This is a genomic window from Achromobacter xylosoxidans A8 (assembly GCF_000165835.1).
GTDB lineage: Bacteria > Pseudomonadota > Gammaproteobacteria > Burkholderiales > Burkholderiaceae_B > Achromobacter > Achromobacter xylosoxidans_B.
The window spans coordinates 1,570,489-1,798,445 of sequence record NC_014640.1; the positions used below are offsets into that span (position 1 = coordinate 1,570,489).

Below are 227,957 nucleotides of genomic sequence, written 5' to 3' on the forward strand. Positions count from 1 at the left end.
TCGGTGCCGCGGCGGCGCAGGATCGCGTTGATCCGCGCCAGCAGTTCCCGGGGATTGAACGGTTTGGACAGGTAATCGTCCGCGCCCATTTCCAGGCCGACGATGCGGTCGATTTCTTCCGCCTTGGCCGTCAGCATGATGATGGGGGTATTGTCGTGACCACCGCGCAGCCGGCGACAGATGGACAGGCCATCTTCCCCGGGCAGCATCAGATCCAGCACGAGCAGGTCGAAATGCTCGCGTTGCCAGAGTTTGCCCATCTCTTTGGCGTCTTCGGCAACGAAAACGTTGAATCCCTGCTCGGATAAATACCGACGCAGCAAATCGCGCAAGCGCGGATCATCGTCGACGACGAGGATTTTTCGGGTGGGAGTGGTGTTTTGCGTATTCATGGCCGGAAATGTAACAGTGGCGAGAACCAGCGGCTAGTGGGCGTTCACAAGATATTACACATTGCGAACCATGGTTGAAATCCCCCCGGCATCAGCCTGATAACCGGGGGCGGACTCACGGTATTTCGTACAATCTGCATCTATGGAACTAAACCTGCTGGCTTTGGAAACCTCTTCGTCCCGTTGCGGCGTGGCCCTGTTGCGGGCGGTCGATGGCCGCCTGGAGGTCAGCGTCAGGGAGCATGAAGGTTCCCAGGAGCACGCGGAACGGCTCTTGCCCATGGCCAACGAGCTGCTGGCGGAGTCCGGACTGGCGCCTGCCGCCTTGCATGCGGTGGCTTTTGGCCAGGGTCCGGGCGGATTCACCGGCCTGCGGGTGGCCTGCGGAGTGGCTCAAGGCATGGGCCTGGGCCTGGGCATCCCGGTACTTCCCATTGTCTCTCATCAGGCGGTCGCCGCACAGGTGGAGGCGACGCCGGCGGATGCGATCGTGGTGGCGCTGGATGCCCGCATGAACGAAGTCTATCTGGCCGTCTACCGCCAGGCGGGCGTTGCGGACGGTGAAATCTCGTGGGAAGTCCTGCAGGCGCCCCTGCTTATCGCCGCGGCCGAAGTCGTGCCCTGGACTGCCCATCATCTGCCGGCCTGGTCGGCCGCTGCGGGCCAGCCGCTGGAACTGCTGCTGGCTGGCGACGCATGGGATGCCTACGCGTCCGACATGGAGCATCCCGCAGAGTGGCGCCGCGCGGACAGCGCGCGGCGGCCGGAAGCGGCTAGCGTCGCCCGCCTGGCGCGGCAGGGCTGGATGCGGGGCGAGGCCGTGGCGCCCGAGCTGGCCGCGCCGCTCTATGTGCGCGACAAGGTGGCGTTCACCACCGCCGAGCGCATGCGCGGGGAGGGCGGCAATCCCAAGGCCCAGCCGTCGTTGGCGCCCTGGGTGCCCCAGCCGATGACCGATGCCGATCTGGACGAGGTCGTGGCGCTGGAGGCGCACGTGCAGGCCTTTCCCTGGACCCGCGGCAATTTCGCTGATGCCCTGGCGGCCGGCTATGGCGCCTGGGTGCTGCGGCGCGAAGGCAAGCTGGCGGGGTTCTGCGTCCTCATGTTCGCGCCCGACGTGGCGCACCTGCTGGTGATCGCCGTGGCTAAGCCGCTGCACCGCCAGGGCCTGGGCGGCGTGCTGCTCGGCTGGTGCGAGCAGCAGGCGCGTGAACGCGGCATGGAGGGCGTGCTGTTGGAAGTGCGCCCCTCCAACGAGTCGGCCATCAATTTCTACAAGCGGCACGGGTATTTGCAGATCGGCGTGCGGCGGGGCTATTACCCGGCCGAAAAAGGCGGCAGGGAAGACGCCCTGGTCATGCAGAAGCGTTTCGCGACGGACGGAGCGGCGGCATGAGCCAGCCCACAGCAGCGTCGCCATCGGCCGCGCCTCGCGTCAACCCGCTGCAGCGCATCTGGCTGCGCGAGATCGGCATGGAGCGGCTGTGGCTGCGCCCGGCGCCCGCGCCCAGTCGGCCCGCAGTTGAACCGCAAGTCCCTGTTTCCAAGGAAGTTTTGACGGAAGGTGCGCAGGCGCCCGCGGTCGGCTCGCCGCCGCTTGCGCCGCCATCCGCTGAGGCACCAATGCCGGCAGCAGTTGCACCGGCCGCCGCGGCGCCAGTTTCTGAAGCGCCGGCTCCCGCAGCATCGGCTCCAGCCGCGCCTGCTTCCGGCCGTCCCGGCATACCGGCTTCGATCCTGAACCGCAGCGGCCCGCCGCCGCGTCCTGTGCCCAAGGCGGCGGAGGAGGCTGCGCCCCCGCCACCGGTACCCGTGGCCGAAGCGATCCGCAATGCCACGCTGGAAGAAATGCACGAACAGGTCGTCGCCTGCGCTGCCTGTGGCCTGTGCAAGGGCCGCCGCAACGCGGTCTTCGGCCATGGCGGCCAGCCCACGCGCTGGCTGGTGGTGGGCGAGGCGCCGGGCGAACAAGAGGACCGACAAGGGCAGCCCTTCGTGGGCCGCTCGGGCCAGTTGCTGGACGCCATGCTGTCGTCGGTGTCCATGAGCCGCGAGCGCGACGTGTTCATTACCAACGTCATCAAGTGCCGCCCGCCCGGCAACCGTAATCCCAAGCCGGAGGAAATCGCGGCTTGCAGCCCCTACCTGATGCGCCAGATCGCGCTGCTCAAGCCTGAGCGGATCCTGGTGCTGGGCCGTTTCGCCGCCCAGACGCTGCTGGGCACGGACGCCACGATAGGCAGCTTGCGCGGGCGCATCCATCAGTTGAAGACGGACGAGGGTGTGGAGATTCCGGTGGTCGTCAGCTACCACCCGGCCTATTTGCTGCGTAGTCCCAGCGAGAAGGCGCGCGCCTGGCAGGATCTGCGCCTGACGGTGGCGCGGCTGGGCTGAGCCCGGCGCACTGAAAGGCGGGCAACGAAAAACCGGGCCTCGGCCCGGTTTTTCGTTGCTGCGGAACCGCTGCGCCGACCTAGTGCGAGGAATCCAGCGCGCGGCCGTGGCCTTCCTGGCCGATCTGGTCGTGCAGTTCGGGGTTGGCCTGCAGGTTGCGCTTGCTCCAGCGCATGAAGACCACCATCAGCACGGCGACCACGGTGCCGAAGATGACGATGATGATGTTGATGGGCAGCTGCAGCCACAGCAGCAGCGTGTACATGGCGACCATCAGCAGGATGTTGAGCTGTTCGTTGAAGTTCTGCACGGCGATGGAATGGCCGGCCGACAGCAGCACGTGGCCGCGATGCTGCAGCAGCGCATTCATCGGCACCACGAAGAAGCCGGCCAGGCCGCCCGTGATCAGCAGCAGCAGGTAGACGCTCCAGGGCGAGTAGACCAGCGGCATCAGCAGCACGACCAGGCCCATCGCGGCGCCGACCGGCAGCACGGCCAGCGCGCGCCGCAGCGGAATGCGGCCCGCCAGGATGGAGCCGACCACCGTGCCCAGCGCAGCCACGCCCATCAGCATCGAGGCCTTGTCCAGTTGGTATCCCAGGTGGCTGCGGCCCCATTCGATGACGATCAGCTGCAGGGTGGCGCCGGCGCCCCAGAACAGGGTGGTGACGGCCAGCGAGATCTGGCCCAGCTTGTCTTTCCAGAGCACACAGACATAGCCCCAGAACGTGCGGATGAGCCGCACCGGGTTCTTCTGCTGCGGCGGGTAGCGCACGTGGGTATGCGGAATCAGCAGATTGCACAGCGCCGCCAGCAGGTAGACGAAGGCGATGACCAGGATCGCGGCTTCGGCCGGGGTGTGGACCAGCTTGCCGATGAAGGAATGGCTGAGCAGGGCGCTGGAGACAGAGGACGAAATCAGCACGCCGCCCAGCACCGTGCCCAGGATGATGGAGAAGACCGTCAGGCCCTCGATCCAGCTATTGCCCTTGACCAGCATGGTCGGGGGCAGCATTTCGGTGACGATTCCGTACTTGGCGGGGGAATAGGCCGCGGCGCCGATGCCGACAATGGCGTATGCCGCGCAGATCAGGTAGGTCTGGTACTGGGGGGCGACGCCGATGCTGGCATACGAGAACATCAGCATGCAGCCGACCACCTTCAGCGCGTTGGTGGAGAACATCACGCGGCCCTTGGGGAAGGAATCCGCCAGCGCCCCGACGAAGGCGGCCAGGACCACATAGGCCAGCGCGAACGACCACTTCATCATGGGCGCCATCCAGTCCGGCCCATGCAGCTCCTGTATCAAGGCGATGGCTGCAATGAACAGCGCGTTGTCCGCCAATGACGAGAAGGCCTGCGCGGCCATGACCAGATAGAAACCACGTTTCAAGAATGTCCCCGTTCTCAGGCCTGGCCCCGGCCAGTCCGCGTGAAAATTTATGTGTCGCGCAAAAAAGTGTCAGGGAGTATAGCCGGACCTCAGGTGGCGGCCATTGAGCGTTTGCCCGCGGGTTGACCGCCGGCAAGCCTCAGGGACAACTCGTCTTGACCCTTGCTGACGTTTGGGGACAGACTGCCTGCGGTATCATACGACCCATGTGTAAGCCGGCCCTCCAGGGGCCGGTTTGCAATCTGTGCGGCAGGTCCGTTAACGCCTTTCGTTCAACCCACCCCGTCGTCATCGTATTGTGCGTCTTACTCAGCTAAAACTCGCCGGCTTCAAGTCCTTCGTCGATCCCACCGTGATTCCCGTGCCCAGCCAACTGGTGGGTGTGGTGGGTCCCAATGGCTGCGGAAAATCGAACATCATTGATGCCGTGCGCTGGGTGCTGGGCGAGGCCAAGGCCTCGGAACTGCGCGGCGAGTCCATGCAGGACGTCATTTTCAACGGCTCCGGCAACCGCAAGCCGGCGGCGCGGGCCTCGGTGGAAATGGTGTTCGACAACAGCGAGGGGCGCGCCGCCGGCCAGTGGAGCACCTACGCGGAAATCGCGGTGCGCCGCGTGCTGACCCGCGACGGCACCAGCAGCTACTTCGTCAACAACCAGCAGGTCCGCCGCCGCGACATCCACGACATCTTCCTGGGCACCGGCCTGGGCGCCCGCGGCTACGCCATCATCGGCCAGGGCATGATCAACCGCCTGATCGAGGCGCGCCCCGAAGAACTGCGGGTGTTCCTGGAAGAGGCGGCCGGGGTGTCGCGCTACAAGGAACGGCGCCGCGAGACCGAAAACCGCCTGTCCGACACGCGCGAGAACCTGACCCGCGTCGAAGACATCCTGCGCGAACTCAACAGCCAGCTGGAAAAGCTGGAGGCGCAGGCCGAAGTGGCCACGCGCTACCGCGAGCTCCAGGCCGACGGTGAAAAGAAGCAGCACGCGCTGTGGTTCCTGAAGGAAACCGGGGCGCGCGAAGAACGCGCCAAGAAGGCCCAGGAGATGGCGCAGGCCCAGAACGAGCTGGAAGCCGCCATCGCCGGCCTGCGGGCGGGCGAAGCTGCGCTGGAGTCCCGCCGCCAGGCCCATTACGCCGCCAGCGACGCGGTGCATACCGCCCAGGGCGGGCTGTACGAGGCCAACGCGCAGGTCAGCCGCCTGGAAGCCGAAATCCGCCACGTGGTCGATTCCCGCAACCGCCTGCAGGCGCGCCGCGACCAGCTGCAGCAGCAGATCGGCGAGTGGACCGCCCAGCGCGAACATTGCACCGAACAGATCGCCCAGGCCGAGGAAGACCTGGCCGCGGGCGCCGCCCGCACCGAAGAGGCGCGGGCCAAGGCCGAGGACGCCCAGGCCGCGCTGCCGGCCGTGGAGCAGCGGGTGCGCGAAGCCGCCTCGGGGCGCGACGAGATGCGCGCCGCGCTGGCCCGCGTCGAACAGAATCTGGCCCTGGTGGCCCAGTCGCAGCGCGACGCCGACCGCCAGATGCAGGCGCTGGACCAGCGCCGCGAGCGCCTGCAGCAGGAATTGCGTGAACTGCACAGCCCTGATCCGGTGCGCCTGGAGCAACTGGCCGGCGACCGTGTCGCCGGCGAGGACCAGCTCGAGGAAGCCCAGGAAGCGCTGGCCACCCTGGAAGGCCGCGTGCCGGAAGCGGATGCCGAGCGCAGCCGCGCCCAGGCCGCCGCCCAGACCGACGTGCAGAACCTGGCGCGCCTGGAGGCCCGCCTGTCGGCCCTGGTGAAGCTGCAGGAAGACGTGCAGAAGCAGGGGGCGCTGGAACCCTGGCTGGCCAAGCATGAGCTGGCCGGGCTGTCGCGCCTGTGGCAGAAGCTGCACATCGAACCCGGTTGGGAAACCGCCCTGGAAGCCGCCCTGCGCGAGCGCATGGCCTCCATGGAAGTGCGCAACCTGGATTGGGCCCGCGCCTTCGCCGAGGATGCGCCGCCAGCCCGTCTGGCCTTCTACCAGTTGCCGGTCGCGGCGCCGGCGCCCGCCGCGCCTGCCGGCCTGACGTCCTTGGCCAGCCTGCTGCGCATCACCGATCCCGACCTGCGCACACTACTCAACGAGTGGCTGGGCGGCATCTACACGGCCACCGACGTGACCCAGGCCCTGGCCATGCGCGCCAGTCTGCCCGCGGGCGGTGCCTGCGTGGTCAAGGCCGGCCACCTGGTCGACGCCCACAGCGTGCGCTTCTACGCGCCGGATTCCGAGCAGGCCGGCCTGTTGGCGCGCCAGCAGGAAATCGAGAACCTGCAGCGCGAGATCAAGGCGCAGCAGCTGATTGCCGACCAGGCGCGCGCCGCGGTCGCCCGCGCCGAAGTCGCCTGGCAGCAGGTGTCCCAGGCCATTGCCCCGGCGCGCCAGCGCGTGGCGGAAGTCACTCGCCGGGTGCATGACATCCAGCTGGAGCACTCGCGCCTGCAGCAGCAGGCCGAGCAATCCGGCGAGCGCGCCTCGCGACTGCGCCAGGACCTGGAAGAAATCAAGGTCCAGGAAGAGGACCTGCGCGCTGCCCGCGAAGAGGCCGAGGCCCGCTTCGAGGCTCTGGACGAAGAGCTGGCCGAACACCAATCCCGTTTCGCCGATGCCGAGATCGACGGCGAAACCCTGGCGGCCCAGGCCGAAGCGGCCCGCGCCGGCCTGCGCGAACTCGAACGCGCCGCCCAGGAAGCCGAATTCGCCGAACGCGGCATCCAGGTCCGCATCACCGACCTGCAGCGCAACCAGCAATTGGCCGCCGACCAGAGCCAACGCGGCAGCGTCGAATTGGAGCAGTTGCTGGTGGACCTGGCCGAGCTGGACGCCTCGGCCTCCCAAGCCGGCCTGCAGGACGCCCTGGAAGCGCGCGCCGAGCGCGAGGAAGCGCTGTCGCGCGCGCGCCAGGAACTCGAAAACCTGGCGGCCCTGCTGCGCGGCGCGGACGAAGACCGCCTGCAGCAGGAACAGACGCTGGAACCGCGGCGCGCCCGCATCATGGAATTGCAGTTGCAGGAACAGGCCGCCCGCCTGGCCGAGGAGCAGTTCACCGAACAGCTGAATGCGCGCGAAGTCGACCGCGAGGCATTGGCCCAGGACCTGGCCAACCAGTCCGACGAATGGCGCCGCGCCAGCTGGCTGCAGTCCGAAGTGGGCCGCATTTCGCGCCAGATCGAATCCCTGGGCTCGGTCAACCTGGCCGCGCTGGACGAATTGAACACCTCGCGCGAGCGCAAGGGCTTCCTGGATTCGCAAAACCAGGACCTGATGAGCGCCATCGAGACCCTCGAGGACGCCATCCGCAAGATCGACCGCGAGACGCGCGAGCTGTTGCAAGAGACCTTCAACGTCGTCAACGGCCACTTCGGCGAGCTGTTCCCCAAGCTGTTCGGCGGCGGCGAGGCCAAGCTGAGCATGACGGGCGAGGAAATCCTCGACGCCGGCGTGCAGGTCATGGCCCAGCCTCCGGGCAAGCGCAACAGCACCATCCACCTGCTGTCCGGCGGCGAAAAGGCCCTGACCGCGACCGCCCTGGTGTTCGCGCTGTTCAAGCTCAACCCCGCGCCGTTCTGCCTGCTGGACGAGGTGGACGCGCCGCTGGACGACGCCAACACGGAACGCTACGCGAATCTGGTCGCCAACATGAGCGAGCAGACCCAGTTCCTGTTCATCTCGCACAACAAGATCGCGATGCAGATGGCCAAGCAACTGATCGGTGTAACCATGCAAGAGCAAGGGGTTTCGCGTATCGTTGCGGTAGACATAGACTCGGCCGTCCAGATGATGGCCTCCGAAGCGGCATAAACCCAATATTCAGAAGGGCGTCGGGGTTTCGGCGCGGGATTTATACATGAGTGATTTGCAGATCGGGCTGATAGCCCTGGGCGTATTGCTGATACTGCTGGTGCTGGGATTCAACTGGTGGCAGGACCGGCGTGTCCGGCGCAAGATGCAGACCCATTTCCCCTCCACCGAACAGGATCCGCTGTTGGGGGCGGGCGCGGCAACCGGCGCTGCGTCGGCTGCGGGCGCCGCGGCGGCGCGCCGCGAACCCGGCATGGGCGGCGAGACCCCTCGTGCCCAGCCCGGCCAGCCGGCGCCGGTCGATCCCGGCAGCGATGCCGACGATACCGAAGAACCCGATCCCGCCTGCGAAGTGGTCATCGAGATCAACTTCGCCGACACCGTGCGCGGCGCCGACTTGCTGCCCTACATGCAAAGCCTGCGCCACGTCGGCCGCAAGCCCATGCGCGTGTTCGCGGAAACCGACCAGCGCCGCCACCGTGCGCGTGTCCATGCCGGCGAATCCTATGCGTCCATGCAACTGGCCGTGCTGCTGGCCAACCGCAGCGGTCCGCTGACCGCCATCGAATGGTCCCAAGCCTGGGCCCGCGCCCAGGACATGGCCGAGCGCTTCGACGCCACCATTGAAGGTCCGGACCAGCAGGCCGTGCTGGAGCAAGGCGCCCGCCTGGACGACACCTGCGCCGCCCTGGATACCCAGGTCGGCCTGACCTTGTTGCTGGGCACGGCCCAACCCGCCGCCGAAGTGCTGTCGGTGGCGCGCGACCTCGGTTTCGTCTCGGACGGCAGCCGCCTGGCCTGGCCGGCGGAAAATGGCGTGGCCCGCTTCACCCTGGCGCGCGGCGACGGCGCGGCGTTCGATGCCGGCATGGGCGGAATCGAACGCCTGTACCTGCTGCTGGACGTGCCCTGCAGCCCGGCGGACGAGCGCGCTTTCGGCCGCATGGTCGATGTGGGCCGCGACCTGGCTGCCCGCCTGCGCGCGGACCTGGTCGACGATCAGGGCAAGCCGCTGGCCGATGGTTCGGAAACGGTCATCGACGAGCGCCTCCAGGTGCTGTTCGGCCAGCTTGAACAAGCGGGCCTGCCCGCCGGCAGCGAGCGCGCCCTAAGGGTGTTTGCGTAAATGAACAGCACGTCTGGCGGTGAAAGCGCGGCGCAGGCCGCGGCGCGCTTGCGCGCCGAAATCGAACAGCACAACGTTCGCTATTACGTCTACGACGAACCGTCGATCTCGGATGCCGAGTACGACGGACTGATGCGCGAACTGCAGGCCCTGGAGGCCGAGCATCCGGAACTGGTGACGCCGGAGTCGCCCACGCAGCGCGTGGGCGCGGCGCCCGTCTCCGCCTTTGGCAGCGTGCGCCACGTGGTGCCGATGCTGTCGCTGGGCAACGCCTTCGACGAAGAGGACGTGGCGGCTTTCGACCGCCGCGTCACCGACACGCTGCGCGGCGCGGGCCTGCTGGGTCCGGCGCAGCAAGCCGATTACTTCTGCGAACTCAAGCTGGACGGGCTGGCGATCAGCCTGCGCTACGAGGATGGCCGCCTGGTGCAGGCCGCCACCCGCGGCGACGGCCAGACCGGCGAGGATGTCACCTCGAATATCCGCACCATCAAGGCGATCCCGCTGCAGCTCAAGGGGACCTTCCCCAAGGTGCTGGAAGTCCGCGGCGAAGTCCTGATGAACCGCGCCGACTTCGAAAAACTGAACCAGGCCCAGGCCAAGCGCGACGAAAAAGTCTTCGTCAATCCGCGCAATGCCGCCGCGGGCAGCCTGCGCCAGCTGGATCCGCGCATCACCGCCAAGCGGCCGCTGCGTTTCTTTGCCTATGGCTGGGGTGAGGTGCAGGGCTTGGCGGGCACGCAAGGCGGCCTGTTCGCCGAAGCGTCGGCGGGCGCGGCCGAGGCCTCGCAGTTGCCCGAGAAATCCCATGGCGCCATGCTGGATTGGCTGGCCTCGCTGGGCCTGCCGGTCAACGTCAAGCACAACCACCGCGCCAGCGGCGCCGAGGGCCTGATGGCCTTCTACGCAAAGGTCGGCAAGCTGCGGCCCGAGTTGCCCTACGACATCGACGGCGTGGTCTACAAGGTGGACTCGCTGCCGGCGCAAAAGGTGCTGGGCTTCGTGGCGCGTGCGCCGCGCTTTGCGCTGGCGCACAAGTTCGCCGCGGAAGAGGCCACCACCACCTTGCTCGATATCGAGGTGCAGGTGGGCCGCACCGGCGCCATCACGCCGGTCGCGCGCCTGAAGCCGGTGTTCGTGGGCGGGGTCACCGTCACCAACGCTACGCTGCACAACGAAGACGAGATCCGCCGCAAGGACGTGCGCATCGGCGATACGGTCATCGTGCGCCGCGCGGGCGACGTGATTCCCGAAGTGTTGGGCCCGGTGCTGGAAAAGCGGCCAGACGACGCGCGCGAATTCGTCATGCCCACGGCCTGTCCGATTTGCGGCTCCGCCATCGAACGCCTGGAAGACGAGACCATCGCGCGCTGCACCGGCGGCCTGTTCTGCGGCGCGCAGCGCAAGCAGACGCTCTGGCATGCCGCCAGCCGCAAGGCGCTGGATATCGAAGGCCTGGGCGAGAAGCTGGTGGACCAGCTGGTCGACAGCGGCCGGGTCAAGACCCTGGCTGACCTGTACAGCCTGCGCCCGCTGGAGTTGGTGGGGCTGGACCGCATGGGCCAGAAGTCCGCCGACAATCTGGTGGCCGCCATCGACAAGGCGCGCGCGCCGGCCTTGAACCGCCTGCTGTACGCGCTGGGCATCCGCCACGTGGGCGAGACCACGGCGCGCGACGTGGCGCGCCATTTCGGCAGCATCGACGCCATCATGGACGCCGATGAGGACGCCTTGTCCTCCGTGCCCGATGTGGGTCCGGTGGTGGCGGCCTCGATCCGCCGCTTCTTCGCCGAGCAGCACAACCGCGACGTGATCGAACAGCTCAAGGCGCAGGGCGTGAATCCCGTGGCCGAGGCGGCGCCGCAAGCGACCACCCTGGCCGGCAAGACCTTCGTGCTGACCGGCACCCTGCCCAACTGGACGCGCGAAGAAGCCTCGATGCGCATCCAGGCCGCCGGCGGCAAGGTCAGCGGTTCGGTGTCCAAGAAGACGGCCTATCTGGTGGCCGGCGAAGATTCCGGCAGCAAGCTCGCCAAGGCGCAAGAATTGGGCGTGACGGTGCTGGATGAAGACGGACTGAAAACCTTGCTGGGCGAGCAGGGCGGCTGAGGCCGTCCTGCCGCCCGATCCAGATCAGATGGTGCTGCGCGGCATCATGTCGCGGATGGCGGCGGCCGCGCGCTGCAAGGCCGGCAGATGCTGCCGCTTCAATTCCTCGGGTTCGCGCGATCCGAGCACCATGCTGACGCTCAGGCCCGCCACGGCCTTGCCTTCGTGGTTGTAGAGCGGCACGGCCACGCCCGCAAAACCGTCCACCAATTCGCTGACCGAAATGCAGTAGCCGTCCTGGCGCACCTGCCGGATCAGCTTGCGCAAGGCGCTGCGCGACACCGTCGTGTAGGGCGTCAGGCGCTTGAGGTCCGCGTTCTCCAGGTACTCGTCGAGCGCTTCGTCATCCAGCGTGGATAGCAGCGTGCGGCCCAGCGAATGGGCGTAGGCGGGCAGGCGGCTGCCTACCGACAGGTCCAGCTTGAGCAGCTTGGGGCCTTCCTCGCGCGCCAGGAATACGACGTGTTGCCGGTCCAGCACGCCCAGCGAGCAGGTTTCGCCCACGGTCTGCGCGACTTCGCGCATGGTCGCGCGGGTCAGCTTGGGCAGGCTGAGCGAAGCGAAATAGGCGTATCCCAGGTCCATGACCTTGGGCGTGGGCGAGAAATCCCTGCCGTCCTGGCGCACATAGCCCAGCTTTTCCAGCGTCAGCAGGATGCGCCGCGATGCCGCGCGCGTCACGTCCAGCTGTTCGGCAGCTTCCTGCACGGTCACGCTGGCCACGCCCGTGGCGTAGATCTGCAGCAATTGCAGGCCATTGGCCAGGCTGTCCAGAAACTCCTCTTTCCTTTCTTTCGGTTCCGGCAATGTCGTGTCCATGTATCGGCGGTCTTGTCGTTGGAAGTTCGATTGTAGTTTGACATCCGCCGCAATCCCCATAAAATGCCAATTAGCGAACAATTGTTCGTTAATTAGATGGGTCGACCAGGGCACACGCCTGGTACGTCCCGCAACAACGGAGACATGCCATGTGCAGGAGACTACTGAGCGCCTTGGGCGCATGCGCCCTGGCGGCGGGAATGGCGGCCACTTCCGCCGCCAGCGCGGCCGAGGCCTATCCCAGCAAACCGATCCGCTTCGTGGTGCCCGCCGCGGCCGGCGGGCCCACTGAGATCGTCACCCGCCTGCTGGCCGAACGCATGACCCAGAGCATGGGCGTGTCGGTCATCGTCGAGGCCAAGCCCGGAGCGGGCGGCAACATCGGCGCGGACGCCGTGGCCAAGGCGGCCCCGGACGGCTACACCATCCTGATGGGCACGATAGGCACCAATGCCATCAACCAGACCCTGTACAAGTCCATGCCGTTCCAGCCGCTGAAGGACTTCGCGGCGGTAACGCAGGTCGTGTCGTATCCACTGGTCGTGGTGGTCAACCCCAAGCTGCCCATCTACTCGGTGGCGGACCTGATCGCCTACGCCAAAGCCAACCCCGGCAAGCTCAACCGCGCCTCGGGCGGCAGCGGCACTTCGATGCACATGTCCGGCGAGCTGTTCAACGAGATGGCGGGCGTGCAGATGCAGCACATCCCTTACAAGGGCAGCCTGCCCGCGCTCACCGACGTGATCGGTGGGCAGGCCGACCTGGCCTTCGACAGCCTGGTCATCGCCCAGCCCCTGATCAAGGCCGGCAAGCTGCGCGCCATCGCCGTGACCGGTCCGCAGCGTTCCCCGGCCGCGCCCGACGTGCCGACCGTGGCCGAAACCCTGCCTGGCTACGCCATGACGTCCTGGATAGGCGTGTTCGCGCCCGCAGGCACGCCGCGCCCCATCGTCGAACGCCTGCAGCAGGAAATCGCCCGGGCGCTGGCCGATCCCCGCGTGCGGGAGCAATTGGTGTCTCAGGCCGCCGACCCTGTAGCCAGCAAGCCCGACGACTTCGCCCGCTTCACCGCCGACGAAACCGAGAAATGGGCGCCCGTGGTCAAGGCTTCCGGCGCATCGGTTTCCTGAATCCCCAAAGAGGAGTGACACATGCAGTCCATCGATTTTCAGGCCCGCCGCAAGCGCGTCGCCCAGCACGCGCGCGAACTCGGCTTTGACGCCTACCTGGGCACCCGCCAGGGCGCGCTGCATTACCTGAGCGGCGCGTTCATGCCCTGGCGCGGCGCCGTGCTGGTCACCGCCGACGGGCATTGCGAGTTCATCTACTGGGCCATGGACGCCTCGCGCGTGCGGGCCGAAGGCCATCAGATGGAGATGTACGAGTTCGAGTTCTCGGACTTTCCGCAACTGATACGCCAGCGTCTGGAGCACCACGGGTTGACGCGGGGCAAGGTCGCGCTGGACCTGTCGCACCCGGGGGCGGCGCAGGTGGCGCCGGGCATGCTGACGGCCGCCGAATACTTCGACCTGACCAGCCATTTGCCCGACATCAAGTTCGAGAATGGCGTGGACGTGATCGACGACGTCATGCTGATCAAGGACGCGGCCGAGATCGAGCGCCTGCGCCATGCGGCGGAGGTATCGGACTACGGCTTCGAGCAGGGCATGAACGCGGTGCGGGCCGGGGCGACCGAGAACGAGATCGCCGGCGAGATCGAGCGTGCAATCCGGCGGCGGGGCAGCACCTGGTCTTGGGCCGTGACGGGCGGCACCGAAGTCGGCGCGGGCGAGCGCACGGGCTTCCTGCGGGGCGTCACCCAGCAGGCGACGGACCGCGCGATCCGGCCGAACGAATTCGTGATCCTGGACCTGCATCCGCTGCTGGATCTCTATATGGCCGATACCGCCTTGCCCGTGTTCCTGGGCAAGCCGGACCCGGCGCAGAGCAAGCTGATCGATTGTTGGGAAGAAACCGTACAGACCATGTTGGCGTCCCTGACGCCCGGCAGGCCGATAGCGGAGTGTGCCAGCCGTGGCATCGCCGTGTTCGAAAAGCATGGCTTGAGCGAGTTCGGCCTGCCCCTGTTCGGCCATGGCCTGGGCACCTGCGCGCGTACCCGGCCCTTCATCAACCTGCGCAGCCGCGACCTCGTCACGCCCGGCATGGTGGTGGCGCTGGGCACGCACCTGTACCGCCCGGGCCTGGGCGGCATGCGGCTGGAGTACCCGGTGTTGATCGGCGAGCACGGCGCGGAGCCGCTGGTGCGCACCGAGGCCCGCGTGCACCGTCTTCCCTGAACCTAGGCAGGAGCCCCATGATGAATGCGATACCCCTGAGCCCGCTGATCGGCGCGGCCGTGCATGACGTGGATCTGGAAACGCTGGACGACGCGGCGTTCGAGGATGTGAACGCGCTGTTCCTGCGCCATCAGTTGCTGGTTTTCAAGAACCAGCGCCTGTCGCCCGAAGGCCAGTTGCGCTTCAGCCGTCGCCTGGGCGAGCTGGATATTCACGTGCTGGCCCAGTACAACCACGCTGAGTATCCCGAGATATTCGTGCTGTCCAACGAGGTCAAGAACGGCGTGCCGGCAGGCATCGCCGACGGCGGTTCGTACTGGCATTCGGATTTCGCCTTCCGCGAATGTCCGGCCAAGGCCACCATCCTCAATGCCCAACTGATACCGCCGGAAGGCGGCAACACCTTGTTCATCAATATGTACCGGGCCTACGAGGAACTGGACGGCGCCGTCCAATCCCAGCTGGCGGGCCTGCAGGCAGTGCACCGCTACCGGCCCAAGAACACCAGGGCCGAGGAGGGCACCCAGGTGAAGATGGACGCCAGCCAACTGGCAGGCACGCCCGACGTGGAACACCCCATCGTGCGCACGCATCCGGAGACGGGTCGCAAGGCGCTGTATGTGCACCCTGGCATGACCGCCGAAGTATCCGGCTGGGGCGAGGCGGACAGCCAGGAACTGCTGGAACGCTTGTTCGCGCATTGCACGCAGGAGAAGTACCAGTACGCGCTGCAATGGGAACCGGGCGACGTGGTCATGTGGGACAACCGCTGCGTGATGCACAAGGCCACCACCCGCGAACTGCCAGCCAGCATGCGGCGCACGATCTACCGCACGACGGTCATGGGCGAGCGTCCCGTCTAGGAGCCGCCGGTGGCCGCAAACCAGCTCATCGATCATGCCGCTGGCGTGGCGCAGGTCGACTCCCTGCCGCTGGACAGTGGCGAGGCCTTGGCGCCAGCCCGGCTGGCCTGGGCCCGCTACGGCCCGCCGCCAGAGCGCGCGCGTGCCGTGGTGTTGCTGCTGCATGGCATATCGGGCAGCCAGCAGGCCTTGAGGACGGACGAGGGGGAGGTCTATCCCGATGCCGGCTGGGCCAGCCCCTGGTTGGGGCCGGGGGCGGCGCTGGACACGCGCGACACCTGCGTGCTGGCGCCCAACGCACTGGGATCGTGCTTTGGCAGCAGCGCGCCGACCGGCGCCGCGGCCAGCGCGTTTCCAGCCGTATCGATCGCCGATGGCGTGCGCCTGCAGGGGGAATGGCTGCGCGCGATCGGCGTCGAACGGCTGGATGCCGTGGTGGGCTATTCCTTTGGCGGTTACCAAGCTTTCCAGTGGGCGGTGGCCGCGCCGCTATCCGTCGGACGGGTCGTGGCGCTGGCCTCGGCGCCGCGCGGCGGCGGCAGCATGGCGGACGCGCAGCGCCTGCGGCGACTCGCTGCTGCGATTGACTCGGACGATGCGGATGCGTGGAACGAATGGGTCGAACTGCGCTGTGCGACCTTGCGCCGCTACGGCTATGCCCGGTGGCTGGCCGACGCTGGCGAGTCCGACGTGGCGCCGCGCTTGCGGGCCGAGGCTGGGGCCTGGGCGGCGAGCTTCTCGCCTTGGTCCATGGCGGCGCTCAGGACGTCGGCCTGCCGCTACGACGCGCGCGGCGCGCTGCTGGAGTCGGCCACACCCATGCGCTGGCTGCGTTGCGCGTCGGACGAGCTGTTCGCGCCGGATGATCCGGCCGCCCAGGCGCAGCTCCCGTATCCCGGCAATGTCGTTCAGGTGAGTGTGGCGGGGCGCTACGGTCACCTGTCACCGCTGCTGGAGGGGCCTCTCTGGAATGCCCATCTGAGGCAGGCGCTGGCCTAGCGGGCGGGGAGCCGGCCCGGCCCAGGAAATGCAGGCGAAAAAATGCCCGCTTGCGCGGGCATTTTTCATCTGTGCGGCAAGGCTTACTGGATCTTGGCCTTTTCGCGCAGTTCCTTCTGGTAGTCGGCCAGGGTTTGCTGGCGCAGCATTTCTTCCAGCTGCGGGCGCACCTGGTCGAGCGGCGGGAATTCCACCGGACGGGTGTCGTCGACCATGATGATGTGCCAGCCGAACTGGGTTTGCACCGGCTTGTCGACCAGTTCGCCCTTCTTCAGCTGCGTCACGGCTTGCGCGAACGGCTGGACGTAGTTGGTCGGGGGAGCCCAACCCAGGTCGCCACCCTTTTCGGCGCTGCCGGGGTCCTTGGAATTCTTCTTGGCCAAGTCGTTGAACTTGCTCTTGTTGCTCTTGATCTGGGCCAGCAGGTCGTTCGCCGTCTTCTCGTCTTCGACGAGGATGTGGCGGACCTTGTATTCCATCTTGCCGGCCTGTTCCTTCTTGATCTTCTCGTACTCAGCCGTGACCTTGGCGTCCGACACCGGGTGCTTGGCCAGGTAGTCGGCCATCAGGGCGCGGACCAGGATGCCTTGGCGGGCCAGCTCGACTTCGGTCTGGACGTCGGCCTGCTTGGCGATGCCGCTGGCTTCGGCGGCTTGCACGAAGATCTGGCGGTTGATCATTTCCTGCTTGACCTGTTCGCGCAGTTGCGGCGAATCGGTGGCGCCCTGGCTGACCAGCAGCTTGACGAATTGATCCAGGCTCTTTTGCGGAATGGCCTTGCCGTTGACGGTAGCCACGTTCTGAGCGAAAGCCGGCACGGCGATGACGCAGGCTGCAGCCAGCATGACGATGCGTTTCATGAATATCCTTTTACTTTCTATTTGGGAGCCTGGGCATCTAGCGCAAGCGCATGAATCGGATAGGGGATCAAATCTTGCAAATGATGATACACCAGCCTATGCCGCGCAACGGCCGAGAGCCCCGCAAAGCAAGGCGCTACGATGATCACGCGATAGTGGCCGGCGCCGTTTTTACTGCCTTCGTGGCCGGCATGCAAATGCGAGTCGTCCAGGATGTCCAGGCTGACGGGTTCCAGGACGGCTAGCCGCTCCCGGATCAGGGAAATGCGGTCGGTGGTGTCTGACATGGAGGTATAGGTTTAGTTCCGGCGCGGGCAGGGGGCGCGGGCCGGGGAATCGGACGGCTTCAGGGCTGGCGGGGCGGGGTGTCGGAGGAGGGGGCCTGATCCTCCGTCTGGATGTGCTTGCCCAGCCAGATCGACTGGCCGATCACGAAGACCACCATCAGGCCCATCAGGCCGAAGGCCTTGAAGCTGACCCATTGAGATTCGGTGAAATGGCCGGAAAACGCCACGTACAGGTTGAGCGCGCCCGCGATCAGGAAGAAGCCGGCCCAGACCAGGTTCAGCCGCTCCCAGGCGGCGTCAGGCAGCTGGATCTGCTTTTCCATCAGGCGGCGGATCAGGTTGCGGCCGAACAGCAGGCGCGCAAACACCAGCGCGCCGCCGAATAGCCAATACAGCACCGTGGGCTTCCACTTGATGAAGACGTCGCTGTGCAGCCAGATCGTGGCCCCGCCGAATACCAGGATGACGGTCAGGTTGATCCAGTGCATGGCCTCGGTGGCGCGGCCCGTCGCCTTCAGCCAGACGATCTGCAGCACGGCCGCGGCCATGGCGACGCCCGTGGCGATGAAAATGTCCGTGTACCGATAGGCAATGAAGAACAGGAACAGCGGAAACAGGTCGAACAGGAACTTCTTCATTCAGTCTTCTATGGGTTCAAACGTCATCGACAGGGAATTGATGCAATAGCGCAGTCCGGTGGGCTCGGGGCCGTCGGGGAAGACGTGTCCCAGGTGCGAGTCGCAGACGTTGCACAGCACTTCGGTGCGGACCATGCCGTGGGTGGTGTCGCGTTCTTCGCGCACCAGTTCCGGATCCAGCGCCTGGAAATAGCTGGGCCAGCCGCAGCCGGCATCGAATTTGGTGTCGGAAGCGAACAGCGCCGTGCCACAGCCCACGCAGCGGTAGATGCCGTGGCTGAACGTATTCCAGTAGCGCCCGGTGAAGGCCCGTTCGGTACCCTTTTCACGGGTGACGACGTATTCTTCGGGGGAAAGCTGGGCACGCCATTCGGCGTCGGATTTTCGTACTTTGTCCATATGAGCTCTTGGAGTCCCGATGCCCGAAATGGTTCGGGCATAATCCCGCCCCATGTTAATCGAGTTTGACCAGGCGGTTGTTTCCACGCCCCAGGCGCAAGTGCTGAATGGGGTGAGCCTGACGCTGGCCGAACGCCGCATCGGCATCGTCGGTCCCAATGGCGCCGGCAAGAGCACGCTGGCGCGGCTGATCAACGGCTTGGTGCTGCCTTCCGCTGGCAGCGTCAGGGTGGGCGGGCTGGACACCCGCCGCGACCTGAAGGCTGTCCGTCGTCAGGTCGGTTTCGTATTCCAGAATCCCGAAAATCAGATTGTCTTCCCCATCGTCCGCGAGGACCTGGCGTTCGGCCTGAAGCATCTGGCCCCGGACCGGCAGCAACGCGAAGCCCGCATCGACGCCCAATTGGGCCACCTGGGCGTGGGCCATCTGGCGGACCGGACCAGCCACACGCTGTCCGGCGGCGAACGCCAACTGGTGGCGCTGGCCGCGGTGCTGGTGATGGAGCCGGCGCTGATCGTGTTCGACGAACCCACTACCCAGCTGGATCTGCGCAACCGTAATCGTGTGCGCGATGCCATTGCGGGCCTGCCCCATGACGCCATCGTCGTCAGCCACGATCTGGAGCTGCTGGAGGATTTCGACCGGGTCGTGGTGGTGCGCGACGGCAATATCGCGGCCGACGACAAGCCGGCCGCCGCGCTGCGCTGGTACCGGGAGCACTGCGCATGATGGAACCGCTGTACGTCGCGGGCGACTCCTTCCTGCACCGGCTGCCGGCGTGGCTGAAGCTGTTGGCCCTGATGGCGGCGGGCGCGGGCCTGTTCCTGTTGCGTGACCCGCGTTGGCTGGCGCCAGCCTTCCTGGCGGCGGCCGCGCTGGTCTGGTCCACGGGCGTGGCCGCAGCCACGGTCTGGCGCCAGGTAAAAGGATTGGCATGGGTGCTATTGGCCGTGGGCGCGTTCACCGCCTGGTTCCAGGGCGGGATGGAGGCGCTGGCCGTGCTGCTGCGCGTCGCTGCGATGGTCGGGCTGGCATTGGCTGTCACGCTCGCCACCCGCACGTCCGATCTGATCGCCGTCTGCGAAAAGGCGCTGATGCCGCTTGAACGCATGCGGCTGGTGGATGCCGGCAAGGTCGCGCTGGCCCTGGCGCTGGCCCTGCGTTTCGTGCCCGAGATCTGGCGCAATTTCCAGGAAATCCGCGAAGCGCAGGCGGCCCGCGGGCTGGGCGCCAATCCGGTGGCGCTGATCGTGCCCCTGATCGTGCTGACGCTGAAAAGGGCGCAGGAAGTATCCGAAGCAATAGACGCGCGCAGCCACTGAGGGCTGCGCGCCCTGTTCCATCTCCCAAAGGGGAAAAACCGTGAAATCCAGTAATACCGTGCTGATTGCGCTGTTCGCGGCGCTGATCGTGGTCCTGAGTCTGATTCCGCCGATTCCGCTGCCGGCCATCCCGGTGCCGGTGACGCTGCAGACCCTGGGGGCCATGCTGGCGGGCGCGATGCTCGGACCCGTCCGCGGCGCGCTGGCCTGCCTGCTGTACCTGGCGCTGGCGGCGGTCGGGCTGCCCGTGCTGCCGGGCGGCCGGGGAGGGCTGGGCGCCTTCTTTGGGCCAACGGGCGGCTTCCTTGTCGGCTTGGTAGTGGGCGCCTTCGTGACGGGCTGGCTGGCGCGCAGCCTCGCGGGACGCGCCGTCGGCGGCTGGGCGAAGTTCGCCGGCTATGTGGTCGCATGCGTGGTCGGCGGCATCGCCGTGGTCTACGCCTGCGGCGTGCCATGGCTGGCCGCGGTGACGAAGATGGGCCTGGCCAAGGCGGCGATGGCGGTAGCCGTATTCCTGCCCGGCGACTTGGCCAAGGCCGTGGTCGCGGCCTGGGTAGCGTCGCGGGTTGAGCGCGTGTGGCCGATGTTGGGGCGCTGAGACGCGCGCCGCTTTCCAAGGGAATCCCCCAACTGACGGCTGGCGAACTTATCTAGTACAAGTTCGCCATTAACGAATGCGTTTGCTAAAACGTGTTTCGGGTAGCACATCAGGGAATTACCGGAGTTGCGCATCGTCATCTGATACTGTTTTAACCCTATAATATTTTTTTCTGTATAACTTTAACTAGGCTCGCCTTAGCCTCGACCGAGGCGCCCAAGAGCCACCACAGGAGACAAAAATATGCGCAAGCACTTCGGCTTGTCCGCGGCGGCTGCCGCCATTGCCCTGGCCCTGCCGCTACTGGCGAGCGCCCAGGTCAAGGTTGGCGTGACCGTGTCCAGCACCGGCCCCGCCGCGTCGCTGGGTATCCCCGAGCGCAACACCGTGGCCCTCCTGCCCAAGGAAGTGGCCGGCCAGAAGATCGAATGGATCGTCCTGGACGACGCTACCGACACGACGCAAGCCGTCAAGAACTCGCGCAAACTGGCCACCGACGACAAGGTCGACGTGCTGATCGGCACCTCGGTCACGCCGGGCTCGCTGGCCATGGTCGACGTGGCCGCCGAAGCCAAGGTGCCGATGATCAGCGTGGCCGCCAGCGCCAAGATCGTCGAGCCCGTGGACGACAAGCGCCGCTGGGTCTTCAAGACCCCGCAGAACGACGCGCTGATGGCCGGCGCCCTGGCTGACGCCATGGCCAAGTCCAAGGTCAAGACCCTGGGCTTCATCGGCTTTGCCGACGCCTACGGCGACGGCTGGCTGGACGTGATGCAAAAGGCCGCCAAGGCCAAGGGCATCGAAATCGTCGCTATCGAGAAGTACAGCCGCACCGACACCAGCGTGACGGGCCAGGTGCTCAAGCTGGTCGGCGCCAAGCCTGACGCCATCCTGATCGCGGGCGCCGGCACCCCCTCGGCCCTGCCGCAGAAGGAACTGAAGGCCCGCAACTACGGCGGCACCATCTACCAGACCCACGGCGCCGCCAACAACGACGTGCTGCGCGTTTGCGGCAAGGACTGCGACGGCATGCTGCTGCCCGCCGGCCCGCTGCTGGTCGCGGCTCAGTTGCCGGACAGCAACCAGGTCAAGAAATCGGCCCTGGCCTATGTGGAAGCCTACGAAAAGGCCAACGGCGCCGGTTCCACCAACACGTTCGGCGGCCACATGTGGGACGCCGGTCAGTTGGTCGTGGCCGCACTGCCGGTGGCGTTGAAGTCGGGCGCCAAGCCCGGCACGCCGGAGTTCCGCGCCGCCATGCGCGACGCCCTGGAAGGCGTGAAGGACCTGGCCGCCTCGCAAGGCGTATTCAACATGTCGCCGACGGACCACGCCGGCTTTGACGAGCGCTCGCGCGTGATGGTCAAGGTGGAAGGCGGCAAGTGGGTCTACCAGCCCGGCCTGTAATCCCCAGGATCGCCCGATCCAAGGGTGCATAAAGCGCGGCGGCGCCCGCCGCGCGGCACCCCAGCAATGCTTCGCACCGGCCTTTCCGGCCGGTGTGTCGTATCAGTGTCCCGGGTGCGGCCGGAACACCAGAATAAATAAGGTTGTTAGATGGATTCCACAATTGCGCTGATCCTGCTGCAAGACGGTGTCGTCAACGGCGCCATCTATGCCCTCCTGGGCATGGCTCTGGTGCTGGTATTCGCCGTTACGCGCGTCATTTTCATTCCCCAGGGCGAGTTCGTGGCGTTCGGCGCCCTGACCCTGGCCATGCTGGTGGACGGCAAAGTGCCGGGCACCGCCTATCTCCTGCCGCTGCTGGGCGTCGTCTGCCTGGCGCTCGAGCTGCTGCGCGCACTGCGCACCCGTAGCGCCGCCGCGCTGCCCAAGGCCATCGCCACCTGTGTGGTCCTGCCGCTGGCGCTGCTGTGGCTGACCGTGACCTACACCGCACCCGGCAATTCGCTGTGGCTGAACATGCTGCTGACGCTGCTGCTGGTGATCCCTATGGGTCCGATGGTCTACCGCATCGTCTACCAGCCGCTGGCCGAAGCCACCGTGCTGGTGCTGCTGATCGTTTCCGTGGCCGTGCACTTCGCGCTCACCGGCCTGGCGCTGGTGTTCTTTGGCGCCGAAGGCTGGCGCACTCCCGCCTTCGTCAGCGGACAGATCGACCTGGGCTTCATGACCTGGTCGGCGCAAAGCCTGTTCGTGGTGGCGACCTGCGCCATCCTGATCATCGGCCTGTGGCTGTTCTTCGGCAAGACGCTGTATGGCCGCGCGCTGCGCGCCACGGCGGTCAATCGCCGCGGCGCCCGCCTGGTCGGCATCAGCACCACCATGTCCGGCAGTCTGACCTTCACGCTGGCGGTTGCCATCGGCGCCATGTCCGGCATGCTGATCGCGCCCATCACTACGGTGTATTACGACACCGGCTTCCTGATCGGCCTGAAGGGCTTCGTCGGCGCCATCATCGGCGGTCTGGCCAGCTACCCCGTGGCCGCCGCGGGCTCGCTGCTGGTGGGCGTGCTGGAATCCTTCTCGTCCTTCTGGGCCAGCGCCTATAAGGAAGTGATTGTCTTCACCCTGATTATCCCGGTTCTGGTGTGGCGTTCGTTCAGCACCCATCACGTGGACGAAGAGGAATAAACGTCATGAACCGCATTTTGCTCGTCCTCTTTCTCGTCGTCCTGGCGGGCCTGCCGCTGGTGTCGGCCACGCCCGAATTCTGGGTGACGCAACTCAACTACATCGGGCTGGCCAGCCTGGTGGTGCTGGGACTGGTGCTCCTGACCGGCGTGGGCGGCCTGACCTCGTTCGGCCAGGCCGCGTTCGTGGGCCTGGGCGCCTACACCACCGCCTTCCTGACCACGCAATACGATGTCTCGCCCTGGCTGGCGCTGCCGGCCGGGCTGGTCCTGACGGCCGTCGTGGCCTACCTGCTGGGCGCCATCACCCTGCGCCTGTCGGGCCACTACCTGCCGCTGGGCACCATCGCCTGGGGCCTGTCGCTGTACTTCCTGTTCGGCAACATCGACTGGCTGGGCAAGCATGACGGCATCGCCGGCATCGAGCCCATCAGCATCTTCGGCATGTCGCTGGCCAGCGGCCGCCACATCTATTACCTGATCTGGGTGTTCGTGCTGCTGGCGCTGTGGGCGACCCGCAACCTGCTGAACTCGCGTCCCGGGCGCGCCATCCGCGCGCTCAAGAGCGGCGCCGGCATGGCCGAATCCATGGGCGTGAACACCGCTGCCTACAAGGTCGTGATCTTCGTCTGGGCGGCATTGCTGGCCTGCGTGTCCGGCTGGCTCTATGCGCACATGCAGCGCGCCGTCAGCCCCAGCCCGTTCGGCATCAACTACGGCATCGAATACCTGTTCATGGCGGTGGTCGGTGGCGCCGGCTACGTCTGGGGCGCCTTGCTGGGCTCCAGCGTCATCCTGGTGCTGAAGGACCAGTTGCAGAACCTGTTGCCCAAGCTGCTCGATACCAACGCCAACTTCGAGATGATCGTCTTCGGCGTGCTGCTGATCCTGATGCTGCAATACGCCCGCAACGGCCTGTGGCCGATCCTGGCGGGCTGGTGGGGCAGCATCACCGGCGCCGACGGATCGCGCCGGAACCTGGCGCCGCCCGCGCCGGCGCCGGCCCTGCCGACGCGCGCGCGTCCGCAAGCGGGCCAGGTGGTGCTCGAAGTGGATGCCATCCGCAAGGAGTTCGGCGGCCTGGTCGCGGTCAACGACATTTCCTTCAAGGTCGCCTCCGGCGAAATCATGGGCCTGATCGGCCCGAACGGCGCTGGCAAGAGCACGACCTTCAACCTGATCAGCGGCGTGCTGCCGGTGACGCGCGGCAAGGTCACCTTCATGGGCCAGCGCATCGACAGCCGTTCGGCGCGCGAGATTGCCAAGCTGGGCGTGGGCCGCACCTTCCAGCACGTGCAACTGCTGCCGGGCATGACGGTGCTGGAGAACGTGGCGCTGGGCGCGCACCTGCGCTCGGACGTCGGCGTGCTGGCGGGCGCCTTGCATTCGGATCGCGCCCGCGAGGCGCAGCTGTTGCACGAAGCCGCCGAACAGATCAAGCGCGTCGGCCTGGGCGAGTACCTGTACGAGCAGGCGGGCAACCTGGCGCTGGGCCAGCAACGCATCCTGGAAATTGCGCGCGCCCTGGCCTCCGACCCGGTATTGCTGCTGCTGGACGAACCCGCCGCCGGCCTGCGCTACAAGGAAAAGCAGGACCTGGCGCGCGTGCTGGAACAGTTGCGCGCCGAGGGCATGAGCATTCTGCTCGTCGAACACGATATGGATTTTGTGATGCGTCTGACCAACCACCTCGTGGTGATGGATTTCGGCACCAAGCTGGCTGAAGGCGTGCCGGCCGACGTGCAAAAGAACCCGGCGGTGCTGGAAGCCTACCTGGGCGGCATCGATGACGACCTGCCCGAAGCGGACCAGGCCAAACCCGTGTCGGCAGGAGGCGTGTGATGAGCGCTCCCGTACTCGAAGTCACCAACCTGTCCGCCCGCTACGGTAAGGTGGGCGCGCTGGTGGGCGCCTCGCTCACCGTGCCCGCTGGCAGCATCGTTACCGTGATCGGCGCCAACGGCGCCGGCAAGTCCACCATGCTGAACGCCATGATGGGTGCGCTGCCGCAGACCGGCCACGCGGCCGGTACCGTGCAGTACGCCGGCACCGACGTGTCGGGCTGGCAGGTCGAACGCCGCGTCGCGGCCGGCATGTCGCTGGTGCCCGAGCGCCGCGAACTGTTCGGCACCATGTCGGTGGAAGACAACTTGCTGCTGGGCGGCTTCCGTCGCTACCGCGCCCGCGAAAGCGGCTGGCGCGACACGCTGAACGAAGTGTTCGACCTGTTCCCGCGGCTGCGCGAGCGCCGTGCGCAGCAGGCCGGCACCCTGTCGGGCGGCGAACGCCAGATGCTGGCCGTCGGCCGCGCGCTGATGGCCAAGCCCAACCTGTTGATGCTCGACGAGCCCAGCCTGGGCCTGGCGCCGCGCATCGTGCGCGAGATCTTCCACATCATCGCGCGCCTGCGCGAGACCGGCGTGGCGATCCTGCTGGTCGAACAGAATGCACGCGCGGCGCTGCAAGTGGCCGACTACGGCTACGTGCTGGAAACCGGCGAAGTCATCCTGCACGGTCCGGCGCGCGAACTGGCCGGCGATCCCAAGGTCATCGAAAGCTATCTGGGCCTGGGCAAGGGCGGCGAGCAAGGCTGATCGACCTCGTGCGCACGAAGGGCCGGACGCCGCAAGGCATCCGGCTTTTTTTATCGCTCGAAGACTTCGACCACCCGGAAGCGTTCGCATGCCAGCATCATGTCCGGCGCATAGCCGCCGTTGCGGTCGAAGTAGGCGATGTGCGCGTCGCGCCAGGCCTCGTAGGGGCCTTCCCCTTCGGCCAGCGCGAACGCTTCATCGACCTGGTCGAAGCGCTGGATCAATACGCTGAGCGTCTCGATCACGCAGGCGGGGCGGCCCAGGCCGTCCAGCACCACGTCGCGCCGGCCGGCCTGGGGCACGGGTTCCTGTTCATTGAAGTCGCGCAGCGCGCCGCAGGTGGCCGTTTTCGTGCCGGCCAGCACCAGCGCCAGCAACTCGTCGGCCAGTTCGGGCGAATCGCCGAACTGGAAGGTCACGGCGTTTTCATAGGGGGCGGGCGGTTTCATGCCAGCGGGGTCCATTGCAGTATCAGCTCCTGTCCCATCGCGGGATCGGAAGTGGAAGGGGCGCCGGTTTCGATGCGGCCGGCCAGGCGGCGAGTGTAGGCGGGGTCGCCGTTGTCGCGCACCGTCAGGTCATACCAGCCTGCGCTGCGGGTCAGGTCCCAGGCCAGGCTGACCGCCTCGCCCGCAGCGAGCGTGGCGTCGTCTTCGCGGGGATAGCCATACGCGTTGGCCTCCACCCGGAACGAGCGGGCCTGCGAGGTGGGATTATGCAGTGTCAGTTGCAGCGACGCGCCTGGCCCCTGGTAGTTGGCCCTGACTTCCAGGGATGGCGGGCCAGCGCGGCCCGTGCAATGGCGGTGGAAGCCGTTGGGCCCCAGCACCCATAGATCGTAGCGACCCTCGTCGGCGGCGGTCTGCCATGTGCCTTCGAGCTGCTTGCCGGCTTCCACGGTGTAGCGGCGGGGGCCGCGCTTCAGATGCAGCCGGTCGTACACATGCAGCACCGCGCCCGCCGCGCCGGTGTTTTCGAAGCGCAGCGTCACGCTCTTTCCATCCGCAACCGCATGGACCTGCAGCGCGTAGGGCAGAGGACGCGATGGGCGCGTGCCAGTCTGCTGCCGCGCCAGCCCCGGCTGCAGCGGCGCGGGTGGCGTGACCGTGCCGGGCAGCGCCGATGCCAGTCCGGCGCGTTCGGTCGTGGCTGGCAAGCCGCTGGGCAGGCCAGCGCCGTCTGGCGCGGCGAAGTCGAAGATCGATGTGAGGTCGCCGCAGACGGCGCGGCGCCACGGCGAGATATTGGGCTCGGCCACGCCGAAGCGCTGCTCGATGAAACGCAGCACGGAAGTGTGGTCGAACACCTGGGAATTGACCCAGCCGCCCGTGGTCCAGGGCGACAGCACATACATGGGTACGCGAGGGCCCAGGCCGTAGACGCCGTGCAGGTGGGCGAGGGTATCGTCCTTTTCCGCGCCGGCGACGATCTCGTGATACTCGCCGCGGGTATCCGCCGTGGAGGCTCCGGCCAGCGCGCCCGAGGCATCGCGCGAGGGCGGCGCGGGCGGCGGCATATGGTCGAAGAAGCCGTCGTTCTCGTCGAACATCAGCAGCAGGACGGTCTTGCTCCAGACCTCGGGGTTGGCCGTCAGCGCATCCAGCACGCGGGCCGTGTAGTCGGCGCCCTGGGCCGGGCTGGACGGGCTGGGGTGCTCGGAGCCGGCCTTGGTCGCACAGATCCAGGACACTTGCGGCAGGGTGCCGTCCAGCACGTCCTGGCGCAGCAGGTCCAGGTCGCGGGTGGTGAGCGCCTTGTCCTTCAACGCGGCCACTGACCCGGGCAGGCCTTGATAGGCATCGCGGTAGGCCTTGAACCCGGCGGTGGGGTTCAATGAATAGTTGTCCGCCATGTTCTGGTAGATGCGCCAACTGACGCCGGCCGCCTCCAGCCGCTCGGGATAGGTCGTCCAGGTATAGGCGCGCGCCGGATCGCCGCCGGTGAGCTTGTTGTAGGTATTGCCCAAGGCCGGACCGTTGCCGCGGCCCAGGCCGTCGTTGGTGCCCGTCCAGACGAACAGCCGGTTGGTATTGGTGCCGCCGGTGAACGAGCAGTGGTAGGCGTCGCAGACCGTGAAGGCGCGCGCCATGGCGTACTGGAAGGGCATGTCCTCGGCTGAGAAGTACGCCATCGAGTGGTTCTTCTTGGCGGCCGGCCAGTTGCCCATGCGGCCTGCGTCCCACGCGTCCTGGGCGTTGGACCAGGTGTGCGGCGTGCTGGCCACGCGCATGGTCTCGAAAGCTTCGCGCGTATCCAGGTGGAAGGGCAGCACCGTGCGCGGCGCGCCTTCATCGGGTTTGTCGTTGTACTGCGCCCAGACGGTGCGACGGCGCGCGTCCGGGCTGTCCGGCACGGGTATGGGAAAGCGGTCGCCGAACCCGCGCACGCCCGCCAGTCCGCCGAAATAATGGTCGAACGAGCGGTTCTCCTGCATGAAGACGACGATGTGCTCCACGTCGCGGATCGTGCCCGTGCGGCGCGCGGCCGGGATCGCGAGCGCGCGGCGGATGGAGGCGGGCAGCAGGGCCAGGGCGCTGCCGGCGCCGGCCAGCGAGGCGCCGCTGCGGAGAAAGTCACGTCGGGTCTGCATGAGGCATTCCTGAGAACGAAACTGCCCGCACAGGGGCGGGCAGTTTGGATGGGCGGCTAGGGCGGCGGTGATCCTACTTCGCGCCGGTGCTTTCCGCGTAGTCCATGTACAGCTTATGCGCGCGGCGGGCCATCGGGCCGTATTCCAGCTTGCGGTCTTCCACGCGATTCACGTGCACCACCTTGCCGTAGTTGCCGGACGAGAACACTTCGTCGGCTTGTTCGATGTCGGCGCGGGTCAGGCTGCGTTCCTGCACGTCGACGCCGTCGGCCTTCAGCAGGGCCAGCACGCGGCGGCGCGTGATGCCATTGAGGAAGGTGCCGTTGTCGGCCGGCGTGGACACCACGCCGTCCTTCGCGATCCACAGATTGCTGGTGGCGAATTCGGCGATATTGCCCGCGCCGTCCAGCATGATGGCGTTGTCGAAGCCCTTCTCGGCGGCTTCGCGGATGGCGCGTTGGCCGTTGGGGTAGAGGCAGGACGCCTTGGCGTCGGTCGGCGCCATATTGGGCCAGGAACGCGCAAAGCTGGAGAAGCAGGCGGAGAAGCCCTGGTCGCCCGGCATCGGCACCTTGAACACATGCAGCACGAACTGGGTCTTGTCGGCGTCCGGCAGCAGGAAGCCGTCGGCGCAATAGAACATGGGCTTGATGTAGAGCTCGGTGCCTTGCGGGAATTTCGCGACTGCCTGCAGGCACAGCTGCTGGATTTCTTCCCAGCCGAGCTGGGGCTTCATCAGCATCTTTTCGGCCGAGCGCACCACGCGCTGGCAGTGCAGGTCCAGGTCCGGCGTCAGGCCGCGGAATGCGCGCGCGCCGTCGAACACCATGCTGGCCATCCAGAAGGCGTGGTCGGCCGGGCCGAGCAGTTTGGGGTTTTCAGTGGTCCAGTGACCGTTGTGCCAGAACAAGGCATCCATGGTTGTCTTCCTTCACTTGAATCGGGTTGGCGCTATCGGCGCGCCGAAACGTCAGGATACATGAGGCGGCGGCCGGGTTCCGGTTGTCATTCGCGAGCCAGCGCCGCCTGCACGCGGTCGGCCGCCTGCGCCGGCATCCATTGCCGCCAGACGGGGCCATACTGCTTGAGGAAATAGCGCGCGGCGTCCTCGGGTTCCTTGCCTTCGTTTTCCAGCCAGCCCAGCGTGGCGTCGATGGCGTCGCTGGGCACGGTCAGCTTGCCCAGGAACTCGGCGAGCTGCGGCGCCTGCTTGGCGAACTGCGCATTCACACCGGTGACCACGGGGTTGGGCTTGAACTCGGTGGCCACGGGATTGGCGCACTTGGGATCGGTCATGCAGGTGTAGGCGGCCTGGTCGAAGGCGGGCAGTTCCAGCTTCACCAGGTCCAGCGCCCCGACCAGCGAGGTGGGCGTCCAGTAGTAGAAGACGATGTCGCGCTTGCGCTTGTACGCGGAGACGATAGCGGCCTTCTGCGCAGCGCCGGAACCGGGCGCGAACATGGCGTAGTCCTTTTCAAGCTTCAAGGCGCGCAGCAGGTTCTCGTTCAGGGTGCCGCAGGCCCAGCCTGCGGGGCAGCCGTAGATGCGACCGCGGCCGGGCTCCTCGGGATCGGCGAAGACTTCCTTGAAGCGGGCCAGGTCGGCCGCGGATTTCAAATCGGGGTGACGTTCGACGGTGTAGCGCGGCACGTACCAGCCTTCGCCAGCGTCGTACACGTGGCCCACGCCCAGCACCTTGCCGCTGGCCAAAGCCTTCTTCCATGCGCCTTCGATCTGGCCGGGCCAGACTTCCGGGGTGACGTCGACGTCGCCGCGTTGCAGCGCGGCCAGCATGGGCAGGGTCTCGCCGATCTCGACCGTGGTCTTGCAGCCGTAGCCGTGTTCCAGCACGTAGCGTTCGATACCGGCCAGGACCAGGTTGGATTCCCAGTTCAGGCCGCTGAAGCGGACCGGCCGGTTGATTTCGCAGACGGGAGCGGCGGGATCGGCGGCTTGCGCGGCGGCAGGGATGAGGGCGGCTGCCAGCGCCAGGGCGCCAAGGACGGGGGCGAGCGGATGCGGGTTGCGCATGGTCAGGCACCTGTTGGGTTGGGTGCCGTTCATTGTACGGGTGCCAGCGGGCGCGCCAAATGAAACGGGGCCGCGGATGGCGGCCCCGTGCGACTTGCGTTGCCTGGATCAGGCGCGGGCGCTGCGCCGGCGGTTGATCAGGGCGCCAATCTCGCCCACGATGCCGCGGCGGAAGGCCAGCACGCAGATCACGAAGATCAGACCGATCACGATGGTGACCGATTCACCCAGGCGCAGGAACCAGTCCACGCCGGTCAGGTTGGCCATCATCTGACCGAAGTCGCCCACCTTGTTTTCCATCAGCACCACGATGAAGGCGCCGAGGATGGGGCCGGTCAAGGTGCCCAGTCCGCCGATCAGCGTCATCAGGATGACCAGGCCGGACATCTGCCAGGTGGCGTCGGACAAGGTGGCCGACACGAAGACCAGGGTCTTGGTGGCGCCCGCCAGGCCAGCCAGCGCGGCCGACAGCACGAAGGCCAGCAGCTTGAAGCGGTCGACGTCGTAGCCCAGCGAGATGGCGCGCGGCTCATTCTCGCGCAGCGCCTGCAGCACCTGGCCGAAGGGCGAGTTCACCGTGCGCCAGATGATGAAGTAGCCAATGATGAAGATGGCCATCACCACGTAGTACAGGTTCAGGTCCTTGGACAGGTCGATCAGGCCGAACAGGGTGCCGCGCGGCACGCTTTGCAGGCCGTCCTCGCCGCCCGTGAACTTCGCCTGGAGGAAGAAGAAGAACACCATCTGCGACAGCGCCAGGGTGATCATGGCGAAGTAGATGCCGCTGCGGCGGATGGCAAGGGCGCCCATCGCCAGGCCCAGCAGCGCCGCCACGGCTACGCCGAACAGCAAGCCGATCTCGGTGGGGAAGCCCCACACCTTGAGCGCGTGGCCGGTCGCGTAGGCCGCGCTGCCCAGGAAGGCGGCATGTCCGAACGACAGGAGACCAGTGAAGCCCAGCAGCAGGTTGAATGCGCACGCGAAGAGCGCGTAGCACATGATCTTCATGGCGAAGATCGGATACACCCCGACAAAGGGGAGCATGGCCACCACGACGGCCAGTACCGCATAGCCCAGGAATTGACGATTCATTTTTCTTTTCCGAACAGCCCGGCCGGGCGGATCAACAGAACGATGGCCATGATGATGAACACGACCGTGCTGGAGGCCTCGGGCCAGAACACCTTGGTCAGTCCTTCAATCACGCCCAGGCCCAGACCGGTCACGATGGCGCCCATGATGGACCCCATGCCCCCGATCACGACCACGGCGAACACGACGATGATGAGGTTGGAGCCCATCAACGGAGAAATCTGCAGCACGGGCGCGGCCAGCACGCCAGCAAAGCCCGCCAACGCCACGCCGAAGCCATAGGTCAGCGTGATCATGCGCGGCACGTTGACGCCAAAGGCCTCCACCAGCCGCGGGTTCTCGGTGCCGGCGCGCAGCAGGGCGCCCAGGCGGGTGCGTTCAATGACGAACCAGGTTGCCAGGCACACCACCAGGGAGGCCACCACGACCCAGCCGCGGTAGTTCGGCAGGACCATGAAGCCCAGGTTGGTGGCCCCGCGCAGCGCGTCGGGCGTGGGATAAGGTTGGCCCGAGACGCCGTAGAAGCTGCGGAACAGGCCTTCTATGAGCAGCGTCAGGCCGAAGGTGAGCAGCAGGCCGTACAGGTGATCGAGCTTGTACAGATGCCGCAGCAACAGCTTTTCTATGATGATGCCGAACAGCCCGACGATCAGCGGCGCCAGGATCAGCATGACCCAGTAGTTCAACCCCAGGTACGACAGCCCCATCCAGGCGACGAACGCGCCCAGCATGTAGAGCGCGCCGTGCGCGAAGTTGATGACGTTCAGCAGCCCGAAGATGACGGCCAGCCCGAGCGACAGCATGGCGTAGAAGGAGCCGTTGACCAGGCCTAGCAACAGCTGGCCGAACAAGGCCTGTATGGGGATGCCGAAAATGTCAGTCATCTTGTGAAAATCCTGCGCGTACGAATGGAAGCGAGCTAGTCAATACCTGATCCGGTCAGAATGCGACCCGGCGCGAAACAAGACCCTGTCAAAAACGCGGCCCGGCGCTTGGATTCGCCGGGTCGCGTCTGGGGGCACTGGGGCTGGTTTACTTCTTGACCAGCTTGCAGGTGGACTCGGACAACTTGGTGTAGACCTCGTCGCCAGGGAGCGTCGCCACGACCTTGTAGTAGTCCCACGGGGCCTTGGATTCGGCTGGCGTCTTGACCTGCATCAGGTACATGTCGTGGATCATGCGGCCGTCTTCGCGCACGTAACCGCCTTGCGCGAAGAAGTCGTTGACCTTGTTCGACTTCATCCACTTCATGACGGCGTCGCCGTCGTCCGTGCCGGTGGACTTGATGGCGTTCAGGTAGAAGGCCGTGGCCGAGTAGTCGCCCGCCTGCAGCATGGAAGGCTTGCGGCCGACCTTGGCTTCGAACTTCTTGGACCAGGCGCGCGAGGCGTCGGATTGGTCCCAGTACCAGCCGTCGGTCAGGTACATGCCCTGGGTGGCTTGCAGGCCCAGCGCGTGCACGTCGTTGATGAAGACCAGCAGGCCGGCCATCTTCATGGTCTTGGTCACGCCGAATTCATTGGCGGCCTTGATCGAGTTGATGGTGTCGCCGCCGGCATTGGCCAGGCCCAGGATCTGCGCCTTGGAGGCTTGCGCCTGCAGCAGGAAGGACGAGAAGTCCGAGGCGCCCAGCGGCGCGCGCACCTGGCCCTTGACCTCGCCGCCAGCAGCCTTGACCACGGCCATGGTGTCACGTTCCAGCGCGTGGCCGAAGGCGTAGTCCGCGGTCAGGAAGAACCAACTCTTGCCGCCGTCCTTCACCACGGCGGAACCGGTGCCGCGCGCCAGGGCCACGGTGTCGTAGGCGTAGTGCACGGTATAGGGCGAGCATTGGGCGTTGGTCAGGTCCGACGCGCCCGCGCCGATCGCCATGAAGGGCTTCTTCTTCGCGGCGGCCACGCCGGCCATGGCCAGGCTGGTCGACGAGTTGGTGCCGGCGATGATGACGTCCACCTTCTGCTCGTCGAACCATTCGCGCACGCGCGCCGAGGCGACGTCGGCTTTGTTCTGGTGGTCGGCCGACACGACTTCGATCTTCTTGCCGTTGATCGAACCGCCGGCGTCCTCGATTGCCATGCGCACGGCTTCCAGACCGGCCTTGCCGTCGATGTCGGAATACACGCCCGACATGTCAGTGATGAAGCCGATGCGGATGACATCGTCGGAGATACCTTGCGCGTGGGCGGTTGCCCCAGCAAATCCCAGGCCCGCCATGGCCAGTGCAGCAGTGATGGTGTGCAGCTTCATGGGATGACTCCTCTCTTCCCTACGGTGTAGTGTTGCCGGATTTCCGGCGGATGACACAGGTTCTAGACGCCCAGCAGTTCGTTGAGCGTGTCCTGTTTTTCTGAAAGTTCTGCGGCTTCGAAGTGCTCGACGATCTGGCCGTGCTCCATGACATAGAAGCGGTCGGCCAAGGGCGCGGCAAAGCGGAAGTTCTGCTCCACCATGACGATGGTGTAGCCGCGCTGCTTCAGCGCCGTGATCATGCGCGCCAGCGCCTGCACGATGACAGGGGCGAGGCCTTCGGAGATTTCGTCGAGCAGCAGCAGGTTGGCGCCGGTGCGCAGGATGCGCGCCACGGCCAGCATCTGTTGTTCGCCGCCCGACAGGCGCGTGCCAGGAGAATTCCGGCGCTCCTGCAGGTTGGGGAACATGTCGTAGATTTCGGCCAGCGACATGCCGCCGCCCAGCGAGCCGACGACCGGCGGCAGCAGCAGGTTTTCTTCGCAGGACAGGCTGGCGAAGATGCCGCGTTCCTCGGGGCAATAGCCCACGCCCAGGTGGGCGATCTTGTAGGTGGGCAGGTCGATGGCTTCGGTGCCGTGGATGCGTACCGAACCCTTGCGCGAACCCGTCAGGCCGAGGATGGCCCGCAGGGTCGTGGTGCGCCCGGCGCCATTGCGTCCTAGCAGCGTGACCACTTCGCCTTGTCCAACGCGCATATCCACGCCGTGCAGGATATGCGATTCCCCGTACCAGGCCTGCAGGCCCGAAATTTCCAGTGCCGGGGTGCTCATGCGTGCGCTCCTTGAAGTTCGCCCTCGGTGGTGCCCATGTAAGCCTGCATCACGGCCGGATGGCGGGAGACTTCGGCGTACGATCCTTCGGCCAGCACGCTGCCGCGCGCCAGCACAGTAATGGTGTTGGCGATGGAGGACACGACATTCATGTTGTGTTCCACCATCAGGATGGTGCGCCCGGCGCTGACGCGCTTGATCAGCTGCGTGACGCGGTCCACGTCCTCGTGGCCCATGCCCTGTGTGGGTTCGTCCAGCAGCATCAGCTCGGGTTCCATCGCCAGCGTGGTGGCGATTTCGAGCGCGCGCTTGCGGCCATAGGGCAGGTTTACGGTGGTCTCGTCGGCGAAGGCGCCCAGGTCGACCTGTTCCAGCAGCGCGCGGGCGGGCTCGTTCAGCGCCGCCAGCTGCTTGTCGCTTTTCCAGAAGTGGAACGACAGGCCGGTCTTGCGCTGCAGGCCGATGCGCACGTTTTCCAGCACGGTCAGGTGCGGGAACACCGCCGAGATCTGGAAGGAGCGGATCACGCCGCGCCGCGCGATCTGCGCGGGACGCTCGCCGGTAATGTCGATACCGTTGAACTTGATGGTTCCCGACGTGGGAGAGAGAAACTTGGTAAGCAGGTTGAAGCAAGTGGTCTTGCCCGCGCCGTTAGGCCCGATCAAGGCATGAATCTCGCCCCGCTTGATACGCAAATCGACCCCATTGACCGCGACGAATCCGCGGAATTCCTTGGTGAGGCCTTTTGTCTCCAGGATCGTGTCGTCCATGTTCGCTGCACCGGCGTTGTATTTATTTCGGTCTCCACCTGCCGTCGTTGCGCCAGGCCCCCGCAGGGTCCGGAAAACTGGCGAAGCCTCGCCGTTTTCTTATGAGTTGCCGGCGAGTATGCGCACCTATTTATCAAAATTCCATGAGGGTTTGTCATAGGTTTTGCAGTGCGGAATGGGCAATTGTCGGCAGGCCGACAATGCTTGCGCCACAAGGGAAGAGAGCCTTTCCATAATGGAAATGCAATGCAGCAAATATGCGTTGATCGTCATCAACGCGTCATGGATTTCATAGCGAGGGAAAACCCGGTTTGCGGCGCGCCGGATGCCGTGTCGGCGCACCAGCGCAATGCGCTGTTCAGGCGGGCGTTTTCTGCTTGAATTCGCAGAGATCGGAAATGCCGCATTGAGGGCATTTGGGTTTGCGCGCCACGCAGATGTAGCGGCCCAGCAGGATCAGCCAGTGATGCGCGTCCTGCATGTATTCGCGCGGCACGAACTTTTCGAGTTTCTGTTCGACTTCCAGCACGTTCTTGCCGGGCGCGATGCCGGTGCGGTTCGACACGCGGAAGATGTGCGTGTCGACCGCCATCGTGGGCTGGCCGAACGCGGTGTTGAGCACCACGTTGGCGGTCTTGCGTCCAACGCCGGGCAGGGCTTCGAGCGCCTCGCGGGTTTGCGGCACTTCGCCGCCATGCTGCTCGATCAGGATCTTGCAGGTGGCGATGGTGTTCTTCGCCTTGGTGCGGTACAGCCCGATGGTCTTGATGTAGTCGGCCAGGCCTGCTTCGCCCAGCGCCAGCAGGGCCTGCGGCGTGCCGTAAGCCGGGAAGAACTTGCGCGTGGCGATGTTGACCGATTTGTCGGTCGCCTGCGCCGACAGCAGCACCGCGATCAGCAGCTGGAACGGCGTGTCGTACTCGAGCTCGGTGGTGGGGTGCGGGTTGGCGGCCTGCAGGCGGGCGAAGATCTCACGGCGTTTGGCTGCGTTCATGATTGCGTGGGGTTGCGGCGGGCCCGGGCGCGGGCCAGCGCGGATTCAATGGCGGAACGCTTGCGGTCCTCGTCGCGCGCCTCGTCCACGGCGGGCGTGGGGGGGCTGATGGCAGCGGCCGTTTCGGGCGCCATCAGGCGCGCATTGTCGGCGGCCAGGCGCTCGACCCGCGCCAGGTGGCTGCGATGGCGCTGGCGGCTGATGGCGGCATCCTGCGCGCTCCAGGCGCGGCCCGCCGGCACCATCTGGATGCAATCGACCGGACAGGGCGCCACGCACAGGTCGCAGCCGGTGCACCAGTCGGCCAACACGGTATGCATGTGCTTGTTGGCGCCCACGATGGCGTCCACCGGACAGGCCTGGATGCACAGCGTACAGCCGATGCAATGCGCTTCGTCGATGCGTGCGACCAGCAGCGGCCCGGGTTCGCCGCGCGTGGCGTCCAGGGGCAGGACGGGGGTGTCGAGCAGGGCCGCCAGCGCGGCGATGCCTTCATCGCCTCCGGGCGGGCAACGGTTGATCGGGGCGGCGCCGTCCGCGATGGCGTCGGCATAGGGCCGGCAGCCGGTGTATCCGCACTTGGTGCATTGCGTCTGAGGCAGCAAGGCATCGATGCGGTCGGCTAGTGAGCGACAGGACATGGATGTGAAGAAGAACCCGTGGGGCGGGGCGCGAAAAGACAGAAGCCGGGGGCTTGAATGCAGATCGCGCGCAACCCATCAAACAACAGTGGTATTACCAGCCACCGTTGTTTGATGGGTTGCGCGCGTCGGAGGTCCGGGTTCTAGTCCCGCTTGACTCGCGCAGCACCCATCCTACGCAGATTGCCGGATGAATTCGGCAATTTTAGGACAGATCATTTCGCGCCAGCGGCGGCCAGAGAAAATGCCGTAGTGGCCGCAGTTCGGCGCCGTGTAGTGCGTCTTGCGCTCGGCCGGGATGTTCTTGCACAGCTTGATGGCGGCGCGCGTCTGGCCCTGGCCCGAAATGTCATCCAGCTCGCCTTCGATGGTGAGGAGGGCGACCTTCTTGATGTCAGCCGGACGCACCAGCTTGCCGTCCACTTCCCAGGTGCCGTTGGGCAGCTGGAACTCCTGGAACACCATGCGGATCGTGTCCAGGTAGAACTCGGCGGGCATATCCAGCACGGCGTTGTATTCGTCGTAGAAGCGGCGGTGCGCTTCGGCGTCGCTATCGTCGCCACGCAGCAGGTCCAGGTAGAAGTCGTAATGCGACTTCATGTGGCGGTCGGGGTTCATGGCCATGAAGCCCGCGTGCTGCAGAAAGCCCGGATAGACCTTGCGGCCGGCGCCCGGATAGCGTGGCGGCACCGGATGGATGACCTGGTTCTCGAACCAGGAGTAGGGCTTGGTGGTGGCCAGGCGGTTCACCTGCGTGGGCGACTGGCGCGGATCGATGGGGCCGCCCATCATCACCATGCTGCGCGGCTGGCAGGGATCGTTGGCGGAGGCCATCAGCGAGACGGCGGCCAGTACCGGCACCGTGGGCTGGCACACGGAAATGACGTGCACGTCGGGGCCCAGGTGGCGGATGAAGTCCTGCACGTAGCGCACGTAGTCGTTCAAGTGGAACGGGCCGGCCGACAGCGGCACCATGCGGGCGTCGACCCAGTCCGTGACATAGACGTCGTGGGCCGGCAGCAGGGCGCGCACGGTATCGCGCAGCAGGGTGGCGTGGTGGCCGGACAGCGGCGCGACCAGCAGGACCTTGGGATCGTCCTGGCCCGCGTGGCGGACGTCGCGCTGGAAGTGCAGCAGGCGGCAGAACGGCTTGTCCATGGCCACGCCTTCGATGACACGGACCGACTTGCCCTTGATCTCGGTGGTGGGCAAGTTCCAGGCAGGCTTCTGGTATTCCTTGCCGATGCGGGTCATCAGCTCATACCCGGCTGCCATCTGGCGGGAGATCGGGGTATAGGCGAGAGGGCTGTAGGGACTGGAAAACAGCTGGGAACCGGCGTCCGTGAATGCTGCAAACGGAGTCAGGAAGGCGCGCTGCATTTCGTGCAATTGATACAGCATTTGAGAAAAGTCCTTCTGGGTCGTGCGTGTGTCCCGATTATTGCTCCGGGCACTAACGATATTTCTAAACAGCCTGAAGAAACGCCGACAAAAAAAGCAAATCTGTTGCTAAAAAGCGACCCAATGCCCATTGAGCACCAGTTTAGGGCGCTTTTTACACCGTGCTGTCATACCAAAAGGAGGGTTTATGCACTAAGTCGGACGAACCGAAGCTACCAGTAGTTTTCCACTGCCAGGTTGCCGGGGACGCCGCGGCGTCCGGGCTTGAAGCCGCGTTCGCCCAGCAGCTTGCGGGCGTCCGCCAGCATGTCCGGGTTGCCGCAAAGCATGATCTTGGCCTGATCGGGATCCAGCGGCTGGCCTGCCAGTTGCTCCAGGCGGCCGTCGGCGATCAAGGTGGTCAGGCGTTCCTGCGGCATGCCGGGCAGGGCTTCGCGGGTGGCGATGGGCAGGTAGACCAGCTTCTGCGGATCCGCCGCGAAGAATTCGGCCAGGGCCGGCTCGGCGCGCCAGGATTCGATTTCGCCGCGGTAGGCGAGCTCCGCGGCGGTGCGCACGCCGTGCACCAGGATGATGCGGCGGTAGGCGCGCCAGACGGCGGGGTCGCGCAGGATGGAAAGATAGGCCGACAGGCCGGTGCCCGAGGCCAGCAGCCAGAGATCGCCGCCGGGCGCAAAGCGCTCCAGGGTCAGGAAGCCGTAGGGCGTCTTTTCCACATAGAGGTCGTCGCCGGGCTGCAGCCGCGCCATGCGCGGACTGAACTGGCCTTCGGGGACCACGATGGAATAGAACTCCAGCCAGGGTTCGTGCGGCGCCGACACCATGGAATAGGCGCGCCACAACGTGGGTTCGCCTCCGGCGGCGCCCGCTTCCGGCAGACCGACCCGGGCGAACTGGCCCGGCAGGAACGTATACGCGTCGTCGCGCGTCACGCGCACGGAGAACAGCTTGTCAGGCACCCAGGTGTGGACGTGGGTTACGGTCTGGCGCGTGTATTTGGAGTCGTCGGTCATCGGCACATCGCGCGAGGCCGGCCGCCAGGCTGGGGCCGGCGTTCGCGGATTATTTTTCGAGGTATTGCAGCTTGTCCTGCTTGCCGTTCCATTCGTCGGCGTCGGGCAGGGGCTTCTTGGCGCGGCTGATGCTGGCGAATTCGGGCGAGAGTTCGGCGTTCAGCGCGATGAAATTCATTTGGTCCTGCGGCACATCTTCTTCGGCGTAGATGGCATTGGCCGGGCATTCCGGGATGCAGACGGCGCAGTCGATGCATTCGTCGGGATCGATCACGAGGAAGTTCGGACCCTCACGAAAACAGTCCACCGGGCACACGTCTACGCAGTCGGTGTACTTGCACTTGATACAGTTTTCGGTGACAACGTGGGTCATTCAGGAACTCCGGGAGCGGCGGCTTTTGTGTCTTGTTGGGCGGATTTTACCCAATGCCGCGCCGATGTGCCGGCAATACCCGTATTGACATAGTGGCCCTTCGCCCTTAACAGCCGGGGCTCTATGCTATGGTGTCGCGAAACGAAACGCGCCATCATGATAATCACTTCGCTGCTCGACACCGATCTGTATAAATTCAGCATGATGCAGGTGGTTCTGCATCAGTTTCCAGCTGCCCAGGTCGAGTACCGTTACAAATGCCGCACGCCCGGGGTCGACCTGCGTCCCTATCTGGATGAAATCCGCGAGGAAGTGCGCCAGCTATGCCAGCTGCGCTTCACCGAGGACGAGCTTAAATATCTGGGTGGCTTGCGCTTTATCAAAAGCGACTTCATCGATTTCCTGGAACTGTTCCACCTGCCGGAGCGCTGCATCCATATAGCGGAAGGCGAGGGGCCGGGCGAAATCAGCATCGAGGTCAAGGGCCCCTGGCTGCACACGATCCTGTTCGAGATCCCCGTGCTGGCCATCGTCAACGAGGTCTATTTCCGCAACACGCGCAAGAATCCCGATTGGGAAGAAGGCCGCAAGCGCCTGCAGTCCAAGATGCACCTGGTGCTGGACGATCCCGCGCTGGCTGACTTCCGCGTGGCCGAATACGGCACGCGCCGCCGCTTCTCCAAGGTCTGGCACGAGGAGATCGTGTCCACCATGAAGGCGCAGATGGGCGAGCATTTCGCCGGCACCAGTAATGTGCTGCTGGCCAAGCAGCACGAAGTCCTGCCGCTGGGCACCATGGGCCACGAATACCTGCAGGCCTGCCAGGCGCTGGGTCCGCGCCTGCGCGATTCGCAGGTGTACGCGCTGGAAGTCTGGGCCAAGGAATACCGCGGCGACCTGGGTATCGCGCTGTCGGACGTCTACGGCATGGATGCCTTCCTGCGCGATTTCGACATGTATTTCTGCAAGCTGTTCGATGGCGCGCGCCATGACTCGGGCGATCCCTTCGTCTGGGGCGAACGCCTGCTTGAGCACTACCGCAAGAACCGCGTGGATCCGCGCGCCAAGACGCTGGTGTTCTCGGATTCGCTGACCTTCCCGCGCGCCATCGAACTGGCCCGCCAGTTTTCCGGGCGCTGCAAGGTGTCCTTCGGCATCGGCACTAATCTGACCAACGACCTGGGCCATGAACCCTTGCAGATCGTCATGAAGATGGTCCGCTGCAATGGCCAGCCGGTGGCCAAGGTGTCCGACGCGCCGGAAAAAACCATGTGCGACGATCCGGCTTACCTGGCCTATCTGCGCCAGGTGTTCCAGTTGCCGCCCGCCTGAGGGCGGCTCGGGGTAAATTGCGGGTTCTTCTGCATTGTTCCACCCAACCCACTCGAATCTAGGGGACTATTCATGAGCAGCATCAAGCGCTTCCACGTGGCCAAGCGCCTGTCCGACATGGCCGTGTACAACGGCGTCGCGTACCTGGCCGGCCAAGTGCCGGACGATTCCACGCTGGACATCACCGGCCAGACCGAACAGGTGCTCGCCACGATCGACCGCCTGCTGGCCGAAGCCGGCACCGACAAGACCAAGATCCTGATGGCCCAGATCTATGTGGCCAACATGAAGGAATTCGATGGCATGAACAAGGCCTGGGACGCCTGGGTCGCTGACGGCAATTCGCCTCCGCGCGCCACCGTCGAGGCCCGCCTGGCCAATCCGGATTTCAAGGTCGAAATCGTTGTGACGGCTGCCGTCTAAGACGCTTCCCCGCGCCGGGCGCTATCGGCGCCTGGCCGGTGGCGGACTTTCGCGTCCGCCACCATCTTTCTCCCTACGCGTGCGCCGGCTACTGCCCGAGCAACAGCGTCGCGGCCAGCAGGCCGCCCAATTCCTCGCATCTTGCAAGATCCGCGCCGGCCACGGTCTTGGGCGCCAGGATCTGCTGCGCGGTCTGCGCACCCATGTTGACGATGAGCGGCGGCGCCAGGGCGCTGAGCCGCCAGCCGGTGCAGATGCGCTCTACCTGCCGCGCCGCGCCCGCGCCATCGCTGCCCGCGCTGATGGCGCAGGCATAGGGCAGCCCCTGTATCCGGTCCAGCACCGCGTAGTAGTTGCGGTCGAAGAATTCCTTCATTTCGCCGCTCAGCGAGCCCAGGTTCTCGGGGGCGCAGAACAGATAGGCCTGACTGGCGAGCAGCGCTTCGGCCTGGGTGTCCGCGGCTCGTTGCAGAACCACGTTCAGATCGGTCGCCTGCTCCAGCTGTGCGGCGGCCGCCCGCGCTCCGCGCGCCGCAGCGTCGGCCATCTGTTGCGCGGCGCCGGTGCGCGAATGCCACACGATCAGCAGCTGTTTCATGCGTAGCGTTCCAGGGGATCCTGCCGGTAGTAAGCCCGCAGCAGCCCATACCATTGCGGCAGCGCTTCGTGCATGGGGTGGGGATCCACGAAGAAGTGTTCCGAGCTGACCGCGAAGAATTCCGCCTCGTCGGTGGCGGCATAAGGGTCCATGGGCAGTTGGCCGTACCAGGCGTCGGCGGCCTCGCTTTCCGGATCCACATCGTGCGGGATGGCGGCTTCGACCGCCTCCACGGCCGCGATGAAGCGGTCCAGGTTGTCGTCCAGGATGCGGCGCCAGGCCTGGGGCTTGAGTTCGGGGTGCGCGGCCAGCGAGGGCATGCCGTCGGCGTAGCCCGAGCGCAGGTCCAGCTTGTGGGCGAACTCGTGGATGACCACGTTGAAGCCGCCATCGGAGAGCTGGGTGTCTTCCCAGGACAGCACCAGCGGCCCGCCTTCCCAGGCTTCTCCGGCCGCGTCCTCCATGTATTCGTGCACCACGCCGTCATCGTCCTGGCTGGAGCGCGGGATGCGGAAACTGGCCGGGTACACGATGATCTCGTCCCAGCCTTCATACAGTTCGGGCGCGAGGTTGAGGATGGGCAGGCTGGCCTGGGCCGCGATGCTCAGGCGCATGAAATCCGAGACCTCCAGTCCCTGCGCGCCATTGATGTTCTTGCTGGCCAGCAACCAGGCGGAACGCGCCTGCAGCTGAGCCGCTTCTTCGGTGTTCAAGGCCGCCAGGAACGGGTGGGCCTCCAGTACCTGTTGCCACAGTTCCGGCGAGATGCGGGCCTGCATTTCGGCCACCGCGGAGGGGCGGGCGCCCCGGCCCTTGAGCCAGCGCAACATAAGCTTCAGTTCCTTCCATATGCCGGGGCTAGCGGCTGCTTTTGGTGTCTACAAACCCTAGTGTAGAGTGTCGGGATATCAAACTACATCCGCCTGCCGTCCGTCATGTCCGCCCCGCCTGTTCCCGACGCGCCTACGCCTTTCGACGCTACCTGGCGCCAGGAGGTAGGCGCCGGCCTGGATGCCGACGGCATGGCGCTGATCGACCAGGCCGTGGCCTGGGCCGAACCGCGTTTCGAAGGACAACAGGCGCTGACCGGCGAACCGCTGGCCGGGCACGGCGCGGGCGTGGTCCGCATCCTGGCGGCCCTGCATACCGATGCCGCCACCCGCGCGGCGGCGCTGCTGGCCGCCTTGCCGACCGATCTGATGGCCCCCGCGCCGTCACTGCGCAACGACCCGGTTGCGGCCACTTTTGGCGCCGAGATCGCGCGGCTGGTGCAGGGCACGCGCGCGCTGCTGCGGTTGGGCGTGGTGGCGCGGCAGGCGAGCGACGCCGCGGCCGAAAGCGGTTCGCAAAAGGAAATGCAGCGCAAGATGCTGCTGGCCATGGCGGCCGACCTGCGCATCGTGCTGATGCGGCTGGCGTCGCGCTTGCGCACCTTGCGTTGGCACGCGGAAAGCAAGGCGCCGTGCTCCACCGATTTCGCCCGGGAAACCCTGGACCTGTACGCGCCGCTGGCGAATCGCCTGGGGATCTGGCAGATCAAGTGGGAAATGGAAGACCTGGCGTTCCGCTTCCTGGAGCCTGAAAAATACAAGCAGATCGCCCGGCTGCTGGAAGAGAAACGAGCGGAGCGCGAAGCCTTCATCGCCGGCGCCATCGAGCGCCTGCAGACCGGATTGGCCAAGGCGGGGGTCGAAGCCGAGGTCAGCGGCCGGCCCAAGCACATCTACAGCATCTGGAACAAGATGCGGGTGAAGCGGCTGGATTTCTCGCAGATGTACGACCTGCGCGCGCTGCGCATCATCGTGGACGACGTGCGCGGCTGCTATACGGCGCTGGGCATGGTGCACGAAATGTGGACGCCGATCTCAGAAGAATTCGACGACTATATTTCGCGGCCCAAGCCCAACGGCTACCGGTCGCTGCACACGGTGGTGGCCGACGACGACGGCCGTCCGTTCGAGGTGCAGATCCGCACGCGCGAAATGCACCAGTTCGCCGAGTACGGCATGGCCGCGCACTGGCGCTACAAGGAAGCGGGCGCCAAGGGCGGCCAGGTGGCGGCCTCCAGCGAATACGACCGGCAGTTGGCGTGGATGCGCCAGCTGCTGGCCTGGAACAGTGATGTCGAGGGTGGCGGCGAACCCGCCAAGCCCGCGCCCGCCAAGCCGGCATCGGGCAAGCAGCGCGGCCCGGCGACGCCGCCGCCGCATACCGACGAGCGCATCTACGTGCTGACGCCGCAGGCGCGCGTGATCGAGTTGCCGGCCGGCGCCACGCCGGTGGATTTCGCCTATCACCTGCATACCGATCTGGGCCACCGCTGCCGCGGCGCGCGGGTCGATGGGCAGATGGTGCCCTTGCAGACCCATTTATCCACCGGCCAGACCGTGGAGATCATCTCCGCCAAGTCCGGCGGGCCGTCGCGCGACTGGCTCAATCCGCAGCTGGGCTTCCTGGCCAGCCCGCGGGCCCGTGCCAAGGTGCGCATGTGGTTCAACGCGATCGAACTGCAGCAGCGCATTACCCAGGGCCAGGCCCTGGTCGAAAAGGAATTGCAGCGTCTGGGCAAGACCGCCGTCAATCTGGAGCAGTTGGCGCAGAACCTGGGATTCGCCCGCGCCGACGATTTGTACGTGGCGGCGGCCAAGGAAGAATTCAGCCTGCGGCAGATCGATACGCTGTTCCAGCAGCCCGGGCCGGCCGTCGAACCGCAGCCGGCCGCCTTGCGCCATGCCAGCGCCGGCAGCGCCGAGAAAAGCGGCAAGAGCGGCGTGTTGGTGGTGGGCGTGGGATCGCTGTTGACGCAGTTGGCGCGTTGCTGCCGTCCGGCGCCGCCGGACCTCATTGCTGGCTTCGTTACGCGCGGGCGCGGCGTGTCCATTCACCGCAGCGACTGCCACAGCTATCTGGCGCTGGCCGCGCGCGAACCCGAGCGCGTCATCGAGGTGGCTTGGGGCGAGACCGCCGACACCTTCTATCCGGTGGATATCAGCGTGCGCGCGCACGACCGTTCCGGCCTGCTGCGCGACCTGTCCGAAGTCTTTGCGCGGCTGCGCCTGAACGTGGTGGGCGTGAACACGCAGAGCAAGCAGTCGCTGGCTCATATGGTGTTCACGGTGGAAGTGCGCGGCGGGGAATCGCTGTCGCGCGCGCTGGACGCCCTGGCTGAAGTGCAGGGCGTGTCGTCGGCGACGCGTCGCTAGGCGGAAAACCCGGGCCGGGCGGCCCGGGCGCAAACGGGACTCAGTCGTCCAGCTGCTCGTGCGCGCGGTCGCGCATGTAGAAGGCTGCGATCAGGCCCAGCGCCACGCCGAACATCACGTAATAGGCGGGCGCCATCGGCGAACCGGTGGTCTTGATCAGCCAGGTCACGATGAACTGCGCGAAGCCGCCGAAAATCATCACGGCCACGTTGTAGGCCAGGGACAGGCCCACCGAACGCACGCGCGCCGGGAATAGCTCCGCCATCACCGTGCTGAACACGCCGAAGAATGCCGACACGAACAGGCAGACCACGACCTGCACGGCCAGCAGGCGGCCGATGGACGGCGCGTCCGACAGCCAGTAGTACAGCGGGTACAGCACGATCAGGTAGCCGATGAGCGAGCCGATCACGATGGGGCGGCGGCCGACGCGGTCGGACCAGGCGCCCATGAAGGGCGTCAGCAACACCATCAGCGCCGCGCCCGCCATCTGCACCAGGAAGGTCTGGTTCAGCGGCAGCTTCAGGATCTGCGTGGAGTAGGTCACCAGATACGTGAAGGTGATGTAGATGGACACCGTCGCGGTCACGACCAGGCCCACGCCGATCAGGGTTTCGCGGGTATGCGTCTTCAGCATCTGGCCCAGACTCAGGCGCTGCACTTCGCCGCGCGCGGCGGCCTGGCGCTCTTCTTCCTTGAGCTGCTTGAAGGCGTCGGTTTCATCGACGTTGCGGCGGATATAGATGGCGATGGGGACAATTACCAGGCCGAAGGCGAACGGCAGGCGCCAGGCCCAATCGGCGATTTCCTGGGGCGTGAAGAATTCGGTGATGAGCGTGCCGCAGGCCGCGCCGATCAGCAGGGCCAGCATCTGGCCGGCCATCTGCCAGGAACCATAGAAGCCGCGCTTGCCGTTGGGCGCCATTTCGATCAGCAGCGCGGTCGAGGTGCCGAATTCGCCGCCGGCGGAGAAGCCCTGCAGCAGGCGCGCGATCAGGATGAAGATCGGCGCCAGGATGCCGGCCGCGTGGTAGGTGGGGGCGACGGTGATCAGGGCGATCGACACGGCCATCAGCGAGGTCACCATGACCATGGCCGCCTTGCGGCCCTTCTTGTCGCCATACAGGCCGAAGATGATGCCGCCGACCGGACGCATGAAGAAGCCGACGCCGAAGATGGCGGTGGTCATCAGGATCGCGTTCAGCTCGCTGCCGGGTACGCTGGGGTCGGTCGGGAAGAACAACTTCGAGATGATCGGCGTCATGAACGCGAACACCAGGAAGTCATACCATTCGAGGGCGTTGCCTATGACTGCCGCCACGATGTTGCGCGTGGGAACTGCTTTGTGCTGCACGGTTTCTCCTTGGGGGTTTGCCTAACCGGGCGACATTCTAGGCGCTTGCGTGCCGGGCTTCGTTCGAGACGCGGATGCGCGCTGGCCTTACACTCCTCTTTTTCCCCAAGAGAGTAGTGACATGAACGCGCGCACCTGGCTGGAAACGCTGGTTGGCTTTGACACCACCAGCCGCAATTCCAATCTTGCCCTGATCGAAACCGTCCGGGATTGGCTCAAGGGCCAGGGCGTCGACGCATGGCTGGCGCACAATCCGGAGCGCACCAAGGCCAACCTGTTCGCCACCTTGCCCGCCCAGGATGGCGGCATGCAGGGCGGCATTGTGCTGTCCGGCCACACCGACGTGGTGCCCGTGGATGGCCAGGACTGGAGCACGGATCCGTTCAAGCTCATCGAAAAAGACGGGCTGCTCTATGGGCGCGGCAGCTGCGACATGAAGGGCTTCATCGCCAGCTCGCTGGCGCTGGTGCCGGAATTCCTGGCCATGCCGCGCAAGAAGCCGATGCACCTGGCGTTCTCGTACGACGAGGAAGTCGGCTGCGCCGGCGCGCCTTATATGCTGGCCGATCTGCACGAGCGCGGCATCCGCCCCGAAGGCTGCGTGGTGGGCGAGCCCACTGGCATGCAGGTGGTGGTGGCGCACAAGGGCATCAATCTGTTCCGCTGCAAGGTGCACGGCAAGGCGGCGCACTCGTCGCTGACCCCGCGCGGCTGCAACGCCATTGAATACGCCGCGCGCCTGATTTGCCGCATCCGCGACCTGGCCGACAGCTTCAAGGCCAATGGCCCCTACGACCAGTTCTACGACGTGCCATTTTCCACGATGACCACCAACCAGATCCGGGGCGGCATCGCGGTCAACACCATCCCCGAACTGTGCGAATTCACCTACGAGTTCCGCAACCTGCCGGGCATGCAGCCCGACCAGATCCAGGCAGAAGTCGAAAAATACGTGCGCGAAGAGCTCCTGCCGCGCATGCAGGCCGAGTTCGACGGCGCCAGCATCGAAATCGAGACCGGCGCGGCCGCGCCCGCGCTTGAGGCGTCCGAGGAGGCCGCCATCACCCAGCTGGTGCGCGCCCTGACCGAAGACCGCGCCACCCGCAAGGTCGCCTACGGCACCGAGGCCGGCCTGTTCCAGGGCATCGGCATTCCCACGGTGGTCTGCGGCCCCGGCCATATCGAACAGGCCCACAAGCCTGACGAGTACGTCGCGCTGGACCAGTTGGCCGCCTGCGACACCTTCCTGCGCCGCCTGGGGCAGTCGCTCTGAGGGCAAGCCGACGATTGCCGGGGCGGCCAGGGCGTAGCGCCCGGCCGCTGCCGGCGTCAGGTAAAATGACGGGTTGCAAACCGGATTTGCGGCCGGCAGTGGCCGCCGCGATACCCGGGGGAGATGCTTGGTGAAACCTTACGACTTTCCGGATGCCCAGGGCCATTTCGGCCCTTATGGCGGTGTTTTCGTGGCGGAAACGCTGATGCACGCGCTCGACGAGCTGCGCGCGGCCTATGACCATTACCGTGTCGACCCCGCCTTCCAGGAAGAGTTCAACTACGAACTCAAGCATTTCGTGGGCCGTCCCAGCCCGGTCTACCATGCCCGCCGCTGGTCGGAAATGGTGGGCGGCGCCCAGATCTGGTTCAAGCGCGAAGACCTGAACCACACCGGCGCCCACAAGGTCAACAACTGCATCGGCCAGGCATTGCTGGCCAAGCGCATGGGCAAGCCCCGCGTCATCGCCGAAACCGGCGCTGGCCAGCACGGCGTGGCCACCGCCACGGTGGCGGCCCGCTACGGCATGGAATGCGTGGTCTACATGGGCAGCGAAGACGTCCGCCGCCAGGCGTCGAACGTCTACCGCATGAAGCTGCTGGGCGCCACGGTGGTGCCGGTCAACTCCGGCTCGCGCACCCTGAAGGACGCGCTCAACGAAGCCATGCGCGACTGGGTCACCAACATTGAAAACACCTTCTACATCATCGGCACGGTGGCGGGTCCCGACCCCTATCCCCGCATGGTGCGCGATTTCCAGACCGTCATCGGCAACGAATGCCTGACGCAGATGCCTGAAGCCGCTGGCCGCCAGCCCGACTACGTCGTGGCGGCGGTGGGCGGCGGCTCCAACGCCATGGGCATCTTCCATCCCTATATTCCCTACGAAAACGTGCGCCTGATCGGCGTCGAGGCGGCGGGCGAGGGCATGGACAGCGGCCGCCACGCCGCTTCCCTGGCCGCGGGCCAGGTGGGCGTGCTGCATGGCAACCGCACCTACGTCATGCAGGACGCCGACGGCCAGGTCCAGGAAACCCATTCGGTCTCCGCCGGCCTGGACTATCCCGGCGTCGGTCCGGAACATGCCTGGCTGAAGGACTCCGGCCGCGCCGAATACGTCGGCATCACCGACGCGGAAGCCCTCAAGGCCTTCCACGACTGCTGCCGCATCGAAGGCATCATGCCTGCGCTGGAGTCGTCGCACGCCATCGCGCAAGCCGTGAAGATGGCCGCCACGCTGCCGCGCGACGCCGTCATCCTGGTCAACTTGTCGGGCCGTGGCGACAAAGACATGCATACCGTGGCCGAACAGGCCGGCATCGAGCTCTGAGGCCCTGTCCATGACCACTCGCACCGACCGCATCGCCGCCGCTTTTGCGCGCACCGCCGAATCCGGCCGCGCCGCGGCGCTGATTCCCTACATTGCCGCGGGCGATCCCTCGCCCGCCGCCACCGTTCCCCTGATGCACGCGCTGGTCGAGGCCGGCGCCGACGTCATCGAACTGGGCGTACCGTTCTCCGATCCCATGGCCGACGGCCCGGTGATCCAGCGCGCCGCCGACCGCGCCATCGCGCAGGGCGTGGGCCTGGCCCGCGTGCTGGACCTGGTGGCCGAGTTCCGTCAGCGCGACACCGCCACGCCGGTGGTGCTGATGGGTTACGCCAACCCGATAGAACGCATGGGCCAGGCCGAGTTCGCGCGCCGCGCCGAGCAGGCTGGCGTGGACGGCGTGCTGGTGGTGGACTATCCGCCCGAAGAAGTCGTCGAGTTCGCGGCCACGCTGGGCGAGCATGGCATCGCCCCGATCTTCCTTTTGGCGCCCACGTCCACGGAAGCGCGCATCAAGGCCGTAGCCGCGGTCGCCCGCGGCTACGTGTACTACGTGTCGCTCAAGGGCGTCACGGGTTCGGGCTCGCTCAATACCGATGACGTGGCCGAGCGTTTGGCCGTGATCCGCCGCCACGTGCGCGATATTCCGGTAGGCGTGGGCTTCGGCATCCGCGACGCCGAAAGCGCCCAGCGCGTGGCGCGCGCGGCCGACGCCGTCGTGATCGGCAGCAAACTGATTGAAACCATGGAGCAGGCGGCGGCGGACGCCCCCGCGGCCCAGAAAACCGACGCCGCAGTCACCGCCGCCAGCGGCTGGCTGCGCACCATCCGGCAAGCGCTGGATCAAGTAAAACGAGCAAGCGCGTCGGCCTGAGTGGCGGGCGTGACCTCATACGGGATGAATAATCAATGAGCTGGATCGAAAAACTCCTGCCTCCTCGCATCAACAAAACCAGCGAAAGCGGCCCGCGCCGCGTTCCCGAAGGCCTTTGGGTGAAATGCCCGTCGTGCGAATCGGTGCTGTACAGCGAAGACTTGGCGGCCAACCTGCACGTCTGCCCCAAGTGCGACCACCACATGCGCATCGGGGCTCGCGCCCGCATCGATTCGCTGCTGGATGTCGAGGGCCGGGTCGAAATCGGCCAGACCACGCGTTCGGTCGACACGCTGAAGTTCAAGGACACGCGCAAGTATCCCGAGCGTCTGCAGGAAGCGGTCAAGCAAACCGGTGAAACCGACGCCATGGTGGTCATGAGCGGCTCGATCCGCGGCGTGTCCGCAACCCTGGCCTGCTTTGAATTCGAATTCATGGGCGGCTCCATGGGCTCGGTGGTGGGCGAGCGCTTTGCGCGCGGCGCCCAGGCCGCCCTGGACAACCGGACGCCGTTCATCTGCGTGGCCGCCTCGGGCGGCGCGCGCATGCAGGAAAGCCTGCTGTCGCTGATGCAGATGGCCAAGACCAACGCCATGCTGACCCGCCTGTCGGCGGCCGGCCTGCCGTTCATCAGCGTGTTGACCGACCCCACCATGGGCGGCGTGTCGGCCAGCTTTGCCTTCATGGGCGACGTGGTCATCGCCGAGCCCAAGGCGCTGATCGGCTTTGCCGGCCCGCGCGTGATCGAACAGACCGTGCGCGAAAAGCTGCCGGAAGGCTTCCAGCGCGCCGAGTTCCTGCTGCAGAAGGGCGCCATCGACATGGTCGTGGATCGCCGCCAGCTGCGCGAGGAAATCGCCCGCCTGCTGGCCTTGCTGACCAATCAGCCCGCGGATGTGGTGACGGCCTGAATCTTGCCTCCATCCTGCCGGCCTTTTCGGGCGGACTGGATGGGCGGTGATCGGATGCCGCCGGCAGCCTCGGGCTCCCGGCGGCATTCTCGTTTAGGGAGTTTGTCAGGAGGCATCTGAAGGACGTTATTCGGAACAGTCTTTTCCATCCGCGATGTTGCCTGCCTGCGACAGAAATCAAGTCGTCCGGCCCGGATTTTGCTATGTTGCGTACTAGGTTTGAAATCTACGGAGTTTTCCAATGCAGTTGACCAAGAAGAAGATGCTTACCGGCCTTGTGGGACTTGCCCTGGCTGCAACCGCGTCGCTGGCAAGCGCCCAATCGTCCGAAGGCACCCAGGGCGGCGTCAGCATGCATTACGGCATTGGAGACCACTATCAGCGCCTGACGCTGAACTACGAAACGCCATCTGTCTGGACCTACCAGTTCGGCGGCAACTGGGGTCGCCTGGACCTGACGCCTGAACTCGGCGTGTCGTACTGGAAGGCTAGCGGTTCGCGTTCGCCCAGCCATGTCTGGCAGCTCAACGCCATCCCGATGTTCCGCTGGTGGACTGGCGAACGCTTCTACATCGAAGCGGGTATCGGCGCCACGCTGTTCTCCAGCACGCGCTTCGCCGACGAGAACATAAGCACCGCCTTCCAGTTTGGCGACCACATCGGCATGGGCTTTCTGGTGACGCCGAACAATCGCATCGGCCTGCGCTATTCGCACTTCTCCAATGCCAGCATCAAGCGCCCGAACCCGGGCCTGGACGTGGTGCAGCTGACCTACACCTACCAGTTCTGATTCCGCCTTGCGCGAGCCTGGCGCGGCCCCAGGGCGCGCCAAACAGAAAGATCCACCCTCAGGGGTGGATTTTTTTTGGGCTGCCGCGCTGCGTGGCTTTCCGCTCAATCTAAAACAACAAAAATATTATGTTCTGACGCTGCGTACACATACTTGTTGGTAAGGAGTGCAATGGCCAGAATGCCCAGGCACCGCACAACACACAATGAGCCGCCGCGCGGCCCCTGATTCTCCGCAGCACGCATGGCCGCGCCAGGCGAGGGGACGCGACGACGACAAACGGAGACCAACGCATGAACTACCCCTGTACGCCCGCGCGTCTGCTGACGCGCATGGCCACCGCTATTGGCCTGGCCCTCGCGCTGTCCTGCGGCGCATCCGCCGCATCGGCCGAGGAGTTTCCGAACAAGCCGCTGCGCATGGTCGTGGGTTTCGCTCCTGGCGGCGGCGCGGACATCGTGGCGCGCCTGGTGGGCGCCAAGATGGCCGAAAGCCTGGGCCAGCAGGTGGTGGTGGAGAACCGGGCCGGCGCCACCGGCACCATCGCCGCCGACAACGTGGCCCGTTCGCCTGCCGACGGCTATTCGCTGTTCCTGGGCTCGCAGTCCACCATGGTGGTCGCCCCTTCCTTGTTCCCGTCCCTGCCGTTCAAACCTGAAAAGGACTTCGCGCCGGTGTCGCAGGTGGTGACCATGCCTCTGATCCTGGTGGTCAATCCGGCGTTGGTGGACGCGAAGACCGTGCAGGAGCTCACCGAGCACATCCGCAAGGCGGGCGACGGCGCCATGAGCTACGCCTCGTCGGGCCAGGGCGGTCCGCAGCACATTGCCGGGGAACTGTACGCGCACATGGTGGGCACTAAGGTGACGCACGTGCCCTACAAGGGCGAATCGGCCGCCATGGCGGATGTGCTGGGCGGGCACGTGCCGTACATGTTCGCCAATCTTCCTGTGGCCTTGCCGCACATCAATTCGGGCAAGGTCCGGCCGCTGGCCATTACCAGCCTGAAGCGCGATCCCAAGGCGCCGCAGATTCCGACCCTGGCTGAATCGGGCTTCAAGGACTTTGAAGTGTCGACCTGGTACGGCGTGTTTGCGCCGGCCAATACGCCCAAGCCCGTGGTGGGCAAGCTTGCCGATTCCATCCGCGCGGCCCTGCAACAGAGTGACATGCAGGCCAAGCTGAGCGAGCAGGGTTTCACGGTGGTGGGTAGCGATTCCGAGACCTTCACACGCTTCGTGGGGGCGGAGTTGCCGCGCTGGTCCGTGCTGATCCGCGACATAGGCATCAAACCCGAATAGCCGGCCTGCCCGCGCCAGGGCATCCGCGGCCGGGCGTTTCCTTCATTCCTGCGAGACCAAAATATGATCGACTTAAGCGAAAAGCGCGCTGCCGGCCCCGTCATCCGCCTGCACTCCGCGGACAACGTGGTGGTGGCGCGCGTACCCATCGGCATAGGCGCGGCCGTGCCTTCCGAGGGCATCGTCAGCCGCAGCCAGATTCCGGCCGGCCACAAGATCGCGGCGCGCGACCTGCGCGCCGGCGAGCCCATCCTCAAGTACAACGTCTGCATCGGTTTTGCGGCCAGCGACATTCCGGCGGGCACCTACGTCCACTCGCACAATATGGACTTCCAGGAGTTCGACCGCGACTACGCGCACGCCCGCGACTACGTGCCTACGCCGGTCTTGCCCGAGTCCGAGCAGGCGCGCTTTCTCGGCATCGTGCGCGCCAATGGGCAGGTGGCCACGCGCAATTACATAGGCGTCATGGCGACGGTCAACTGTTCGGCGACGGTGGTGCATCGTATTGCCGAGGCTTTCACCCCGGAACTGATGGCGGCCTATCCCAACGTGGATGGCGTGGTGGCGCTGAGCCATGGCATGGGTTGCGGCATGGAGATGTCGGGCGAACCCATGGACCTGTTGCGCCGGACGATGGGCGGCTATGCCTGCCATGCCAACTTCGCCGCTGTGCTGATCGTCGGGCTGGGCTGCGAACGCAACCAGCTGGATGCCTTGCTCAAGGATCAGGGGCTGGAGGCGGGCGCGCGGCTGAAGACCTTCATCATGCAGGAGACCGGCGGCACGCGTAAAACCATCGAGGCCGGCGTCGCCGCGGTGCAAGCCCTGCTGCCGCAGGCCAATGAGGTCGAGCGCGTGCCGTTGCCGGCGCGGCACCTGACGGTGGGGCTGCAATGCGGCGGGTCGGACGGCTTTTCGTCCATCACCGCCAATCCGGCGCTGGGCGCGGCCATGGACATCCTGGTGCGCCACGGCGGCACCGCCATCCTGTCCGAAACGCCGGAGATCTACGGCGTGGAGCACACGCTGACGTCGCGTGCCCGCAACCGCGAGGTCGGCGAGAAGCTGGTGCAGCGTATCCGTTGGTGGAAGGAAGAGTATTCGCCCGGGCGCGACGTGCAGATCAACGGCAAGGTCAGCCCGGGCAACCAGATGGGCGGCCTCGCCAATATCTTCGAGAAATCGCTGGGTTCTTCGATGAAGGGCGGCACCACCGCGCTGATGGAGGTCTACCGCTACGCGGAGCCGGTGCGCCAACCCGGCATGGTATTCATGGATACGCCCGGCTTCGATCCTGTCTCGGCGACCGGGCAGATTGCCGGCGGGGCCAACATGATCTGTTTCACGACCGGGCGCGGCTCGATGTTCGGCGCCAAACCCGTGCCGTCGATCAAGCTGGCGACCAACACGCCGATGTATGAAAGGCTGACGGAAGATATGGACGTCAATTGCGGCGCCATCCTGGACGGCACCGCGACGTTGCAGGAAGTTGCGCAGCGCATCTTCGAGGAAATCCTGCTGGTGGCTTCCGGCACGCGCAGCAAGAGCGAACTGCTGGGGCTGGGCGACCACGAGTTCGTGCCCTGGAATATCGGCGTGGTGAGCTGAGGCGCGCAGCCGCATACGCAAAAAAACGCCCCCGCGGACGGCCATCCAGGACCGTGCGCGGGGGCGTTTTTTTGCCGCGGATGTGCCGCTGTGTTGTGCGATTCCGCAGGCGGCGGCGCGCCTGCGGGACTGGCGATTAGTTGTCCGCCAGCGCTTGCGCGCCCGGCATGTCGAAGCCGTTGTCATCCAGGGCGGCCTGCAAGGCGGTGCGCTGTTCGGCGTTCAGTTCCACCAGGGGCGGGCGTACCGTCGCCCAGGCGGGGTCGCCGGACTTCCAGGCGATGGCGGCCTTCATCGCGGGGATCATGGGGAATTTGCCGAACACGTTGCGGGTCGCGTTCAGTCCGGCCTGGCGGGCGTCGGCGTCGGCTTCCTGCCAACGCTGTTGCAGCGCGACGATCGGGCCCGGGTTGACGTTGCCGGTGGCCGTGATGCAGCCCACGCCGCCGGCGCGCAGCGTCTGCAGCAGGAAAGCCTCGCTGCCCGCGTAGACCCGGAAGCCGCGCGGCGCAAAACGCTCGATCATGGCCGCCGTGTTATTCCAGTCGCCGCCGCTGTCCTTCACGCCCGCGACCTGGCCGGGGTAGCGGTCCAGCAGGCGGTCTATCAGGTCCAGGCTGAGCGGCACCTGGCTCACGGGCGGGATGTGGTACAGGTACATGCGCAGCCGGTCGTCGCCCACGCCTTCGATCAGTTCGGCGTAGTAGCGGAACAGGCCCTCGTCGCTCACGCCCTTGTAGTAGAAGGGCGGCAGGACCAGCACGCCCATGCTGCCGCTGCGCACGGCGTGGCGGGTCAGCTCGATCGCGTCGGGCAGCGCGCAGGCGCCGGTGCCGGGCATCAGTGCGGACGGCTCCACGCCAGCTTCCAGCAGCGCGTCCAGCAGGCTGCGTTTTTCAGACAGGGCCAGCGAGTTGGCTTCTGAGTTGGTGCCGAATATGGCCAGGCCGACGGATTGCTCGCGCAGCCAGCGGCAGTGTTTCACGTAGCGTCCCAAGGCCGGGCGATAGGCTGCGTCGAATGGCGTCAGGACCGGAGAAAAAACGCCGGGAATGCTGGCTTGGGTGCTCATTGTCTCTACTCGTTGTCTGATGAATGAAAAGGGCGCGCCAGGCGGCGCGACGGCAACGTCTGATTCTGGCACCGAACCAGCCGATGAACATCTGCTGTTTAATTGCTTCAATCCATAAAATTGTTGTGGTTTGCCCTGGCGCAAACCGAGCATACAGAAAAAAGGGGACGTTTTGGATACGCGATATGTGCAGAGTTTTGTGTCAGTGGTCGAATGCGGATCACTGGCGGAGGCGGCGCGCCGGCTGGACCTGACGCCTGCCGCCATCGCGGCACGGGTGCGCACCCTGGAAGAGGAATTGGGCGCCACGCTCATCAAGCGCGTCGGCCGCAGCGTCAAGGCTACCGAGGCGGGCCTGAAAGTGCTGGAGCGCGCCCGCGGCGTGCTGCGCGAGGTGCGGGATCTGCGCGCCAGCGCCAGCGACGATGCGCCTTTGGGCGAACTGCGCCTGGGCGTGTCGGTGTCGGCGCTGACGGGCATCATGCCCATCGTGCTGGCGCGCCTGTACCGGCGCCTGCCCAAACTTGCCGTCTTCATCGAGCCGGGCACGTCCAATCACCTGTATCACCGGGTGATCAACGGCGACCTGGATGCGGCCTTCATCGTCAAGCCCCAGTTCAACCTGTCCAAGGGCTATGCCTGGAAACTGGTGGCGGAAGAGCCGCTGGTGGTGCTGGCGCCGCCCGACACCGCGAGCAACGACGCCCATGACCTGATGAGCACGCAGCCCTTCATCCGCTACGACCGCAACGTCTGGGGCGGCCGCCTGGCGGACCAGTACCTGCGCCAGCACGGCATCGTACCGCGCGAGCGCCTGGAGGTCGACGGCCTGATGGGCATCGCCTGCATGGTGTCGGAAGGATTGGGGGTGTCGCTGGTGCCCGACTGGGCGCCGGATTGGCTGGACAGCCGGCGCGTCAAGCGCGTGCCGCTGCCGGGGCGGGCGCCGCTGCGCCGCATGGGGATCCTCTGGGCCCGGCACATGCCGCATTCGGCGCTGGCGGAAGCGTTCGTGGAAGAAGCCGGGCTGGCCTTGAACCTGCCTGCGGAGCGGATAGAAGGCGATTGAGAGGCGCGGGGCGCCGGCGAGTCGCATGGGGCCTGGCGCACCGGGGATGGGCCGCGTCAGCATGACCGCGCATCGGGTCCACCATGAAAAACACCCCGGAAACTGGATCGAGATCCAGCTCCCGGGGTGCGGGGTATTGCGCGTCGCAAGCCTTTGCGGGCTTGCGGCTTAGTGGCGCGTTTCGACCTGAACCAGCGGCTCGTTGGAAACGGACGCGACCGGCTTGCGCTCGCGGCCCAGGCGGACCGGCGTATGCGCCGCGGCGATGCGCAGCTGGGTCTGTGCGTGGCGGTCCGGATCGGTTTCCACCCACTGCAGGCCAGCAGCGTTGACCACGTCATGCAGGGCTTGGGCCTTGGCCGACGGAGCAACTGCCGGCACCACGATGGGCTGGCTGGCTACGGGCGCGGCGGCAGGCGCCGGGGCCACCGTTTCCTGGACCACCGGCGCGGCAGGGGCGACGGGGGCGGCAGGGGCGGGCGTGAGCACGGGTTCGACGGCAGCGGCTTCCACCGGTGTCTGTTCGGACGCTGCGGGGGCGGAAGCCTCGCTCGCGGCTTGCACGGAAACCGGCTGCGTTACCTCGGAGGCCACCGTCTGCACGGGCTGGGCCACGGCTTCAGCGGCTTGCACGGGTTCGACCTGTTGGGCTGCAACCGGAGTGGCGGCAACCTTGGCGGGTTCAGCCGGTGCGGCTGCAGCCTCTTGGACTTGCACCGGAGCGGCTTCGACTTGCTGAGGCTGGGCCGGAGCGGCTGCGACCTGCTGGACCGGGGCCGGCTCCACGGCTTGCGCGGCGCTCACGGCGGGCTGGGCAGCGGAGTCTTCCGATTGCTCGGCGCCGTCATCGTCGGCGCCATCTTCGAGCTGCTCATCGCTGCCGGCCAGACCTGCTTCGTCCGGGCTGCGGCGGCCACGGCGGCTGCGGCGGCGGCGGCGCTTGCGCTCGGGATCGGCCGCGCCTTCGGCGCCTTCGATGCCGGGCAGGCCATCGGCGGCCTGTTCGACGGTTTCGGAGGTTTCGGCGACCAGCTCGGCAGCTTCAGGGGCAGGCTTGGTTTCGGGCAGGGCGGTGGCAACCGTCTGCGCCAGGGCGGCGACCATGCTTTCCTGTTCGCTCATCGGCGCGTCGGACTGGCCTTCCTCGCGGCGGTTGCGGCCGCGGCCGCGACGGCGGTTGCGACCGACGCCGGCATCTTCGCCGCCGGCTTCCACGGCTTGCTCGGGACGGTTGGACGCCAGGGCCGCTTGCGTGGCCTGGGTGTCGCGTTCGCCGCGGGCTTCGTTGCGGTTGTGGCGATCGCCGCGTTCCTGGCGTTCGCCTTCGGGGCGGCGGTTGCCGCGCACGTGATGGCGGCCGCCCTCGCTGCCTTCGGCGCCTTCGGCGCGCGACTCGCCGCGGCGGTTGCGGTTGCGGTCCGAACCATGGCGTTCGCCACGGCGTTCCTGGCCGTCATGGCCGCTGCGGCCCTTGCCGCGGCCGGAGCTGGCCCGCTTGGCGCTGTCTTCCTGGACGGCGGGAGCGGGCTTGGCCGCCTCGGAGCTGCCTCCCAGCCAGCCGAACAGGCGCTTGAACAGGCCGCCCAGGCCGCCGGCTGCTGCCGGAGCGGGAGCCGCGGCGGCGGGAGCCGGGGTCGAAACCGGAGCGGGCTGCGAAGGCGTGATGCCCTTGACCAGCGCTTCCGGACGGGACTTGATCTCGTGCTCGCGCGGCTGCCAGGGGGCGTCCGTGGCCGGAGCTTCAACCAGTTCGAAGCTGGTCTTCAGTTCTTCCAGGCGCGGATCGTCGTGGCGCAGGCGCTCGATGTGGTGGTGCGGCGTTTCCAGATGCTTGTTGGGGATCAGCATCAGGTTGACCTTGAGGCGGGCTTCCATCTTGGTGATGTCGGCGCGCTTTTCGTTCAGCAGGTAGGTAGCCACGTCGACCGGCACTTGGGCGTGCACGGCGGCGGTGTTTTCCTTCATGGCTTCTTCTTGCAGCAGGCGCAGCACGTGCAGGGCGCTGGACTCGGCGTCGCGGATCACGCCGGTGCCGTTGCAGCGCGGGCAGGTGATGTGCGAGCCTTCGTTCAGGGCCGGGCGCAGGCGCTGGCGCGACAGTTCCATCAGGCCGAAGCGCGAAATCTTGCCCATCTGGACGCGGGCGCGGTCGAAATGGAGGGCGTCACGCAGGCGCTGTTCGACGGCGCGCTGGTTCTTGCTGTCCTCCATGTCGATGAAGTCGATGACGATCAGGCCGCCCAGGTCGCGCAAACGCAACTGGCGGGCCACTTCGTCGGCGGCTTCCGAGTTGGTGCGCAGCGCGGTTTCCTCGATGTCGGCGCCGCGCGTGGAGCGGGCCGAGTTGACGTCCACGGAAACCAGGGCTTCGGTGTGGTCGATGACGATGGCGCCGCCCGAAGGCAGCGTCACCGTGCGCGAGTAGGCCGTTTCGATCTGGTGTTCGATCTGGAAGCGGGAGAACAGCGGGATATCGTCGCGGTAGCGTTTGACGCGCTGGACGTTGTCCGGCATCACCACGCTCATAAAGGCCGTGGCCTGATCGGCGATCTCGTCGGTATCGATGAGGATCTCACCGATTTCCGGGGAGAAGTAGTCGCGGATGGCCCGGATGACCAGGCTGGATTCCAGGTAGATCAGGATGGGCGCGGAGTTGTCGCGCGCGGCGCCATCGATGGCCGTCCAGAGCTGCAACAGATAGGACAGGTCCCACTGGAGTTCTTCGACGTTGCGGCCGATGCCGGCGGTACGGGCGATGATGCTCATGCCCTGGGGCAGATCGAGCTGCTCCATGGTGTCGCGCAGTTCCTGGCGGTCCTCGCCCTCGACGCGGCGCGAAACACCGCCGCCGCGGGGGTTGTTGGGCATCAGGACCAGGTAGCGGCCAGCCAGCGAGATGAACGTGGTCAGGGCGGCGCCCTTGTTGCCGCGCTCTTCCTTTTCAACCTGGACGATCAGTTCCTGGCCTTCGCGCAGGGCGTCCTGGATGCGGGCGCTGCGGACGTCCACGCCTTCCTTGAAGAAGCTGCGGGCTACTTCCTTGAAGGGCAGGAAGCCGTGGCGGTCTTCGCCGTAGTTGACGAAGCAAGCCTCGAGGCCGGGTTCGATCCGGGTGATGACACCTTTGTAGATGTTGCCTTTGCGTTGTTCGCGGCCGGCAGTCTCGATGTCGAGGTCGATGAGTTTTTGCCCATCGACGATAGCGACGCGTAATTCTTCCTGATGCGTCGCATTGAACAGCATGCGCTTCATGAGAGGGGTTCTCCGTTGTCATGACGCGCCGATATCGGCGCGTGACCTCGGGTCACTCGGGCTGCGGCTGAAGCGGGCAAGAAATGCGGACCGTACCTGGGCGGCGCCCAGGCGTATCCGCCGCGGGTCAGGCGGGCACGTCGAGCCGTGGGGCTCGGGGTTCTGTCAGCAGGAGGGTCAGCTTCACTGAATGTGGTTTGACGGAAAAGTGCTGTGAACGGCAGTTGCGGTCGGATTGGTTGCCCACGCGCAGCTGGTGCTTTAAATATGCGACGATTCTTGCGGTGCTTCAGAGCCGCTTGCGGCATGCAACGGACCTGCTGGGACAGCGGGCAAAATGAATGCCACACCACTATCCGGCAGGGCGCGGTTGCGCCGGCGACCAAATGACCCCAGGGGTTGAATGAGCAGGCAGTACAATGGCGGCCCGCGCGCTCGACGGAGTTGCGTAACGTTGCATCTCTACGTCAGGCGGCTAGTTCAGCCCCTTTAGGCTGTCCCGATTATATGTCGCTTTCCGCAATGCGCAAAGAAACTTCCTCCTCGAAAACCCTCTCTAAAGCTCCCCCCGCCGTCCGCATGGTGGAGGTCGACGCCGAGCAGGCCGGCCAGCGCCTGGACAACTTTCTGGCCAGACTGTGCAAGGGCGTCCCCAAAACCCACATATACAAGGCCATCCGCGGCGGCGAGGTGCGGATAAATAAGGGACGTACTTCGGCCGACTACAGGGTCGCCGAAGGCGATGTGGTGCGTATTCCGCCCTTGCGCTTGCCCGATCCCGGCAAGCCCCGTCCGGTGCCCGGCGCAGAGTTCCCGGTGGTGTTCGAGGACGAGGCCCTGCTGGTGGTGGACAAGCCCGCTGGCGTGGCGGTCCATGGCGGCAGCGGCGTGTCCTTTGGCGTGATCGAGCAATTGCGGGCAGCCCGGCCCGGCGCAAAATTCCTGGAGCTGGTCCACCGCCTGGACCGGGAAACCTCTGGCCTTTTGATGGTGGCCAAGAAGCGCAGCGCCTTGCTGGCGCTGCACGCCATGCTGCGCGAAGGAAAAGGGGATAAGCACTACCTGGCCCTGGTCGAGGGCGATTGGGTCAATGACCGCCAGCACATCAAGCTGGGCCTGTCCAAGTGGACCACCCAGTCCGGCGAACGCCGGGTAAAGGTCGATCCAGACGGCCAGTCGGCGCACACCATCGTCACACTCAAGCAGCGGCTGGGTGGCTATAGTCTGGTCGACGCTGAATTGCGCACCGGCCGTACCCACCAGATCCGGGTGCATCTGGCCGCCAGCGGCTTTCCCATCGTCGGTGATGATAAATACGGTCGCGATGAGGTGCGGGCGGAGTTCGCTCGCATGGGCTTTGGCAGGATGTTCCTGCATGCCCATCAATTGACCTTGGCCCACCCGGTGACGGGCGAGCCCCTCACGCTTACCGCCGAGCTGCCCCCCGCCTGCCGGCAAATACTGAAACAACTGGAGTCGGTCTGATTATGTCGTATTCGCTGGTCGTTTTTGACTGGGATGGCACCCTGATGGATTCCACGCACAGCATCGTGGCAGCCATCCAGGGCGCCTGCCGCGACCTGGAACTGGCGGTGCCGTCGGCATCCGACGCCAGCTGGGTGATAGGCCTGTCCCTGGAAAGCGCCTTGCGCCGCGCGGTGCCGGACCTGACGCAGGCGATGCTGCCGCGCTTCCTGGAGCGCTACCGCACGCATTACCTGCTGCGCGACCCGGAGTTGCGCCTGTTCGAGGGTGTGCAGGAACTGCTGGCCGAACTGGCGGGGCAGAACGTGCGCCTGGCGGTGGCGACCGGCAAGAGCCGCGTGGGCCTGACCCGCGCGCTGGCCGCAACTGGCCTGGGGCCGCTGTTCGACGCCACCCGTACCGCTGACGAGACTTTCAGCAAGCCGCATCCCGCCATGCTGCATGAACTGATGCAGGAGTTGGACGTGGATCCGGATCGCGTGGTGATGGTGGGTGACACCTCGCACGATCTGCAGATGGCGATCAATGCCGGCGTGCACGGCCTGGGCGTGACCTATGGCGCGCATACCCTGAAGGAACTTGAGGGTTGCTCGCCCCAAGCTGTGCTCGACAGCGTGCCGAAGGTGCGCGAGTGGCTGTTGCCGCGGGTCTAGCCGCTGTCTGTCGCCCGGGTTTCCCCGGGCGCGGAACGCCTGCCGCCGGCTCGGGTCTATAGGAAATACCCGCAAGCGCCGCCTGCCGCGGAATATCATGGGGCGGCGCGGCGTCCATGGCTTGCGCAGGGCGCGCCCATGATCCTGCGGGCGCTACACCGGAGACCATGATGCTGATACGCAAGCCCGACGATTTTCTTCCGTCCGAGATCACCTCCGAGGCCGTCTGGCGTTCGCGCCGCGAACTGATGTTGCGCGCCGGGGTGGTTGCCGCCGCCGCGGGCCTGCCAGGCTGGGCCACGCGCAGCGCGCATGCCCAGGAGGCCGGCGCGCTGCCGGGCAAGGCCAACGCCGCCCTGAGCGTCATGGACAAGCAGACCTCGCTGGCCGACATCACCTCGTACAACAACTATTACGAGTTCGGCATGGATAAGGATGATCCAGCCGCCAACGCCGGCAAATTGCAGACCCGTCCCTGGAGCGTGAGTGTCGAGGGCGAAGTCGGCAAGCCGCGCACGTTTTCCATAGAGGAACTGCTGAAGCTGGCGCCGATGGAAGATCGCGTCTATCGGCTGCGCTGCGTCGAGGGCTGGTCCATGGTGATCCCCTGGGTGGGGTATTCGCTGTCGGCGCTGCTCAAGCAGACGGAACCCACGGGCAACGCCAAGTACGTGGAATTCGTGACCGCCGTGCAGCGCGAGAACATGCCCGGCGTGCGCTCCGGCGTCCTGGATTGGCCCTACGTGGAGGGCCTGCGTATCGATGAGGCCATGAATCCCCTGGCCATGCTGGTGTTCGGCGTCTACGGCCGCGTGCTGCCGAACCAGAACGGTGCGCCGCTCCGTTTGGCCGTGCCCTGGAAGTACGGTTTCAAGTCGGCCAAGTCCCTGGTGAAGATCCGTCTGGTGGAAAAGCTGCCCGTGTCGTCCTGGATCAAGGCGGCGCCGCAGGAGTATGGCTTCTACGCCAATGTGAACCCGGACGTGCCCCATCCACGCTGGAGCCAGGCCACCGAGCGCCGTATCGGCGAGGACGGCCTGTTCTCGCCCAAGCGCAAGACCTTGATGTTCAACGGTTATGGCGAGCAGGTGGCGGCGCTCTACCAGGGCATGGATCTAAAGGCGAACTATTGAGGCGTTCGTATGCCTGATGGCACTCCGCAGGCGGTTCCCGCTGCGCCGCCACGCAAGACACAGCTTTCTGCCAAGGCGGTAGGGCGTTTCAAGCCGTTCCTGTTCCTGCTTGGGCTGACGCCTTTCGCGCGCTGGATCTGGCTGGGCGTGAACAACGGGCTGACGGCGAATCCCGTCGAGTTCCTGACCCGTTCCTCGGGCACCTGGACCTTGGTCTGCCTGCTCGTGACGCTGGCCATCACGCCGCTGCGCCGGCTGACCGGCCAGCCCGCCCTGGTGCGCTTGCGCCGCATGTGCGGCCTGTTCGCGTTCTTCTATGGGTCCATGCATTTCATGGCCTGGGTCTGGTGGGACCGCGGTTTCGATCCGGCGGGCATGCTGCGGGATATCGGCGAACGTCCCTTCATCATGGTGGGATTCGCGGCGTTCGTGCTGATGGCCGCGCTGGCGGCCACCTCGACGCAATGGGCCATGCGCAAGCTGGGCAAGCGCTGGCAGAGCCTGCATCGCGCCATCTATGCCATCGGGCTGCTGGCGGTGCTGCATTACTGGTGGCACAAGGCAGGCAAGAACGACCTGACTCAACCCGCGCTCTACGCCGCCGTGCTGGCCCTGCTGCTGGGCTGGCGGCTGTTCGCGTGGCTACGCGCGCGGCGCTGAGGCTGGCCGGTTCTACAACATCGCCAGCATGATGGCGGCGGTTTCGGCGTCGGGCTGGCCGTCGTACAGCGCCGGCCGGTAGTGCATCTGGAAGGCGGCCAGTGCGCCGATCGTGGCTGGATCCAGCGCGCCGTCCTGCGGGCAGGCGTAGCCCAACCGCGTCAACTGCTTCTGGAACCACGCCACGTCGGGGGCGCCCTGGATCTGCAGGCGCGCAAGGTGCTCGGCGGCGCCGGTTTCGTCATACCAGCGCCCGATTCCCGACGCGGCCAGGGCTTTCCAGGGGAAAAGGGGGCCAGGGTCGACCTTGCGCTGCGGGGCGATGTCGCTGTGGCCCACGATGTTTTCGGGCGCGATGCCGTGGCGCTGCGCAATATCGCGTACGAGTATGGTCAGCGCGCGCAATTGCCGGTCGTTATAGGGGTGCCAGACGGGCTTGCCGTCCGTGCCCTCCGTCCAGCCTGGATTGACGATTTCTATGCCGATGGACGTGCTGTTCATGGCGATGTTGCCGTACCAGGAGCTGGCGCCGGCGTGCCAGGCGGCGCGGCTCTCGTCCACCAGCCGGTAGACGTGTCCAGCGTCGTTGACCAGATAATGGGAGCTGACCTTGCCCTTGGAGAGCAATTCCATCGAACGGGCGTCGTCGACGCTGGTGTAGTGCAGCACGATGCTGCGTACCCGGCTGGCCTGGCTGACCGCGGTGATCGAAGTGTCCAGGTCCAGGCCGGCGGGGCCGCGCGCGGCGCACCCTGCCAGGATGGCCGCGGCAAGCGGCGCAAGAATCAGGCGGCGCATGGGTCAGCGCGCCAGGAAGAGGAACAGCGTGGGCAGCTTGTCGAGCTGGGGCGCTGGCTGCTTTTTCCAGTCGGCCACGCTGCGGGTGACGATCCATTCGTCGACGGTCGTGACCGAGCGCGCCACGCACAGCTTGGTGTCGCCTTTCAGGCTGGCCAGCAGCGTGGCGAACATGGCGGCGTTGCGATAGGGGGTTTCGATCAGCAGTTGGGTCTGGTTGTGCTTGGCCGAGTGCTGTTCCCAGGCGCGCAGCTGCTTGGCGCGTTCCGCCGGATCCACAGGCGCGTAGCCATGGAAGGCGAAGCGCTGGCCGTCCAGTCCGCTGGCCATCAGGCCCAGCAGGATGGAGGATGGGCCGACCCAGGGCTTGACGGCGATGCCCAGGCGGTGAGCGGCGTCCGCGACCTTGGCCCCCGGATCCGCGACGGCGGGGCAGCCGGCCTCGGAAACCAGGCCGATTTCCGCGCCCTTGAGCGCAGGCTCCAGCCAGGCCTTGATCTGGGCGGCGTCGACCTTGTCGTTCAGGGTGTGGATGGTGATTTCCTGCAGCGGCCGGACGGTGCCGATCAGCTTGAGGAAGGCGCGGGCGGTCTTGGCGTTTTCGGCGATATAGGTGTCCAGCCGGCCCGCCAGGGTGCGGACCTCGGCGGGTAGCCAGCGCTCGGGCGGGGCTTCGCCCAGGCCGACCGGGATCAGGTGCAGCGCGCCGCTCATGCGGCGGCTCCAGGGGCGTCCAGCGGATCCAGGCCGAACTGCGTCAGCATGCGAGTTAGTGCGATCAGCGGCAGGCCGATGATGGCGGTGGGGTCGTCGCTCTGGATGCTCTCCATAAGCGCGATGCCCAGGCTTTCCGCCTTGGCGCTGCCTGCGGTATCGTAGGGTTCCTCGGCGCGCAGATAGGCCTCGATGGCGCCGTCCGTCAAATGGCGGAAACGGCAGCGCGTGACAATGTCGGCTTTTTCCACCCGTTGGCCGTCGGTGACGGCCAGGGCGCTGTGGAATTCCACGATTTGACCCGACAAGGCCCGCAATTGCGCCAGGGCGCGCGGGAAATCCCCCGGCTTGCCTATGGGCTGTCCGTCCACGGTGGCCACCTGGTCCGAGCCGATCACGATGCTGCCGGGATGCTTGGCTGCGACCGCCATGGCCTTGGCCACGGACAGGCGCAGCGCCAGGGCTTCCGGCGTTTCGCCGGACTGTGGCGTTTCGTCTACATCGGGGGAAATCGCCGTGAAGGGCAGGCGCAGGCGGGACAGCAGTTCTTTGCGGTAACGCGAGCTGGACGCGAGGATCAGGCTAGGCTTTGAAGGCATGCGATATTTGACGTTAATGCGTAAGTCACAGTATTATCTAACGTTTTGCGGGATTTTTGCATGGCTGGGCGTTAAGCCCGCTGCGGCGGGTGGTTAAACCCACTGCATACAGGCGCATGCACAACCCCGCGAATGCAAAGGACTGAACATCAAGCGCATCGATGCATACGCATTTGCCCACATGGGCAAGGAAGCGCAAGGAACCATACCTCTTGTGCGGTTTACGCGCGCGGTTGACGGGCTACCCGAACAACCGCTGGGCGAGGCCGGGCTGGTGACGTGGTCCGTGCGCGGCGAAATGGGTAAATCCGGCCTCTTGCTGGGCCGGCCGCTGCTGCATGTCCATGTTCAGGCGAATCCGGTTCTGGTGTGCCAGCGGTGCAATGAACCGTTTGTGTATCCGATCGACAGCGAAGTCCTCTTGCAGCTGGTCAAGTCCGAAGCCGATCTCGACGACGATGCTTCCTATGGGGAGTCATCCGGCGAGGACGACGAGGACGAAGAAGGAAATGGTTTTGTGTCCAACCTGCCTGAAAAGGTGGTGGGTTCGCATCATTTTGATCTGCTGGCCCAGATCGAAGATGAGCTCATTCTGAGCGTTCCGTATGTGCCCAAGCATGATGTATGCCCGGGCGCGCTGGCCAAGGTCAGCGAAGCTTCTCCCGAGGAGCCCGCTGTCAAGCGTCCGTCGCCGTTTGCGGTGCTGGAACAACTGAAGCACAAAGATTGAGATCAACATCGGGCCGCATCGCGTACAATGCGCCCCGTTTCTAGGAGTCATCATGGCCGTTCAACAAAACAAGAAGTCCCCGTCCAAGCGCGGTATGCACCGCTCGCACGATTTTCTGGTGAACCCGCCGACGGCGATCGAACCCAACACGGGCGAAGCGCATCTGCGTCACCACATCAGCCCCAACGGCTTCTACCGCGGCCGCAAGGTCCTGAAGACCAAGGCCGACGAATAAGGCCCCCGGGCCGAACTCGTACTCGGACCATTTCGGCTGAGCGCTGATACCTGGCACCCGTGATACGCATCGCCATAGACTGTATGGGCGGAGACTTCGGTCTGCCCGTCACGATTCCGGCTGCGATCGAGTTCGCCCGGCAATTTCCGGATACCCGGCTATTGCTGGTCGGGCTTCCCGACGCTATTGAAGCGGCGCTCTCCGAGCACCGTGGGGTAGCGCGCGATCGCATTGAAATCGTGGCGGCTTCCGAAGTCGTCACCATGGACGACCCGGTTGAGGTCGCCCTGCGCCGCAAAAAAGACTCCTCCATGCGCCTGGCCGCCCAGTCCGTCAAGGACGGGCGCGCCGACGCCTGCGTTTCCGCGGGCAATACCGGCGCGTGGATGGCCATTTCACGCTATGTGCTCAAGACGCTGGACGGCATAGACCGCCCCGCGATCGCCACGTCCATTCCGAACCAGACGGGCCGCGCCACCACGGTGCTGGACCTGGGTGCGAATGTGGACTGCACGGCCGAGCACCTGCTCCAATTCGCCATCATGGGCGCCGCGCTGTCGCAGGCGGTGGACCATCGCGAGCGTCCCTCCGTGGGCTTGCTCAATATCGGCGAAGAGGTCATCAAGGGCAACGAAGTCGTCAAGGAAGCCGCTGAGCTTCTTCGAAGCAGCCCGCTCAACTTCTACGGCAACGTGGAAGGCAATGACATATTCAAGGGCACGGTCGACGTCGTCGTCTGCGACGGTTTCGTCGGCAACGTCGTGCTCAAGTCCGTCGAAGGGCTGGCGAAGATGTTGTCCAGCGTCATTCGCGAAGAGTTCAAACGCAATCTGATCACGCTGCTGGCCGGCGCGGTGGCCAAGCCGGTGCTCAACCGCCTGCGCACCCGCGTCGACAACCGCCGCTATAACGGCGCCGCCTTGTTGGGCCTGCGCGGCGTGGTCATCAAGAGCCATGGTTCCGCGGACGTCTACGCCTATGGATTTGCGTTGCAGCGCGCCCGCGAAGCCGTAGTGAGTAAACTGCTGGAGCGCACCGCCGAGACGGTCGCTCAGATTACCAAGCGCGTTCAGTCTGGCGAGGGCCCAACGGCATCGCCGCCGAACGTGGCTGGGGACACCGCTTGATGGATACCGCAATGAAATATTCCGTGATCGCGGGCACCGGCAGCTTCCTGCCGGAACGCGTGGTTTCGAATGACGAACTGGCGGCGGAACTGGCGACGCGCGACATCGCCACTTCCGACGAATGGATCGTCGAGCGCACCGGCATCCGCCAGCGCCACCTGGCCGAACGCGGCGTGACCACCAGCCAGCTTGCCACCGAGGCCTCGCGCCGCGCGCTGGCCGACGCGGGCGTGGACGCGTCCGAGGTCGACCTGATCGTGCTGGCCACGTCGACTCCTGATTTCGTGTTCCCGAGCACCGCCTGCATCGTGCAGGCCAATCTCGGCGCCAAGGGTTCGGCGGCATTTGACGTGCAGGCCGTGTGCAGCGGTTTCGTCTACGCCATGACCACCGCCGACAGCTTCATCCGCGCCGGCCGCGCGCGCTGCGCGCTGGTCATTGGCGCCGAAGTCTTCTCGCGCATCCTGGACTGGAACGACCGCGGCACCTGCGTGCTGTTCGGCGACGGCGCCGGCGCCGTGGTGCTCAAGGCGTCCGACAAGCCCGGCATCCTGGCCGCGCAATTGCACGCCGACGGCAGCCAGGCCAAGATCCTGAACGCCGCGGGCAACGTCGCCTATGGCGACGTGACCGGCGATCCGTTCCTGCGCATGGACGGACAGGCTGTGTTCAAGCAGGCCGTCACGGTGCTGGACCGTTCCGCGCGCGATACCTGCGCCGAAGCGGGCGTCGAGATCGCCGACGTCGATTGGCTGATCCCGCACCAGGCCAACGTGCGCATCCTGAATTTCCTGGCGCGCAAGCTTGCCGTGCCGGTCGAGAAGGTCGTCGTCACCGTCGACAGCCACGCCAACACCTCGGCGGCCAGCGTGCCGCTGGCCCTGGATGCCGCGCGCCGCGACGGCCGCGTCAAGCCGGGCCAGTTGATCCTGATGCAAGGCGTGGGCGGCGGATTCACCTGGGGCTCGGTACTGGCCCGCATGTAAGGGCGCGCTCCGGCGTGGCGTGGCGCATGCGCCGCGGCCGCCGGAACGATGTGCCTGGCATTCCACACAGACACTGAATCAATCCATACGGTCCATCATGAAAATCGCTTTTGTCTTTCCTGGCCAAGGTTCCCAAGCTGTCGGCATGCTGGACGCCTGGTCCGGCGTCGCGGCCGTCACGGACACCGTGGCGCGGGCCAGCCAGGCGCTGGGGCAGGATCTGGGCGCGCTGATCGCGCAGGGTCCCGCAGAACAGCTCAACCTGACCACCAATACCCAGCCCGCCATGCTGACCGCCGGTGTCGCGATGTACGCGGCCTGGTGTGCCGCGGGCGGCCGCAAGCCCGATGTCGTGGCCGGCCACAGCCTGGGCGAGTACGCCGCATTGACGGCCGCAGGCTCGCTCGCGCTCGAAGACGCCGTGCGCCTGGTGCGAGTGCGCGCTGATGCCATGCAGGCTGCCGTACCGGTGGGCACCGGCGCCATGGCCGCCATCCTGGGCTTGGACGACGACGCCGTGCGCGCTGCCTGCGAGGCTGCTGCCCAGGGCGAGGTCGTCGAGGCCGTAAACTTCAACGCGCCTGCGCAGGTCGTGATCGCAGGCCACAAGGCCGCGGTCGAACGCGCCTGCGAACTGGCCAAGGCGGCGGGCGCCAAGCGCGCGCTGTTGCTGCCGGTGTCCGCACCGTTCCATTCCAGCCTGCTCAAGCCCGCCGCCGAAGTGCTGGCCGGCGCGCTGGCTGGCGTGACGGTGTCCGCGCCGCAAGTGCAAGTGATCAACAACGTCGACGTGGCTTCGCCTGTCGAACCCGGGGCAATCCGGGATGCGCTGGTGCGCCAGGCATGGCATCCTGTGCGCTGGGTTGAAACCCTGCGCGCGATGAAGGCGCAGGGCGTCACGCACATCATCGAATGCGGTCCCGGCAAGGTGCTGGCCGGCCTGACCAAGCGCATCGACCCCGAACTCACGGGCATGGCCATTACCGATCCTGCTTCGCTGGAAGCCGCGTTGGCCGCCGTCAACGGAAATTAAGAACATGGACAACACCTCGATCGAACTGCAGGGCAAGATCGCGCTGGTGACCGGCGCCACGCGCGGCATCGGCCGCGCCATTGCCCAGGAACTGGCTGCGCGCGGCGCCACGGTCGTCGGCACCGCCACCTCCGAATCGGGCGCTGCCGCCATTACCGAAGCGCTGGCGCCGTTGGGCGGCCGCGGCGTGGTGCTGGACGTGACCGACGCCGCTGCCTGCGATGCGCTGATCGATGCGCTGGGCAAGGAAGGCGGCGGTCCCCATATCCTCGTCAATAACGCCGGCATCACCCGTGATACGCTGGCAATGCGCATGAAGGACGAGGACTGGTTGGCGGTCATCGACACCAATCTGGCGTCAGTTTTCCGCCTGTCGCGCGCCGTGCTGCGCAATATGATGAAGGCCCGCTGGGGACGCATCATCAACGTCACGTCGGTGGTGGGTTCCAGCGGCAACCCCGGCCAGGCCAACTACGCGGCCGCCAAGGCCGGCGTGGCTGGCATGTCGCGCGCCCTGGCGCGCGAGCTGGGCAGCCGCAACATCACCGTGAACTGCGTCGCGCCCGGTTTCATCGATACCGACATGACGCGCGCGTTGGGCGAAAATCAGACTGCGGCCCTGTTGCAGCAGATTCCGCTCGGCCGCCTGGGTTCGCCCGCCGACATCGCCCACGCAGTGGCGTTTTTGTCCGGACCGCAGGCGGGTTACATTACCGGCACCACCCTGCACGTCAACGGCGGGATGTACATGCAATAAGTCACGAATCGCGCGTAGGCGGCCAGTTCCGCCGCGCCGCCGCCGGACTCGATCGGCGCGGCAACGCGAGATTCAACCGGAAACGCCGCACACCGGTTTCCTGCGCCACTCCCGGCGACAGATCAAGTGCGCGGTGTTATTTTTCTCACGGCCAGGCGTCGCAAAACTCAGCGCTTGGCTATAATTCGCGGGATTTTTCCCATTTGGAGATCTGCATGGAAAGCATCGAACAGCGCGTCAAGAAGATCGTCGCTGAACAACTTGGCGTCAACGAAGCCGAGATCAAGAACGAATCCTCCTTCCTTGACGACCTCGGTGCCGATTCGCTCGACATGGTCGAACTGGTCATGGCGCTCGAAGACGAATTCGAGACCGAGATCCCCGACGAAGAGGCCGAAAAGATCACGACCGTGCAACAAGCGATTGACTACATCAATTCGCACGGCAAGCAGTAAGCTGGGCTTTTACCCTTCTGGTTGCCTCGCGACATCCGTCGCAGCCAACCGGGAAATCGGGGCGGTTTCAGGAATTTGCCGTGCGGTCCGCATGCGGGAAGGGCGTAGTCAAGCCCGACCCGCTTTCGTGTGGACCGCACGTGCAGCGCATCCCGAAAACCGCCTTTCTTTTGTCTGTTTGAGGAGTCATCCGTGAAGCGACGTGTCGTCATCACTGGCCTGGGTATCGTTTCTCCCGTCGGGAACGACTTGACCACCGCTTGGGACAATATCGTCAACGGACGTTCTGGCATCAGCCGCATCACCCGTTTCGATCCCTCGGCCATCACCACGCATATTGCCGGCGAAGTCAAAGACTTCGACATCAGCACCTATATCTCGGCCAAGGAAGCCCGCCAGATGGATACCTTCATCCATTACGGCCTGGCCGCCGGGATGCAGGCATGGCGCGATTGCGGCCTGGAAGTCACCGAAGCCAACGCAGAACGCATCGGCGTGATCGTGGGTTCCGGCATTGGCGGCCTGCCGCGCATCGAGGAAACCCAGGTCGAATACCTGGCCAAGGGTCCGCGCCGCATTTCGCCGTTCTTCGTGCCCGGTTCGCTGATCAACTTGATCTCCGGCCATCTGTCCATTACCTATGGCATGAAGGGTCCGAGCTACGCCGTGGTGTCGGCTTGCACCACCGGTCTGCATTGCATTGGCGATGCCGCGCGCCTGATCGAGTACGGCGATGCCGACGTCATGGTGGCTGGCGGCGCCGAATCGACCGTGTCGCCGCTGGGCATCGGCGGTTTCGCCGCCATGCGCGCCTTGTCGACCCGCAATGACGATCCTGAAACGGCTTCGCGTCCCTGGGACCGCGACCGCGACGGCTTCGTGCTGGGCGAGGGCGCAGGCGTACTGGTGCTGGAAGAGTACGAACACGCCAAAAAACGCGGCGCGCGCATCTACGGTGAGCTCGCGGGCTATGGCATGAGCTCGGACGCGCACCACATCACGGCTCCCGACAAGGACGGCCCGCGCCGCGGCGTGTTGAACGCGCTGCGCAACGGCGGCTTGAACGCGGAAGACATCCAGTACGTCAACGCCCACGGCACCTCGACGCCCCTGGGCGACAAGAACGAGACCGATGCGCTGAAGCTGGCTTTCGGCGACCACGCCAAGAAGCTGGTGGTCAATTCGACCAAGTCCATGACCGGGCACCTGCTCGGCGCGGCCGGCGGCATCGAGGCGGTGTTCACCACCCTGGCGGTCTACAACCAGGTGTCGCCGCCCACGATCAACATCTTCAATCAAGATCCGGAATGCGATCTGGATTACTGCGCCAACGAGGCGCGGCAGATGAAGATCGACGTCGGCCTGTCCAACTCGTTCGGCTTCGGCGGCACCAACGGCTCGATGGCCGTTCGCCGGGTCTGATTTGGACGAGCCGTTCGGGGGGCGCTGGGCGTTGCGCGTGCCTGTCCTGCGGCCAAAAAGCGCCACGGCGCTTTTTGGCCTGGCGCTGGCCGCCGCTGGCGGCAGCGCGCTAATGGCCGCGTCCTGGCACGGCATGGCATGGGCGGCGGGCACGGCGATCGCGCTGCTGCTGGTCCTGGCCGGGCTGTTACACTCGGCACGGAGCAGCCTGTCCCCTGTATCCGCCTTGCGCGCGGCAGCCGGGGCAGGGCGCTGGCAGGTGCGCCTGCCGCAAGGCTGGCAGGACGCGAGGCTGTTGCAAGAACAGCGCGGTCCGAGCTGGCTGACGCTCACTTTGCAGCCCTTGCCCACCGGGAGTACGGCCTTTACCAACAGCACAATTACCCTCACCGTCTGGCAGCGGACCTCGCGACCTGAGTCCTGGCGGCGCCTGTGCCTGCTGGCTGGCGCGGCGCGTCCCGCCCGTCCGGCGGCCCGCCTGCGGGAGGCGTCATGAGCGAGCGCGAAGTCGACGCTGAGCTTGTCGCGCGCGTCCAGCGGGGCGACAAGAAGGCTTTCGACCTGTTGGTGCTCAAGTACCAGCGCAAGATTCTCCGCCTCTTGGCCCGCATGATCCGCGACCCCTCGGAGATCGAGGACGTGGCCCAGGAGGCCTTCATCAAGGCCTACCGCGCTTTGCCCCAGTTTCGGGGCGAGAGCGCCTTTTACACTTGGTTGTACCGGATCGCCATCAATACGGCGCGCAACTGGCTGGCCTCGCAGGGCCGGCGCCCCAGCGCGCCCAATGCGATAGAAACGGAAGACGGTGAAACTTTTAACGAAACCGACAACCTAACCGATATAAGCACGCCGGAATCCATGGTCGCCAGCCGCGAAATCGCCGAGACGGTGAACGCGGCTATCGAGGAATTGCCTGAAGAATTGCGCACCGCAATTGTCCTGCGTGAAATCGAAGGTATGAGTTACGAAGACATCGCCCAAAGCATGGATTGCCCTATCGGTACGGTGCGCTCCCGCATTTTTCGTGCGCGTGAAGCCATTGCCGTCAAGTTGCGTCCGTTGCTAGGCACCGATGCCGAGCGTCGCTGGTAAGGAGTGGCAGTCATGCAAACAGCAGCCAAATCCGTTGTGATCGCCGAGGCCTCCTGGGAGGAATCGGTTTCCGCCTGGATGGACGGAGAAGAATCCGACGACATATTTCCCGGTTTGTTGTCCCGCGAGGGGCGCGAGACCTGGGACACCTATCATCTGATCGGTGATTCCCTGCGCAACGCCGATCTGGCGCTGACCCCCAGCGCGGCCTTCCAGGCCCGCCTGGCACGGGCGCTGGACGCGGAATTGCCCATTGTTGCGGCGCCTCGGCGCCGCTCGCCATTGCGGGTCGGCCTGTCCGGCCTGGCCGTGGCAGCGGCGGTCGCGACCGTTGCCTGGGTGGCGCAGCCTTACCTGACCGGCGAACCGGCCACTGAGGTGCGCGTGCTGGCTGATGCCAGCACTACGCCGGCTGCGAGCGCCGAGGATACGGGCCTGCGCGACTATCTGGAGGCGCATCGCCAGATGGCCGGCCCCAGCGCCGTGCGCCAGGTGTCCTTCGACACCGGAGTGGGGCGCTGATGGCGTTGGTGCTTCCCTCGCGTTGGCCGGTGCTGGGTCGGGCCGCCACGCTGCAGGCCCACCGCGCCGGCTGGTTTGCCGCCACGCTCCTGACCGCTTTCCTGGCCGCGCATGAACCCGCGCGCGCGGCCGATGCCGCGCCTGCGGCCGCCGACGACGTGGTCCAGCTGCTGACCCGTATCCAACAAGCCGCCCGCAAGCAGGACTACGCGGGCGTCTTCATGTACCAGCAGGGCGAAACGATCCAGTCCTCGCGCCTGGTGCACGTCATGGACGGCACCGGCGAGCGTGAACGCCTGGAAATCCTCGACGGCCAGCCGCGCGAGTACCTGCGCCACAACGAAGACGTGCAGTGCCTGATCCCCGAGCGCAAGACCGTGCTGCTGGAGCGCCGCCGCGGCGACCGCTTCCCCGGCCTGCTGCTGGGAGAAGCGGCGAATCTGTCCGAGTTCTACAAGATCCGCGCCGAATCCGCGCTGCACCGCGTGGCCGGGCGGGAGTGCCGCCTGATCACGATTGAACCGCTGGACAAGCTGCGCTACGGTTACCGGCTGTGCGCGGATGTCGAAACCAATCTGCTGCTCAAGGCCCAGACGCTGAATGCGGCCCGGGGCGTGGTCGAACAAGTCTCGTTCACCTCGCTGCGGTTGGGCCCGGAAGTCGATCCCCAGTTGCTGACCTCGCGCTGGAGCACGCGCGACTGGAAGGTGCTGGAACCCTCGATGAAGCCCGTGGACCTGGCCGCCCAAGGCTGGCGCATTCCGGCGCCCAAGGGTTTCAAGCCGGTCATGCAGGTGGCGCGTTCGATGGGCAAGGGCGTTACGGTCAACCAGATGGTATTGTCCGATGGACTGGCGGCCATTTCCGTGTTCATCGAGCCCTACGACAGCCAGCGCGGCCACCGTCCTCCCCACGGCGCCGCGCAACGCGGGGCGATCACCGTCTATGGCACGCGCATCGCTGATTTCTGGCTGACCGCCGTGGGCGAAGTGCCCGTCGCGACGCTGGAACAGCTGGCGCAAGCCACTGAATATGTGCCCGCCGCGCCTGCGGCAGCAACGCCCCCAGCTGAGCCCAAGTGATCGGCCAGCTGCGGCAAGCAGCAATTTCGGAGTAACACTTATGAAAGCAATGACAGTGTCGAATGCATTTTTCCGGCGCTTTCTGGTGGCGGCCGCGGCCAGCGTCATGATGGCCGGCGCCTACGTGCCTGCTGCTGTCGCTCAGGCGTCGGCGGCGACGCTGCCTGATTTCACGAGCATTGTCGAAAAGGCCGACCCCGCGGTCGTCAACATCCGCACCACGGCCACGGTGCCGGTGCGCGGCATGGGGCCTGGCGGCGGCAATGATCCCTACGAACTGTTCCGCTGGTTCTTCGGCCCCGAATTCCAGCCTCCCGGCGGCGGCCAACCCGGCCCGTCGCAACGCCAGCGTCCGCAGCCTTCCCAGCCCGAAGAGCGCACCGTGCCGCGCGGCGTGGGTTCCGGCTTCTTCATTTCGGACGACGGCTACATCCTGACCAACAACCACGTGGTGGTGGACGCGACGGACATCTACGTCACGCTGACCGACGGCCGCGAGTTCAAGGCCAAGGTCATCGGCACGGATGAACGCACCGACGTCGCGCTGATCAAGATCGAAGCCAAGGACATGACGCCGCTGGTCATCGGCGATCCCAAGAAGCTCAAGAAGGGGCAGTGGGTGCTGGCCATCGGTTCGCCGTTTGGCCTGGATTCCACCGTGACCTCCGGCATCGTCAGCGCCATCGGCCGCGATACCGGCGAATACCTGCCCTTCATCCAGACTGACGTGGCGGTCAACCCGGGCAACTCGGGCGGTCCGCTGATCAATCTGCAGGGCGAGGTGGTGGGCATCAACTCCCAGATCATTTCGCGCAGCGGCGGCTTCATGGGCATTTCGCTGGCCATCCCGATCGACGAAGCCATGCGCGTCGTGGACCAGCTGCGGGCTACCGGCAAGGTCACGCGCGGCCGCGTCGGCGTGCAGATCGGCGAAGTGGGCAAGGACGTGGCCGAAGCCATCGGTCTGCCCAAGGCCGAGGGCGCGCTGGTCAGCAGCGTGGAAGCCGAAGGTCCCGCCGAGCAGGCTGGCGTGCAGCCGGGCGACGTGATCCTCAAGTTCAACGGCGAACCCATCAAGCGCTGGTCCGATCTGCCGCGCATCGTGGGTGAAACCAAGCCCGGCACGCGCGCCGACATGGAAGTGTGGCGCAAGGGCAAGAACCTGACCCTGTCGGTCAAGGTCGGCGAAATCCCGACCGAAAAGGCCGCCAACGCCAGCAAGAAGGGCGCGGCGCCGGTGCCGGAAGTCACCAATGCGCTGGGCCTGGGCGTGGTCGACGTGCCGGCCGACGTGCAGAAGAAGCTGCGCATCAAGGGCGGCGTCCAGGTCAAGGTGGCCGAAGGCGCTGCCGGCAAGGCCGGCCTGCAGGAAGGCGACATCGTGTTGGCCCTGAACGACACCGACGTCACGGGCGCCAAGCAGTTCGGCGAACTCGTGGCCAAGCTGGACAAGGGCCGCGCGGCCGGCCTGCTGGTGCGCCGCGGCGACCAGACGCAGTGGGTGGCGGTGCCGGCATCGAAGTAATGCCGGGCCCGTCCCCCGAGTTCGCAGAAAAAAGGCTCAAGACCGGCTAAAATGGCTGGTTGCCGCAAGAGGGGGCGCATGGCGCCCCCTTGTTTTGCCCGGGCCAGGCCCGTTGGCACCCTCCTCGTCAGCCGTGCGTATTCCGGCGGCGGTGTCTTCCGGCCCCGTGCCGAGTGTTCCGTCCCTTATAACTTCAAGCATGCAGCATATTCGCAACTTCTCCATCATTGCCCACATCGATCACGGCAAATCGACCCTGGCCGATCGCCTGATCCAGCGCTGCGGCGGATTGGCGGATCGCGAGATGTCGGCGCAGGTCCTCGATTCCATGGAAATCGAGCGCGAACGCGGCATCACCATCAAGGCCCAGACCGCGGCCCTGCACTACAAGGCGCAGGACGGCAAGGTCTACAACCTGAACCTGATCGACACCCCGGGACACGTGGACTTCTCGTATGAAGTCAGCCGTTCCCTGTCGGCGTGCGAAGGCGCGCTGCTGGTGGTGGATGCCTCGCAGGGCGTCGAAGCGCAGACCGTGGCCAATTGCTACACCGCCATCGAACTGGGCGTGGAAGTGCTGCCCGTGCTGAACAAGATGGACCTGCCGCAGGCCGATCCCGATGGCGCGCGCCAGGAAGTCGAGGACGTGATCGGCATCGACGCGTCGCAGGCGGTGCTGGCCAGCGCCAAGACCGGCATGGGCATCGACGAGATCCTGGAAATGGTCGTCGCCCGCGTGCCGCCCCCCAAGGGCGATCCGGACGCGCCGCTGCAGGCGCTCATCATCGATTCGTGGTTCGACAACTACGTGGGCGTGGTGATGCTGGTGCGCATCATCAACGGCGTGCTCAAGCCCAAGGACAAGATCCTGCTGATGGCCTCGGGCGCGACCCACCTGTGCGAACAGACTGGCGTGTTCACGCCGAAGTCGCAGCAGCGTCCGCACCTGTCGGCGGGCGAGGTCGGTTTCATCATCGCCGGCATCAAGCAGCTGGAAGACGCCAAGGTGGGCGATACCGTCACCCTGGCCAACAAGCCTGCCGCCACGCCGCTGCCCGGTTTCAAGGAAGTGAAGCCGCAGGTGTTCGCGGGCCTGTATCCGGTGGAAAGCTCCGAGTACGACCAACTGCGCGATTCGCTCGACAAGCTCAAGCTGAATGACGCCGCCCTGATGTTCGAGCCGGAAGTGTCGCAGGCCTTGGGCTTCGGCTTCCGTTGCGGCTTCCTGGGCCTCTTGCACATGGAAATCGTGCAGGAACGCCTGGAGCGCGAATTCGACATGGACATCATCACCACCGCGCCGTCGGTGGTGTATGAGGTCGAGCAGCGCGACGGTTCGGTGATCACGGTGGAAAGCCCGTCGCGCATGCCTGAAGTGGGCAAGATCGCAGACATCCGCGAACCCATCGTGAAGGTCACGCTGTTCATGCCGCAGGACTACGTGGGTCCTGTGATGACGCTGTGCAATAACAAGCGCGGCTCGCAAGTCAACATGAGCTACCACGGTCGCCAGGTGCACCTGGTGTACGAGATCCCGCTGGCCGAGATCGTGCTGGACTTCTTCGACAAGCTGAAGTCGGTGTCGCGCGGCTATGCCTCGATGGACTACGAGTTCCTGGAGTACCGCTCGGCCGACGTGGTGCGGGTGGACCTGCTGATCAACAACGACCGCGTCGATGCGCTGGCCGTGATCGTCCACCGCAGCAACGCGCGCCATCGCGCCCGCGACGTGGTCACGCGCATGCGTGGCCTGATTCCGCGCCAGATGTTCGACGTGGTCATCCAGGCCGCCATCGGCGCTGAAATCATCGCGCGCGAAAACGTCAAGGCGTTGCGCAAGAACGTGCTGGCCAAGTGCTACGGCGGCGACATCTCGCGCAAGAAGAAGCTGCTGGAAAAGCAGAAGGCCGGCAAGAAGCGCATGAAGCAGGTGGGCAGCGTGGAAATTCCGCAGGAGGCGTTCCTCGCCATCCTGCAAGTGGAAGACAAATAGAACCCGAAAAGGCGGTTAGCTGATGAGTTGGAACTTTGCCCTGATTCTTTTTGTTTTGCTGGTGTTGACCGGCATTATCTGGGTGCTTGATCTGGCAGTGCTGCGCAAGGGCCGCGAACGCCGGGCCCAGGCGGCAATGGCGCAATACGATACGGCCCTGGTCGGCGACGCCCAGGAAGCCGAGCGCCTGCGCCGCGAAGCCGGCGACGCCGCGCGCCGCATGCCGTGGTGGATCGAATACGCCGTCAGCTTCTTCCCGGTGATCCTGTTCGTGTTCATGCTGCGCTCGTTCGTGGTCGAGCCGTTCCGCATCCCGTCGGGTTCCATGCTGCCGACCCTGCAGTCGGGCGACTTGATCCTGGTGAACAAGTTCAGCTACGGCCTGCGCCTGCCGGTCATCGACAAGAAGGTCATCGAGGTAGGCAAGCCCCAGCGCGGCGACGTGTTCGTGTTCCGCTACCCCGTGGATCCGGACGTCGACTACATCAAGCGTGTGGTTGGCCTGCCGGGCGACGAGATCGCCTACCTGGACAAAAAGCTCTACATCAATGGCGAATTGGTGCCGCATATACGCGACGGCGACTACTTCGAACCGGATCGTGTCTCGTATATTGCACAATATAAAGAGAAGTTGGGCGAAGTTGAGCACAAAATCCTGCTGGATGAGGGAAAGCCGCAGGAGTACAACGCGATGTGGCAATTTCCCAACCGCCAGAACTGCCAATACAGCCGTAATGGGGTACGCTGCAAAGTACCCGAGGGGCAGTTCTTCGCCATGGGCGATAATCGGGATAACAGCGCCGACAGCCGATACTGGGGCTTCGTTCCGGAATCCAATATCGTCGGGCGCGCGTTCTTCATCTGGATGAATTTCAGCGATCTCAGCCGCATCGGCCGCTTCAACTGATTATGTCGCTAGCCACGCTAGAAAACCGCCTGGATCACCACTTCAGTGATCCGGCATTGCTCGAACAGGCGCTGACGCATCGCAGCCACGGCGCGCGCCACAACGAGCGCCTGGAATTCCTGGGGGATTCCGTGCTGAACTTCGTCGTTGCGGCGATGCTGTTCGAGCGCTATTCCAAAATCGACGAAGGCGATCTGTCGCGCCTGCGCGCCAATCTGGTCAAGCAGGCCTCGCTGGCGGACATCGCCCAGCGGCTGGAGCTGTCGCAGTACCTGCGCCTGGGCGAAGGCGAATTGAAGAGCGGCGGTTTCCGCCGTCCTTCCATTCTGGCGGACACGGTCGAGGCCCTGTTCGGCGCCGTGTTCCTGGACGCGGGCTTCGACGCCGCGCGCCGCGTGATCGTGCGCCAGTACCAACCGGTGCTGGCCTCCGTCGATCCCAAGACCCTGGGCAAGGACGCCAAGACCTTGCTGCAGGAATTCCTGCAGGGCCGCAAGCTGGCGCTGCCGCTGTACACGGTGGTGGCCACGCATGGCGCGGCCCACAGCCAGCAATTCGAAGTCGAGTGCGCCATTCCGGCGCTCGAGATCAAGGTGATGGCGCCCGGCGCCAGCCGCCGCGCCGCCGAGCAATCGGCGGCCAAGCTGGCGCTGGAGGCCGCATTGGCCGTCAGCCCGGCGACCAAGGCTGCCCGCAAGTCGGGCAAGGCGCGCAAAACCGCGCAATTGTCGCTGCCGGTGGCAGTGGCTCAAGAGACTAAATGAGCGATACCCCTTTTCGTACCGGCTTCGTCGCCATCGTGGGCCGCCCCAATGTGGGCAAGTCCACCCTGACGAATGCCCTGATCGGTTCCAAGATTTCCATCGTGTCGCGCAAGGCGCAGACCACGCGCCACCGCATCCACGGTGTGCTGACGCGCGAGCACGAGCAGTTCGTGTTCGTCGACACCCCCGGTTTCCAGACCCGCCACGGCGGCGCCATGAACCGCATGATGAACCGCGTGGTCACGCAGGCCCTGGCCGATGTGGACGTGGTGGTGCATGTGGTGGAAGCCGGCAAATGGTCCGAAGGCGACGCCAAGCTGCTGCCGCTGCTGCCCGCGCCCGAACGCACCATCCTGGTCGTGTCCAAGATCGACGCATTGAAGAACCGCGACGACCTGTTCGCCTTCGTGTCCAAGATCATGGCGCTGCATCCCTACGGTGCGGTGGTGCCGGTCAGCGCCACCAAGAAGCAGCAGCTGGATCAGTTGTTGGAAGAGATCGCGTCGCGTCTGCCGGAAGGCGAGGCGATGTTCGAGGAAGACACGCTGACCGACCGCCCCATGCGCTTCATCGCCGCCGAACTGGTGCGCGAGAAGATCTTCCGCCTGGTCGGCGACGAGCTGCCCTACGGCTGTACCGTCGTCATCGAACAATGGGAAGAGACCGCCAAGGGCGCCAGCATCAACGCCTGCGTGGTGGTCGAACGCGACAGCCACAAGCCCATTCTGTTGGGCACGGGCGGCATGCACATGAAGCGCATCGCCACGGAGGCGCGGCAGGACATCGCCAAGCTGCTGGACAAGCCGGTGCACCTGGAGGTCTACATCAAGGTGCGCAAGGGCTGGTCCGACCGCGAGGGTGCGCTCCGCGATCTGGGCTATGAGTAGAAGGGCGCCTCGCGTCCAGGATCGCCCCGGATATATGTTGCACGCCACCGCGTGGCGTGAGACTTCCCTTATCGTTCAGACTTTCTCGCGCGATCATGGCTGTGTGGCCATGGTCGCCAAGGGCGCCAAGCGCCCGTACTCCGTGCTGCGTCCGGTGCTGTCCGCGTTCCAGCCGCTGCTGCTGTCGTGGACCGGCAACGGCGAGGTCAAGACCCTGACCCGCGCCGAGATCGCCGGCATCCGGCCGCTGACCGGCACCGCGCTGATGTCGGCCTGGTACCTGAACGAGCTGCTGCTGCGGCTGCTGCCGCGCGAAGACGCCCATCCGCTGCTCTACGACGCCTACGACTTCGCCTTGCAACAGCTGTCCGGCGGCACCCGCGCGGCAGGCGCGCTGCGCCGCTTCGAATGGACTTTGCTGCGCGAAACCGGCTATGGCGTGGACGAAGCGCCGCCCGATTTCGACGACCCAGCGATCGAGCCGGCGCTACGTCGCGACCTGCGCGAACGGCTGGCCGAAATCCTGGCGGGCCGGCCCTTGTCGACCCGCCGCGTGTTGATGGACCTGCAGCGCATCTGAGCGCATCGCGACCCGGCCATGACCTTCACGCTCAAGCAGGTCGAGACCTTCCGCACCGTCTATGAAACGGAAAGCGTCACCGCCGCCGCCAGGCGGCTGGACGTGTCGCCCGCCACCGTCAGCGCGACCCTGGCGGCGCTCGAAGCCAGCATCGAGCTGCGCCTGTTCGAGCGCGTGCGCCAGCGCATGCAGCGCACGCCTGAAGCGACCTTGCTCTATGAAGAAATCCGCCGCTTGAACGTCGGCCTGGAAAGCCTGGGCCGCAAGATCCGCGCGATCCGCGGCGCGGCGCAGCCACGGTTGCGCGTCGGCTGCATCCATGCCTACAGCGGCGCGATCATCAGCGACACGATTGCGCGCTTCCGGACCCGCTATCCGGACACCGGGCTGTATCTGCAGATCCGCGACTCCAACACCTTGCGCGACATGGTGGTGTCGGGCGAACTCGATCTGGCGGCAGTCGCCGACGAGTCCGAGCTGGAAGGCTTGCGCGGGCACCGGCTGGCCAGCCTGCGCGCCGTGGCGGTCTTTCCCAAGGGCCATCCACTGGCGAGGCTGGAACAGGTGGAGTTTTCGCATCTGGCTGATGCGGACGTGATCGCCCTGAATGCCGAGGACGGCTCGCGCAAACGCCTGGACGCGCTGCTGGCGCAGGCGGGGCAGAGCCTGAAGGTGGCCATCGAGACGCCATACTCCAGCACGGTGTGCCAATTGGCGCTGGCAGGGCACGGCGTGGGCATCGCCAATCCGGCCACGGCGGTCGGCATGGCGGCGGCTGGCCTGAGCTATCGCCCGCTGGCCGCGCCGGTGCATTTCGAATGCCACATGATTCTGCACGGCAGCCGCCCCTTGTCCGAAGCCGGCAAGTTCTGGGCGACCTGCCTGCGCGGCGCGTTGGCGCCGCTGGTGGACAGCTTCGGCGTCTAGCGTCCTGTGCCGGGACGCTAGCCGCGGCGTCCGTCCGAGGTCACGATCAGCACGACCGAAGATTCCGCGTCCAGCAGGCCCGAGCGCCGCAGCCGCGACACGGCAGCCAGCGCCGCGGCCGACGATAGCTCGGTCGCCAGACCCATGCGTTCCAGCCGCTGCTGCGCTTGCGCGGCCGCCGCGTCTGAGACTTCCACGGGCGTGCCGCCGGATCGCGACAGAGCTTCCAGCGACTGCAGCGTGCTGGTGCTGCCCGCGATCGAATACTGGTCCGTCACGCCGTCCCATTGCTTGCGCGCGTCGCCTGTCGCGCGGGCGCGCGACAGGCGGGCGTACGGTTCCACTGCATGCAGCCGGGGCAGGCGGGCGATGCGTCCGCTTTGCAGCAGATGCTGCCAGCCCAGGAAGATGCCCCACAGCAGGTCGCCGCGCGCGGTAGGGACGACGATGTCGCTGGGTACGCCGCAGGCTTCCAGGATTTCCAGCGCGATGGGCTTGTAGCCTTCCACGCCGTAGGGGTGGGTGCCGACGGGCGGATTCAGATAGTTGGTGCCGGCGAAGGCGCCGTGATTGCGGCACAGGTCCTCGACATGGGGCCAGCGGCTCAGGCTGTCCTCGAAGGCGGTCAGCCGGGCGCCGAAGCGCTGCATGGCCTCACGCTGCAAGGGCGGGCAGTTGGTGGTGATGGCGATGTCGGCCTCCAGCCGCGCGGCGGCGCAATAGGCGGCCAGCGAGACCCCGGCATTGCCGCTGGACGCGGCCGCCACGCGGGTGGCGTCCGCCAGGCGCGCGCGCGACACCAGTTGGGCCGCCATGCGGTCCTTGTGGCTGCCGGTGGGATTGGCGCTTTCGCATTTCAGCCAGAGCTGGCCTACGCCCTCGGTCTGCGCCAGCGCGGGCATGGCTAGGCAGGGTGTGGCGCCTTCGCCCAGCGTGACGGCGTCCAGCACCGGCAGGGGCATGGCGTCGTCCGTGGATGGTTCGTAGAGGCATTCCAGGCCGGCGGGGTGGCCGGCTTCCAGGCAGCTGGGGCAGCCTTCGGGGTAATCGGCGGGCGGCCACAGGCTGGCGCAACGGATGCAGCGCAGGCCGGACAAGCTAGGGTTCATCTGCATGTGTCAGTATTTCGAAGCGAGGGAATCGAGGGGCAGGGCGGGCGCGACCTGCAGCAGGCAATCGCCGTCGTCGCTGCGGGCGATGGCGCGCAGGCAGACCACGGTGCCGGCCTGCGGACTGGTCAGGGCTCGCGGCGGCAGGTCGGGGCGGGCGGGTTCGATCAGTTGGCCGATGCGCTGGCGCGCGCCGACCATTTGCCCCAGTCCGATGGCAGGCACGAACACGCCGGCTTCGCTGGCGCGCACGGTGGCGGCGGGAGCGTCCAGGTCGTAGAGGCGGACTTCGGGGTTTAACGCCGGGGGCCGGTCTGGCAGGAGGCCCAGTTCGCCCAGGCAGCCCAGCAGGCCGTCGCGGCAGCGGTCGACCAGCGCCTGGCTGGTTTCGCGCCCGCCGCCGATCTCGGCGCTCAGGCGCAACACTCCATGGCGGCTGGCGGCGGCCGGCATCGAGCCGGACTCGGTGCCGCGGAAGAACATGCAATCGGGCAGCCCGAAGGCGCGCGCCAGGGCGGGCAGGCGTTCATCATAGGCATCGTTGCCGTAACGCGTGATCACCGAGGACGGCAGGTAGCGCAGCGACGCGCCGCCGCTGTGCACGTCCACCAGCGCCTGTATGCGGGGCAAGAGCCGGGCCTCCAGCGCGGCCGCCACGCTTTCGGTGTAGCCGCGCGCGGGGGCGCCCAGGAAGGCGCGATTCAGATTGCCGTCGTCCGAGGGCGACAGGCGCGTGCCGGCCAGCGAGGCTTCGGCGTTGGCCGCGGGCAGCAGATAGACCGTGCCGCGCCGCAGGATGCCGGGCAGCAGGCGCCATAGTTCCAGGATGGCGGCCTGGCCTTCCCATTCGTCGCCATGCACGCCCGCCATCAAGGCGACGGCGGGGCCTGGCCCCGCCTCGATCCGCAGCATCGGAATGGTGACGCGCCGGTAGGCCGAGGCGTTGGTCGCGGCGGCGCAGGAGAAGTCCTCGCGGCTTACCGTGGCCATGCGGTGGCTCCTGCGGATGTCGAGATCCGGCTCAGTCCAGCGTGGTGCCGGCGGCCTTGATGATGCCTTCCCATTTGGGCAGCTCCTTGCGTATCTGGTTTTGTACGTCCTGCGGCGTGCCGCCTAGCGGTTCCTGGGAGCGGCTGCGCAGTTCCTTGCTGACGTTGTCCGAGCGCAGCGCCGCGTTCATCGCCGCGTTCAGCCGCGCGATGACCTCGGGTGGCGTGCCGGCGGGTGCGACCAGCGCGCTCCAGGCCGACTGCTCGTAGTCGGGATAGCCTTGTTCCGCCACCGTGGGCACGTCCGGATTGGAGGCGGCGCGGGTCCGGGTGGTGACCGCCAGCGCGCGCAGGCGGCCGTCCTTCAGGTTGCCGATCAGCGGCGGCAGGTTTTCCATCATGGAATCGACGTGGCCGCCCAGCAGGTCGGACAGCTGCGCGGCCGTCGCCTTGTACGGGATCTGGCGCACGGCGGCGCCGGTCTGGGCGATGAAGAGCTTGACGCCGACCTCGCTGGTGGTGCCCGGGTCGGCCGAGGTCATCGTCAGGCGTTGCGGCTGGGCGCGGCTGGCTTCGATGAATCCCTTCAGATCGCGATAGGGCGAGGACGCATTCACCACGATGACGTTGGGCGTTTCGGCGACCAGGCCGATGGCGGCGATGTCGCGGTCCAGGTCATAGAGCTGTTGCTTGAACAGGAAACGATGCAGCACCAGGGTGCCGACGTGGGCATAGCCGATGGTGTAGCCGTCGGCCGCCGCGCGCGCCAGGGCCTGGGTGCCGATGCGGCCGCCCGCGCCGACGCGGTTTTCCACCACCACGGGCTGGCCCAATTGGCGGCTCATTTCCTGGCCCACCAGGCGTGCGGTGATATCAGCGTTGCCGCCGGCCGCGGCCGGCACGATCAGCGTGATGGCGCGCTCCGGATAGGCAGCCTGCGCGGCGGGCGCGGCCAGGCTGAGCAACAGGGCGGCAAGACAGGCGGTGCGTTTCATGACGTTTCCCCAGGCATTGAGAGCTGCGCCATTGTGCGGTCGGGGCTTGGGGAATACGTTTGGTTAAATGAGATGGATGTTCAATAAAACCTAAGATTTATCCTCGTTGCGCCGGTCCGCGGTCCGCCCCAGGCCATGCCCTACCGCGGCGGCGGCCAGCGCGCAGATTGCGCCCAGCGCGGCAACCAGGGCCACGCCGTAGCCCAGCGTGTCCACGCCGGCCTTGACCCAGCCGCTGGCCGCATCGCCCGCACGGTAGACCACGGTGTCGATGACGTTCTTGGTCTTGTACTTGTCCTCGGGCGGGACCGCCGTGAACAGCATTTCGCGCCCCGGCCGGATCAGCGCGTACTCGCCGACGCGGCGCACGATCATGGCCGCGGCCAGCACGCCGAACACGGGAAAGGCCGCCAGGGCCAGGAACGCGACCGTCATGGTCAGCGGCACGGCGGTCAGCAGGAAGCGCAGTCCCAGGCGGGTGGCGACGCGGCCGGTGATGAAGATCTGCGACGCCAGCGACAAGGCCTGCACCGTGAAGTCCAGCGCGCTGAAGACGCGGATGCGTTGGGCCGTGTCGGCAAAGGCATGCGCCACCAGCCGGGCCTGCTCCATGTAGAGAAAGGTGTTGAGCGTGGCCAGCAGGATGACCAGCAGTGAAATTCCCAGCAGGTAGGGGGACTGGAAGATGCGCGAGATGCCTGCCAGGATCGAACCTTCGATCGGCTGTCGCATGTCGTCCGGCGCCGCGTCCTCGCGGTTGGCCGCGCGCCAGCGCAGCAGCCAGCGCTTGAGCGGCAAGGTGGCGGTCAACAGCAGCGCAGACAGCAGCAGCAGGCCGGCCGGCCCCAGCGCGCCGGCCAGCAAGCCGCCCAACAGCGGGCCCGCCAGCCCGCCGGCGCTCGCTCCCGCCGCGATCAGCGCGAACAGGCGCTTGGCGGATTCCATGCGGAACACATCGGCCATCAGGCTCCAGGCGATGGAGACGACGAACAGGTTGAACACCGACAGCCAGACGTAGAAGCTGCGCGCGGCCCAGACGCTGCCGGGCCGCAGATACAGCAGGGCGGCGAAAGCGGCCATGCTGAGCGCGAAGACGGCGTAGACCCAGGTCACCAGCATGGCGCGGGGCACGCGCGCCGAGAGCCAGCCGAACAGCGGCACTACCGCCAGCATGGCGACGAAGGTCGCGGTGAACAGCCACTGCAACTGGTCGACGCCAGCCTGGATACCCATGGTCTCGCGTATCGGCCGCAGCATGAAATAGCCGCAGAACAGGAAGAAGAAAAACGCGAAGCCGCAGGCCGCCGGCGCCAGTTCTTCCCGAGGAAGGCCCAAGGCCTGCGCGGCGCGGCCTGGCAAGCTGCCGGGGGCGGGCGCCATGGCGTCAGGCCAGCAGGGCGGCGATGCGTTCCCGCATGGCGGCATCCGGCATCCGCCCGAAGCCGGCCTGCGCGTTGTCCGCCATATTGGCCGGCTTGGAGGTCGCGGGGATCACTGCGGTGACCGCGGGATGGCCGATGATGAACTTCAGGAAAACCTGGGCCCAGGACTCGCAATCGATCTCGGCGGCCAGCTTGGGCAGCGCCATGCCCTTGACCCGGCGGAACAGCGCGCCGTCCTGGAAGGGGCGGTTGATCAGCACCGCGACGCCATGAGCCTGGCAAGCGGGCAATAGCCTTTTTTCGGCGTTGCGGTCGGCCACGGACAGGTTGACCTGGAGGAAGTCGGGCTTTTCCCGTTCCACCAGTTCGGTCAGCTCATCATGGGCGTGGTCGGTGTAGTGGGTGATGCCGACATAGCGGATCACGCCTTGCTGCTTCAGCTCGCGCAGCAGCGCCAGCTGATTGACGGTGTCGATCAGGTTGTGCACCTGGACCAGGTCGAGCTTGTCGCTGCTCAGCGCCTGCTGCGATTGGCGCAACTGGCGCATGGCCGATTCATGGCCCTGCGTGCTGATCTTGGTTGCCAGGAACGTCCTGGCGCGCAGGCCGCCGTCGCGGGCCAGCAGCGCGCCGGTGACCGCTTCCGCCTGCCCATAGCTGGGGGCGGTGTCGATCAGCTTGCCGCCCTTTTGCAGCAGCGTGTCCAGCACCTGGGCCAACGGCGCCATGGCGGCCTTGTCCGTGGGCGAAACGTTGAAGGTGTCGGCGGTGCCCAGCCCGATGACGGGCAGCGCCTCGCCGGATACGGGTATGGTCCGGGACCACATCGGCGTCACCACGCTGAGCGCGCGGGCCGGCCAAGCGGATCCGATCAGGGCGCTGGCTGCGGCGGTCTGGAGAAAGCGGCGGCGATCAGGCATGGCGTGGCTCCGGCAGAAAGGCGCCCGGCGGGGCAAAGAAAAAGGGCCTACACGTGAATGTAGGCCCTTTGTGCCGGTTTGGCTGCGTTGCGATTATTCGCGGTTGCCGCCGAAGATGCCCAGCAGCATCAGCAGGTTCGAGAAGACGTTATAGACGTCCAGGTAGATGGCCAGCGTGGCGGACACGTAGTTGGTTTCGCCGCCGTTGACCACGCGCTGCAGGTCGACCAGCATGAAGGCCGAGAAGATGACGATGGCCAGGACCGAGATGGTCAGCATCAGCGCGGGCAGCTGCAGGAAGATGTTGGCCAGGGCCGCCACCAGGATCACGACTGCGCCGATGAACAGGAATTTCTGCAGTCCCGACAGGTCGCGCTTGATGGTGGTGGCCAGCGTGGCCATCGTGCCGAACACGATCGCGGTGCCGCCGAAGGCCGTCATGACCAACTGCGAGCCGTTGCTCATGCCCATGACGAAGCCCAGCAGGCGCGACAGCATCACGCCCATGAAGAACGTGAAGGCCAGCAGCAGGACCACGCCCAGCGAGCTGTTCTTGTTCTTTTCGATCGCGAACATCAGGCCGAACGCGCCCACCAGGAACACGATGGCGGACAGTCCGGGGCTGGCGCCCATGACGCGGTTGATGCCGGTGTACATGCCCACGGCAGCGCCCAGCACGGTCGGGATCAGCGAGAGCGCCAGGAGCCAATAGGTGTTGCGCAAGACCTGATTGCGCGCGACCTCGCCCGGCGCGCCGGCTACGGCGCCGGAACGGTTAAAGGGGGACGGACGATATTCGTTCATGGAGAACTCCTGTGTACGGCAGAGTAATGGTTGCCTAGAAGGCTTAGAGGGGTAGGATACCTTACAGTTCCCTGAAGAATCCAGTTCTGCCTAGGATTAGACCAGAGGCGGGAAATAGGTTCCAGACGGGTCAACCCGGCCTGACATCCTGCAGCACCCTGGCGACGATGCGCGGCAGTTCCGCGTCCATGCGCGCCTGGATTTGTTCAATGGCCTGGGCCAGGGCCTCGCGCATCAGCTGCTCGACTTCAGCTTGCAGACGGGCGCTCAGCACCGTGGCGTCGGGCAGCCCGGCGCGCGAGGCCGGGACTGGCGTTTCCAGTATAGCGGTATCGAGGGACGTATCGCTGCTGTCCGCCAGGTCCGTCAGCAGCGGAAAGGCGTCGTCGTCATGGGCCGCTGCCGTGTCGTCGGCCAGTTCGGTCAACAGGGGCGCGTCTGCGTCGTCCTCGGCCGAGGGCGGATAGAGCGAGGGCTCGGCCCGTTGGGTCAAGGTAGGAATGCCGTGGTCGGCGGGGCGAGAGGGCATGGGTGGCTCCCGGATGTCGAGATGGCGCGCCGTACGGTCGGGGCGCTCAGCCGTCCGGCTGCTGGCGGCTGAGGTCGTGGCTTTGCGGCGTGTGGCCCGCGGTCAGGTAGGTCCGCCAGCGCTGGCGGGCCGCCTGTTTGTCCTCGGGGTCGTCGGAGACGATTTCAAGCAGGCGCTCGAAAGCCTCGAAGCCGGGAGGGCAGTCGCTGTCCAGATTCAGCAGCCAGGACGGCTGGGGCTGTCCGCCCTGACCGGCCGCAGCGGCGGCCTGCTGGGGATCTCCGGCGGTGAGGACCACCGGCGTTTCGGCGGCCAGCGGATCGTTGGCCAGCACGTGCGGCACGAAAGACGTGTCATCGAATGCCCAGAGCATGCGATCGAACGCGGCCAGGCGCGAGCCATCCCTACAGTACACCACCAGCCGCTGCCCGGCCAGGTAGCGCTTGCGCACCACCTGGCAGGCGGTGCGCAAGCGGTCGGGCGCGCCGAAGGCGAAGTCGATGCGCGTCATGCCGGCTTCCGTTGCTGCGGTTTCAAGCCTGGTCCAGCAGGTACTGCATCAGCAGCGGCACGGGGCGGCCGGTGGCGCCCTTGTCCTTGCCGCCGCGCCAGGCGGTGCCGGCGATGTCCAGGTGGGCCCAGCGGTACGAGGTGGCGAAGCGCGAGAGGAAGCAGGCCGCCGTGACCGCGCCCGCCGGCGGGCCGCCGATGTTGGCGAGGTCGGCGAAGTTGGACTTGAGCTGTTCCTGGTAGGCGTCGTCCATCGGCATGCGCCATGCCGTGTCCAACGACTGGCGGCCGGCGGCGGCCAGCGCGTCGGCCAGGGCGTCGTCCTTGGAGAACAGGCCGCTGTTGACGTTGCCCAGGGCCACCACGCAAGCGCCGGTCAGCGTGGCGATGTCGATGACGGCGGACGGCTTGAAGCGTTCGGCGTAGGTCAGCGCGTCGCACAGCACCAGGCGGCCTTCCGCGTCCGTGTTCAGGATTTCAATGGTCAGGCCGGCCATGCTGGTGACCACGTCGCCCGGCTTGTTGGCCTTGCCGCTGGGCAGGTTTTCGCAAGCGGGGATCAGGCCGACCACGTCCAGCGGCAGCTCCAGTTCGGCCAGGGCCCGGAACGAACCCAGCACGCTGGCGGCGCCGCACATGTCGTACTTCATTTCGTCCATGGTGGCGGCGGGCTTGAGCGAAATGCCGCCAGCATCGAAGGTGATGCCCTTGCCGACCAGCACGATGGGACCTTGCGCGGCCTTGGCGGCTTTCTTGGCGGTCTTGTTGCCGGCGTAGCGCAGCACGATGAAGCGCAGCGCTTCCTCGGAGCCGCGCGCGACCGACAGGAACGAGCCCATGCCCAGCGCTTCGACCTGCTTGCGGTCCAGCACTTCCACCTTCAGCGACTTGAATTCGCGGGCCAGGCGCTTGGCGGTTTCGCCCAGGTAGGTCGGCGTGCAGATATTGCCGGGCAGGTTGCCCAGCGTGCGGGTCAGGTCCATGCCGTTGGCGATGGCGCCGCCTTCGCGCAGGCCCTTCTGGGCCTGGGCCGCGTCGGCGCGCTCGACGACCTGGACGATCTTCTTGAGCTTGGGGCGGGCGTCGCGGTCGGGCTTGCCGAAGCTAGCGTCGTAATGATAGGTGGCGCTGCCGGCCGCGATGGCGGCGCTGCGCGCGCGGGCGATGACGGCCACGTCGGCGATCGGGTTGGCGACCAGCGTGGACACGCCCTCGGTCAACTGGGCCGACACGCAGGCTGCGGCGAAGGCTTGCTCGGCCGAAGCGTGGGCGCGGGCCGAATACTCTTCCTGCTTGCCCAGGCCGACCAGCACCACGCGCTGCGCGGACACGCCGGGCAGGTTGCGCAGGGTCAGCGTGGAGCCGGCGCGGCCGCGGAACTCGGCCTTGACCACCGAACGCACGGCGCCATTGGAGGCGCGGTCGATGAGGTCGGCGGCGGGGCTCAACACGCCTTCGGCATACACCCCGACAGCCAGGGCGGCGGTTTTGACTTGGTGCAGGGAAGCAGTGGTCTGTGTGCTAAATTCCATGAGGGTTTCCCGTGTACGTCTGTGTAGAATGCGGTCGATTATCCCGCATATTCTCCCATGTCTCTATTCAAACGCTCTGTCGTCAGCGAGATCACCAGTCACGCTGGCGTTGTCTTTTCCACGTTGCTCATCGTGTGGCTCAGCGTGCTGCTCGTGCGCCTGCTCGGTGAAGCCGCTGGCGGCAACATCGGAGCCGACGTCGTGGTGGTGCTGGCCGCGCTGTCGACCATTACCGCCTTGCCGACCATCCTCGCGGTCTCCGTCTTCATCGCGGTCCTGACCACCGTCACGCGCAATTACCGTGAATCCGAAATGGTGGTGTGGTTCGCCAGCGGCCTGTCGCTGGCCGATTGGCTCCGCCCGGTGCTGCGCGTCGCCATCCCCGTGGCGCTGGCGGTGGCGGGCTTGACGCTGGTGGCGGCGCCCTGGGCGTACCGCCAGATCGGTGAATACCACGAACGCTTCGAGCAGCGGTCCGACCTGTCCAAAGTCACGGCAGGCCAGTTCGCGGAATCGTCCGGCGGCAACCGCGTGTTCTTCGCCGAAGATCCCCTTACGCCCAGCGATGAACTGGGCAATGTGTTCGCGCGCGAAAACGGCCCCGAATGGCTCAGCGTGCTGACCGCAAGCAAGGCGCACAGCGAAACCATGCCCAACGGCGACCGCTTCCTGGTGCTGGGCGAAGGCCATCGCTACGACCTGAAGCCGGGCACCCCCGAGATCCGCCTGGTGCACTTCGACAAGTACGGCCTGCGCCTGGAAAGCAAGTCGGGCGGCGATCCCGTGGCGGAAGCGCGCGCCAATGCGGAGCGCTCGGCCAAGGCGCGCACCACGCCCCAACTGATCGCCGACAACACCAACAGCAGCTGGTCGCAAGTCATGTGGCGCATCTCGCTGCCATTGGCCGCGCTGAACCTGGCGCTGCTGGCGATTCCCCTGGGCGCCGTCAATCCGCGTCTGGGACGATCGGGCGACCTGCTCATCGCCGGCCTGGTGGGCCTGCTGTACATGAACCTGATCAACCTGTCGCGCGCCTGGATCTCCAACGGCAAACTCAGCTTCGGCCTGGGCGTGTGGGCGATCCACGCCGCGGTGGCGGCGCTGACGGTCTTCCTGCTGATGCGGCGCCTGCGCGTGAAGGCGCCCAAGAACAGCGCTTGACGCCACCAGACCCGACGCCTTGCGGCCCGCCCAGAGCGGGCCGCGGCGTTTTCAGGGCAGGTACTTCATCGTGCCGCCCTTGCCGGCCAGCAGGTCGGCGTTCTTCAGCACCGACTTGCGGATGAAATCCCATAGGGCCGTCACGCGCTTGAGCTTGCGCAGGTCTTCATGGCAGTACATCCAGAACGAGCGCGTGATCTCGACCTCATCCGCCAGCACCGGCGTCAGCCGCGGATCCTGCGCGGCGATGAAGCAGGGCAGGATCGCCAGCGACTGGCCCTGCAACGCGGCGTGGTATTGCGCCACCACGCTGGTGCTGCGCAACACCACCTTGCTGGCGGGCAGCAGGTCTTCCAGATAGCGCAGCCGCTCGCTGAACAGCAGTTCGTCGACGTAGCCGATGAAGCTGTGCTCGGCCAGGTCCGCGCGCTCCCTGATCGGCGGATGGCGGGCCAGATAGCCGGGCGTGCCGTACAGGCGCAGCGTGTAGTCGCACAGCTTGCTGCACACATAGGGGCCGCGCTGGGGGCGCTCGATGGTGATGGCCAGATCGGCCTCGCGCTTGGACAGGCTGACGAAGCGCGGCACCGGCAGGATGTCCAGGGTGATGTGCGGGTAGCGGCGCTGGAAGTCCGCCGCCAGCGGCGTCAGCACATAGCTGCCGAAGCCCTCGGTGGCGCCGATGCGCAAATGGCCCGACAGCGCCTGGCCGATGCCCGACAGGTTTTCACGGGCGGAGTGCACGGTGCTTTCCATCTGCTCGGCATGGACGAACAGGCGCTGGCCGTCCTCGGTCAGCACGAAGCCCGCGCTGCGCGACTTCTCGAACAGCAGCGTGTCCAGCTCGGCTTCCAGTGCGCGGATGCGCCGCGACACCGTGGTGTGTTCGACCCCGAGCTTGCGTGCGGCGGCGCTGACCCGCTGGGTGCGGGCCACTTCCAGGAAATATCTCAGGCTGTCCCAATCAAGCACTTTCCGGCTCTCCCAGGCCGGCCGCGCAGCGCGCCGCCGGCCAAATTCCACTTGTGCATGAATGCACAAGGAATGTGCATTTCTAGTGTTGCTTGTTGATTTTCACACATCTACACTGGGTCGGCGGGCTCAGAGCCTGACGACAGGCTCTCCGGGGCTCAAGCCCTGGGACCGCAGGCCGCGCAGACGGCGCCATAACGCATAAAACTCAGGAGACAAATCCATGAAATTGCACGCACGCGGGCTGGCCGTAGGCTTGTGTCTGGGCGCCGCATTGGTCGGCCAGGCTCAGGCGGCGGACAAGCCGCCAGTGAAGATCGGCATTCTGACTGACATGTCTGGCACCTACGCCGGCATGGGGGGACCAGGTTCGGTGGCGGCGGCGCAACTGGCGATCGACGACTGCCTGGCGGCGGAATGCAAGGGCATGAAGATCGAACTGGTGTCCGCGGACAACCAGAACAAGGCCGACGTGGGCGCGGCCAAGGCGCGCGAATGGTTCGACCGCGACGGCGTTACCGCCATCGCCGACTTGACCAACTCCGCGGTGGCGCTGGCGGTGCAGGGCATCGCGCGCGAAAAGAACAAGGTGGTGATGTTCTCCGGTCCCGCGACCACGGCGCTGACCAACAAGGAATGCTCGCCTGTGGGCTTCCACTGGATGTTCGACACCTATTCGCAATCCGCCGGCGGTGCCAAGGCCACGGTGAGGGCCGGCGGCAAGTCCTGGTATTTCATTACCGTGGACTACGCCTTCGGGCACTCGCTGGAAGCCGATACCGCCAAGGCCGTGCAGGCGCTGGGCGGCACGGTGACAGGCAGCGTGCGCCATCCCCTGAACGCGCCGGACTTCGCCTCCTACCTGCTGCAGGCGCAGGCTTCCAAGGCCCAGGTCGTGGCGCTGGCCAATGGCGGCCAGGACACGGTCAACGCGGTCAAGCAGGCGCGTGAATTCGGCATCGTGGCCGGGGGCCAGCGCCTGGTGTCGCTGCTGATCTTCCTGTCCGACCTGCGCGCGCTGGGCCTGGAAAGCGCCCAGGGCCTGTCGTACGTGGACGGCTTCTACTGGGACTACGACGACGCCACGCGCCAGTGGTCCACGCGCTTCGAGAAGGCCTTCCGCGGCCTGAAGCCCACCATGACGCAGGCCGGCGTGTATTCCAGCGTGCGGCACTACCTGCGTTCGGTCGCGGCTTCCGGCAGCACCGACGGCAAGGTGGTGGCCGACAAGATGCGCGCGCTGCCCATCGAGGATCCGATCATGCGCAACGCGTCCATCCGTCCCGATGGCCGCGTGATCCACGACATGTACCTGTATGAAGTGAAAAAGCCGGCAGAGTCCAAGGGCGGCTGGGACTATTCCAAGCTGGTGGCCACCATCCCGGCCGCCGAGGCCTTCCAGCCCCTGGCGGATTCGAGCTGCCCGCTGGTCAAGAAGTAAACCCTGGGGCGCCGGCAGGCCATGGCCGCCGGCGCGCCTGAAGATCCATGACGCGGATTCCATCCGCATCGACTACGCAGTGTGAGGAGCATCAAATGAGTGAAGTCCCCCGCGTTCCGCTATTGATCGGCGGCAAGCTCGTGCAGTCCAAAACCACCGAATGGCGGGACGTGATCAATCCCGCTACCCAGGAGGTCGTCGCCAAGGTGCCCTTCGCCACGCGCGAAGAACTGGACCTGGCCATCTCCAACGCCAAGGAGGCTTTCAAGACCTGGCGCAACAGCGGGCAGGGCGCTCGCATGCGCGTCATGCTGAAGTTCCAGGAACTGCTGCGCGCCAACTCCGGCAAGCTGGCCGAAATGATCACCCGCGAGCACGGCAAGACCCTGCCGGACGCCGAGGGCGAAGTCGGCCGCGGCCTGGAAGTCGTGGAGCACGCCTGCTCCATCGCCAACCTGCAACTGGGCGAGTACGCCGAAAATGCCGCGTCCGGCATCGACGTCTACACGCTGATCCAGCCGCTGGGCGTGTGTGCGGGCATCACCGCGTTCAATTTCCCGGTCATGCTGCCTTGCTTCATGTTCCCGATCGCCGTGGCCTGCGGCAACACCTTCATCCTCAAGCCCTCCGAGCAGGACCCGACCTCCTCGCTGTTCCTGGCGCAGCTGGCGCTGGAAGCCGGCCTGCCGCCTGGCGTGCTGAACGTGGTGCATGGCGGCCCGGAAACCGCCAACGGCCTGTGCGAACACCCGGACATCAAGGCGGTCTCGTTCATCGGCTCGACCCGCGTCGGCACCGAGATCTACAACCGCGCCTCGGCCGCCGGCAAGCGCTGCCAGTCCATGATGGGCGCCAAGAACCACTGCGTGATCCTGCCGGACGCCGATCCCGAGGTCGCGCTGAACCAGCTGGTGGGCGCCGCCTTCGGCGCGGCCGGCCAGCGCTGCATGGCCTCGTCCGTGGCCGTGCTGGTGGGCGAAGCCCGCAACTGGCTGCCCGACTTCGTCGAGCGCTCCAAGAAGCTCAAGGTCAATTCCGGCATGGACCGCGAAGCGGACCTCGGCCCCCTGGTTTCGCCCAACGCCAAGAAGCGCGTCGAAAGCTTGATCCAGAAGGGCGTGGACGAAGGCGCCAAGCTGCTGCTGGACGGCCGCAGCCTGAAGGTCGCCGGCTTCGAGCAGGGCAACTTCGTGGGCCCGACGATTTTCGACGGCGTCACCGAAAACATGACCATCTACACCGAGGAAATCTTCGGACCGGTCCTGTGCGTGGTAGGCGTGGAAACGCTGGAGGACGCGGTGGCGTTCATCAACCGCAACCCCAACGGCAACGGCGTGGCGTTGTTCACCCAGGATGGCGGCGCGGCGCGCTACTTCCAGAACAACATCGACGTCGGCCAGGTCGGCATCAACGTGCCGATCCCCGTGCCGGTGGCGTGGTTCAGCTTCACCGGTTCGCGTGGTTCCAAGCTGGGCGACCTGGGCCCCAACGGCAAGCAGGCGGTGCAGTTCTGGACGCAGACCAAGACCGTCACTGCGCGCTGGTCGGCCCATGCCAAGAGCGTGAACACCACGATCTCGATGCGCTGAAGTGGGGACGCCTCGCATGTAAGCTTATATAAATAAGTTATATAACGAGGTGTCCTTATTACTTATAATTGGCCCGTCTATCAGGGGCCAATTCATGAACCTGCAGCAATTTCGTTTTGTGCGTGAAACCATCCGGCGCGACTTCAACCTGACCGAAGCCGCCCGGATGCTCTACACCTCACAGCCCGGCGTCTCCAAGGCGATCATCGAGTTCGAGGACGAACTGGGCATCAAGATCTTCGAACGGCACGGCAAGCGCATCAAGGGGCTGACCAAGCCCGGCCTGGCGGTGTCGCAGGTCATCGATCGCATCATGCGAGAAGTCGACAACTTGAAGAAGGTCAGCGACGAATTCGCACGCCGCGACGAGGGCGGCCTGGTCATTGCCTGCACCCACACCCAGGCGCGTTACCTGCTGCCGCGCGTGATTCCCGCGTTCCGCAAGCAATTTCCCAAGGTGCACCTCTCGCTGGCGGAAGGCAGTCCCGCGCAACTGGCCGAAATGGTGCTGCACGAGCAGGCCGACCTGGCCTTGGCGACGGAATCGCTGGCCTTGACGCCCGGCCTGGCAACCTTGCCGGTCTATGCCTGGGAACACACCGTGGTGGTGCGTCCGGATCATCCCCTGGCCGAATTGACCTCCAGCGCCGCCAAGCGCCTGTCGCTGGCGCAATTGGCCGAGTTTCCCATCGTCACCTATGACCGCGCCTTCACCGGCCGCAGCACCATAGACGAAATCTTCGCCAACCAGGGCATCCATCCGGACATCGTGCTGGAGGCCATCGACGCCGACGTCATCAAGACCTACGTAGACGTGGGCCTGGGCATCGGCATCATCGCGGGCGTGGCCTACGATCCGCGCCGCGACGGCAATCTGGTGGGCCTGCCCGTGGGCCATCTGTTCGGCACGCATACGACCCGGGTGGGCGTGAAAGCAGGGGTGTTTCTGCGCGACTACGTCTACACCTTCCTGGAAATGCTGGCGCCTTCGCTGACCCGCGCGGTGGTAACCGAGGCGGTGCAGGGCACGCCCAAGTAGCAGCCCGGTTCCCTGCGGACTGAAGGCGCGGCGCCATTGGGCGGCGCGCCTTTTTTCTTGGTGCGTCGCGGTCCGCGCTATCCCCTTTGATAGGCTCATAAAAATAATTAAATAAGAACTGATCTCATTTGAGTTGACTAAAAAATAGGAATCATTATCATTACATCCAGTCTCAACGACCCAGTGAGGTTCATCATGACGGCAGGATTAAGTGCAGTGGTAGTGGGCGCCGACCGCCTCGGCAACATCCCGGATCTGCTCAAAGGACACAATATTTCGATCACGCACCACATCAGCGGCCGTGATCCCTCGCATCAAAAGAAGACGTTGCAACTGCCCTCGGGCACCCAGCTGGTCATCCTGCTGACCGACTTCCTGGGCCACAACGTCATGAAAACCTTCCGCAACGCCGCGCAACGCGGCGGCATCCGCGTCGTGGCTTGTCGGCGTTCGGTGTGCAGCATGCAACAGGCCCTGCAGCAATGCGGCCTGTGCCCGCGTTCGGGCTCGGTGCACTGACAGCGCGGTCTGCCGCCGCCAAACAAAAAACTGGGGAGGCCGAAACGGCCTGCGGCCCCTGGGCCGCGAAGAGAGATGAAAAACGCCGCCGGACTGGAAAGTCCGGCGGCGTTTTGCTTGTGGCGAGGAGAGCCTGGCGGCTATCCTGGAAAGGTGTCAGTTGGCTGCGCGGGCGGACGCCATCAGGCTGTTGTCCAGGCGGCGCGCGCCGTTGTAGCGCTTGGACCAATAGGCCATGGTCATGTTTTCGACGCGGACCACGCCGCCGGCGCTGGGCGAGTGCACGAAGCGGTCATCGCCCAGGTAGATGCCCACGTGCGAATAGCGGCGGCCCAGCGTGTTGAAGAAGACCAGGTCGCCGGCCTTGAGTTCGTTCTTGGCGACCGAGACGCCTTGTTGCGCCATTTCGGCGGCGTTGCGGGGCAGCTTCAGGCCCAGCGAACGTTCGGCCGTGTAGGTGACCAGGCCGCTGCAATCGAATCCGGTATCGGGGGAATTGCCGCCGAAGCGGTAGCGGATGCCCAGGTGGTTCAGGGCTTCGCTGACCAAGGCGTTGTCGCTGTTGACGCCCGAATGGGTCTTCTGGCGTTCACGCTTGAATTTCTGGCTTACCAGCACGCCGATGGGATCATCGGTGGTGGCTACCCATTCCGTTTCGTAGGGATCGATCTCGGACGTATGGGCGGTTGACTTTTGATTTGTAGCGGCACAACCTGCCAGACCCACCACGCATGCAACCAACGCCAGCAAACGCAGACCGCGAGTTGCCTGGCCGGAGGAAGGATTCAGTCTCGCGTGGTTGGAGTGTCGATGCATGCGCCTGGGGGTGACTTGCAGATAACGGCAAAAAACACGGAATTCGCCGTGAATGTGGCCGAGATGTCAGCAAAATCAACATTGTTCTACAACTTCGCGGGGATTCTACCAAACTTTTAAGACCAGTTCGTTACGAAACCGGCGTTAATGTCCATGCAGCGTGGACATTTGGCAGAACATTTTGACTTGCGGCAAGCCTCGTGCAAGGTTTGCCTACCAGAATGACCGAATGATGCGAGAAGAAATCAATCAGCCTTAAGGCGTAAGAAAGATAACAGGAGACATAAATGCAAAAAACCCGGGATTTCCATTACCGCTCGATCCATGACCGCGACGTGTTCTGGCGGGAAGAGGCCAGCCGCATCCACTGGGAGACGCCTTTCGAGTCCGTGCTGGACTTTTCCCGGCCGCCCTTCGCCAAATGGTTCACGGGCGGGCGCACCAATCTCTGCTACAACGCCGTCGACCGCTGGCTGCCGACCCAGGCCGACGCGCCGGCCCTGATCTGGGTGTCCACCGAGGTGGAGCGCGAGCGCGTCTACACCCGCCAGGAAACGTACGAAGAGGTCAACGCCGCGGCCGCCATGCTCAAGGAACTTGGGGTGGGGCGTGGCGACCGGGTGCTGCTTTACATGCCCATGGTGCCGGAAGCCGTGTTCACCATGTTGGCGTGCGCGCGGATCGGCGCAGTGCACTCGGTGGTGTTCGGCGGCTTCGCCTCGGTCAACCTGGCCCAGCGCATCGACGATGCGGCCCCCAAGGTGGTGGTTTGCACCGACGGCGGTTCGCGCGGCGGCAAGGTCGTGCCCTATAAACCTCTGCTGGACCGCGCCTTGGCGCTGGCCAAGACGCCACCGGCCTCGGTGGTGGTGTTCGACCGCGGCCTGGCGCCGTTCGAACCCGTGGCGGGGCGCGACCTGGACTACGCGACCCTGCGCCAGCGCCATCTGGGCGCGCGGGTGCCGGTGGAGTGGCTGGAGTCGTCCGAGCCCAGCTACATCCTCTATACCTCCGGCACCACGGGCAAGCCCAAGGGCGTGCAGCGCGATACCGGCGGCTATGCCGTGGCGCTGGCCTCCTCCATGGAATACCTGTTTGACGGCCGCGCCGGCGAAACCTTCTTCTGCACCAGCGACATCGGCTGGGTGGTGGGCCACTCCTACATCATCTACGGCCCGCTGATCGGCGGACAGGCGACGGTGCTGTATGAAGGCACGCCGGTGCGCCCCGACGGCGCCATCCTGTGGAAGCTGGTGGAGCAGTTCGGCGTCAACACCCTGTTTTCGGCGCCGACCGCGGTGCGGGTGCTCAAGCGCCAGGACCCGGAGCTGCTCAAGCGCCACGACCTGTCCTCGCTGCGCGCGGTCTACCTGGCGGGCGAGCCGCTGGACGAACCCACGGCGCAATGGATCTCTGGCGGCCTAGGCAAGCCCATCATCGACAATTACTGGCAGACGGAATCGGGCTGGCCCATCCTGTCGGCCCAGCCGGGCGTGGAAAAAGTGCCGACCCGTTTCGGCAGCCCGTCGTTCCCGGTGTACGGCTTCGATGCGCGCATCGTCAGCGAGTCCACCGGCGAAGACCTGGGCCCCGACCAGAAGGGCGTGGTGGCCATCGTGCCGCCGCTGCCGCCGGGCGCCATGTCCACCATCTGGGGCGACGACGAGCGTTTCGTGCAGACCTATTTCACCTCCATTCCCGGCCGCCAGGTGTATTCCACCTTTGACTGGGGGCTGGTGGATGCCGATGGCTATTGGTTCATCCTGGGCCGCACCGACGATGTGATCAACGTGGCGGGCCATCGGCTGGGCACGCGCGAGATCGAGGAATCCGTCAACAGCCACAACGCGATCGCCGAATGCGCGGTGGTGGGCGTGGCGGACTCGCTCAAGGGGCAGGTGGCGATGGCGTTCGCGGTGCTCAAGAATCCCGCCGGCGCCGAAACCGAGGAAGGGGCAAAGCGCCTGGAAGGCGATATCATGCGGCTGGTGGAAGATCAGCTGGGAGCCGTGGCGAGGCCCGCCAGGATCCGGTTCGTGGGCGCGCTGCCCAAGACCCGTTCCGGCAAGGTCCTGCGCCGCGCGATCGTCGCGGTATGCGAAGGACGCGATCCCGGCGACCTGACCACCATAGAAGATCCATCCGCCCTGGAACAAATAAAGGAGTCGCTGCAATGAATACCAAGCCCGTGCTGAGCGCCGAAGACGTCAAGAAGATTTTGGCTGCGGCCGAAGCACACGCCCTGCAGAACAAGTGGGCGGTCGCCATCGCCGTCGTTGACGACGGCGGGCACCTGATGGGCATGCTGCGCCTGGACGGCGTTGCGCCGATTTCCTCCCACATTGCGCCGGCCAAGGCCAAGACGGCAGCCATGGGCTGCCGCGAATCGCGCATCTACGAAGAAATCATCAACAACGGGCGCTATTCGTTCCTGTCGGCGCCGCATCTCGAGGGCATGTTGGAAGGCGGCGTGCCGATCGTGGCCAATGGCCATGTGGTGGGTGCGGTCGGCGTGTCGGGCGTGAAATCGACCGAAGACGCGCTGATCGCGCAAGCTGGCATCGCCGCACTGGGCCTATGAGCCAAGGCGAGCCGTCGGAAGCGCCGGCCGGCGCTTCCGCGCAGAACGCTGGAGCAGGGGGCGACGGCCCCCTGAATCCCGGCGTGGCTAAACGCGAGGTCTGGGCCTGGGCCATGTACGACTTCGCCAATTCCGGCTACACCACCGTGATCCTCACGGCGGTGTTCAGCACATATTTCGTCGGTGTGGTCGGCGGGCGCGCGCCCTGGGCCACGCTGGCCTGGACCGCGGCGCTGTCGCTGTCTTATCTGCTCATCATGCTGACCATGCCCACCCTGGGCGCCCGCGCCGATGCGCGTGCCAGCAAGCGCCGCCTGCTTTTCACCAGCACGGTGGGCTGCGTGGCCGCCACGCTGGTGCTGACGCAGGCCGGGCCTGGCGACGTCTGGCTGGCGCTGGCCGCCATCGTCATTTCCAACTACTGCTACTGCGTCGGCGAATCGGTGGTCGCGGCCTTCCTGCCGGAACTCGCCCGGCCCTCGGCGCTGGGACGCGTCTCGGGCTGGGGCTGGAGCTTCGGCTATTGCGGCGGCATGCTCACGCTGGGTCTGTCGCTGGTCGTGGTGACCTTGGCCGAGGCGCGCGGCGTAACCGCCGAGCATTTCGTGCCTTGGGTCATCGTCGTCACCTGCACGGTGTTCGCGCTGGCGGCGCTGCCGTCGTTCTTTCTGCTGCGCGAACGCGCCAAGCCGCAGGCCGGCAAGCAGGAAGCCCTGCACATGCTCAAGCGCCTGGCCTATGCCTGGCGCGAAACCGGCCAGCACTTTCCGGAATTCCGCCGCCTGCTGATGTGCATCGCCTGCTATCAGGCGGGGATCTCGGTGGTGATCACGCTGGCTGCGGTCTATGCCTCGGAGGTCATGGGCTTCACCACGCCGCAGATCATGCTGCTGGTGTTCACCGTGAACATCGGCGCGGCGGCCGGCGCGTTCTCTTTCGGCTACGTGCAGGACCGCATCGGCCACAAGCCGGCGCTGGCCGTGACGCTGTGCGGCTGGATCGTGATGGTGCTGGTGGCCTACGCCGCGGTGACGGCGCCCGTGTTCTGGGTGGCCGCCACGCTGGCGGGGCTGTGCATGGGCACCACGCAGAGCGCGGGCCGCGCCATGACCGGCGCGCTGGCTCCCGCCGGCCGGCTGGCCGAGTTCTACTCGCTGTGGACCTTCGCGGTGCAGTTGGCCGCCGTGATCGGTCCGCTCACCTACGGCCTGGTGACCTGGGCCACGCATGGCAATCACCGCCTCGCGATCCTGGTGACCGGCCTGTTCTTCGTGGGCGGCCTCATCCTTTTGTCGCGCGTGGACGTGAAGCGCGGGCTGGCGCGGCGCGCGGCTTGAGGCTTGCGGTTCGCCCAGGCCGCGCCGGCTGCTATCCTTATAGACTGTCCGGTGACGCCGCTACGATTGGCGGCGGCACGCCTTGATTGCCCGGCGCCGGCCTCGCGCCGCGGGCTCCGGCCCGCATTTTGCGTAAGGTGCCCGTAAGAGCGTGGCGATACGGTTGCGGTTGGGTAATGAACAAGCGGCACAAACAAACAGAATTACCGATTGGAGACAAAGATCATGTCGAACGCTATTGAGTCCGTACTGGTGGAAACCCGGGTGTTCCCGCCGCCCGAGCGCGCCGCGCAAGGCGCCGCGATCCCCAGCATGGAGGCCTACAACGCGCTGTGCGCGCAGGTCGAGAACGATTTCGACGGATTCTGGGCCGGGCAGGCGCGCGACAACCTGCAATGGACCAAGCCGTTCACGCAGGTGCTGGACGAATCGGACGCGCCGTTCTACCGCTGGTTCGGCGACGGCGAACTGAACGTGTCGGCCAACTGTCTGGACGTGCACCTGACCAACGGCAACGCCGACAAGACCGCCATCATCTTTGAAACCGACGACGGCAAGGTCGACAAGGTCAGCTACCGCGAACTGCTGGCGCGCGTCTGCCGCTTCGCCAACGGCCTGGCGGCGCTGGGCTACAAGAAGGGCGACCGCGCCATCATCTACATGCCCATGTCGATCGAAGCCGTGGTGGCCATGCAGGCCTGCGCGCGCCTGGGCGTGACGCACTCGGTGGTGTTCGGCGGCTTCTCGGCCAAGAGCCTGCAGGAGCGCATCATGGACGTGGGCGCGTCGCTGGTCATCACCGCCGACGAACAGGTGCGCGGCGGCAAGACCATCCCGCTCAAGCCCGCCGTGGAAGAAGCCTTCACCATGGGCGGCTGCGAGGCCGTGACCAAGGTCATCGTCTACCGCCGTACCGGCGGCAAGGTGCAATGGAACGAAGGCCGCGACCTCTGGATGCACGACGTCGAGGCCGGCCAGCCCGACACCTGCGAGCCCGTGCCGGTCAACGCCGAGCACCCGCTCTTCATCCTCTACACCTCCGGTTCCACCGGCAAGCCCAAGGGCGTGCAGCATTCCTCGGCGGGCTACCTGCTGTGGGCGCTGCTGACGGTGAAGTGGACCTTCGACGCCCGCAAGGACGACGTCTACTGGTGCACGGCCGACGTGGGCTGGGTTACCGGCCACACCTACATCACCTATGGCCCGCTGGCGGCCGGCCTGACGCAGGTCGTGTTCGAAGGCGTGCCGACCTATCCCAACGCCGGCCGCTTCTGGGACATGATCGCGCGCCACAAGGTCACCACCTTCTACACCGCGCCCACCGCGATCCGCTCGCTGATCAAGGCCGCCGAGGCCGCGCCCGAAGCGCATCCGCAGAACTACGACCTGGACAGCCTGCGCATCATCGGCACGGTGGGCGAACCCATCAATCCCGAAGCCTGGATGTGGTACCACAAGAACATCGGCCGCGAGCGCTGCCCCATTGTGGACACCTGGTGGCAGACCGAGACCGGCGGCCACATGATCACGCCGCTGCCGGGCGCCACGCCGACCAAGCCTGGTTCCTGCACCTTGCCGCTGCCGGGCATCGCCGCCGCCATCGTCGATGAGACGGGTGGCGATGTGGAGCAGGGCAATGGCGGCTTCCTGGTCATCAAGCGTCCCTGGCCCGCCATGATCCGCAACATCTGGGGCGACCCGGAGCGTTTCAAGAAGAGCTACTTCCCGCCCGAATTGCGCGGCTACTACCTGGCTGGCGACGGCGCGCAGCGCGATGCTGACGGCTACTTCTGGATCATGGGCCGTATCGACGACGTGCTGAACGTGTCGGGCCACCGCCTGGGCACGATGGAGGTCGAGTCGGCCCTGGTGGCGCACGAACTGGTGGCGGAAGCCGCCGTGGTGGGCCGTCCCGACGACACCACCGGCGAAGCCGTGGTGGCCTTCGTGGTGCTCAAGCGTTCGCGTCCCGAAGGCGACGAGGCGCAAGCCATCGCCAAGGTGCTGCGCGACTGGGTGGCCAAGGAAATCGGCCCCATCGCCAAGCCCAAGGACATCCGCTTTGGCGACAACCTGCCCAAGACGCGCTCGGGCAAGATCATGCGCCGCCTGTTGCGCGTGGTCGCCAAGGGCGAGGAAATCACGCAGGACGTGTCCACGCTGGAGAACCCGGCCATCCTGGAACAGCTGGCCAAGTCCTTGTGATCGTTCCCGTCCGCATGATGGACGGGAATGGCCCGCCTGTGACCGCCCTGGCGGGTAAGGCAGGCGCATAATGTCATACGCCCGTATCGGAACCGCCGGTACGGGCGTATTTGCTTTTCCGCGTCCAGCATTCATTCCCACGGAGCCGTGCCAGTGAGCCGCAGCAGTTTTGATCGTGCAGGGCTAGCCCTGATGTTCAGCACCATCCTGGTCTGGGCGGGCAGCTGGATCGCGATGAAACTGATCGTCCCGTATATCGGCCCGTTCGACTTCGTGGCGCTGCGCTATGTATCGGGCGGCGTGGTGCTGTTCGCGCTGGCCATCGCGATGCGGCGTCCGCTGGCGATGCCGCCCTGGAAGCTGACCTTGCTGATCGGCCTGACGCAAACGGCCGGATTCCAGGGCTTTGTACAGACGGCGCTGGTATCGGGCGGCGTGGGCAAGGTCTCGCTCATGGCCTACACGATGCCGTTCTGGGTGATCCTGTTCGCGTGGTGGTTCCTGGGCGAACGCCCCACGGCGCGGCATGGTCTGGGCATCGCCATGGCCGCCATCGGGCTGGTCTGTTTCGTCGAACCCTGGAACGGCCTGGGCGATATCCGCCCCGTGTTGCTGGGGCTGGGCAGCGGTTTGTGCTGGGGCGTGGGCACGGTGTTGTCCAAGCGCATGTTCGAGCGGCACGCGCCGGATGTGATGACTTTCACGGCCTGGCAGATGCTGCTGGGCGGACTGGTCATGACGCCTGTCGCCTTTCTGGTGCCGCAGATGCCCGCGATATGGGGCTGGCAGCTTTGGACCGGCATGGCCTACATCGTGCTGATCGCGACGGCCGCGGGCTGGCTGTTGTGGCTGCTGGTGGTGCGCCTGGTGCCGGCTTCGATCGCGGGACTGTCCAGCCTGGGCGTGCCCGTCGTCGCCATGTTGTTCGCCTGGGCGCTGTTGTCCGAACAACCCAGTCCTGCCGAGCTGAGTGGCATGGCGCTGATTCTGGCCGGCATCTGGGTGGTGAGCCGCGCGGCGCCGGCCGTGCGCGCCGACTAATCTTTTTCAGAATTCCTTTTCCATACCAGGATTTTCCATGATCGATCTGCGTAGCGACACCGTCACCCGGCCATCCGCGGCCATGCTGCAAGCCATGGTATCCGCGCCCCTGGGCGATGACGTGATGGGCGACGACCCGACCGTGATCCGTCTGCAGGAGGCGGTTGCCGAACGCACCGGCAAGGCGGCGGGCCTGTTCTTTCCGTCCGGCACGCAAAGCAATCTGGGGGCGCTGATGGCCCACTGCGAGCGCGGCGACGAGTATCTGGTGGGCCAGCTCGCGCACACCTACAAGTATGAAGGGGGCGGCGCGGCCGTGCTGGGCAGCATCCAGCCGCAGCCGATCGAGCACGCGGAGGACGGCTCCCTGCCGCAGGAAAAGCTGGCCGCGGCGCTCAAGCCCGAGGGCGATGCGCACTTCGCCCGCACCCGCCTGCTGGCGCTGGAAAACACCTTCCACGGCAAGCTGATCCCCGCCGACTACGTGCAGGCTGCGACCGACTGGGCGCGCCAGCACGGACTGGCCACCCATCTGGACGGCGCCCGCGTGTTCAATGCCGCGGTGGCCAGTGGCAAGCCGGTGGCGGACCTGTGCCAGCCCTTCGATTCGGTGTCCCTCTGCTTTTCGAAAGGCTTGGGCGCGCCGGTGGGTTCGGTGCTGGTGGGCAGCACCGAGCTGATCGCCCGCGCCCGCCGCTGGCGCAAGATGCTGGGCGGCGGCCTGCGCCAGGCTGGCGTGCTGGCCGCGGCCTGCCTGTATGCGTTGGAGCACAACGTGGAGCGCCTGGCCGATGACCACGAGAACGCCCGCCTGCTGGCGGAGGGGCTGCGCGGCATTCCGGGCGTCAAGGTATTGAGCCAGGACACCAACATGGTGTTCGCTGAATTCGAGCCTGCGCGTTGCGAGGAACTCACGGCCAAACTGGCCGCCGACGGCATCCAGATGCGGGCCGTCTACGGCGGCCCGACGCGCCTGGTCACGCACCTGGACGTGTCCGCCGCGGACGTGCGGCAGGTGGTTCAGGCGGTGGCGCGGCACCTGGCATAGGCAGTGCCGGCGCTCAGGCGTCCGCGCGCAGCACGTCCGACAACACCGAGAACAACTCGTCGATCTGCGCGCGCTCAATGATGAGCGGGGGCGACAGCAGCATGGTGTCGCCCGCCGAACGGATCAGGCAGCCGCGCTCCAGGCAGGCCTGGTGCACGGCATAGGCCCGCTGGCCGGGCTTGCCGTCCAAGGGCTCCAACTCGATGGCGGCCAGCAGGCCGATGTTGCGGATGTCCACCACGTGCGGCAGTCCTTTCAGGCTATGTGCGGCGTCCTCCCAATAGCGCCAGAGTTCGCGGCTGCGCTGGAACAGACCCTCGCGGCGGCAGATGTCCAGGGTCGCCAGGCCGGCGGCGCAGGCCACCGGATGGCCGGAATAGGTATAGCCGTGGGCCAGTTCGATGGCGCTGTCCGGTCCTTGCATGAAGGCATCGTAGACATGCTGCTGCACCAGCGTCGCGCCCATGGGGATGGCGCCGTTGGTCAGCCCCTTGGCGCTGGTGATGATGTCGGGCGTGACGCCGAAGTGCGATGAGGCGAAGGCGCCGTCGATACGGCCGAAGGCGCAGATCACTTCGTCGAAGATCAGCAGGATGCCGTGCGCGTCACAGATCTGCCGCAGCTTCTGCAGGTAGCCTTTGGGCGGCACCAGCACGCCGGTCGAGCCCGCCACCGGCTCCACGATGACGGCGGCGATGGTGGACGCGTCATGCAGCGCGACGATGCGCTCCAGCGTATCGGCCAAGTGGGCGCCCCAATCGGGTTGGCCGCGCGTATACGCCATCTGGCTGCGGTCATAGGTATGCGGCAGGTGGTCCACGTAGGGCAGCAGATTGCCGAAGGGCTTGCGGTGGCCGGCGATGCCCGACACCGACAGGCCGCCGAAGCCCACGCCGTGGTACGAGCGCTCGCGTCCGATCAGGCGCACCCGCTGCCCCTGGCCGCGCGCCCGGTGATAGCCCAGCGCGATCTTCAGCGCGGTGTCCACCGCTTCGGAGCCGGAGTTCGAGAAAAACACATTGGAGAATCCAGCGGGCGCCTCCTGGCGCAAGGCCTCGGCCAATTCGAAGGCCAGGGGATGGCTCATCTGGAACGAGGGCGCGTAGTCCAGTTCGTGGGCGGTGCGGGCGATGGCATCGACGATTTCTGGGCGGCGGTGGCCGGCGTTCACGCACCACAGGCCCGCAATACCGTCGAGCACGCGGCGTCCGTCCGGCCGGATGTAGTGCATGCCCTCGGCTGCGTTGAACAGCACCGGCGCGCGCTTGTAGCGCCGATTCGCGGTGAAGGGCATCCAATAGGCTTCGGCGTTGATGGCGGGTGTGGGATGAGGCGTTGACGATGGCATGGGGGTTCCGGCGTGGATGGATTTGGGGTTCCTATTTTGTATTAATAGATTGATAAATACAATACAAGAAGGACCGAATGCAATCCACAGCGCGGATGCCATGCGTACTCGAGATCCGCCAGGGCGTGCTGGCGGATGAGTGAAAGCGGAGAGGTGGTCAGGAAACTTGCAGCGAGGTCTTCAAGTGGCGCCGCATGAGCTGGGAAGCCCATTCCTGGTCGCCGGCTTCGAGCGCGTCGATGATCTGCAGGTGTTCGCTGCTGGAATTGATGAAGCGCGCGTCGCGGTAGAACGCGGCGTGCTCTTCCAGCCGGCGCAACTGGTTCTGCTGCTGCACCGCCTGCAGGATGTAGCGGTTGCCCGAGAAGCGGGCCAGCATCTCGTGGAACGAGGCGTTGAGATTGAAGAATTCAGTGGCCGAGATGTCGGCGTCGCTGCGCACGGCCAGCGCTTCATGCGCGGCGCGCATGCGCGCCAGCGCTTCGCGGTCCAGGCGGAACGTCGGTTCCAGCAGGCCCGCGCATTCGATGGTCATGCGGAACCGGTAGCTCTCGTTGAGCGCGTCGCGGTTCTCCAGCGACGGCGAAAACTGCCAGCCGTGTCCCTTGCGCTTTTCGATCAGGCCGTCCGCCGACAACTGCAGCAGGGTCTTGGTCAGCACGCTGCGCGGCGCCGGATAGCGCTGCTGAAGATCGCGCTCGGTAAAGGTTTCCGGCAGCGCGCGCGAGGCGCGGTCATCGATCAAGCGGCGGTACAGCTCGTCTTGCGTGGGGCCGGCGCCCGCGATGGCGGGCGGCGCGGCGGCGGGATGGGCCGCCACCGTGTAGCCGCTGTTGGGGCGATGCGTGATGAGGCCCTGCGCGGCCAGCAGCTTGAGCGCGCCGCGCACCGGCGTGCGCGACACCTCGTAGTTCGCCGCCAGCGTTTCCTCCGACAGGTGGTCGCCGGGCGCGTAGCGCCGGGCCACGATGTCTTCCGCGATATGGCGCGCCAGGTCGACTTGCAGCGGAGTGGGGCGGGCAGGGGCGGCGTTGGACATGAGGGCTGGGCGCGAAAGGCGGCGGAGTCGGAATGGTACCGGAGAGCCTCGGGCGAGAACGCCGCAGGCATGGCTCGGTGGAAACCCTTATATTGAACTTTTTCATATATTAGTACAAAATTTGCCCGTCTATGAATCTCGCTCCGGAGTCTTGAGCCGTGACTTTGCCTACCCCTTTCCCCCTGGTCGACGTGCAGGGCAGCCCCTATGAGCGCGGTCGCCAGCACGGCGCCGCCGTGCCTGAACGCGTGGCGCGCAGCGTGGCCCTCTACCGCGGGCAGCTGGAGCGGCGCGGCGTCGCCGCGGATCGCCTGAAGCAATTGGCCGCCGCCATGGTGCCGGTGGTGGGCGACTATGACGCGGCCTACCTGGAAGAGCTGCGCGGCATCGCCGATGGATCGGGCCAGGCCCTGGAGGACGTGGTGGTCATCAACTGCCGCACCGAAATGATGTTCGGTCATGCCGAGTTGGGCCGCGCGCGCAAAGGGCTGGACGATGGCTGCACCGGCCTGATCGTGCTGCCCGAGGCCGCCGCCGGCGGCAAGCTCATGCATGCCCACAACTGGGATTGGCGCGAGGAGTGCGTGGACACCGGCATCGTGCTGCGCATGCGGCGCGAGGACGGTCCCGATCTCTTGATGTTCACCGAGGCGGGCAGTCTGGCGCGCCACGGCTTCAATAGCGCGGGCGTGTCCCTGTCCGGCAACTTCCTGTCCTGCGAGCACGATTACCAGCGTCCCGCCGAGGTGCCGCTGGTGCTGGTGCGGCGCAAGATGCTGGAAGCCACCAACATCTGCAACGCCATGAAGGTGCTGTGGGCGTCGCGGCGTTTCTGCTCCAACAACCTGATGCTGGCGCAGGCGCAGGGCGAGGCGGTGGACCTGGAGTGCTCGCCCGACGAGATCTTCTGGATCACGCCCGAGGATGGCCTGCTGGTCCACGCCAACCATTGGATCAGCCCGCCCGCGCGCGCCAAGCTGTTCGACAAAGGCCTGGCCGCCAATCCGGATTCGATCTACCGCCAGCGCCGCGTGCAGGACATGCTGGCGTGCGCGGCCGGCGGCATCGACTGGGACACGGTCAAGCGCATCCTGGCCGACGACTTCGCCGCCCCGGACGGCGTGCTGCGCTCGCCCAAGCCGGCCAGCTTCGACAGCATCTCGGCCACGGTGGCCACGACCTTGATGGAACCGGCCAGTGGCGTGATGTGGATCGCCCGCAAGCCCTACGAAGGACGCAACTTCGCTGAGTACCGGCTCTTCTGATCCGGCCCCGGACCCGTATGCGGCTAGCGCCGCCCATGGAGTGACCCCCTATGAATTCGCATGGTTCGCGCGTCAAGAACGCGCTGCTGTTGACCGCCGCGCTGGCTGGCGCCATGGCCGGCATGCCCGCCGCGGTGTGGGCGCAGGCCGCCGTTCCTGAAATCCGCTACGCCGAAGGTTCGGGCACGCCGACCACGCTGCCCGGCGGGCGTTCCCGCAACACCTCCACCGACAACGTGCTGGCCCACGTGGTGGAGTCCCTGGTGGCGCTGCGCGCCGACATGAGCGTGGCCCCCATGCTGGCCGACAGCTGGACGCTGTCCGACGATAAGCGCGCCTACACCTTCAAGCTGCGCCAGGGTGTCACCTTCCACGACGGCTCGCCGATGACCTCGGCCGACGTCAAGTGGACCTACGACTATCTCAACGGCGCCCAGTCCGAGTATTCCTGCAAGAACCTCTACGACGGCAGCAAGGGCGCCAAGGTCGTGGCGGTGGAAACGCCGGATCCGGCCACCGTGGTATTCAGGCTGGAGCAGCCCTACGCGCTGTTCCTGGACCAGATGGCCAGCGTCCAATGCCCGATGCCGGTGCTGAGCGCCAAGAGCGTCGATGCCGAGGGCAAGTGGGCCAAGCCCATAGGCACCGGCCCCTACGTCCTGGCGGAATGGAAGAAGGAGCAGTACCTGCTGTTGACGCCGTACGCGGGCTACAAGCCGCGCGAGGAAGCGCCCAGCGGCATGGCCGGGAAGAAAACTGCGCAGGCCAATGTGCGCTTCGTTGTGATTCCGGACGCTGCGGCGCAAAAGGCGGCCCTGATGGCGGGGCAGGTCGACGCCTACAACGCGGACGAAGACAATCTGCCGGTCAAAGATCCGCGCTGGAACATCGTCACCGAGCAGGGGCTGGATACCGTCAATCTGCTGATGCAGACGCGCGCGCCCTTGCTGTCGGATGTGAACATGCGCCGGGCCATCGCGCTGGCGCTGGATTTTCCCGGCATCGCCCGGGCGCTGAACAACGGCCAGGCCGCCTACAACCCGTCCCTGGTGCCGGCCGCCAGCGCCTACTACTCCGAAGCCGACCGCGCCGGTTACGAGAAGAACCTGAAAGAGGTCAAGCGTCTGCTCGACGCCGCGGGCTATCGTGGCGAACCCTTGAAGCTGCAGGCCAACAAGCGCTATCCCTATCTGTACCGGGTCGCGGTGGTGACGCAGCAGTTGCTGGGCAAGGCCGGCATCAAGGCCGAACTGGACATGCTGGAGTGGGGTACCCAGGTGACCAACTTCCGCGAAGGAAAATTCCAGCTGATGGCATTCGCCTACTCGGCGCGCACCGAGCCCGCGCTGATGTTCCGCGACGTGATCGGCGACAAGTCCAAGACGCCCATGGCCCAATGGGAAAGTCCTGAAGCCGCCGCCATTCTGGAAGGCATCGAGGCCGAGTCCGATCCCGCCGTGCGCAAGCAGGCGTTCGACAAGCTGCATGCCTTGATGCTGCGCGACACCCCGCTGCTGATGTACTACAACAAGCCGGGCTATGTCGTGGTCTCCAGCAAGCTGCAGGGCTTCACGGGCTGGCCGCTGCGCAAGCCGCGTTTCTTCAACGTGACCAAGAACTGAGGCGCCGTGCTGGGCTATCTACTCAAGCGCATCGCGGCGTCGGTGCCCACCGTGATCGTGGTCACGGTGCTGGTGTTCGCGCTGATACGCGCGATTCCGGGCGATCCGGCCTCGCTGATGCTGGGCGATATCGACAACCCGGCGCTGCTGGCGGAAATGCGCCACGCGCTGGGGCTGGACCGCCCCGTCGGCGAGCAGTTCCTGATCTGGGTGGGCAACGCGCTGCAGGGCGACCTGGGCATGTCCATCGCGCGGCGCGAACCGGTGATGCATCTGGTGCTGACGCATTTTGCGGTGACGGCCCAGGTAGTGCTGACGGCGACGCTGCTGGCCTGCCTGGTGGCGGTGCCCGCCGGTATGGTCGCCGCCTGGCGCCAGAACCGCCGCGCCGATACCGCCATCGTGTCGACCTCGATCCTGTTCGTGTCCATGCCCAGCTTCTGGGTCGGCATCCTGTTGATCTGGCTGTTCGGCGTGAAGCTGAACTGGCTGCCGGTGTACGGCTTTGAATCCATCGCCCAGGGCGGCCTGGGCGCGGCGCGTTATCTGGTGCTGCCGGTATGCGCCATCGTGCTGACGGAGATCGCCGCCATCACGCGCATGATGCGCGCCAGCACCATCGAGACGCTGCGGCTGGAATACGTGGCGCACGCGCGCGCCAAGGGCCTGCCGGAAAAACGCGTCATGCTGCGCCACGTGCTGCCCAATTCATTCGGTCCCACCCTGACGGTGATCGGCTTGATGCTGGGCCATCTGCTGTCGGGCGCCGCGGTGATCGAGACCGTGTTCACGTTGCCGGGCATCGGCCGCCTGCTGGTCGAAAGCATCTATGCGCGGGACTACCCGGTGGTGCAGGGCTGCCTGCTGTTCATCGCGCTGTTGTACGTGGCGGTCAACCTGGTGGTGGATCTGCTGTATCCGCTGTTCGACCCGCGCGTGAAGCTTCAATAGGATCATCATGGGTTTCAAACATACCAATGCCGTCCTGGGCGGCGCGCTGGTCGGGGGCGTTGTGCTGCTGGCCCTGGTGGGGCTGGTGTATACGCCGCACGATCCGCTGGAAGGCGATCTGCTGGCGCGCTTTTCGCCGCCGTCGGCGGAGTACTGGCTGGGCACCGACGAGTTCGGCCGCGACGTGTTGTCGCGGCTGATGGCGGGGGCCGGCGTCAGCGTGGCGGTCAGCGTGTTCTCCGTGCTGCTGGCGCTGCTGCTGGGTACGACCATCGGCGTCACGGCGGGCTATGCGGGCGGCTGGGTCGACCGTGGCATCACGGTACTGGTGGAATCGCTGATGGCGTTTCCCGGCCTGCTGCTGGCGCTCGGCATCATGACTGTGCTGGGTCCGTCCAAGTGGGGCGTGGTGCTGGCGTTGGGGTTGGCGTATTCGCCGTCGGTGGCGCGCATCGCGCGCGGCGCCGCGCTGTCGCTGCGCCAGCGCGATTTCGTCATCGCCTCGCGCGCCACCGGACACAGCGGCTTGTGGACGGTGCTCCGCCACGTGCTGCCCAATTGCTTTCCGCCTCTGCTGATCTTCGCGACCTCCATCTTCGGTTCCGCCCTGCTCGCCGAGAGCGCGCTGAGCTTTCTCGGCCTGGGCGTGCCGCCGCCGCTGGCCACCTGGGGCGGCATGCTGTCCGAGAGCCGCAACGCCATGGATCAGGCGATCTGGCTGGCGGTGTTTCCGGGCGCCATGATCTCGCTGAGCCTGTTGGGCATCAACCTGCTCGGCGACGCGGTGCGCGACCTGCTGGATCCGCGCATGCGGGGGGTGATGGCATGAACCTGGCCCAACCCTTGCTGTCGGTACGCGATCTGGAGATCCGCTTTCCCGGCAAGCGCGACGCCGCGCCCGTGGTGAACCGCGTGTCGTTCGACCTGCACGCCGGCGAATCGCTGTCCATCGTCGGGGAATCCGGCAGCGGCAAGACGCTGATCGGCAAGACCTTGCTGGGCCTGTTGCCTGACTCGGCCCGCATCACCGGCGGACAAGCCCTGTTTGAAGGCCAGGACCTGCTGCGGCAGGCGCCGCGCGACTGGCTGGCGAAGCGCGGCACCGGCATCGGCATGGTGTTCCAGGAGCCGATGGTGTCGCTCAACCCGGCTTTCCGCGTGGGCGAGCAACTGATCGAGGCGCTGGTGCTGCGCCGTGGCATGACGCGCCGCGCGGCCTGGGACGAGGCCGTGCGGATGCTGGAGCGGGTGCGGGTGCGCGATGCGCAGGATTGCATGAAGCGCTACCCGCATGAATTTTCCGGCGGCATGCGCCAGCGCATCCTGCTGGCGGGGGTGATGCTGCTCAAGCCGCGTCTCCTGATCGCGGACGAGCCCACCACGGCGCTGGACTGCGTGGTGCAGAAGGAAGTGCTGGACCTGATGTGCGAATTGACGCGCGAAGAGGGCACGGCGCTGATCTTCATCAGCCACAACCTGGCCCTGGTGGCCGCCTACACGCAGCGCGTGCTGGTCATGTGCCGCGGCCGGGCGGTCGAGACCGGGCCGGTGGCCGAGGTGCTGTCGCGGCCGGCGGACCCCTACACGCTCAGCCTGCTGGACGCGCTGCCCAAGCGCGGTTTGGCCCGCCCCGCCGTGGAAGGGCCGCCCATCCTGCAGGTTGATGGGTTGGCGATCGATTACTCGGTCCGCGAGGGCTGGTTCCGCAAGCGCGCGGTGCGCGCCGTGCACCGCGCGACCTTCGCGGTGGCGCCAGGAGAAACGCTGGCCATCGTCGGCGAATCGGGCAGCGGCAAGACCACGGTCATGATGTCTATCCTGGGACTGGTGCCGCAAGCCCAGGGGCGCATCGAGCTGGACGGCCAGGCTTTGCCCGCGGGCGGCTCCGGCCAGGCCTGGCAGGCGGCGCGCCGGCGTGTGCAGATGGTGTTCCAGGATCCGTATTCATCGCTGGATCCGCGCATGACCATCGGCGACCTGGTGGGCGAGGGCCTGCGGCTGGAGGCCGGCATGACGTCCGAGGTCCGGCGCACGCGCGTGGCGCAGGCGCTGCGCGACGTAGGGCTGGGCGACGACTACGCGGAACGCTATGCGCATGAGCTGTCCGGCGGGCAGCGGCAGCGCGTGGCGATCGCCCGGGCGCTGGTGCTGCGGCCCGAGGTGATCATCGCGGACGAGCCGGTGTCGGCGCTCGACGTCACCGTGCAGAAGCAGGTGCTGGAGACCCTGATGTCGCTGCAGCGCTCCCACGGCTTCGCCTGCCTGCTGATTTCGCACGATCTGGGCGTGGTGGAGCAGATCGCCGACCGCGTGGTGGTAATGCTGCGCGGCCATATCGTCGAAGAGGGCACGCGCGACGAAGTATTCGACCGGCCCACGCATCCCTACACGCGCCGCTTGCTGCAAGCGGTGCCGGAACTGCGCGGCAGCCGGGCCGAAGGCTTTCGCGTGGAGGTGCGCGACTTGCCCGCGGGGCAAGGACGCGACGAGGCCGACTACTTCGATCCATCGGCCGCGCAGGGCCTGCCATCGATGACGGCGGTGTTGGAATCCGGCGCCACCCATCGGGTGGCCTTGGCCGCGGCGGCAGCCGGGGCCTGAAGTACAGGCTTCAGCCGTGGCGGTCGCGGCTGTCGGCGGGCGCCGCGTCGCGCTGGTTCATGCCGTAGTCGCGTAGCACTTGCGCCACGCGCAGGCGATAGTTGGCGAAGACGCCGCCGCGCCCGGCTTCCTGGGCCCGGCGGTGCGACTCCAGCGTGCGCCAGCGCTTGACCGATTCTTCGTCTCGCCAGAAGGATAGCGACAGGAGCTTGCCCGGCTCGGTCAGACTCTGGAAGCGTTCTACCGAGATGAAGCCATCCATGGCCTTCAGTTCATCGATCAGGCCGGCGGCAATATGCAGATAGGGGGTGGGGTCGCCATGGGCGGGTTCGACTTCGAATATCACTGCGATCATGGTGCGGGTTCCTCGGAAAAATCAAATTGGGGCACGCGTGCATTCGGCAGCGGCCGGTAGCGGAAACGGGCCGCGAGCGCGGCAGCGTCGATGCCTGCGCGCAGCAGGTGGCTGAGCGCACCCGCCGCATGCTGGCGGGCAGGCAGGCGGCCGGGGCAGGCATGCCCGTGCGCGCCAAAAGTCCAGTGCGCCTCGGGCTGTACCGTGGCCGCCGCGGCCAGCACCAGCAGCACGGTCTGGCCCGCTGCGATGCGTTGGCCGCCAATGTCGATGTCGGCGGCGAGAAACCGCCGCGTGTTGTGCAGCGGCGGGTCGCTGCGTTCGACTTCATCCATCAAGGCCAGCGCTGCGTCTTCCGTGGGATCCGCGGGCAGGCCGCGCCGCCCGGCCAGGATGATCGCGTTGCCGAGCAGGCCCGCGCCCGCCTCGCAGGACTGGAATAGCAGGCCGGCCAGATTGGCGGCCAGCAGCGCGGGGACTATGCCCGCCCGCGCGCCGTCTTCGCGCAGCCTGCGCAAGGCAGGGGCGGCATCAGGGGCCTGCAGATGTGATTCGAGGCGGGTTTGCAGGCGCATCGCGGCGGCGTGTCCCGCCTCGATGCGATCCGCCGTGGCGGTGGCGGGCAGCGCCGACAGAAATGCCGCGATGTCCGCCGCGCAATCGGCGTACAGGTCCGGCGGCAAGCCCAGGAATGCGGCTTGCGCGTGCACCGGCGCGGCGCTCAGGTAGCGGTCGACGGCCATGGCGTTCAGCGGCCCCGGATCCGGCCACGCTGGCGGACAGGTCTGGGCGCCCTGCTCGCGGATGAAAGCGCTCAGCAAGGTCTTCACTTGCTGGTGGATCCTGCTGTCGTTCATGCGCACGAAGCGGCCGAACAGGTCGGCCGCCGGACCGGTTCCCAATCCTTTCGGCACCGGCTCCGCCACGGGACGCACGCGCGCGGCAGGGTGCCGCATGATGGCCGCTATCGTGTCCGGATGGCTGGCTACCCATAAGTCCAGCGCCGCTTCGCGATACAGCGGCCGCTCGCGCGCCAGCGCGGCATAGTAGGGATAGGGGTCAGGATGCGTGACTGCCTGCAGGGGATGGGCGGGATGCATGGCGATGGCCGGTGGTGAATCCGGCTGCCAGTATCGTCCAGCCTGGACGACCACGATTCGATGGGCGGCGAACTATGCCTGCGTGGCTTCGGGGTCGCCAGCGCCGGTGGTGGCCAGCAGCGCGGCATAGCCGAGCCGCGAGTCCGGCCATTGCAGCGTGAAGCCGCTGGCGCGTAGCCGGGCATTGCTGAGCTTCTTGCTGCCGACGTTGGCAGGCGCGGGCGCCTCGCGCGGCGCAGGGGCGCCGATCAGTCTGGCCAGGTCGGCGTATAGCTCATGCAGGGGCAGGGGCGTATCGTCGCAGCCTACGTAGACCGGCGCCGCTTCGGGCAGGAGCGCGAGGTGCACCACGGCCGCGGCGGCGTCATCGATGTGGATCCGGTTGGCCCAGTGTGCGGGCTGGGTCGGCGCGCCCGCTGCGCCCTGGCGCAGGCGCTCGATCAATTGCAGGCGTCCGGGGCCGTAAAGCCCGGCCAGTCGCAAGGCGGTGGACGGCAGGCCATAAGTCGCCAGTGCGGTTTCGGCTTCGAGCAGCACCCGCCCGTTGACGCCCAGCGGCGCGGGCGGGGTGTCTTCGTCGACCCAGCCGCCTTCATGTTCGCCATAGACCGCGCTGGACGAGATGAACACGACGCGCTTGAGCTGCGTCGTGTCCAGCGCGTCCAGCACGTGCTTCAGGCCGTCGACGAACACCGCGCGGTACGCGGCGGCCTCGCGCGCGCCGGGCGCGGGCAGGTGGATGAGCCGCGTCACGCCGCGGGGCAGGGCGGGCAGTCCGTCCGGGCGGGAGATGTCGCCTTGCAGCCAGCGTATGCCGTCCGCGCCACCGGCAGGCGGGTTGCGGCGCAGCGCGTAGACGTCGTCGCCGCGCGCGAGAAAGCGCCGGGCCACGCGCTGGCCCAGGTCGCCGCAGCCGATGAGAAGTACGCGTTCGGTCATGGAATAGTCCTGCTCGTCGAAAAAAAAAGGCGCCCTGTGGGGCGCCTTAGGTGGCCGGGCGCTGGCGTCCGGCTGCTTTACATGCCGCTGTAGACGGGGCCTTCGCCGCCTTGCGGGGCGACCCAGACGATGTTCTGGGTCGGGTCCTTGATGTCGCAGGTCTTGCAGTGCACGCAGTTCTGCGCGTTGATCTGCAAGCGGTCTTCGCCGTGGTCGTCCTTGACGAACTCGTACACGCCCGCCGGGCAGTAGCGCGATTCCGGGCCGCCATACTTGGCCAGGTTGACCTGTACCGGTATCGACGGATCCTTCAGCGTCAGGTGGATGGGCTCGTTTTCGTCATGGTTGGTGTTCGAGATGAACACCGAGCTGAGCTTGTCGAAGGTGAGCTTGCCGTCGGGCTTGGGGTAGTCGATGCGCGCGCATTGCGATGCGGGTTGCAGACAGGCATGGTCAGGCTTGTTGTGGCGCAGGCTCCAGGGCATCTTGCCCTTGAGCAGCAGTTGCTCGACGCCGGTCATCAAGGTGGCGATGGTGCGGCCCTTCTTGAACCATTGCTTGAAGTTGCGCGCCTTGTTCAGTTCCGCGTGCAGCCAGGATGCCTCGAAAGCGGCCGGATAGGCGGCCAGCTCGTCCTGGCGGCGGTCGGCGACCAGCGCGTCGAACGCGGCTTCGGCGGCCAGCTTGCCGGATTTGATGGCGGCGTGGCTGCCCTTGATGCGGGAGGCGTTGAGGAACCCGGCCTCGCAGCCGACCAGCACGCCGCCCGGGAAGGTCAGCTTGGGCAGGGCCAGCAGGCCGCCCGCGGTGATGGCGCGCGCGCCGTAGGCGATGCGCTTGCCGCCTTCGAAGGTGCCGCGGATGGCGGGGTGCGTCTTGTAGCGCTGGAATTCGTCGAACGGCGACAGCCAGGGGTTGGCGTAGTCCAGGCCCACGACCATGCCCACGGCCACCAGGTTGTTGTCCAGGTGGTAGAGGAACGAGCCGCCGTAGGTATCGGAGTCCAGCGGCCAGCCGCCGGTATGGATGACCAGGCCCGGCTTGGACTGGGCCGGATCGACTTCCCACATTTCCTTGATGCCGATGCCGTAGGACTGCGGATTGCGGCCGTCGTCCAGCTTGTAGCGTTCGATCAGCTGGCGGCCCAACTGGCCGCGCGCGCCTTCGGCGAACACGGTGTAGCGGGCATGCAGTTCCATGCCGGGCTGGTAGTGGTCGGTGTGCGAGCCGTCGCGGGCCACGCCCATGTCGCCGGTGGCCACGCCGCGGACGGCGCCGTTCTCGTCGTACAGCAGTTCCACGGCGGCAAAGCCCGGGAAGATGTCCACGCCCAGCGCCTCGGCCTGTTCACCCATCCACTTGACGACGTCGCCCAGGCGGACGATGTAGTTGCCTTCGTTGTGGAAACAGGGCGGCAGCAGCCAGTTGGGGGTGGTGCGCGCGCCGGTTTCGGACAGGAACATGAACTTGTCATGCGTCACAGGCACGTTCAGCGGCGCGCCTTTTTCCTTCCAGTCGGGGATGAGCTCGGTCAACGCCAGCGGGTCCATGACGGCGCCGGACAGGATGTGCGCACCCAGTTCCGCACCCTTCTCAAGTACGCAGACGCCGATTTCCTGATTCTTTTCAGCGGCTAGCTGCTTAAGACGGATAGCAGTGGCCAGGCCGGCGGGTCCACCGCCAACCACGACCACGTCATATTCCATCGACTCGCGTTCAGACATTGCAAAGCTCCCCGTATGTATTCCATATTTGGCTGGAAGTATTATCGGCGATTGTATTGCAGGCGGAGGCCATGTATGCCTTCGTATTTCTTTTAGCCATAGGGAGTAATTGGTGAACGCGGACAAAACCTCAGCGCGGATACTGGCCGTGGGAGATATCCATCAAGTCGAACTGCCCCTGCGGTGGGGCGATTCGGACGCTCTGAACCATCTGAACAACGCCATGTACTTCCGCCTCATGGAAGAGGCCCGGATACAGATACTCTATGGCGCGGGCTTTGCGCTGCCCTCCGATCAGGGGCTCATCCTGGCGCATGCGTCCTGCGATTTCCTGCGGCCCCTGACCTATCCCGCCAACGTGCTCGTGACCCACAAACTCACGCGCATCGGCCGCTCCAGCGCAGAATTCGAATTGCTGCTGGAGAAGGTAGGCGACGAAGGCGGTCCGTATGCCCGCGCGCGCAACGTGCTAGTCTGGATGGACTATACGGTCAATGCGTCCGCTCCGTGGCCGCAAGAGGTGCTGTCCAAACTGGGCGCCATGTTCAAGCCCGCGGCTTGATGCAGCGTCTTCGGACGGCCCCGCCAAAATAGCGCGTGCTTTGGCCGGGCATGCCGGTAAAATCTAGCGCAAAATCAAAAAAGCAATATGGGCGCGCCACCCTCGGCGCCAGCCGCCACAGGGCACCGGACGGTGCTGCTGGGACCGGCGCCGGCAGCCGCGCCCTCTTCGGTTAGACCTTAACTAGGAGTTGGAGCGATGGACAAGGTTTTTGCAAGCGCCCAGGAGGCGCTGGCAGGCATCGTCAAGGACGGTCAGATGATCGCCGTGGGCGGTTTCGGCCTTTGCGGCATTCCCGAGGCCCTGATCGCCGCGCTGCGCGATTCGGGCGTCAAGGACCTCACTTGCATCAGCAACAACGCGGGCGTCGACGGCTTCGGCCTGGGCCAGCTGCTCAATACGCGTCAGGTCCGCAAGATGATCGCGTCCTACGTGGGCGAGAACAAGGAATTCGAACGCCAGTTCCTGTCCGGCGAACTCGAGCTCGAGTTCACGCCGCAGGGCACGCTGGCCGAGAAGCTGCGCGCCGGCGGCGCCGGCATTCCGGCCTTCTTCACCCGCACGGGCGTGGGCACCATCGTGGCCGACGGCAAGGAAATCCGCGAATTCGACGGCCAGCAATACGTGATGGAGCGTTCGCTGGTGCCCGACGTGTCGCTGGTCAAGGCGCACATCGCCGACCGCAGCGGCAACCTGGTATTCCGCAAGACCGCCCGCAACTTCAATCCGAACGTCGCCATGGCGGGCAAGTTCACGGTGGTCGAAGTCGAGGAAATCGTTGATACCGGCAGCCTGGATCCCGATCAGATCCACCTGCCCGGCATCTATGTGCAACGGATCGTGCTGAACGCCACGCCCGAAAAGCGCATCGAACAACGCACCACTCGCCCGGCCTAAGGAGAACAGACATGGCATGGTCCCGCGATGAAATGGCGGCGCGCGCCGCGCGCGAGCTGCAAGACGGCTTTTATGTGAACCTGGGCATCGGCTTGCCGACCCTGGTGGCCAACCACGTGCCCAAGGGCATGGAAGTGTGGCTGCAATCCGAGAACGGCCTGCTGGGCATCGGCCCGTTCCCCACCGACGATGAAGTCGACGCCGACCTCATCAACGCAGGCAAGCAGACGGTCACGACCTTGCCCGGCTCCTCGATCTTCTCGTCGGCGGATTCGTTCGCGATGATCCGTGGCGGCAAGATCAACCTGGCCATCCTCGGCGCCATGCAGGTGTCCGAAAAAGGCGACCTGGCCAACTGGATGATTCCGGGCAAGATGGTCAAGGGCATGGGCGGCGCCATGGACCTGGTGGCGGGCGTGGGCCGCGTCGTGGTCCTGATGGAGCACGTGGCCAAGAAAAAGGACGGCACCGAAGACGTCAAGCTGCTGGCGGAATGCAACCTGCCGCTGACGGGCGTGGGCGTGGTCGACCTGATCATCACCGACCTGGGCGTGATGGAAGTCACCGAAAACGGCCTCAAGCTGCTGGAAACGGCGCCGGGCGTGACGGTGGACGAGATCAAGTCCAAGACGCAAGCCAAGCTGGACGTGTCGGCGGTCAAGTAATCCGCCAAGCGCCACATCCATGAAAACGCCCCGCAAGGGGCGTTTTTTTATGCCGTTTCAGCTAACCGCATTCCCACGTGCGGGATGCCGTCTTCCATGTATTCCTCGGTGACCTGCACAAAGCCGTGGCCGCCGTAGTAATTGCGCAAACGGGCCTGGGCGCCCAGATACATGGCGCGGCCGGGCCAGCGCTGGCGCACTTCCTGCATCGCGTGGCGGATCAGTTCGTGGCCCAGGCCCTGGCCGCGAGTCCAGGGCGCGGTGATGACGCGTCCGATCTCGATCTGGCCATCCTTCAGCGCAGGGTCCAGGATGCGGCAGTAGGCCGCGAGCTTGCCGTCCTGCCAGGCCATCAGGTGGGACGTCTGGCCGACCAGATCCTTGCCGTCCATGTCCTGGAAGATGCAATTCTGTTCAATGACAAAGACTTCCGTGCGCAGCCGCAGGATCGCGTAGATCTCGGTCACGGTCAGGTCCTGGTGGGCTTTGCAGATCCAATCGGGCATTGCGTCAATCCGGTGAGGCTGGGAAAGGGGAGCGCGCTTAGCGTAACTCAAACCGGCCCCGTTTCTTTTGAAGCACTGTTACATATATTCACGGGTATACCCTTAGTATGAAAATCTATTTTCTTATCTAAAATTTGCTTGTAAACAGATTTACATAAACCCCAGCTACACCTCCCCACTCGATGAACAAGGCCGCACTCACGATTGCTGACCGGATCGCCCGGGCCCAGCCCGCGCTGAGCCGTACTCAGCACAAGATGGCCGAGTACGTGCTGGCGCACCAGTTCCGCGCCGCCACCATGACCATCGACGAGTTCGCGGCGGCGGTGGGGGTGTCGGTGGCCACGGCCAACCGCTTCGCGCGCGCCCTGGACCTGCCGGGCTATCCGCAATTCCGCGCCGAACTGGCGCGTGGCTTCGAGGCGGCGCTGGAACCCGTTGAAAAGCTGCGCACCGAGCTGGCGCATTCCGCCAGCGCCGTGCAGATCTTCGCCGCCACGCTGGAAGAAGACATCCGCAACGCCCAGCGCAACCTGCAGTCGCTGGACGCCGCCGCCTGCGAGCAGGCAGTAGAGGCCATCCTGGCCGCCGACCGCGTGTTCATCATCGGTTTCGGCGCCAGCGGTTTCCTGGCCGGCCTCTTGCAGCGCGGCCTGTGCATGCACCTGCATTCCGTCGAATCGCTGGCCGGTCCCGGCGGCGTGTCGCACGCGGCGCGCCAGATGGCGCGCATGACGGCCAAGGACCTGGTGATCGCCATTGGCTTTCCGCGTTACCTGGCCGACACGGTGACCCTGGCCGGCGCGGCCAAGCAGGCCGGCGTGCCGGTGCTGGTGCTGACCGACAAGCCCACGTCGCCGCTGGCGCCCACGGCTTCCGTGGTGTTGTACGCGTATTCCGCGCGCCAGCTGATTCCCAATTCTGAAACCGCCGCGCTGGGGCTGATCGAAGCCCTGTCCTCGGCGGTGGCCTATCGGGCCAAGAATTCCGTCGCGGCCGCCGCTGGGGTGACCCAGTCCGTGATGCCGTGGCTCATCCATGGAGTAGGTAAACGATGAATCAACCCGTGATCGCGATTCACGGTGGCGCCGGCGCGATGTCCCGCGCGGCCATGTCGCCCGAGAAAGAACAGGAGTACCTGAGCGCGCTGGAATCCATCCTGACCGCCGGCCAGGCCGTGCTGGCCCGGGGCGGCAGCGCCCTGGACGCCGTGACCGAAGCCGTGCGCCTGCTGGAAGACTGTCCGCTGTTCAACGCCGGCCATGGCGCTGTGTTCACCAGCGCCGCCACCCACGAGCTGGACGCCGCCATCATGGACGGCGCCACCTTGCGCTCGGGCGCGATCGCCGGCGTGCACCGCGTGCGCAATCCGATCTTCGCCGCGCGCAAGGTCATGGAAAACAGCAAGCACGTGTTCTTCGTGGGCGAGGGCGCCGAAGCCTTTGCCAAGGAAGAGGGCGTGGAACTGGTCGATCCTTCCTACTTCTCCACCGAAGCCCGTCGTGAGCAGCTGCTGCGCGTGCAGCGCGAAACGCCGGAAGCGGCGGTGCTGGACCACGACGGCCAAGCGCTGGTCGCACGCGGCCAGCCGGCGCCGGCCGATCCGCTGGATGCGGACAAGAAGTTCGGCACGGTGGGCGCGGTGGCGGTGGATGCGCAGGGCAACCTGGCCGCGGCCACCTCGACCGGCGGCATCACCAACAAGCAGGTCGGCCGCGTGGGCGATGCGCCGCTGATCGGCGCCGGCACCTATGCCAGCAACAAGACCTGCGCGGTGTCCACCACGGGCACCGGCGAAATGTTCATCCGCATGGTTGCCGCCTATGACGTGGCGGCCCAGATGGAATATTGCGGCGCGTCGCTGGAAGCGGCTGCGGACCGCGTCGTGCATGAAAAGCTGCCCACCATCGACGGCAAGGGCGGCCTGGTGGCCGTTGACGCCCAGGGCAACGTGGCCTTGCCGTTCAATACGGAAGGCATGTATCGGGGTTACGCCCGTGTCGGCGAGAAGCCGGTCACCGCTATCTACCGATAAGCGGCGGCGGGTTCGTTTTTTCAGTATTTGGGGAATCAAAAGAGATGGTTGATCGCGCAAACAGCCTGGCGCTGCCGGAAAACCGCGTGGTCCAGGTCGACGACCTGACGGTGCGCTTCGTGGGATCGGAGCGCACGGTCGAAGCCGTGCGCAATCTGTCGTTCCATGTGGACCGGGGCGAGACCCTGGCCATCGTGGGCGAATCGGGTTCGGGCAAATCGGTGACGTCCCTGGCGCTCATGCGTCTGGTGGAACATGGCGGCGGGCGCATCGCCCAGGGCAACATGGCCCTGCGGCGGCGCAACGGCTCCGTGATCGACCTGGCCGGATCGAGCCAACGCGTCATGCGCAATGTGCGCGGCGCGGACATGGCCATGATCTTCCAGGAGCCGATGACCTCCTTGAATCCGGTCTTCACCGCCGGCGACCAGATCGCCGAATCGATCCGCCAGCACCAGGGCAAGGACGCCGCGGCCGCTCGCGCCGAGGCGCTGCGCATGCTGGAGCAGGTGCGCATTCCGGAAGCCAAGTCGGTGCTGGACCGCTACCCGCACCAGTTGTCGGGCGGCATGCGCCAGCGCGTGATGATCGCCATGGCGCTGGCCTGCAAGCCCGCGCTGCTGATCGCCGACGAACCCACCACCGCGCTGGACGTCACCATCCAGGCGCAGATCCTGCAACTGATCCGCCAACTGCAGGAAGAAATGCACATGGGCGTGGTGTTCATCACCCACGACATGGGCGTGGTCGCCGAAGTGGCCGACCGCGTGCTGGTCATGTACCGCGGCGACAAGGTCGAAGAAGGCCCGTCCGAGCAGGTGTTCGCTTCGCCGCAGCACCGCTACACCAAGGCGCTGCTGTCGGCCGTGCCGAAGCTGGGCGCCATGCAGGGCACCGACCTGCCGGCACGCTTTCCGCTGCTGCAGGCCGAAGGCCAGGCCCAGCCCGAAGCCGCTCCCGTCAGCGCGCAGCCCGCGCCGGACGCCAAGCGCGAACCCATCCTGAGCGTACGCAAGCTGGTCACCCGCTTCGACCTGCGCGGCGGCATCATGAGCCGCGTGCAGCGCCGCGTGCACGCCGTGGAGCAGGTCAGCTTTGACCTGTACCCCGGCGAGACGCTGTCGCTGGTGGGCGAATCCGGTTGCGGCAAGTCCACCACCGGCCGTTCGCTGCTGCGTCTGGTCGACAGCCAGGGCGGAGAGATCCGCTTCGGCGGCCGCGACATCGTGCGCCTGAAGAACACGGAGCTTCAATCCCTGCGCCGCGACATCCAGTTCGTGTTCCAGGACCCGTTCGCCTCGCTGGACCCGCGCGTGACGGTCGGCTTCTCCATCATGGAACCGCTGCTGGTGCACGGGGTGGCCCGTGGCCGCGATGCCGAGCGCCGCGTGGCCGAACTGCTGGAGCGCGTAGGCCTGCCGGCGGAAATGGCGCAGCGCTATCCGCACGAATTCTCGGGCGGCCAGCGCCAGCGCATCTGCATCGCGCGCGCCCTGGCGCTGACCCCCAAGGTCGTGATCGCGGACGAATCGGTGTCGGCGCTGGACGTGTCGATCCAGGCCCAGATCGTGAACCTGCTGATCGACCTGCAGCGCGACATGGGCATTTCCTTCCTGTTCATTTCGCATGACATGGCCGTGGTCGAGCGCGTCAGCCACCGCGTGGCCGTGATGTACCTGGGCCAGATCGTGGAGATCGGTCCGCGCCGCGCCATTTTCGAGAATCCGCAGCACCCTTACACCAAGAAGCTGATGTCCGCCGTGCCGATCGCCGATCCGGCCCGCCGCCACATGAAGCGCACGCTGTTGTCCGACGAAATCCCCAGCCCCATCCGCAAGCTCAATGACGAGCCGGTGGTGCAGCCGCTGGTGCAGGTCGGAACGGATCACTTCGTCGCCCGGCATCCGGTCGGCGGAGCGTATTGAGTCAGTTGACGTACTTGTTTTTCTTCCACCAAACCCCCTAATTCCTTACGGAACCAGGAGTTGCAATGATGAAAGTTCTGCGCCCCACCAAACTGATGGCCGCCGCCGCGCTGGCCTTCGGCGTGATCGCGTCGCCGCTGGCGCATGCCGCCAAGGACGTGACGTTCGCCGTCTCCATCGCGCTGGAAACGCTCGATCCGTACAACACCAACAGCACGCTGAACCAGGCGGCCGGCAAGGCCTACTACGAAGGCCTGTTCGAATTCGACAAGGACCTGAAGGTCCAGAAGGTGCTGGCCACCGACTACACCGTCAGCGAAGACGGCCTGGTCTACACCTTCAAGCTGCGTCCCGGCGTGAAGTTCCACGACGGCACCGATTTCAACGCCGAAGCCGTCAAGATCAACTTCGACCGTCCGGCCAATCCGGACAACCGCCTGTCGCGCTACATCCAGTTCAGCGTCATCGAAAAGACCGAAGTGGTCGACCCGATGACCATCAAGATCACGCTGAAGAAGCCGTTCTCGGCCTTCATCAACGCGCTGGCCCACCCGGCCGCCATGATGATCTCGCCCGCCGCGCTGGCCAAGTACGGCAAGGAAATCGGTTTCCACCCCGTGGGCACCGGTCCCTTCGAATTCGTCGAATGGAAGCCGGCTGAATACCTGAAGGTCAAGAAGTTCGACGGCTACTGGAAGAAGGGCTACCCCAAGGTCGACACGCTGACCTTCCGCACCGTGACCGACAACAACACCCGCGCCGCCGTGGTGCAGACGGGCGAGGCGCAGTTCGCCTTCCCGGTGCCGTTCGAGCAGGCCGCCGTGCTGAAGAAGAACGACAAGCTGGACGTGGTCGACCACCAGAACTCGATCATGGCGCGCTACCTGTCGATGAACACGCAGCAAAAGCCGTTCGACAACGTCAAGGTGCGTGAAGCCATCAACTACGCCATCAACAAGGAAGCCCTGGCCAAGGTCGCTTTCTCGGGCTACGCCACCATTGTGGACGGCGTCGTGCCGACGGGCGTGGACTTCGCCCACAAGACCGGTCCGTGGCCCTACGACATCAAGAAGGCCAAGGCCCTGCTGGCCGAAGCCGGCTACCCCAACGGCTTCGAAAGCCAGCTGTGGTCCGCCTATAACGACGGCACCTCGGTGAAGGTGGTCCAGTTCCTGCAGCAGCAACTGGCACAAGTCGGCATCAAGGTGTCGGTCGAAGTGCTGGAGTCCGGCCAGCGCGTGCAGCGCGTGCAACAGGTGCAGAAGCCTGAAGACGCCAAGGTCCGCATGTACTACGCCGGCTGGTCGTCCTCGACCGGCGAAGCCGACTGGGGCCTGCGTCCGCTGCTGACCACCGCCGCTTTCCCGCCGGTGCTCAACAACGTGTCGTACTACTCGAACAAGTCGGTGGACGACGGCATCCAGCAAGCCCTGGCCACGACCGACCGCGCCAAGAAGACCGAAATCTACAAGAACGTTCAGGAAACCATCTGGAAGGACGCCCCCTGGGCCTTCCTGGTGACCCAGAACAACCTGTACGTGAAGTCGAAGAACCTGTCGGGCGTGTATGTTGAGCCGGACACCTCGTTCTGGTTCGGCGACATCGATCTGAAGCAGTAAATCTGGCGGTAACTCTCGGGGCCTGCGCGCCCCTGTAAGGCCACATACGGCGGGGGCGCGGTGTCCCCGCCGATGTTGCAGGAATTTCAATGCTGACCTACATCGTCAAACGTCTTTTGGGCATGATCCCCACGCTGCTGCTGGTGGCCGTGGTCGTGTTCCTGTTTGTGCACATGCTTCCGGGCGACCCGGCGCGACTGGCCGCGGGCCAGGAGGCCGACCAGCAAACCGTCGAACTCGTGCGCAAGGAACTGGGACTGGATCTGCCCCTGCCGCAGCAGTTCGTGCGCTACTTCAGCCACATGCTGCAAGGCGACCTGGGTACCTCGTTGCGTACCAAGCGCCCCGTCTCTACCGAAATCGCCGACCGCTTCATGCCCACGCTGTGGCTGACGCTCGCCAGCATGGTCTGGTCAGTGACCTTCGGCATGATCATCGGCATCGTGTCGGCGGTATGGCGCAATCGCTGGCCCGACCGTCTCGGCATGACGCTGGCGGTGTCCGGCATCTCGTTCCCCGCGTTCGCGCTGGGCATGATGCTGATGCAGGTGTTCTCCGTGAATCTGGGCTGGCTGCCGACCGTGGGCGCCTCGACCTGGCAACACTACATTCTTCCGTCCATCACCCTGGGCGCCGCAGTGGCGGCCGTGATGGCGCGCTTCACCCGGGCTTCCTTCGTGGAAGTCATCCAGGAAGACTTCGTGCGGACCGCCCGCGCCAAGGGCCTGACCGAGCGCCGCGTCGTGATCAAGCACGCGCTGCGCAATGCGCTGATTCCCGTGGTCACCATGATGGGCCTGCAGTTCGGCTTCCTGCTGGGCGGCTCGATCGTGGTGGAGACCGTGTTCAACTGGCCCGGCCTCGGCCGCCTGCTGGTGGACGCCGTGACCCAGCGCGACTATCCGGTGATCCAGGGCCTGGTGCTGCTGTTCTCGCTGGAATTCATCCTGATCAACCTGATTGTCGACGTGCTCTATGGCGTCATCAATCCCAGCATCCGTTACAAGTGAGGCGGCCATGAGCAATACGACACCCGCCACGACCATCGCCGCCGCTCCCAAGAGCGACGTGCGCACGCCCGCCACCGAGTTCTGGCGCAAATTCAAGAAGCAGAAGCTCGCCGTCGGCGCGGGCATCTTCGTCCTGCTGCTGGTCGTCGTCGCGATCTTCGCGCCGTGGATCGTGCCGTTCGATGCGGAGAACTTCTTTGACTACGACGCGCTGAACGCCGGACCTTCCTCCACGCACTGGCTGGGCGTGGATTCGCTGGGCCGCGACATCTTCAGCCGCATCATCATGGGCGCGCGCATCTCGCTGGCCGCGGGCTTTCTGTCGGTCGCCATGGGCGCCATTGTCGGCACCTTCATGGGCCTGATGGCGGGCTACTACGAAGGCTGGTGGGAACGCATCACGATGCGTATCTCCGACGTGCTGCTGGCGTTCCCCGGCATGCTGCTGGCCATCGGCGTGGTCGCCATCCTCGGTTCCAGCATGATCAACGTGATCGTGGCCGTGGCCGTGTTCAGCGTGCCGGCGTTTGCCCGCCTGGTGCGCGGCAATACCTTGTCGATCAAGCAGATGACCTACGTCGAGGCCGTCAAGAGCGTGGGCGCGTCCGACTGGACCATCATCATGCGCCACATCCTGCCCGGCACGATCTCGCCCATCGTGGTCTATGGCACGATGCGCATCGGCACCTCCATCATCACCGCGGCCAGCCTGTCGTTCCTGGGCATGGGCGCATCGCCTCCCACGCCGGAGTGGGGCGCGATGCTGAACGAAGCGCGCGCCGACATGGTGATCGCCCCGCACGTGGCGATCTTCCCGGCGCTGGCGATCTTCTTCACGGTGCTCGCGTTCAACCTGCTGGGCGACGGCCTGCGCGACGCGCTCGATCCCAAGATCGACCGCAAGTAAGCCTGCCGCCGGACCTCTACGGAGGGCCGGCATGGAGGGCGGTTATTTCCGCCGCCGCCCCAGTCCGCGACACGCGCTACCAAGTGCGCGCAGCGGACACAGGGCGGCGGCGTTTTGCATTCTGGAGCGTGGCGACACGTAGCGAACATGGACAAACAAGCGCTGGACATTCCCCGCATCGGCGTACTGCCCTCGGGACCGCTGGATTCGATCTGCGACGTGGCCGAGGTCACCGTCGGCCATCGCACGCTGGCCGACGGCCCGCTGCAAACCGGCGTGACCGTGGTGCGTCCGCATGGCGGCGACCCCTATCTGGACAAGGTGCCGGCCGCCGCCACCGTGCTGAACGGCTTCGGCAAGAGCACCGGCCTGGTCCAGGTGCAGGAGCTGGGCGTGCTGGAAACGCCTATCGCGCTGACCAACACCTTTGGCGTGGGAACGGTGGCCAATGCGCAGATCCGCGCGGCGGTCGCGGCCAACCCCGGCATCGGCCGCGGCATGGCTACCGTCAATCCGCTGGTCTTCGAATGCAACGATGGCTATCTGAACGACATCCAGGCGCTGGCGGTGCAGGAATCGCACTACGCTGACGCGCTGGCCGCCGCGGACAAGTCATTCGAGCAGGGCGCGGTCGGCGCCGGCCGGGGCATGTCCTGCTTTTCGTTCAAGGGCGGCATCGGTTCTGCCTCGCGCGTCGCGTCCATCGTGGAGGGGCCGCGCTACACGGTCGGGGCGCTGGTGCTGTCAAACTTCGGCCGGCTGCCCAATCTGACCGTGGCGGGCCGGCCTTTCGGCCGTCGGCTGGCGCAGCAGCTGGACAACGGCCTGGCGCAGGCTGGCGAGAACGCCGCCATCGTGCCGGAGAAGGGTTCCATCATCCTGCTGCTGGCCACCGACGCGCCGCTGGACGCGCGCCAGTTGCGCCGCCTGTCGCTGCGGGCGGGGGCGGGACTGGCCCGCACCGGCTCGGTCTACGGCCATGGCAGCGGGGATATCGCGCTGGCGTTTTCCACCGCCTACACGGTGCCGCAACTGCCCGAGCAGCCCATGCCGGCGGTGGCGATGCTGCATGAAGCCCGTATCGATCCCCTGTTCGAAGCCGCTGCCGAGGCTTGCGAGCAGGCCATCATTTCCGCGCTCTGGCATGCCGAGGGCGTGACGGGGCGCGACGGCAACCACCGCGCCGCGATCCGCGACGCGGCGCCGCAGTGGCGCCAGTGGCTGTCCGACACTGAACTCTGAAATTCTCCGAGGCTGATTCCATGAAGATCCTGATTTCCACCGATATCGAAGGCGTCGCCGGCGTCTTCCATTCCGAACAAGTGCGCGCCGGCAACGGCGAATACGAGCGCGCCCGCGCCTGGATGACCGCCGAGGCCAATGCGGCCGTGCAGGGCGCGATTGCCGGCGGCGCCGAAGAAATTCTGGTCAACGATTCGCACGGCGGCTTTCGCAATCTGTTGCCGGACGGCCTGGACGAGCGCGCCCGCCTGGTGCTGGGCAAGCCGCGCTACCTTGGCATGATGGGCGGCCTGGAAGAGGGCTGCGACGCCGTCTTCATGATCGGCTACCACTCGCGCTCGCAAGGCCGCGGCATCCTGGCCCACACCATCAACAGCTTCGCGTTTGCCCGCGTGCTTATCAACGGCATGGAGCTGGGCGAGGCCGGCCTCTATGGTGCGCTGGCGGGCGAGATGGGCGTGCCCGTCATTCTGGGGACTGGGGACGACGCCTTCATCGCTGAAACCCGCGACACCTTCCCGGGCGCCGAATGGGTGCAGACCAAAGTGGCGCACGGGCAGGGCAGCGGCGTGACCCTGTCGCCGGCGGCCTCGCGCCGCGCGATCGCGGCTGCCGCTGAAACCGCCGTGCGTAATCTGAAGAAGGGCGTCGCAGTTCCTTTCCGCATTCCCGCCCCTATAGAATGCCGGTTGCAGACGCAGAGCTCGGCATTGGCCGACCTGTTCTGCATGTGGCCCACGCTGGAACGCGTGGACGGCGTGACCTTGCGATTCACCACGGATAGCATGCAGTCCGCCGTCCGCACGCTGAACAGCCTGGCCGCCATGTCTTTCATGTTGCGCTAAGGATCCCATCCCCCATGTCTAGCACCGACGCCCGTATCGCCCAATTGCGGCAGGCCATGCGCCGCCGCGGCCTGTCCGCCTATGTCGTTCCGTCCTCGGACCCGCACTTGTCCGAGTATCTGCCCGCGCGCTGGCAGGGGCGGCGCTGGCTGTCCGGCTTCACGGGGTCGGTCGGCACGCTGGTGGTCACGGCCGATTTCGCCGGCCTGTGGGTGGACAGCCGCTACTGGGTGCAGGCCGAGGCGCAATTGGCCGGCACCGGCGTGCAGCTGATGAAGATCGCGCTGGCGACCACGCCAGGCCACGTGGACTGGCTGGCCGCCAATACCAAGGCGGGCGAGGTCATCGGGGTGGACGGGCAGGTGTTGGGCCTGGGCGCATTCCGCGCCCTGTCGGCCGCAGCGGCCGCCGCCGGCGCCATCCTGGAAATTCGCGAGGACCTGCTGGATGAAGTCTGGACGGACCGCGCCGGCCTGCCTGGCGCCGCCATCTATGAACACGTGGCCCCCGAGGCCTGCGTGACCCGCGCCGACAAGCTGGCGCAGGTGCGCGAGGCCATGCGCGCGCATGGCGCCGACGTGCACTTCATCAGCACCCTGGACGACATCGCCTGGCTCTTCAACCTGCGCGGCGCCGACGTGGACTACAACCCGGTGTTCGTCGGCCACGCGCTGATCGGCCTGGACCACGCCACGCTGTTTGTGGCCGACGGCAAGATCGACGGCGCGCTGCGTGCCGTCCTGGCGGCCGACGGCGTGGAAGTAGCCGGTTATGCCCAGGCCGCCGACGCGCTGGCCTCGCTGGAACTGGACCAGAAGCTGCTGATCGATCCGGCCCGTGTGACCTGCGGCGTATTCCACGCCATGGATCCAGCCGTGCCGCGCATCGAGGCCATCAACCCGTCCACCTTGCTGAAGTCGCGCAAGACCGACGCCGAATTGGCGAATGTGCGCCAGGCCATGGCGCAGGACGGCGCCGCGCTCTGTGAGTTCTTCGCCTGGTTCGAAGGCGCGCTGGGCAATGCAACCATCACCGAACTGACCATCGACGAGCAGATCACCGCCGCGCGCGCGCGCCGGCCCGCCTACGTCTGCCCCAGCTTCGCCACCATCGCCGGCTTCAACGCCAACGGCGCCATGCCGCACTACCGCGCCACCCAGCAATCGCACGCCACCATCGAAGGCGATGGCCTGTTGCTGATCGACTCGGGCGGCCAGTACCTGGGCGGCACCACCGACATCACCCGCGTGGTCGCGGTGGGCACGCCCAGCGCCGACCAGAAGGTGGACTTCACGCTGGTGCTCAAGGGCATGATCGCGCTGTCGCGCGCCTCGTTCCCGCGTGGCACGCCTTCGCCCATGCTGGACGCCATCGCGCGCGCTCCCATCTGGGAAGGCGGCGCGGAATACGGCCACGGCACGGGCCATGGCGTGGGCTACTTCCTGAACGTGCACGAAGGCCCGCAGGTCATTTCCTACCGCGCAATGCCCGGACCGCACACCGCGATGGAGCCGGGCATGATCACCTCCAACGAGCCGGGCATCTACCGGCCCGGCCGCTGGGGCGTGCGCATCGAGAACCTGGTCGCCAACCGCAGCTGGCTGACTTCCGAACTCGGCGAATTCCTGTGCTTTGAAACGCTGACGCTGTGCCCGATCGACACGCGTTGCATCGAACCGTCGCTGCTGCGCGCCGACGAAATCGCCTGGCTCAACGACTATCACAAGACGGTGTTCGAGCGCCTGTCGCCGCTGGTCGAAGGCGAGGCGCTGGCCTGGCTGGAGCGCCGCACCGCGGCGATCTGATTCACTGCGCGAGCGCATGAAAAAGGCCGCGGGCGTGATGCCCGCGGCCTTTTTTGTGGGCGAGGCGGGCTCAGCCTTGCGGCGTGGCGGCCTTGGCGCCGCGGTACAGCGCAAGGCGGCCTATCAGGCAGCCCAGGACCAGCAGCGCACCGTAGGCCAACAGCGTCATGGCGGCGGCCGCATGGGATTCCGAGGCGCGGATCAACTGGCCCCAGGTCATCGCCCGGACGACCAGGAATCCTATGCCTATGCCCAGCGCCTGGGCCAACCAGAATGCGATGGTGCCGTGGGCGACGGCCCGTCCAAACCGGGCCGTGCCAATTGGATGCGGCAGGGTTTTCAGGCAGACCAGGGCGCACAGCGCCAGCAGGGCCGCGGGCAGGACCAGGTAGCCCAGTGCGAATTCGGTCCAGCCTGCACCCGGGGCCTGCATCTGCAGGAAACTGCCCACCGAGATGGAAACGGTCAGTTGCCAGACCAGCACGGTCAGCGCGGTCACCCAGGCGGCGTGGCGCCGTTCGTAGGCGGGGCCGCCGGCAGGGCCAGCGGGCTGCACGGTCCAGGCGGCAATGCGCACGATGACGCAGATGCCGATGATCTCCAGCACGATGGTCACGAGCTTGGTGATGGTGTTCAGGGCCAGAAACTGCCCGATCATGCCGAAGCCGAGCCGTTCTTGCAGCACGTCGCGGTGGTCCATGACGAAGCGCATCAGCGTGTTCTGCAGGAAGGCCATGCCCGCCGCCACGGCCAGGGTATAGAGCAGGAACAAGGCAATGAAGGTGCCGTACAGCTTGCGGGGTTCGTCAACCGCCGTGGTGTCATGGCGCGCCAGCCAGCCGCGCATGGCCCCCCAGGTGGTCAAGCCGGCGATCGCCGCGCCCGCGACGATATGGGCCAGGAGCGGCGCCAGGAACTGGGGTTGGCTATACATGTCCTGCAAGTGCTCGTAGCGGGGCAGGGCGAGCAGGCTATAGGACTGGACCAGCGCGGAGTAGGCCAGCCGCAGGAAAACGGCGGTCAGCGCGAGGCGCCAGGCGAGCGAGTACGAGGATCGGGCGGGATCGGTCATCGGCGGAGAGAGGAAGTGTTGAGAAAAAACAGCAGCCGGAAAAATAGGGATCGAACATAGCACGGCGCTGCGCCGCGCCACACAACGTGATGGCCCTTGCGGCAATTCGAGTGCTGCCAAATGTTACGCCCTGGAGCTAGGGGAAAACCCAAATAAGCTCCGCCTCCCGGCTATAATCCAAATTTCCCGCACGCGCCCGCTCGTCCCGGGTGCTCATTACGATGACCAAATACGTATTTGTCACCGGCGGTGTGGTGTCTTCCCTGGGCAAAGGCATCGCCGCTGCGTCGCTCGCCGCCATCCTCGAGTCGCGTGGCCTGCAAGTCACCATGCTGAAGCTCGACCCGTACATCAACGTCGATCCGGGCACCATGAGCCCGTTCCAGCATGGCGAGGTGTTCGTCACGGAAGACGGCGCCGAAACCGACCTGGACCTTGGCCACTACGAGCGTTTCATTTCCGCTCGCATGCACAAGGTGAACAACTTCACCACCGGCCAGATCTACGAATCCGTGCTCCGCAAGGAGCGCCGCGGCGACTACCTGGGCAAGACTGTCCAGGTCATTCCGCACATCACCAACGAAATCCAGGACTTCATCGCCCGTGGCGCCGAAGCCGGCTGGAACGGCAACACCGACGTCGCGATCGTTGAGATCGGCGGCACGGTCGGCGACATCGAGTCCCTGCCGTTCCTGGAAGCCGCGCGCCAGATGAGCCTGCGCATGGGCCGCAACAATGCCGCCTTTGTGCACCTGACGCTGGTGCCCTTCATCGCGTCGGCCGGTGAACTCAAGACCAAGCCGACCCAGCACTCGGTGCAGAAGCTGCGTGAAATCGGCATCTACCCGAATGCGCTGCTGTGCCGCGCCGACCGCCGCATCCCGGACGACGAGCGCGCCAAGATCTCGATGTTCTCCAACGTGCCCCTGGACGCGGTCATCTCCGTCTGGGACGCTGACTCGATCTACAAGATCCCGGCCATGCTGCACAAGCAGGGCGTGGACAACATCGTCTGCGAAGCGCTGGGCCTGACCCCGCCGCCGGCCGATTTGTCCATGTGGGACAACCTGGTCGAGGCGCTGGAGCACCCGCAGCACCAGCTCACCATCGGCATGGTCGGCAAGTACGTCGACCTGACCGAGTCGTACAAGTCGCTGACGGAAGCGCTGGTCCACGCCGGCATCCACACGCGCTCGAAGATCAACATCGAGTACATCGACTCGGAAGACATCGAAACCCGCGGCACCGACCAGCTCAAGCACCTGGACGCCATCCTGGTTCCGGGCGGTTTCGGCAAGCGCGGCACTGAAGGCAAGATTGCCGCGATCCGCTACGCCCGTGAAAATGGCGTGCCTTACCTGGGCATCTGCCTGGGCATGCAGTTGGCCGTCATCGAGTTCGCGCGCCACGTCGCCGGCCTGGGCGGCGCCAACAGCACGGAATTCGACCCCTCGGCGCCGCACCCCGTGGTGGCCCTGATCACCGAGTGGATGGACCGCGAAGGCAAGGTCGAAAAGCGCGACAACTCGTCCGACCTGGGCGGCACGATGCGCAAGGGCGCGCAGCGCGTGCCGATCAAGCCGGGCACCCGCGCGCAGACCATCTATGGCGACGAAGTGAACGAGCGTCACCGCCATCGCTACGAGGTCAACAACGTCTACGTGCCGCGCCTGGAAGAGGCCGGCATGGTGATCAGCGCCCGCACGCCGACCGAGAACCTGCCGGAAATGATGGAATTGCCCGATCACCCTTGGTTCGTGGGCGTGCAGTTCCACCCCGAGTTCACGTCCACTCCGCGTGACGGCCACCCGTTGTTCAGCAGCTATATCCGCGCCGCCATCGAGCAGAAGGCTCGCCGCGGCCAGGAGGCGTAATGCGCGCCTGCGGTCTGGAGTTCCGTAAGCGGATCTTCGGGACCGCGGGCCGCCGCCCCAGCGCCGCCCTGTACGGCGGCGCTGCTTTCGGATACAACCAATTAGCATCGGATATGCGTCGCCCGGCCGCCTTGCGCGACACTGGCGGCGTCGCCGTATCCGGCGTCAGACCGAAACCAACGCAACTGCTCTGAAGGAACCCCATGAGTGCCTACCTCATCGCCGACGTCTCAGTGACCAAGCCCGCGCAGTACGAGGATTACAAGCGTCTGTCCACGCTCGCGATGCGCGCGTACGATGCGAAGATCCTGGTGCGCGGCGGCGATTCCCGGCACCTCGAGGGCCGTGAGCCTGGCCGTACCGTCGTCATGGAATTTCCGTCCATGACCGCGGCCCAGGCTTTCTACGACTCCTGGCAGTACCGCCGCGCCCGCAATGCCCGCGAAGGCGCGGCTGTCATGAATATGTTTATCGTTCAGGGAATGTAAAGTCATGAGTGCTATCGTCGATATCATCGGCCGCGAGATTCTGGATTCGCGCGGCAACCCCACCGTCGAATGCGATGTGCTGCTGGAGTCCGGCGCCATGGGCCGCGCGGCCGTGCCATCGGGCGCGTCCACCGGCGCGCGCGAAGCCATCGAGCTGCGCGACGGCGACAAGAGCCGTTATCTGGGCAAGGGCGTGCTGCGCGCCGTCGAGAACCTGAATACGGAAATCTCGGAAGCCCTGATGGGCCTGGACGCCCAGGAACAGACCTTCGTCGATCGCACCCTGATCGAGCTGGACGGCACCGAATCCAAGGAACGCCTGGGCGCCAACGCGATCCTGGCCGCCTCCATGGCCGTGGCCCGCGCCGCCGCCGACGAATCGGGCCTGTCCCTGTACCGCTATTTTGGCGGCAGCGGCCCCATGAGCATGCCCGTGCCGATGATGAACGTCATCAACGGCGGCGCGCACGCCAACAACACGCTGGACCTGCAGGAACTGATGATTCTGCCGGTGGGCGCGGGCAGCTTCCGCGAAGCCCTGCGCTGGGGCGCCGAAGTCTTCCACATGCTCAAGAAGCTGATCCACGGCCAGGGCATGTCCACGGCCGTGGGCGACGAGGGCGGTTTCGCGCCCAACGTGCCCAGCCATGAGGCCGCCATCCAGCTGATCCTGAAGGCCATCACCGAAGCCGGCTACGAGCCGGGCACGCAGATCGCCCTGGGCCTGGATTGCGCCAGCTCCGAGTTCTACCGCGACGGCAAGTACACGCTGGCCGGCGAAGGCGGCATCTCGCTGTCCTCGCAGGAATTCACCAACCTGCTGGCCACCTGGTGCGACAAGTACCCCATCATCTCGATCGAAGACGGCATGGCCGAAAACGATTGGGAAGGCTGGAAGCTCTTGACCGACCAGTTGGGCAAGAAGGTGCAACTGGTGGGCGACGACCTGTTCGTCACCAACACCAAGATCCTGCGCGAAGGCATCCAGAAGGGCGTGGCCAACTCGATCCTCATCAAGATCAACCAGATCGGCACCCTGACCGAGACCTTCGCCGCCATCGAAATGGCCAAGCGCGCCGGCTACACCGCCGTGGTGTCGCACCGTTCGGGCGAAACCGAGGACTCCACCATCGCCGACATCGCCGTGGCGACCAACGCGATGCAGATCAAGACGGGTTCGCTGTCCCGTTCGGACCGCATGGCCAAGTACAACCAGCTCCTGCGCATCGAGGAAGAGCTGGCTGAAGTCGCGTCGTATCCGGGCCTGGAAGCTTTTTACAACCTGCGTTGATGAGAAGCGCGGCTCCAGGCGCAAGCCCGGGGCCGCATCCACGCCACGACTGCTGAGGGTTCCCGCGTATGCGCCTGTTGTTCCTGGTGCTGTTCGTGCTGCTAGGCCTGATCCAATACCCGCTGTGGCTGGGTAAGGGCGGGTGGTTCAAGGTCTGGGATCTGCAACGCCAGGTGGCGGAGCAACGCGAGACCAACGAAGGCCTGCGCGCGCGCAATGCCGCATTGGAAGCGGAAGTGCGCGACCTCGAAGGCGGCTCCGGCGCCATCGAGGAGCGCGCCCGCGGCGAACTGGGCATGATGCGCGACGGCGAGGTGTTCGTGCACATCCTGCCGCAGAACACCCCGGCTCCGGCGGGCGGCGCCTCGCTGGCTGCCGATGCCGCGGCCAAGCCGGCCACGCCCGCGCGCGCCAGCGCGCCGGCTACCCGTCCGGCGACTGCGGCTCCCAAGCCCGCCAATCAGGCCAACGCCCGGCACTGAGCGCCGGCCGCCGTTCCTGTTCATCCCCCATTTGGTTCAGCCGCAGCGCATGCTGCGGCAATCGCCGTACACGATGCCGGCGGGTTGCGGCGTTCTGCGCGCCCAATCCGCCGGGTGCGAGTGCATCTCCATTTCCAGCTCCATGCGCAAGGGCAGCAGGCCCCTGGCCTGCGCGTTGCCGGCGTAGCTGTCAACGTCGGAGCCCAGCGCGGCCAGCAACGCCCGCAAGGGCGGCAGCAGCGGCTTGTGCAGATAGGTCAGGCGCAACTTCAAGGTATTGGCCTGGAAGATGCTCTGGCCGCCTGGGCGCTGCGGACGACGCGCATGCTGCAGGTCCTGGTAGCCGTTGTCGATGGCGCGCAGGCCTTCCGCCGTGGGCACTTTGAGGTCCGGGCGGGTGTGTTCGCGGAACGATTGTTCGTCGGGCAGCAGGACTTCGATGCGCCAGGGATGGGTGCCTGAAATGGCTGTCAGTTCAGCCAGCGCGTCGTTTTGGCGGCGTCGGGCGCCGGCCTGGCCGTGGGCATCGGCGTGCAGCGGCAGCAGGGCCTGCAGAAAGGCCGTCCGCATGCGCGCCGGATCGCCGTGCGCGGTGGCGCCAGCGCGCGCAGCCTCCATCAGTGCCAGATAGGCCATCTGGCGCACGCCTTGCCAGCGGGCGACCTCGATCGCCAGCAGGCCCAGCAGCAGCACCAGCGCGGCCGCCACTGCGAATTCGATGGCGGCCGCGCCGCGTTGCCGGCAGGAGGGAGCATGAAAAAAGGCGGTCATGGCTGCGCAGTCTGGCGCAGGCATGACCGCCTGTCGATGAGGATAAGCCGGCGTGATGGAAACGTCCCGGCGGCCAGGCCGCCGGCATGGATCAGTGCACCGTGGGTGGTTCGTCCGCGGCGGGCGCCGCGCTGGACGAGAACAAAGTGGCGCAGTCGACGGAATCGAACTTATACGGCTTGCCGCAGAAGTCGCAGGACACCTCGACCTGGCCGCGTTCGGCCAGGATGCTGTCGACCTCTTCCTGGCCCAGCGTGCGCAGCATGCTGGCTACGCGTTCGCGGGTGCAGGGGCAGTGCCAGCGCACGGCCAGCGGGTCGAACGCCACCAGGGTTTCTTCCCAGAACAGGCGATGGATCAGCGTGTCGATGTCGGTGGCCAGCAGTTCGTCGTGCTTGATGGTGCCGGCCAGGGCGCAGGCGCGGTCCCAGGTTTCGGCGGCGTTCTGCTCGGTAAGGGTGGGCGCGTCCGAACCGCCGTGGTACGGCAGGCGCTGGATCAGCATGCCCGTGGCGTGGTCGGCGTTGGCGGCCAGCCAGAGGCGGGTGTCCAGTTGCTCGGAGGCCTTCATGTAGTGTTGCAGCGCCTCGGCCACGGTGTCGCCCTGCAGGGGCACGATACCCTGATATGCCTGCTGGCCCGGCAGCTTGCGCTGCGGGTCCAGCACTACGATGAAACGGCCATTGCCACCCGGGTTCAGCAGGCTTTGCATGTTGCCGTCGCTGGGTACTTCGTGGCCTTCGCGCATCTTGACGGTGGCGCGCAGGCTCAGGTCGTTGCGGCACTCCACCACCAGCAGGGCGATGGGGCCGTCGCCCTGGATCTGCAGCACCAGCGAGCCGTCGAACTTGATGTTGGCGGCCAGCAGGGTGGATGCCGCCACCAGTTCGCCCAGCAGGTGGGTGATGGCGGGGGGATAGTCGTGATTGGCCTGCACGGCCTTCCAGGTCGCCTCCAGGCGCACGGCCTGGATGCGGACGCTGCGGTCTTCGGTAAGGTATTTCTTGAGCTGATCGGTCATGGAGGAATGTTAGCCGATCGGGCCGGTCTATTCCCCCTGCCGCCAGCAGGGTCGAAGCGTCGCGCTGGGGCGCTCAGCCGATCCGTTTCAGGGCCGTCTTGTAGTGTTGGCCGCGCGCCACGTAATGGGCGGTGTTCTTGTGCAGATTGGCGATTTCCTCGTCCGAGAGTTGGCGGACGATCTTGCCGATGCCGATGACCAGGGAATTGTCGGGAATGATGCGGTCTTCGGGAATGATGGCGCCGGCGCCGATCAGGCAATTGCGGCCGATGACGGCGTTGTTCAGCACGATGGCCTGCATGCCCACCAGGGCGCCCTCATGGATGGTACAGCCGTGCAGCATGGCCTGATGGCCCACCGTCACATTGGGGCCGATGGTCATGGGACAGCCGTCGTCCACGTGCAGCACGCTGCCTTCCTGGATATTGGTGCCGCTCTGGATCAGGATGGCGTCGTTGTCGCCGCGGATCGACACGTTGGACCAGATGCTGACGCCTGCCTCCAGCGTGACGTTGCCGATGATGTCGGCGCTGTCGGCCACATAGGCGGCCGGGTCGATGTTGGGGATCAGGTCGTCGAGCTGGTAAATGGGCATGCCTAGTTCTCCGGTTGCAGCGTCAGGCCTTGGGCGCCTGCTGCGTCTCTGTCTGCGGCGCGTGCGTTGGCTGTGCGTCTGCCATACCTGCGGTCGCCCGCGAGCGCTCTTCTTCGCGCAGGCGCAGGATGCGGCGCTGGATTTTACCGGTGGTCGTCATGGGCAGTTCGTCGACGAATTCGATCTCCTTGGGGTATTCATACGGGGCCAGGCGCTCGCGCACGTGTTCCTGCAGGTTCTCGATGATGTCATTGCGGTCGCGCTGCGCGAACTCCGGCGTCAGCACCACATAGGCCTTGACCAGGGCGCCGCGCTCGGCATCCGGCTTGGGCACGACGGCCGCGTTGGCCACGGCCGGGTGCCCGATCAGGCAGCTTTCGATTTCTCCGGGGCCGATCCGGTAGCCGGCGGATTTGAACACGTCGTCCGCGCGGCCCGCGTACCAGAGGTAGCCGTCGGCGTCGACCGTTGCCAGGTCGCCCGTCAGGCACCAGTCGCCCTTGAACTTGGCCTGGGTGGCGGCTTCGTTGCGCCAGTAGCCCAGGAACATCACCGGGTCGGGATAGCCATGGATGTCGAGGCGGTTGACGGCGATCTCGCCGGTGGCGCCTGGCGCGACCGGCTTGCCGTCTTCATCCAGCACCGCGACGTTGTGGCCCGGGTATGGTCGGCCCATGCTGCCCGGCTTGGCGGGCCAGCGCTTCTGGCTGTTGCCGACCACATAGTTCATTTCCGTCTGGCCGAACATTTCGTTGGGCGTCACGCCCAATGCCGACTGGCACCATTCGAAGACCGTTTCGCCCACGCTTTCCCCGGCGCTCATGATGGAACGCAAGGCCAGCTGATAGTGGTTGCGGGGCTCCGGCACCGCTTTCATCATCATCTTGAGCGCGGTGGGGAAGAGGAAGGTGTTGGTGACCTGGTAGCGCTCCAGGAGTTCGAAGGCGCGTTCGACCGAGAAGCGGCCGCGCGTGCCGACGATGGGGTGTCCGAAGTACAGGGTGGGCAGCAGGGCATCCATCATGCCGCCGGTCCAGGCCCAGTCGGCGGGCGACCAGAACACGTCGGCGGGCTTGGGGAACCAGTCCTGGGAGGCCACGAAGCCCGGCAGGTTGCCGATCAGCACGCTATGCGGCAGCAGCGCGCCCTTGGGGGCGCCGGTGGTGCCGGAGGTATAGAGCAGGATGGCCGGATCCGAGGAGCGGGTCTGGACCATCTTGAATTCGCTGGGCTGGCGCGCCAGCAGGCTGCGCCAGGGCAATACGCGCTCGTCGGCGAAGCCGATGCCGATGATCTGCTGCAGATTGGGACAGTTGTCGCTCACGGCCAGCAGATTGGCGCTGGACGCGTAATCCACGATGGCGACGCGGGTTTCGGAATCGCGCAGGCGGCTTTCCAGGGCTTCCGGGCCGAACAGGGCGGACAGCGGCAGCACCACCGCGCCGACGCTGTAGATGGCCATATGGGCCACCACGGTTTCGGGGCGTTGTCCCAGCACCACACCGACCCGGTCGCCGCGGCCCACGCCCATTTTCACCAGGCCGTTGGCTAGCTGATTGGCCGCTTCCGCCAGGCGGGCATAGGTCCAGACCTCGCGGTTGCCGGATTCATCTTCGTAGTAGATGGCAATGCGCCGCGCATCCGGACTGCTGGATGCCCAGCGGTGGCAGCACGCTTCCGCGATGTTGAACTGGGTGGGTACCAGCCAGCGGAATGTTTGGTAGAGCGCCTGATATTGGTCGTTCATGGCCCTATGTTGTAAGCATGTTGCAGCGTGAACGGGTCAAGTTCGCCCGTTGCCCCAGATGCAAGCATGACCTAGAGGGCCGTGAACTGCAACATCCCCGTTGCGTAACGGGGACGCATACGGGTTATCACGGGTGTTTGCCTTGGCGGCGCAGCGCGGATGGCAGGGCCGGCAGCGTCAGCGAGCGGGGCGGACGGGCGCCGGGGTCGGCCTCGCGTTCCGCCGTGATGGCGGCCCAGTCCAGCAGCTGGAGTTGGCCGTCGTGGGTCTCCGCCAAGGCAGAGAGGCTCTCCACCCAGTCGCCGTCGTTGCAGTAGAGGATTTCGCCCACGTAGCGCAGTTCGGCCTTGTGGATATGGCCGCAGACCACGCCGTCCAGCCCTCGGCGCCGGGCTTCGCCCGCCAGCGCTTCCTCGAAGTCGGTGATGAAGGACACGGCGTTCTTGACCTTGTGCTTCAGGTATTGCGACAGGGACCAGTAATGCAGTCCCAGGCGATGGCGCAGCCGGTTGAAATGATGGTTGATCCACAGCGCCAGCTGGTAGAGCCCGTCGCCCAGGTGCGCCAGCCAGCGGCTGTGCTGGATCACGCCGTCGAATTGGTCGCCGTGCAGCACCAGCAGGCGCTGTCCCTTGGCGGTGACGTGCACGTCCTCGTCCAGGATTTCGATGTCGCCGAAGGCGTAGCCGGCGAACTCGCGCGCGAATTCGTCGTGATTGCCCGGGATGAACACGACCCGGGTGCCATTGCGGGCCTTGCGCAGGATGCGCTGGATGACGTCGTTGTGCGCCCGGGGCCAGTGCCAGTGCTTGCGCAACTGCCAGCCGTCGACGATGTCCCCCACCAGGTAAAGCGTGTCGGAATCGTTGTGGTCGAGGAAGTCGAGGAGGAATTCCGCCTTGCACCCGGCGGTACCCAGGTGAATATCGGAAATCCAGAGGGCGCGCCAGTGCGCGGGGCGGATCTCGTTCACGGTAGCTTTCCCAGGGGCTGTGCTCATGCCTGGGAATGAAACCATCCGGCGATGACCGGAACATGAACGCCATGTGACGCTGTTGTGACGACCTGAGGTCGCCCGGTGCGGCGGCGCACGGCGGCAGGCCGTGCGCTGGACTTCGGGAGGTGAGCGGCCGGAGCCGCTTTCATGGCCGGCGGTCAGGGCTGCTGCTGGTTGGCCTTCTTGGCGCGCAGGCGCTTCCACAGGCCGCCGCCCAGCGCGGCCGCGGCCAGCACGCCGACCTTGGCGAACTTTGCCAGGAAGGCGGCGATCACGGCGAACAGGCCCAGCTTCTTGGCGGCCACGCCAGCCACCAGGGCGGCCAGGCCATATTCGGCAACCTTGTCGGTCGACGAGTTGAAGTCGGCGTAGCGCTTGCCTTCGACGTAATCCAGCTTGTCCAGCAGGGTCAGCACGGCCGTCTTGTCCTTGGGCACCATGCTCTTCTGCGTGATCAGGTCCAGCGTGATGTAGCCGTCGCGGCCCAGCGCGTAGGTGTTGTAGTTGACGGTGGGGTTTTCGGTGGCGCTTTCGCCCTTGTGCTTGACGGCGACCGACCAGACCAGGCGCTGCGTATTGCTGTCGTACTTCGGCGCTTCGACCCAGCCGTCCATGATCAGCTCGGGGAAACCGCGCTGCTTGCGCTCTTCATTGGACTGCTCGGTGCCTTCGCGCAGGCTGTCCAGCAATTCGTTGACGTTCCAGTTCTTGGCGTCGTCGTCCTTGATGTAGCCGGCCTTGTCGAAATTGACAGTGATGACCCAGTCGTCATCGTCGCTCTTGGGCATCACCACGCCGAGCAGGGAAGGATCCTTGCCATTGCCGTAGGCGGCCATCAGCCGGTCGGCCTGCAGGCGCGGCACGAAGAACATGGTTTCGGGCAGATGGACGATTGCCTGGTCGCCCAGCTTGACGTCGGCCGGCCCTTCCTGGGCCGCGGCAAAGGCGGCTTTCGTGGCTGCTTCGATTTCCTGCTGGGCGGCCGCGTTCTGCGCAAGGGCGCCGGCGGGCAGCAGGAACAGGGCGCTGGCGGCAGCCAGCGCAACACGGGAAAGAAAAGCGCGCATGATGGTTCGGGGCGTCTGAAAAAAAAGGGGCCCCATTGTCTTTGCGGTCGACTTTCAACTTTCTGAAAGCAAACCGCCAAATCGCCGCATGATGTTGCTGTTTGTCGCAGGATGTGTGCGACACGCCCATCGGCGCGCCGGGATCCCGGTCTATCGGGCCTTTTTGCGCTGCGGCGCGTTGCGCAGCCGGGTGCCGAGGATGCGGTCGTGCAGGAACTGCCCGTCGGGGTCGAACCAGGACCAGATGAAGATCGTGAAAGGCGCGGCGACGATGAACATGTCCATCGAGGGCCAGCCGGTAGCGCTGGCGGCCGCCCAGACGGCTGCCGCGCCGACCAGCACCAGGGGCCAGACCAGGACATAGCGCAGCATCAGCCGGGCAGTCGAGGGGGTATTGCCGTCGCGGTCGACCAGGCGGATGTTCCAGGTCTTCATGGGCAGCGTCTGGCCGCGGCGGCGCCAGCACAGCACGAAATACGCGCCGATGGCGACGAACAGCCAAGCCTGCCGGGCGCCGCGCAATTCCAGCGCGTTCTTGCTCTGGGTCAGCGTATCCAGCAGGTAGCCCGCCAGGAAGACCACGCCAAACAGCAGCACGGCTTCGTACATCATGCAGGCGAACCGGCGCAGCCGGTTGGGAGTCTGGTCGAGGAGGGCGTCGGTCGTCATGGGTCGCTATTATCCGACAAAGCCGGGTTTTGGCGACCTGGCCTGTGCGCTTGCGGCGACTTTCGCAGGATGTCTTGCCGGGGGCGTTCCAGGCAAAAAAAAACCCGTCGGTAAGGGCGGGTCTTAAAAGGGGCTGTGCAGCCCCCAAGGGGAAAACTGTTCAGGCCATGAGCCTGGGCCTTGCTCAGGCGGCGGAGTGCGCGTTCTTGGCGCTCGTCTTGCCAGCCAGGGCACGGATGCCGTGGGCCAGCTTACGCAGGCCGGCGGCCAACGCCCGCATCGGGTGCGGACGGAATTGTTCTTCAATAGCCTGGAGCATCAGTTGGCGCTCGAGTTCGTCGGTCAGGCGGATGGTGTTGTTCGGGTTGATCACAATAGCCTCCACGGGCTTGCACTGTTTGTTTAGCTACTAGGGATAACCCGAATTATAGGGGTTAACCCTGAACTTGTGCAAGTGGCCGGTGCGTATTGGCAACACCTTGGTGCGATGATGCTCCCAAACGGGGCGGGGGGACACCATAAGCAAAGATACGCGCAGCATGTTGCTGCGCGTTTACAACGTACTGCCCCAGAGGGAAAAAGGGGCGCGCCGGGGACCGCAGCCGCCCGGGGCGCGAGGCGTCCTCAGGCGTCGCGGTAGCCGGCGGCGACTAGCTCAAAACCGAACAGGCGGCAATCCAGCGAACCGTTGTGCAGCGGCACGCGGCGCTTGGGTTTCAAACGCATCTGGTTGGGCAAGGTCAGGTCGCTGGTGATGACATGCAACTGCCAGCCGGCGAAATTGCGCTTCAGGCAGGTGGCCCAGTCGCGCCACAGATCCGCGTCCTGTTCCGTCCCCATGCGTTCGCCATAGGGCGGGTTGGTGACGATCCAGCCATGATCCGCGGGCGCCGTGACATGGCGCGCATCGCCCACCTCGAAGCGGATGGAGTCTTCCGTCAGCCAGGCGCGTTCGGCGTTGTTGCGGGCGAATTCGATGGCTTGCGGGTCCAGGTCGTAGCCGACCAGCGGCGCGTCCAGCTGCGGCAGGATGCGCGAGCGCGCGTCGTCCTTCAGGTCGCGCCAGCGGTAGGCGTCGTGCCCGCGCAGGCGCTCGAAGCCGAACGGGCGCGAGATGCCCGGGGGCACGCCCAGCGCGATCCAGGCGGCTTCGATCAGGATGGTGCCCGATCCGCAGAACGGATCCAGCAGCGGCGCGGCCGGGTCCCAGCCCGCCAGCGCCAGCATGCCGGCGGCCAGGTTCTCGCGCAGCGGCGCTTCGCCCTTGTCCAGGCGCCAGCCGCGCTTGAACAGGGATTCGCCCGAGGTATCGAGGTACAGCGTGGCGGTGTGCCCGGTCAGGAACAGGTGCACGCGGGCATCCGGACGCACCGTGTCGATGCTGGGGCGTTCGCCTTCCAGTTCGCGCAGGCGGTCGCAGATGCCGTCCTTGGCGCGCAGATTGCAGTACTGCAGGCTTTGCACCGGGCTCTTGATGGCCGAGGTGTCCACGCGCAGGGTCTGCTCGGCGCCGAACCAGCGTTCCCAGGGGGTGTCGCGGGCCAGGTCCAGGATGTCGTCTTCGTGCGAAATCTCGGCATGGGCCACTTGCACCAGGATGCGGGTGGCCAGGCGGGAATACAGGTTGGCGCGTTGCACGCCCGCCCAGTCGGCGGTGAAGGAACAGCCGGCGCGGCCGGCCTGCGCGTCCTCGAAGCCCAGCGCCTGCATTTCCGCCGTCAGCGCCTCTTCCAGCCCCTGGGGGCAGGGGGCGAAGATGGGAAACACTTCCGCCTGGCGGGTTTCGCGCGGGCGGCGGCTGCGGGTTTCTACGGCGGGCTCGCGCCTGCTGTGGCCTTGGTCGTAGCCGTCGTCATGGTCGCGAGCCTCGGCGAAATCCGCTTCCTGGACATGGTCGGGTTCGGCCTGGTATTCCGGGGCGGGGCCGTCGTCTTCGAACGGGTCGTAGAAGCGTCCCGCCGGCGTGGCCGGCGCGATGTATTGATCGTCCCGCAGGCGCGGCGCGCGCTGCGGGGCGCGGCCGGAGCGGCCGCCAGACTCAGCTTCGCGCCGCGGGCCATCGTCGCGTTTGCGGTCTGAAGCGGAGCGGCCAGGGGCGGTCCGGTCCGAGGCGTTTCGGCCAGGCGCGGCCCGATCCGACGCGCCGCGGGCGGGCTGGCCGCGGCCGGCGCCGCGCGGTCCGCGGGCCTCCTCGTCTTTGCGCCGCTGATAGGCGACGGGGTCCTTTTGGCGTTCGATGCTTTCCTTGGTGCGCTCCTGTTGCGCGACCAGGCGGGCGCGGGCGCCCGTGCGGGTGCGCTTGGGGGCGTCTTCGGCATGGGCGTCGCGCGCCGTTTTCTTGATCGTCAGCGTCTTGCGCGGACGGTCCTGTTCATCAGAGGACATACGAATCCTGGCGAATGTGCAGAGGTAGGGGGTATCAGAAGGGTTTGACGACGACCAGCGCCACCACCACCAAGAGCAGCAAGACGGGAACTTCGTTGAACCAGCGATAGAACTTGTGCGAACGGGTGTTTTTGCCCTGTTCGAATTTGCGCAGCATCAGGCCACAGGCGTGATGGTAGCCGATGACGAGCAGGACGAAAAAGAGCTTGGCGTGCATCCAGCCGTTGCCGGGGCCGACGCCGATGCCATAGCCCAGGTACAGCCACATGCCGAACACGACGGCGACCACGGCCAGGATGGTGGTGAAGCGATACAGGCGGCGCGCCATGCCCAGCAGGGTGGTCTGGACCGTGGCGTCCGATTGCTGGGCCAGGTTCACGAATATGCGCGGCAGGTAGAACAGGCCGGCAAACCAGGAAGCGATGAAGACGATGTGAAAGGTCTTGACCCAAAGCATGGCCATGGTGCGATCCAGTCGAGGAAAGCCGCATTGTAAGCTGCGCCACCCTGCGCCCAGGACCTGGGTAAAGCCCCGCGGACGGGGCTTTGCGGGGCGGCGGCTCAGATCACGTACAGATCGACGTACTCGTGCACCGGCATGGCTTCCAGCCGCTTCTGCTCCAGCGAGGCCTGCAGGATGCGGTCCTGCTGGCGGGCGGGGAACATGCGCGCCAGGTTGGTGCGGAACTTGGCCTCCAGCAGCGGTATGCCTTCGGCGCGGCGGCGCTTGTGGCCGATGGGATACTCGCAGACGATTTCGTCCAGCCGGGTGCCGTCCTTGAATTCCACCGTCAGCGCATTGGCGATCGAACGCTTGTCGGGGTCGTGATAGTCGCGGGTGTAGACGGGGTCTTCGACGCAGACGATCTTGTCGCGCAGCGCGTCGATGCGGGGATCCTGCGCCACCGCGTCCTCGTAGTCGGCTGCGGTCAGGCGGCCGTACAGCGTCGGCACCGCCACCATGTACTGGATGCAGTGGTCCCGGTCAGCCGGGTTCGCGAGCGGGCCCTTCTTGTCGATGATGCGGATGCAGGCCTCGTGTGTGCGGATCGTGATTTTCGCGATGTCGTCGGCGCTCTTGCCGGCGGCTTTCAGGCGGCTGTGGAGCTCCATGGCGCATTCGACGGCGGTTTGCGCGTGGAACTCGGCCGGGAACGAGATCTTGAACAGCACGTTTTCCATCACGTAGCTGCCATAGGGCCGCTGGAACCTGAACGGCTGGCCCTTGAACAGCACATCGTAAAAGCCCCAGGTCTTGGCCGTGAGCACGGACGGGTAGCCCATTTCGCCGGTCTTGGCGATCAGCGCCAGGCGCACGGCGCGGCTGGTGGCGTCGCCTGCGGCCCAGCTCTTCCTGCTGCCGGTGTTGGGTGCGTGGCGATAGGTGCGCAGGCTTTGGCCGTCGACCCAGGCCAGCGATACCGCGTTGATTACTTCCTCGCGGCTCAGGCCCAGCATCTGCGCCACCACGGCGGTGGAGGCCACCTTGACCAGCACCACGTGGTCCAGGCCGACTTTGTTGAAGGAGTTCTCCAGCGCGATGCAGCCCTGGATCTCATGCGCCTTGATCATGCCGGTCAGCACGTCGCGCATCAGCAAGGGCGGCTTGCCCGCCGCGACCGCGGTGCGGGACAGCCAGTCGGCGGTGGCCAGGATGCCGCCCAGGTTGTCGGACGGGTGGCCCCATTCGGCGGCCAGCCAGGTGTCATTGAAGTCCAGCCAGCGGATCATCGTGCCGATGTTGAACGCGGCTTGTACGGGATCGAGCTGGAATTGGGTGCCAGGCACCTTGGCGCCGTGGGGCACGGTCGTGCCGGGCACGATGGGGCCCAGCAGTTTCTTGCACGCCGGGTACTCCAGCGCTTCCAGGCCGCAGCCCAGCGTGTCGATCAGGCAGTTGCGTGCCGTCTCGTACGCCAGGCCGCTCTGGATTTCATACTTCAGGACGTAGTCGGCGATGTCGACCAGGACCTGGTCGGGATCGGGACGGACGTTGGAGAACGGGGCAGACATAGCGGTACCTCTCCATGGAATGAATACAGGTGGCCATGCCGTGCCCTCGTCCGTGTCCCGGTCTTACTTGCGCTTTTCCAGCGGCACGAACTTCTGGTCTTCCGGGCCCACGTAGTTGGCGGTGGGGCGGATGATCTTGTTGTCGACGCGCTGTTCGATGATGTGGGCCGACCAGCCCGCCGTGCGCGCGATGACGAACAGCGGCGTGAACATGGCGGTCGGGACTCCCATCATGTGATAGCTGACGGCCGAGAACCAGTCCAGGTTGGGGAACATCTTCTTGATGTCCCACATGACCGTTTCCAAGCGTTCGGCGATGTCGAACATCTTGGTGCTGCCGGCCTGCTTGGACAGCTTCTTGGCCACTTCCTTGATGACCTTGTTGCGCGGGTCGGACACGGTGTAGACGGGGTGGCCAAAGCCGATGATAACTTCCTTGGCTTCGACGCGGCGGCGGATGTCGGCCTCGGCCTCGTCCGGCGTGTCATAGCGCTTCTGCACGTCGAAGGCCACTTCGTTGGCGCCGCCGTGCTTGGGGCCGCGCAGCGCGCCGATGGCGCCCGAGATGGCGGAGAACATGTCCGAGCCGGTGCCGGCGATGACGCGGGCGGTGAACGTGGACGCGTTGAATTCATGCTCGGCGTACAGGTTCAGCGAGATGTGCATGGCCTTGACCCAATCATCACTGGGCTTTTCGCCGTGCAGCAGGTGCAGGAAGTGGCCGCCGATGCTGTCGTCGTCCGTCTGCACGTCGATGATGCGGCCGTTGTGGCTGTAGTGGTACCAGTACAGCAGCGCCGAGCCCAGGTTGGCCATCAGGCGGTCGGCGATGTCGCGCGCGCCCGGGGTGTTGTGGTCGTCTTTTTCAGGCAGCACGCAACCCAGCACCGACACGGCGGTGCGCATCACGTCCATGGGGTGGCTGGCGGCGGGCAGGGCCTCCAGCGCGGCTTGCAGCTGGGCGGGCAGGCCGCGCAGGCTGCGCAGCTTTTCCTTGTAGGCCTTCAGTTCGGCCTTGTTCGGCAGCTTGCCGTGGACGAGCAAGTGGGCGATTTCCTCGAATTCGCTGGTGTGGGCGATATCCAGGATGTCGTAGCCGCGGTAGTGCAGGTCGTTGCCGCTGCGGCCAACCGTGCACAGCGCCGTGTTGCCGGCGACAACGCCAGACAGCGCAACCGATTTCTTGGGCTTGAAGCCGGCTTTTTCTTCCGGCTTGGCGTCCGATTTGGCCACTTGCTTCTTGGGAGCCGTGCTCATGTCTCTACTCCTTCCTTTCGCGATGGTCGTTGCTATGGGGTGGGCATGCAAGGCGCCGGGCGGTTGCCGCGGCGCCGGAAACCGAGGGCTTGCTTACGCCTTGCCTTTCTGGAAAAGCGCGTCCAACTTGGATTCGAATTCGTGATAGCCGATGCGGTCGTACAGTTCTTCGCGCGTCTGCATCAGATCCACCACGTTCTTCTGGTGGCCGTCGCGGCGGATGGCGGTGTAGACCGCTTCGGCGGCCTTGTTCATGGCGCGGAAGGCCGACAGCGGGTAGAGCACCATGCCCACGCCCACGCTCTTCAGTTCTTCCACCGAGAACAGCGGCGTCTTGCCGAATTCGGTGATGTTGGCCAGCACCGGCACCTTGACTGCCTTGACGAAGCGGTCGTAGGTGGGCAAGTCGTAGGCGGCTTCGGCGAAGATGGCGTCGGCGCCCGCTTCCACGCAGGCCAGCGCGCGCTCGATGGCGGCGTCCACGCCGTGCGAGGCGATCGCGTCGGTGCGGGCGATCAGGTAGAAATCGGTGTCGGTGCGGGCGTCGGTCGCGGCCTTGACGCGGTCGGCCATTTCCTCGGTCGAGACGATTTCCTTGCCCGGGCGGTGGCCGCAGCGCTTGGCGCCGACCTGGTCTTCGATGTGGCAGGCGGCGGCGCCGAACTTGATCAGGCTCTTGACGCTGCGGGCGATGTTGAATGCCGAGGGGCCGAAGCCGGTGTCGATGTCCACCACCAGCGGCACGTCGCAGACGTCGGTGATGCGGCGCACGTCGGTCAGGACGTCGTCCATGGTGTTGATGCCCAGATCGGGCAGACCCAGCGAGCCAGCCGCGACGCCGCCGCCGGACAGGTAGATCGCGCGGTAGCCGGCGCGCTTGGCCAGCAGTGCATGGTTGGCGTTGATGGCGCCGATGATCTGCAGCGGGCTTTCTTCGGCGAGTGCGCGGCGGAAGAGGGCGCCGGCGGATTCGGGTCTGGACATGGGTGGTCTCCGTAATTTGGACCGGGTGTTTTCAGAATGCCCCGGATGGAAGGACTGGCCGGAAAATAAATCTGTCCCCTTCGCGACATTCCTTTGCGCAGGAGCAAAGGGACAGGTTTATGTTTCGGTCTTGCTTAGGAATTGGGCCCGCGCAAACGGGCCCAATTCTTTACTCATGCGCTGCTTACTTCAGCAGGTCCTTGACGCCGTCGCGCTCTTCGAGGAGCTCTTTCAGCGTGAAGTCCAGGCGCTCGCGCGAGAAGGCGTCGATTTCCAGGCCTTCGATGCGCTTGTATTCGCCGTTTTCGGTCGTGACCGGCACGCCGTAGATGATGCCTTCCGGGATGCCGTAGGAGCCGTCCGACGGGATGCCCATCGTGACCCACTTGCCGTTGCTGCCCAGGACCCAGTCACGGACGTGGTCGATGGCGGCGTTGGCGGCCGAAGCGGCCGAGGACAGGCCGCGGGCTTCGATGATGGCGGCGCCGCGCTTGCCCACGGTGGGGATGAACGTGTCGCGGTTCCAGGCGTCGTCGTTGATCAGCTTGGACAGCGATTCGCCGCCGACGGTGGCGAAGCGGTAGTCGGGATACATCGTGGGCGAGTGGTTGCCCCACACGACCAGCTTTTCGATGTCGGCGACGGCCTTGCCCGACTTGGCGGCCAGTTGCGACAGGGCGCGGTTGTGGTCCAGGCGCAGCATGGCGGTGAAGTTCTTGGCGGGCAGGTCCGGCGCCGACTTCATGGCGATGTAGGCATTGGTGTTGGCCGGGTTGCCCACGACCAGAACCTTGACGTTGCGGCTGGCGACGTCGTTCAGGGCCTTGCCCTGAGCCGTGAAGATCTGGGCGTTGACCGACAGCAGGTCCTTGCGTTCCATGCCGGGGCCGCGCGGGCGGGCGCCGACCAGCAGGGCCACGTCGGCGTCCTTGAAGGCGGTGCGCGGGTCGCTGTGGGCGGTGACTTCTTGCAGCAGCGGGAAGGCGCAGTCATCCAGTTCCATGATGACGCCCTTCAGGGCCTTTTGCGCTTTCTCGTCGGGAATTTCCAGCAGTTGCAGGATGACGGGTTGATCTTTACCCAGCATTTCGCCCGAGGCGATGCGGAATAGCAGTGCGTAACCGATTTGGCCGGCGGCGCCGGTGACGGCGACACGCAAGGCAGGCTTGGACATGGACGTTCTCCGTAATGGTTTGGCGAGAAAAAATCTCACCAATCAGTGTAATCGTTGGGCGTGAAAATCAACGCGGGTGCGGCAGCGTGCGCAGCGGCGGGCGCGGAGGTGCGCACGGTGGCTGGCGCAGGGCCTGGGCAGCGTTGAATCCTAGATCGAATTTACGTGTCCGTCAATTGCTCTTCTATCTTATATAAGACATAAGACGTTGGACAGTGTTGCGGCCGATATGCCACAATAGAGCGTTTATTCGAATGCGCCGCAGCCCGGTTTCGGCTGCGCGCCTGTATCAAGCCAGAACACTGGCGGCAGCAGCGCATTGCGGATGGGTTCGCTGCCTTGCGCCGCCCTCCCATTTCCCGGATAAACATGACTCAATCGAAAAGATCCATGGCAGAGCCCCGGCCCGAAACCTCCTTACGCATTCGCGCCGCCCGCACGGCGGGCGAGGGGGCCGCTTTCAGTCCGCTCTACCGGCAAATCAAGGATCTGCTTGTCCAGAGCCTGGAACGCGGCGAATGGAAGCCCGGCGAGCTCATCCCCAGCGAAATCGATCTGGCCGCCCGTTTCCAGGTGAGCCAGGGCACGGTGCGCAAGGCGGTCGACGAGCTGGCCGCCGAGCACATGCTGCTGCGGCGCCAGGGCAAGGGCACTTTTGTCGCCACCCACCACGAAGCGCGCGTGCGCTACCGCTTCCTGCGCCTGGCCGCCGACGAAGGCGAGGCCGGCCGGGCGGAAAGCCGCATCCTGGAATGCCGGCGCCTGCGGGCGCCCGCCGAGATCGCGCGCGCCCTGGACCTGCGGGCCGGCGAAACCGTCATCATGATCCGCCGCCTGCTGTCCCTGGGGCAGGCGCCCACCGTGGTGGACGACATCTGGCTGCCTGGTTCCATTTTCCGTGGACTGACCCTGGAACTGCTGAGCGCCAACAAGGCGCCGCTCTATGGTCTGTTCGAATCCGAGTTCGGCGTGAGCATGGTGCGCGCGGACGAAAAGCTGCGCGCGGTGATTGCGCCGGCCGAGGTCTGTCCGCTGCTTAATGTTCCCGCCGGGACGCCGTTGTTGCAGGTGGATAGGGTGTCTTATACGTATGGTGACCGCCCCATGGAAATTCGTCGGGGGTTGTACTTGACCGATCGATACCACTACCGCAATAGTCTGAATTGATGATCTTTTTACCTACGATTTGATACCGACCCTATCTCTGGGCGAAAATACCGTGTTTGCCCGCAAGGGCGACGGCATTTCCGCCGTAACGATTCCCTAGTTCCGAAACACCGAGGCCGTCATGTCCGACACCGCTGCCAAGCCACGTCCGCAGTTTCGCAATATTGGTATTGCGCAACTCGCCAGCTACCGCCTGCCCCTGGCCGGCAAGCTGTCCATTCTGCACCGCGTCAGCGGCGCGCTGCTGTTCCTCTGTCTTCCCTTGGTCATCCTGCCGCTGTTCGCGGCCAGCGTGGCCGCGCCGCAGACGTTCGCAGCCGTGGCCGCGTACGCTGGCAACCCGATAGTCAAGCTTGTCTTCCTGGTCCTGATCTGGGGCTACCTGCACCACTTCTGTGCCGGCATCCGCTACCTGCTGCTGGATCTGCACATCGGCATCGACAAACTGTCGGCCAAGAAGAGCGCCGGCGTGGTTTTCGGGGTGAGCCTGGCGCTGACCTTGGTGTTCGCTCTCAAACTGTTCGGAGTGCTGTAATGGCCGACGTCAAAAACTACGGACCCAAGCGTCTGGTCGTGGGCGCCCACTACGGCGTCATGGATTTCATCATCCAGCGCATCACCGCCGTCATCATGGCCGTGTACACGCTGGTGCTGCTCATCGGCATCCTGATGATGCCGGCCTTCACGTACGAACACTGGACCGCACTGTTCAATTTCTACGTGGGCGTTCTTCCGGTTGGCCAGATCCTGGCCACCCTTGCATTCATTGCGCTGGCCTGGCATGCCTGGATTGGTGTGCGCGACATCTGGATGGACTACGTCAAGTCGGTGGGCGTGCGCCTGCTGCTGCAAGTGCTGACGATCCTCTGGCTGGTCGGTTCGGTCGTTTACTTCGCGCAAATCCTCTGGAGCATTTAAGCCGTGGTCTCTGTCATGAAATCCCTGCCGCGCCGCCAGTTTGATGTGGTGGTCGTTGGCGCCGGCGGAGCCGGCATGCGTTGTTCGCTGCAATTGGCCCAGGCGGGCCTGTCCGTTGCAGTGCTGTCCAAGGTGTTCCCCACGCGTTCGCACACCGTTGCCGCGCAAGGCGGCGTGAGCGCTTCGCTGGGCAACATGAGCGAAGACAACTGGTACTGGCACATGTACGACACCGTCAAGGGTTCGGACTGGCTGGGCGACCAGGACGCCATCGAATTCATGTGCCGCGAAGCGCCGAACGCCGTGTACGAGCTCGAACACTTCGGCATGCCGTTCGACCGCAACCCCGACGGCACCATCTACCAGCGTCCGTTCGGCGGCCACACCGCCAACTTCGGTGAAAAGCCGGTCCAGCGCGCCTGTGCCGCTGCCGACCGCACCGGCCACGCGCTGCTGCACACCCTATACCAGCGCAACGTCGCCGCGCGCACCCAGTTCTTCGTCGAATGGATGGCGCTGGACCTGCTGCGCAACGAAGCGGGCGACGTCGTGGGCGTGACCGCCCTCGAAATGGAAACGGGCGAAATCTACATCCTGGAAGCCAAGACCACGGTGCTGGCCACCGGCGGCGCCGGCCGCATCTGGGCCGCTTCCACCAACGCCTTCATCAACACCGGTGACGGCCTGGGCATGGCCGCCCGCGCGGGCATCCCGCTGCAGGACATGGAATTCTGGCAATTCCACCCGACCGGCGTGGCCGGCGCCGGCGTGCTGATCACGGAAGGCGTGCGCGGCGAAGGCGGCATCCTGCTGAACAAGGATGGCGAACGCTTCATGGAGCGCTATGCGCCCACGCTGAAGGACCTGGCTCCGCGTGACTTCGTGTCGCGCTCGATGGACCAGGAAATCAAGGAAGGTCGCGGCTGCGGTCCGGACGGCAGCTACGTGGTCCTCAAGCTGGATCACCTGGGCGCCGACGTCATCAACAAGCGCCTGCCCTCGATCCGCGAAATCGCCATCAAGTTCGGCAACGTGGACCCGATCAAGGAACCGATCCCCGTCGTTCCTACCATCCACTACCAGATGGGCGGCATTCCGGCCAACTACCACGGCCAGGTGTTGTCGCGCGAAAATGGCGAAAACAAGGTCGTCAACGGCCTGTACGCCATCGGCGAATGCGCCGCGGTGTCGGTGCACGGCGCCAACCGCCTGGGCACCAACTCGCTGCTGGACCTGATCGTGTTCGGCCGCGCCACCGGCAACCACATCGTCAATTCGCATCCGGAACGCCAGCACGCGCACCAGCCCGTGCCGCAGCAAGCCGTCGAATTCTCGCTGGACCGCGTCAACAAGCTGGAATCGCGCACCTCGGGCGAAAAGACCCAGGACATCGGCAATGCCATCCGCTTCTCGATGCAGCGCCACTGCGGCGTGTTCCGCACGCTGGAACTGCTGAACGAAGGCGTGACCCAGATCGAAGATCTGGCCAAGCAAGCCGACAATATCTACTTCAAGGACAAGTCCAAGGTGTTCAACACCGCGCGCGTCGAGGCGCTGGAAATGGCGAACATGACGGAAGTGGCCCGCGCCACCATCAAGTCGGCCGCCGCCCGCACCGAAAGCCGCGGCGCGCACGCGCTGGACGACCACCCGACGCGCGACGACGAAAACTGGCTGAAGCACACGCTGTGGTACTCCGAAGGCAGCCGCCTGGATTACAAGCCCGTGCAGATGAAGCCGCTGACGGTCGAGTCCTTCCCGCCCAAGGCGCGTACCTTCTAAGTCCGGATTGAGCCCACTATGAGCAACAAGAGAATCGTCAAGTTCGAAATCTACCGCTACGATCCGGACAAGGACGAGCGCCCGTACATGCAGAAGCTGGAAGTCGAACTCCAGCCGACCGACAAGATGCTGCTCGATGCGCTGGTGCGCATCAAGAACGACGTCGATGACAGCCTGGCCCTGCGCCGCTCGTGCCGTGAAGGCGTGTGCGGTTCGGACGCCATGAACATCAACGGCAAGAACGGTCTGGCGTGCACCACCAACCTGCGCGAACTGAAGGAACCCATCGTTCTGCGTCCGCTGCCGGGCCTGCCCGTCATCCGCGACCTGATCGTGGACATGACGCACTTCTTCAACCAGTACCACTCGATCCGCCCGTACCTCATCAACGACACGCCGCCGCCCGAAAAAGAGCGTCTGCAGTCGCCCGAGGCGCGCGAAGAGCTGGATGGCCTGTACGAGTGCATTCTGTGCGCGTGCTGTTCCACTTCCTGCCCGTCGTTCTGGTGGAACCCGGACAAGTTCGTCGGCCCGGCCGGCCTGCTGCAAGCCTACCGCTTCATCGCCGACAGCCGCGACGAAGCCACGGGCAGCCGTCTGGACAACCTGGAAGATCCGTACCGCCTGTTCCGTTGCCACACCATCATGAATTGCGTCGACGTCTGTCCCAAGGGACTGAACCCGACCAAGGCGATCGGCAAGATCAAGGAACTGATGGTTCGCCGCACGGTCTAGTTTTGAACAAGCGTATTTTTGCCTCCGGCGGCGTTATTGCCGCCGGGCTGTCCCAAGGCAAAAACGTCCCCTCGGGGACAGCAAACCCGCGTAGCGGGTGCGGCGCCGGGGCTTTTTTTAGGTGTATGGAAAGATGAGCAAGCTAACTGAATTGGAGCGGGCGCGTTTGCGTTGGCGGGCGCGCCGCGGTTTGCTCGAAAACGACTTGATCATCACCCGGTATCTGGATGCCCACGAGGCTGAGCTTACCGATGATGACGTGGCGGCATTGACGCAGCTTTTCGAGATGGGAGACAACGACCTTCTCGATCTGCTGCTGGCCCGCAAAGAGCTTGAGGGCGCGCTGGACACGCCCAGGCTTCGGAGCATCATTGGCCAGATGCGCGCGCTCTGATTAATTGAGAGGAATGAACATGAACCTGTCTGACAAAAAAGCCACTCTATCCTTCTCGGATGGCAGCGCCCCCATTGAGTTCCCTGTTTACAAGGGTACGGTTGGTCCGGATGTGATCGACATCCGCAAGCTGTACGGCCAGACGGGCATGTTCACGTTTGACCCCGGCTTCATGTCCACCGCCGCCTGCGAATCGGGCATCACGTACATCGACGGCGACAAGGGCGAACTGCTGTACCGCGGCTACCCCATCGAGCAATTGGCCGTCAATTGCGACTTCATGGACATCTGCTACCTGATCCTGAACGGCGAACTGCCCAACAAGGACCAGAAGGCCGACTTCGATTCGCAAGTGACCCATCACACGATGGTGAACGAGCAGCTGCACTTCTTCCTGCGCGGCTTCCGCCGCGACGCGCACCCGATGGCCGTCCTGACCGGCCTGGTCGGCGCGCTGTCCGCGTTCTACCACGACTCCACCGACATCACGAACCCGCAGCATCGCCACATCTCGGCCATCCGCCTGATCGCCAAGATGCCGACGCTGGTCGCGATGGCCTATAAGTACTCGCAAGGCCAGCCCTTCATCTACCCGCAGAACGACCTGTCCTACACGGGCAACTTCCTGCGCATGATGTTCGCCACGCCGTGCGAAGACTACAAGGTCAACGAAGTCGTCGAGCGCGCGCTGGACCGCATCTTCATCCTGCACGCCGACCACGAGCAGAACGCTTCGACCTCGACCGTGCGCCTGTGCGGCTCGTCGGGCACCAACCCGTTCGCCGCCATCTCGGCCGGCGTGGCTTGCCTGTGGGGCCCGGCTCACGGCGGCGCCAACGAAGCTTGCCTGCAGATGCTGGAAGAACTGCAAGCCAACGGCGGCATCGCCAAGGTCGGCGAGTTCATGGAGAAGGTCAAGGACAAGAACTCGGGCGTGCGCCTGATGGGCTTTGGCCACCGCGTCTACAAGAACTACGACCCGCGCGCCAAGCTGATGCAGGAAACCTGCAAGGAAGTGCTCTCGGCCTTGGGCCTGGAAAACGACCCGCTGTTCAAGCTGGCCATGGAACTGGAACGCATCGCCCTGTCGGATCCGTACTTCGTCCAGCGCAAGCTGTACCCGAACGTGGACTTCTACTCGGGTATCGTCCAGCGCGCCATCGGCATCCCGACCTCGCTGTTCACGGCCATCTTCGCGCTGGCCCGCACGGTGGGCTGGATCGCCCAGTGGAACGAAATGCTGTCGGATCCCGATTACAAGATCGGCCGTCCGCGCCAGCTGTTCACCGGTTCGGTCACGCGCGACGTGCCGCCGATGGACAAGCGTTGATACGCTGCTGCCTGGCTTGACCAAGAAACCGCCTTCGGGCGGTTTTTTGTTGCCGTTTGCCGTGCGAAGACGGGCGGGCGACCCGGTGTCTGAACTTGGCGTTTGGGTTTGGCGTTTATCATCCATGCCATGATTCCCATAGCATTGCCTTCCGCCGGCTTCTACATCTTCGTTTCCCTGGGTTTTCTTGCGGGCCTGCTGCTGCTCGGCTGGGCCGTGGTCTTGGCGGTGAGCGCGGGCGCGCGCCGCACCGTACGCAAGTACTGGAAGACTTCCGCTCTGGCGTCGATCGTGCTGGCTGTGCCGTTCGCTTTCTATGCCTGGGTCCAGACGGTGGTCTGGCAGATCGAGCGGGAGGGCGCCCGTGCGGAGGCCGCCCGCAATATCACGCTGCAGGAAACCACCACGGTCGGCGGCATTGCCATGCCAGCGGGAACGCGACTGAAGCTGCAGGACGAAGGGCAACTGGAAACCTATCTCGAAGCGGAGTTTCCACAGCCTGTGGCCATGTACGGGGTACTGGCGTCGAGCGCCCGGCGCTATCTCAACACCGATTACGACAACGAAACCTACGCCTTGCTGCGCCGCTACCCGCGCAATGTGATCCTGCGCGGCGCGGGTAGCCAGGCGGTGCAGGGTTGGCAGTGCGACGCCACACAGGACATTGAATTCGAGGTGGCGAGCGACGGCGCCATGAAGGCGTTCGACAAGTGCGTGCTGGGCCCGGGCAACCGGGTCGAGACCGTGGACCTTGCGCCGGGTTCCATCGTCTACGGCTCGAGTGGCACCGTCTACACCGATGGATCGCGCGATCCGGATCGCTGGCGCATCGAGGTCAAGAACCCGGTGGCGGTCAAGATATTCGGGCTGCCTTTGAGCGAGCCCCGGCTGTACCTCGACGAGGCGCGGCGCCTGTTGCGGGTCAGCGACGCGGAACTGGCCTGCCCGACGCGGTTCGGCGGCGTGAGCTATGCCGCAGGCACCCAGGTCAAGTCGGCGCGGCGCGGCCGCGGCGATGCGCGCGAGCCGTATCCGGGCGTGTTGGTGCTGAGTCCCTGGGACGGCGAAGTTGCCCGGCGTGACGGTCAGGCCGACGTGCCCGAGGGCATGTCGGTCATGCAGACGCTGGCCGGCGAGGTCGTGGACGTGCTCAAGAACGACGAGGCGGGCGTGTTCCACTTCGCCACCATCATCGTGGGCGACGAGGAGCCGCAGCCCAGCCGCGCGGCCTGCCCCTGAACCACGCAGCAGGCCGGGGAGCCTGCCTTATGCGCCGATGCCGCGCGCCATCAGCACGGCGAACAGTGGCAGGAAGATGAACAGGTGCGATTCGATCATGACCCAGCGGCGAGCGCGCTTGATGTCGGCCGCGGCGGGCAAGAAGCCCGGCTGCTGGCGGGATTGCTTGGCCCAGCGCAGGAATGTCATCGTAGGCGCGATCGAACAGAGGCCGATGATGACGAAGAGCGTGATCTTGGCGTGGAACCAGGGATTGCTCATGTAGAACGCGGCGCCCTTGATGCCCAGCGTCAGGCGCAGCACGCCGGTGACAAGCACGACCACGGCGCTCAGCGCATAGAGGCGGTCATAAATGACCAGGCGCTTGAGGCCGCTGGCGCTGAGATCGGGCCGCAGCAGCACGGCTTCGGCCGTCAGGACCACCACGAGCAGGAAAATGGCCAGGTAGTGAAACCAGGCATACAAAGCGTCGGCCAGCATGTTGACTCCAGAAGACAAGGTCGAACTTGGTTTTTACCATCAGCGCGGGTAGGGCAGCTATCTTGGTGGCGGCCCCTCCGGAATGAAAAAGAGCGCCCCGAGGGGCGCTCATTGCCTTAGCGGCGGTCGCTTATCAACGACGTTTCTTGGCGGCCTCGGCGGCTTCCTGCTGCGCGTCCACCACGGCCAGTGCCGTCATGTTGACGATGCGGCGCACGGTGGCGCTGGTGGTCAGGATGTGCACGGGGCGAGCCGCGCCCAGCAGGATCGGACCCATCGCGACGCCATTGCTGCCGGTCATCTTCAGCATGTTGTACGTGATGTTGCCGGTGTCCAGCGTGGGCATGACGAGCAAGTTGGCGCGGCCCTTGAGCGTGCTGTCCGGGTAGGCCAGGACGCGGATCTTTTCCGACAGGGCGGCGTCGGCGTGCATTTCGCCGTCGACTTCCAGGTCGGGAGCGCGGTCCTGCACCATCTGGCGCGCGGCGGCCATCTTGCGCGAGGATTCTGTCACGCGGCTGCCGAAGTTGGAGTGCGACAGCAGGGCGATCTTCGGCACCACGCCAAAGCGCAGCATTTCGTCCGCGGCCTGGATGGTGATGCTGGCGACTTCCTCGGCCGTGGGGTTCTCGTTGACGTGGGTGTCGGTGACGAACAGCGTCTGGTCGGGCAGCATCAGCACGTTCAGGGCGGCGTAGGTCTGGCCTTCCTTCTTGCCGATGATTTCATCGATGTACTTGAGCTGGTTGTCGTACTTGCTGGCCACGCCGCAAAGCAGCGCGTCGGCGTCGCCGCGGCGCAGCAGCATCGCGCCGATCAGCGTGTTGTGCTTGCGGATCATCGCCTTGGCGATGGCCGGCGTCACGCCTTCGCGGCCCTTCAGCTGGTAGTACGCAGCCCAGGTCTCGTTGAAGCGGCTGTCGTCTTCCGGATCGACGATCTCGAAGTCCTGGCCGGCGACCAGGCGCAGACCGAACTTCTTGATGCGCATCTCGATGACGGCCGGGCGGCCGATCAGGATCGGGAACGCCAGCTTCTCATCGGCCACGGTCTGCACCGCGCGCAGCACGCGTTCGTCTTCGCCGTCAGCGTAGATGACGCGCTTGGGCGCCTTCTTGGCCTGGGCGAACAGCGGACGCATCAGCTGGCCCGAGTGGTACACGAAGCCCATCAGTTTCTGGCGGTAGGCTTCGATGTCCTCGATGGGACGGGCGGCCACGCCGGAGTCGGCGGCGGCTTGCGCCACGGCCGGCGCGATTTGGACGATCAGGCGCGGGTCGAAGGGCTTGGGAATGATGTAGTCCGGGCCGAACGACAGTTCCTGGCCGGCGTAGGCGCGGGCCACTTCGTCGTTCTGTTCGGCTTGCGCCAGTTCGGCGATGGCCTTGACGCAAGCCAGCTTCATTTCTTCCGTGATGCGCGAGGCGCCGGCATCCATGGCGCCGCGGAAGATGAAGGGGAAGCACAGTACGTTGTTGACCTGGTTCGGGTAGTCCGAACGGCCGGTGGCGATGATGCAGTCCGGACGGGCGGCCTTGGCCACTTCGGGACGGATTTCCGGTTCCGGATTGGCCAGCGCCAGGATCAGCGGGCTGGCGGCCATGGTCTTGACCATGTCGGCGGTCAGCACGCCGGCGGTCGAGCAGCCCAGGAACACGTCGGCGCCGTTGACCACGTCGGCCAGCGTGCGCGCGTCGGTCTTCTGCGCGTAGCGCTTCTTGTTGGCCTCCATGTTTTCGTCGCGGCCGTCCCAGATCACGCCGCGCGAGTCCACCACGTAGATGTTCTCGCGCTTGACGCCCAGGTGGACCAGCAGGTCCAGGCAGGCGATGGCGGCGGCGCCGGCGCCCGAGCAGGCCAGCTTGACCTTGCCGATGTCCTTGCCCACGACCTTCAGGCCGTTCAGGATGGCGGCCGACGAAATGATGGCGGTGCCGTGCTGGTCGTCATGGAAGACGGGGATCTTCATGCGCTCGCGCAGCTTCTTCTCGATATAGAAGCACTCGGGCGCCTTGATGTCCTCGAGGTTGACGCCGCCCAGGGTGGGCTCCAGCGCCGCGATGATGTCGACCAGCTTGTCGGGATCGTTCTCGGCCAGTTCGATGTCGAAGACGTCGATGCCGGCGAACTTCTTGAACAGGCAACCCTTGCCTTCCATCACGGGCTTGGCGGCCAGCGGGCCGATGTTGCCCAGGCCCAGCACGGCGGTGCCGTTGGTGATCACGCCCACCAGGTTGCCGCGCGAGGTGTACTTCGAGGCGGCGTCATCGCCTTGGTCGAAGATGGCCATGCAGGCGGCCGCCACGCCGGGGGAGTAGGCCAGGGACAGGTCGTCCTGGTTGGCCAGGGTCTTGGTCGGGGTGACCGAGATTTTGCCGGGGGTGGGGTAGGCGTGGTAGTCCAACGCCATTTTGGTGAGAGTTTCGTCCATGGGATACAGGCCTTGAGGGCGCTAAATGGAAAGGAAATCGGATTGCAAAAGGCGGGCTCGCGGCCCGCCGTATTTTTTTGGAAATGCTTGGGAACACCCGTATTTCAACAGAAAGCGCGGGTGCTTGGTTGTTGCGGTGCAGCGAATGGACGATTTTGCGCAAAACCTCGCTGCATCGCGGATGGCAATCCTACAGTTCCCAAGGCGGCGTCTGGCGCGCGCCGGCATTCAAGCGCGCGCGCAGCGCCTGGGCATCTTGCTGGCGGTCCAGGCTGTCCAGGGCGTGCAGCACGATCCAGTCCGCGCTGACCTCGAAGAAGTCGCGCAGTTGGGCTCGGGTGTCGCTGCGGCCGAAGCCGTCGGTGCCCAGCGTGCGGTAGGGCGCGGGTGCCCAGGCGCGGATTTGCTCGGGCACGGCGCGCACGTAGTCGCTGGCTGCGACGACCGGGGCGTTGCTTGCGCCCAGGCAGGTCCGGACCCAGTCGACGCTGGCCGGCAGGCCCAGCGCGCGGGCGCGTTCGGCTTCGCGGCCGGCGCGCGCCAGCTCGGAGTAGCTGGTGACGCTCCAGACCTCCGCGTCCACGCCGTAATCGGCCTGCAGGCGTTCTGCCGCGAGTTCCGCCTCGCGCAGCATCGGGCCCGCGCCCAGCAGGCGCACCTGGGCCTGCGCGCGCGCGGGCCGCAGGCGGTACATGCCGCGCAGGATGCCCTCGCGCACGTCCTCGCCCGCCGGCATGTCGGGCTGCGCCAGGTTTTCGTTGGTGACGGTCAGGTAGTAGAACTCGTCGCGCTGTTCGTCGAGCATGCGGCGCATGCCGTGTTCGACGATGACGGCGACCTCGAAGGCGTAGGCCGGGTCATAGGCGCGGCAGTTGGGCACGGTGGCTGCAATGATGTGGCTGGAGCCGTCCTGGTGCTGCAGGCCTTCGCCGCCCAGGGTGGTGCGGCCGGAGGTGGCGCCGATGAGGAAGCCGCGCGTGCGCTGGTCGGCCGCGGCCCAGATCAGGTCGCCAATGCGCTGGAAGCCGAACATCGAGTAATAGATATAGAAGGGCAGCATCGGCAGGCCGTTGACCGAGTAGCTGGTGCCGGCGGCCGTCCACGAGGAAATCGCGCCGGCCTCGGTAATGCCTTCTTCCAGGATCTGGCCGTCGCGCGCCTCGCGGTAGTACAGCACCGAGCCTATGTCCTCGGGTTCGTAGAGCTGGCCTTGCGCCGAATAGATGCCGATCTGGCGGAACAGGTTGGCCATGCCGAAGGTGCGCGCCTCGTCGGCCACGATAGGCACGATGCGCGGCCCCACGGCGGCGTCCTTGAGCAGCGCGGTCAGCATGCGCACGATGGCCATGGTGGACGACATTTCCTTGCCGTCCGCGGCCAGCGCGAAGCGCGCCCAGTGTTCCGCGTCCGGCGGCGCCAGCCGGGGAGCCTCGGTGTTGCGGCGGGGAATGTGGCCGCCCAGCGCGGCGCGGCGCGCTTGCAGGTGGCGCAGTTCGGCGCTGTCTTCGGCCGGGCGGTAGAATTTCAGCGCCAGGCAGTCGGCGTCCGAGATCGGCAGCGCGAAGCGGTCGCGGAAGGCCAGCAACGCCTCGTCGTCCAGCTTCTTTTGCTGGTGCGTGGTCATCTTGCCCTGGCCGGCGGATCCCATGCCGAAGCCCTTCTTGGTCTGCGCCAGGATGACCGTGGGCTGGCCGCGATGGCTCGCGGCGCGGTGGTAGGCCGCATGGATCTTCACCATGTCATGGCCGCCGCGGTGCAGCCGGTCGATGGCCTCGTCGCTCCAGTCGGCCACCAGGGCGGCCAGTTCGGGATTCTGGTTGAAGAAGTGCGCGCGGTTGAAGGCGCCGTCGTTGGCCGCAAAGGTCTGGAATTGTCCGTCCACGGTATTGGCGAAAGCGCGCGCCAGGGCGCCATTGGTGTCGCGCCGCAGGAGGGCGTCCCAGTCGCTGCCCCAGACCAGCTTGATGACGTTCCAGCCGGCGCCGGCGTACAGCGTTTCCAGTTCGTCGATGATGCGGCCGTTGCCGCGCACCGGGCCGTCCAGGCGCTGCAGGTTGCAGTTGACGACGAACACCAGGTTGTCGAGTTTTTCGCGCGCGGCCAGGGTCAGCGCGGCGATGGATTCGGGTTCGTCCATTTCGCCGTCGCCGAAGATGCCCCAGACCTTGCGGTCGCCGCCTGGCACCAGCGAGCGGTGTTCGAGGTAGCGCATGAAGCGCGCCTGGTAGATGGCGTTGATGGGACCGATGCCCATCGAGCCCGTGGGGAACTGCCAGAAGTCCGGCATCAGCCACGGGTGCGGGTACGACGACAGTCCGCGCAGGCCGCGGGCCGACGCGGTGATCTCCTGGCGGAAATGCGCCAGGTCTTCTTCGCCGAGGAAGCCTTCCAGGTAGGCGCGGGCGTACACGCCGGGCGCCGAGTGCGGCTGCATGTAGACCAGGTCGCCCGGGCCGTCCTGGCTTTGCGCGCGGAAGAAGTGGTTGAAGCCCACCTCGAACAGGTCGGCGGCCGAGGCGTAGCTGGCGATGTGGCCGCCCAGCTCGCCGTGCGCCTGGTTGGCGCGCACCACCATGGCCAGCGCGTTCCAGCGGTTGATGCGGGCGATGCGCTCCTCCACGGCCAGGTTGCCGGGGAAGGGCGGTTCCTGGTCGGCGGGGATGGTGTTGAGGTAGGCGGTGCGGGTCTGGCTGTTGGCGCGCAGCCCCAGCGACGCTGCATGGCCCAGCAGGTTGTCCAGCACATAGCCTGCGCGCTCAGAACCTTCCGCCTGGACCAGCGCCTGCAGCGCGTCGCGCCATTCGGCGGTTTCGGCGGGGTCGGCGTCGTGCTGGATATCTTGCCCGGGGCGGGCGGAACTGGCGTCGCGCATGGTCTTGTCGTCTCCTGTTATGACGTCCATGCTAGACCCTAGCCCCTGGCATGGGTAATCAAAATTTTGGGGAAATTTCCGGAAATTCAGCATAATCTGTTGCAGGTTTTGCGGCTTGCGGCAGCTTCTGCCGAGGATGTGCCCGGCCGCCGCCCGGAGGGGGTGGCCGCAGGGTGGACGCGAAGGCGCTAGAATTCGCGGCTGGCATGATAGGAATTACTGCAATGACCCAACCCATCAGCGTCCCGGCAGAGGTCACGTTGCCCGAACTTACGTTCCGCGGCATCCTCCTGGGCGCAATCATCACCGTCATCTTCACGGCCTCCAACGTCTTCCTCGGACTGAAGGTGGGCCTGACGTTCTCATCCGCCATTCCGGCCGCCGTGATCTCGATGTCCGTCCTGCGGCTGTTCAAGGACGCGAACATCCTTGAAAACAATATGGTGCAGACCCAGGCCTCGGCGGCCGGCACGCTGTCGTCCATCATCTTCATCCTGCCGGCCCTGGTCATGATGGGGCACTGGCAGGGCTTCCCGTTCTGGCAGACGCTGGGCATCTGCGCGGCGGGCGGCATGCTCGGCGTGATGTTCACCATTCCGCTGCGCCACGTGATGGTGGTGCAGAGCGACCTGCCGTATCCGGAAGGCGTGGCGGCCGCTGAAATCCTGCGGGTGGGCAGCGCCGAACGCGCCCAGGACGAGGCCGAGGAAAACGGACGGGCGCCGGCCAAGACGGCCACTGGCATGGGCGACATCGTCGCCGGCGGCGTGGTCGCTGCCGCGGTCAGCTTCGCCGCCAGCGGCTTGCGGGTCTTGGGCGACAGCGTCAGCGGCTGGTTCGCGCTGGGCGGCGCGGTGTTCCGGCTGCCCATGGGCTTCTCGTTGGCGCTGCTGGGCGCCGGCTACCTGATCGGCATTGTTGCGGGTCTGGCCATGCTGACCGGGCTGGTCATTTCCTGGGGCATCGCCGTACCCATCCTGACCGCCATGGGCGACATGCCCGCGGACGTGTCGCTGGCCAAGTACGCCACGGGCCTGTGGGCTTCGCAGGTGCGCTTCATCGGCGCCGGCGTGATCGGCGTGGGCGCCATCTGGACGCTGGCCACGCTGTTCATGCCGATGGCGCGCGGCGTCAAGGCCTCGTTCGCGGCCCTGACCAAGGCGGGCGCGGCCCGCGCCGGACAAGCGCCGCGCACCGAGCGCGACCTGTCGGCCGGCTGGATCTCGGCGGTGACGCTGGTGCTGGTGGCGGTCCTGGTGGTGACCTTCCAGGTGTTCCTGTCGGGTGCGCCGCTGTCGCCCGCGGCGATATGGAAGCTGGTGGCCTACGCCGTGCTGTTCGCTTTCGTGTTTGGCTTCCTGGTGGCCGCGGCCTGCGGCTACATGGCCGGCCTGGTGGGTTCCTCGACCAGCCCGATCTCGGGCGTGGGCATCGTCGCCATCGTGCTGGTGTCGCTCCTGATGCTGGCGCTGGGCGGCGAGCTGCTGGGCGCGGAGAACGGCGTGCAGATGGCGATCGCCCTGGCTATCTTCAGCACCTCGGCAGTGGTGGCGGTGGCCTCCATTTCCAACGACAACCTGCAGGACCTGAAGACCGGCTGGCTGGTGGGCGCGACGCCCTGGCGCCAGCAGGTGGCCCTGCTGATCGGCTGCGTGGCCGGCGCGGCGGTGATTTCGCCGGTGCTGGAGCTGCTCTATAACGCCTACGGCTTTGCCGACGCCATGCCGCGCGAGGGCATGGACCCGGCGCAGGCCCTGTCGGCGCCGCAGGCGACCTTGATGCTGGCGATTGCGCGCGGCATCTTCACGCACCAGCTCAACTGGACCATGATCCTGATCGGCATGGCGGTCGGCGTGGGCCTGATCGTGGTCGACGAGATCATGAAGCGCACCTGCCGCGTGGCCCGGATCCCGGTGCTGGCCGTGGGTATCGGCATCTATCTGCCGCCCACCGTCGCCGCGCCCATCGTGGTCGGCGCGGTCCTGGCCTGGCTTTTGGAACGCGCCCTGCGCCGCCGCGCGGCTGCGGCCGGCAAGCCCTACGAGCAGTTTGCGGATGCGGCCAACCGTCGCGGCGTGCTGATCGCCTCGGGCCTGATCGTGGGTGAAAGCCTGGTCGGCGTACTGATGGCCGGCATCATCGGCGCGGCCGGCACGGAAGCGCCGCTGGCGATCGCCGGCGCGGGCTTCGAGCACACGGCGTCGTTCCTGGGCCTGGCCGTCTTCGTGCTGGTGGCGATCCTGTTCTGGCGCCGGGTGATGAAGCTGGCGTGATACGCCCGGCCGGTCCTGCCGGGCGGGCGTATCAGGCGGCGTCCAGCAGGTCGGCCAGCGTGCGGGCGATGACCTTGGTGGCGCGCCGCAGATCTTCCAGCACCACGCGTTCATCGTTGCGCTTGGCGTGCGATTCCAGCACGGTGCGCGGTCCGGCGCCGTAGATCACCCCCGGGATGCCCGCTTCGGCGTACAGGCGCACGTCGGTATAGAGCGGTGTGCCCATGGCGGCGATGGGTTCGCCGAACAATTCCTCCCCGTGCTTCTGGATCGCCTGCACCAACGCCTGGTTGCCCGGCAGCGGACGCATGGCATTGGCCAGCAGCAGGCGCTTGATGTCCACGCTGATACCGGGCATGGAGGCGGCGGTTTCCTGGATGATGCGGCGGATGTCGGCTTCGACTTCGGCCGCATTCTCTTCGGGGATCATGCGGCGGTCCAGCTTGAATACGACTTTGCCAGGGACCACGTTGGTATTGGTGCCGCCTTCGATGCGGCCGACATTCAGATAGGGGTGGCTGATGCCAGGCACCTCCGACCTGATTTCGCGATACCGCGCGTTCTGCGCGTACAGCGCGTTCAGGATCGCGACCGCGCCTTGCAGCGCGTCCACGCCGCTGCTGGGAATGGCGGCATGCGCCATCTTGCCGTGCACCGTCACTTCCATTTGCAGGCAGCCGTTGTGCGCGGTGACGACTTCGTAGCTGAAGCCCGCGGCGATCAGCAGGTCGGGCTTGGTCAGCCCCTGCGACAACAGCCAGCCGGGGCCGAGCAGGCCGCCGAATTCCTCGTCGTAGGTGAAGTGCAGTTCGACCGCGCCGCGGCTGGGCCGGGCGACGGCTTCCAGCGCGCGCAGGGCGTAGGTGTAGCTGGCGAAGTCGCTCTTGCTGACGGCGGCGGCGCGGCCGTACAGGCTGCCGTTGTCGATGTCGCCACCGTAGGGATCGTGTTCCCAGCCTTCGCCTGGCGGCACCACGTCGCCGTGGGCGTTGAGCGCCACGCGCAGGCCGCCGGCGCCATACTCGCGGCGCACGATGAGGTTGGTGATGGATTGCAGCCCGTAGTCCCGCACGGCCCCGGCGGGCACCGGGTGGGCCTCGGCCTCCAGGCCGAAGCCTTGCAGCAGTTCGGCCGTGCGTTCGGCGTGCGGGGCGTTATTGCCGGGGGGCGTGTCGGTCGGCACGCGCACCAGCTCCTGCAGGAAGCGGACTTCCTCGTCAAAGTGGGCGTCAATCCAGGCGTCGAGTCGGGCGTAGTCGGTCATGGTCGGCTATTGGGTGTCGTGGGCAAGGTCGTCGAGCAGGCGCAGGAACGCCAGCACGGCAAGCTGGATGTCGTCGCTGGAGGTGGACTCGCGCGGGTTGTGGCTGATGCCGGAATTCTGGCCGCGCACGAACAGCATGGCCTGGGGCATGACCTCGTGCAGCTTCATGGCGTCGTGGCCGGCGCCGCTGGGCATGCGGTGGACGGGCAGTCCCAGGGCGTCGACGGCGCGTTCCCAGCGCTGCTGCCAGGCGGGATCGCTGGGGGCGGCGGCGGCGCGCATGGTTTCTTCCAGCGCATAGCGCAGGCCGCGGCGCTGGCAAATCGCCTCGAGCTCGGCCAGCACGTCGTCCGCCAGCGCATCGCGCTGCTTGTCGCTGGGCGCGCGCAGGTCGAGGCTGAAGCGGCATTCGCCCGGCACCACGTTGATCGAGCCGCCAGGCACTTCCAGCATGCCTATGGTGCCCACCGAGTCGCCGTCGCGAGCGGCGCGCTGCTCCACGTACAAGGCCAGTTCGGCGGCGGCGGTGGCCGCGTCGCGGCGGCGGTTCATGGGGGTGGTGCCGGCATGGCAGGCCAGGCCGTTGATCCGGACCTGATAGCGCACGCAGCCGTTGATCGACGTGACCACGGCCAGCGGCAGTCCCATTTCGTAGAGCACCGGCCCTTGTTCGATATGGACCTCGACGAAACCCAAGTAGCGCGCGGGATCGCGCTTCAGCTTGGGGATGTCCTCGCTGCGCAGGCCGGCTTGCGCCATGGCGTCGCGCATGCTGATGCCGTCGGCGTCCTGCTGGTCCAGCCATTCGGGCTTGAAGTCGCCGATCAGCGCGCCGGAACCCAGGAAGGTGGCGCGGTAGCGCTGGCCTTCCTCTTCCGCGAAGCCTATGACTTCCAGGTGATAAGGCAGGCGTTTGCCCTGGCGGTGCAGTTCGCGCACGCAGGCCATCGGCACGAAGATGCCCAGCCGGCCGTCGTACTTGCCGGCGTTGCGCACGGTGTCGTAATGGCTGCCGGTCATGAGGGTGGGGGCGTCGGCGTTCTCGGCCAGATAGCGGCCGACCACGTTGCCCACGGCATCGACGCCGACCTCGTCGAAACCGCAATCCCGCATCCACTGCGACAGCAGAGCGGCGCAGGCGCGATGGGCTGCGGTCAGGTAGGTGACGGTGAGCTGGCCTTTTTCGGCGTAGCCCGGGTCGCTGTGGACAGCCAGTTGCTCGCCCCAGTCCCAGATGTCGTTGCCGATGGCAGGTTCGGCGTCGTAGCGCTCGCGCAGGCGGATTTCGGCGATGCGGTGCAGCTGCTGCTGAGCCTCTTCAAATTCGAGGTCCGGCGGGTTGTCGAGGCGGCGGGCGAATTCGTCGATCACCAACTGGCGCGTCAGGCCGGCGCCGCGCGGACCACGCACGGCCAGCACGAAGGGAAAGCCGAACCGGGTTTTGTAGGCGGCGTTCAACTCCTGCAGGCGCGCGAGTTCGGCGGGCGTGCAGCCGGCCAATCCAGCCAGTTCCTGCTCGCGTGCGGAATCCGCGCCCAGGGGCGCGCCTGGCGTGGCCGCCAGCTCGGGATGGGCGCGCAGCAGCGCTGTCCGGGTCTCGGCATCGCCTGCGCTCATGGCCTGGCGCAGGCGCTGACCCAGATCGGCCAGCGAGCGGAACGGCCGGTGGGCAAGTGCGCGCTCGGCAATCCAGGGCGCGTGCCCGTACAGGCCGTCGAGCATGGCGGCGGCGTCCGCGGGCGCCGCCGCATTGAGTTGGGCTAGGGTGTGGGCCATGGCCGTCCTGTTCAGGCGTTGGGGGTATAGGGATGCGCCGCTTGCCAGTGGCGCGCGATGTCGAGCCGCCGGCAGACCCAGACGCGGTCGTGGCTGGCGATGTGGTCCAGGAAGCGCTGCAGCGCCGTGATGCGGCCGGGCCGGCCCAGCAGGCGGCAATGCATGCCGATGCTCATCATCTTGGGCGCCTCGTCGCCTTCGGCATAGAGCGCATCGAAGCTGTCCTTCAGGTACTGGAAGAAGGGATCGGCGTGCGAATAGCCCTGCGGCAAGGCAAAGCGCATGTCGTTGCAGTCCAGCGTGTAGGGCACGATCAGCTGCGGCACGACGCTGCCGTCCGTCTTTCGCACGCGCATCCAGAAGGGCAGGTCGTCGCCGTAGTAGTCGCTGTCGTATTCGAAGCCGCCGTAGTCGGCGACCAGGCGCCGGGTACGCGGGCTGTCGCGGCCGGTGTACCAGCCCAGCGGCCGGCTGCCGGTCAACTGCGTGATGGCGTCCATGGCCAGGCGCATATGCTCGCGCTCGGTGGCTTCGTCTACGTGTTGGTAGTGAATCCAGCGCCAGCCGTGGCAGGCGATCTCGTGTCCCAGTTCGACGAAGGCGGCGGTCAGTTCCGGGTGGCGTTGCAAGGCCATGCCGACGCCGAACACCGTCAGCGGCAGGCCGCGCTTCTCGAACTCCCGCAGGATGCGCCAGACGCCCGCGCGCGAGCCGTACTCATAGATGCCTTCCATGCTGAGATGGCGTTCCGGATAGCTGGCGGGGTTGAACATTTCCGACAGGAACTGTTCGGACCCGGCGTCGCCATGCAGCACGCTGTTCTCGCCGCCTTCCTCGTAATTCAGCACGAACTGCACCGCGATGCGCGCCTGCCCCGGCCAGCGCGCATGCGGCGGATTGCGGCCGTAGCCGGCCAGGTCGCGGGGGTAGGGGAGCGTGGAATCGTAGGCGGTCATGAACAGGCGGGCGGAGTGCGCCGGCGCGTGGCGGCCGGGCGTGGGTTGGCGGACGACTTCCTCATGATCAGCACCATAGCTGGAAATCCTGGTTTTGTATACAAACTATGTACATGATTTTTCCCTGACTGAAACGGCGCCACGGAAAAAGTGCGGGCAGGAAAAAGCCCAGCCGGCGGATACGCCGGCTGGGCTGCGCTTCCTGCATCCATCATGGGCGCGGACGGCGGGGGCTGGCAAGCCCTGCCATTCGAGGCCGGCCGCTCAGCGCAGGTCGCCGCAAGGCCAGGCGAAAGCGCCGTAGGCGCCCTTATCCGTTGCGGTAGAGAAAGCTGTAGGCGTTGATCGCCGGCACCCCTCCCAGGTGCGCATACAGAACCCGCGAGCCGGCGGGAATCTCGCCGCGGCGGATGATGTCCATCATGCCCTGCATGGATTTTCCTTCGTAGACCGGGTCGGTCATCATGCCCTCGAGCCGGGCGCACAGGCGGATGGCCTCGTTGGTCTCGGCCGACGGCAAGCCGTAGGCGGGATAGGCATAGCGGGTGTCCAGCACCACGTCGCGCTCCTCGATGGCAGTTTCCAACCCGACCAGGTCGGCGGTCCGCCGCGCGATGCGCAGGATCTGCGCCCGGGTCTGCTCGGGCGTGCCCGAGGCGTCGATGCCGATGACGCGGTCGGCGCGCCCATCGGCTGCAAAGCCCACCACCATGCCGGCCTGAGTGCTGCCAGTAACCGCGCATACCACGACATAGTCGAACTTGAATCCCAGCTCCGCTTCCTGGCGCCGCACTTCCTCGGCGAAGCCGACGTAGCCCAAGCCGCCCAGTTCGTGGTCCGATGCGCCGGCCGGAATCGCGTAGGGCTTGCCGCCGCGCTTGCGTACGTCCTCCAGAGCCTCCTCCCAACTGCGCCGGAAGCCGATGTCGAAACCCTGATCCACCAGGCGCACATCGGCGCCCATCAGGCGGCTCATCATGATGTTGCCGACCCGGTCGTAGACCGCGTCCGAATAGTCCACCCAGTTCTCCTGCACCAGCACGCAGGCCAGCCCCAGCTTGGCGGCCACGGCGGCCACCATGCGAGTGTGGTTGGACTGGATGCCGCCGATAGTGACCAGCGTGTCGCAGCCTTGTTCCAGGGCCTGCGGGATCAGGTATTCCAGCTTGCGCAGCTTATTGCCGCCGAAGGCAAGGCCGCTGTTGCAGTCTTCGCGCTTGGCGTAGATCTCGACCTTGCCGCCCAGGTGCGCGGACAGGCGGTCGAGCTTTTCGATGGGGGTGTCGCCGAAGGTCAGGCGATGGCGGGGAAAGCGTTGCAGATCCATGGGGGGGCTCCTGTGACGGCCGCGGTTGGCGCGGATGGAAAAATCATAGGAACTGCCTGGATATGGCGTCAATTGCGTATTTTTATGATTTTTCGAGTTCCAAGGTTATTAAATTGAATAGATGATATTTATTATTTGAAGTACAAAAATAAAAGCGAAATTTAATTTTTTAGGGACGGATTAAATGGCAGCCATTTCCAGCCTGGATCGCATCGACCGTCACATCCTGCGCGCCCTGCAGCAGGATGCGCAGATCACCAACCTTGAATTGAGCGCGCGGGTCCACCTCAGCCCCGCCGCCTGCCTGCGGCGCGTGGAAAAACTCAAGAGCGAGGGCATCATCCGGAAAACCGTGGCCCTGCTCGAGCCCGCCGAGGTCGACATGGCCACCCTGGTCATCGTCGGGGTGGTGCTGGATCGTTCCACGCCCGAGTCCTTCACCGATTTCGAAGCCGCGGCGCGCGGCATCAGCGGCTGCCTGGAATGCCACCTGGTGGCGGGCGAATTCGACTACTTCCTGATGCTGCGCATCCGCGATCTGGAACGTTTCAACAAATTGCACGCCGGCGAAATCATCAAGCTGCCGGGCGTACGCCAGATCCGCACCTTTTTCGTCCTGAAAGAGATCCTGTCGACCACCGAGTTGCCCATATGAACGAGGCTAACGCGCAACACTGGCAATTCTGTCAGTGAAAATGATGCAATGCGGCATTTTTGGTTGCCAGAAATTGATGGCGCGTAGACGGCGCAATGGAAGGTGTTCGCTGGACATTCCATTGCTGCATGACGGCATTCCGAATGGGCTTTTGCGTCACGCAAACGCAAGAAGACGTCCTTAAACTCAAAGGGCTATACTCTTATCCCATACGGCTTTTAAGGCTTGTACGCGCCTTCTGCCCCTGCTATCCGCTTAACGGGAAGCCCGTGTCGCGGAAGGTTTTCCTGCATCGTGTCGAGTGAAGCACTCGTAAAGGTGAAGCGATATGTCTTCGGAAATAGAATCTCTATCCACGTCTTATCTCTTTGGGGGTAACGCCCCTTATGTTGAGGAGCTTTACGAAGCCTACCTCGACAATCCCGGTTCGGTACCTGACAACTGGCGCGAATACTTCGACCAGCTGCAACACGCTCCCGCCACCGACGGCCAGGAATCCACCCGCGACCAGGCCCACGCTCCCATCGTCGAATCGTTCGCCCAGCGCGCCAAGGCCAATGCCTTCGTGCAACGCGCGGCCGAACCCGACCTGAGCGTGGCCAGCAAGCAGGTTTCGGTGCAGTCGCTGATCGCGGCCTACCGCTCGCTGGGTTCGCGCTGGGCCGATCTGGATCCGCTCAAGCGCCAGGAACGTCCCCCGATCCCCGAACTCGATCCGGCCTTCTACGGCCTGACCGAAGCCGATCTGGACCAGACCTACTCGGCCACCAACACCTACTTCACGACCGCCAGCACCATGACGCTGCGCGACATCCTGAAGGCGCTGCGCGACACGTATTGCCGCAGCATCGGTGCCGAATTCACGCACATCTCCGACCCCGCCGCCAAGCGCTGGATCCAGGAACGCCTGGAAACCACGCTGGGCGCGCCGGCCTATTCGGCCGAAGAAAAGCGCCACATCCTGCAGCAGCTGACCGAGTCCGAAGGCCTCGAGCGCTTCCTGCACACCAAGTACGTCGGCCAGAAGCGCTTCTCGCTGGAAGGCGGCGAAAGCTTCATCGCCTCGATGGACGAAGTGGTGAACCACGCCGGTGAAAACGGCGTCCAGGAAATCGTGGTCGGCATGGCCCACCGCGGCCGCCTGAACCTGCTCGTGAACATCATGGGCAAGATGCCCGGCGACCTGTTTGCCGAGTTCGAAGGCAAGCACGCCGAAGGCCTGACCGACGGCGACGTGAAGTACCACAACGGCTTCTCCAGCGACCTGTCCACCCGTGGCGGCCCGGTCCACCTGTCGCTCGCGTTCAACCCGTCCCACCTGGAAATCGTCAACCCCGTGGTCGAAGGCAGCGTGCGCGCCCGCCAGGAACGCCGCGGCGACGCCGAAGGCAAGCAAGTGCTGCCGGTGCTGGTGCACGGCGACGCGGCCTTCGCCGGCCAGGGCGTGGTCATGGAAACCCTGAACCTGGCCCAGACCCGCGGCTACGGCACGGGCGGCACCCTGCACATCGTCATCAACAACCAGATCGGCTTCACCACGTCCGACCCGCGCGACTCGCGTTCGACGCTGTATTGCACCGACGTGGTCAAGATGATCGAAGCCCCGGTGTTCCACGTCAACGGCGACGATCCCGAAGCCGTGGTGTTCGTCACCAAGCTGGCTCTGGACTACCGCCAGCAGTTCCGCCACGACATCGTCGTGGACATCGTCTGCTTCCGCAAACTGGGCCACAACGAGCAAGACACCCCGTCGCTGACGCAGCCCCTGATGTACAAGCGCATCGGCCACCACCCCGGCACGCGCAAGCTGTACGCCGACAAGCTGACCACGCAAGGCGTGCTGGCCGAAGGCGAAGCCGACCAACTGGTGAAGGACTACCGCCAGCTGATGGAAGACGGCCAGCGCACCATCGAGCCGGTGCTGACCGACTACAAGAGCAAGTACGCCATCGACTGGTCGCCGTTCCTGGGCGCCAAGTGGACCGACCAGGCCGACACCGCCGTGCCGCTGGCCGAACTCAAGCGCATCGGCGAACGCATCACCACCGTGCCGGAAGGCTTCACGGTGCACCCGCTGGTCGCCAAGCTGCTGAACGACCGCCGTACCATGGCCAAAGGCGAAATGAACCTGGACTGGGGCATGGGCGAACACCTCGCCTTCGCCACCCTGGTGTCCTCGGGCTACGCCATCCGCATCACCGGCCAGGACTCGGGCCGCGGCACGTTCACGCACCGCCACGCCGTGCTGCACGACCAGAACCGCGAACGCTGGAACGACGGCACCTACATTCCGCTGCAGAATGTCTCGGAAGGCCAGGCTCCGTTCACCGTCATCGACTCCGTGCTGTCCGAAGAGGCGGTGCTGGCGTTTGAATACGGCTACTCCAGCGCCGAACCCAACACGCTGACCATCTGGGAAGGCCAGTTCGGCGACTTCGTCAACGGCGCCCAGGTCGTGATCGACCAGTTCATCAGCTCCGGCGAAGCCAAGTGGGGCCGCCAATCGGGCCTGACCCTGATGCTGCCGCACGGCTACGAAGGCCAGGGTCCCGAGCACTCGTCGGGCCGCATCGAGCGCTTCCTGCAGCTGTGCGCCGACAACAACATGCAGGTGATCCAGCCGACCTCCGCGTCGCAGATCTTCCACGTGTTGCGCCGTCAGATGATCCGTCCGTTCCGCAAGCCGCTGGTGCTGTTCACGCCCAAGTCGCTGCTGCGCAACAAGGACGCCGGCTCCCCCCTGACCGATCTGGCAGGCGGCAGCTTCCGTCCGGTCATCGGCGAAGTCGACGAGGCCATCGACGCCAGCAAGGTCAAGCGCGTGCTGGCTTGCTCGGGCAAGGTCTACTACGATCTGGTCAACGCCCGCCGCGAGCGTGGCGCCGACAACGTGGCGATCATCCGTGTCGAACAGCTGTACCCGTTCGCGCACAAGTCGTTCGAAACGGAACTGCGCAAGTACCCGAAGGCAACCGAAGTGATCTGGGTTCAGGACGAACCGCAGAACCAGGGCGCCTGGTTCTACGTTCAGCATCATGTGTACGAAAACATGGTCGAAGGCCAGAAGCTGGGCTATGCCGGCCGCGCCGCGTCGGCATCGCCGGCCGTGGGCTACCTGGCCAAGCACCAGGAGCAGCAGAAGGCCCTGATCGAAACGGCTTTCGCGCCCAAGTTCAAGGTCATGTTGACGAAGTAACACGCGCTTGATGCACGCGCCGCGCGCGCAGGTTTCCGGGATTTGATTTCGAAGCTTGCCGCGCAGCGCGACCAGAACACAAACTTTACGGAACAAACAAAATGGCTATTACCGACGTCGTCGTCCCCCAACTCTCCGAATCCGTCTCCGAAGCGACGCTGCTGACCTGGAAGAAGCAGCCCGGCGCTGCCGTTGAAGCGGACGAAATCCTGATCGAAGTCGAAACCGACAAGGTCGTGCTGGAAGTGCCGGCTCCGGCCTCGGGCGTGCTGGCTGAAATCGTCAAGGGCGACGGCAGCACCGTCACCTCGGGCGAAGTGTTGGCCCGCATCGACACCGCCGGCAAGGCCGCCGTTGCCGCCGCCGCACCCGCCGCCGAAGCTCCCAAGGCCGCTGAGCAAGCCGCTGCCGCTCCGGCCGCCGCGCCCGCTTCGTCGGCAGCTGCCGGCGTGGCTTCGCCCGCCGCCTCCAAGATCCTGGCCGAGAAGGGCGTCGACGCCGCTTCCGTGGCCGGCACCGGCCGCGACGGCCGCGTGACCAAGGGCGACGCCCTGGCCGCCGGCGCACCCGCCAAGGCCGCTCCGGCCAAGGCCGCCGCCCCGGTCGCTCCCCCGACGCTGTCGCTGGACGGCCGTCCGGAACAGCGCGTGCCGATGAGCCGCCTGCGCGCTCGCATCGCCGAGCGCCTGCTGCAATCGCAACAGGAAAACGCGATCCTGACCACGTTCAACGAAGTGAACATGCAAGCGGTCATCGACCTGCGCAGCAAGTACAAGGACAAGTTCGAAAAAGAACACGGCATCAAGCTGGGCTTCATGTCGTTCTTCGTCAAGGCTGCCGTTGCCGCCCTGAAGAAGTACCCGCTGATCAACGCCTCGATCGACGGCAAGGACATCATCTACCACGGCTACTTCGACATCGGTATCGCTGTCGGCAGCCCGCGTGGCCTGGTTGTGCCGATCCTGCGCAACGCTGACCAACTGTCCATCGCCGACATCGAAAAGACCATCGCCGACTTTGGCCGCCGTGCGGCCGACGGCAAGCTGGGCATTGAAGAAATGACCGGCGGCACCTTCTCGATCTCCAACGGCGGCGTGTTCGGCTCGATGCTGTCGACCCCGATCATCAACCCGCCGCAATCGGCCATCCTGGGCGTGCACGCCACCAAGGATCGCGCCGTCGTCGAAAACGGCCAGATCGTCATCCGCCCGATGAACTACCTGGCGCTGTCCTACGACCACCGCATCATCGACGGCCGCGAAGCCGTGCTGGGCCTGGTCGCCATGAAGGACGCCCTGGAAGATCCGCAGCGCCTGTTGCTGGACCTGTAATCTCGACGCCCCGGCCCGGCGCCCACGCGACCCCAGGGTCTTGCGGCGCCCCGGCCGGCTTCATGCCGGCCCGCAGGGCGGGGCGTGCTCCACTCAATACCTCTACGCGAGAACACTATGTCCAAACAATTTGACGTCGTCGTCATCGGCGCGGGCCCCGGCGGCTACATCGCCGCCATCCGCGCCGCGCAGCTCGGCATGTCGGTGGCTTGCATCGACGCCTGGCAGAACGGCCAAGGCGGCCCGGCTCCCGGCGGCACCTGCACCAACGTCGGTTGCATCCCGTCCAAGGCGCTGCTGCAATCGTCCGAGCACTACGAACAAGTCAACCACCACTTCGCCGACCACGGCATCGAAGTCAAGGGCGTCAGCCTGAAGCTCGACACGCTGATCGGCCGCAAGAACACGGTGGTCAAGCAGAACAACGACGGCATCCTGTACCTGTTCAAGAAGAACAAGGTCACCTTCTTCCATGGCAAGGGCGCGTTCGCCGGCCAGGTTGACGGCGGCTGGGCCATCAAGGTCACCGGCACCGCCGAGGAAGACCTGGTTGCCAAGCACGTGGTGGTCGCCACCGGTTCGTCGGCGCGCGAGTTGCCCGGCCTGCCGTTCGACGAAAAGGTCGTGCTGTCCAACGACGGCGCGCTGAACATCGGCGCCGTGCCGAAGACGCTGGGCGTGATCGGCGCCGGCGTGATCGGCCTGGAAATGGGCAGCGTATGGCGCCGCCTGGGTTCCGAAGTCACCATCCTGGAAGCGATGCCGGAATTCCTGGCCGCCGCTGACGGTCAAGTGGCCAAGGAAGCCCTGAAGGCCTTCACCAAGCAAGGCCTGAACATCCAGATGGGCGTCAAGATCGGTGAGATCAAGGCGACCGCCAAGTCCGTCACCGTGCCTTATGTCGACGCCAAGGGCGCCGAGCAGAAGCTGGTGGTCGACAAGCTGATCGTCTCGATCGGCCGCGTGCCTTACACCGGCGGCCTGAACGCCGACACCGTGGGCCTGAAACTGGACGAACGCGGCTTCGTGGCCGTGGACGGCGACTGCAAGACCAACCTGCCGAACGTCTGGGCAGTGGGCGACGTGGTGCGCGGCCCGATGCTGGCGCACAAGGCCGAGGAAGAAGGCGTGGCGGTTGCCGAGCGCATCGCCGGCCAGCACGGCCACGTCAACTTCGACACCGTGCCGTGGGTGATCTACACCTCGCCGGAAATCGCCTGGGTCGGCAAGACCGAGCAGCAACTCAAGGCCGAAGGCCGCGAGTACAAGGCCGGCAGCTTCCCGTTCCTGGCCAACGGCCGCGCCCGCGCGCTGGGCGATACCACCGGCTTCGCCAAGGTGATCGCCGATGCCAAGACCGACGAAGTCCTGGGTGTGCACATCGTGGGCCCGATGGCCTCGGAACTGATCTCGGAAGCCGTGACCATCATGGAATTCCGTGGCGCGGCCGAAGACATCGCCCGCATCTGCCACGCGCACCCGACGCTGTCGGAAGCCGTGAAGGAAGCCGCATTGGCCGTGGACAAGCGCGCGTTGAACTTCTGATACGCGCGTAGCCGATGCAAGACGGGGGCGGGTTCACGGATCCGCCCTTTTTTCATTCTGCTTTACCTGCTCCCACATGAACGTCAGCGAATACTACGAACACGCCCTGGCCGAGCGCGGCTACCAGCCAGACGAGGCCCAGAAAAAGGCGATCGACCGGCTGCAGCGCTATTTCGACGAATGGGTCAAGTTCAAGTCGATGCGCTCGAACGCGTTGAAGAAGCTGCTGAACCGGCCCGACGTGCCGCGCGGCGTGTACCTGTGGGGCGGAGTGGGGCGGGGCAAGAGCTTCCTGATGGACGCCTTCTACGCCACCGTGCCCGTGGTGCGCAAGACGCGCCTGCATTTCCACGAGTTCATGCGTGGCGTGCACCGCGAACTCGAAGAAGTGAAGGGCATGCAGGATCCGCTGGACGAAGTGGCCAGGCGCGTGGCCAAGCGCTATCGCCTGATCTGCTTCGACGAATTCCACGTGTCCGACGTGGCCGACGCGATGATCCTGCACCGCCTGCTGTTCAAGCTGTTCGAGTACGGCACGTCCTTCGTGATGACGTCCAACTACGAACCTTCGACCCTGTATCCGGACGGGCTGCACCGCGACCGCATCTTGCCCGCCATCCAGCTGATCCAGGCGCGCATGGACATCATGAACGTGGATGCCGGCGTGGACTACCGTCGCCGTTCGCTGGAGCAGGTGCAGTGTTATCACACGCCGCTGGACGAGCATGCTCAGCAGGCACTGCAGAAAGCGTTCGACAGCCTGGCCGATACGCCGCCCCAGGACCCGGTGCTGCATATCGAGCACCGCGAGATCCGCGCGCTGGCGCTGGGCGGATCGGTGGTGTGGTTCGACTTCGCCACGCTTTGCGGCGGGCCGCGTTCGCAGAACGATTACCTGGAGTTGGCCAACCGTTTCCACGCGGTGATCCTGTCGGGCGTGCCCCGCATGGGGCCGCGCCAGGCCTCCGAGGCGCGCCGTTTCACCTGGCTGATCGACGTGTTCTACGACCACCGCGTCAAGCTCATCATGTCCGCCGAGTGCGAACCCGAGGAAATCTACACCGAGGGCGCGCTGGCCAATGAATTCCACCGCACCGTCTCGCGCATTCTGGAAATGCAGTCGCGCGAGTACCTGGAATCGGAACGCCGCCACACCGTGTCGTTGTAGCCGCGCCGCATCCGCCCGGATTTTTCGGGCGGATCTCGGTTGAAATTGGTAATACAAGTCATTATCAATTAAGATTTGGAGACTTCAGGTCCAGCACCGCAGTTTCCAACGTGTCCTCCCCCTTCCTGTCCGCATCGGCCGCGCGCACCGATACCTGTGCCGCGCCCGTCGATGGCCTGTACCGCGATCATCGCTCCTGGCTGTTCGGCTGGCTGCGCCGCAGGCTGGGTTGCGAGCACCGCGCGGAAGATCTGGCGCAGGACGTGTTCCTGCGGGTGATCCAGGGTCGCAAGGCAGTTCGCGCCGGCGATGCCCGAGCGCTGCTGACCACCATCGCGAAGGGCCTGGTGGTGGACCATCAACGGCATGCGGCGCTGGAACGGGCATACCTTGCCTATCTGTCCGCCATCCCCGAGGCCTACGCGCCGTCTCCCGAAGAGCAGGCCGAGCAATTGCAATCGCTGGCGCGGCTGGATCGCCTGCTGGACGGACTGCCGCCGAAGGCCCGGTCCGCATTCCTGCTGTCGCAGCTCGACGGCCTGACCTATCCCGAGATCGCCCGGCGGCTCGAAATTTCCCTGAGTTCGGTGCAGCAGTACATGGTGCGCGCCATGACCGCGTGCTACGCGGCGTTTGATGACTAGCGCCGCGGATCCGGTGGCGGATCAGGCGATCGCCTGGTGGGTGCGGCTGCAATCTGGAATGGCCGGTGTGGGCGAGCGGCAGTCGTGCGAGGCATGGCTGGCGCAGGATCCCGCGCACCGCCAGGCCTGGGACCGCCTGCAGCGCATCAGCCAGGATGCGCGCCGCGTGCCGGCGGCGTTGGCGCATTCCGCGCTATCCGCGCCTCGGTCGAATGGACGTCGCGCGGTGCTACGTGGATTGCTGGCTATCGGCGGCACGGCCGTCACCGGCTGGGCGGGCTATCGCCATGCGCCGTGGCAACGCTTGGCCGCCGATCTCAGCACCGGCGTCGGCGAACGGTTGGCGGTCGCGGTGGCCGATGGGCTGCACATCACCTTGAACAGCGACAGCGCGGTGCGCCTGCACTTGCAGGGCGATGCCCGCGGCATGGACCTGCTGCGCGGCGAAGTGCTGGTACGGACTGAAATGCGACCCGCCATGGCGGCGTTGCGCGTGGACACGGGCCATGGGGAATTGCGCGCCGAACGGGCGCGCTTTGATTTGCGGCGCACGGCCGAAGGCGCACGACTGGGCGTGTACGAAGGCAGCGTGGTGCTGTTGCGCGCCGGCGTGGCCACGCACGCGGAAGCGGGCGAGCGCCTGGAGTTCTCCGGGCACGGCGAAGTCGGCCGCCGCGCATCCGATCCCGACCGACTGGCCTGGACCGACGGGCTGGTGGTGGCCAAGGACTGGCGCCTGGACTACTTCGCCCAGTACCTGGCCCGCCAGCGCCTGGGCATGATCCGGGTGGATCCGGCGGTGGCCGGCCTACGCTTGTCGGGCGTGTTTCCGCTGGACGATGCCGAACGCGCGCTCAAGGCGCTGGAGCCTGCCTTGCCCATCCGCGTGACGCGGCATACGCAGTACTGGCTGCAGGTCGGTCCGCGCGAGGCTTGAGCGTTACAAATTTTCTTGCCTGCGGCTTGCAGGATTTCCGATCCCGTACGGAAGGCAGGGATAGATACCACCGTACAGGGAGAGTTTTGTGTCCGCTTCATCTCAATCGCGCTTGCGCGCCCCCTTGTCCGCCGGCCGCGTCGCCGTGCTGGCCGCCATGTGCGCGGGCGGGCTCGTCGCCGGCATGCCGCAGGCCTGGGCGCAATCGGCGCCCGCCTCCGCGAACGCGCCACGCAGCTACCAGATCGCTGCCGGCCCCTTGGCCGACGCCTTGACGCAGTTCGCGCGCAGCGCCGGCGTGGTGCTGTCGTTCGACCCGGCGCTGGTGCGCGGACGCCGCTCGGAAGGGTTGGCGGGCGCGTACTCGGTGGGCGCGGGATTCTCTCGCATCCTGGCGGGCAGCGGCCTGCAGGCGCGCGCGCAATCGGGCAATACCTGGACGCTGGTGCAGGTTGCTGCGTCCGCGGGCGATACGCCCACGCTGGCGCCGGTGACCGTGTCGGGCATGTCCGACAGCGCGATCACGACGGTGGGCTACGTCGCCACGGTGAGCGCCAGCGCCACCAAGACCGACACTCCGCTGATCGAAACGCCGCAGTCGATATCGGTTGTCACGCGAGAGCAGATCACGGAGCAGGGCGCGCAGACGTTGAACCAGGTGCTGCGTTACACCGCGGGCGTGGCCACGGAATCGCGCGGCGCCACCGCCACGCGCCTGGACCAGTTCAGCGTGCGCGGCTTTCAGGCATCGTCCTACCTGGACGGCCTGCGGGTATTCGGCGGCCGTGACGCCTTGCCGCAAGTGGACACCTATCGCCTGGAGCGCGTGGACGTGCTGAAGGGGCCAGCTTCCGTCATGTACGGGCAGGGCGGTCCGGGCGGCGTGGTCAACCAGGTCAGCAAGCGCCCGCTGGAAGAGACGCTGCGCGAGGTCGAGGTGCAGGTTGGCAACTATGACTACCGCCGTGCCAATTTCGATTTCGGCGGCCCGGTGGATGACGAAGGCAAATTCCTGTATCGCCTGGTCGGCTCGGGCTATATGTCCGACGGCCAGGTCAAAGACACCAAGGAGCGCCGCTACTTCGTGTCTCCGGCCTTCACCTGGAAGCCCAGCGGCGACACCACGCTGACGGTGCTGACGAACTTCCAGCGCGATCCCGACATGGGTTCCTACGGCAGCGTGCCGGCCATGCGCACGCTGCTCTCGGCGCCCGACGGCATCCGTCTGCCGGCGGACTACTACGACGGCGACGCCAACTTCGAAAAGAGCGACCGTAAGAGCTATTCGCTGGGCTATGTGCTGGAGCATCGCTTCAACGACACCTTCAAGGCCTCGCAGAGCCTGCGCTGGACGCGCTCGGAAGCGCAGTACCGCAGCATCTACGGCGCGATGACCAATAACTACGGCTACACCGACAAGACCTACCGCTACCAGCAGCGCGCGTCGATTGCGACCGACGTGGACGTGGGCGCGCTGACCCTGGACAACAACCTGCAGGCGCGCTTCAACACCGGCCGCTTCGCGCATACCGCGCTGCTGGGCTTTGACTACCAGCACGTCAAGACCGACACGCTGTCGGGCTTTGGCACCGCGCCCGCGCTGGACGTGCTGAACCCGGACAACCATCAGAACATCCCGACGCCGGCGTTCTCGACGGACGCGACCTCCAAGCAATATCAGGCCGGCCTGTACTTCCAGGACCAGATCAAGATCGACCGCCTCTCGGTGCTGCTGGGCGGCCGCTACGATTGGTCGCGCACGGTGGGCGAGACCACCACGCTCGCCACCGGCCGGGTCGCGCCGTCCTCGCTGAACGCGGAGAAATTCTCCGGTCGCCTGGGCGTGATCTACAACTTCGACAACGGCGTGGCGCCTTACTTCAGTTATTCGGAATCGTTTGAACCGCAATCGGGCACGGGTTGGCAGAACACGCCCTTCAAGCCGATCGAAGGCAACCAGTACGAGGTCGGCATCAAGTACCAGCCGCCGGGCAGCGCCACGCTGCTGTCGGTTGCGGCATTCGACATCCGGCGCGAGAACATGACCACCACGGATCCGGATCCGACCCATATCTGCGGCACGGCCGGCGGGCGCTGCTCGATCCAGGCGGGCGAACTGCGCACCCAGGGTATCGAGCTGGAAGCCAAGACCGAGCCCATGCGCGGACTGACGCTGGTGGCGGCGTATTCCTTGATGGACAACGAGTACTCCAAGGGCTACCCCAACGCCGCGGGCCTGAACCTGAAGGGCAAGGCGCCCGTGGGCGTGCCTTCGCAGCAGGCTTCCGCCTGGGCCCGCTACCAACTGCAGGACGGTCCGCTGGCGGGCATGGGCGTGGGCGGCGGCGTGCGCTACATCGGTTCCTCGTACGGCAACGAGACCAACACGCTGAAGGTGCCGTCGGTCACGCTGTTCGACCTGATGCTGGACTATGACCTGGGCCGTGCATCGCCTTCGCTCAAGGGCATGCAGGTGGCGCTGAACGTGCAGAACCTGTTCGACAAGGAGTACGTCGCGTCGTGCTCGGGCGATTCCTGGTGCTGGTACGGCTATCAGCGCTCCATCAAGGCCAGCCTGCGCTATCGCTGGTAAGACGGATGGCTACTTCGAAGTGAGAATGGTTATAATTTAAAACCCTCCGAATCGGGCCTGGCCGCGGGGCTGGCTCGATTCGGTCCTCTAAAGGAAATCAACAATGACATTCGCAAGAACCTTGGCCGCTATCGCCCTCATGGGCGCGGCGGGCGCCGCGCAGGCGCATTTCGTTTGGCTGGAACGCAGCGCCGAGGGACCGGCCAAGGCGTACTTCGGGGAATGGGCGGACGACGTGCGCGAAAAGCGCGACGGCCTGCTCGGCAAGATCATGGTGGCGCCGGTCGTGACGGGCGCCGACGGCAAGGCGCTGAAGGCCTCGGGCGAGGGCGCGGATTTCCTCGAATTCGCGGCGGCGGGCAAGGGTGACGTGCGCCTGCGCCAGGCCTACCAGTTCAAGGACACCCTGGTGCAGTACGGCGCCAAGGCTGGCCGCGCGGACACCGAAGGCAAGCTGGACCTGGAACTCGTGCCCGTCGCGGCCGGGACCAACGCTTTCGTGCTGCAGTTCAAGGGCAAGCCGCTGGCGAAAACGGAAGTCACCGTGTTCGGCCCGCCCAAGTGGGAGAAGCGCTTCCACAGCGATGAGAACGGCCGCATCGAAATCACCACGCCATGGCCCGGCCAGTACGTGCTCGAAGCCGCCCATGTCGAAGACAAGGCCGGCGAGGCCGATGGCAAGGCCTACGCCAAGATCCGTTACGTATCCACTCTGACCTTCAACGTTTCCCAGTGAAAGCTCCCGCTGCCGGCGCAGGCATGATGCGCTACCGTCTGGCCGTCTTTTCCAGGGCGGCGGCCGCCATTTTGGGCGGTTATGTGCTGGCGTCGGCGGCTGCGGCCTGCCTGGCCATCTGGCTGCCCATGCGGCGGCCGGACGCCGTGATCACGGCGCAAATGCTGTCCTTCGTGTTCTATGCCTGCGGCGTGATCTGGGTCTTCGCCACGCGCAATGCCTGGCGCGCCTGGGCGGGCGTGCTGTTGCCCGCCGCGCTGCTGGGCGCGCTGTTCGCGGTAGGCCGCATGACGGGGGCGGCATGAAGGCGAAAGTGGAAAAGGCGCAGGGCGAGGAAGGCCTGCGCCAATCCATGTCCTGGCTGCACACGTGGTCGGGGCTGATCTTTGGTTGGGTGCTGTTCGCGATGTTCCTGACCGGCACGCTGGCGTTCTTCCGCCCCGAGATCACGAGCTGGATGCAGCCCGAGATCCAGGTGCGGCCCGCGCCCGCGGCGCAGTCCGTGGCTGCGGCGCAGCGCTACCTGAGCGAACATGCGCCCGACGCCACGCGCTGGTTCATCTCGCCGCCGTCCGACCGCGAGCCGTACCTCCAGGTGCTCTACCTGGTGCCCAAGCCCAAGCCGGGCGAGCGCGGCTTCGTGCGCGTAAAGCTGGATCCGGCTACCGGCCAGGCCTTGACCGCGCGCGAGACGCGCGGCGGCGACTTTTTCTACCGCTTCCATTTCGAACTGGAAACGGCCTTTCCGTGGGGGCGCTGGCTCGCCAGCATCGCCGGCATGTTCATGCTGGTGGCCATCATCAGCGGCATCATCACCCACAAGAAGATCTTCACCGACTTTTTCACTTTCCGGCCCAGAAAGGGCGGCCAGCGCGCCTGGATGGACGGCCATAACGTCTTGTCGGTGCTGGGGCTGCCGTTCCACCTGATGATCACGTTCAGCGGGCTGGTGTTGTTCATGGCCATGTTGATGCCGGCCGGCATCCTGGCGGTGTACGAAAGTCCGCGCCAATACTCCGACGACGTCTTCAAGTCCTTCAGGGTCACGCCCGCGCGCAATGAGCCCGCGCCCTTGCTTCCGCTCGCGCCGCTGGTGGAGCAGGCGCAGCAGCACTGGCAAGGCGGCCGGGTGGGGCGCGTCACCGTCAACCATCCCGGCGATGCCGGCGCGACCGTGACCCTGGTGCGCGATGCCGCCGATGGCGTGTCGTTTGGCAAGCTGGCGCCGTACATGCGCTTTGATGGCGTTACGGGCGCGCTGCAGGAAAGCGAGGACGAGCTCGGCGCCACCGCGCGGACAGCGGGCGTCATCGTCGGCCTGCACCTGGGCCTGTTCGCGGAACCGTTCTTGCGCTGGCTATATTTCCTGGTCAGCATGGCAGGTACGGCCATGGTGGGCACGGGCATGGTCCTGTGGATCGCCAAGCGGCGCCAGAAGGCGCGTCCGGGCGCGCGTGAAGCGTTTTCGTTGCGGCTGGTGGATGCGCTCAATGCCGGCACCATCGCGGGCCTGTTCATCTCGGTCGCCGCTTTTTTCTGGGCCAACCGCCTGCTGCCCGTCGACCTGCCGGGCAGGCAGTTCTGGGAATCGCGCGCCTTCTTTGCCGTCTGGGGCCTGTCGCTGGTCTACGCCTTCCTGTTCCAGCATCGCAAGTGGCGCGATCTGCTGGCTGTCGCGGCGGCCTCTCTGGCGCTGGTGCCGGTGGTCAACGCCCTGACGACCTCGCGCCATCTGGGCGTGTCCCTGCCCACGGGCGACTGGGTCATGGCGGGTTTCGATCTGACTTGCCTGGCCGGGGCGCTGCTGCTGGCCTGGATGGCGCGCAAGGCCGCCCGCGCAGGCAAGGCGGCCGCCAAGGCGCCAATCAAGGGCCGCGCCGCGATCAAGCCCGCAGCCCAGTCCCAGCCTGTCCAGTCCGCCTACGAACCTAGAGGGGATACGCCATGACGCTTGCCGCCTTTTGCCTGGCCTATGCCGGTTTTGCCGCCCTGTGCCTGGGCATGGATCGTCACTACGAAGACCTGTTCGACCGGGCCTTGCCGCGGCGCCACCGCTTGCCTCTGCGGCTGTTCGGCTGGGCTGCGCTGGCCCTGTCGCTGTGCGCTTCGGCAGCGGTTTGGGGCTGGAGCTATGGCACGGTCGAATGGATAGGCATCCTCAGCATTGCCGGGCTGCTGCTGATCTGGTTCCTGACGTTCCGGCCTCGCGCCGCGTTGACCGCCGGCGGCCTGTGCGCGCTGGCGGCGCCGGTGCTGGCCGTTCTGTAGCCGCGCGCCCGGCACGTTACACTGGGCGTTTCCCCTAGCAAACGCCTCTTCGCCTCATGAATACCCGCGTCCTTACCGGCATCACCACCTCTGGAACTCCCCACCTCGGCAATTACGCGGGCGCCATCCGTCCCGCCGTTCAGGCCAGCGCGCAGCCCGGCGTGGACGCATTCTTCTTCATGGCGGACTACCATGCCCTCATCAAGTGCGACGACCCCGCCCGCGTGGCGCGCTCGCGCCTGGAAATCGCCGCCACCTGGCTGGCGGTGGGGCTGGACCACGAACGCGTGACCTTCTACCGGCAGTCGGACATCCCGGAGATTCCCGAACTGACCTGGCTGTTGAACTGCGTCACCGCCAAGGGCCTGATGAACCGGGCGCATGCGTACAAGGCGTCGGTGGACCAGAACACGGAGAAGGGCCTGGAACCGGACGACGGCGTCACGATGGGCTTGTTCTCGTATCCGGTGCTGATGGCGGCGGACATCGTCATGTTCAACGCCAACAAGGTGCCCGTGGGCCGCGACCAGATCCAGCATCTGGAAATGGCGCGCGACATCGCCCAGCGTTTCAACCACCTGTATGGCCGCGATTACTTCACGCTGCCGGAAGTCGTGATCGAAGAGGACGTGGCGACCTTGCCAGGCCTGGACGGCCGCAAGATGTCCAAGAGCTACAACAACACCATTCCGCTGTTCGAGGGCGGCGCCAGCGCGCTGCGCGCGGCGGTGATGCGCATCGTGACCGATTCGCGCGCGCCGGGCGAGCCCAAGGACGCCGAGAATTCGCATCTGTACACCATCTACCGCGCCTTCGCCACGCACGAACAGGCCGCCACGCTGCGCAAGCAACTCGAAGAGGGCATGGGCTGGGGCGAGGCCAAGCAGGCGTTGTACGACCATCTTGAAAACCTGCTGGCGCCCATGCGCGAGAAGTACTTCGACCTGATGGCCAACCCTGGCCGCATCGAAGACATCCTGCAGGCGGGCGCCGCCAAGGCGCGCAAGCTGGCCACGCCGTTCATGCACGAGCTGCGCCAGGCGGTGGGCCTGCGCAATCTGGATGCCGCGTCGGGCGCCCGGGCCGCGCAGCCCAAGAAGGAAAAGGGCAAGGGCGCGCGCTTCGTCAGCTTCCGCGATGAAGACGGCGGCTTCCGCTTCCGCCTGCTGGCCGCCGACGGCGAGGAACTGCTGCTGTCGCAGCGCTTCGCCGATCCGAAGGAGGCTGGCGCCCTGATGCGCCGCCTGCAGTCGGAACCGGCCGATGCGGTGCTGCAGGCCGACGGGCAAGGCTATGCCGCAATGATCGACGGTGTGGCCGTGGCGACCGCGCCGGCGGGCGCGCAGGATGCATCCGGCGCCTCATTGGCGCGCGCGCGCGCCGCGCTGTCGTCGCTGTCGCAGGAATAAGCCCCAGGGGCCGGCGCAAAGCCGGCCCGCAGGTTCAGGCGGCGCGGGCGCTGGCCACGATGCGCCCGTCGCGCACCTGGAAGCGCTGGGCGCTGCCCTGGCCGGCGATCTCGAGCATGTCGCCTTCCGTGTAGCCCGTGACGTTCGGGCAGTCCAGCCATTCCGGGTTGATGAACGGAAAGTACTTCAATGTGCCGCTGCCCTGGCTGGCGAAATCGAAGGTGGTGTTGGCCACCACTTCCGGATCCCATTGGCTGGCGTCGAAGGTCAGCGCACAACCCGCGCCGATGCGGTAAGTGATGCTGGCCCCCATGCTGGCGAATCCCAGCGCGCCGACGTGCAACTGCGCGCCGTTGCTCAGTTCGATGACGCGGCTGCCCAGCCGCTCCAGCGTGATGTGCTTGAAGCTCACTTCGGCGCCGTCCACAAGCAGGTGCGAATACTGGCCCAGGGTGATTTCGCTGTAGACGCCGCTGGCGTTGGCTTCCTTTTCAGTGATGGTTGCCGTTTCATTGGCGGCAAGTGTGATGGTATGGGACATGGCGGGGCGGATCTCCGGTCGTTCAGGGCAGGGCGCTGCTGTTGTTGTTGTGCTGCTCCCCGGCAAGCGTTGCGCGCCATGGCTCGCCTGCTCGCGGGGGGGCTTTGTGTCGCTGCGCGGCCTGGCGCCGTCGGGTCTTATTATTTGGACACAATTAGATATTTTCTATCATTTTTGATAGTTGCGGCTTGAGCGAACACAAGTAACCCGTCTCTTTACGGGTAAGCCCTAGGTAAAAAAAACCGGCGCACCAGGCGCCGGTTTTTCGTGGAGCGGCATTCGCTCAGCGCTTGAGCTTGGCGAACGCGTCCGCCATGGCGCTGTTCATGCCGGCGCCGGCGCCGGAACCACCGCGGCCGCCGTCGCCCTGCGGCCGGCGGTTGCGGTCGCCGCCCTTGGGCGCGTCGGCGCTGCGGCGGGCGGGCGCCGCGGTGTCGTTCAGGCGCATGGTCAGCGCCACGCGCTTGCGAGCCGCGTCCACTTCCAGCACCTTCACGCTCACCGTCTGGCCCACGCGCACGACGTCGCGCGGATCCTTCACGAACTTCTCGGCCAGGGCCGAGATGTGGACCAGGCCGTCCTGGTGCACGCCGATGTCGACGAACGCGCCGAAGTTGGCCACGTTGGTCACGACGCCTTCCAGCACCATGCCCGGGTACAGGTCGTTCAGGGTCTCGACGCCTTCCTTGAACTGCGCCGTCTTGAATTCCGGGCGCGGATCGCGGCCGGGCTTTTCCAGTTCGGCGAAGATGTCGCGCACCGTCGGCAGACCGAAGCGCTCGTCGGTGAAGTCGGACGGCGACACGCCCTTGAGGGCTTCGCGCTGGCCGATGATCTGCTTCACTTCGGCCTTGATCTTGGCGACGATGCGTTCGACCACCGGATAGGCTTCCGGGTGGACCGACGAGGCGTCCAGCGGGTTGTCGCCGTTGGGAATGCGCAGGAAGCCCGCGGCCTGCTCGAACGCCTTGTCGCCAAAGCGCGGCACCTTGCGCAGGATCTCGCGGGTTGGGAAGGCGCCGTTCTCGTCGCGCCAGGCGACGATGTTCTTGGCCAGCAGGGAATTCAGGCCGGACACGCGGGCCAGCAGGGCGGCGGACGCGGTGTTCACGTCCACGCCCACGGCGTTCACGCAATCCTCGACCACGGCGTCCAGCGAACGCGCCAGCTCGCGCTGGTTGACGTCATGCTGGTACTGGCCCACGCCGATGGCCTTGGGATCGATCTTGACCAGTTCGGCCAGCGGATCCTGCAGGCGGCGCGCGATGGACACGGCGCCGCGCAGCGTCACGTCCAGGTCAGGGAATTCCAGGGCGGCGGTTTCGGACGCGGAATAGACGGAAGCGCCGGCTTCGGAGACCACCACGCGGGTGACCTTCAGGTTCGGGAAGCGTTCCATCATGTCGCCCACCAGTTTTTCGCTTTCGCGCGAGGCGGTGCCGTTGCCGATGGCGATCAGGTCGACCTTGTGGCGCGCCACCAGGGCGGCCAGCGTGTTGATGGTGCCTTCGCGGTCGCGGCGCGGCTCGAACGGGTACACGGTGGTGGTGTCCACGACCTTGCCGGTCTGGTCGATCACCGCGACCTTGCAGCCGGTGCGGATGCCGGGGTCCAGGCCCAGCACGGCCTTGGGGCCGGCCGGCGCGGCCAGCAGCAGGTCCTTCAGGTTGGCGGCGAACACGCGGATGGCTTCGGTTTCGCCGCTTTCGCGCAGGCGGCCGATCAGTTCGCTTTCGAAGGCCGTCAGCAGCTTTACGCGCCAGGTCCAGCGGCAGACTTCGCCCAGCCAGCGGGCGCGCGGCGTGGCGTCCAGTGCGAACAGGCCGTTACCCAGCTTCAGGAAGCCGGCGATGCGGGCCACGCAGGGATGCGGCGTCTGCGCTTCGAGTTCGGCTTCCAGGCCCAGGCGCAGTTCCAGCACGCCTTGCTGGCGGCCGCGCAGCAGCGCCAGGATGCGGTGCGAGGGCAGGGTGCGCAGCGGCTCGTTGAAGTCGAACCAGTCGCGGAAATTGGCGCCCTCGGTTTCCTTGCCGTCGACCATCTTGGAATGGATCAGGCCGGTGGACCACAGGTGTTCGCGCATGTCGGCCAGCAGGTCCGCGTTTTCCGCGTAGCGCTCGGCCAGGATGTCGCGCGCGCCGTCGAGCGCGGCCTTGGCGTCGTTGATGGACGCTTCCGGATTCAGGTATTGCGCGGCCAGCGCGGCGGGGTCGCAGGCGGGATCGGCCAGGATGCCGTCGGCCAGCGGCTCCAGGCCTGCTTCGCGGGCGATCTGGGCGCGGGTGCGGCGCTTGGGCTTGTACGGCGCGTACAAGTCTTCTAGGCGCTGCTTGGTGTCGGCCGTGGCGATTTCCTGCTGCAGCGCTTGCGTGAGCTTGCCCTGCTGCGAGATGGATTCAAGAATGGAGCCGCGGCGCTCTTCGAGTTCGCGCAGATAGCCCAGGCGCACTTCGAGATTGCGCAGCACGGTATCGTCCAGGCCGCCGGTGGCTTCCTTGCGATAGCGGGCGATGAAGGGCACGGTGGCGCCATCGTCCAGTAGTTCCACCGCCGAAGCGATCTGGGAGGCGCGCGTGCCCAGCTCGGTGGCGAGCTGCGCGACGATGCGGGCGTTGTCGACGCCGGCGGCGACGTACGTGATAGCGGAAGTTTCAGACATCTCGATACGACGACAAAAAGGAAAAACAAGGGGCGGATTGTGCCATAAGCCGCTGTTACAAAACGTGCCAGGGTGGACGGATATGTCCCCCTTGCGCTGCCCGGGTGGCCAATCAGCGGTCCGGCAGCGGGTATCATTTGGTCCTTTCCCACACATGTGTCTGGCGCCCGAACCGCAACCGGCACCGGTTCACCGTTGACTCGCTATGCTGGACCTGGACATCTCCGAATTCTTCGACGCCGACGGGCCTTTGGCCACGGCCTTGCCTGGCTACAAGCCGCGCCCCTCGCAGGTTGAACTCTCGCAGGCCATAGGCCAAGCCATCCAGGACCGCGCCACCCTGGTGGCCGAGGCGGGCACCGGCATCGGCAAGACCTGGGCCTATCTTGTACCCGCCTTCATCCAGGGCGGCAAGGTGCTGATTTCCACCGGTACCCGCACCCTGCAGGACCAGCTTTTCGCCCGCGACCTGCCGCGCGTGCGCGCGGCGCTGGCCGCGCCGGTGACCGCCGCGCTGCTCAAGGGCCGCGGCAACTACGTCTGTCATTACCACCTGGACCGCCTGCAGGGCGACGAGCGCGCCTTGAAGTCGCGCACCGAAATCCAGCAGCTGCGCCAGATCCAGGTGTTCGCCGGCATCTCCAAGACGGGTGATCGCGGCGACCTGGCGCAGGTGCCGGAAGACGCCGACATCTGGCAGCGCGTGACCTCCACGCGCGAGAACTGCCTGGGCCAGGAATGCCCGCGCATTCGCGACTGTTTCGTGGTGAAGGCGCGCCGCCAGGCGCAAGAAGCCGACGTGGTGGTGGTCAACCACGCCCTGTTCATGGCCGACCTGGTGCTGCGCGAAGAGGGCGTGACCGATCTGCTGCCCGAGGCGGATACCGTGATCTTCGACGAAGCGCACCAGTTGCCGGATACCGCCACCCGCTTCCTGGGCAGCAGCGTGTCCACGCACCAACTGCTGGATTTTGGCCGCGCGATGGAAGCGGCCGGCCTGGCCTATGCGCGCGAGGCCGCCAAATGGAGCGACGTCAGCCGCCATGTGGAAACGGCGGCGCGCGAGCTGCGCCTGGTCTGTGCGCCGCTGGACAAGATGCCTGGCCGCAAGGCCACCTTCGAGGCCATCCCCAACCCCGAGGAATTCGACGAAGCGCTATTGGCGCTGCGCGAGGCCGTGGACGGCGCCGCGAAGGCGCTGGGCGCGGTGGCCGAAAAGCACCCGGACCTGATGGCGGCCGCGCGCAGCGGCGCCGAGATCTCGGTGCGGCTCAAGCGCTGGGCCACGCCAGGACGGGCGACGGCGGATCACGGCGACGAAGGCTGGGGCCGCGACGACCAGGCGCCCGAGCCTGCGATGCAATCGGCGTTGGGCGACGGACTCTCCACGCCCGTCGCGATCCTGGAAGGCGCTGCCGCCGCGGAACAATGGTCCGGGCCCGCGGTGCGCTGGGTCGAGCACGGCCAGCATCACGTGCGCCTGCATTCGGCGCCGCTGTCGGTGGCCCAGGCCTTTTCCAAATACCGCAAGCCGGGCCAGGCCTGGATCATGACCTCGGCCACCTTGTCCGTGAACGGCGAGTTCACCCACTTCACCAGCCAATTGGGGCTGGAGAGGGCGCGCACGGGCAAGTGGGAATCGCCCTTCGACTATCCCGAACAAGCCTTGCTGTTCGTGCCGCGCGGCATGCCCGAACCGCAATCGCCGCAGTTCCTCGACCGTTTCGTGCAGACGCTGCTGCCGCTGCTGGAGGCCAGTCCCGGCGGCACGCTGGTGCTGTGCACGACGCTGCGTGCCGTGGACAAGGTCGCCAACCTGCTGGCCGACGCCTTCGACGATGCCGGACATGAATGGCCCTTGCTCAAGCAGGGCGAAGGCACGCGCCGCGACCTGCTGGACCGCTTCTGCAAGCTGGAGCATCCGGTGCTGGTGGGCAGCGCCAGTTTCTGGGAAGGCATCGACCTGCCTGGCGATGTGCTGACCCTTGTGGCGATCGACAAGCTGCCGTTCGCGCCGCCCGACGATCCCGTCATCGAGGCGCGGCTGCGCGCCTGCCGCGCGCAGGGCGGCAATCCGTTTTCGGAATACCAGTTGCCCGAAGCCGCGATTTCGCTCAAGCAGGGCGCGGGCCGCTTGATCCGCACGGAATCCGATTGGGGGGTGCTGATGGTGGGCGATGCGCGCCTGGTCGAAAAGCCTTACGGCAAGCGACTGTGGCGCGGATTGCCGCCATTTGCGCGGACGCGCGAGCTGGAAGAAGTGCTGGCGTTCTACCGGCGCAAGCAGGAACCGCAGGGCTAGAAGCGGGGCTGTGTCAGAAGACACGCCAGGAGGTGGCCCCGCCAAATGGTGGCCCCGCCTGATGATTGCGTCGCCGCAATGAGGCTCGCCGGCATGGTCAGGCGACGACCCGTTCCGTCCTGCGCGACAGCGCCCACCATCCTGTCATGACCGCGGCCAGGCCCACGATGGGCAGCATGGCGGCATTCAGCGCCTCCCAGCCCATGCGCGCCAGCGCCGGCCCGGCGGCCAGCGTGGCCAGTGCGGTGGTGGCATAGCGCAGCATCTCGGCCGCCCCTTGCACCCGTGCCCGTTCGGCGGGACGGTAGGATTGGGCCAGCAGCGTGGTGCCGCCTACGAACATGAAGTTCCAGCCCACGCCCAGGCAGAACAATGCCGCATGGAAGGCCGTGAGCGAAGTCGATTGCATCGCGATCAGCGAGCAGGCCGCGTTCAGCGCCATGCCCATGCCGAGCACGCGCGGCAGTCCCAGCCGGTTGATCAACGCGCCGGCGAAAAACGCCGGGGCGTACATGCCGATGAGGTGCCACTGCATGATGCTGGCGCCGTCGGCAATGCTGTGCTGGCAGGCCACAGCGGCGAGCGGCGCGGCTGTCATGACGAACATCATCGAGACCGACCCCACGACATTGTTGGCCAGCGCCGCCACGAATATCGGCTGCCGCATGACTTCGCCCAAGGGACGGGCCGGCAGGCCCGCGGCCTGCGTGTCGGCGGGCTGGCTGCCGTCGGCTTCCTGGTCGCGGTAGGCGAGGAGCAGCAGCGCGCTGGCCGCTCCCAGCAGGGCCACCATCAGATAGGCGCCAGAGAAGATCGCGGCGGGAAAGATGTCCTTGGCCCAGGCGGCCAGCGCCGGTCCTGCAATGGCCGCGATGACGCCGCCGGTCAGAATCACGGAGATGGCGCGGCTCTTGGCTTCGGCGGGCACCGCGTCCGCGGCCGCCAGCCGGTAGTACTGCGCGAAGGCCTGGAACACGCCGACCAGCGCCGTGCCCAGGCAAAAGAGCCAGAAGTCGCTGGCGAAGACCGCGGCCACGGAAATCAGCCCGCCGGCCGCGCCCGCAAGCGATCCCAATATGAAACCGGCGCGCCGGCCGATGCGCTGCATGAGCAAGGAGGCATACCAGGTCACCGCGGCGCCCGCCACCGTGATCAGCGCGAAAGGCAGCGTCGCCAGCGCCGGATGCGGCGCCAGCATCTGGCCGGTCAGCGCCGTCAGGGTCAGGTCGATGGAGATCGCCGCGATGTACAGGCCTTGGCAGACGGCGAGGATGCGGGCATTGCGCAGGCCGCGCAGGGAAGCGTTCATGGCAGGAGCAGGTCCGGAGGATTGACAGGCCCCACTCTAGCGCCCGAAACTATGGCAAGAATGACTATTTTCCCTCGTTTCTTGCCATGGCCACTCACAGAGTATGCATCCTGCCCGTGCCGAACTTCCAGCTGCTCGACATGGCCGGGCCGCTGTCAGTCTTTCAGATCGCCGCCGAACTGGTGCCGGGTGCCTATGAGGTAGCCGTGGTGTCAGCCGAGGGCGGGCCGGTCCGCTGCTCGGCTGGCGTGCCCGTGCTGACGCGCCCCTGGCGTGGCCTGCGCGCCGATACCGTGCTGGTGCCGGGCGGCCAGGGCGCGCGCGAGCCCCAGGCTGCGCCGGCCATGCTGGCCTATCTGCGCGGCGCGCATGCGCGCGGACGGCGCGTGGCCAGCGTCTGCACGGGCGCTTTCGTGCTGGCGCAGGCCGGCATCCTGCAGGGGCGCCGGGTGACGACCCACTGGCGCCACGCCGCCGAATTGCAGCAGCGCCATCCGGCACTGGCGGTGGAGGCGGATCGCATCTATGTCGAAGACCGCACAGTCTGGACCTCGGCGGGCATCACGGCCGGCATCGATCTCGCGTTGGCCATGGTGCAGGCCGACCACGGCGAGGCGATTGCCCGAGCCACCGCCCGCGAGATGGTGGTCTATCACCGGCGCACGGGCGGGCAATCGCAGTTCTCGGTCCTGCAAGACCTGGCGCCGGCCAGCGGACGCATGCGCGAGGTGCTGGCCCACGTCGGCCAACATCTGGATCAAGTGCTGGACATCGAGCGCCTGGCCGCCGTGGCCTGCCTGAGTCCGCGCCAATTCTGCCGCCAGTTCAAGCTTGAAACCGGCCAGACTCCGGCCAAGGCCGTGGAGCGGGTGCGCGCCGAGGCCGCACGCGAACTGGTGGAAGAAGGCGAAGCCGGCATGGACGCCATCGCGCGCCGGGTGGGTTTCGGTGACACGGAACGCATGCGCCGCGCCTTCATCCGCATTTACGGGCAACCGCCACAGGCCTTGCGGCGCGGCGCGCCCGCATGAAAAAAGCCCCTGCGTGGCAGGGGCTTTCTTCGGTGCGGCAACTGATATGTCAGTTGAAGGGGTTCCACCAGCTCTTGTCGGCCTTCAGGCCCTTGGTCTTGAATTCGCTGTTGGGGAAGTTCTTGTCATACACGCGCTGCGAGTCGTTCTTCAGTTCGGTCATGCCGAGCTTGTCGTAGGACTCGACCATCAGGTAGAGCGCTTCCTCGGTGGCGGGGGCGCCTTCGAAGTCGGTGATGACGGTTTGCGCGCGGTTGGCGGCGGCCACGTAGGCACCGCGCTCATAGTAGTAGCGGGCGACGTGCACTTCGTTCATGGCGATGGTGTTGACCAGCCAGGCGACGCGCTTCTCGGCGTCCACCGTGTACTTGCTGTCCGGGTAGCGCTTGATCAGCTCGTTGAACGCGTCGTAGGACGCGCGCAGACCCTTGGGATCGCGTTCCGCGGGATCCTGGCCGGTAATGCTGCTCATGAAGGCGCTGGCCGGGGTGAAGTTGATCAAGCCCTTCAGGTAGAGGGCGTAATCGGTGCCGGGATGGTTGGGGTAGAGCTGCTGGAAGCGGTCGATGGCGGCCAGGGCCTGTTCGTTTTCGCCGTCCTTCCAGTTGACGTAGGCGAGCTCAAGCAGGGCCTGCTGCGCGTAGACGCCGAAGGGGTAGCGGCTTTCGATCGCGGTCAGCCGCTCGCGCGCTTCTTTCCAGCCGCCCGAAGACATTTCAGCCTTGGCGTCCGCGTAGAGCTGTTCGGCGCTCCAGTTGGTGGTCTTGTCATATTTGCTGTTGGTCGAGCCGCAACCGGCGATGACCATGACGGCAAACAGCGCGATAACCACGCGCAAAACCGGCCCGCTTCGGGAGGCGGGATTCGAGGGAGCTGCGGAGTGGTGAATCACGAGAATCGTATCCTTGGTGTTAGCATGCAAGGCTGATTATATGATTTGTCTCCATGTCTGATACAGCCTCCGGCGCGGATCTCGTTTCTGATGATGAACTCCTGGGTAATTCCGAGGATTCTCCCCAGGGGGAACCGCAATTTGTAACCGTGCCTTCCAGCACGCGCGCTGACCGGCTGGACAAGGTGCTGGCGGGGCTGTTGCCCGAGCATTCCCGTGGCCGGCTGCAGGGTTGGATCGAGGCCGGCAACGTCCACGTGAACGGCAGGCCCGGCAAGGTGCGCCAGACGGTCGGTCCCGGTGATGAACTCACCGTCTGGCCTCAGCCCGCGCCTGAATCCCTGGCTTTCGCGCCCGAACCCGTCGATTTCGCAGTCGTCGACGAAAGCCCCGACTGGATCGTGGTGAACAAGCCCGCGGGCCTGGTCACGCACCCCGGCGCCGGCAATTGGAGCGGCACGCTGCTAAACGGCCTGCTGTACCGCTATCCCGAACTGACCCAGGTGGCGCGTGCCGGCATCGTGCATCGCCTGGACAAGGACACTTCCGGCCTGATGGTCGTGGCGCGCAACGAAACTGCCCAGACGCATCTGGTGCGCCAATTGCAGGCGCGCAGCATGGGCCGGGAATATGTGGCGCTGGCCCATGGCTGGCTGGCCGCGGCCGGCAAGGTCGATCGTCCCATCGGCCGCGATTCGCGCGTGCCGGTGCGCATGAGCGTGGAACGCCCGGTGGCGCCCAAGCCGGCCATTACCCATTACGCGCCCGCTCGCCGCGGCGAAGCGGATCCCGGCGGCCGCGTCACCGAAGTGGTGTGCCGCCTGGAAACCGGCCGCACCCATCAGATCCGCGTGCACATGGCCAGCCTGGGGCATCCGCTGCTGGCCGATACGCTTTACGGCGGCAAGAACATCGTGGGCGCGCAGCGGCAGATGCTGCATGCGCGCGCGCTGCATTTCGAAGATCCGGGCGGCCGCGGCGAAGTCGAGTTCGCCGCAGCCGTGCCTCCCGACATGGGCTTGGTCCAGGAAGAGATCGCATGGAACGCGTAGTGGCAGGCCTGCCGGTAGTGACAGGCCCGGAATGGGCGGGCGTGAACTATTTCTGCACGACCCGGGCAGGGGGCGTCGGCGTCGCGCCGCACGACACCTTGAATCTGGGTCGCCGCGCTGGAGACGATCCGGACACGGTCATTGAAAACCGGCGCCGCGTGCGTGCCGCGCTGCCCGCCGAACCCCTGTGGCTGCGCCAGGTCCACGGCAGCGAAGTCGTGGACGCTGATCAGGCCGACCTCCCGGACGAGCCGGCGGTCGATGCCAGCGTCACGGCGCGGCCCGGCCGCGTCCTGGCCGTCATGGTGGCGGACTGCCTGCCGGTGGTCATCGCCGACGCGCAAGGCACGGTGCTGGGCGCGGCGCATGCCGGCTGGCGCGGCCTGTCGGGCGGCGTGCTGGAACATACGCTGGCCGCCATGCGCGCCAAGGCGCCGCAGGCTTCGGGCTGGCGCGCCTGGGTCGGACCGGGCATCGGTCCGCAGGCGTTCGAGGTCGGCCAGGACGTGCTGGATGCCTTCTCCCAGGACGATCCCGCGGCCTTGCGCTACTTCACGCCGCGGCCCGGGCTATCCGGAAAATGGCTGGCCGATCTCGCCGGATTGGCTGATTTCCGCCTGCGCCGCGCCGGAGTACAAGATGTCTCCTTGAGCGGACTGTGCACGGTGGCCGGGGCCGATCGATTCTTCTCGTACCGCCGTGATGGCGAAACCGGACGCATGGTGTTGCTGGCCTGGCTCGGCGGGGTTTGATCTGGCGCAAGGCCCGCGGCTGGGCTTGCGGCGTACCCTGGCAGGCCTCCTTGTATACCCGCATTGACAGCCCCGGACCCGGAATGCAACATCAATCGCGTAGTTTCGATAACAAGGTGTCGAAGTGAATGCCAATCTCTCCGCAGGGCCCATTCCGGTGAGCGTGGCACCGGAAGTCCTGGCCGACATACAGGCCGAATTCTCCCGCGAGTGGCAACGCCTTTGCGATGACGCCCGCCGTGGCGCGCTTGCGCCGCCGCCAGACCGCCGCTTTTCCGGCGATGCCTGGGCCTCCCATCATTCGCACCTGCTGCTGGCGCATACCTACCTGCTGTCGGCCCGCGCCATGTCGCGCATGGTCGATGCAGCCCAGGTCAGCGAGCCCATGCGCGACCGCCTGCGCTTTTCCATCATGCAATGGGTCGACGCGCTGTCGCCGTCGAACTTCCTCGCGCTGAACCCGGATGCCCAGCAATCCATCGTTGAAAGCGCCGGACGCGCGCTCAACGAAGGGCTGGCCAATCTGCTGGGCGACGTCAAGAAAGGCCGCATCACGCAGACGGACGAATCGCAGTTCGAGATCGGCCGCAACGTCGCGGTGACGCCGGGCGAAGTGGTGTTCGAAAACCGGCTGTTCCAGCTCATCCAGTACGCGCCGTCGACGGCCACCGTGCACGAGCGTCCGCTGGTCATCGTGCCGCCCAACATCAACAAGTTCTACATCCTGGACCTGCAGCCCGAGAACTCCTTCGTGCGGCACGCGGTGGGCCAGGGCTATACGGTGTTCCTGATTTCATGGCGCAATCCGGTGTCCAGCGATACCGATGGCGTGGACCGCGCGACTTGGTCCGATTATCTGGACGACGCAGTGCTGCAGGCGCTGCGCGTGGCTAGCGACATTACCAAGCAGCCGCAGGTCAATGCGCTGGGCTTCTGCGTAGGCGGCACGATGCTGGCCTCCGCGCTGGCGCTGGCCGAGGCGCGCGGCGAGCACCCCGTGGCTTCGCTGACCCTGCTGACCTCGCTGCTCGATTTCCACGATACCGGCGTCCTGAACGTCTTCGTCGACGAGGCCCATGCGCTGCTGCGCGACCATCAACTGGGCCAGGGCGGCCTGATGCCCGGGCGTGACCTCGCCACCACCTTCTCGTTCCTGCGGCCCAATGAATTGGTCTGGAACTATGTCGTGGGCAACTACCTGAAGGGCCAGAAGCCGCCTGCGTTCGATCTGCTGTTCTGGAATGGAGACAGCACCAATCTGCCCGGACCGTTCTTCTCCTGGTATTTCCGCAATACCTACCTGGAGAACAACCTCAAGGTGCCGGGCCGCGCGCAAGCCGCGGGCATGCCTCTGGACCTGACGCGGCTGGAAATGCCGGCGTACATCTTCGGGTCGCGCGAGGACCATATCGTGCCCTGGGTCTCGGCCTATGCATCCACTCAGGTGCTGCGCGGCCCGCAGCGTTTCGTGCTGGGGGCTTCCGGCCACATCGCCGGGGTGGTGAATCCGCCGGCCAAGAAGCGCCGCAGCTATTGGGCGGCTGACAAGCTCGAACAGTCGGGCCATCATCTGCCTGGCGATCCGAACGCATGGTTCGCGCAGGCCGTCGAAACGCCGGGCAGCTGGTGGCCCGATTGGGCTGGCTGGCTGTCGGGCCATTCGGGCAAGCAGGTCAAGGCGCGTGAAAAATTGGGCAATGCCAAGTACCGGCCGATAGAGCCGGCGCCTGGCAGGTATGTGAAAGTCCGGGCAGCCTGAAACCGCGACCAGCGGTTAGGCCCGGATAGAAGAAGGTTAATTAACGAGGCGTCCGTCGCACACAGGAGGAAGTCCAATGAGCGGAAAACTGGCTTACGTAACAGGCGGGATGGGCGGTATCGGCACCTCTATTTGCCAGCGCTTGGCCAAGGAAGGCTTTCGCGTGGTGGCAGGTTGCGGCCCCAGCCGCAATTACCAGCAATGGCTGGACGAGCAGGCAGCGCAGGGCTATACGTTCTACGCGTCCGTGGGCAACGTGTCCGACTGGGACTCCACGGTAGAGGCCTTCGAACGGGTCACGAAGGAACTGGGCCCGGTCGACGTGCTGGTCAACAATGCGGGCATCACGCGCGATGGCCTGTTCCGCAAGATGAGCGCCGATGATTGGCGCGCGGTCATCGACACCAACTTGAACAGCCTGTTCAATGTGACCAAGCAGGTCATCGAAGGCATGGTCGAGCGTCAGTGGGGCCGCATCATCAACATCAGCTCGGTCAACGGGCAGAAGGGGCAGTTCGGCCAGACCAACTATTCCACGGCCAAGGCCGGCATCCATGGCTTCACCATGGCGCTGGCCCAGGAAGTGGCCAGCAAGGGCGTCACCGTCAATACGATTTCGCCCGGCTACATCGGCACCGACATGGTCCGCGCCATCCGTCCCGACGTGCTGGAAAAAATCGTTGCCACCATCCCGGTGCGCCGCCTTGGCACGCCGGAGGAAATTGCTTCCATGACGGCGTGGCTGGCCTCGGACGAGTCCGGCTTTTCGACGGGTGCGGACTTCTCGCTCAACGGCGGCCTGCACATGGGCTGACGCATCGCGGGCCGCCAGCGGGCGGCCCGTCGGTACCGGAGGGCCTCGGGGAGAGGGCCCTCCGGATTACACTAACCCTATTCCAAGCCTTAGAGATCGCCCGATCCGGGGACAACCATGACGCAAGCACAAACCGGCGCCAGCCTGCGCCTGATTAAAAAGTACCCCAACCGTCGTCTGTACGACACCCGGACCAGCACCTACATCACCCTGGCAGATGTCAAGCAACTGGTCCTGGCCAATGAAGAATTCCAGGTCGTCGATGCCAAGAGCAGCGAAGACCTGACGCGCAGCATCCTGCTGCAGATCATTCTCGAAGAGGAAAGCGGCGGCATGCCGATGTTCTCGTCGAACATGCTTTCGCAGATCATCCGTTTTTACGGCCATGCCATGCAGGGCATCATGGGTTCCTACCTGGAAAAGAACATCCAGGCCTTCATCGAAATCCAGCAGCGCATGGCGGAACAGTCCAAGGGCCTGTACGGCAGCCAGTTCGGTCCCGAGGCCTGGGCGCAGTTCATGAACGTGCAGACGCCCATGCTGCAGAACATGATGAACAACTACATCGACCAGAGCAAGAATCTGTTCGTGCAGATGCAGGACCAGATGCAGGATCAGACGCGCGCCATGTTTTCGACCTTCCCGTTCACGCCGGGCGGCACGCAAGGTTCCGGACGCAAGTAGCGGCGGGGCCGTGCCCTGCGCGGCCTCATCGATCAAGCACCCCAACAGCCGGATAGCGGTCCGGTTCTTGGGGTGTTTTTCATCCTCGCGCGCCGGCCCTGGCGCGCGGCATGTGAAAGAACAGAATCCCAGGAGCGCATGCATGAGACTGAACAAGGCGTTTTCCCGCTTGGCCTGCACCGCATTGGCCGGGCTGACGGTCCTGTCCGCGTCGTCTGCCGCCTGGGCCTGCACGCGCGTGGTCTTCCACGGCGCCGGCGATCAAGTGGTCACGGCTCGTTCGATGGACTGGAAGAACGACATCACCAGCAACCTGTGGGTGCTGCCTCGCGGCATGGCGCGCAGCGGCGAGGCCGGCCCGAATTCCCTGCGCTGGACCTCGCGCTACGGCAGCGTGGTCACGTCCGGCTATGACGTCTCCACCACGGACGGCGTGAACGAAGCGGGCCTGAGCGCCAATCTGCTGTGGCTGGCGGAATCGCAGTATCCGCAGTTCGACGCGCGGAGCAAGCCCGGGCTGACCATCGCCGCGTGGGCGCAGTACGTGTTGGACAACTACGCCACCGTCAAGGAGGCCGTGGCGGCGCTGGAACAGGAGCCCTACACCATCGTCTCGGACAACGTGCCGGGGGAGGACCGCCTGACGACGCTGCACCTGTCGATCTCGGACGCGAGCGGCGACAGTGCCATCATCGAATACATCGGCGGACGCCAGGTGATCCACCACAGCCGCGACTACCAGGTGATGACCAACTCGCCTCAATTCGAGCAGCAGTTGGCACTCGACGCTTACTGGCAACAGATCGGCGGCACCACCATGCTGCCGGGCACCAACCGCGCGGCCGATCGTTTCGTGCGGGCATCGTTCTATATCAACGCCATTCCCAAGGACCCTGATCCCAACAAGGCGCTGGCCAGCGTCTTCAGCGTGATACGCAATGTCTCGGTGCCCTACGGCATCAGCACGCCCGGGCAGCCCAATATTTCGTCCACCCGCTGGCGTACTGTTTTCGACCATCAGCGCAAGCTGTACTTCTTCGAATCGGCGCTGACGCCCAATACGTTCTGGGTGGATCTCAAGGCCGTGGATTTCAGTCCGGAAAGCGGCAAGGTGCTGAAGCTGGACCTGGGGCCGGACCAGCGCCACACCTACGCGGGCGACGCCACTCGCGCCTTCCAGCCGTCGGCGCCATTCAAATTTCTCGGACTCTGAAGGGGCGAACCGGACCTCTTGCACCGCTTGATCAAACGCAATGATCCGCTGATTTTCCTGGCTTCAGGTTCAGGGTTCTGTCAGTTGATTTGGTTACATTAATGAAAACGGTTCTTGTTTGTATTTTACGAGCCGTCGTCTCATTCGTGTCTCAAGGATTATGCACATGATCAAGAAAGCCTTGGCCCTGGCCATTGTCGCCCTGAGCGTTTCCGCCGCCAACGCGGCCGAATACCCCATCGGCAAACCGGTGGAAAAAGGCGGCATGGAAATCGGCGCGGTGTACCTGCAGCCGATCGAAATGGACCCCCCCGGGATGATGCGCCCGGCCAAGGATTCGGATGTGCACCTTGAAGCCGACATCCACGCCACCGCCGGCAACAAGACGGGCTTCCCCGAAGGCGAGTGGGTGCCTTACCTGGTCGTGAAGTATGAAATCCAGAAGGTCGGCAGCCAGAACGTGCAGAAGGGCACCTTCATGCCGATGGTCGCCAACGACGGCCCGCACTACGGCGAGAACGTCAAGCTGGAAGGCCCGGGCAAGTACAAGCTGAAGTACTCGATCCTGCCCCCGACCGCGGACAAGATGAGCCACTTCGGCCGCCACGTCGACAAGGAAACCGGCGTGGGTCCCTGGTTCGAACCCTTCGACCTGGAATATGAATTCGTCTACGCCGGCACCGGCAAGAAGGGCGGTTACTGATCGTGCGCAGCCTGCTACGCCTTGTCGCCGCATTGCTGATCGGCTTGGCCGGCCTGGCCGGCGGGGCGCCGGCGCAGGCGGACGAACTGCCCACGTTCACGCTGAGGTTCAAGCCGGACGGCACGTTCGAGCCCGCCACGCTGGAAGTGCCGGCGGGCCGCTTCAAGATCGAGCTCATCAACGAGAGCAACGAGCCGGTGGAATTCGAAAGCATTCCGCTGCGCAAGGAGAAAGTCCTGGGGCCGGGCGTGAAGTCCTTCGTGGTCATCACCATCTCCCGTCCCGGCGAGTATCCCTTTTTTGATGACTTTCACCAGAGCGTGAAAGGCACCTTGGTCGTCAAACCCAAGGAATAAGCGGTAGCAATATATGGAACAGGTCCTCTTTATCGTCTGGCGTGAAAGCGTCGAAGCCATGCTGGTGGTGGGCATTCTGTACACCTGGCTGCGCTCCACGCCCGAGGGCAAGCGCGGCCTGACCTACCTGTGGGGCGGCGTTGCCGCGGGCCTGGCGCTGGCCGTGGCCTTGGCGCTGGTGCTGCTGGGCGTTTCCAACTGGCTCAGCGACGAAGGCCAGGAATGGTTCCAGGCCATCATGTCGCTGGCCGCATGCACGCTGGTGGTGCAGATGGTCGTCTGGATGAAGAAGCACGGCCGCACGCTCAAGGGCGAACTCGAAAGCGGCGCCCGCGCTTCAGTCGCCAGCGACAACTGGTGGGGCCTCTTCATATTGGTCGCGATCGCCGTGGCGCGCGAAGGCAGCGAAACCGTCGTATTCCTGTACGGCACCGTGTCGGCGGGCGAGGGCGGCAGCGACATGCTGATGCTGGCGCTGGCCGGCGCGACCGGTTTCGTCGTGGCGCTGTTGACGTTCTGGCTGCTGCAACTGGGCGGCAAGCTCATTACCTGGCGCCGGTTCTTCCGCGTGACTGAAATCCTGTTGTTGCTGCTGGCCGGATCGCTGCTGGTGGGCGGTCTGGATCACCTGATTTCGCTGGACGTCCTGCCGACCATCGTCGATCCGGTCTGGGACAGTTCCTGGCTCTTGAGCGACAGCACCGGCGTGGGCAAGATCCTGGCCGATTTTGCCGGCTATCGCGCGCTGCCTGCGCTGAGTTCGGTGCTGTTGTGGGTGGCTTACTGGATCATCGTGTGGGCGCTGCTGCGCTGGGTGGGAGGCAAGCCCGCAGGCGCTGCCACCGCCGCTCGCAGTGCTTCCTGAACCCGACTATTGCCGGACTGAATATTTGAAGGTTTGACCATGGCAGCTGCACTCGGGAGGGCGACCTCCCGTATCGCCGACTTCCTCCGTGACCATGCCCCGCTGTTGCGCAAGCTGCAGTGGGGCATTGTTGCGATGTACGCGTTCCTTTTGATCGTGCCCGCGATCCTGCCTTTGCCGGACAACGCGGCCTCGGTGTTCAACAACCTGACCATCGTCGCGCAGTTCGCGTTCTGGGGCGTGTGGTGGCCGTTCGTGCTCATCTCCATGCCCATCCTGGGCCGGGCCTGGTGCGGCTGGCTGTGTCCCGAGGGCATGCTGACAGAATGGGCCAGCGAACGCGGCCAGGGACATGCGATCCCGAAATGGATGCGTTGGGGCGGCTGGCCATTCGTCGCGTTCGCGCTCACGACCGTGTACGGCCAACTGGTCAGCGTGTACCAGTATCCCCTGGCGGTGTTGGCGGTGCTGGGCGGGTCCACCGTGGCGGCCATGATCGTTGGCTGGCGCTATGGCCGCAGCAAGCGCGTGTGGTGCAAGTACCTGTGCCCGGTCAACGGCGTGTTCAATCTGCTGGCCAAGCTGGCGCCCTGGCACTTCAAGGTCGACGAAGAGAAGTGGCGCCATCCGGTCATCCGCATCGAACCCATCAACTGTGCGCCGCTGGTGCCGCTGCGCCACATGAAGGGCGCGGGCGATTGCCATGTCTGTGGGCGCTGCAGCGGCTATCGCGGCGCAATCGAGCTGACGCCGCGTTCGCCCGAAGAAGAGATCGTGCATGTCACCCACGGCGACCCGTGGCAGACGGCGCTGCTGTGCTTCGGCCTGATGGGCATCGCGATCGGCGCCTTCCTCTGGAGCGCCAGCCCCTGGTATGTGACCGCCAAGCAGTGGGCCGCGACCTGGCTGGTCGAACACGACATCATGTGGCCGCTGCTGGACAACGCGCCCTGGTTCATCCTGACGCATTACCCGGAAGTGAACGACAGCTTCTCATGGCTGGACGGCGCGGGCATCCTGATGTTCGTCGTCGGCGCCACGATCTGTGTCGGCGGCGCCTCCTTCCTGTCGCTGTGGATCGCCGACCGACTGGCGCCCGCCGCGCCTGTGGCAGGCGAGCCCGTGACGCGCTGGGGCCGTCCCGGCCTGCACAAGCTGGCGCAGGCCCTGATCCCATCCGCCGGCATCGGCGTGTTCCTGGGCCTGTCGGCCACCACGGTCAATCTGCTCAAGCACGAAGGGATGCAAGCCGCCTGGGCCGCACCCGTGCGCTTCACGCTGCTGAGCCTGGCGGTGCTGTGGACGCTGCGCCTGTTTGCGCGGCTGCTGAAGCCGCGCCTGGCGAGCGCCTGGCGCAAAGGCCTGGCCTGGCTGGTGCTGGCGGCCGGCCTGGCGCCGTTCTGCCTGGCCTGGGTGCTGTTCTTCGCGGTCTGGTAGCCCGCCTCCGAGGCATGCGATAAAGTGGGGCATTGCGCCGGCCGAGGCCGGCGCAATTCTTTCAACTATCGCATCCGCCATGGCTTCCTACGCTTTCCGCCTGCTCAACGTCTTCGCTTCCTCCACCTTCAGCGGCAACCAGCTATGCGTGTTCGAAGACGCGCGCGGCATGGACGACGCCACCATGCTGAACCTGGCGGCGCAGTTCAATCTGTCCGAAACCACCTTCATCCTGCCGTCCGACAAGGCGGCGGCGCGGGTGCGCATCTTTACGCCGGGCTTCGAGATGAAGTTCGCGGGCCATCCTACGATCGGAACCGCGCAGGTCGTGCGGGATTTGCGGCAGACGGGCGATGAGTTGACGCTGGAGTTCGCCGCCGGCGTGGTGCCGGTGACGGCGCGCGGCGACGCCTGGACCTTTACCGCGCCGTGCCCGGATGGCGTGCGCACCGCGGCGCCGGCGCGGGAACGCACCGAGATAGCCAGTTTGCTGGGCCTGAACGCCGACGATCTGTTGGGCGATCCGATCTGGATGGACACGGGCGCCGACCAGTTGCTGGTGCCGCTGGCCAGCGTGGAAGCCGTGCGCCGCGTTGCGCCCGACGCTTCCCGGCTGGACCGCTGGCAGGCCAACAGCCTGGGCCGCAAGGTCATGTACACCTTTGCCTTTGACGACAGCCGTCAACAAGACGGCAGGCAGGTGGTGGTGGCGCGCTACTTCTACGTCAAGGCGGGCGGCGGCGTGAACGAGGATGCCGGCACGGGTTCCGCCTGCGCCAATCTGGGCGGCTGGCTGCGGCATCAAAAGCGTCCCTTGCCCGCCAGCATCCTGGTGGAGCAGGGCGACCAGATGGGCAGGCCCTGCCGCCTGCTGCTGGACGTCCAGGCCGATGGCCGGATCCAGGTGGGCGGACGCGCGCTGGAGATAGGCCGCGGCGTGGTCGATATCTGAAATCAAGAGGCGGAAAGGGCAGAGCCCTGCTGCACGCCCATGAACAAAGCGGCGCCTGTGTCCGACACAGGCGCCGCTCTGCATTTCAGGAAAGGGCTTGAGCCCCCGAGGCTTACTTCTTGTTCTTGGCCGGGTCGACCTTGATGTTGTTCATCACCTGCTTGACGCCTTCGACGCCGCGCGCCACGGTGGCGGCGTGATCGGCCTCGGCCGCGGTGCCGACGGTACCCGTCAGCTTGGTGACGCCAGCATTGGTTTCCACGGCAATGTCCAGCGCGCTCAGCTGCTTGTCGGCCACGATGGCGGCCTTGACCTTGGTGGTCACGGTGGCGTCGGACGCGTACTCACCCACGGACTGTTTCGGCTTGCCGTCGTCGGCGGCAAAAGCCATGGAAGTGAAGACGGCGCCCGTGCCCAGTGCAGCGGCGGCGATCAGCTTGCGGAATTCCATAGTCATGCTCCTTGTTAGTGGTTCAGCGCGTCGAGACGCGGGGATTGCGTAGAGTCTTGGGTGCGAGTTCTATTTCTTGCGGAATGCGCCGCCGAGGATGGACAGCAGCGCCAATACCAGGAAGACGAAGAACAGGATCTTGGCGATACCGGCAGCGCCGGCGGCGATGCCGCCGAAGCCCAGGACAGCCGCGATGATGGCGATGACGAAGAAAACTACGGCGTAGTGCAGCATGTCAGCTTCTCCTGGTGGTTGGACGGATCAAGGATTACGGTCGAAGAAGTCGCGGACTTCCTTCTCTGCCTGTTCCTTGGTCTTGCCGTAACGCTCCTGGATCAGGCCCGCCAGACGTTCGGCGTTGCCTTCGGTGCGGGTCAGCTCGTCGTCGGTGAGCTCGCCCCAGGCGGCCTTGGCCTTGCCTGCCAGTTGCTTCCACTTGCCAGCGATGATGTCGTTATTCATGGTGACCTCTCCTGTTGCTAGCGGCATCCGGTTTGCGGCCTGTAAACCGGGCTGTCGCGGTTGAGTGGGACACTGATCAGCTAGGGCCTGTCGATTTAAAAGATCTCGTGCAGGCCATGCATTAACCGTACGAGTCCACGGCATGGCCGTCAAACCTGGCTGTGGGTAAATGTAACGGCGGCTGGTCCGCAAAAATGCGTGGTTTCCGGCGAGCAGAGGTTGCAGCCGCACTAGGTGTGGCAGTTACATTCCGGCAATGTCTTGTCCTCTTTTGAGCGGGCCTGGTAACCGGATCTGCGCGCGCAGCCTGCGCGGTCCGCGGCTGGCTTACGGAAGGGCGCGACGGTATAGTCTTGGCGGTACCGGCAATCACGTTCGGCCGCAGAAAAGGAAGAGGAACTCGCATGACGCAACGACTTTGCAGCGCTATCTTGCTGACGCTGGCCGCGATGGCGGCGATGGGATGCACGCACGTGACCGACAGGTACCAGGCTGCCGCGCCCGTGGCGTCGTCCAGCAGTTGACCGGCGCGCGCTGACGCAATATGCAAACGGGGCGCCTCAGGGCGCCCCGCTTTTACTTCGAGAGCCGCAAAAGGCTCAGGCTTGCGCGATGCGGCGCGCGATGTGATCCAGCGCCTCTTCCACCTGGTCGACCAGGATCAGGCACAGGTCGCCGGCGCCCAGGCGCGCCAGCGCCGTGTCGATGGCGAGAAACTCGCCGTGGATCTCTTCGACGTGCTTGCTGCGGCTGGCGTTGACCAGGCCTTGCTGCAGCAGGGCCAGCACCTCGCCGTCGGCGCGGCCGCGCTGGCATTGGTCCTGGTAGAGCAGCACGTCGTCGAAGGCGTCGCCGAGGATCTCGGTCTGCATGCGGATGTCTTCGTCGCGCCGGTCGCCCGCGCCGCTGATGACCACGGAACGGCGCTTGGCGGGCATGGCGTCCACCGCGCGCACCAGGGCCAGGATGGCATCGGGGTTATGGCCGTAGTCCGCGATCACCGTGGCGCCGCGGTAGTCGAACACGTTGAAGCGTCCGGGCGCGGTCTGGGCGTCGTTGACGAAGGTGGCCAGGCCGCGGCGGATGATGTCCGTGTCCAGGCCCAGCGCCCAGGCGGCGGCGATCGAGGCCATGGCGTTTTCGACCTGGAAGGTGATGGTGCCGTTGCGCGTGAGCGGAATGGCGGCCAGCGGGTAGCGGGTCTCTTCGGCGCCTTGCTGCGCGGTCACGATGGCGTCGCCGTCGCGATACACGCAGCGCAGGCCTTGCGCGCGGTGCGTGGCCAGCACGGGATGATTGCGGTCTTCGGCGAAGTAGGTGATAGAACCCGGGCAGCTCGCGGCCATTTCGGCCACGATGGGGTCGGCCGCGTTCAGCACCGCGGTGCCCGAGGGATGCACGTGCTGCACGATCACGCGCTTGACCACGGCCAGGTCTTCGACCGTGCTGATGTAGCCCAGGCCCAGGTGGTCGCCCATGCCGATGTTGGTGACGATGGCCACGTTGCAGCGGTCGAAGGCCAGGCCTTCGCGCAGGATGCCGCCGCGCGCGGTTTCGAACACGGCCGCGTCCACGTCCGGGTGCATGAGTACGCTGCGGGCGCTGCGCGGGCCGCTGCAATCGCCGGTGTCGATGCGCAGGTTGTCGACGTAGACGCCGTCGGAGTTGGTCATGCCGACGCGGTTGCCGGCAGCGCCCAGGATGTGGGCGGTCAGGCGCACCGTGGTGGTCTTGCCATTGGTGCCGGCCACGGCCACGACCGGGATGCGGCCGTCGTCGCCGTCCGCGTACATATTGGCGATGATGGCTTCGCCCACGGCGCGGCCTTTGCCGAAGGACGGGTTCAGGTGCATGCGCAGGCCGGGCGCGGCGTTCACTTCCACCACGCCGCCGTTCTGCTCTTCAAGCGGGTAGAGCACGCTCTCCGCGACCACGTCCACGCCGCAGATGTCCAGCCCGATCATGCGCGCCGCCGACACCGCGCGCGCAGCCATTTCGGGGTGCACCTCGTCGGTCACATCGGTGGCGGAGCCGCCGGTGCTGAGGTTGGCGTTGTTGCGCAGGAAGATCAGGGTGCCGGACGGCGGCACGGAGTCGGCCTCGAAGCCTTGCTTCCTGAGCGTGGCCAGGGCGATGTCGTCGAAGCGGATCTTGGTCAGCGAGGTCGCGTGGCCGTCGCCGCGCAGCGGGTCCGCGTTGACCTGGTCCACCAGTTGGCGGATGGTCTGCACGCCGTCGCCCGTGACCTGCGGCGGATCACGGCGCGAGGCCGCGACCAGCGCGCCGCCGACCACCAGCAGGCGGAAATCGTGGCCCGGGATGTAGCGTTCGACAATGACCTCGGAGCTGATTTCCTCGGCCACTTCAAAGGCCTGGATCACGCGCTCGCGGGTTTCGATGTTGACGGCCACGCCGCGGCCCTGGCTGCCGTCGCGCGGCTTGACCACGACCGGGCCGCCCAGTTCCTCGGCCGCGGCCCAGGCTTCCTCGGCGGTGGTGACCGAGCGCCCCATGGGCACCGGCACGCCGGCCGAGTCCAGCAGCATCTTGGTCAGGTCCTTGTCCTGTGCGATGGACTCGGAGATGGCGCTGGTCAGGTCGGTTTCGGCGGCCTGGATGCGGCGCTGCTTGCTGCCCCAGCCGAACTGCACCATGCTGCCTTGGGTCAGGCGGCGGTAGGGGATGTTGCGGGCGGTGGCGGCGTTGACGATGGAGCCGGTGCTGGGCCCCAGGCGTACGTCTTCGTCCAGCTCGCGCAGGCGCTTCAAGGCATCGGCGAGATCGAACGGCGTGTCGTCCAGCGCGGCGCGCACCAGCACTTGCGCCAGTTCCATCGCCAGCATGCCGACTTCTTCCTCGCTGTACTCGACCACCACCTGGAACACGCCAGGCTCGATGGTGGAGGCGGTGCGGCCGAACGTGACGGGGCAGCCGGCGTGCGCCTGCATCGTCAGCGCGACGATCTGCAGCACGTGGGCGATGGAGACCGCGCCCTGATGGCCTTCAGGACGCAGCAGCCCGGTCTGGGGCAGCCGCGCGCGCAGGCGCGCTTCGAAGTCAGGCAGATTGTCGATGGAGCATTCGGCGTCGGCGCAGGAAACGATGGCCTCGATCGCCGTGTTCTTGCTCCACAGATTGGGGCCGCGCAGTGCTCGGATACGGGAAACTTCCATGGCAGGTATTCCTGTCTAGCTCACGCGCGCCCCGCTAGTGCGAGGGCGCGCGCAGATATTGTCAGTATTGCTGAATCCAGCGGCGGACCAGATCGATGGTGGGGCCGGAGAAGGCCTCGTCGGACTGCAACAAGACGAAGTCGCCCGCGGCGATGCCGTCGAGCTGGCTCTGGATGGCCTTGCCGTGGTCGGGCTCTTCCTGGATGTCCTTGACGCGGGCGCCTTGCGCCAGGCCCTGGCGCAGCAGCGCGCGCGATTCGCCTTCCGGGCGCTTGCTGCGCACGGTCAGGTCGTCGTAGAGCACCACGCGGTCGAAGGCGTCGCCCAGCAGCTTGCCCTGTTCGATCAGGTCCGCGTCGCGGCGGTCTGCGCCGGCCGAATAGACGGCGGCGCGCGTGGTCGAGGGGAACTGGTCGATGGCGGCGATCAGGGGGCGCAGCGCCGAGGCGTTGTGCACGTCGTCGACCACCACGGTGCTGCCGTTGCGTTCGAACAGCGTGAACTGCCAGGGCGCATCGGCCTGGTCGATATCGAAGGTTTCGATGCCGGCGCGGATCAGCGCCACGGGAATGTCCAGCGCCCAGGCCGCGCCCACCGCGGCCAGCACGTTTTCGACCTGGAAGGCCACGCGTCCGCCATGGGTCAGCGGGATCGCGGCCACGGCGGCCAGGCGTTCCTCGCGGCCGCCTTGCGCCAGCACGATGTCGCCGTCGCGCACGAACACGGCGCGGCCGTCCTGCTGCAGATGGGCCGCGATGGCAGGCAGGGCGGGATCGATGCCGAAGAAGATGACTGCGCCGTCGGACAGTTCGGCCATTTCGACCACGCGCGGATCGCGCGCGTTCAGCACGGCGGCGCCGCCCGGCAGCACCACGTCCACCTGCGTGCGGAACACATTGAACATGCGCTCCGTTTCGTTGATGTCGAAGTCGCCGAGATGGTCGGCGTCGTCGATGTTGGTGACCACGCCCACCTGGCAGCGGTCATAGGCCAGGCCCTGGCCCAGGATCACGCCGCTGTCGTTCTCGATGACGGCGGCGTCCAGGTTGCGGTTCATCAGCAGGCGCGTGCCCGAGGCGAAATCGGCGCGGTCGCCCTTTTGCACCTGGCGGCGGTCCAGATAGAGGCCTTCGCTGCAGGCCAGGCCGGTGCGCTTGCCGGACAGGCTCAGCAGGCGGGCCACCAGACGCGCCACCACGGTCTTGCCGTTGGTGCCGGTTACGCCGACGATGGGGATGCGGCCCGCATCGCCTTCCGGGAACAGATGGTCGACGATGGCGCGGCCCACGGGACGCGGCGTGCCGTCGGCCGGCTTCAGGTGCATCAGCAGGCCGGGGCCGGCGTTGACTTCGACGATGGCGCCGCGCTGTTCTTCCAGCGGGCGGGAGATGTCTTCGGCCACCAGGTCCACGCCGGCGATGTCCAGGCCCACGATGCGCGCGGCCAGGGTCACGGTGGCGGCGATGCTGGGATGCACGCGGTCGGTGACGTCGAAGGCGACGTTGCCGCTGCGCTGCACCAGCACGTGCTGGCCTTCGGGCGGAACGCTGTCTTCCGTCAGGCCCTGGCGCGCGATTTCCAGCCGCGCGGCGGAATCGAGGCGCACCGGGTTCAGCGGGTGGTTCTCGGTGCGGCCGCGGCGCGGGTCGGTATTGATCTGGCTGTCGATGAGTTCGGTGATGGTCGACTTGCCGTCGCCCGTCACCCAGGCCGGTTCGCCGGCGGCGGCGGCCACCATGCGGTCGCCGACGACCAGCAGGCGGTGCTCGTTGCCCAGCACGAAGCGCTCGACGATGACGCCGCTGCCCTCGTCCACGGCCACGCGGTAGGCCGACACCACTTCCTCACGCGTCGTCAGATTGGTGAAGACGCCGCGGCCGTGGTTGCCGTCATAGGGTTTCACGACCACCGGCAGGCCGATGTCCTCGGCGGCTTCCCAGGCGTCGTCCTCGCTGCGCACCAGACGGCCTTCGGGCACCGGCACGCCGCAGGTCGACAGCAGTTCCTTGGTCAGGTCCTTGTCGCGCGAAATGCCTTCGGCGATGGCGCTGGTGCGGTCGGTCTCGGCGGTCCAGATGCGGCGCTGGGCCGAGCCGTAGCCGAACTGCACCAGGTTGCCTTCGAACAGGCGGATGTAGGGAATGTCGCGGTCGTCGGCGGCATCCACGATGCAGGCGGTGCTGGGGCCGAGACAGTGCTTGTCGATCAGGCTGCGCAGCTTGGCGATGGTGGCGGGCACATCGAAGGGACGGTTTTCGATGGCGGCCATGACCAGGTCGCGGGCTTCGTTCAGGGCGGTGCGGGTGACCTGTTCCTGCCAGGCGCGCACCACGACCTTGTAGACGCCGCGGGTGGAGGTTTCCCGGGCCTTGCCGAAACCGCCGCGCAAGCCGGCCAGGTTCTGCAGTTCCAGGGTGACATGTTCAAGAATGTGGCCAGGCCAGGTGCCTTCCTTCAGGCGCGACAGAAAGCCGCCCCGGACTCCCGGGCTGCAACGGTGTTCGATCAGGGTCGGCAGCCATTCCGTCAGGCGTTCGTAAAAGCCGGGAATGGTGTTGGAGGGGTAGTCCTCCAGTTCGCCGATATCCACCCACGCTTCGAGTACCGGGCGGTACGTCCAAATGTTCGGGCCGCGCAAAGCCACGACATCGAGAAATTCAATGTCTTTCTTTTTCATGTTTTAATTTACGAGAGAAGCAGGTTGGCACGCGCGGACGCCCCTATGCAAGACCGCGAATTTATTGGGGTTGCGCCTTTAGAATAATGCCAACGAGTGGGGGATCCCAGATATTCCTAATTAGAAAAATCGGCTGCTACTATACGACGCCTTCAAGGCGTGAAATCGTTATGTTGTAAGGAAGGGACACGTTTGCCGCCAGTCCTGGTAGCGAACCGGTTGCCGCCTAGTAGGGCAGAGTCCTGGCCCGGTATGCGTTCCAATGAAAAAACCAAACCTGCTTTCCGGCCTTGCCGAAGCCTTTCCTGCCCGCTGGCGCGATGAAATCAGCACCGAATTGGCGGATGGCGAAACCTTGTTGGCCTGGGTTGAAATAGACCTGGATCAGCGCCTGAAGTTCCGCCCGGGGCTGATCGCCGCCACCGATCGCCGGCTGCTGGCCCGCCATTCCGACGAGCCGCGCTGGGAATCCTGGGTATATGGCCCCCAATTAAAGCTCAGCCTGACCGACCACGCCGGCGCCGCGTTGCTGGAATTGCACGACGACGACTCCCGCCTGGGCGTCTGGCGTTTCACGCTGGCGCGCAATCCGGAAGCGCTGCGCCTGCTGGCGCAATTCGAGACCCAGCAGGCCATCCGTTTGTCCGGCCATCAGGTCGAGGAACTGGCGGAACGCACCTGCACCATCTGTAATAACGTCATCCCGGCGGGCGAGGAAGAATGCCCGACCTGCAACCAGGAGCAGGCGGCGCCGTCGTCCACCTGGGCGCTGCTGCGCCTGTGGCGCTTTGCCCGGCCTTACCGCGGCCCGCTGTTGGCAGGTTTCGTTCTGACGCTGCTGGGCACGGCCGCCACCCTGGTGCCGCCCTACCTGACCATGCCGCTGATGGACGACGTGCTGATTCCGTTTCAGAACGGCGCGCCCATCGACTACGACAAGGTCCGCCTCTACCTGGGCGGGCTGCTGGCCTCGGCGTTCCTGGCCTGGGGCCTGGGCTGGGCCCGCACCTATATCCTGGCCTGGGTCAGCGAACGCATCGGCGCCGACCTGCGCACCACGACTTATGAACACCTGCAACAGCTGTCGCTGGAGTATTTCGGCGGCAAGCGCACGGGCGACCTGATCTCCCGCATCGGCAGCGAGACTGACCGCATCTGCGTGTTCCTGTCGCTGCACCTGCTGGATTTTGCCAACGACATCCTGATGATCGTCATGACCGCGGTCATCCTGGTGTCCATTAACCCGTGGCTGGCGCTGGTCACGCTGGTGCCGCTGCCGTTCATCATCTGGATGATCCACGCGGTGCGCGACCGCCTGCGCCATGGTTTCGAAAAAGTCGACCGCATCTGGTCGGAAATCACCAACGTCCTGGCCGACACCATACCGGGCATCCGCGTGGTCAAGGCGTTCGCCCAGGAAAAGCGCGAGGTGGCGCGTTTCCGCGAAGCCAATAACCGCAACCTGGAAGTCAACGACCGCGTGAACACCACCTGGTCGCTGTTCTCGCCCACCGTCACTTTGCTTACGGAAGTGGGGCTGCTGGTGGTGTGGATCTTCGGCATCTGGCAGGTGTCGCAGAAGCAGATCACGGTCGGCGTGCTGGCTGCCTTCCTGGCCTACATCGGGCGCTTCTACATGCGCCTGGATTCGATGAGTCGCATCGTCTCGGTCACGCAGAAAGCGGCCGCCGGCGCCAAGCGCATCTTCGACATCCTGGACCACGTGTCCAGCGTGCCGGAACCGCAGAACCCGGCCAAGCTGCCGCACATCAACGGCCGCATCGAATTGCGCGACGTGGGTTTCCGCTACGGCAACCGCCAGGTCATCCGCGGCTTGAACCTGACCATCGCTCCGGGCGAAATGATCGGCCTGGTGGGCCACAGCGGTTCGGGCAAGAGCACCCTGATCAACCTGATCTGCCGCTTCTACGACGTATCCGAAGGGGCGGTGCTGGTGGATGGCGCCGACATCCGTTCGGTGCGCGTGGCGGACTACCGCCGCAATATCGGGCTGGTGCTGCAGGAGCCGTTCCTGTTCTTCGGCACCATTGCCGAGAACATTGCCTACGGCAAACCGGACGCTACCCGTGACGAGATCGTGGCCGCGGCGCGCGCCGCGCATGCGCACGAATTCATCCTGCGGTTGCCGCATGGCTACGACTCGCTGGTCGGCGAGCGCGGCCAGGCCCTGTCCGGCGGCGAACGCCAGCGCATCTCGATCGCGCGCGCGTTGCTGATCGATCCGCGCATCCTGATCCTGGACGAGGCCACCTCGTCGGTGGACACCACCACCGAAAAGGAAATCCAGAAGGCGCTGGACAATCTGGTGCGCGGCCGCACCACGATCGCCATCGCCCACCGTCTGAGCACCTTGCGCAAGGCGGACCGCCTGGTGGTGCTGGACCGCGGCCAGATCGTGGAGCAGGGGCCGCACGAAGAACTGATGGCCCGTGAGGGCGCCTACTATCGCCTGTACCAGGCGCAGGCGCGTCAGGCCGAGGCCGACGCGCAAGCGTCGGGCAGCGAAGACATGGCCGCCGTGGCCTGACGCGGAACCGGAATTATCGCCATGACCTTGCCGTCTTTTCAGCTGCGCCGCAATGCCTTCGGTCGTCTGGAGTTCCAGGCCGCCGGTGGCGAAACCCATGAAGGCGTGCTGCCCGTGCGCGCCTTTCCCATCAGCGAGCCGGGCCGCGGCTTGTCGCTGGTGACGGTGGATGGGCATGAACTGCTCTGGATCGAACACCTGTCCGACGTACCGGCGCCGCAGCGCGCGCTGATCGAGGAGGAACTGGCGAGCCGGGAGTTCATGCCCGAGATCCGCAAGCTGGCCAGCGTTTCCACCTTCGCCACCCCGAGCACCTGGCAGGTCGATACCGACCGCGGCCCGACCTCGTTCACGCTGCGCGGCGAAGAGGACATCCGCCGCCTGAGTCCGCAGACTCTGCTGATCGCCGACAGCCACGGCATTTTCTATCTGGTGCGTGACATCCAGTCCTTGGACAAGCACAGCCGCAAGCTGCTGGACCGCTTCCTCTAGGGCCTTTGCAAGGCGCCTTTTGGCGTGAGCGGGCCCTGGATTCAGACTTCCCGCGGCCGCTTGAACGGGGAGTGGCTTTCCAGCTCTCCCAGATAGTCCGTTACCGCCGCTGTTTCCTCATCCAGGAAGTTCTGGATCGCGTCCGCGAAGCCGGGATGCGCGACCCAATGCGCCGACCACGTGGGCGTGGGCAGCAGCCCGCGCGCCATCTTGTGCTCGCCTTGCGCGCCGCCCTCGAAGCGCGCGATGCCATGGGCGATGCAATAGGCGATGGACTGCATGTAGCAAGTCTCGAAGTGCAGCCCCGGCACGTATTCGGTCGCACCCCAGTAGCGGCCATAGAGCGCGTCGCCGCCCGCGAGGTTCAACGCCGCCGCCACCGGCTGGCCGTCGCGCTCCGCCAGGATCAGCACAAAGGCCTCGGCCTGTTCGCGCTGCGCGCGGCGGAAGAATTCGTGGCTCAGGTAGGGCGGATTGCCATGGCTGAAGTAGGTGCGGCAATAGCATTCATAGAAGAAGTCCAGCTCGGCCGCGCCGATCGCGGCGCCGCGCAGCCAGCGGTACGAGAGTCCGGCAGCCGCGACCTTCTTGCGGTCCTGGCGGATCTTCTTGCGCTTGTCGTGGCTCATCGTGGCCAGAAAGGCGTCGAAGTCCGCGTATCCCGGATTGGTCCAGTGGAACTGCACGCTTTCGCGGATCATGAAGCCGGCTTCGCGCAGCGCCTGCATGTCGATGTCCGACGGGAACAGCAGGTGCAGCGAGGAAACCTTGATCTCTTCGGCGAAGGCGACCAGCCCGCGCACCAGCGTGGCGCGGTCTTCATCGTTGCCTGCCAGCAGCCTGGGGCCGGTCACCGGCGTGAAGGGAATGGCCGAGAGCAGCTTGGGGTAGTAGCGCAGCCCGTGGCGCTGGAAGGCGTCGGCCCAGGCGTAGTCGAACACATACTCGCCGCGCGAATGCGACTTCAGGTACAGCGGTGCGGCCGCGGCCAGCGCGCCGTCGCGCCACAACGCCAGGTAATGCGGCGCCCATCCGGTCTGGGGCGTGGCGCAGCCGGTTTCGTGCAGCGCGCGCAGGAACGTATGGCGCAGGAAGGGCTGGTCTCCCGCCAGCGCGTCCCATTGCTGGGCGTCGATGCGGGACAGGTCGGTCTCTATGGTCAAGCGCAGGGAATCCATGGCTGAATGATAAAGTCTCCGGGTATGCGCGAGGCCTGCGGCCCCAGCGTTTTCACGGGATTTCGGGCGGGCTTGAGGCCGCCCGCACAGAGAAGCATATGGACAGCAATACGACGCCCGCTGCGGCCGGGCACGCTCAGGATTGCCTGCGCGGGCAGGCGCTGGCGGCCCTGGCCGCCACGGCGTGGCAGGACAAGCTGGTGGCGGTGCGCGCCATTTCGGATGGGGCGGTGCTGGACTGCGGGCGGGTGTTCGCGCCCACGGCCGGGTTGCCGGGCCGCCCGCCGTTGCCGCAGATGGTGCCCCCGGCCCAGGTCAAGCAGCGCTCCATGGCCACGCAGGAAGGGCGCGCGGCGCTGCTGCACGCGTTGGCGCACATCGAGTTCAATGCCATCAACCTGGCGCTGGACATCATCTGGCGCTTCGCCGGCATGCCGCCAGCCTTCTACCGCGACTGGCTGCGGGTGGCGCGCGAAGAGGCCTATCACTTCGATCTGCTCAGGCAGCGCCTGGCCGTCATGGGCCACGCCTATGGCGACTTCCCCGCGCACAACGGCCTGTGGGACATGGCGCAACGCACGCAGACAGACCTGCTGGCACGCCTGGCGCTGGTGCCGCGCACGCTGGAAGCGCGTGGCCTGGATGCCTCTCCCGCAATCCGCGCCAAGCTGGCGGGCGCGGGGGACGCGGACAGCGCGGCCATCGTCGACATCATCCTGGCCGACGAGATCGGCCACGTGGCCATCGGCAATCATTGGTACAAGCACCTGTGCGCGCAGATGGGCCAGGATCCCGTGGCCTGCTATGCCGAACTGGCGCAGCGCTACGACGCGCCCCGCCTGCGCGGCCCCTTCAACCTGGAGGCGCGCCGCGCCGCCGGATTCGACGACGCCGAGCTTGCCGCATTGCAGGCCGGTTGACTGGACGACATGAGCATCGACAACTCCATCAAGACCTTGCGGACCCGCCCGCTGCGCGCGCTGAGCTGCGCCCTGGCCGGCAGCGCTTTCATCTCACTGGTGGCGCCCACGGCTTACGCCGCCGACGCGTTCGCGGCCTGCCTGGCGCAATTGCGCGGCCCGGCGCTCAAGGCCGGCGTGTCGGGCGCCACGTTCGATACACAAACCGCGGGGCTCGCGCCTGACATGACGGTGCTGGATCTGCTGGACGCCCAGCCGGAATTCAAGACGCCGATCTGGGACTACATGGCGGCGCTGGTCGACGACGAGCGCGTGGCCGACGGCCAGGCCGGGATGGCGCGCTGGCAGTCCGACCTGGAGCGCGCCGCGTCGCGCTACGGCGTGGACCCGGCCACCATCGCCGCGGTCTGGGGCGTGGAGAGCAACTACGGCCGCACCCTGGGCGGCCGGCCCCTGCTGACTTCGTTGTCCACGCTGTCCTGCTTTGGCCGGCGCCAGGCCTATTTCCGCGGCGAATTCTTTGCCACCCTGAAGATCATCCAGGACGAGCACATCGCGCCCGAGCGTCTGACCGGCTCGTGGGCGGGCGCCTTCGGCCAGACCCAGTTCATGCCCTCGACCTACTTGCGCCTGGCGGTGGATTTCGATGGCGACGGCCGCCGCGACCTGGTCGATAGCGTGCCGGACGCGCTGGCCTCCACGGCCAATTTCCTCAAGCGCGCGGGCTGGAACAGCGCCCTGCATTGGGGCTACGAAGTCCGCCTGCCGGCGGGCCTGGATACCTCGGGCGCGGGCCGCAAGAACAAGCGCGCGATGTCGTACTGGGCCGGGCGCGGGGTCACGCGGGCCGACGGCCAGCCGCTGCCCGCGGGCGACACGCCGGCGGGCCTGCTGCTGCCGGCGGGCCGGGGCGGTCCCGCCTTTCTGGTTACGCGCAATTTCGACGCCCTGTATTCCTACAACGCCGCCGAAAGCTACGCCCTGGCCATCGCCCACCTGTCCGACCGGCTGCGCGGCGGCGGGCCGCTGGCGCAAGCCTGGCCGACCGACGACCCGGGCCTGTCGCGGGCGCAGCGGCGCGAATTGCAACGGCTGCTGATTGCCCGCGGCTATGAGATCGGCGAACCCGATGGCATGATCGGCAAGCGCACCCGCGAGGCTTTGCAGACGGTGCAGCGCGAGCTGGGCCTGCGGCCGGACGGCCGCGCCGGCCTGAAGTCGCTGCAAGCCTTGCAGGCAGGGAAGGGCGCAAACTGACCGGCCGCAATCGACAAGCTTTGCAAAGATGCCGGGTGTCATCCATCAGATGACAGGCAGGGCGGCGGGCATGGGCCTATACTGATTCTCCGATTTTTCAGGAGCACGATGATGAGCCTATTGGATACCTTGGCCTCGATGGCCGGCGGCGGTCAGCAAGGGGGTTCGGCTTCGCTGCTGCCCGCGCTGATCGAGCAACTGAACAAGTACCCGGGCGGCCTGTCCGGCCTGATCGCAAGCTTCCAGAAGGGCGGCTTGAACGAGATCGTGGCCTCGTGGGTGGGCACCGGCCAGAACATGCCTGTCAGCGCCGACCAGCTCGGTTCGGTGCTGGATCCCGGCGTCGTCAACGAACTGGCCGCCAAGACCGGGCAGGACACGGATTCCGTGCTCGGCTCGCTGTCCTCGCTGCTGCCGCAGCTGGTGGACAAGGCCACTCCCAACGGCGAGGTGCAGGGAGAGCAGCAATTCAACCCGGCCGACCTGCTGGCGTCCTTGTCGGGCATCTTCGGCAACCGCGCAGGCTAAGTCCTATCGCCAGGCAGCCCATGCAGGCGTCAGCGCCTGCTTCCACCGGCCGGCGGCGCCTGTTGCAGGGCCTGGGCGTGGCGGCGCTGGCCGCCAGCCTGCCCGCCTGCGCGCCGGCCTGGTCGGTGCCAAGCACCTTCTGGCAACTGTGGCCCAGCCACCTGGAATTGAGTCCGCAGGCCTGGCGCGAGCGCATCGCCGCCATGCACGCGTTGGGATTCCGCGAGATCATCATCCAGTGGGTCGGGGCCAGCGGCGGGGCTCAGCCCTGGCAATTGCCCGCGCCCACGCTGGCGCTGATCTTCGACGAGGCGGAGCGCCTGGGCATGGGGCTGCAGCTGGGCCTGCCCTACGACGAGCGCTGGTGGCGGCAACTGGGCAATCCGGATGACGCGGCGCTGGCCGCTTTTCTGCAGGCCGCGCAGGCGCAGGCGCTGGCCTATGCGCGGGCGTCGGACGCAACCGGGCTTGCGGCGTTCCGCGGCTGGTACATCCCTTATGAAATCGAGCAGCACAGCTGGGCCGCGCCCGGCCGCCAGCCGCGCCTGGTGCAGTGGCTGCGCGAGCTGTCCGATCCGCTCGCGCAACAGACCGGGCGCGCGCCGGCCATATCCACCTATCACAGCAAACTGCCGGGAACGCTGAGCCTGGCCGACCTGTGGAGCGGACTGTTGGACGCCGCCAGGCTGAGGCCCATGCTGCAGGATGGGGTAGGCGTGTCCGGCATGGCGGCCTATGAGGCGCTGGAACCTTTGCACCGCATGCTGCTGGCGCGGCGCGCGCCGTTCGACCTGATCGTCGAACTGTTCGAGGAACTGCCGTCCGGACGCCAGGACGGCACCACGTTCAATGCCCGTTCCGCCGATGCCGCGCGCGTGCGCCGCCAGTTGCGCATCGCGCGGCGCTACCGCGCGCAAAGCGTGGTCGCCTTTGCGGCGGATCCCTGGCTGATCGGGCCTACGCCTGAGGCCGAACGTCTGCGGCGGGAGTGGCCGCTCTAGGCGGCCGATACGCAGGCCGGAAGGGGAAGGGCTAGCGCGGTTGTTGCGCCGCGGCTATGGCCTTGAGCTGCGCGCAGGTCTTTTCCTTGTCGGCCGCGCTCAGCGCGCCCAGCTGCGTCTTGGCCTGGCCGTACGACTGCGAGAAGGCGGTGTCGAAGTCCGCGCCCGACATGCCTTGGGCGCTGGTCGCGGTCTTCTGCTGCTGCTTCATCTGTTCGAGCTGCGCGGCCGAGTAGGCACCGCAATACTCGGCGGCGGCATGCATCTGGCCGCTCAGCGCAGCCAGGTTGGGCATCTGGCCCGGGGGCATGGCCTGCTGGGCGAGAGCGGCGCCGCTGGCCAGGGTCAGGGCGGCGGCGGCCAGGGCGATACGGGCTTGTTTGATAATCGGCAATTCAATCTCCAACGCGGTGAAGGATGAGGGTTGCACGCGCGGCGATCGCGCTGCCGGCGTGGCGCGGAGCACTATGCCCGATTCATTGTTATAGGCTTATGAACTGATGTAATAGGGTGTATCCGCGGCGATGCCGCTCAGTACGACAGCGTCATGTTCATGAACCAGCCTTTGGCGCGGTCGCTTTCGCCGCCGCCCAGGCTGGTGCGGTACTGGACGCCGAAGTCCAGGTAGGAGCGCGGCGCGTTGTAGTGGTCTTCGCGGAACCAGTAGCGCACATTGAAACCGGGGCCCACGCCCAGCGACCACGAAGTGTCATGGTCGGACAGGACCACCGACCCGCTGCCGTAGCCGGGCAGGTCGTCGAGTTTGGCCACGCTCTTCTGCCACAGCCAGTCCGCGCCGATGACTGCATACGGAAACAGCACCAGCTTGTCGCTGATGCTGGTGGCGCGGAAACTGCGGCCCACGCGCAGCTCGCCGGAGAGGAAGGCCTGGTCGCGCTTGAGGCGGCCCGAGGAACTGCCCAGGTCCTGCTGGCGCTGGCCCTTGGCATCCACCGAGTAAGCTGTGTAGCGGGCGCTGTTGTCGTCCCAGGCGTAGCCGGCTTGCGCATAGCCTTCGATGGTGAGCCAGCTCGGCACGTCCACGCGTAGTTCGCGGCCCTGGTAATAGCCGTAGGTGACGTAGGACATCCAGCCCCCGGCGTTGCCGTTGAGCTTGTAGCGCGCGACCGCGCTCTGGTCCTGCAGATTGGGGTAGGCGTTGTGGAAGGCTTGCTGCGCGGCGCACTGCACCGCGCTGGATTCCGGGTAGGCGTAGCCCTGGCGGGTGGCGGACCCCAGGAAGAAGCGGCGTTCGATGCCGAAAGTCACGCCGGTATCGGCCAGCAGATAGCGCAGGCCCAGCGCGCCTATGGTGCTGGGGATGCCGGAGGAGCTGCTGTTGTTGCGGAAGCGTTCTTCGTTGGAGCGTTCATCGGGCGTGCTTGCGCCCGTGCAGGGGTCGACGTTCCTGCGCGACTCGTAGGTGCTGCCGCTGTCGTACAGCGTGTTGGAGCTGCGCGCATAGGCTTCCAGCATGCCCCAGCGGTTGTTCAGCTGCGGCGGACGCCAGAAGATTTCAGCGGTGCTGAATACCACGTCGCCAGGGGTGTTGATGGCGGCGCCGCCCAGGCTGGAACTGGCGGGACGCGCGCCTCGGTACGACGCCGAGAACGAGCCGCCCCATTCGCGCGACAGCGCGGCGACGCCGCTGCGCGTGTTGTAGCGTTCCAGCGGCGTCAGGCCCAGTTGGCCGGCATCGTCCATGTCGATGGCCTGCTTGAGCGAGTCGGTGGCGGCGCGGTTGTCGCCCATCGCGGATTGCGCATAGGCCTGGTCCAGGATCAGGCGCGGCGGCACCTGGCCGGTCGCACGCGCCGCCGCGAAGTCCGATACCGCCCCTGCCGGCTGGCCCAGGCGCTGGCGCGCGTAGCCGCGCTGCGCGAGCAACTGGGCTGAGCCCGGCTGGCGGGCGATGGCGTCGCTCAAGCGCGCTTCCGCTTCGGCGGCTTGGGCCTTGGTGCCCGCGGCCAGCGTGGTCGTCAACAGCTGGGCGTAGCTTTCGTTGTCGGGCGCTTCGGCCACGGCCTGGCGGGCCAGGACGATGGCTTCCTGGTACGCGCCCTTGTCGTAGGCGGCATAGGCGCCGGTGGCGGCCACGCTGCCCGGGGCTGGCGCGGCGGGCGCCTGGCTCGCGGCGAGCTGTTTCTGGAAGGCCTGTTGCCTGGCTTGCAGCGCGGCCTTGTTGGGCGCGCCCAGCGCCAGCGCCGTGTCGACGGCCTGGCTGGCGGCTTCGTAGCGCTGCTGCGCGCCC

204 protein-coding genes (2 of these 204 only partly in view) are annotated in these 227,957 nt (G+C 66.0%); 123 read left to right on the top strand and 81 right to left on the bottom strand.

Annotated features, from left to right (window positions below):
• Window positions 1-392, bottom strand: the 5' portion of a protein-coding gene (ompR, locus tag AXYL_RS07365; protein WP_013392162.1) for a two-component system response regulator OmpR. Its footprint begins 343 nt before the window's first position; the window shows 392 of its 735 coding nt (coding positions 1-392); its start codon is at window positions 390-392; its stop codon lies beyond the left edge, outside the window.
• A 142-nt stretch (window positions 393-534) separates the two neighbouring features.
• On the opposite strand from ompR, the gene AXYL_RS07370 reads away from it, so the two are divergent.
• On the top strand, window positions 535-1,788 hold the full coding sequence (locus AXYL_RS07370; protein ID WP_013392163.1) for a bifunctional tRNA (adenosine(37)-N6)-threonylcarbamoyltransferase complex dimerization subunit type 1 TsaB/ribosomal protein alanine acetyltransferase RimI: 1,254 nt from the start codon (window positions 535-537) through the stop codon (window positions 1,786-1,788).
• Window positions 1,785-2,786, top strand: a complete 1,002-nt coding sequence (locus tag AXYL_RS07375; RefSeq protein WP_013392164.1) for a uracil-DNA glycosylase — start codon at window positions 1,785-1,787, stop codon at window positions 2,784-2,786. The genes AXYL_RS07370 and AXYL_RS07375 overlap by 4 nt, the downstream gene beginning before the upstream one ends.
• Before the next feature lie 79 nt (window positions 2,787-2,865).
• Here AXYL_RS07375 and lplT read toward each other — a convergent pair whose 3' ends face one another.
• Entirely contained in the window at window positions 2,866-4,179 is a 1,314-nt protein-coding gene (gene lplT / locus AXYL_RS07380; RefSeq protein ID WP_013392165.1) for a lysophospholipid transporter LplT, read from the bottom strand.
• Between the two features lie 298 nt (window positions 4,180-4,477).
• Between lplT and smc the strand changes: the two genes are divergently transcribed.
• The 3 genes from smc to ligA are packed head-to-tail and all read left to right on the top strand — an operon-like array spanning window position 4,478 to window position 11,246.
• Window positions 4,478-8,011 (top strand): chromosome segregation protein SMC, encoded by a 3,534-nt coding sequence (smc, locus tag AXYL_RS07385; RefSeq protein ID WP_013392166.1) that lies wholly within the window; start codon window positions 4,478-4,480, stop codon window positions 8,009-8,011.
• 46 nt (window positions 8,012-8,057) lie between these two features.
• The gene (locus tag AXYL_RS07390; protein WP_013392167.1) at window positions 8,058-9,137 is read left to right on the top strand and encodes a cell division protein ZipA C-terminal FtsZ-binding domain-containing protein; all 1,080 of its coding nucleotides are present in this window, start codon (window positions 8,058-8,060) and stop codon (window positions 9,135-9,137) included.
• Window positions 9,138-11,246: an NAD-dependent DNA ligase LigA gene (gene ligA, locus AXYL_RS07395; protein ID WP_013392168.1), complete on the top strand. Its 2,109-nt coding sequence runs from the start codon at window positions 9,138-9,140 to the stop codon at window positions 11,244-11,246. It begins immediately after the preceding gene.
• Between the two features lie 24 nt (window positions 11,247-11,270).
• Here the strand turns inward: ligA and AXYL_RS07400 are convergent, their stop codons facing one another.
• Window positions 11,271-12,065, bottom strand: coding sequence for an IclR family transcriptional regulator C-terminal domain-containing protein (locus AXYL_RS07400; RefSeq protein WP_013392169.1), 795 nt, complete (start codon window positions 12,063-12,065; stop codon window positions 11,271-11,273).
• 149 nt (window positions 12,066-12,214) lie between these two features.
• Between AXYL_RS07400 and AXYL_RS07405 the strand changes: the two genes are divergently transcribed.
• From AXYL_RS07405 to AXYL_RS07420, 4 genes are read left to right on the top strand one after another with little or no spacing between them, the layout of a single operon-like run.
• The gene (locus tag AXYL_RS07405; RefSeq protein ID WP_013392170.1) at window positions 12,215-13,195 is read left to right on the top strand and encodes a tripartite tricarboxylate transporter substrate binding protein; all 981 of its coding nucleotides are present in this window, start codon (window positions 12,215-12,217) and stop codon (window positions 13,193-13,195) included.
• Window positions 13,196-13,216: 21 nt separating this feature from the next.
• Complete coding sequence (locus AXYL_RS07410) at window positions 13,217-14,365, top strand: M24 family metallopeptidase (protein WP_013392171.1); 1,149 nt, start codon at window positions 13,217-13,219, stop codon at window positions 14,363-14,365.
• 17 nt (window positions 14,366-14,382) lie between these two features.
• Complete coding sequence (locus tag AXYL_RS07415) at window positions 14,383-15,228, top strand: TauD/TfdA dioxygenase family protein (RefSeq protein ID WP_013392172.1); 846 nt, start codon at window positions 14,383-14,385, stop codon at window positions 15,226-15,228.
• Between the two features lie 9 nt (window positions 15,229-15,237).
• Window positions 15,238-16,227: an alpha/beta fold hydrolase gene (locus AXYL_RS07420; protein WP_013392173.1), complete on the top strand. Its 990-nt coding sequence runs from the start codon at window positions 15,238-15,240 to the stop codon at window positions 16,225-16,227.
• A gap of 83 nt (window positions 16,228-16,310) precedes the next feature.
• On the opposite strand, the gene AXYL_RS07425 is transcribed toward AXYL_RS07420, so the two are convergent.
• The 4 genes from AXYL_RS07425 to msrB are packed head-to-tail and all read right to left on the bottom strand — an operon-like array spanning window position 16,311 to window position 18,411.
• The gene (locus tag AXYL_RS07425; RefSeq protein WP_013392174.1) at window positions 16,311-17,087 is read right to left on the bottom strand and encodes a peptidylprolyl isomerase; all 777 of its coding nucleotides are present in this window, start codon (window positions 17,085-17,087) and stop codon (window positions 16,311-16,313) included.
• Window positions 17,088-17,104: 17 nt separating this feature from the next.
• Window positions 17,105-17,374 carry a BolA family protein gene (locus tag AXYL_RS34275; RefSeq protein ID WP_013392175.1) on the bottom strand — a complete coding sequence of 90 codons (270 nt, stop codon included), beginning with the start codon at window positions 17,372-17,374 and terminating at the stop codon, window positions 17,105-17,107.
• Window positions 17,375-17,433: 59 nt separating this feature from the next.
• On the bottom strand, window positions 17,434-18,012 hold the full coding sequence (locus AXYL_RS07430) for a septation protein A (RefSeq protein WP_013392176.1): 579 nt from the start codon (window positions 18,010-18,012) through the stop codon (window positions 17,434-17,436).
• Window positions 18,013-18,411, bottom strand: a complete 399-nt coding sequence (gene msrB, locus AXYL_RS07435; protein ID WP_013392177.1) for a peptide-methionine (R)-S-oxide reductase MsrB — start codon at window positions 18,409-18,411, stop codon at window positions 18,013-18,015.
• A 52-nt stretch (window positions 18,412-18,463) separates the two neighbouring features.
• Between msrB and AXYL_RS07440 the strand changes: the two genes are divergently transcribed.
• The 7 genes from AXYL_RS07440 (at window position 18,464) to AXYL_RS07470 (ending at window position 25,520) form a co-directional block, all read left to right on the top strand.
• On the top strand, window positions 18,464-19,141 hold the full coding sequence (locus AXYL_RS07440) for an energy-coupling factor ABC transporter ATP-binding protein (protein ID WP_013392178.1): 678 nt from the start codon (window positions 18,464-18,466) through the stop codon (window positions 19,139-19,141).
• Complete coding sequence (locus tag AXYL_RS07445) at window positions 19,138-19,734, top strand: energy-coupling factor transporter transmembrane component T family protein (protein WP_013392179.1); 597 nt, start codon at window positions 19,138-19,140, stop codon at window positions 19,732-19,734. The genes AXYL_RS07440 and AXYL_RS07445 overlap by 4 nt, the downstream gene beginning before the upstream one ends.
• A 40-nt stretch (window positions 19,735-19,774) precedes the next feature.
• A complete protein-coding gene (locus AXYL_RS07450; protein ID WP_013392180.1) occupies window positions 19,775-20,332 on the top strand; it encodes a biotin transporter BioY in 558 nt (185 codons plus the stop codon).
• A 243-nt stretch (window positions 20,333-20,575) separates the two neighbouring features.
• A complete protein-coding gene (locus AXYL_RS07455) occupies window positions 20,576-21,739 on the top strand; it encodes an ABC transporter substrate-binding protein (protein ID WP_013392181.1) in 1,164 nt (387 codons plus the stop codon).
• A 150-nt stretch (window positions 21,740-21,889) separates the two neighbouring features.
• The gene (locus tag AXYL_RS07460) at window positions 21,890-22,927 is read left to right on the top strand and encodes a branched-chain amino acid ABC transporter permease (protein ID WP_013392182.1); all 1,038 of its coding nucleotides are present in this window, start codon (window positions 21,890-21,892) and stop codon (window positions 22,925-22,927) included.
• A 5-nt stretch (window positions 22,928-22,932) separates the two neighbouring features.
• On the top strand, window positions 22,933-24,768 hold the full coding sequence (locus AXYL_RS07465) for an ABC transporter permease subunit (RefSeq protein WP_013392183.1): 1,836 nt from the start codon (window positions 22,933-22,935) through the stop codon (window positions 24,766-24,768).
• Window positions 24,768-25,520, top strand: a complete 753-nt coding sequence (locus AXYL_RS07470) for an ABC transporter ATP-binding protein (RefSeq protein ID WP_013392184.1) — start codon at window positions 24,768-24,770, stop codon at window positions 25,518-25,520. The genes AXYL_RS07465 and AXYL_RS07470 overlap by 1 nt, the downstream gene beginning before the upstream one ends.
• A gap of 50 nt (window positions 25,521-25,570) precedes the next feature.
• Here AXYL_RS07470 and AXYL_RS07475 read toward each other — a convergent pair whose 3' ends face one another.
• The 14 genes from AXYL_RS07475 to fdxA all read right to left on the bottom strand — a co-directional run bounded on the left by AXYL_RS07475 (window position 25,571) and on the right by fdxA (window position 39,445).
• On the bottom strand, window positions 25,571-25,969 hold the full coding sequence (locus AXYL_RS07475; RefSeq protein WP_013392185.1) for an ASCH domain-containing protein: 399 nt from the start codon (window positions 25,967-25,969) through the stop codon (window positions 25,571-25,573).
• On the bottom strand, window positions 25,966-28,110 hold the full coding sequence (locus AXYL_RS07480) for a phosphocholine-specific phospholipase C (protein ID WP_013392186.1): 2,145 nt from the start codon (window positions 28,108-28,110) through the stop codon (window positions 25,966-25,968). Before AXYL_RS07480 ends, AXYL_RS07475 begins: the two co-directional genes overlap by 4 nt.
• Before the next feature lie 73 nt (window positions 28,111-28,183).
• Entirely contained in the window at window positions 28,184-29,029 is an 846-nt protein-coding gene (locus AXYL_RS07485; protein ID WP_013392187.1) for a branched-chain amino acid aminotransferase, read from the bottom strand.
• Between the two features lie 86 nt (window positions 29,030-29,115).
• Window positions 29,116-30,141 (bottom strand): ABC transporter substrate-binding protein, encoded by a 1,026-nt coding sequence (locus AXYL_RS07490; protein ID WP_041655219.1) that lies wholly within the window; start codon window positions 30,139-30,141, stop codon window positions 29,116-29,118.
• 108 nt (window positions 30,142-30,249) lie between these two features.
• Complete coding sequence (locus AXYL_RS07495; RefSeq protein ID WP_013392189.1) at window positions 30,250-31,233, bottom strand: branched-chain amino acid ABC transporter permease; 984 nt, start codon at window positions 31,231-31,233, stop codon at window positions 30,250-30,252.
• Entirely contained in the window at window positions 31,230-32,117 is an 888-nt protein-coding gene (locus tag AXYL_RS07500; RefSeq protein WP_013392190.1) for a branched-chain amino acid ABC transporter permease, read from the bottom strand. The genes AXYL_RS07495 and AXYL_RS07500 overlap by 4 nt, the downstream gene beginning before the upstream one ends.
• 148 nt (window positions 32,118-32,265) lie before the next feature.
• Entirely contained in the window at window positions 32,266-33,480 is a 1,215-nt protein-coding gene (locus AXYL_RS07505; protein WP_013392191.1) for an ABC transporter substrate-binding protein, read from the bottom strand.
• Between the two features lie 62 nt (window positions 33,481-33,542).
• Complete coding sequence (locus AXYL_RS07510; RefSeq protein WP_013392192.1) at window positions 33,543-34,253, bottom strand: ABC transporter ATP-binding protein; 711 nt, start codon at window positions 34,251-34,253, stop codon at window positions 33,543-33,545.
• The gene (locus AXYL_RS07515; RefSeq protein ID WP_013392193.1) at window positions 34,250-35,023 is read right to left on the bottom strand and encodes an ABC transporter ATP-binding protein; all 774 of its coding nucleotides are present in this window, start codon (window positions 35,021-35,023) and stop codon (window positions 34,250-34,252) included. The genes AXYL_RS07510 and AXYL_RS07515 overlap by 4 nt, the downstream gene beginning before the upstream one ends.
• A gap of 358 nt (window positions 35,024-35,381) precedes the next feature.
• Window positions 35,382-36,017 (bottom strand): endonuclease III, encoded by a 636-nt coding sequence (gene nth, locus AXYL_RS07520; protein ID WP_013392194.1) that lies wholly within the window; start codon window positions 36,015-36,017, stop codon window positions 35,382-35,384.
• Window positions 36,014-36,658, bottom strand: a complete 645-nt coding sequence (gene rsxB, locus AXYL_RS07525) for an electron transport complex subunit RsxB (protein ID WP_013392195.1) — start codon at window positions 36,656-36,658, stop codon at window positions 36,014-36,016. The genes nth and rsxB overlap by 4 nt, the downstream gene beginning before the upstream one ends.
• Window positions 36,659-36,832: 174 nt before the next feature.
• Window positions 36,833-38,059, bottom strand: a complete 1,227-nt coding sequence (locus AXYL_RS07530; RefSeq protein ID WP_013392196.1) for a polyhydroxyalkanoate depolymerase — start codon at window positions 38,057-38,059, stop codon at window positions 36,833-36,835.
• 212 nt (window positions 38,060-38,271) lie between these two features.
• Window positions 38,272-39,072 (bottom strand): ferredoxin--NADP reductase, encoded by an 801-nt coding sequence (locus tag AXYL_RS07535; protein WP_013392197.1) that lies wholly within the window; start codon window positions 39,070-39,072, stop codon window positions 38,272-38,274.
• 49 nt (window positions 39,073-39,121) lie between these two features.
• A complete protein-coding gene (fdxA, locus tag AXYL_RS07540; RefSeq protein ID WP_013392198.1) occupies window positions 39,122-39,445 on the bottom strand; it encodes a ferredoxin FdxA in 324 nt (107 codons plus the stop codon).
• 156 nt (window positions 39,446-39,601) lie between these two features.
• Between fdxA and pncB the strand changes: the two genes are divergently transcribed.
• A complete protein-coding gene (gene pncB, locus AXYL_RS07545; protein WP_041652688.1) occupies window positions 39,602-40,777 on the top strand; it encodes a nicotinate phosphoribosyltransferase in 1,176 nt (391 codons plus the stop codon).
• 72 nt (window positions 40,778-40,849) lie between these two features.
• Window positions 40,850-41,200: a RidA family protein gene (locus tag AXYL_RS07550; RefSeq protein WP_013392200.1), complete on the top strand. Its 351-nt coding sequence runs from the start codon at window positions 40,850-40,852 to the stop codon at window positions 41,198-41,200.
• A gap of 88 nt (window positions 41,201-41,288) precedes the next feature.
• Here AXYL_RS07550 and AXYL_RS07555 read toward each other — a convergent pair whose 3' ends face one another.
• Window positions 41,289-41,798: an NAD(P)H-dependent oxidoreductase gene (locus AXYL_RS07555; protein ID WP_013392201.1), complete on the bottom strand. Its 510-nt coding sequence runs from the start codon at window positions 41,796-41,798 to the stop codon at window positions 41,289-41,291.
• Entirely contained in the window at window positions 41,795-42,628 is an 834-nt protein-coding gene (locus AXYL_RS07560) for a zinc-dependent peptidase (RefSeq protein ID WP_013392202.1), read from the bottom strand. The genes AXYL_RS07555 and AXYL_RS07560 overlap by 4 nt, the downstream gene beginning before the upstream one ends.
• Before the next feature lie 105 nt (window positions 42,629-42,733).
• Here AXYL_RS07560 and AXYL_RS07565 point away from each other — a divergent pair, with 105 nt between their 5' ends.
• The gene (locus AXYL_RS07565; protein WP_013392203.1) at window positions 42,734-45,001 is read left to right on the top strand and encodes a RelA/SpoT family protein; all 2,268 of its coding nucleotides are present in this window, start codon (window positions 42,734-42,736) and stop codon (window positions 44,999-45,001) included.
• A gap of 40 nt (window positions 45,002-45,041) precedes the next feature.
• Here the strand turns inward: AXYL_RS07565 and AXYL_RS07570 are convergent, their stop codons facing one another.
• Window positions 45,042-46,355 (bottom strand): MFS transporter, encoded by a 1,314-nt coding sequence (locus AXYL_RS07570; RefSeq protein WP_013392204.1) that lies wholly within the window; start codon window positions 46,353-46,355, stop codon window positions 45,042-45,044.
• Window positions 46,356-46,476: 121 nt separating this feature from the next.
• Here AXYL_RS07570 and argE point away from each other — a divergent pair, with 121 nt between their 5' ends.
• The 7 genes from argE (at window position 46,477) to AXYL_RS07605 (ending at window position 54,445) form a co-directional block, all read left to right on the top strand.
• Window positions 46,477-47,628 (top strand): acetylornithine deacetylase, encoded by a 1,152-nt coding sequence (gene argE / locus AXYL_RS07575; RefSeq protein WP_013392205.1) that lies wholly within the window; start codon window positions 46,477-46,479, stop codon window positions 47,626-47,628.
• A gap of 130 nt (window positions 47,629-47,758) precedes the next feature.
• Window positions 47,759-48,958: a tryptophan synthase subunit beta gene (gene trpB, locus AXYL_RS07580; RefSeq protein WP_013392206.1), complete on the top strand. Its 1,200-nt coding sequence runs from the start codon at window positions 47,759-47,761 to the stop codon at window positions 48,956-48,958.
• A gap of 10 nt (window positions 48,959-48,968) precedes the next feature.
• Window positions 48,969-49,832 (top strand): tryptophan synthase subunit alpha, encoded by an 864-nt coding sequence (gene trpA, locus AXYL_RS07585; RefSeq protein ID WP_013392207.1) that lies wholly within the window; start codon window positions 48,969-48,971, stop codon window positions 49,830-49,832.
• Window positions 49,833-49,867: 35 nt separating this feature from the next.
• Complete coding sequence (gene accD / locus AXYL_RS07590; RefSeq protein WP_013392208.1) at window positions 49,868-50,743, top strand: acetyl-CoA carboxylase, carboxyltransferase subunit beta; 876 nt, start codon at window positions 49,868-49,870, stop codon at window positions 50,741-50,743.
• 241 nt (window positions 50,744-50,984) lie between these two features.
• A complete protein-coding gene (locus AXYL_RS07595) occupies window positions 50,985-51,533 on the top strand; it encodes an acyloxyacyl hydrolase (RefSeq protein ID WP_013392209.1) in 549 nt (182 codons plus the stop codon).
• Window positions 51,534-51,826: 293 nt separating this feature from the next.
• Window positions 51,827-52,834, top strand: coding sequence for a Bug family tripartite tricarboxylate transporter substrate binding protein (locus AXYL_RS07600; protein WP_013392210.1), 1,008 nt, complete (start codon window positions 51,827-51,829; stop codon window positions 52,832-52,834).
• 63 nt (window positions 52,835-52,897) lie between these two features.
• Window positions 52,898-54,445, top strand: a complete 1,548-nt coding sequence (locus tag AXYL_RS07605) for a UxaA family hydrolase (RefSeq protein WP_013392211.1) — start codon at window positions 52,898-52,900, stop codon at window positions 54,443-54,445.
• 136 nt (window positions 54,446-54,581) lie between these two features.
• Here AXYL_RS07605 and AXYL_RS07610 read toward each other — a convergent pair whose 3' ends face one another.
• Entirely contained in the window at window positions 54,582-55,517 is a 936-nt protein-coding gene (locus tag AXYL_RS07610) for a dihydrodipicolinate synthase family protein (protein WP_013392212.1), read from the bottom strand.
• 205 nt (window positions 55,518-55,722) lie between these two features.
• Between AXYL_RS07610 and AXYL_RS07615 the strand changes: the two genes are divergently transcribed.
• Window positions 55,723-56,586, top strand: a complete 864-nt coding sequence (locus AXYL_RS07615; protein ID WP_013392213.1) for a LysR family transcriptional regulator — start codon at window positions 55,723-55,725, stop codon at window positions 56,584-56,586.
• A gap of 168 nt (window positions 56,587-56,754) precedes the next feature.
• Here the strand turns inward: AXYL_RS07615 and AXYL_RS07620 are convergent, their stop codons facing one another.
• Window positions 56,755-59,838: an Rne/Rng family ribonuclease gene (locus AXYL_RS07620; protein WP_013392214.1), complete on the bottom strand. Its 3,084-nt coding sequence runs from the start codon at window positions 59,836-59,838 to the stop codon at window positions 56,755-56,757.
• A gap of 522 nt (window positions 59,839-60,360) precedes the next feature.
• On the opposite strand from AXYL_RS07620, the gene AXYL_RS07625 reads away from it, so the two are divergent.
• The 4 genes from AXYL_RS07625 to msrQ all read left to right on the top strand — a co-directional run bounded on the left by AXYL_RS07625 (window position 60,361) and on the right by msrQ (window position 63,769).
• Entirely contained in the window at window positions 60,361-61,323 is a 963-nt protein-coding gene (locus AXYL_RS07625) for an RluA family pseudouridine synthase (RefSeq protein WP_193353241.1), read from the top strand.
• Window positions 61,324-61,325: 2 nt separating this feature from the next.
• Window positions 61,326-61,976, top strand: a complete 651-nt coding sequence (locus tag AXYL_RS07630) for an HAD family hydrolase (RefSeq protein ID WP_013392216.1) — start codon at window positions 61,326-61,328, stop codon at window positions 61,974-61,976.
• Window positions 61,977-62,146: 170 nt separating this feature from the next.
• A complete protein-coding gene (gene msrP / locus AXYL_RS07635) occupies window positions 62,147-63,109 on the top strand; it encodes a protein-methionine-sulfoxide reductase catalytic subunit MsrP (protein ID WP_013392217.1) in 963 nt (320 codons plus the stop codon).
• A 9-nt stretch (window positions 63,110-63,118) separates the two neighbouring features.
• On the top strand, window positions 63,119-63,769 hold the full coding sequence (msrQ, locus tag AXYL_RS07640) for a protein-methionine-sulfoxide reductase heme-binding subunit MsrQ (protein ID WP_013392218.1): 651 nt from the start codon (window positions 63,119-63,121) through the stop codon (window positions 63,767-63,769).
• Window positions 63,770-63,781: 12 nt separating this feature from the next.
• Here msrQ and AXYL_RS07645 read toward each other — a convergent pair whose 3' ends face one another.
• Genes AXYL_RS07645 through AXYL_RS07655 form a run of 3 tightly spaced genes read right to left on the bottom strand, consistent with a single transcriptional unit; the run spans window position 63,782 to window position 65,880 of the window.
• Window positions 63,782-64,567: an N-acetylmuramoyl-L-alanine amidase gene (locus AXYL_RS07645; protein ID WP_013392219.1), complete on the bottom strand. Its 786-nt coding sequence runs from the start codon at window positions 64,565-64,567 to the stop codon at window positions 63,782-63,784.
• A gap of 3 nt (window positions 64,568-64,570) precedes the next feature.
• Complete coding sequence (locus AXYL_RS07650) at window positions 64,571-65,281, bottom strand: SAM-dependent methyltransferase (protein WP_013392220.1); 711 nt, start codon at window positions 65,279-65,281, stop codon at window positions 64,571-64,573.
• Entirely contained in the window at window positions 65,278-65,880 is a 603-nt protein-coding gene (locus tag AXYL_RS07655) for a Maf-like protein (protein WP_013392221.1), read from the bottom strand. The genes AXYL_RS07650 and AXYL_RS07655 overlap by 4 nt, the downstream gene beginning before the upstream one ends.
• Window positions 65,881-66,061: 181 nt before the next feature.
• Between AXYL_RS07655 and AXYL_RS07660 the strand changes: the two genes are divergently transcribed.
• The 19 genes from AXYL_RS07660 (at window position 66,062) to AXYL_RS07750 (ending at window position 82,904) form a co-directional block, all read left to right on the top strand.
• Entirely contained in the window at window positions 66,062-66,610 is a 549-nt protein-coding gene (locus AXYL_RS07660; protein ID WP_013392222.1) for a YceD family protein, read from the top strand.
• Between the two features lie 52 nt (window positions 66,611-66,662).
• The gene (gene rpmF, locus AXYL_RS07665) at window positions 66,663-66,845 is read left to right on the top strand and encodes a 50S ribosomal protein L32 (protein ID WP_013392223.1); all 183 of its coding nucleotides are present in this window, start codon (window positions 66,663-66,665) and stop codon (window positions 66,843-66,845) included.
• 59 nt (window positions 66,846-66,904) lie between these two features.
• Complete coding sequence (plsX, locus tag AXYL_RS07670) at window positions 66,905-67,972, top strand: phosphate acyltransferase PlsX (protein ID WP_013392224.1); 1,068 nt, start codon at window positions 66,905-66,907, stop codon at window positions 67,970-67,972.
• Window positions 67,972-68,958, top strand: coding sequence for a beta-ketoacyl-ACP synthase III (locus AXYL_RS07675; protein WP_013392225.1), 987 nt, complete (start codon window positions 67,972-67,974; stop codon window positions 68,956-68,958). The genes plsX and AXYL_RS07675 overlap by 1 nt, the downstream gene beginning before the upstream one ends.
• A gap of 97 nt (window positions 68,959-69,055) precedes the next feature.
• Window positions 69,056-69,991 carry an ACP S-malonyltransferase gene (gene fabD / locus AXYL_RS07680; protein ID WP_013392226.1) on the top strand — a complete coding sequence of 312 codons (936 nt, stop codon included), beginning with the start codon at window positions 69,056-69,058 and terminating at the stop codon, window positions 69,989-69,991.
• A 4-nt stretch (window positions 69,992-69,995) separates the two neighbouring features.
• Entirely contained in the window at window positions 69,996-70,748 is a 753-nt protein-coding gene (gene fabG, locus AXYL_RS07685) for a 3-oxoacyl-ACP reductase FabG (protein ID WP_013392227.1), read from the top strand.
• A gap of 215 nt (window positions 70,749-70,963) precedes the next feature.
• Entirely contained in the window at window positions 70,964-71,203 is a 240-nt protein-coding gene (gene acpP, locus AXYL_RS07690; RefSeq protein ID WP_003813816.1) for an acyl carrier protein, read from the top strand.
• 192 nt (window positions 71,204-71,395) lie between these two features.
• Window positions 71,396-72,625: a beta-ketoacyl-ACP synthase II gene (fabF, locus tag AXYL_RS07695; protein ID WP_013392228.1), complete on the top strand. Its 1,230-nt coding sequence runs from the start codon at window positions 71,396-71,398 to the stop codon at window positions 72,623-72,625.
• Between the two features lies 1 nt (window position 72,626).
• Window positions 72,627-73,121, top strand: a complete 495-nt coding sequence (locus AXYL_RS07700) for a hypothetical protein (protein WP_041652722.1) — start codon at window positions 72,627-72,629, stop codon at window positions 73,119-73,121.
• A complete protein-coding gene (gene rpoE / locus AXYL_RS07705) occupies window positions 73,118-73,717 on the top strand; it encodes an RNA polymerase sigma factor RpoE (RefSeq protein ID WP_013392230.1) in 600 nt (199 codons plus the stop codon). Before AXYL_RS07700 ends, rpoE begins: the two co-directional genes overlap by 4 nt.
• A gap of 12 nt (window positions 73,718-73,729) precedes the next feature.
• The gene (locus AXYL_RS07710; RefSeq protein WP_013392231.1) at window positions 73,730-74,239 is read left to right on the top strand and encodes a sigma-E factor negative regulatory protein; all 510 of its coding nucleotides are present in this window, start codon (window positions 73,730-73,732) and stop codon (window positions 74,237-74,239) included.
• On the top strand, window positions 74,239-75,321 hold the full coding sequence (locus AXYL_RS07715; protein ID WP_013392232.1) for a MucB/RseB C-terminal domain-containing protein: 1,083 nt from the start codon (window positions 74,239-74,241) through the stop codon (window positions 75,319-75,321). Before AXYL_RS07710 ends, AXYL_RS07715 begins: the two co-directional genes overlap by 1 nt.
• A gap of 40 nt (window positions 75,322-75,361) precedes the next feature.
• The gene (locus AXYL_RS07720; RefSeq protein WP_013392233.1) at window positions 75,362-76,846 is read left to right on the top strand and encodes a DegQ family serine endoprotease; all 1,485 of its coding nucleotides are present in this window, start codon (window positions 75,362-75,364) and stop codon (window positions 76,844-76,846) included.
• Window positions 76,847-77,045: 199 nt separating this feature from the next.
• Complete coding sequence (gene lepA / locus AXYL_RS07725; RefSeq protein ID WP_013392234.1) at window positions 77,046-78,839, top strand: translation elongation factor 4; 1,794 nt, start codon at window positions 77,046-77,048, stop codon at window positions 78,837-78,839.
• Between the two features lie 22 nt (window positions 78,840-78,861).
• Window positions 78,862-79,746, top strand: a complete 885-nt coding sequence (gene lepB, locus AXYL_RS07730; RefSeq protein ID WP_013392235.1) for a signal peptidase I — start codon at window positions 78,862-78,864, stop codon at window positions 79,744-79,746.
• A gap of 2 nt (window positions 79,747-79,748) precedes the next feature.
• Window positions 79,749-80,510, top strand: a complete 762-nt coding sequence (gene rnc, locus AXYL_RS07735; protein ID WP_013392236.1) for a ribonuclease III — start codon at window positions 79,749-79,751, stop codon at window positions 80,508-80,510.
• Window positions 80,507-81,397, top strand: coding sequence for a GTPase Era (gene era, locus AXYL_RS07740; RefSeq protein ID WP_013392237.1), 891 nt, complete (start codon window positions 80,507-80,509; stop codon window positions 81,395-81,397). The genes rnc and era overlap by 4 nt, the downstream gene beginning before the upstream one ends.
• Window positions 81,390-81,977: a DNA repair protein RecO gene (gene recO / locus AXYL_RS07745; RefSeq protein WP_013392238.1), complete on the top strand. Its 588-nt coding sequence runs from the start codon at window positions 81,390-81,392 to the stop codon at window positions 81,975-81,977. The genes era and recO overlap by 8 nt, the downstream gene beginning before the upstream one ends.
• Before the next feature lie 18 nt (window positions 81,978-81,995).
• Window positions 81,996-82,904, top strand: a complete 909-nt coding sequence (locus AXYL_RS07750; protein WP_013392239.1) for a LysR family transcriptional regulator — start codon at window positions 81,996-81,998, stop codon at window positions 82,902-82,904.
• 17 nt (window positions 82,905-82,921) lie between these two features.
• Here AXYL_RS07750 and AXYL_RS07755 read toward each other — a convergent pair whose 3' ends face one another.
• The 9 genes from AXYL_RS07755 to AXYL_RS07795 form a co-directional block, all read right to left on the bottom strand.
• On the bottom strand, window positions 82,922-84,019 hold the full coding sequence (locus AXYL_RS07755) for a pyridoxal-phosphate dependent enzyme (protein WP_013392240.1): 1,098 nt from the start codon (window positions 84,017-84,019) through the stop codon (window positions 82,922-82,924).
• Between the two features lie 3 nt (window positions 84,020-84,022).
• A complete protein-coding gene (locus AXYL_RS07760) occupies window positions 84,023-85,003 on the bottom strand; it encodes a succinylglutamate desuccinylase/aspartoacylase family protein (protein WP_013392241.1) in 981 nt (326 codons plus the stop codon).
• A 31-nt stretch (window positions 85,004-85,034) separates the two neighbouring features.
• The gene (locus AXYL_RS07765) at window positions 85,035-85,997 is read right to left on the bottom strand and encodes a Bug family tripartite tricarboxylate transporter substrate binding protein (RefSeq protein ID WP_013392242.1); all 963 of its coding nucleotides are present in this window, start codon (window positions 85,995-85,997) and stop codon (window positions 85,035-85,037) included.
• A 90-nt stretch (window positions 85,998-86,087) separates the two neighbouring features.
• Window positions 86,088-87,377: an NTP/NDP exchange transporter gene (locus tag AXYL_RS07770; protein ID WP_013392243.1), complete on the bottom strand. Its 1,290-nt coding sequence runs from the start codon at window positions 87,375-87,377 to the stop codon at window positions 86,088-86,090.
• Window positions 87,378-87,381: 4 nt separating this feature from the next.
• On the bottom strand, window positions 87,382-88,299 hold the full coding sequence (locus AXYL_RS07775; protein ID WP_013392244.1) for an aldo/keto reductase: 918 nt from the start codon (window positions 88,297-88,299) through the stop codon (window positions 87,382-87,384).
• Between the two features lie 93 nt (window positions 88,300-88,392).
• Window positions 88,393-89,103 carry a Bax inhibitor-1/YccA family protein gene (locus AXYL_RS07780; protein WP_013392245.1) on the bottom strand — a complete coding sequence of 237 codons (711 nt, stop codon included), beginning with the start codon at window positions 89,101-89,103 and terminating at the stop codon, window positions 88,393-88,395.
• Window positions 89,104-89,233: 130 nt separating this feature from the next.
• Window positions 89,234-89,632, bottom strand: a complete 399-nt coding sequence (locus tag AXYL_RS34280; RefSeq protein WP_013392246.1) for a hypothetical protein — start codon at window positions 89,630-89,632, stop codon at window positions 89,234-89,236.
• Window positions 89,633-89,678: 46 nt separating this feature from the next.
• Window positions 89,679-90,143 (bottom strand): DNA polymerase III subunit chi, encoded by a 465-nt coding sequence (locus tag AXYL_RS07790; protein ID WP_013392247.1) that lies wholly within the window; start codon window positions 90,141-90,143, stop codon window positions 89,679-89,681.
• 22 nt (window positions 90,144-90,165) lie between these two features.
• Window positions 90,166-91,674 (bottom strand): leucyl aminopeptidase, encoded by a 1,509-nt coding sequence (locus tag AXYL_RS07795; protein WP_013392248.1) that lies wholly within the window; start codon window positions 91,672-91,674, stop codon window positions 90,166-90,168.
• Between the two features lie 57 nt (window positions 91,675-91,731).
• Here AXYL_RS07795 and lptF point away from each other — a divergent pair, with 57 nt between their 5' ends.
• Window positions 91,732-92,835 carry an LPS export ABC transporter permease LptF gene (gene lptF, locus AXYL_RS07800; protein ID WP_013392249.1) on the top strand — a complete coding sequence of 368 codons (1,104 nt, stop codon included), beginning with the start codon at window positions 91,732-91,734 and terminating at the stop codon, window positions 92,833-92,835.
• Between the two features lie 51 nt (window positions 92,836-92,886).
• On the opposite strand, the gene AXYL_RS07805 is transcribed toward lptF, so the two are convergent.
• Window positions 92,887-93,807: a LysR family transcriptional regulator gene (locus AXYL_RS07805; protein ID WP_013392250.1), complete on the bottom strand. Its 921-nt coding sequence runs from the start codon at window positions 93,805-93,807 to the stop codon at window positions 92,887-92,889.
• Window positions 93,808-94,030: 223 nt separating this feature from the next.
• On the opposite strand from AXYL_RS07805, the gene AXYL_RS07810 reads away from it, so the two are divergent.
• The 4 genes from AXYL_RS07810 (at window position 94,031) to AXYL_RS07825 (ending at window position 98,395) form a co-directional block, all read left to right on the top strand.
• Window positions 94,031-95,248: an ABC transporter substrate-binding protein gene (locus tag AXYL_RS07810; RefSeq protein ID WP_013392251.1), complete on the top strand. Its 1,218-nt coding sequence runs from the start codon at window positions 94,031-94,033 to the stop codon at window positions 95,246-95,248.
• Window positions 95,249-95,343: 95 nt separating this feature from the next.
• The gene (locus AXYL_RS07815; protein ID WP_013392252.1) at window positions 95,344-96,837 is read left to right on the top strand and encodes a CoA-acylating methylmalonate-semialdehyde dehydrogenase; all 1,494 of its coding nucleotides are present in this window, start codon (window positions 95,344-95,346) and stop codon (window positions 96,835-96,837) included.
• A 94-nt stretch (window positions 96,838-96,931) separates the two neighbouring features.
• Window positions 96,932-97,876 (top strand): CysB family HTH-type transcriptional regulator, encoded by a 945-nt coding sequence (locus tag AXYL_RS07820; RefSeq protein WP_013392253.1) that lies wholly within the window; start codon window positions 96,932-96,934, stop codon window positions 97,874-97,876.
• Between the two features lie 195 nt (window positions 97,877-98,071).
• Window positions 98,072-98,395, top strand: a complete 324-nt coding sequence (locus AXYL_RS07825; RefSeq protein ID WP_013392254.1) for a DUF2325 domain-containing protein — start codon at window positions 98,072-98,074, stop codon at window positions 98,393-98,395.
• Window positions 98,396-98,551: 156 nt separating this feature from the next.
• Here the strand turns inward: AXYL_RS07825 and AXYL_RS07830 are convergent, their stop codons facing one another.
• Window positions 98,552-99,211, bottom strand: a complete 660-nt coding sequence (locus AXYL_RS07830; protein WP_013392255.1) for a C40 family peptidase — start codon at window positions 99,209-99,211, stop codon at window positions 98,552-98,554.
• 287 nt (window positions 99,212-99,498) lie between these two features.
• Here AXYL_RS07830 and AXYL_RS07835 point away from each other — a divergent pair, with 287 nt between their 5' ends.
• The 6 genes from AXYL_RS07835 to ltaE all read left to right on the top strand — a co-directional run bounded on the left by AXYL_RS07835 (window position 99,499) and on the right by ltaE (window position 107,423).
• Entirely contained in the window at window positions 99,499-101,388 is a 1,890-nt protein-coding gene (locus AXYL_RS07835) for a propionate--CoA ligase (RefSeq protein WP_013392256.1), read from the top strand.
• Entirely contained in the window at window positions 101,385-101,792 is a 408-nt protein-coding gene (locus AXYL_RS07840; RefSeq protein ID WP_013392257.1) for a GlcG/HbpS family heme-binding protein, read from the top strand. The genes AXYL_RS07835 and AXYL_RS07840 overlap by 4 nt, the downstream gene beginning before the upstream one ends.
• Window positions 101,789-103,129 carry an MFS transporter gene (locus tag AXYL_RS07845; RefSeq protein ID WP_013392258.1) on the top strand — a complete coding sequence of 447 codons (1,341 nt, stop codon included), beginning with the start codon at window positions 101,789-101,791 and terminating at the stop codon, window positions 103,127-103,129. The genes AXYL_RS07840 and AXYL_RS07845 overlap by 4 nt, the downstream gene beginning before the upstream one ends.
• Window positions 103,130-103,354: 225 nt before the next feature.
• On the top strand, window positions 103,355-105,334 hold the full coding sequence (gene acs / locus AXYL_RS07850) for an acetate--CoA ligase (protein WP_013392259.1): 1,980 nt from the start codon (window positions 103,355-103,357) through the stop codon (window positions 105,332-105,334).
• 153 nt (window positions 105,335-105,487) lie between these two features.
• The gene (locus AXYL_RS07855; RefSeq protein WP_013392260.1) at window positions 105,488-106,375 is read left to right on the top strand and encodes a DMT family transporter; all 888 of its coding nucleotides are present in this window, start codon (window positions 105,488-105,490) and stop codon (window positions 106,373-106,375) included.
• Between the two features lie 37 nt (window positions 106,376-106,412).
• Window positions 106,413-107,423: a low-specificity L-threonine aldolase gene (gene ltaE, locus AXYL_RS07860; RefSeq protein ID WP_013392261.1), complete on the top strand. Its 1,011-nt coding sequence runs from the start codon at window positions 106,413-106,415 to the stop codon at window positions 107,421-107,423.
• 13 nt (window positions 107,424-107,436) lie between these two features.
• Here the strand turns inward: ltaE and AXYL_RS07865 are convergent, their stop codons facing one another.
• The gene (locus tag AXYL_RS07865) at window positions 107,437-108,771 is read right to left on the bottom strand and encodes an aspartate aminotransferase family protein (protein ID WP_013392262.1); all 1,335 of its coding nucleotides are present in this window, start codon (window positions 108,769-108,771) and stop codon (window positions 107,437-107,439) included.
• Between the two features lie 157 nt (window positions 108,772-108,928).
• Complete coding sequence (locus tag AXYL_RS07870; protein WP_013392263.1) at window positions 108,929-109,810, bottom strand: GntR family transcriptional regulator; 882 nt, start codon at window positions 109,808-109,810, stop codon at window positions 108,929-108,931.
• Between the two features lie 158 nt (window positions 109,811-109,968).
• On the opposite strand from AXYL_RS07870, the gene AXYL_RS07875 reads away from it, so the two are divergent.
• Genes AXYL_RS07875 through AXYL_RS07895 form a run of 5 tightly spaced genes read left to right on the top strand, consistent with a single transcriptional unit; the run spans window position 109,969 to window position 116,249 of the window.
• Window positions 109,969-111,075: a C45 family autoproteolytic acyltransferase/hydolase gene (locus tag AXYL_RS07875; RefSeq protein ID WP_013392264.1), complete on the top strand. Its 1,107-nt coding sequence runs from the start codon at window positions 109,969-109,971 to the stop codon at window positions 111,073-111,075.
• Window positions 111,076-111,125: 50 nt separating this feature from the next.
• Window positions 111,126-112,697 (top strand): ABC transporter substrate-binding protein, encoded by a 1,572-nt coding sequence (locus AXYL_RS07880; RefSeq protein WP_013392265.1) that lies wholly within the window; start codon window positions 111,126-111,128, stop codon window positions 112,695-112,697.
• 6 nt (window positions 112,698-112,703) lie between these two features.
• Window positions 112,704-113,648 carry an ABC transporter permease gene (locus AXYL_RS07885; RefSeq protein ID WP_013392266.1) on the top strand — a complete coding sequence of 315 codons (945 nt, stop codon included), beginning with the start codon at window positions 112,704-112,706 and terminating at the stop codon, window positions 113,646-113,648.
• Between the two features lie 7 nt (window positions 113,649-113,655).
• The gene (locus AXYL_RS07890; RefSeq protein WP_013392267.1) at window positions 113,656-114,477 is read left to right on the top strand and encodes an ABC transporter permease; all 822 of its coding nucleotides are present in this window, start codon (window positions 113,656-113,658) and stop codon (window positions 114,475-114,477) included.
• Window positions 114,474-116,249: an ABC transporter ATP-binding protein gene (locus AXYL_RS07895; protein ID WP_013392268.1), complete on the top strand. Its 1,776-nt coding sequence runs from the start codon at window positions 114,474-114,476 to the stop codon at window positions 116,247-116,249. Before AXYL_RS07890 ends, AXYL_RS07895 begins: the two co-directional genes overlap by 4 nt.
• Before the next feature lie 10 nt (window positions 116,250-116,259).
• Here AXYL_RS07895 and AXYL_RS07900 read toward each other — a convergent pair whose 3' ends face one another.
• From AXYL_RS07900 to AXYL_RS07915, 4 genes are all read right to left on the bottom strand, one after another.
• Window positions 116,260-116,604: an antibiotic biosynthesis monooxygenase family protein gene (locus tag AXYL_RS07900; RefSeq protein ID WP_013392269.1), complete on the bottom strand. Its 345-nt coding sequence runs from the start codon at window positions 116,602-116,604 to the stop codon at window positions 116,260-116,262.
• Window positions 116,601-117,704, bottom strand: coding sequence for a cytochrome P450 (locus AXYL_RS07905; RefSeq protein ID WP_013392270.1), 1,104 nt, complete (start codon window positions 117,702-117,704; stop codon window positions 116,601-116,603). Before AXYL_RS07905 ends, AXYL_RS07900 begins: the two co-directional genes overlap by 4 nt.
• Window positions 117,705-117,776: 72 nt before the next feature.
• Window positions 117,777-118,643 carry an NAD-dependent epimerase/dehydratase family protein gene (locus AXYL_RS07910; protein ID WP_013392271.1) on the bottom strand — a complete coding sequence of 289 codons (867 nt, stop codon included), beginning with the start codon at window positions 118,641-118,643 and terminating at the stop codon, window positions 117,777-117,779.
• A gap of 77 nt (window positions 118,644-118,720) precedes the next feature.
• Window positions 118,721-120,367, bottom strand: a complete 1,647-nt coding sequence (locus AXYL_RS07915) for an electron transfer flavoprotein-ubiquinone oxidoreductase (RefSeq protein ID WP_013392272.1) — start codon at window positions 120,365-120,367, stop codon at window positions 118,721-118,723.
• Window positions 120,368-120,479: 112 nt separating this feature from the next.
• Between AXYL_RS07915 and AXYL_RS07920 the strand changes: the two genes are divergently transcribed.
• The 3 genes from AXYL_RS07920 to AXYL_RS07930 all read left to right on the top strand — a co-directional run bounded on the left by AXYL_RS07920 (window position 120,480) and on the right by AXYL_RS07930 (window position 122,491).
• Window positions 120,480-120,929, top strand: a complete 450-nt coding sequence (locus AXYL_RS07920) for an acyl-CoA thioesterase (protein ID WP_013392273.1) — start codon at window positions 120,480-120,482, stop codon at window positions 120,927-120,929.
• Window positions 120,930-121,127: 198 nt separating this feature from the next.
• A complete protein-coding gene (locus AXYL_RS07925; protein WP_013392274.1) occupies window positions 121,128-121,826 on the top strand; it encodes a CoA transferase subunit A in 699 nt (232 codons plus the stop codon).
• A gap of 11 nt (window positions 121,827-121,837) precedes the next feature.
• The gene (locus AXYL_RS07930; protein ID WP_013392275.1) at window positions 121,838-122,491 is read left to right on the top strand and encodes a CoA transferase subunit B; all 654 of its coding nucleotides are present in this window, start codon (window positions 121,838-121,840) and stop codon (window positions 122,489-122,491) included.
• Between the two features lie 47 nt (window positions 122,492-122,538).
• On the opposite strand, the gene AXYL_RS07935 is transcribed toward AXYL_RS07930, so the two are convergent.
• Window positions 122,539-122,997: a GNAT family N-acetyltransferase gene (locus AXYL_RS07935; RefSeq protein WP_013392276.1), complete on the bottom strand. Its 459-nt coding sequence runs from the start codon at window positions 122,995-122,997 to the stop codon at window positions 122,539-122,541.
• Window positions 122,998-123,179: 182 nt separating this feature from the next.
• On the opposite strand from AXYL_RS07935, the gene AXYL_RS07940 reads away from it, so the two are divergent.
• The 9 genes from AXYL_RS07940 to AXYL_RS07980 all read left to right on the top strand — a co-directional run bounded on the left by AXYL_RS07940 (window position 123,180) and on the right by AXYL_RS07980 (window position 134,385).
• Window positions 123,180-124,055, top strand: coding sequence for a MurR/RpiR family transcriptional regulator (locus AXYL_RS07940; RefSeq protein ID WP_013392277.1), 876 nt, complete (start codon window positions 123,180-123,182; stop codon window positions 124,053-124,055).
• Window positions 124,052-125,032 (top strand): isoaspartyl peptidase/L-asparaginase family protein, encoded by a 981-nt coding sequence (locus AXYL_RS07945; RefSeq protein ID WP_013392278.1) that lies wholly within the window; start codon window positions 124,052-124,054, stop codon window positions 125,030-125,032. The genes AXYL_RS07940 and AXYL_RS07945 overlap by 4 nt, the downstream gene beginning before the upstream one ends.
• A gap of 44 nt (window positions 125,033-125,076) precedes the next feature.
• A complete protein-coding gene (locus tag AXYL_RS07950; protein WP_013392279.1) occupies window positions 125,077-126,957 on the top strand; it encodes a dipeptide ABC transporter ATP-binding protein in 1,881 nt (626 codons plus the stop codon).
• A gap of 65 nt (window positions 126,958-127,022) precedes the next feature.
• Window positions 127,023-128,576: a glutathione ABC transporter substrate-binding protein GsiB gene (gene gsiB / locus AXYL_RS07955; protein ID WP_013392280.1), complete on the top strand. Its 1,554-nt coding sequence runs from the start codon at window positions 127,023-127,025 to the stop codon at window positions 128,574-128,576.
• Between the two features lie 89 nt (window positions 128,577-128,665).
• Window positions 128,666-129,586, top strand: coding sequence for a glutathione ABC transporter permease GsiC (gene gsiC, locus AXYL_RS07960; RefSeq protein WP_013392281.1), 921 nt, complete (start codon window positions 128,666-128,668; stop codon window positions 129,584-129,586).
• A 7-nt stretch (window positions 129,587-129,593) separates the two neighbouring features.
• Window positions 129,594-130,493, top strand: a complete 900-nt coding sequence (gene gsiD / locus AXYL_RS07965; RefSeq protein WP_013392282.1) for a glutathione ABC transporter permease GsiD — start codon at window positions 129,594-129,596, stop codon at window positions 130,491-130,493.
• 147 nt (window positions 130,494-130,640) lie between these two features.
• Window positions 130,641-131,735 (top strand): P1 family peptidase, encoded by a 1,095-nt coding sequence (locus tag AXYL_RS07970; protein WP_013392283.1) that lies wholly within the window; start codon window positions 130,641-130,643, stop codon window positions 131,733-131,735.
• A 20-nt stretch (window positions 131,736-131,755) separates the two neighbouring features.
• A complete protein-coding gene (locus tag AXYL_RS07975) occupies window positions 131,756-132,580 on the top strand; it encodes a M55 family metallopeptidase (protein ID WP_013392284.1) in 825 nt (274 codons plus the stop codon).
• Between the two features lie 14 nt (window positions 132,581-132,594).
• Window positions 132,595-134,385, top strand: a complete 1,791-nt coding sequence (locus tag AXYL_RS07980; RefSeq protein ID WP_013392285.1) for an aminopeptidase P family protein — start codon at window positions 132,595-132,597, stop codon at window positions 134,383-134,385.
• A 70-nt stretch (window positions 134,386-134,455) separates the two neighbouring features.
• Here the strand turns inward: AXYL_RS07980 and AXYL_RS07985 are convergent, their stop codons facing one another.
• On the bottom strand, window positions 134,456-135,457 hold the full coding sequence (locus tag AXYL_RS07985; RefSeq protein ID WP_013392286.1) for a hypothetical protein: 1,002 nt from the start codon (window positions 135,455-135,457) through the stop codon (window positions 134,456-134,458).
• A 221-nt stretch (window positions 135,458-135,678) separates the two neighbouring features.
• Here AXYL_RS07985 and AXYL_RS07990 point away from each other — a divergent pair, with 221 nt between their 5' ends.
• The 4 genes from AXYL_RS07990 (at window position 135,679) to ftsB (ending at window position 139,592) form a co-directional block, all read left to right on the top strand.
• The gene (locus tag AXYL_RS07990) at window positions 135,679-137,331 is read left to right on the top strand and encodes a CTP synthase (protein ID WP_013392287.1); all 1,653 of its coding nucleotides are present in this window, start codon (window positions 135,679-135,681) and stop codon (window positions 137,329-137,331) included.
• Between the two features lie 203 nt (window positions 137,332-137,534).
• Complete coding sequence (locus AXYL_RS08000) at window positions 137,535-137,819, top strand: DUF1330 domain-containing protein (RefSeq protein WP_013392289.1); 285 nt, start codon at window positions 137,535-137,537, stop codon at window positions 137,817-137,819.
• Between the two features lie 4 nt (window positions 137,820-137,823).
• Window positions 137,824-139,110, top strand: coding sequence for a phosphopyruvate hydratase (eno, locus tag AXYL_RS08005; RefSeq protein WP_013392290.1), 1,287 nt, complete (start codon window positions 137,824-137,826; stop codon window positions 139,108-139,110).
• 68 nt (window positions 139,111-139,178) lie between these two features.
• Window positions 139,179-139,592, top strand: a complete 414-nt coding sequence (ftsB, locus tag AXYL_RS08010) for a cell division protein FtsB (RefSeq protein WP_013392291.1) — start codon at window positions 139,179-139,181, stop codon at window positions 139,590-139,592.
• Window positions 139,593-139,628: 36 nt separating this feature from the next.
• On the opposite strand, the gene AXYL_RS08015 is transcribed toward ftsB, so the two are convergent.
• The 14 genes from AXYL_RS08015 to AXYL_RS08080 form a co-directional block, all read right to left on the bottom strand.
• Window positions 139,629-140,363 carry a TadE/TadG family type IV pilus assembly protein gene (locus AXYL_RS08015; RefSeq protein ID WP_041652759.1) on the bottom strand — a complete coding sequence of 245 codons (735 nt, stop codon included), beginning with the start codon at window positions 140,361-140,363 and terminating at the stop codon, window positions 139,629-139,631.
• Between the two features lie 91 nt (window positions 140,364-140,454).
• Window positions 140,455-141,384: an Hsp33 family molecular chaperone HslO gene (gene hslO / locus AXYL_RS08020; RefSeq protein ID WP_013392293.1), complete on the bottom strand. Its 930-nt coding sequence runs from the start codon at window positions 141,382-141,384 to the stop codon at window positions 140,455-140,457.
• Between the two features lie 73 nt (window positions 141,385-141,457).
• The gene (locus AXYL_RS08025) at window positions 141,458-141,979 is read right to left on the bottom strand and encodes a gamma carbonic anhydrase family protein (RefSeq protein ID WP_013392294.1); all 522 of its coding nucleotides are present in this window, start codon (window positions 141,977-141,979) and stop codon (window positions 141,458-141,460) included.
• Window positions 141,980-142,001: 22 nt separating this feature from the next.
• Window positions 142,002-143,726: an acyl-CoA synthetase gene (locus AXYL_RS08030; protein ID WP_013392295.1), complete on the bottom strand. Its 1,725-nt coding sequence runs from the start codon at window positions 143,724-143,726 to the stop codon at window positions 142,002-142,004.
• 127 nt (window positions 143,727-143,853) lie between these two features.
• Window positions 143,854-144,744, bottom strand: coding sequence for a UDP-2,3-diacylglucosamine diphosphatase (locus AXYL_RS08035; RefSeq protein ID WP_413772867.1), 891 nt, complete (start codon window positions 144,742-144,744; stop codon window positions 143,854-143,856).
• Window positions 144,745-144,881: 137 nt separating this feature from the next.
• The gene (locus AXYL_RS08040; RefSeq protein WP_013392297.1) at window positions 144,882-145,790 is read right to left on the bottom strand and encodes a DUF2167 domain-containing protein; all 909 of its coding nucleotides are present in this window, start codon (window positions 145,788-145,790) and stop codon (window positions 144,882-144,884) included.
• Between the two features lie 150 nt (window positions 145,791-145,940).
• Window positions 145,941-146,459: an RDD family protein gene (locus AXYL_RS08045; RefSeq protein WP_013392298.1), complete on the bottom strand. Its 519-nt coding sequence runs from the start codon at window positions 146,457-146,459 to the stop codon at window positions 145,941-145,943.
• Between the two features lie 184 nt (window positions 146,460-146,643).
• A complete protein-coding gene (locus AXYL_RS08050; RefSeq protein WP_006389355.1) occupies window positions 146,644-146,832 on the bottom strand; it encodes a hypothetical protein in 189 nt (62 codons plus the stop codon).
• A gap of 251 nt (window positions 146,833-147,083) precedes the next feature.
• Window positions 147,084-148,844 (bottom strand): THUMP domain-containing class I SAM-dependent RNA methyltransferase, encoded by a 1,761-nt coding sequence (locus AXYL_RS08055; RefSeq protein WP_013392300.1) that lies wholly within the window; start codon window positions 148,842-148,844, stop codon window positions 147,084-147,086.
• A 34-nt stretch (window positions 148,845-148,878) separates the two neighbouring features.
• A complete protein-coding gene (locus AXYL_RS08060) occupies window positions 148,879-149,307 on the bottom strand; it encodes a CopD family protein (RefSeq protein ID WP_013392301.1) in 429 nt (142 codons plus the stop codon).
• A gap of 98 nt (window positions 149,308-149,405) precedes the next feature.
• Entirely contained in the window at window positions 149,406-150,857 is a 1,452-nt protein-coding gene (locus tag AXYL_RS08065; RefSeq protein WP_013392302.1) for a bifunctional 2-methylcitrate dehydratase/aconitate hydratase, read from the bottom strand.
• Between the two features lie 63 nt (window positions 150,858-150,920).
• Window positions 150,921-152,114 carry a 2-methylcitrate synthase gene (gene prpC / locus AXYL_RS08070; protein WP_013392303.1) on the bottom strand — a complete coding sequence of 398 codons (1,194 nt, stop codon included), beginning with the start codon at window positions 152,112-152,114 and terminating at the stop codon, window positions 150,921-150,923.
• A 93-nt stretch (window positions 152,115-152,207) separates the two neighbouring features.
• Window positions 152,208-153,098, bottom strand: coding sequence for a methylisocitrate lyase (gene prpB, locus AXYL_RS08075; protein ID WP_013392304.1), 891 nt, complete (start codon window positions 153,096-153,098; stop codon window positions 152,208-152,210).
• Window positions 153,099-153,282: 184 nt separating this feature from the next.
• Window positions 153,283-154,272: a malate dehydrogenase gene (locus AXYL_RS08080; RefSeq protein WP_013392305.1), complete on the bottom strand. Its 990-nt coding sequence runs from the start codon at window positions 154,270-154,272 to the stop codon at window positions 153,283-153,285.
• A 390-nt stretch (window positions 154,273-154,662) separates the two neighbouring features.
• Here AXYL_RS08080 and AXYL_RS08085 point away from each other — a divergent pair, with 390 nt between their 5' ends.
• The 8 genes from AXYL_RS08085 to AXYL_RS08120 all read left to right on the top strand — a co-directional run bounded on the left by AXYL_RS08085 (window position 154,663) and on the right by AXYL_RS08120 (window position 161,837).
• The gene (locus AXYL_RS08085) at window positions 154,663-155,439 is read left to right on the top strand and encodes a GntR family transcriptional regulator (protein WP_013392306.1); all 777 of its coding nucleotides are present in this window, start codon (window positions 154,663-154,665) and stop codon (window positions 155,437-155,439) included.
• Between the two features lie 121 nt (window positions 155,440-155,560).
• Window positions 155,561-155,974: a succinate dehydrogenase, cytochrome b556 subunit gene (sdhC, locus tag AXYL_RS08090; RefSeq protein WP_013392307.1), complete on the top strand. Its 414-nt coding sequence runs from the start codon at window positions 155,561-155,563 to the stop codon at window positions 155,972-155,974.
• Window positions 155,974-156,357 carry a succinate dehydrogenase, hydrophobic membrane anchor protein gene (gene sdhD, locus AXYL_RS08095; protein WP_013392308.1) on the top strand — a complete coding sequence of 128 codons (384 nt, stop codon included), beginning with the start codon at window positions 155,974-155,976 and terminating at the stop codon, window positions 156,355-156,357. The genes sdhC and sdhD overlap by 1 nt, the downstream gene beginning before the upstream one ends.
• 15 nt (window positions 156,358-156,372) lie before the next feature.
• Window positions 156,373-158,139 (top strand): succinate dehydrogenase flavoprotein subunit, encoded by a 1,767-nt coding sequence (sdhA, locus tag AXYL_RS08100; protein ID WP_242702634.1) that lies wholly within the window; start codon window positions 156,373-156,375, stop codon window positions 158,137-158,139.
• An 18-nt stretch (window positions 158,140-158,157) separates the two neighbouring features.
• Window positions 158,158-158,874: a succinate dehydrogenase iron-sulfur subunit gene (locus AXYL_RS08105; protein WP_013392310.1), complete on the top strand. Its 717-nt coding sequence runs from the start codon at window positions 158,158-158,160 to the stop codon at window positions 158,872-158,874.
• A 133-nt stretch (window positions 158,875-159,007) separates the two neighbouring features.
• A complete protein-coding gene (locus AXYL_RS08110) occupies window positions 159,008-159,268 on the top strand; it encodes a succinate dehydrogenase assembly factor 2 (RefSeq protein WP_013392311.1) in 261 nt (86 codons plus the stop codon).
• A gap of 19 nt (window positions 159,269-159,287) precedes the next feature.
• Window positions 159,288-160,598 (top strand): citrate synthase, encoded by a 1,311-nt coding sequence (locus AXYL_RS08115; protein ID WP_013392312.1) that lies wholly within the window; start codon window positions 159,288-159,290, stop codon window positions 160,596-160,598.
• A 129-nt stretch (window positions 160,599-160,727) separates the two neighbouring features.
• Window positions 160,728-161,837, top strand: coding sequence for a hypothetical protein (locus tag AXYL_RS08120; RefSeq protein WP_013392313.1), 1,110 nt, complete (start codon window positions 160,728-160,730; stop codon window positions 161,835-161,837).
• A 27-nt stretch (window positions 161,838-161,864) separates the two neighbouring features.
• Here AXYL_RS08120 and AXYL_RS08125 read toward each other — a convergent pair whose 3' ends face one another.
• From AXYL_RS08125 to mdeB, 3 genes are all read right to left on the bottom strand, one after another.
• Window positions 161,865-162,317: a DUF2214 family protein gene (locus tag AXYL_RS08125; protein ID WP_013392314.1), complete on the bottom strand. Its 453-nt coding sequence runs from the start codon at window positions 162,315-162,317 to the stop codon at window positions 161,865-161,867.
• Between the two features lie 133 nt (window positions 162,318-162,450).
• Window positions 162,451-164,748 carry an NADP-dependent malic enzyme gene (locus tag AXYL_RS08130; protein ID WP_013392315.1) on the bottom strand — a complete coding sequence of 766 codons (2,298 nt, stop codon included), beginning with the start codon at window positions 164,746-164,748 and terminating at the stop codon, window positions 162,451-162,453.
• A 190-nt stretch (window positions 164,749-164,938) separates the two neighbouring features.
• Complete coding sequence (mdeB, locus tag AXYL_RS08135; RefSeq protein ID WP_041652784.1) at window positions 164,939-167,620, bottom strand: alpha-ketoglutarate dehydrogenase; 2,682 nt, start codon at window positions 167,618-167,620, stop codon at window positions 164,939-164,941.
• Between the two features lie 224 nt (window positions 167,621-167,844).
• Here mdeB and AXYL_RS08140 point away from each other — a divergent pair, with 224 nt between their 5' ends.
• The gene (locus AXYL_RS08140; protein ID WP_013392317.1) at window positions 167,845-169,893 is read left to right on the top strand and encodes an OPT family oligopeptide transporter; all 2,049 of its coding nucleotides are present in this window, start codon (window positions 167,845-167,847) and stop codon (window positions 169,891-169,893) included.
• Window positions 169,894-169,924: 31 nt separating this feature from the next.
• On the opposite strand, the gene AXYL_RS08145 is transcribed toward AXYL_RS08140, so the two are convergent.
• From AXYL_RS08145 to AXYL_RS08160, 4 genes are all read right to left on the bottom strand, one after another.
• Entirely contained in the window at window positions 169,925-171,157 is a 1,233-nt protein-coding gene (locus tag AXYL_RS08145; RefSeq protein ID WP_013392318.1) for a M20 family metallopeptidase, read from the bottom strand.
• A 6-nt stretch (window positions 171,158-171,163) separates the two neighbouring features.
• The gene (uraD, locus tag AXYL_RS08150) at window positions 171,164-172,933 is read right to left on the bottom strand and encodes a 2-oxo-4-hydroxy-4-carboxy-5-ureidoimidazoline decarboxylase (protein ID WP_013392319.1); all 1,770 of its coding nucleotides are present in this window, start codon (window positions 172,931-172,933) and stop codon (window positions 171,164-171,166) included.
• Window positions 172,934-172,944: 11 nt separating this feature from the next.
• Window positions 172,945-173,889 (bottom strand): allantoinase PuuE, encoded by a 945-nt coding sequence (gene puuE / locus AXYL_RS08155; protein WP_013392320.1) that lies wholly within the window; start codon window positions 173,887-173,889, stop codon window positions 172,945-172,947.
• Between the two features lie 310 nt (window positions 173,890-174,199).
• Complete coding sequence (locus AXYL_RS08160; RefSeq protein ID WP_013392321.1) at window positions 174,200-175,216, bottom strand: 1-aminocyclopropane-1-carboxylate deaminase; 1,017 nt, start codon at window positions 175,214-175,216, stop codon at window positions 174,200-174,202.
• Between the two features lie 184 nt (window positions 175,217-175,400).
• Between AXYL_RS08160 and AXYL_RS08165 the strand changes: the two genes are divergently transcribed.
• The 13 genes from AXYL_RS08165 to AXYL_RS08225 all read left to right on the top strand — a co-directional run bounded on the left by AXYL_RS08165 (window position 175,401) and on the right by AXYL_RS08225 (window position 191,698).
• Window positions 175,401-175,871, top strand: a complete 471-nt coding sequence (locus tag AXYL_RS08165) for an Lrp/AsnC family transcriptional regulator (protein ID WP_013392322.1) — start codon at window positions 175,401-175,403, stop codon at window positions 175,869-175,871.
• 328 nt (window positions 175,872-176,199) lie between these two features.
• A complete protein-coding gene (locus AXYL_RS08170) occupies window positions 176,200-179,067 on the top strand; it encodes a 2-oxoglutarate dehydrogenase E1 component (protein WP_013392323.1) in 2,868 nt (955 codons plus the stop codon).
• A gap of 101 nt (window positions 179,068-179,168) precedes the next feature.
• Complete coding sequence (gene odhB / locus AXYL_RS08175) at window positions 179,169-180,398, top strand: 2-oxoglutarate dehydrogenase complex dihydrolipoyllysine-residue succinyltransferase (protein WP_013392324.1); 1,230 nt, start codon at window positions 179,169-179,171, stop codon at window positions 180,396-180,398.
• 117 nt (window positions 180,399-180,515) lie between these two features.
• Window positions 180,516-181,943, top strand: a complete 1,428-nt coding sequence (gene lpdA, locus AXYL_RS08180) for a dihydrolipoyl dehydrogenase (protein WP_013392325.1) — start codon at window positions 180,516-180,518, stop codon at window positions 181,941-181,943.
• A gap of 76 nt (window positions 181,944-182,019) precedes the next feature.
• A complete protein-coding gene (zapE, locus tag AXYL_RS08185) occupies window positions 182,020-183,111 on the top strand; it encodes a cell division protein ZapE (RefSeq protein ID WP_013392326.1) in 1,092 nt (363 codons plus the stop codon).
• A 110-nt stretch (window positions 183,112-183,221) separates the two neighbouring features.
• Window positions 183,222-183,755: a sigma-70 family RNA polymerase sigma factor gene (locus AXYL_RS08190; RefSeq protein ID WP_013392327.1), complete on the top strand. Its 534-nt coding sequence runs from the start codon at window positions 183,222-183,224 to the stop codon at window positions 183,753-183,755.
• The gene (locus tag AXYL_RS08195; protein WP_013392328.1) at window positions 183,748-184,692 is read left to right on the top strand and encodes a FecR domain-containing protein; all 945 of its coding nucleotides are present in this window, start codon (window positions 183,748-183,750) and stop codon (window positions 184,690-184,692) included. The genes AXYL_RS08190 and AXYL_RS08195 overlap by 8 nt, the downstream gene beginning before the upstream one ends.
• 157 nt (window positions 184,693-184,849) lie before the next feature.
• On the top strand, window positions 184,850-187,285 hold the full coding sequence (locus AXYL_RS08200) for a TonB-dependent siderophore receptor (protein ID WP_085947847.1): 2,436 nt from the start codon (window positions 184,850-184,852) through the stop codon (window positions 187,283-187,285).
• A gap of 103 nt (window positions 187,286-187,388) precedes the next feature.
• Window positions 187,389-188,021 (top strand): DUF4198 domain-containing protein, encoded by a 633-nt coding sequence (locus tag AXYL_RS08205; RefSeq protein ID WP_013392330.1) that lies wholly within the window; start codon window positions 187,389-187,391, stop codon window positions 188,019-188,021.
• 23 nt (window positions 188,022-188,044) lie between these two features.
• Window positions 188,045-188,326, top strand: a complete 282-nt coding sequence (locus AXYL_RS08210; protein WP_041652797.1) for a DUF3649 domain-containing protein — start codon at window positions 188,045-188,047, stop codon at window positions 188,324-188,326.
• Window positions 188,323-189,969, top strand: a complete 1,647-nt coding sequence (locus AXYL_RS08215) for a PepSY-associated TM helix domain-containing protein (RefSeq protein WP_013392332.1) — start codon at window positions 188,323-188,325, stop codon at window positions 189,967-189,969. Before AXYL_RS08210 ends, AXYL_RS08215 begins: the two co-directional genes overlap by 4 nt.
• Complete coding sequence (locus AXYL_RS08220) at window positions 189,966-190,289, top strand: DUF3325 domain-containing protein (RefSeq protein ID WP_013392333.1); 324 nt, start codon at window positions 189,966-189,968, stop codon at window positions 190,287-190,289. The genes AXYL_RS08215 and AXYL_RS08220 overlap by 4 nt, the downstream gene beginning before the upstream one ends.
• Window positions 190,290-190,345: 56 nt before the next feature.
• The gene (locus AXYL_RS08225; protein ID WP_013392334.1) at window positions 190,346-191,698 is read left to right on the top strand and encodes a tryptophan--tRNA ligase; all 1,353 of its coding nucleotides are present in this window, start codon (window positions 190,346-190,348) and stop codon (window positions 191,696-191,698) included.
• 34 nt (window positions 191,699-191,732) lie between these two features.
• On the opposite strand, the gene AXYL_RS08230 is transcribed toward AXYL_RS08225, so the two are convergent.
• Both AXYL_RS08230 and tex read right to left on the bottom strand, forming a co-directional pair.
• Window positions 191,733-192,239, bottom strand: coding sequence for a hypothetical protein (locus tag AXYL_RS08230; protein WP_013392335.1), 507 nt, complete (start codon window positions 192,237-192,239; stop codon window positions 191,733-191,735).
• 283 nt (window positions 192,240-192,522) lie between these two features.
• Window positions 192,523-194,898, bottom strand: coding sequence for an RNA-binding transcriptional accessory protein Tex (tex, locus tag AXYL_RS08235; protein WP_013392336.1), 2,376 nt, complete (start codon window positions 194,896-194,898; stop codon window positions 192,523-192,525).
• A gap of 205 nt (window positions 194,899-195,103) precedes the next feature.
• Between tex and AXYL_RS08240 the strand changes: the two genes are divergently transcribed.
• Window positions 195,104-197,200 (top strand): ATP-dependent DNA helicase, encoded by a 2,097-nt coding sequence (locus tag AXYL_RS08240; protein WP_013392337.1) that lies wholly within the window; start codon window positions 195,104-195,106, stop codon window positions 197,198-197,200.
• A 97-nt stretch (window positions 197,201-197,297) separates the two neighbouring features.
• On the opposite strand, the gene AXYL_RS08245 is transcribed toward AXYL_RS08240, so the two are convergent.
• Window positions 197,298-198,509, bottom strand: a complete 1,212-nt coding sequence (locus AXYL_RS08245; RefSeq protein WP_013392338.1) for an MFS transporter — start codon at window positions 198,507-198,509, stop codon at window positions 197,298-197,300.
• A gap of 86 nt (window positions 198,510-198,595) precedes the next feature.
• Here AXYL_RS08245 and AXYL_RS08250 point away from each other — a divergent pair, with 86 nt between their 5' ends.
• The gene (locus AXYL_RS08250) at window positions 198,596-199,540 is read left to right on the top strand and encodes a GlxA family transcriptional regulator (RefSeq protein ID WP_013392339.1); all 945 of its coding nucleotides are present in this window, start codon (window positions 198,596-198,598) and stop codon (window positions 199,538-199,540) included.
• Window positions 199,541-199,589: 49 nt separating this feature from the next.
• On the opposite strand, the gene AXYL_RS08255 is transcribed toward AXYL_RS08250, so the two are convergent.
• Window positions 199,590-200,348, bottom strand: coding sequence for an outer membrane protein assembly factor BamD (locus tag AXYL_RS08255; RefSeq protein ID WP_237710019.1), 759 nt, complete (start codon window positions 200,346-200,348; stop codon window positions 199,590-199,592).
• A 137-nt stretch (window positions 200,349-200,485) separates the two neighbouring features.
• On the opposite strand from AXYL_RS08255, the gene AXYL_RS08260 reads away from it, so the two are divergent.
• From AXYL_RS08260 to AXYL_RS08310, 11 genes are all read left to right on the top strand, one after another.
• Window positions 200,486-201,484 carry an RluA family pseudouridine synthase gene (locus AXYL_RS08260; protein WP_013392341.1) on the top strand — a complete coding sequence of 333 codons (999 nt, stop codon included), beginning with the start codon at window positions 200,486-200,488 and terminating at the stop codon, window positions 201,482-201,484.
• Window positions 201,472-202,236: a peptidoglycan editing factor PgeF gene (gene pgeF, locus AXYL_RS08265; protein WP_013392342.1), complete on the top strand. Its 765-nt coding sequence runs from the start codon at window positions 201,472-201,474 to the stop codon at window positions 202,234-202,236. The genes AXYL_RS08260 and pgeF overlap by 13 nt, the downstream gene beginning before the upstream one ends.
• 124 nt (window positions 202,237-202,360) lie before the next feature.
• Window positions 202,361-203,995: a class I poly(R)-hydroxyalkanoic acid synthase gene (phaC, locus tag AXYL_RS08270; protein WP_013392343.1), complete on the top strand. Its 1,635-nt coding sequence runs from the start codon at window positions 202,361-202,363 to the stop codon at window positions 203,993-203,995.
• A 76-nt stretch (window positions 203,996-204,071) separates the two neighbouring features.
• On the top strand, window positions 204,072-204,809 hold the full coding sequence (gene phbB / locus AXYL_RS08275; protein ID WP_013392344.1) for an acetoacetyl-CoA reductase: 738 nt from the start codon (window positions 204,072-204,074) through the stop codon (window positions 204,807-204,809).
• 117 nt (window positions 204,810-204,926) lie between these two features.
• Entirely contained in the window at window positions 204,927-205,493 is a 567-nt protein-coding gene (gene phaR / locus AXYL_RS08280; RefSeq protein ID WP_013392345.1) for a polyhydroxyalkanoate synthesis repressor PhaR, read from the top strand.
• 142 nt (window positions 205,494-205,635) lie between these two features.
• Window positions 205,636-206,706, top strand: coding sequence for a linear amide C-N hydrolase (locus tag AXYL_RS08285; RefSeq protein ID WP_013392346.1), 1,071 nt, complete (start codon window positions 205,636-205,638; stop codon window positions 206,704-206,706).
• Window positions 206,707-206,872: 166 nt separating this feature from the next.
• Window positions 206,873-207,409 carry an iron transporter gene (locus AXYL_RS08290; RefSeq protein WP_013392347.1) on the top strand — a complete coding sequence of 179 codons (537 nt, stop codon included), beginning with the start codon at window positions 206,873-206,875 and terminating at the stop codon, window positions 207,407-207,409.
• Between the two features lie 2 nt (window positions 207,410-207,411).
• The gene (locus AXYL_RS08295; RefSeq protein ID WP_013392348.1) at window positions 207,412-207,765 is read left to right on the top strand and encodes a cupredoxin domain-containing protein; all 354 of its coding nucleotides are present in this window, start codon (window positions 207,412-207,414) and stop codon (window positions 207,763-207,765) included.
• 13 nt (window positions 207,766-207,778) lie between these two features.
• The gene (locus tag AXYL_RS08300; RefSeq protein WP_013392349.1) at window positions 207,779-208,630 is read left to right on the top strand and encodes an FTR1 family iron permease; all 852 of its coding nucleotides are present in this window, start codon (window positions 207,779-207,781) and stop codon (window positions 208,628-208,630) included.
• Window positions 208,631-208,669: 39 nt separating this feature from the next.
• Window positions 208,670-210,067, top strand: a complete 1,398-nt coding sequence (locus AXYL_RS08305; protein WP_013392350.1) for a 4Fe-4S binding protein — start codon at window positions 208,670-208,672, stop codon at window positions 210,065-210,067.
• 79 nt (window positions 210,068-210,146) lie between these two features.
• Window positions 210,147-211,019 (top strand): PhzF family phenazine biosynthesis protein, encoded by an 873-nt coding sequence (locus AXYL_RS08310; RefSeq protein ID WP_013392351.1) that lies wholly within the window; start codon window positions 210,147-210,149, stop codon window positions 211,017-211,019.
• Between the two features lie 112 nt (window positions 211,020-211,131).
• Here AXYL_RS08310 and AXYL_RS08315 read toward each other — a convergent pair whose 3' ends face one another.
• From AXYL_RS08315 to cphA (AXYL_RS08335), 5 genes are all read right to left on the bottom strand, one after another.
• Window positions 211,132-211,470: a BON domain-containing protein gene (locus AXYL_RS08315; protein ID WP_013392352.1), complete on the bottom strand. Its 339-nt coding sequence runs from the start codon at window positions 211,468-211,470 to the stop codon at window positions 211,132-211,134.
• Between the two features lie 69 nt (window positions 211,471-211,539).
• The gene (locus AXYL_RS34285) at window positions 211,540-211,704 is read right to left on the bottom strand and encodes a DUF1328 domain-containing protein (protein WP_006389411.1); all 165 of its coding nucleotides are present in this window, start codon (window positions 211,702-211,704) and stop codon (window positions 211,540-211,542) included.
• Between the two features lie 27 nt (window positions 211,705-211,731).
• Window positions 211,732-211,932: a CsbD family protein gene (locus tag AXYL_RS08325; protein WP_013392353.1), complete on the bottom strand. Its 201-nt coding sequence runs from the start codon at window positions 211,930-211,932 to the stop codon at window positions 211,732-211,734.
• A 599-nt stretch (window positions 211,933-212,531) separates the two neighbouring features.
• Window positions 212,532-215,105, bottom strand: coding sequence for a cyanophycin synthetase (cphA, locus tag AXYL_RS08330; protein ID WP_013392354.1), 2,574 nt, complete (start codon window positions 215,103-215,105; stop codon window positions 212,532-212,534).
• A gap of 61 nt (window positions 215,106-215,166) precedes the next feature.
• A complete protein-coding gene (cphA, locus tag AXYL_RS08335; protein ID WP_013392355.1) occupies window positions 215,167-217,782 on the bottom strand; it encodes a cyanophycin synthetase in 2,616 nt (871 codons plus the stop codon).
• Between the two features lie 262 nt (window positions 217,783-218,044).
• Between cphA (AXYL_RS08335) and AXYL_RS08340 the strand changes: the two genes are divergently transcribed.
• Together AXYL_RS08340 and AXYL_RS08345 are read left to right on the top strand one after the other, a co-directional pair.
• Window positions 218,045-220,330, top strand: coding sequence for an ABC transporter ATP-binding protein (locus AXYL_RS08340; RefSeq protein ID WP_013392356.1), 2,286 nt, complete (start codon window positions 218,045-218,047; stop codon window positions 220,328-220,330).
• Window positions 220,331-220,351: 21 nt separating this feature from the next.
• Complete coding sequence (locus AXYL_RS08345; RefSeq protein ID WP_013392357.1) at window positions 220,352-220,822, top strand: DUF1854 domain-containing protein; 471 nt, start codon at window positions 220,352-220,354, stop codon at window positions 220,820-220,822.
• Between the two features lie 41 nt (window positions 220,823-220,863).
• On the opposite strand, the gene AXYL_RS08350 is transcribed toward AXYL_RS08345, so the two are convergent.
• On the bottom strand, window positions 220,864-222,000 hold the full coding sequence (locus AXYL_RS08350; RefSeq protein WP_013392358.1) for a GNAT family N-acetyltransferase: 1,137 nt from the start codon (window positions 221,998-222,000) through the stop codon (window positions 220,864-220,866).
• Between the two features lie 98 nt (window positions 222,001-222,098).
• On the opposite strand from AXYL_RS08350, the gene AXYL_RS08355 reads away from it, so the two are divergent.
• From AXYL_RS08355 to AXYL_RS08370, 4 genes are all read left to right on the top strand, one after another.
• Window positions 222,099-222,920: a ferritin-like domain-containing protein gene (locus AXYL_RS08355; protein ID WP_013392359.1), complete on the top strand. Its 822-nt coding sequence runs from the start codon at window positions 222,099-222,101 to the stop codon at window positions 222,918-222,920.
• A 27-nt stretch (window positions 222,921-222,947) separates the two neighbouring features.
• On the top strand, window positions 222,948-224,177 hold the full coding sequence (locus AXYL_RS08360) for a lytic murein transglycosylase (protein WP_413772870.1): 1,230 nt from the start codon (window positions 222,948-222,950) through the stop codon (window positions 224,175-224,177).
• 111 nt (window positions 224,178-224,288) lie between these two features.
• Window positions 224,289-224,705, top strand: coding sequence for a YidB family protein (locus AXYL_RS08365; RefSeq protein WP_041652833.1), 417 nt, complete (start codon window positions 224,289-224,291; stop codon window positions 224,703-224,705).
• A gap of 20 nt (window positions 224,706-224,725) precedes the next feature.
• Window positions 224,726-225,706: a DUF4434 domain-containing protein gene (locus tag AXYL_RS08370; RefSeq protein ID WP_013392362.1), complete on the top strand. Its 981-nt coding sequence runs from the start codon at window positions 224,726-224,728 to the stop codon at window positions 225,704-225,706.
• Between the two features lie 31 nt (window positions 225,707-225,737).
• On the opposite strand, the gene AXYL_RS08375 is transcribed toward AXYL_RS08370, so the two are convergent.
• Together AXYL_RS08375 and AXYL_RS08380 are read right to left on the bottom strand one after the other, a co-directional pair.
• Window positions 225,738-226,100, bottom strand: coding sequence for a hypothetical protein (locus AXYL_RS08375; RefSeq protein WP_013392363.1), 363 nt, complete (start codon window positions 226,098-226,100; stop codon window positions 225,738-225,740).
• A 137-nt stretch (window positions 226,101-226,237) separates the two neighbouring features.
• Window positions 226,238-227,957 carry the 3' portion of an NfrA family protein gene (locus AXYL_RS08380; RefSeq protein WP_013392364.1) on the bottom strand. The gene runs 608 nt beyond the window's last position, so 1,720 of the gene's 2,328 nt are visible here — the last part of the coding sequence; its start codon lies off the right edge, out of view — the gene reads right to left on this strand; it ends in the stop codon at window positions 226,238-226,240.

Coding starts and splice junctions, on each gene's coding strand:
- AXYL_RS07370 (WP_013392163.1), top strand. CDS start 535: ATGGAACTAAACCTGCTGGCTTTGGAAACCTCTTCGTCCCGTTGCGGC.
- AXYL_RS07375 (WP_013392164.1), top strand. CDS start 1,785: ATGAGCCAGCCCACAGCAGCGTCGCCATCGGCCGCGCCTCGCGTCAAC.
- AXYL_RS07390 (WP_013392167.1), top strand. CDS start 8,058: ATGAGTGATTTGCAGATCGGGCTGATAGCCCTGGGCGTATTGCTGATA.
- ligA (WP_013392168.1), top strand. CDS start 9,138: ATGAACAGCACGTCTGGCGGTGAAAGCGCGGCGCAGGCCGCGGCGCGC.
- AXYL_RS07400 (WP_013392169.1), bottom strand. CDS start 12,065: ATGGACACGACATTGCCGGAACCGAAAGAAAGGAAAGAGGAGTTTCTG.
- AXYL_RS07405 (WP_013392170.1), top strand. CDS start 12,215: ATGTGCAGGAGACTACTGAGCGCCTTGGGCGCATGCGCCCTGGCGGCG.
- AXYL_RS07410 (WP_013392171.1), top strand. CDS start 13,217: ATGCAGTCCATCGATTTTCAGGCCCGCCGCAAGCGCGTCGCCCAGCAC.
- AXYL_RS07415 (WP_013392172.1), top strand. CDS start 14,383: ATGATGAATGCGATACCCCTGAGCCCGCTGATCGGCGCGGCCGTGCAT.
- AXYL_RS07425 (WP_013392174.1), bottom strand. CDS start 17,087: ATGAAACGCATCGTCATGCTGGCTGCAGCCTGCGTCATCGCCGTGCCG.
- AXYL_RS34275 (WP_013392175.1), bottom strand. CDS start 17,374: ATGTCAGACACCACCGACCGCATTTCCCTGATCCGGGAGCGGCTAGCC.
- AXYL_RS07430 (WP_013392176.1), bottom strand. CDS start 18,012: ATGAAGAAGTTCCTGTTCGACCTGTTTCCGCTGTTCCTGTTCTTCATT.
- msrB (WP_013392177.1), bottom strand. CDS start 18,411: ATGGACAAAGTACGAAAATCCGACGCCGAATGGCGTGCCCAGCTTTCC.
- AXYL_RS07440 (WP_013392178.1), top strand. CDS start 18,464: ATGTTAATCGAGTTTGACCAGGCGGTTGTTTCCACGCCCCAGGCGCAA.
- AXYL_RS07445 (WP_013392179.1), top strand. CDS start 19,138: ATGATGGAACCGCTGTACGTCGCGGGCGACTCCTTCCTGCACCGGCTG.
- AXYL_RS07455 (WP_013392181.1), top strand. CDS start 20,576: ATGCGCAAGCACTTCGGCTTGTCCGCGGCGGCTGCCGCCATTGCCCTG.
- AXYL_RS07460 (WP_013392182.1), top strand. CDS start 21,890: ATGGATTCCACAATTGCGCTGATCCTGCTGCAAGACGGTGTCGTCAAC.
- AXYL_RS07465 (WP_013392183.1), top strand. CDS start 22,933: ATGAACCGCATTTTGCTCGTCCTCTTTCTCGTCGTCCTGGCGGGCCTG.
- AXYL_RS07470 (WP_013392184.1), top strand. CDS start 24,768: ATGAGCGCTCCCGTACTCGAAGTCACCAACCTGTCCGCCCGCTACGGT.
- AXYL_RS07475 (WP_013392185.1), bottom strand. CDS start 25,969: ATGAAACCGCCCGCCCCCTATGAAAACGCCGTGACCTTCCAGTTCGGC.
- AXYL_RS07480 (WP_013392186.1), bottom strand. CDS start 28,110: ATGCAGACCCGACGTGACTTTCTCCGCAGCGGCGCCTCGCTGGCCGGC.
- AXYL_RS07485 (WP_013392187.1), bottom strand. CDS start 29,029: ATGGATGCCTTGTTCTGGCACAACGGTCACTGGACCACTGAAAACCCC.
- AXYL_RS07490 (WP_041655219.1), bottom strand. CDS start 30,141: ATGCGCAACCCGCATCCGCTCGCCCCCGTCCTTGGCGCCCTGGCGCTG.
- AXYL_RS07495 (WP_013392189.1), bottom strand. CDS start 31,233: ATGAATCGTCAATTCCTGGGCTATGCGGTACTGGCCGTCGTGGTGGCC.
- AXYL_RS07500 (WP_013392190.1), bottom strand. CDS start 32,117: ATGACTGACATTTTCGGCATCCCCATACAGGCCTTGTTCGGCCAGCTG.
- AXYL_RS07505 (WP_013392191.1), bottom strand. CDS start 33,480: ATGAAGCTGCACACCATCACTGCTGCACTGGCCATGGCGGGCCTGGGA.
- AXYL_RS07510 (WP_013392192.1), bottom strand. CDS start 34,253: ATGAGCACCCCGGCACTGGAAATTTCGGGCCTGCAGGCCTGGTACGGG.
- AXYL_RS07515 (WP_013392193.1), bottom strand. CDS start 35,023: ATGGACGACACGATCCTGGAGACAAAAGGCCTCACCAAGGAATTCCGC.
- nth (WP_013392194.1), bottom strand. CDS start 36,017: ATGAACGCAGCCAAACGCCGTGAGATCTTCGCCCGCCTGCAGGCCGCC.
- rsxB (WP_013392195.1), bottom strand. CDS start 36,658: ATGTCCTGTCGCTCACTAGCCGACCGCATCGATGCCTTGCTGCCTCAG.
- AXYL_RS07530 (WP_013392196.1), bottom strand. CDS start 38,059: ATGCTGTATCAATTGCACGAAATGCAGCGCGCCTTCCTGACTCCGTTT.
- AXYL_RS07535 (WP_013392197.1), bottom strand. CDS start 39,072: ATGACCGACGACTCCAAATACACGCGCCAGACCGTAACCCACGTCCAC.
- fdxA (WP_013392198.1), bottom strand. CDS start 39,445: ATGACCCACGTTGTCACCGAAAACTGTATCAAGTGCAAGTACACCGAC.
- pncB (WP_041652688.1), top strand. CDS start 39,602: ATGATAATCACTTCGCTGCTCGACACCGATCTGTATAAATTCAGCATG.
- AXYL_RS07550 (WP_013392200.1), top strand. CDS start 40,850: ATGAGCAGCATCAAGCGCTTCCACGTGGCCAAGCGCCTGTCCGACATG.
- AXYL_RS07555 (WP_013392201.1), bottom strand. CDS start 41,798: ATGAAACAGCTGCTGATCGTGTGGCATTCGCGCACCGGCGCCGCGCAA.
- AXYL_RS07560 (WP_013392202.1), bottom strand. CDS start 42,628: ATGTTGCGCTGGCTCAAGGGCCGGGGCGCCCGCCCCTCCGCGGTGGCC.
- AXYL_RS07565 (WP_013392203.1), top strand. CDS start 42,734: ATGTCCGCCCCGCCTGTTCCCGACGCGCCTACGCCTTTCGACGCTACC.
- argE (WP_013392205.1), top strand. CDS start 46,477: ATGAACGCGCGCACCTGGCTGGAAACGCTGGTTGGCTTTGACACCACC.
- trpA (WP_013392207.1), top strand. CDS start 48,969: ATGACCACTCGCACCGACCGCATCGCCGCCGCTTTTGCGCGCACCGCC.
- accD (WP_013392208.1), top strand. CDS start 49,868: ATGAGCTGGATCGAAAAACTCCTGCCTCCTCGCATCAACAAAACCAGC.
- AXYL_RS07595 (WP_013392209.1), top strand. CDS start 50,985: ATGCAGTTGACCAAGAAGAAGATGCTTACCGGCCTTGTGGGACTTGCC.
- AXYL_RS07600 (WP_013392210.1), top strand. CDS start 51,827: ATGAACTACCCCTGTACGCCCGCGCGTCTGCTGACGCGCATGGCCACC.
- AXYL_RS07605 (WP_013392211.1), top strand. CDS start 52,898: ATGATCGACTTAAGCGAAAAGCGCGCTGCCGGCCCCGTCATCCGCCTG.
- AXYL_RS07610 (WP_013392212.1), bottom strand. CDS start 55,517: ATGAGCACCCAAGCCAGCATTCCCGGCGTTTTTTCTCCGGTCCTGACG.
- AXYL_RS07620 (WP_013392214.1), bottom strand. CDS start 59,838: ATGAAGCGCATGCTGTTCAATGCGACGCATCAGGAAGAATTACGCGTC.
- AXYL_RS07625 (WP_193353241.1), top strand. CDS start 60,361: ATGCGCAAAGAAACTTCCTCCTCGAAAACCCTCTCTAAAGCTCCCCCC.
- AXYL_RS07630 (WP_013392216.1), top strand. CDS start 61,326: ATGTCGTATTCGCTGGTCGTTTTTGACTGGGATGGCACCCTGATGGAT.
- msrP (WP_013392217.1), top strand. CDS start 62,147: ATGCTGATACGCAAGCCCGACGATTTTCTTCCGTCCGAGATCACCTCC.
- msrQ (WP_013392218.1), top strand. CDS start 63,119: ATGCCTGATGGCACTCCGCAGGCGGTTCCCGCTGCGCCGCCACGCAAG.
- AXYL_RS07645 (WP_013392219.1), bottom strand. CDS start 64,567: ATGCGCCGCCTGATTCTTGCGCCGCTTGCCGCGGCCATCCTGGCAGGG.
- AXYL_RS07650 (WP_013392220.1), bottom strand. CDS start 65,281: ATGAGCGGCGCGCTGCACCTGATCCCGGTCGGCCTGGGCGAAGCCCCG.
- AXYL_RS07655 (WP_013392221.1), bottom strand. CDS start 65,880: ATGCCTTCAAAGCCTAGCCTGATCCTCGCGTCCAGCTCGCGTTACCGC.
- AXYL_RS07660 (WP_013392222.1), top strand. CDS start 66,062: ATGGGCAAGGAAGCGCAAGGAACCATACCTCTTGTGCGGTTTACGCGC.
- rpmF (WP_013392223.1), top strand. CDS start 66,663: ATGGCCGTTCAACAAAACAAGAAGTCCCCGTCCAAGCGCGGTATGCAC.
- AXYL_RS07675 (WP_013392225.1), top strand. CDS start 67,972: ATGGATACCGCAATGAAATATTCCGTGATCGCGGGCACCGGCAGCTTC.
- fabD (WP_013392226.1), top strand. CDS start 69,056: ATGAAAATCGCTTTTGTCTTTCCTGGCCAAGGTTCCCAAGCTGTCGGC.
- fabG (WP_013392227.1), top strand. CDS start 69,996: ATGGACAACACCTCGATCGAACTGCAGGGCAAGATCGCGCTGGTGACC.
- acpP (WP_003813816.1), top strand. CDS start 70,964: ATGGAAAGCATCGAACAGCGCGTCAAGAAGATCGTCGCTGAACAACTT.
- rpoE (WP_013392230.1), top strand. CDS start 73,118: ATGAGCGAGCGCGAAGTCGACGCTGAGCTTGTCGCGCGCGTCCAGCGG.
- AXYL_RS07710 (WP_013392231.1), top strand. CDS start 73,730: ATGCAAACAGCAGCCAAATCCGTTGTGATCGCCGAGGCCTCCTGGGAG.
- AXYL_RS07715 (WP_013392232.1), top strand. CDS start 74,239: ATGGCGTTGGTGCTTCCCTCGCGTTGGCCGGTGCTGGGTCGGGCCGCC.
- AXYL_RS07720 (WP_013392233.1), top strand. CDS start 75,362: ATGAAAGCAATGACAGTGTCGAATGCATTTTTCCGGCGCTTTCTGGTG.
- lepA (WP_013392234.1), top strand. CDS start 77,046: ATGCAGCATATTCGCAACTTCTCCATCATTGCCCACATCGATCACGGC.
- lepB (WP_013392235.1), top strand. CDS start 78,862: ATGAGTTGGAACTTTGCCCTGATTCTTTTTGTTTTGCTGGTGTTGACC.
- rnc (WP_013392236.1), top strand. CDS start 79,749: ATGTCGCTAGCCACGCTAGAAAACCGCCTGGATCACCACTTCAGTGAT.
- era (WP_013392237.1), top strand. CDS start 80,507: ATGAGCGATACCCCTTTTCGTACCGGCTTCGTCGCCATCGTGGGCCGC.
- recO (WP_013392238.1), top strand. CDS start 81,390: ATGAGTAGAAGGGCGCCTCGCGTCCAGGATCGCCCCGGATATATGTTG.
- AXYL_RS07750 (WP_013392239.1), top strand. CDS start 81,996: ATGACCTTCACGCTCAAGCAGGTCGAGACCTTCCGCACCGTCTATGAA.
- AXYL_RS07755 (WP_013392240.1), bottom strand. CDS start 84,019: ATGCAGATGAACCCTAGCTTGTCCGGCCTGCGCTGCATCCGTTGCGCC.
- AXYL_RS07760 (WP_013392241.1), bottom strand. CDS start 85,003: ATGGCCACGGTAAGCCGCGAGGACTTCTCCTGCGCCGCCGCGACCAAC.
- AXYL_RS07765 (WP_013392242.1), bottom strand. CDS start 85,997: ATGAAACGCACCGCCTGTCTTGCCGCCCTGTTGCTCAGCCTGGCCGCG.
- AXYL_RS07770 (WP_013392243.1), bottom strand. CDS start 87,377: ATGGCGCCCGCCCCCGGCAGCTTGCCAGGCCGCGCCGCGCAGGCCTTG.
- AXYL_RS07775 (WP_013392244.1), bottom strand. CDS start 88,299: ATGCCTGATCGCCGCCGCTTTCTCCAGACCGCCGCAGCCAGCGCCCTG.
- AXYL_RS07780 (WP_013392245.1), bottom strand. CDS start 89,103: ATGAACGAATATCGTCCGTCCCCCTTTAACCGTTCCGGCGCCGTAGCC.
- AXYL_RS34280 (WP_013392246.1), bottom strand. CDS start 89,632: ATGCCCTCTCGCCCCGCCGACCACGGCATTCCTACCTTGACCCAACGG.
- AXYL_RS07790 (WP_013392247.1), bottom strand. CDS start 90,143: ATGACGCGCATCGACTTCGCCTTCGGCGCGCCCGACCGCTTGCGCACC.
- AXYL_RS07795 (WP_013392248.1), bottom strand. CDS start 91,674: ATGGAATTTAGCACACAGACCACTGCTTCCCTGCACCAAGTCAAAACC.
- lptF (WP_013392249.1), top strand. CDS start 91,732: ATGTCTCTATTCAAACGCTCTGTCGTCAGCGAGATCACCAGTCACGCT.
- AXYL_RS07810 (WP_013392251.1), top strand. CDS start 94,031: ATGAAATTGCACGCACGCGGGCTGGCCGTAGGCTTGTGTCTGGGCGCC.
- AXYL_RS07815 (WP_013392252.1), top strand. CDS start 95,344: ATGAGTGAAGTCCCCCGCGTTCCGCTATTGATCGGCGGCAAGCTCGTG.
- AXYL_RS07820 (WP_013392253.1), top strand. CDS start 96,932: ATGAACCTGCAGCAATTTCGTTTTGTGCGTGAAACCATCCGGCGCGAC.
- AXYL_RS07825 (WP_013392254.1), top strand. CDS start 98,072: ATGACGGCAGGATTAAGTGCAGTGGTAGTGGGCGCCGACCGCCTCGGC.
- AXYL_RS07830 (WP_013392255.1), bottom strand. CDS start 99,211: ATGCATCGACACTCCAACCACGCGAGACTGAATCCTTCCTCCGGCCAG.
- AXYL_RS07835 (WP_013392256.1), top strand. CDS start 99,499: ATGCAAAAAACCCGGGATTTCCATTACCGCTCGATCCATGACCGCGAC.
- AXYL_RS07840 (WP_013392257.1), top strand. CDS start 101,385: ATGAATACCAAGCCCGTGCTGAGCGCCGAAGACGTCAAGAAGATTTTG.
- AXYL_RS07845 (WP_013392258.1), top strand. CDS start 101,789: ATGAGCCAAGGCGAGCCGTCGGAAGCGCCGGCCGGCGCTTCCGCGCAG.
- acs (WP_013392259.1), top strand. CDS start 103,355: ATGTCGAACGCTATTGAGTCCGTACTGGTGGAAACCCGGGTGTTCCCG.
- ltaE (WP_013392261.1), top strand. CDS start 106,413: ATGATCGATCTGCGTAGCGACACCGTCACCCGGCCATCCGCGGCCATG.
- AXYL_RS07865 (WP_013392262.1), bottom strand. CDS start 108,771: ATGCCATCGTCAACGCCTCATCCCACACCCGCCATCAACGCCGAAGCC.
- AXYL_RS07870 (WP_013392263.1), bottom strand. CDS start 109,810: ATGTCCAACGCCGCCCCTGCCCGCCCCACTCCGCTGCAAGTCGACCTG.
- AXYL_RS07880 (WP_013392265.1), top strand. CDS start 111,126: ATGAATTCGCATGGTTCGCGCGTCAAGAACGCGCTGCTGTTGACCGCC.
- AXYL_RS07890 (WP_013392267.1), top strand. CDS start 113,656: ATGGGTTTCAAACATACCAATGCCGTCCTGGGCGGCGCGCTGGTCGGG.
- AXYL_RS07895 (WP_013392268.1), top strand. CDS start 114,474: ATGAACCTGGCCCAACCCTTGCTGTCGGTACGCGATCTGGAGATCCGC.
- AXYL_RS07900 (WP_013392269.1), bottom strand. CDS start 116,604: ATGATCGCAGTGATATTCGAAGTCGAACCCGCCCATGGCGACCCCACC.
- AXYL_RS07905 (WP_013392270.1), bottom strand. CDS start 117,704: ATGCATCCCGCCCATCCCCTGCAGGCAGTCACGCATCCTGACCCCTAT.
- AXYL_RS07910 (WP_013392271.1), bottom strand. CDS start 118,643: ATGACCGAACGCGTACTTCTCATCGGCTGCGGCGACCTGGGCCAGCGC.
- AXYL_RS07915 (WP_013392272.1), bottom strand. CDS start 120,367: ATGTCTGAACGCGAGTCGATGGAATATGACGTGGTCGTGGTTGGCGGT.
- AXYL_RS07925 (WP_013392274.1), top strand. CDS start 121,128: ATGGACAAGGTTTTTGCAAGCGCCCAGGAGGCGCTGGCAGGCATCGTC.
- AXYL_RS07930 (WP_013392275.1), top strand. CDS start 121,838: ATGGCATGGTCCCGCGATGAAATGGCGGCGCGCGCCGCGCGCGAGCTG.
- AXYL_RS07935 (WP_013392276.1), bottom strand. CDS start 122,997: ATGCCCGATTGGATCTGCAAAGCCCACCAGGACCTGACCGTGACCGAG.
- AXYL_RS07940 (WP_013392277.1), top strand. CDS start 123,180: ATGAACAAGGCCGCACTCACGATTGCTGACCGGATCGCCCGGGCCCAG.
- AXYL_RS07945 (WP_013392278.1), top strand. CDS start 124,052: ATGAATCAACCCGTGATCGCGATTCACGGTGGCGCCGGCGCGATGTCC.
- AXYL_RS07950 (WP_013392279.1), top strand. CDS start 125,077: ATGGTTGATCGCGCAAACAGCCTGGCGCTGCCGGAAAACCGCGTGGTC.
- gsiB (WP_013392280.1), top strand. CDS start 127,023: ATGATGAAAGTTCTGCGCCCCACCAAACTGATGGCCGCCGCCGCGCTG.
- gsiC (WP_013392281.1), top strand. CDS start 128,666: ATGCTGACCTACATCGTCAAACGTCTTTTGGGCATGATCCCCACGCTG.
- gsiD (WP_013392282.1), top strand. CDS start 129,594: ATGAGCAATACGACACCCGCCACGACCATCGCCGCCGCTCCCAAGAGC.
- AXYL_RS07970 (WP_013392283.1), top strand. CDS start 130,641: ATGGACAAACAAGCGCTGGACATTCCCCGCATCGGCGTACTGCCCTCG.
- AXYL_RS07975 (WP_013392284.1), top strand. CDS start 131,756: ATGAAGATCCTGATTTCCACCGATATCGAAGGCGTCGCCGGCGTCTTC.
- AXYL_RS07980 (WP_013392285.1), top strand. CDS start 132,595: ATGTCTAGCACCGACGCCCGTATCGCCCAATTGCGGCAGGCCATGCGC.
- AXYL_RS07985 (WP_013392286.1), bottom strand. CDS start 135,457: ATGACCGATCCCGCCCGATCCTCGTACTCGCTCGCCTGGCGCCTCGCG.
- AXYL_RS07990 (WP_013392287.1), top strand. CDS start 135,679: ATGACCAAATACGTATTTGTCACCGGCGGTGTGGTGTCTTCCCTGGGC.
- AXYL_RS08000 (WP_013392289.1), top strand. CDS start 137,535: ATGAGTGCCTACCTCATCGCCGACGTCTCAGTGACCAAGCCCGCGCAG.
- eno (WP_013392290.1), top strand. CDS start 137,824: ATGAGTGCTATCGTCGATATCATCGGCCGCGAGATTCTGGATTCGCGC.
- ftsB (WP_013392291.1), top strand. CDS start 139,179: ATGCGCCTGTTGTTCCTGGTGCTGTTCGTGCTGCTAGGCCTGATCCAA.
- AXYL_RS08015 (WP_041652759.1), bottom strand. CDS start 140,363: ATGACCGCCTTTTTTCATGCTCCCTCCTGCCGGCAACGCGGCGCGGCC.
- hslO (WP_013392293.1), bottom strand. CDS start 141,384: ATGACCGATCAGCTCAAGAAATACCTTACCGAAGACCGCAGCGTCCGC.
- AXYL_RS08025 (WP_013392294.1), bottom strand. CDS start 141,979: ATGCCCATTTACCAGCTCGACGACCTGATCCCCAACATCGACCCGGCC.
- AXYL_RS08030 (WP_013392295.1), bottom strand. CDS start 143,726: ATGAACGACCAATATCAGGCGCTCTACCAAACATTCCGCTGGCTGGTA.
- AXYL_RS08035 (WP_413772867.1), bottom strand. CDS start 144,744: ATGGTTTCATTCCCAGGCATGAGCACAGCCCCTGGGAAAGCTACCGTG.
- AXYL_RS08040 (WP_013392297.1), bottom strand. CDS start 145,790: ATGCGCGCTTTTCTTTCCCGTGTTGCGCTGGCTGCCGCCAGCGCCCTG.
- AXYL_RS08045 (WP_013392298.1), bottom strand. CDS start 146,459: ATGACGACCGACGCCCTCCTCGACCAGACTCCCAACCGGCTGCGCCGG.
- AXYL_RS08055 (WP_013392300.1), bottom strand. CDS start 148,844: ATGTCCTCTGATGAACAGGACCGTCCGCGCAAGACGCTGACGATCAAG.
- AXYL_RS08060 (WP_013392301.1), bottom strand. CDS start 149,307: ATGGCCATGCTTTGGGTCAAGACCTTTCACATCGTCTTCATCGCTTCC.
- AXYL_RS08065 (WP_013392302.1), bottom strand. CDS start 150,857: ATGTCTGCCCCGTTCTCCAACGTCCGTCCCGATCCCGACCAGGTCCTG.
- prpC (WP_013392303.1), bottom strand. CDS start 152,114: ATGAGCACGGCTCCCAAGAAGCAAGTGGCCAAATCGGACGCCAAGCCG.
- prpB (WP_013392304.1), bottom strand. CDS start 153,098: ATGTCCAGACCCGAATCCGCCGGCGCCCTCTTCCGCCGCGCACTCGCC.
- AXYL_RS08080 (WP_013392305.1), bottom strand. CDS start 154,272: ATGTCCAAGCCTGCCTTGCGTGTCGCCGTCACCGGCGCCGCCGGCCAA.
- AXYL_RS08085 (WP_013392306.1), top strand. CDS start 154,663: ATGGCAGAGCCCCGGCCCGAAACCTCCTTACGCATTCGCGCCGCCCGC.
- sdhC (WP_013392307.1), top strand. CDS start 155,561: ATGTCCGACACCGCTGCCAAGCCACGTCCGCAGTTTCGCAATATTGGT.
- sdhD (WP_013392308.1), top strand. CDS start 155,974: ATGGCCGACGTCAAAAACTACGGACCCAAGCGTCTGGTCGTGGGCGCC.
- sdhA (WP_242702634.1), top strand. CDS start 156,373: ATGAAATCCCTGCCGCGCCGCCAGTTTGATGTGGTGGTCGTTGGCGCC.
- AXYL_RS08105 (WP_013392310.1), top strand. CDS start 158,158: ATGAGCAACAAGAGAATCGTCAAGTTCGAAATCTACCGCTACGATCCG.
- AXYL_RS08110 (WP_013392311.1), top strand. CDS start 159,008: ATGAGCAAGCTAACTGAATTGGAGCGGGCGCGTTTGCGTTGGCGGGCG.
- AXYL_RS08115 (WP_013392312.1), top strand. CDS start 159,288: ATGAACCTGTCTGACAAAAAAGCCACTCTATCCTTCTCGGATGGCAGC.
- AXYL_RS08120 (WP_013392313.1), top strand. CDS start 160,728: ATGATTCCCATAGCATTGCCTTCCGCCGGCTTCTACATCTTCGTTTCC.
- AXYL_RS08125 (WP_013392314.1), bottom strand. CDS start 162,317: ATGCTGGCCGACGCTTTGTATGCCTGGTTTCACTACCTGGCCATTTTC.
- AXYL_RS08130 (WP_013392315.1), bottom strand. CDS start 164,748: ATGGACGAAACTCTCACCAAAATGGCGTTGGACTACCACGCCTACCCC.
- mdeB (WP_041652784.1), bottom strand. CDS start 167,620: ATGCGCGACGCCAGTTCCGCCCGCCCCGGGCAAGATATCCAGCACGAC.
- AXYL_RS08140 (WP_013392317.1), top strand. CDS start 167,845: ATGACCCAACCCATCAGCGTCCCGGCAGAGGTCACGTTGCCCGAACTT.
- AXYL_RS08145 (WP_013392318.1), bottom strand. CDS start 171,157: ATGACCGACTACGCCCGACTCGACGCCTGGATTGACGCCCACTTTGAC.
- uraD (WP_013392319.1), bottom strand. CDS start 172,933: ATGGCCCACACCCTAGCCCAACTCAATGCGGCGGCGCCCGCGGACGCC.
- puuE (WP_013392320.1), bottom strand. CDS start 173,889: ATGACCGCCTACGATTCCACGCTCCCCTACCCCCGCGACCTGGCCGGC.
- AXYL_RS08160 (WP_013392321.1), bottom strand. CDS start 175,216: ATGGATCTGCAACGCTTTCCCCGCCATCGCCTGACCTTCGGCGACACC.
- AXYL_RS08165 (WP_013392322.1), top strand. CDS start 175,401: ATGGCAGCCATTTCCAGCCTGGATCGCATCGACCGTCACATCCTGCGC.
- AXYL_RS08170 (WP_013392323.1), top strand. CDS start 176,200: ATGTCTTCGGAAATAGAATCTCTATCCACGTCTTATCTCTTTGGGGGT.
- odhB (WP_013392324.1), top strand. CDS start 179,169: ATGGCTATTACCGACGTCGTCGTCCCCCAACTCTCCGAATCCGTCTCC.
- lpdA (WP_013392325.1), top strand. CDS start 180,516: ATGTCCAAACAATTTGACGTCGTCGTCATCGGCGCGGGCCCCGGCGGC.
- zapE (WP_013392326.1), top strand. CDS start 182,020: ATGAACGTCAGCGAATACTACGAACACGCCCTGGCCGAGCGCGGCTAC.
- AXYL_RS08195 (WP_013392328.1), top strand. CDS start 183,748: ATGACTAGCGCCGCGGATCCGGTGGCGGATCAGGCGATCGCCTGGTGG.
- AXYL_RS08200 (WP_085947847.1), top strand. CDS start 184,850: ATGTGCGCGGGCGGGCTCGTCGCCGGCATGCCGCAGGCCTGGGCGCAA.
- AXYL_RS08205 (WP_013392330.1), top strand. CDS start 187,389: ATGACATTCGCAAGAACCTTGGCCGCTATCGCCCTCATGGGCGCGGCG.
- AXYL_RS08210 (WP_041652797.1), top strand. CDS start 188,045: ATGATGCGCTACCGTCTGGCCGTCTTTTCCAGGGCGGCGGCCGCCATT.
- AXYL_RS08215 (WP_013392332.1), top strand. CDS start 188,323: ATGAAGGCGAAAGTGGAAAAGGCGCAGGGCGAGGAAGGCCTGCGCCAA.
- AXYL_RS08220 (WP_013392333.1), top strand. CDS start 189,966: ATGACGCTTGCCGCCTTTTGCCTGGCCTATGCCGGTTTTGCCGCCCTG.
- AXYL_RS08225 (WP_013392334.1), top strand. CDS start 190,346: ATGAATACCCGCGTCCTTACCGGCATCACCACCTCTGGAACTCCCCAC.
- AXYL_RS08230 (WP_013392335.1), bottom strand. CDS start 192,239: ATGTCCCATACCATCACACTTGCCGCCAATGAAACGGCAACCATCACT.
- tex (WP_013392336.1), bottom strand. CDS start 194,898: ATGTCTGAAACTTCCGCTATCACGTACGTCGCCGCCGGCGTCGACAAC.
- AXYL_RS08240 (WP_013392337.1), top strand. CDS start 195,104: ATGCTGGACCTGGACATCTCCGAATTCTTCGACGCCGACGGGCCTTTG.
- AXYL_RS08245 (WP_013392338.1), bottom strand. CDS start 198,509: ATGAACGCTTCCCTGCGCGGCCTGCGCAATGCCCGCATCCTCGCCGTC.
- AXYL_RS08250 (WP_013392339.1), top strand. CDS start 198,596: ATGGCCACTCACAGAGTATGCATCCTGCCCGTGCCGAACTTCCAGCTG.
- AXYL_RS08255 (WP_237710019.1), bottom strand. CDS start 200,348: ATGGTCATCGCCGGTTGCGGCTCGACCAACAGCAAATATGACAAGACC.
- AXYL_RS08260 (WP_013392341.1), top strand. CDS start 200,486: ATGTCTGATACAGCCTCCGGCGCGGATCTCGTTTCTGATGATGAACTC.
- pgeF (WP_013392342.1), top strand. CDS start 201,472: ATGGAACGCGTAGTGGCAGGCCTGCCGGTAGTGACAGGCCCGGAATGG.
- phbB (WP_013392344.1), top strand. CDS start 204,072: ATGAGCGGAAAACTGGCTTACGTAACAGGCGGGATGGGCGGTATCGGC.
- phaR (WP_013392345.1), top strand. CDS start 204,927: ATGACGCAAGCACAAACCGGCGCCAGCCTGCGCCTGATTAAAAAGTAC.
- AXYL_RS08285 (WP_013392346.1), top strand. CDS start 205,636: ATGAGACTGAACAAGGCGTTTTCCCGCTTGGCCTGCACCGCATTGGCC.
- AXYL_RS08290 (WP_013392347.1), top strand. CDS start 206,873: ATGATCAAGAAAGCCTTGGCCCTGGCCATTGTCGCCCTGAGCGTTTCC.
- AXYL_RS08300 (WP_013392349.1), top strand. CDS start 207,779: ATGGAACAGGTCCTCTTTATCGTCTGGCGTGAAAGCGTCGAAGCCATG.
- AXYL_RS08305 (WP_013392350.1), top strand. CDS start 208,670: ATGGCAGCTGCACTCGGGAGGGCGACCTCCCGTATCGCCGACTTCCTC.
- AXYL_RS08310 (WP_013392351.1), top strand. CDS start 210,147: ATGGCTTCCTACGCTTTCCGCCTGCTCAACGTCTTCGCTTCCTCCACC.
- AXYL_RS08315 (WP_013392352.1), bottom strand. CDS start 211,470: ATGGAATTCCGCAAGCTGATCGCCGCCGCTGCACTGGGCACGGGCGCC.
- AXYL_RS34285 (WP_006389411.1), bottom strand. CDS start 211,704: ATGCTGCACTACGCCGTAGTTTTCTTCGTCATCGCCATCATCGCGGCT.
- AXYL_RS08325 (WP_013392353.1), bottom strand. CDS start 211,932: ATGAATAACGACATCATCGCTGGCAAGTGGAAGCAACTGGCAGGCAAG.
- cphA (WP_013392354.1), bottom strand. CDS start 215,105: ATGGAAGTTTCCCGTATCCGAGCACTGCGCGGCCCCAATCTGTGGAGC.
- cphA (WP_013392355.1), bottom strand. CDS start 217,782: ATGAAAAAGAAAGACATTGAATTTCTCGATGTCGTGGCTTTGCGCGGC.
- AXYL_RS08340 (WP_013392356.1), top strand. CDS start 218,045: ATGAAAAAACCAAACCTGCTTTCCGGCCTTGCCGAAGCCTTTCCTGCC.
- AXYL_RS08345 (WP_013392357.1), top strand. CDS start 220,352: ATGACCTTGCCGTCTTTTCAGCTGCGCCGCAATGCCTTCGGTCGTCTG.
- AXYL_RS08350 (WP_013392358.1), bottom strand. CDS start 222,000: ATGGATTCCCTGCGCTTGACCATAGAGACCGACCTGTCCCGCATCGAC.
- AXYL_RS08355 (WP_013392359.1), top strand. CDS start 222,099: ATGGACAGCAATACGACGCCCGCTGCGGCCGGGCACGCTCAGGATTGC.
- AXYL_RS08365 (WP_041652833.1), top strand. CDS start 224,289: ATGAGCCTATTGGATACCTTGGCCTCGATGGCCGGCGGCGGTCAGCAA.
- AXYL_RS08370 (WP_013392362.1), top strand. CDS start 224,726: ATGCAGGCGTCAGCGCCTGCTTCCACCGGCCGGCGGCGCCTGTTGCAG.